This window comes from Enterobacter sp. EC_64 (assembly GCF_019584165.1).
Classification (GTDB): Bacteria; Pseudomonadota; Gammaproteobacteria; order Enterobacterales; family Enterobacteriaceae; genus Enterobacter; species Enterobacter roggenkampii.
In genome coordinates this window covers 1-230686 of sequence record NZ_VDAS01000003.1, presented here as the reverse complement: position 1 = coordinate 230686, position 230686 = coordinate 1, and the positions used below count along the sequence as shown (strand labels likewise).

Sequence of the window (230686 nt, the reverse complement as noted above, 5' to 3'; positions counted from 1 at the left end):
CACCAGTGGCCACGCGTCAGGGTTAGTCAGCAGCGTTGCCCCTTGCTGAATTTTAAGGGCATCCAGCAGCAACGCGGCCAGCCAGTGCAGACGCTCAACGGCACTATCGCTGTTAAGTGTCGGGAGTAAGCTTAGCCAGTCGTTGTTATTCAGCGCCGCTTCAACGGCCCGGCAGAGCGCTTCTCGCTGTGACCAGACGTCAGGTTGCAGCAAGGCCAGCGCCGCCGCGGGCGCGGCGCTACTCAGGCGCAAGGCGGACAGCGCACTTTCAGGTGACGTTGTCACCTCTCGCTCCAGCCAGCTCAGCGCCCATGATTCCTGAGGCACCGCAAGGTGATGAAGACGGCAGCGGCTGCGCAACGTCGCCAGCAATCGTCCCGGATCGCGGCACGAGAGGAAAAACCACGTTTTTTCCGGCGGCTCTTCAAGAGTCTTAAGCAGAGCGTTAGCCGCCGCCTCGGTCAGCAGGGTGGCGTCTTTGAGCAAGACGACCTTAGCGCCACCCAGGCGCGCATGTTCGTACAATTTTTCACTGACTTCACGCACGGCATCAATACCCAGCGCGCTCTTGCCCTTCTCAGGCTCAAGGGTGTAGTAGTCAGGATGTGTGCCCGCCTGCATCAGCTGGCAGCCGCGGCACTTACCACAGCTTTTGTGCCCTTCCGGCTGCTGGCACATCAGAAAACGGGTGAGGGCATAAATTAACGCCTCATCCCCCATCCCTGGCAATGCCTGAATCAGTAACGCATGATGCCCCCGCCCCGCCTGATAGCTGCCGATCAGCTGCTCAAAGTGCGGACGCAACCATGGATACCATTTCATGCCTGCTGCTCCTCTACCCACTGCGTAACGGTCTGCTGGATGTTGTGCGTGACGTCATCCAGCGACTGCGTCGCATCGATGGTACGAATAGCGCTATCCTGTGCCGCCAGCTCAAGATAGCGCGCACGGGTGCGGTTAAAGAAATCAAAGGACTCTTGTTCAATGCGGTCCAGCTCGCCGCGCGCGCGGGCGCGTTTGAGGCCCACTTCCGGCGTAACATCCAGATAGAGGGTCAGGTCGGGGCGAAAATCACCCAGTACGGCATCGCGCAGCGTTGCCAGCATCGTCTGGTCAATACCGCGTCCCCCGCCCTGGTAGGCCTGAGTCGACAGATCGTGGCGATCGCCGATCACCCATTTACCCTCGGCCAACGCGGGTTTGATCACCGTCTCAACCAGCTGTACGCGCGCCGCGTAGAACATCAACACTTCGGCTTTGTCAGTGATAACTTCGTCGCCAACGGATTTAATATCCAGCACCAGGCTGCGCAGTTTCTCCGCAAGTTGCGTACCGCCCGGCTCGCGGGTGAAGACCATGTCGGCGACGCCAAGCGATTTCAGCGTGTCCACCACTACGTTGCGGGCAGTGGTTTTACCCGCTCCTTCGAGTCCCTCAATGACAATGTATTTACTGCGCATTTTTTTCCTTAAGTGCCTTCAGATAGTCCTGAACAGAGCGATTGTGGCTGGCAAGGTTGGTGTTAAAGGTATGCCCCCCTTTTCCATCAGCCACAAAATAGAGATACGGTGTTTTCGCCGGGTGCGCGGCGGCTGTGAGAGAAGCCTCGCTCGGCGTGGCAATCGGGCCAGGCGGTAAACCGCTAATCACGTAGGTATTATACGCCGTTGGCGTTTCCAGATCTTTTCTGGAAATCTTGCCCGTATAGTTCTCTCCCATGCCGTAGATGACGGTAGGGTCGGTTTGCAGGCGCATACCAATGCGCAGACGATTGATAAATACTGACGCCACCCGATCGCGTTCAGCAGCAACGGCGGTCTCTTTCTCGATAATCGAGGCCATGGTAACAAACTGATTTTGATCTTTATAAGGTAAACCATCCATTCGCCCTTCCCAGGCGGCATCCACGGCGGCGACCATTTTTTTGTGCGCCCGCTTCAGAATCGCCGCATCGGTCGTGCCTGCGGTGTACATCCAGGTATCCGGCCAGAACCAGCCTTCCACCCATTCAGGATGCTCAAACTTAAGCACGTCGGCCACCGTCTGATAGCTGTCATCTTTCAGGGTATGTTTGATATAAGGCGCATCGCGCAGCTGTTTAAGGTAATCGCTCAGGCGCATCCCTTCGACAAAACGCAGCGGGAACTGGGCTTCTTTACCGCTTTCCAGCAGTTGCAGCATCTCTCTGACGGTCATGCCGGGCGTAAAGCGGTAGGTACCAGCCTTGAAGTGAGATAGGTCAGGCTCAATACGCAATAACCACTGGAACACGCGTGGACGGTTGATGATTTTATCCCCGTAAAGCTGCTCGCCCAGCGCCATCCGCCCGGTACCGGCTTTCAGGGTAAAAATCGTCTCGTCTTTAATCAAGATTTTACTGTTCGCCAGCTGGCGGACTTTCCATACTCCCGCTCCGCCAGCAATGCCCAGCGCAATAATAAGGAGAAGGACAAAACGCAACATTTTCTTCATGACTATCTGGTTTGCTCACATATCGGTGCTAAAAACTGGAACAGCTCGCGCGAAGACCAGCGCTGTTGGTCATACGCACGGACGGCGAAAACAGGCATCAACGCATTGCAGATAACGACTTCATCGGCGGTATGTAGCGCGTCTTCTCCTGCGCAAACTTCGACAATGCGAAAGTCTGAACGTGCGAGCTGCTGTAAACAAAACTGGCGCATGATGCCGTTAACGCCAGCCTGCGCCAGCGAAGGGGTGAAGACCTCACGGCCCTTACGCCAGAATAAATTAGCCGCACAGCATTCCGTAATGCGCCCTTCACTGTCAAGGACTAGCGCCTCATCGGCGTCCGTCTGTTCAAGATGAGTACGAATAAGCACCTGTTCAAGGCGGTTAAGATGTTTTAGTCCGGCAAGCATCGGGTTTCGCCCCAGCCGCACCGGGCTCAGCGTCAACGTCACGCCCTCTTCACGCCAGCGCGCATAGTGAGCAGGATAAGCTGAAACAGAGAGAATACGTGTTGGATGCTGACAGGCGGCACCGCTGTACCCCCGCCCACCGCTGCCTCGGCTAATGATAACTTTTAAGACACCGCTGGTTTTACCTGACGCCAGCTGACGCATCTCATGTTCAAGAATTTCCCACTGCGTAAAAGGGATCAGTAACGTCTGGCAGGCGTCTTGTAAACGGCGGAGGTGTGCATCAAGCAAGCACACGTCGCCTTCCAGAATACGCGCAGTCGTAAAGCAGCCATCGCCAAACTGCGTCGCCCTGTCGCTTGCCGGCAGCGTGTCTTGCTCAAGGCCATTAATTAAAAACATGGTGGCTCCTTATGCGTGGGCGTTTAGTCTGGCAGGATGCCATGCAACCGACAAGAAGATTAGGCTTAATAAAAAAGGCCCGGCAAGCGGACCTTTTTTTATAGCTTTCGGGCCGTCAGGCTCAGACCTTTTTGAAGATCAGAGAACCATTCGTGCCGCCAAAGCCGAAGGAGTTACACAGGGTGTACTCCATACCGCTAACCTGGCGCGCTTCATGAGGAACGAAGTCCAGATCGCAACCTTCATCCGGGTTATCCAGGTTGATGGTTGGCGGAACAGCCTGATCGCGCAGCGCAAGGATAGAGTAGATGGACTCTACTGCACCCGCAGCACCCAGCAGGTGACCGGTCATAGATTTCGTGGAGCTAACCAGTACGCGGCTGGCAGACTCGCCGAAGATAGACTTCACAGCCTGCGCTTCAGCTTTGTCGCCTGCTGGCGTAGAGGTACCGTGAGCGTTAACGTAGCCAATCTGCGCTGGGGTAATACCCGCATCACGGATCGCGTTTTCCATCGCCAGCGCAGCACCCGCACCGTTCTCCGGAGGAGAGGTCATGTGATAAGCATCGCTGCTCATGCCAAAGCCAACGACTTCAGCATAAATTTTCGCACCGCGTTTTTTCGCATGTTCGTACTCTTCCAGCACGAGCATACCTGCGCCGTCACCCAACACGAAACCATCGCGGTCTTTATCCCACGGACGGCTCGCCGCCTGAGGATTATCGTTACGGGTAGAAAGCGCACGCGCTGCACCAAAGCCACCGACACCCAATGGGGTACTGGCTTTTTCAGCACCGCCCGCAACCATAGCATCTGCATCGCCGTACGCAATGATACGCGCGGCCTGGCCGATGTTATGCACGCCAGACGTACACGCGGTAGCGATAGAAATGCTTGGCCCACGCAGGCCGAACATAATGGTCAGGTGACCTGCCACCATGTTAACAATCGTGGACGGAACGAAGAACGGGCTGATCTTACGCGGTCCGCCATTCATCAGCGATGTATGGTTTTCCTCGATCAGGCCAAGACCGCCAATCCCGGAGCCGATAGCAGCGCCGATACGGGTTGCGTTCTCTTCCGTAATCTCAAGGCCAGAATCCTGCATGGCCTGAACGCCAGCGACAATTCCATATTGAATGAAGGCATCCATCTTGCGCTGTTCTTTGCGCGAGATGATCTCTTCACAGTTAAAATCCTTTACTAAGCCAGCAAATTTCGTTGCATAGGCGCTAGTATCGAAATGGTCGATTAGGCTGATGCCGCTCTGACCGGCAAGGAGAGCTTTCCAGGTGGACTCTACGGTATTGCCGACAGGAGACAACATGCCAAGTCCGGTCACAACTACACGACGCTTAGACACGTTTGTCCTCCAGGGAGGGATAAAAAAAGAGATTCGTGGGACTAAAAAAGATAAAACTCAGGCGGTCGAATGACCGCCTGGAGATGTTCACTTACGCCTGGTGGCCGTTGATGTAATCAATGGCAGCCTGAACGGTGGTGATTTTCTCAGCTTCTTCGTCCGGAATCTCAGTATCAAACTCTTCTTCCAGAGCCATTACCAGCTCAACGGTGTCAAGAGAATCTGCGCCCAGGTCTTCAACGAAGGAAGCGGAGTTCACAACTTCTTCCTGCTTAACGCCCAGCTGTTCGCCGATAATTTTCTTAACGCGTTCTTCGATAGTGCTCATACTCTTAAATTTCCTATCAAAACTCGCTTTCGCGATGGTTTTCGTAGTGTATAAAATGTTGAAAAATTTGCAACTAAATCCCGGCAGGTCTTACCACGATTTTACGTTATTTTGAGGCCATTTGCCCTAATAACGCAAATATTTTCGATCGTGATTAAACCATGTACATCCCGCCGTTGACGTGGAGGGTCTCACCAGTGATGTAACCCGCTTCGTCAGAGGCTAAAAATGCAACCGCACTGGCGATTTCTTTAGGGTCGCCAAGACGACCCGCCGGAACTGCCGCCAGTGTACCCGCACGCTGCTCATCGGTCAGCGCACGCGTCATGTCCGTTTCAATAAAGCCCGGAGCAACAACGTTTACAGTAATCCCGCGGGACGCGACTTCACGCGCCAGCGATTTACTGAAACCGATCAGACCTGCTTTCGCCGCAGCGTAGTTAGCCTGACCAGCATTTCCCATGGTACCAACCACAGAACCAACAGTGATAATACGACCATGACGCTTTTTCATCATAGCGCGCATTACCGCTTTTGACAGACGGAATACAGATGACAGGTTGGTTTCGATAATATCGTTCCACTCGTCATCTTTCATTCGCATCAGAAGGTTGTCGCGAGTGATCCCGGCATTATTGACCAGAATATCCACTTCACCAAACTCTGCGCGAATATTTTCCAGAACAGATTCGATAGATGCTGGTTCGGTCACATTCAGTACCAGACCTTTACCGTTCGCACCCAGATACTCGCTGATGGCCTGCGCGCCATTCTCGCTGGTTGCTGTACCAATCACCTTCGCGCCGCGCGCAACCAGTGTTTCAGCAATTGCACGCCCGATACCGCGGCTTGCGCCAGTCACCAGGGCGATTTTTCCTTCAAAACTCATGGTATTCCTCTTTTATTGCGAGAGTGCCGCTGACATCGCTTCCGGCTCGTTAATCGCCGAGGCTGTCAGGGTGTCAACAATACGTTTCGTCAGACCGGTGAGGACTTTCCCTGGGCCGACTTCATATAGATGCTCAACGCCCTGAGCGGCCATAAACTCAACGGTTTTGGTCCACTGTACCGGGCTGTAGAGCTGGCGAACCAGTGCGTCGCGGATAGCTTCCGGCGCGGTTTCGCATTTCACATCGACGTTGTTCACAACGGCAATCGTCGGTGCGTTAAACGTAATTTTTTCCAGCTCAACCGCCAGTTTCTCGGCGGCTGGCTTCATTAACGCACAGTGGGACGGCACGCTGACCGGCAGCGGCAGCGCGCGTTTCGCGCCAGCAGCTTTACAGGCAGCACCGGCACGCTCAACCGCTTCTTTATGACCAGCGATAACCACCTGGCCCGGCGAGTTGAAGTTAACCGGTGAAACCACCTGCCCTTCAGCAGATTCTTCACACGCTTTTGCAATCGCAGCATCATCCAGACCGATGATAGCAGACATGCCACCTGTGCCTTCTGGCACCGCTTCCTGCATGAATTTACCGCGCAGTTCCACCAGACGTACGGCGTCAGCAAACGCGATCACACCGGCACAGACCAGCGCTGAGTATTCACCCAGACTATGGCCCGCGAGCAGCGCTGGCGCTTTACCGCCCTGCTGCTGCCAGACACGCCACAGCGCAACGGACGCTGTCAGCAGCGCTGGCTGTGTCTGCCAGGTTTTGTTCAGTTCTTCGGCCGGACCCTGCTGGGTCAGCGCCCATAAATCATAACCCAGCGCATCAGAAGCTTCACGGAAAGTCTCTTCAATGACCGGATAGTGTGCTGCCATTTCAGACAACATCCCAACGGTTTGAGAGCCCTGCCCCGGGAACACAAAAGCAAATTGCGTCATTTTTTAACCCTTATTCTAGAAACGAACCAGCGCGGAACCCCAGGTGAACCCGCCACCGAAGGCTTCAAGCAAGACCAGCTGGCCCCGTTTGATTCGCCCGTCGCGTACCGCTTCATCAAATGCGCACGGTACTGACGCCGCAGAGGTGTTGCCGTGACGATCCAGCGTCACCACAACGTTATCCATCGACATGCCCAGCTTTTTCGCGGTCGCGCTGATGATACGCAGGTTCGCCTGATGCGGCACCAGCCAGTCGAGCGCGGAGCGCTCAAGGTTATTCGCTTCCAGCGTTTCATCAACAATGTGCGCAAGCTCAGTCACCGCCACCTTGAACACCTCGTTCCCTGCCATGGTCAGGTAAATCGAGTTGTCCGGATTAACGCGATCGGCGTTAGGCAGGGTCAAAAGCTCACCGTAGCTGCCATCAGCATGCAGATGCGTAGAGATGATACCCGGCTCTTCGGACTGCCCCAGCAGCACCGCGCCCGCACCATCACCAAAAATAATGATCGTTCCGCGATCGGTTGGATCGCAGGTACGCGCCAGCACGTCAGCACCGATCACCAGCGCATATTTAACGGCTCCGGACTTCACGTACTGATCGGCAACGCTCAGCGCATAGGTAAAACCTGCGCACGCAGCGGCAACGTCAAACGCCGGGCAACCTTTAATGCCGAGCATATTCTGCACCTGGCATGCCGCGCTTGGGAAAGCATGTGTAGCAGACGTCGTGGCCACCACGATCAAACCGATCTGTTCTTTATCAATGCCCGCCATCTCGATAGCACGCTGTGCGGCTTCGTAACCCATGGTGGACACGGTTTCGTCTGGCGCGGCGATACGACGTTCACGGATACCTGTGCGCGTGACAATCCACTCGTCAGACGTATCTACCATTTTTTCCAGATCGGCGTTGGTACGCACTTGTTTTGGCAGGTAGCTGCCGGTACCTAAAATCTTCGTATACATGTACGCTCAGTCACTTTTAGCTAATACAGATTCCAGGCGAGCGGCAATCCGCTGAGGGACTTGTCGCTGCACCGCCTGCACTGCCTGTTCAATGGCGACAGAAAATGCTCGCTGATTGGCGGCGCCATGACTCTTAATCACGATGCCGCGCAATCCTAACAGACAGGCGCCATTATACTGGTCGGGGTTGAGGTGACTGAATCGCCGCGTCAGGCTCTTTTGTAACCAACGCTTCAATAAAATCAGCCACCAGGCGCTTTTTTTGCCCTCTCCCTGTGATTTCAGCAGAGAAAGAAACATCCGCACGACCCCTTCCATGGTCTTCAACGTTACGTTTCCGGTGAAGCCATCGCAGACCAGAACATCCGTTTTACCCGTCAACAACTCATTGGCTTCGAGATAACCAATATAGTTGATGGAGGGAACCTGTTTGAGCAATTCAGCTGCTTCGCGAATGCTGTCCAGGCCTTTGGTCTCTTCTTCACCAATGTTCAGTAACGCAACACGGGGAGTGTTGATCCCGACCACTTCTTCTGCCAGCACCGATCCCATTACGGCAAACTGAGCCAGCATTGTACTATCACAATCGACGTTCGCGCCCAAATCAAGCACCACCGTCTTGCCCTTCTGCTGATGCGGCAACACCGTCACCAGCGCCGGGCGCTCAATACCGTCAATCGGTTTGAGCAACAATTTCGCCAGTCCCATCAGCGCGCCGGTATTACCCGCGCTGACGCAAGCCTGGGCTCGTCCTTCTTTCACCAGCTCCAGCGCTATCCGCATCGAGCTGCCGCGGCTATTGCGAATCGCCTGCGAGGGTCGGGCATCACTGGCAATAACTGACTGCGCAGGAATAATCTGCAGACGTGAACGTTGTTCAAAGTCAGCTTTTGCAAGTAATGGCGTGATTGCGTCGGGATTGCCGACTAAAAGAAGAGTGAGTTGCGAATTAGAATTCAGTGCCTGCAATGCTGCAGGCACTGTCACGGAAGGGCCAAAATCTCCCCCCATGACATCTAACGCCAGGGTTAGACGTGTCAAGGTATCGTCGCAGCCTGGTTCGGTAAGTTCCCCGTTTGCACGGGGAGCTCCTCACTAAGCCTAATCACGCTGACGCGTGATTACTTAGTGATAACCTTGCGGCCGCGGTAGAAACCGTCAGCGGTGATGTGGTGACGCAGGTGTTTCTCACCAGAAGTCTTGTCTACAGACAGGCTGGTAACTGCAGTCAGCGCGTCATGGGAACGACGCATGCCACGTTTGGAACGGGTTGGTTTATTCTGTTGTACGGCCATGGACCTTACTCCTCAATTACTTACGCTTTAAGCTGGCTAATACGGCAAATGGGTTTGGTTTTTGCGCTTCATCAGGCAGTTCCCCAAAGACCATGTCCGCCTCGGACACTTCACAGTGTTCAGAATCATGCACCGGAACGACTGGCAAGGAGAGGATGATTTCATCTTCAACCAGAGCCAGAAGATCGATTTCACCGAATTCGTTAACCTCAATCGGCTCATACGCTTCCGGGAGTGCTTCAGCCTGTTCGTCAGAACGAACCGGACTGAAACAATACGTTGTGTGAACATGCTGTACAAACGGTTTCCCGCAACGCTGACACTCGAGCGTTACCGTCACCTTTGCATCACCGGTTAAAACGGCGAGGCGCTGGTTGTCGATAGCGAACGACATGGAGCATTCTACATCACTGTCCACACTGACTACGGATTCGGCAATACGCTCAGCCTGATCGGAAGTATAGATACCTTCGTAATCGAGGCGTTTTTGAGCCGTACGAACCGGATCAAGAGTCAGGGGTAATTTTACCTTTTGCATAGGGCGCGCATATTAACTTTGTAACGTCATAGAGTCAAAGAAAAAGGCAACCAGAGCTGCCTTTTGCCAATTATTCGCACACATTGCGGCCTGTAGTTTAAAATGGCTGGCATCGATACGCTATATCTGGTGATAAAAATATGCCAAATCTCGTCCTTGCTTCCACGTCTCCCTACCGCCGAATGCTGCTGGAAAAGCTTGGGATCCCGTTTGAATGCGCTGCTCCAGACGTGGATGAGACGCCACAGCCGGGCGAGTCACCGCGCCATCTGGTGACGCGTCTTGCTAAGGAGAAGGCGCAGTCGCTGGCCGCACGCTATCCTTCGCATTTGATTATAGGCTCGGATCAGGTTTGCGTACTGGACGGCGAAATCACCGGCAAGCCGCATACAGAGGAAAATGCCTGCCAGCAGCTTCTGCGCGCGCGCGGTACTATCGTGACCTTCTATACGGGCCTCGCCCTCTATAACTCCGCGTCAGGCCATCTGCAAACCGAGTGCGAGCCTTTCGACGTACACTTCCGTCATCTCAGCGAGCAAGAGATTATGGATTATGTGCGTCGTGAGCGTCCGCTGAACTGCGCGGGGAGCTTTAAAAGTGAGGGGCTGGGGATTGCGCTGTTCGACAAGCTGGACGGTCGGGATCCGAACACCCTGGTGGGGTTACCGCTGATTGCCTTGTGTCAGATGTTACGGCGAGAAGAGTGTAATCCGCTGACGATGTGACCTTCGCCGGGTGGCGCTGCGCTTACCCGGCCTACAAAACCGTAGGCCCGTGCAAGAGCAGCGCCGACGGGCAAAATCAGCCGCGCAGAACCTTCAGGCAGCGTTTCAACTGCTCATCCAGCGGCGCTTCAATACGGATGACTTCACCGGTATTTGGGTGGGTAAACTTCAGCGCTGCCGCATGCAGGAACAGACGCGACAGTCCCGTCCCCGCCAGCTGCTTATCAAACTCGCGGTCGCCATAGCGGTCATCAAACGCGATGGGGTGCCCTGCAAACTGCGTATGTACGCGGATCTGGTGGGTACGGCCGGTAACAGGGCTGCAGCGTACCAGCGTGGCAAACTCATAGCGCTCTTCAACCTTAAACCGCGTCTCAGACGGTTTCCCTTCCTGGCTGACGCGGACAATACGCTCACCGCTTTGCAGAATGTTCTTCAGCAGCGGCGCCTGCACCACTTTTACATGGGACTGCCATTGGCCGCGCACCAGCGCCAGGTAGTCTTTCTGCATCCCTTTTTCACGCAGTTGTTCATGCAGGGAACGCAGCGCAGAACGTTTTTTCGCTACCAGCAGCACGCCAGAGGTGTCACGGTCAAGACGGTGCACCAGCTCAAGGAAACGCGCTTCCGGGCGCAGGGCGCGGAGCCCTTCAATCACACCGAAGCTCAGGCCGCTACCGCCATGGACTGCCGTTCCTGACGGTTTATTCAGCACCAGAATGTGGTCATCTTCGTAAAGGATGACATCGCTCAGGGCCGCCACTTTCTGTAGCTTCGGTGAAACGGTCTCTTCTTCACGCTCTGCCACGCGCACCGGCGGAATGCGCACTTCATCGCCCGCCTCGAGTTTGTACTCGGGCTTCACGCGTTTTTTGTTCACCCGCACTTCGCCCTTACGCAGGATGCGGTAAATCATGCTCTTTGGCACCCCTTTCAACTGGGTGCGCAAGAAGTTATCGATACGTTGCCCCGCTTCATCTTCGGCGATGGCAACCATTTTTACGGCTGGAGTCTCTGTTTTCATGGTTGGCGATTCTAAATATCGTCAGCCATTAGCGCCACTCATTTTTCTATGCTTATATTTACTTTTATCCGGCCTGCACCCCGTTTCACGCAATCGATTTGGTGGTTATTAAACCAATCACCACCTTGAGGTGAAGAAACTGTGAGTAACCGGGTGATAATTGGTAAAAGTCATCTTGCTATAACCCGGCGAGCAGTGGAATAATGAGGTCGTTTTCCGCGTTAAATCCGGGTTTTGTAAGGATGTCGACGGAATGACCAATTTTGTCTGACCGATCATCCACGCAGCAATGGCGTAAGACGTATTGATCTTTCAGGCAGTTAGCGGGCTGCGGGTTGCAGTACTTCCCGGTATAAGGATTGTTCTCTGGAGAGTTCTACCCAGGCAATTCCCCTGATAATTGCGCTGTGTTTCCGTATGAAACACAGGCAACCGACACTCTGCGCCTCTTAAGCGAGCGACAACCGTGAGGTTGGCGACGTGAACAGACACGAGGCCATCGGTTCATACCCCGGAATGCGTCACCTTGCCCGCAGCTTTGTCGTCAATGTAAGAATAACGAGTAAGTTACGATGAAAAGAATGTTAATCAACGCAACTCAGCAAGAAGAGTTGCGTGTCGCCCTTGTGGATGGGCAGCGCCTGTACGATCTGGATATCGAAAGTCCTGGACACGAACAGAAAAAAGCGAACATTTACAAAGGCAAAATCACCCGCATTGAACCAAGCCTTGAAGCTGCATTTGTCGATTACGGTGCTGAGCGTCATGGTTTCCTCCCTCTGAAAGAAATCGCCCGCGAATATTTCCCTGCAAACTACAACGCCCATGGCCGCCCAAACATCAAAGATGTTCTGCGTGAAGGTCAGGAAGTTATCGTTCAGATTGATAAAGAAGAGCGTGGCAACAAAGGTGCCGCACTGACAACCTTTATCAGCCTGGCGGGGAGCTATCTGGTGCTGATGCCAAACAACCCGCGTGCGGGTGGTATCTCTCGCCGTATCGAAGGTGATGACCGTACCGAGCTGAAAGAAGCGCTGGCAAGCCTTGAACTGCCTGACGGCATGGGGCTTATCGTGCGTACCGCAGGCGTCGGGAAATCCGCCGAAGCGCTGCAGTGGGACCTCAGCTTCCGTCTGAAGCACTGGGAAGCCATCCAGAAAGCAGCGGAAAGCCGCCCTGCTCCGTTCCTGATCCACCAGGAAAGCAACGTGATCGTGCGTGCCTTCCGTGACTACCTGCGTCAGGACATCGGTGAGATTCTGATCGATAACCCGAAAGTGCTTGAGCTGGCACGCCAGCACATCGCCGCGCTGGGCCGTCCGGATTTCACCAGCAAAATTAAGCTGTATACCGGTGAAATCCCGCTGTTCAGCCACTATCAGATCGAATCCCAGATTGAGTCCGCCTTCCAGCGTGAAGTGCGTCTGCCATCCGGCGGTTCTATCGTTATCGATACCACTGAAGCGCTGACCGCTATCGACATCAACTCCGCGCGTGCAACCCGCGGCGGCGACATCGAAGAGACCGCCTTCAACACCAACCTTGAAGCCGCTGATGAAATCGCGCGCCAGCTCCGCCTGCGCGACCTGGGTGGTCTGATTGTTATCGACTTCATCGACATGACCCCTGTTCGTCACCAGCGTGCGGTAGAAAACCGTCTGCGCGAAGCGGTGCGTCAGGATCGTGCGCGTATTCAGATTAGCCATATCTCACGCTTTGGCCTGCTGGAGATGTCCCGTCAGCGTCTGAGCCCATCGCTGGGTGAGTCCAGCCATCACGTCTGCCCACGCTGCTCCGGCACCGGCACCGTGCGTGATAACGAGTCGCTGTCCCTCTCTATCCTGCGTCTGATTGAAGAAGAAGCGCTGAAAGAGAATACCAAAGAGGTTCACGCGATTGTGCCTGTGCCAATTGCGTCCTACCTGTTGAACGAAAAACGTGCTGCGGTCAGTGCCATTGAAGCGCGTCAGGGCGGCGTTCGCTGCATCATCGTGCCAAACGATCAGATGGAAACCCCGCACTACCACGTGCTGCGTGTCCGTAAAGGTGAAGAGACGTCAACGCTCAGCTACCTGCTGCCGAAGCTGCACGAAGAAGAGATGGCCCTGCCATCTGATGACGAGCCAGCAGAGCGTAAGCTGCCAGAGCAGCCTGCGTTAGCGACCTTCATCATGCCAGAAGCCCCACCGGAAGCCGCCCTGGAAAAACCAGCGGCCAAACCTGCGGCGCAGAAACCAGAAGCGACGGCAGCGAAAGCACAGCCAGCGCAGCCGGGTCTGCTGAGCCGCTTCTTCGGCGCGCTGAAGAAGATGTTTGCCGGCGAGGAAGTTCAGCCAGAGCAGCCGAAAGAAGAGCCAAAAGCGGCCAAGCCTGAACGTCAGCAGGACCGCCGTAAGCGTCAGAACAACCGCCGCGACCGTAATGACCGTAGCGATCGTAATGAGCGCAACGAGCGTCGTGACAACCGTGACAACCGCTCTGACAATAACGAAGGCCGTGAGCAACGCGAAGACAACCGTCGCAACCGTCGCGAGAAACAGCAGCAGAATGTTGAAGATCGTGAAATTCGCCAGCAGGCGGGCGATGAGTCTGAGAAGAGCAAACAGCGTGACGACCAGCAGCCGCGCCGTGAACGCAACCGTCGTCGTAACGACGAGAAGCGTCAGGCACAGCAGGAAGTCAAAAACCTGAACCGCGAAGAGCCTGTAGAGCAGCAGGACGGCGAGCAGGAAGAACGTACTCAGGTCATGCCGCGCCGTAAGCAGCGCCAGCTTGCTCAGAAAGTCCGCTTCGCCTCCGAAGCAACCGAAGAGTCAGCAATCGTCGCGGTTGAAAGCCGCGAGAGCGCAACCGGCACGCAGCTGGCAAAAGTTGACCTGCCAGCGGTCGTTGATAACAATATTGAGCAGGATGAAAACGGTGAAAACCGTGATAACGCCGGTATGCCGCGCCGTTCACGTCGTTCCCCACGTCATCTGCGCGTCAGCGGTCAGCGCCGTCGTCGCTATCGTGACGAGCGGTACCCGACTCAGTCTCCAATGCCGCTGACCGTTGCCTGTGCTTCACCAGAAATGGCTTCCGGCAAAGTCTGGATCCGCTACCCTGTTGCTCGCCCGGAGCAGGTTGTTGAAGAACAGCCGGTAACGGAAGAGGTCATTGCACCTGTAGCAGCGGTAGAAGAGGTCGTGACTGAAACGGCAACCGTGGTTAAACCTCAGGTTGTTGAAACTGAAGCACCTCAGGCCGCGGACGTCGAAACCACGCATCCGGAAGTGATTGCCGCGCCGGTTGATGCCGCACCGCAGCTTATTGCTGAAGAAGATGTCGTGGTGGCTGAGGAAATCGCTCAAGAGGCTGAACCTGTAGCCGCGGTAGAAGAAGCCGCTGAAACCCTCGTCGAAACCACCGCTGAAGAGGTCGTTCAGGACGTTGAGATTCAGGTTGAACCGGTTGTTGAAGAGCCGAAAGCGCCAGAAGTGAAGCCTGAGCCTGTTGTCTCTGCGCCAGCCGCTGCCCACGTGGCAACAGCACCGATGACCCGCGCCCCGGCGCCGGATTACGTGCCTGAAGCGCCGCGTCACAGCGACTGGGTTCGCCCGGCCTTCAGCTTCGAAGGTAAAGGCGCAGCCGGTGGTCATAGTGCAACGCATCAGGCGACTGCACCGGCAACGCGTCCACAGTCTGTCGAATAACGACAAACAACGCTGAAAGTAAAAAGCCGACCTTAAGGTCGGCTTTTTTTATGGCTGCTGCACAGGCTTCCTCATCCCGGTCACCTCCGGCATGACCTGCCGCATCAGCTCAAGAAAACGCCGCAAGCGTGCCGGATAATAACGGGACCAGGGATAGACCAGATGCACCGGTAGCGCTGCGGGCTGCCACTCCGGCAGCAAATGCACCAGCCGCCCTTCCCGAATATCATCCTGTACCGTCCAGCTTGATACGACCGCCACACCGAGCCCGGTCAGTGTCGTATTGCGTGCAACATACAGGCTGTCGGTGCTGAGGCGTGGCGTAATAGCAATCCGCGCGGTGGCGGGCGAAGCATCGTGAAATAGCTCCACGTGGCGCTGGTAAAAAGAGCTGATGGCTATCCAGGGAAACTGCTGCAAATCCTCCGGCGTATTCACCGCCGGGAAGCGGGCCAGCAGTGCCGGAGAAGCCACCACCGAGCGCGGCACCTCCGCCAGCAGTACGGATACGGTTGCCGGATCGACCTCCACGCCCACCCGAATAGCACAGTCAAGGTTGTCGCCGAGGAAATCCGCCGACCGATCGTTGAGCATCCACTCAATCGAAAGCTGCGGATAGCGTTGCAAAAATTCGGTTACGGGTTTCAGAAGCTGATCCTGACCAAACGCGTGCGGTGCCCGCACCCGCAGCACGCCTACCGGCTCATCTTCCGTCTGCCCTACCTCATCCTCCAGCGCCAGCCAGCTGTCAATCACCCGACGGGCGTGCTGATAGCAGCGCTCGCCGTCATCCGTTAGCCGCGTCGTGTGGGTGGTGCGCAACAACAGGCGCACGCCCAGCATGGTTTCAAGCGACTGCAACCGTCGGCTTACCGTGGCCTGGGTTGTTGCCAGCTGTCGCGCCGCCGCTGAGAGCGAACCCGCCTCGACAATGCGGACAAACGTCCGCATTAGCTCTACCCTGTCTATACGCTCAACTCTTTTCATCGCATTTTCATTTATACGTTCAACGTATAAGCGTTTTACCACCGGGCCCGCTACCGTCGCAAGGCGTACTGATAAAAAATAGCCTCACACGATGAATGAGGAACAACTTATGAACACAACAACGACTTCCCATGCTGTAAGCCGCTGGGTGATCTTTATGCTGGCTCTGGGGGCTGGCTTCAGCGTGGCATCAATCTATTACGCGCAGCCCCTGCTGCCGCTGATGGGTGCCGACCTGCATTTGAGTATTGAAGGTATGGGCCTGGTGCCAACATTAACGCAGGCAGGCTACGCGCTTGGCATCCTGTTCCTGCTTCCTCTGGGCGATCGCCACGACCGCAGGACGTTAATTTTGATCAAAAGCGCGGCGCTGGCGCTGTTTCTTCTCGGCTGTAGCCTGACCGGGCAGATCCATTCCCTGCTGCTGGCAAGCCTGCTTATCGGCATGGCCGCCACCATGGCACAGGATATCGTCCCTGCCGCGGCCATTCTTGCGCCGGAAGGCAAACAGGGGAAAACCGTGGGCACGGTAATGACCGGGCTGCTACTGGGTATCTTATTATCCAGAACCGTAAGCGGCGTGGTGGGCGAAGCGTTTGGCTGGCGCGTCATGTACCAGCTGGCAGCGGCGAGCATTGCGTTCATCGGGGTAATGATGTGGTTTGTACTTCCCCGTTTTGCCATTCACTCCACGCTGAGCTACCCCGCGCTGATGCGCTCGATGGAGCACCTGTGGCGTCGTTATCCGGCACTGCGCCGCGCGGCGCTGGCCCAGGGCTTCCTGTCGATTGCCTTTAGCGCCTTCTGGTCAACGCTTGCGGTCATGCTGCTGGAACGCTACCACCTGGGTAGTGCCGTCGCAGGTGGTTTTGGTATTGCCGGTGCCGCGGGTGCGTTAGCAGCCCCACTGGCGGGGGGTCTGGCGGACAAACTGGGGGCAGGAAAAGTCACGCAGCTTGGTGCCGTTCTTGTGACCGTCTCTTTCGGCCTGATGTTCCTGATGCCCGCGCTGGGCGTTCATGGACAGCTGATGCTGCTCGCCATCTCTGCCGTCGGGTTCGACCTGGGCCTGCAGTCCAGCCTGGTCGCCCATCAGAACCTGGTGTACAGCCTTGAACCGCAGGCGCGTGGTCGTCTCAACGCCCTGCTCTTTACGGTCGTCTTTATCGGGATGGCGCTGGGGTCCGCGTTAGGCAGCAATATCTACTCGCTGGCTGGCTGGACGGGTGTGGTCGCACTGGCCACCGTCTGTGGCGTCATTGCGCTGATCATCCGTCTGATAGAAAGCGCGCGTGTCGCCTCAGTAACGGCAGAAGTCGCATAAAAAAAATGCCCAATCCAGACGGATTGGGCAGCAAAACATGCCCAGTTTCAAGACATGTTCTAAGAGGTCAAGATGTTATTTGTTCAGCTGGAACAGAGACATGCCCTGCATATCGCTAAACGCTTTATAAGACGCCTGCAAGGCCGCCTGCTGCATGGTGTAAGAAGAAATCGCTTCGTTCCAGTCGACATCCACCAGATCGCTCATCTGCTTGGTCTGGCCCAGCGCGCGGTCATCGCCCAGCGTATCGAGTTTTTCCAGCTCGTTCATCTTGGTGCCCACATCGGCAACGACCGTCAGAATATTGTTCTCGGTGTTCTGAATACCGATTCGCGCATTGGCAATCACCTGGTTCTGGACTGCAGCTGCAGCCTGATCGTTCTCAATCGGCGTCTTCAGCGCAGCAACGGCAGAATCCAGGATTTTGAACATGTTTGTCTCGCCATAACCACCACCCGGCAATTGCTCCGCATTACTGGTAATGCTTTCGAAAATCTGCTGGCCGGTATGACTAATCGCCATATTTCGCGCCGTATCGACCTGCTGGGTGATGGCTTCAGCGCCGCCCCTGTACTCGCCGGTTACGGAATCAAACGGTGCGCTCTCGGTTTTGTATCCCGCAAAGATAAAGCGACCATTACCATCCGTCGTGTTGGCCAGGTTCATAAGCTGATCGCGTATCCCCTGAATATCGGTCGCCAGAGCAAGACGATCGTCATCGTTTAGTGTGCCGTTTGACGCGTAGACCAGTTTCTCCCGCACGCTTGAGATCGCGCTATTCACCTGAGCCAATACGTTATCTTCCAATGAGACCTTTTGCGTGGCAAAGGTTCGCGCCAGAGCAAATTGGCTGTTTTGTGACTGAGATTGTGACAAAACAATAGCCTGCGAAGCCGCGATCGGATCATCGGACGGACGATTGACGCGCTTGCCGGTGGACATTTGTTCACCATAACTCAGCCATCTGCTTTGGGAATCGGTGATCCCACGCATGTTCTGCTCATACATCATCTGGGTGCTAATACGCATTATTCACCTCAACCTTAACGAATGTTGATAATTGCATCGAAGAGCGTACTGGCAGTCTGGAGAACCTGGGCGTTCGCCAGGTAATACTGCTGATAACGCTGCAAATTGCCATACTCTTCGTCGAGGTTTACCCCAGAGATGGTCTGCTGCTGTCTGATCAGCTGCGTTTCTACATCGGCTTTCGTCTGGCTGCTTACTTTCAGTGAGGCCGTAGAACTCCCGACAGTACTTACCAGCGAGGCATACGCATCGTTGAAGCTTTTGTTCCCGCCTACCACTTTGCTGTTTTGCAATTCGAGCATTTTCTGGCCATTGCGGTTGTCGCTCTCACCGCCGGTCTGCACGGACGCCATCGCCAGTTTGGACTCGTCGCTGATCGCCAGATCCATGTTCATGATGACGTCAGAAACCGGCTTCACGGTAAAGCTGTCTTTGGTATTTGCCGTGCCGCTCACGTTGACGTTAAGACCATCAAATGACAGGTTGCCGCTGGCATCCGGGCTCATCGTAAAGCTGGTTTTGTCTGATGTACGGGTGATCGTCCAGTCAGTGCCGTTGAACTGCAGCTTATAGTCTGTCGCCTGGACCTGCTTGCTGTCCGTCACAGAGGCCGTAACAACCACCGATCCGCCGTTCTTGCTGTTGGACAGCACCGCCGGAGAACCAAAGTTGAACAGCTTACCGCCCGCATCACCGTTAGCGTCAAAGCCAGCCTCATGCTGCGTGTTCATCGAATCGGCAAAGGCCAGCGCCATCTGGTTCAGGGTGTTACGAGCTTTATCCAGATCTTCCGTGCGGAAGGTCAGTAAACCGCCCAAAGAACCGGTGGTGATCATCTTTTCCGGGATCTCTACGTTCCCGGCCACGTCATCGACATAGGCCACGGTGGTACGAGCCGGATCGGCACTCGACTTCACGGCAGCCAGCTGGTTAGCTTTGCTGCCCTGCACCAGGCTGTAACCGTTGCCGAAAGAGATGTTATACGTGCCGCTATCCTGCACAGACACTTCCACGCCGACGATTTTGTTCAGCTCAGTGACGAGCTGATCGCGCTGGTCAAGCAGATCGTTAGGCGATGCGCCCGCACCGACGCCGGTCAGACGGGAAATCTGATCGTTCAGATTGGCAATCTGTTTGGCGTAGTTGTTGATCTGCGACACGCTGGTTGAAATCGCGGTATTCACCTGCGTATCCTGGTCACGAAGATACTGATCGTTGGTTTTGAACTGATTGACCAGACCGCCCGCTTTACCCAGCACCGTCTGACGCGCCGCCGGATCTTCCGCGTTGCTCACCAGCGTTTGCAGGCTTTTGAAGAAGTCCTGCAGCGTGGTGGAGAGCGAGTTGGTGGTATCGGAGAGCACATCGTCGATTTTTGACATCTGCTGATAGCGCGTCGTCAGGCCGCTGCTCTGCGTCTGCGCGGCGCGCAGCTGATTGGTGATGAAGGCGTCATACTCACGCTGGACACCGGAGACATACACCCCGTTACCCACCCAGCCACCGCCGGTCAGCGTGCTGTTAGATGCGCCCAGCACCGTGGTCTGGCGGGTATAGCCTGCCACGTTATAGCTTGAAATATTATTACTGACGGTATTGAGTGCCGACTGCGCAGCACTGAGGCCACTCATGGCGCTGTTAATCAAACTGGACATGGGGGTTCCTTTTATACGTTCAGACACGAGTCCTGATGAAGGTTATCGGCAACCTCCACCGGGACTTGAGAACTTTCAGAACAGATTTTCAATATCTGTGCTATAGGCTTTGCTGACCTTCTCGCCCATGGATTTCAGCTGCTGGATCATGCTGGTGAGCTTGCGCGCATAGTTCGGGTCGGTCGCGTAGCCCGCGTTTTGCAGCGCCTGAGCGCCCTGCTCCGCCGTCGCCGCCTGCGTCACGGCGGTATAGCGCGGATTTCGGCTCAGCAGGCCAACATAATCGGACAAGGCTTCCAGATACGAGCTGTAGACGCGGAATTTGGCTTTCACCTTCACCGCCGCACCGTTCTCGTATTCGGTGGTTGTGATCTCCGTGGTTGGCCCCTTCCAGCTGGAGGTGGCCTTCACGCCGAAGATGTTGAAGCTCGGTTCGCCGTTTTCCTTGCGGATCTGGCGCTGACCCCAGCCCGACTCCAGCGCGGCCTGCGCCAGAATCAGGTGATGCGGCACGCCGCTCTGTTCGCTGGCAAGGCGCGCAGGCAGAGAAAGCTGCGCCAGGAAGTCTTTGCTGTCACCGGAGAGCGGCTCATCGCCGCTGCCCGTGGCTTTCGGCATGGCTTTACGCACCATTTGCGTCAGAGCCTGGTTCTGATAGCTGGTCACCGTTTCCAGGTCGAACTTCATCGGTACCTGCTGCGGCTGATCCTGAGGCTGAATGCCCTGCGCCGCTTCGGTCTGCTTGACAATCATGTCAGCCAGACCGAGGCCTTTCCCGGCGGTCATCTGCTGCGCAATCTGCTGGTCATACATGCTGGTGTAGAGACGCGTTGAATCACTGCTGAACATCCCGTCTTTCGGCAGGGTTTCGCGCATGCTCTTCAGCATCATCTGTACAAACATTCCTTCCACCTGGCGGGCGACCGGGCGGATATTCGCCGCCGGGTCTTTGCCTGCTTTGGTTTTCAGTTCGTTGAGCGACTGGGCGTCCCAGGCTGCACTGGTCAACAGTTTGCTATCGGTCAGCATTAGATGATTTCCAGTTTGGCGCGCAGGCAGCCCGCGCTTTGCATGGATTGCAGAATGGACATCAGATCCATCGGCGTTGCGCCCAGGGCGTTCAGGGCGCGCACCACGCTGTTCAGGTTGGCGCTTGATCGCACGCTTTGTAAAGACCCACCGCTCTGACGTAAATCAATCTGCGTTTGCGGGGTTACCACCGTCTGACCACCGCCAAACGGCGTGTCCGGCTGGCTGACGTTAGCGGAGCGGTTCACCGTCACCGACAGGTTCCCCTGCGCCACGGCACAGCTGTCGAGCGACACTTCCCGGTTCATCACCACCGAGCCGGTACGGGAGTTGATGATCACCTTCGCATCCTGGACCGGAACGTTCACTTCCATATTCTGGATATCGGCCAGCATGCGCACCTGGTTGCTGCTGCCGGTGGAGGTACGGATCTGCACGGTGCGCGCATCGAGTGCCGTGGCATTACCGTAGCCACGGCTGCGGTTGATGGTATCGGCAATCTGCTGCGCCATCGTGAAGTCTTCATTATTGAGCTGCAGGTTAATGGTGTTGCCCGTGCCAAACTGGGTCGGCAGTTCACGCTCAATGATCGCCCCGTTGGTAATCCGTCCGCCGTTGAGCTGGTTCACCTGCACGCTGCTTCCGCCTGCGGATGCACCCGCACCGCCGACCAGAATGTTCCCCTGCGCCAGCGCATAAACCTGGCTGTCGACGCCTTTCAGCGGAGTCATCAGCAGCGTACCGCCGCGCAGGCTTTTGGCGTTACCCATTGAGGAGACTACCACGTCAATGGTCTGTCCCTGACGCGCAAACGCCGGGTAGGATGCGGTGACCATTACTGCCGCCACGTTTTTCAGCTGCATGTTAGTTCCCGCCGGCACGGTAATGCCGAGCTGGGAAAGCATGTTGTTCAGACTTTGGGTGGTAAAGGGGGTCTGGGTCGTCTGGTCACCGGTACCGTCCAGCCCCACCACCAGGCCATAGCCAATCAGCGAGTTTTCACGCACGCCCTGTACGCTGGTGAGATCGCGAATGCGGTCAGCCTGGGCAAAGGTAGCCACCAGCGCGAGCGCCACGGCGAAGATCGATTTAAACATGGGTCACCTCGCTTACATCGGCGATAAGTTAAGGAAGAAGCGCTGCAGCCAACCCATATTCTGCGCTTCATTGATATAGCCGTTACCGACGTACTCAATGCGCGCATCCGCCACCTGGGTGGACGGAACGGTGTTGGTGCCGCTGATGGTGCGAGGGTTAACCACGCCCGAGAAGCGAATGAATTCAGTGCCCTGGTTGATGGCGATCTGTTTTTCACCCACCACGTGTAAGTTGCCGTTAACCAGTACCTGGTCAACCGTGACCGTCAGCGTGCCGCTGAAGGTGTTGCTGGCGTTCGCGCCACCTTTACCGTTAAAGGTGTTGCCGCCAGAGGCATCGACATCAGCACGCGCGTTGCCGAACAGTCCCTGCAGGTAGCGCGGGACGGTATCGAAGCCAAAATTCGTTTTGCCATCACGGCTGGCGTTCGCCGACGAGCTCTTGCTCGCGCTGACGTTTTCCTGCAGCACAATGGTCAATGTATCGCCGACGTTACGCGGGCGGCGATCTTCAAACAGCGGCTGATAGCCGTAATTAATCGGCTGCGCGGTCTGGAAAATGGAGCCGTTGACTACTGGCGCAGGGCCAGGAACGGGTTGGGCAGTCGTCGCACCCTGGACCAAAGGTTTAGACGGGATCCAGGCACACCCGCTGAGGGTGACGGCCAGAACAGTCAGAATCGGATAACGAAACGCCGCGTTTTTTTGCATTGCCTTCATCTTCGAAAACAGGGAGCCGGCGCGGCGTTTACCGCACCGGGCTACACCTTAGAGTTGCGTCAGTTTCTGCAGCATCTGGTCGGTCGTCGACACTGCTTTACTGTTAATTTCATACGCGCGCTGAACCTGGATCATATTCACCAGCTCTTCCGCCACGTTCACGTTGGAGGTTTCAACATAGCCCTGATACAGCAGGCCCGCGCCGTTCAGGCCCGGGGTGCTCTCATTTGGCGTACCGGAGGATTGCGTCTCGGTGTAGAGGTTCTCACCAATGCTTTCCAGACCGGTATCGTTCATGAAGGTGGTCAGGTTGAGCTGCCCAACCTGAACCGGCGCGGCCTGCCCCTGCTGGGTTACGCTGACCACACCGTCACGTCCGATGGTAATGCTCAGGGCGTTCGCCGGGATGGTAATCGCAGGCTGAACCTGGAAACCGCCCGCCGTCACCAGCTGGCCGTTCTGATCGACCTGGAACGAGCCGTCGCGGGTGTAGGCAGAAGTCCCGTCAGGCAGTTGCACCTGGAAGAAGCCCTGGCCTTTGATCGCCACGTCTTTGCTGTTGTTGGTCTGAGACAGGTTGCCCTGGCTGTGCAGACGCTCGGTCGCCACCGGACGAACACCGGTACCGATCTGCAGGCCCGATGGCAGCGTCGTCTGTTCAGAAGACTGCGCGCCCGGCTGGCGGATGGTTTGATAAAGCAAATCTTCGAAAACGGCGCGCTGACGCTTGAAACCATTGGTGCTCACGTTTGCCAGGTTGTTGGCAATCACGTCCATATTGGTTTGCTGGGCGTCCAGGCCAGTTTTCGCGATCCATAAAGAACTGATCATAAGGAATCCTGTTAGCTCATAGCCAGAAGTTGGTTAGCCTTGCCCGCGTTTTCATCGACGCTGCTGATGATCTTCATCTGCATTTCAAAACGACGGGCGCTGGCGATCATGTCGGTCATGGCTTCGACCGGCTTGACGTTACTGCCTTCCAGAACACCGGACATCACGCGGATGCTCGGATCGGCCTGTAAGGTGGCCCCCCGCGTCGCCTGCGCCGCCTGGGTCAGACGGAACATGCCGTCGTCGCCACGCTGCACCTCTTTGCCTTCCGCCTTGACCAGCTTCAGACGACCGACGGGCGCAACGGTATTGGCCGGGTCGCCAGGGTTGAGCGCCGAAATGGTGCCGTCCGCAGCGATAGTCAGCTCAGAGCCTTCCGGTACGGTCAGCGGACCCGCTTCCCCCATCACCGGATGCCCCTGAATCGTCAGCTGGCCCGTCGCGCTCACCTGGATGTTCCCGTTACGGGTATAGCCTTCGCTACCGTCCGCCGTTTGCACCGCCAGCCAGCCGTCCTGCTGCAGAGCCACGTCCAGCGGGCGTGAGGTGTAATCCATCTGCCCTGGCGTCATATCGGCGCCAGGGGTTGATGCCGTCACCAGCGTACGGGTCGGCAATGAAAGCCCTTCGACCGGCACCGCGCGCAGCGCATTAAGCTGCGCGCGAAAGCCCGGCGTTGAGGCGTTTGCCAGGTTGCTGGCGGTAACGGCCTGCTGATTGAGCGTCTGACTTGCCGCGCCCATCGCGGTATATATTGCGTGATCCATTGCGCTTTCCTGTTAGCCGCTTAACGCAGGTTAACCAGCGTGTTGAGGATCTGATCCTGGGTTTTGATGGTCTGCGCGTTCGACTGATAGTTACGCTGCGCGACGATCATGTTCACCAGCTCTTTACTCAGATCGACGTTAGAGGCTTCCAGCGCACCGTTGGTCAGCGTGCCGAAGTTACCGCTTCCGGCAGTACCCAGCAGCGCCACGCCGGAGGACTGGGTGGCAGACCAGACGTTGTCGCCTTCCGATTTCAGACCTTCGTTGTTGGCGAAGTTTGCCAGCACGATCTGGCCCAGAACCTGGGTCTGTTCGTTGGAATAGTTACCGACCACAGTGCCGTCGTCATTGATTTGGTAGCTCACCAGGTCGCCTGGTTTAAAACCATTCTGGCTGGTCGCAACGATATTGTTCGCGCCGGTGTTCTGCTGCATGGAGTTAGCAAAACTCATGGCGAAGGTCGCTGGCGTCGCACCTGGGATGGTCGCGGTAGTGATGTTGATATTTCCACCACCGGTCAGCGTACCGTTATTATCGAAGGTCAGCGTGGTGGCGAGTGCCGCCGTGCTGCCTGCGACGCTACCGTCCTGGGCATACACTTTCCAGGAGTTAGCTGGGGTCGCATCTTTGACATAAAACAGGTTCATGTTGTGCGCATTACCCTGGCTATCAAAGACGGTCACCGTACCTTTTTTGTTGTACGTGTCCGGGTTAGCCGGATCAAAGGCGGTGGTCGGCGCGGTATCGGTGGAATTCAGGTTAATCTGCTGGGAAGCCGTGGTGGTGGACTTCGCGGCCATCAACGTGGTTGGGATATTAATGACCTGTGGGTTCGCCCCGGTCTGAACCGTTGATGGCGTCCCGGCAACCGGATAACCGGTTAACTGCATCCCCTGCATGTTCACCAGATTACGGTTTTCATCCAGCTTGAACTGGCCGTTACGGCTGTAGAACACAGAGCCGTTGGAGTCGACCATACGGAAGAAACCGTTCTGGCTGATGGCGACGTCCAGACCACGACCGGTGTTGGTGGTGGTGCCGTCGCTAAAGTCCTGAGTGATGCCCGCAACTTTCACGCCCAGGCCGACTTTGGAACCGGCAAACATGTCTGCAAAGGAAGCAGAACCGGATTTAAAACCATAGGTCGCGGAGTTGGCGATGTTGTTGCCAATGACGTCCAGGTTGGTGGCCGCAGCATTCAGGCCGCTGACCGCTTGAGAAAAGGCCATGACTTACTCCTGATAAGTGTTAAGGCTTAGATAATCTGCCGAACTTCGTCGAGTGTGGTGGAACCAGAGGTTCCCAAATCCAGTTTGTTGCCGTCGCTTCCTTTAATCACGCCCTGGACCAGCGCGAACTGCAGCGGCTGCGCCACCAGCTGGGTCGTCCCGTTGCTGGCGCTGATCGCGACTTTGTAAGCACCGTTTGGCGCTTTCGTGCCGTCGGTCAGGCTGCCGTCCCACGTAAAGGTGTGAACGCCCGCCTTCAGCTCGCCGATGTCGATGGTGCGAACCACGGCGCCGGTTGAGTCGGTGATCGTCGCCGTCACTTTGTCAGCCGCCTGCTGCAATTCAACGCCGAACGGCGTAGTGGTGGTGGTCGATGTACCGTCGGTGGTGCTGGTGCCCGCAAGAATCGTGGTTCCCGGGATCATCACCCCGTGGCCAATCAGGCTTGCCGCCTGCAGAGACTGGGCGCTATTAATCTGTCCAGAGACGGAACCAAGGGTGGTGTTGAGTTTCTCAATGCCGCTAACGGTGCTGATCTGCGCAAGCTGCGTGGTCAGTTCGTTGTTCTGCATCGGGTTAGTGGGATCCTGGTTCTTAAGCTGCGCCACCAGCAGCGTCAGAAAGCTGCCCTGAAGATCGGCGGCGTTACTCCCCGTCAGGGAGTTAGAACCCGTCGTACTCTTTGTGTTGTTAACACCCGAGTTCGTCGGATCATTCACATTTACGGCGATGGACATGCATGTCTCCTTTACTGGCCGAGAGTGAGTGTTTTGAGCATCATGCTCTTCACGGTATTAAGCACTTCGACGTTGGCCTGGTAGCTACGGGAAGCCGACATGGAGTTCACCATCTCACCCACCACATCCACGTTTGGCATCTTCACGTATCCGCTGGCATCCGCCAGTGGGTTACCCGGCTCATACACCAGTCTGTCCGGGGCCTGGCTCTCCACCACATCCGAGACCTTCACGCCGCCCGTCGCCGCGCCTGGCGCAGCATCGACCTGAAAGACAACCTGTTTGGCACGATAAGGCTGGCCGTCGGGTCCGGTGACGCTGTCGGCGTTCGCCAGGTTACTGGCGGCCACGTTCAGGCGCTTGGACTGTGCGGTTAACGCCGAACCGGCGATATCAAAAATATTCAGCAAGGCCATCTATCAATTCCCCCCCTGCAGGACGTTCATCATGCCTTTGATTTGTCCGCCGAGTACGGTCAGGCCCGTCTGGTATTTCAGGCTGTTGTCGGCAAACTGGGTACGCTCCCGGTCCATATCCACGGTGTTACCGTCGAGTGAGGGCTGATCGGGAATGCGATAAAGTAAATCGGTCGCTGGCGCGGTCATCGCCTGAGCAGGAATATGGCGAGAGGATGTCATGGCAAGTGCAACACCCGTTCCTTCGGCACGTCCACGCTCCATCACCTTTTTGAGTTCACTGGAAAAATCAATATCGCGCGCCTGATACCCCGGGGTATCGGCGTTAGCGATATTGGCGGCTAAAATCTCCTGCCGCTGGGCGCGTAAGTTGAGCGCTTCCTGCTGAAAACGTAACGCGGCGTCGAGTTTATCGAGCATGTCTCCTCCGCTGATGGCAAAATTTCAGTTCACAGCTTAAATCTCACCCGGTCTCCCCTATCGACGGAATAAGCGCAAAATGCGTCGCTATTTATTCCGTTGATGCAAAACCACTGCAGGTAGAATTCGTTCAACTCTGGAAACGGTGGAACTTGCGATGCAAACGTTAAAACGTGGTCTGGTGGCGGCTCTCTTGCTGTTAAGCCCTCTGGCGCAGGCTGAAGGGATACAGGATCGGCTAACGGCTTTTTTTGCTGAAAAACTGGCAGGCTTTAGCGATGACGTGACCGTTACCGTGCGCACGCCACCGAATCTGTACCCGACGTGCGACCAGCCGTCCTTCAGCGTGGTAGGGTTCACAAAGCTCTGGGGGAATGTGAACGTGCTGGCACGCTGCGCCAACGAAAAACGCTATTTACAGGTTGCCGTTCAGGCGACGGGCAATTATGTTGTCGCCGCCGTGCCCATTGCGCGCGGCAGCGTACTGCAGACAAACAGCGTGACCTTGAAGCGCGGCCGTCTGGATCAGCTGCCGCCACGCACCATGCTGGATATTAACCAGGCACAGGACGCCGTCAGCCTGCGCGACGTCGCGCCAGGCCAGCCGATACAGATCTCCATGCTGCGTCAGGCATGGCGGGTAAAAGCAGGCCAACAGGTGATGGTGGTGGCCAACGGAGATGGCTTTAGCATCAACAGTGAAGGGAAAGCGTTGAACAATGCCGCGGTGGCGCAAAACGCCCGCGTCAGAATGTCCTCAGGCCAGGTGGTGAGCGGAACCGTCGATGCTGATGGGAAAATTCTGATTAACCTATAATCTTTTTAAAGATTTCGCGGCGCGTGCCGATAAATATTCCACTAATGATGATGTCAGGCGCAAACGCCGCGAACCCTCGATGAGGACAACACTATGAGCATTGATCGTACATCAGCCCTGAAGCCGGTAAGCGCTGTACAACCTCGCGAAACGAATGACGCAACGGCGCAGAAAACGCGTCTGGAAAAACCGTCAACGTCCAACAGCACCAGCGTGACCCTGAGCGACGCGCAGGCAAAACTGATGCAGCCGGGCAGCAACGATATCAATATGGAACGTGTTGAAGCGCTGAAAACGGCTATTCGTAACGGTGAGCTGAAAATGGATACCAGCAAGATCGCTGATGCCCTGATTCAGGAAGCACAGAGTTTCTTACAGAGTAACTAACCGTATGAGTCGACTGTCAGAAATACTGGATCAAATGACGGTTGTCCTGAACGACCTGAAAACGGTAATGGACGCTGAACAGCAGCATCTCTCTTCCGGTCACATCAACGGCAGCGCGCTGCAGCGTATTACTGAAGACAAAAGTTCGCTTCTGGCAACGCTGGATTATCTGGAGCAGCAGCGACGCGCTGAGCAAGATCCTAAGCGCAGCGCCAATGACGATATTATTGAGCGCTGGCAGACCATTACTGAAAAAACCCAGCACCTGCGCGATCTTAACCAGCATAACGGCTGGCTACTGGAAGGGCAGATTGAGCGTAATCAGCAGGCGCTTGAGGTGTTGAAACCGCATAAAGAAACCGGTCTGTACGGTGCGGATGGTCAGACGGCGACGGCGCGTATTGCAGGTGTGAAAAAGATTTCGATTTGACGCATAAGCGACTAATCATGCAGTGGGGAGCACCATGAGGTGAACTCCCCTTTTGGCGTTTATGCCGTCCGGCGGGCAAACTCTTTGACTTTGAAACCCAGCACCGCGAGCGTGGCAAAATACGCCACCACCCCAACGCACACCACGGCCATCAGGCGCATCAGACGATAAGGCATCGTGCCCAGGGACCACTCCGGCATCACGTGCATCATGCCAAGCAGCGCGGCAGACATCACCAGTACCGCAACGATCAGACGCACCAGGAAACTGCCCCAACCCGGCTGCGGCGTGAAAATATCCTGCTTGCGCAGCTGCCAGTACAGCAGCCCGGCATTCAGACAGGCCGCAAGACCAATCGATAATGACAGGCCGGCATGTTTCAGCGGACCAATAAACGCCAGGTTCATCAGCTGCGTCATAATCAGCGTCACGATGGCAATTTTTACCGGCGTTTTAATGTCCTGACGCGAGTAAAAGCCCGGCGCCAGCACTTTCACCACGATCAGCCCCATCAGCCCCACCGAGTAGGCAATCAGCGCGCGCTGGGTCATGGCGGCATCGAAGGCAGTGAATTTCCCGTACTGGAAGAGCGACACCGTCAGCGGTTTGGCCAGAATACCCAGCGCCACCGCGCTTGGCAGGGCCAGCAGGAAGCAGAGACGCAGGCCCCAGTCCATCAGGCGGCAATACTCATCATGATTGCCGCTGGCAAAACTTTTCGACAGCGACGGCAGCAGGATGGTCCCCAGCGCCACGCCCAGCACCCCGGACGGAAACTCCATCAGGCGATCGGCGTAGTACATCCAGGAAACCGAGCCGGACACCAGGAACGAGGCAAAGATGGTGTTGATAATCAGCGAGATCTGGCTGACGGAGACGCCGAGAATGGCGGGCCCCATCTGCTTGATGACGCGCATCGCCCCGGCATCTTTGAGGTTGATGCGCGGCAGCACCAGCATGCCGATTTTTTTCAGGTGCGGCAGCTGATACGCCAGCTGCAGCACGCCGCCGACGGTGACCGCCCAGGCCAGCGCCAGCACCGGCGGGTTGAAGTGCGGGGCGGCGAACAGGGCAAAGCCGATCATGCTGACGTTAAGAAACGTCGGCGCAAACGCCGGAACGGAGAAGCGGTTCCAGGTATTGAGGATCGCCCCCACCAGCGAAGCCAGCGAGATCAGCAGAATATAGGGAAAGGTAATGCGCAAAAGCTGCGAGGTCAGGGCAAACTTGTCGGCCGTATCGGCAAAGCCGGGCGCGGTCACCATAATCACCCAGGGCGCGGCCAGCATCCCGAGGACGGTCACCACCGCCAGCGCCAGCGTCAGCAGGCCGGAGACATAAGACACAAAGACGCGCGTGGCGTCCTCGCCCTGCTTGCTTTTATATTCCGCCAGGATCGGGACGAATGCCTGGGAAAACGCCCCCTCCGCAAAAATACGACGCAGCAGGTTCGGTAATTTGAACGCGACGAAAAAGGCGTCCGTGGCCATCCCTGCACCAAATACCCTTGCCACAATGGCGTCGCGCGCAAAACCCAGCACGCGGGAAAACATGGTCATCGAGCTGACGGCCGCCAGCGATTTTAATAAGTTCATTAACGTGAATTTCCAGAACCATACGGATTTCCAGGACGGGCAAGCGTAAGCGCCACCCGGCAAAGCCTACAAGCGGCGCTTAGTCTACCCGGATTTCAACGAATTACTATCCGCAGATGTTACAGCGAGTTATTCACTCATGGCCTCGCGCCAGAGCCTTTCCACAATGCGCTGCGCCATGATGGCCTGCTCGCCGGACGTTTCAGGAACCGTCTGATTTTGCACGCAGGTGATGAAGTGGCGGGCGCAACCGGCAAAACCGCGCTGTTCAAGCGTGCTCTGCCAGCCAGGCGCGGGGAGCGTCACCACGCCGCAGCCCTTCTCTTCCCGCCATTCACGCATGTCGGTAATGTCGTACAACGCGCCGTCGGTGACGGCCTGGACGCATTCTCGCTGGCTGCCGGCACGACGATGCATGCTGGTCGTGATCTGCAGATGGTCAATCGCGAAATGGTGTTCGGCGTAGACCATTTCACCCTGCTCGTTCGTGAGCAGCGTGCCACTTTGCAGCTGCGCGTTGCTACCGGCGAGCCACAGCGCCGTATCCACAACGTGGAGATAATCATCCAGCAGCGTGAAGCGCAGATCGTTTGGCCCGATGCTGTCCGTGCGGTGTTTATCCATCCGCAGCGAGGCAAGCGTGCCCGACTGTGCCTTAAGCTGCTGGTAAAGGGGCGCGAAGCGGCGGTTGAAGCCGACCATCAGCGTCAGTTTTTTACGCGCCGCCAGCTCAATCAGGCGTTCCGCGTCCGGAACATTTTCCGCCAGAGGTTTATCCACGCAAACGTGAACGCCCGCATTGAGCAGCTCGCTCACGACCTGATAGTGGGTAGACGTTGAGGTATGCACAAAGACCGCATCGCACTCGCGGGCCAGATCCTGAAGCGACGCCGCATACGGCATACGCCAGGTTTCGCAGATCCGCTCGGCCTTCTCGCGCGTGGGTGACCAGGCCCCTTGCAGCGTCCAGTCCGTCGCTGCCCCCAGAACCGGCAGCCAGGCTTTTTGTGCAATACCGCCCAGCCCTACTACGCCAATGCGTAATTTTTTCACCGTCAGTCTCCCAAATGTGCCAGCAGGGCATCCAGACGCTGTTTCAGCCCGGCGACCTCGTCTTCCAGCGCCGCTACGCGGGCAACCAAATCATCATCTATGGCCGTTATGTCGGTTGCGCTGGATTTAACTGAACTATCAACTTCACCGCTGAACAGGTGCATATAGCGGCTTTCACGCTTGCCCGGCTCGCGCGCCAGACGCACCACGTAAGGACCGTCTTCACGCGCGGCCAGCCCTTCGAGGGTCTGCTCGACCTCCTGCATATCGCTGAACTCATGCATACGGGAAGCGCGCGTGCGCAGTTCTCCCGGCGTTTGCGCCCCGCGCAGCAACAGCGTGGTGATGACCGCCACTTCCGCACTGCTCAGCTTCAGGTCACCAAATTCGGAGTTACAGAAGCGCTGTTCGTATTTGGTCACGCGGTTGCCGAAGCCGCTGACGGTGCGCAGATAGTGGCGTTTGACCAGCGCATCCAGCACGTCCTGAACCTCATGCTCGCTGAGGTTCATCACCGGCTCGCGGTTGGTTTTCTGGTTGCAGGCCATGGTCACGGCGTTGACGGAGAGCGGATACTGCTCCGGCGTGGTGACCTGTTTTTCGAGTAAGCACCCAATCACGCGCGCTTCTGTACCGTTTAGCTGATACTTCATCTTTTCTCCTTAACGACCTGCAGTCCAGTCCCGGGTGGTTAATGCCGTCAGAACGTGGTCGCGCCACTCTCCGTCTATCAGCAGATAATCTTTGGCGTAACCCTCTTTCTCGAACCCTAAACGCGCCAGCAGATTTCCGCTGCGCTGGTTATGCGGCATATAGTTCGCCATAATGCGATGAATGTGCTGGGTGCGTTGCATATAGCGGATCGCTACCGTCAGCGCCTCGTACATCAGCCCCTGCCCCTGCCACTTCTGGCCGATGGAGTAGCCCAGATAGCAGGCGTGAAACGATCCCCGCACCACGTTTGAAAAATTGGCGATCCCGATAATCTCTTTCTCTTCAGGATCCAGCAGCGCGAAATAAAACGCGCTGCCCTGCTTGTGAAATTCCGTAATCATGCTGAGGCGCGCCTGCCAGCCGGAAGGGTAACAATGGCTCTCATCCCGAACGGGTTCCCAGGGTTTTAAAAACTGGCGATTCTCGGCGTAATAATCCGCCAGACGCCAGGCATCACGCTCATGCACCAGACGAACGACCAGCCTGTCCGTTGTCAGACGCACTTTTGGCACATTACTGCGATAGCCAAACATCGATACCACTCCTTCCCGTCACTTCAGCTTGCCCATTAGCTTTACTATACCTGCGCCTGCGCCGTCTGTGAAAACAGTGACATACCATTTTCACCTCTTTTCACATTTTTCGATGAGAACTCTCTATCAAAGCACCCTTTTGATAAAAAAATATTGTCACGTGCAGGGGTGGGAAAAAACGCGGCGACACCGCAGAATGTTAGCGTGCTCACCATCTTATTTTCCCTGGAGGGAAAATGTCCCGCGTATCACAGGCCAGGAGCCTGGGTAAATATTTCCTGCTCGTCGATAACATGCTGGTCGTGCTCGGCTTTTTTGTCGTTTTTCCGCTTATTTCGATCCGCTTTGTCGATCAGATGGGCTGGGCGGCATTAATGGTCGGCATTGCCCTGGGGCTACGCCAGTTTGTCCAGCAGGGCCTGGGCGTCTTTGGCGGGGCCATTGCCGACCGTTTTGGCGCGAAACCGATGATCGTCACCGGTATGCTGCTGCGCGCGGCAGGGTTTGCCACGATGGCGGTCGCCCAGGAGCCCTGGCTGCTCTGGTTCTCCTGTTTCCTCTCCGGCATCGGGGGCACGCTGTTCGATCCGCCCCGCACCGCGCTGGTGGTAAAGCTGATTCGCCCGCAGCACCGCGGCCGCTTCTTCTCGATTCTGATGATGCAGGACAGCGCCGGGGCGGTTATCGGCGCCCTGCTGGGAAGCTGGCTGCTGCAGTATGATTTCCGTCTGGTCTGCGCGGCTGGGGCGGTGCTCTTTATGCTGTGCGCGCTGTTTAATGGCCTGTTCCTGCCGGCGTGGAAACTGTCAACGGTGAAAGCGCCGGTTCGGGAAGGGCTGGGCCGCGTTCTGCGCGACAGACGTTTTGTCACCTATGTGTTGACCCTGACGGGATATTACATGCTGGCCGTGCAGGTCATGCTGATGCTGCCGATCATGGTTAACGACATTGCCGGTACCCCTGCGGCGGTGAAATGGATGTACGCCATCGAAGCCTGCCTGTCGTTAACGCTCCTCTATCCGATTGCCCGCTGGAGCGAGCGGCGTTTTCGCCTGGAGCATCGCCTGATGGCCGGACTGTTCCTGATGACGCTGAGCATGATGCCGATCGGCCTGGTGAACACGCTCCAGCAGCTGTTTACGCTGATTTGCACGTTCTATATTGGCTCGATCATCGCCGAGCCTGCCCGCGAAACGCTGAGCGCCTCGCTTGCGGATGCGCGTGCACGCGGCAGCTATATGGGGTTCAGCCGACTGGGGCTGGCGCTTGGCGGGGCATTAGGTTACGCCGGCGGCGGCTGGTTGTTTGATGCTGGCAAAGCGTTAAATCAACCTGAACTTCCGTGGATGATGCTGGGCGTGGTGGGCTTTATGACGCTACTCGCCCTGTGGTGGCAGTTCAGCCAGAAACGCAGCGCGAGCGGCATGCTCGAGCCCGGCGCGTAGCCTTTCCCTCGGGCGGGAGCCCTTCCCGCCCCACTTCTCAGTTTTTTCTGCTGGTTTCTGCCCATTCACGCTGACATACTGGCGTAACAGGACAGAAGCGCCGATTTTTCGTTGAGGAACACTATGAAGAAAATTGTCTTAGCCGCGGCATTGATTGTCAGCGGCCTGCTGGTTGGCTGTAACCAGCTCACGCAATACACCGTCAGTGAACAGGAAATTAATCAGGCGCTGCAAAAACATAACAATTTCTCGAAAGACATTGGCGTACCGGGTCTTGCCGATGCGCATATCGTGCTCACAAACCTCACCAGTCAAATCGGACGTGAAGAGCCAAACAAAGTCACCCTGGCCGGTGATGCGGACCTCGATATGTCCTCCCTCTTTGGCAATCAGAAAGCCAACATCAAGCTCAAGCTGAAGGCACTCCCTGTTTTCAACAAAGAGAAAGGGGCGATTTTCCTGCAGGAGATGGAAGTGGTCGACGCGAAGGTGTCTCCGGACAAGATGGCGCCGGTTTTGCAAACCCTCATGCCCTATCTGAATCAGTCGCTGCGGAATTACTTTAACCAGCAGCCCGCGTACGTCTTAAGCGAAGACAAAAGCAAGGGTGAAGCTCTGGCGAAAAAATACGCAAAAGGCATAGAGGTGAAACCGGGCGAAATTATCATTCCTTTCACCGATTAACCTGAAGGGCGCTGCGGCGCCCTTTTTTTTCACGGAAAAGTGTGCAAACGAAAACGTTTCCGCTTATGATTTGTGTCCGGCAAAAACAGCCATCCTTATGACTGATTCCTGACAAGCCGGAGCTTCCATGACTGCACAACCCCAGGTTCTTAAAATCCGCCGCCCTGACGACTGGCATATCCATCTGCGTGATGGCGATATGCTGAAAACCGTCGTGCCTTATACCAGCGAAATTTATGGCCGCGCGATTGTCATGCCTAACCTGGTGCCACCAGTCACCACCGTCGATGCCGCGATAGCCTATCGCCAGCGCATTCTCGACGCCGTTCCTGCGGGACACGATTTTACCCCGTTGATGACCTGCTATCTGACCGATTCACTGGATCCGAACGAAGTGGAGCGCGGGTTTAACGAAGGCGTCTTTACGGCAGCGAAACTCTACCCGGCGAATGCCACCACCAACTCCAGCCACGGCGTCACCAGCATTGATGCCATTATGCCGGTGCTGGAACGCATGCAGAAACTGGGTATGCCGCTGCTGGTTCACGGCGAAGTAACGCATGCCGAGATTGATATCTTCGACCGCGAAGCCCGTTTTATCGAGACCGTGATGGAGCCTTTGCGCCAGCGCCTGCCGGCGCTGAAGGTGGTCTTCGAGCATATCACCACCAAAGACGCGGCAGAGTACGTGCGTGACGGCAACGATCTTATCGCCGCCACCATTACGCCACAGCACCTGATGTTTAACCGTAACCACATGCTGGTGGGCGGGGTGCGCCCTCACCTCTACTGCCTGCCTATTCTTAAGCGCAACATCCACCAGCAGGCGCTGCGCGAGCTGGTCGCCAGCGGGTTCTCCCGCGCGTTCCTCGGTACCGATTCCGCGCCTCACGCCCGCCATCGTAAAGAGGCGAGCTGCGGCTGCGCGGGCTGCTTCAACGCCCCAACGGCGCTTGCCAGCTACGCAACCGTGTTTGAAGAGATGAACGCGCTGGAACATTTCGAAGCATTCTGCTCCCTTAACGGCCCGCGCTTCTACGGCCTGCCGGTCAACGACACCTTCATCGAACTGGAGCGTAAAGCGAGCCACGTTGAGGAGTCCATTGCCCTGACGGACGACACGCTGATCCCCTTCCTGGCGGGTGAAACCGTAAGCTGGACGGTAAAACGTTAAAAAATCAGTGCCCCTTGTTGTCAAACTGATAATATACCTGTATAAATAAACAGTATATTACACAGGGGGCATTTATGCGTATTGAAGTCACCATAGCCAAAACTACCGTTCTGCCTGCCGGCGCGCTTGATGCACTGGCAGGCGAATTATCCCGTCGTATTAACAACACCTTTCCCGACAACGCGGGTGCCGTCACGGTGCGTTACGCCGCGGCGAACAACCTCTCCGTCATTGGCGCCGCAAAAGAAGATAAAGATCGCATCAGCGAAATCCTCCAGGAAACGTGGGAAAGCGCTGACGACTGGTTCATCACGGATTAACACTGCTCCCTCATTGTGTTTTTTTGCCGGGTCGCCCCGGCTTTTTTTTGCCTCAAAATCCTGTAAGTTCAAAATAATTCGGCATCTTCTTTAAAAATCGTGAACGAGATGGTGTTTTATTGTTCGAACAATCCTAAAAAGCAGAAAAATGTGTTGCCACCTGTTTATTTTTCCCTTCGGAACCCTTATTACTTGGTATACTGAAGTTGCTTTCAGAAAAACATGCATTGAACCTCAAAGCCGTTGTCTTCTAACACGCATTAAGGGGGTTATAATGGAAAAGAATAGTGAAGTCATCCAGACCCACCCACTTGTTGGCTGGGATATCAGTACCGTAGATAGCTACGATGCGCTGATGCTGCGTTTGCACTACCAGACCCCAAATCAACTCAACCGTGAAGAAGCGGAAGTTGGACAGACGCTGTGGCTAACAACAGACGTCGCCCGTCAGTTTATTTCTATTTTAGAAGCAGGTATTGCAAAAATAGAATCTGGCGACTACCAGGAAAATGAGTATAAACGGCACTAAGCTTATGCCCACTTTTCTCTCTACAGGCACCCTCGCGGTGCCTTATTTATTTCTCCCTTGTCTAACCCCGCGTTGTTAATTACTCTGCTAACAAAACATCAGTTTATGAGATGCATATGAGATACGACTTAATCATTATTGGCAGCGGCTCCGTAGGATCTGCCGCAGGCTATTACGCAACACAGGCTGGTCTGAAGGTTCTGATGATCGATAGCCATCTGCCTCCTCATGCGGAGGGCAGCCATCATGGCGATACCCGCCTCATCCGCCATGCGTACGGTGAAGGTGAACGCTACGTTCCGCTGGTGCTTCGCGCCCAGACGCTGTGGGATGAACTGGCGAAACAGACCGAAGATCGTATTTTCGAGCGTACTGGCGTCATCAACCTGGGTCCGGCACATTCTGCGTTTCTCGCTGGCGTCGAACGCAGCGCGAAAGCGTTTAATCTGGACGTTGAGAAGCTGGACGCGACGGGCATTACCGCACGCTGGCCCGAAATTACCGTCCCGGACGATTATATTGGCCTCTTTGAAGCCCACTCCGGGGTGCTCCATTGCGAAACGGCGATCAAAACCTGGATCGAGCTTGCTGCGAAGGCAGGCTGCGCGCAGCTGTTCAACTGTCCGGTAGAGGCCATCACCCATGATGATAATGGCGTCACGGTCACCACTATTGACGGCGATTATTCAGCGTCCCGCCTGCTGGTCAGCGCAGGTACCTGGGTTACCCGCCTGCTGCCCGATCTGCCGATCCAGCCGGTGCGCAAGGTCTTCTCCTGGTTCCAGTCGGATGGTCGTTACAGCGCCCAGAATAAATTCCCGGCCTTCACCGGCGAATTACCCAACGGGGACCAGTTCTACGGCTTCCCGTCAGAAAAAGACGCGCTGAAAATCGGTAAACACAACGGCGGCCAGGCGATCTCCTCCCCTGAAGAGCGTAAACCTTTCGGCGCCTTCCCACAGGATGGTTCAGAGGCCTTCTCGTTCCTGCGCACTATTCTTCCGGGCGTCGGTGGCTTGCTGTATGGCGCGGCCTGTACCTACGACAATACGCCTGATGAAGACTTTATCATTGATACGCTGCCGGGGCATGACAACACCCTGCTCATCACCGGACTGAGCGGCCACGGCTTTAAGTTTGCTTCCGTTCTGGGTGAAATCGCCGCGCAGTTTGCCCAGGGCATTGCGCTGCAGTTTGATCTGACGCCCTTCTCCCTCTCGCGTTTTAACGGATAATCCGCACGGGCTCCGGAGGTCACGGGGCCCGCTTCATTCACACCGCATGTTGGGGCGTTATGCGCAAGATCGTTAGCTTTCTGATGAATAATATTCGCGAGCATTTTATGCTCTATCTCTTATTGTGGGCGCTGCTGGCCATTATTGATTTTGTTTACATTGTATTTTACTGAAAAGCCTTACTGACAATAATTGACGGTAATTTATCTTTATTGAAACTCATAATTTCATCTTGCACGAAGAGATTGAATTAGCGCTAGCGATCCTTTTCAAAATTGCTGAAATAAATAAAATAAAAATCAATAGCCAATTATTTCAGTTGCAATATCCCGCCTTCCCGTTCATTTTTACCCTTCGGTTAATTTGAAAATGGACATTCTGATGCAATGGCGTAACTCCTCCCGGCGCTACGGAATAATATCCATAGGTTTGCACTGGATATTTGCTCTTGCCGTCTACGGTATGTTTGGACTTGGTCTCTGGATGGTCACGCTCAGCTATTACGATGGCTGGTATCACCAGGCGCCGGAATTGCATAAAAGCATTGGTGTCCTGCTGATGCTGGGTCTGGTTTTCCGCGTGATCTGGCGGCACATTTCCCCACCGCCCGCCGCGCAAAAGACTCACAGCAAATTTACCCGCGTCAGCGCAGTCGCCGCGCATATTGCCCTTTATGCGCTGCTGTTTGCCATCCTGATTAGCGGCTATCTCATTTCGACGGCTGACGGTAAGCCGATTAACGTTTTTGGCCTGTTCGAGGTTCCGGCAACCCTTAGCGATGCCGGCGCTCAGGCCGACACGGCGGGGGTTGTTCACCTCTGGCTCGCCTGGAGCGTGGTGATTCTGTCCGTGCTGCACGGGCTTGCCGCCCTCAAACACCATTTTATTGATAAAGACGATACGCTAAAGCGCATGCTTGGCCGCTCGTCAGTTGACTCTGGAGCATAAAATGAAAAAACACCTGCTGGGTATCGCACTGGGTTCTCTGTTATTCACCGCCGGCTCCGCCGTGGCGGCGGATTATAAAATTGATAAAGAGGGCCAGCACGCTTTCGTCAATTTCCGTATTCAGCACCTGGGATATAGCTGGCTGTACGGCACCTTTAAGGATTTTGACGGCACATTCACCTTTGACGAAAAAAATCCCGCAGCCGATAAAGTCAATGTGACCATTAATACAAACAGCGTCGACACGAACCACGCAGAGCGCGATAAACACCTGCGCAGTGGGGAATTCCTCAACGTCGCGAAATTCCCGCAGGCGACCTTCACTTCTACTGAGGTGAAGAAAGAGGGTGATAAGCTGAATATTACCGGCAACCTGACGCTTAACGGCGTAACCAAACCGGTCACGCTTGATGCGAAATTACTGGGCCAGGGTGACGATCCGTGGGGCGGTAAACGCGCAGGCTTCGAAGCGGCAGGGAAAATTCACCTGAAAGATTTTAATATCACAACGGATTTAGGCCCGGCGTCTCAGGACGTGGAGCTGATTATTTCCGTTGAAGGTGTACAGCAGAAATCATAATAACGTCGCCCGGCAGGCTTTCAACGTGCCGGGCATTATTATCATTCCGGGTCAGGGATACCCAGTTTGGTATTCAGACGACCGCGAGATTTATTGAAAATCTTGTTGCCGTTTTCACGTCCTGCGCGACGGCGACGCTGCTCTTCTTCCGGCAGGACGCTCTCTTCACTGCACAGCTCGCTACAGCAACCGTTAAACTTCTCGGCACAGGCCGGGCACTGAATGAACAGCAGATGACAACCGTCGTTTTTGCAGTTGGTGTGGGTATCGCACGGCGCGCCGCACTGGTGGCACTGGGCGATGACGTCATCCGAAATACGTTCACCCATACGCTCGTCAAAGACAAAGTTTTTCCCGATAAAGCGTACCGGCAGCCCCTGTTCACGGGCGCGGCGAGCGTACTCAATAATGCCGCCTTCAATGTGCCAGACTTTATTGAAGCCGTTGTGCTTCATCCACGCGCTGGCTTTCTCACAGCGGATACCGCCGGTGCAGTACATAACGATCTTTTTATCTTTATGCTCCTGCATCATCTCAACCGCTTTCGGCAACTGCTCGCGGAAGGTATCCGCCGGAATCTCCATCGCATTCTCGAAATGCCCCACTTCATACTCATAGTGGTTACGCATATCGATGAACACGGCATCCGGATCGTCCAGCATCGCATTCACTTCCGCCGCCTTCAGATATTCACCGACGTCCGTCGGGTTAAACTCCGGATCGTCGATACCGTCCGCCACGATGCGTTCACGCACCTTCATGCGCAGCACCCAGAAGGATTTCCCGTCATCATCCAGGGCAATGTTCAGGCGTAAGCCGTTAAGGGCCGGGTCAAATTGATAAAGTACGTCGCGGAAGGCGCTGACTTTGCTTTCCGGTACGCTAATCTGCGCGTTGATGCCTTCACGGGCAAGGTAGACGCGGCCGAAGACGTTCAGCGCCGTGAACGCCTGATAAAGCGCATCTCGGGTCGCCTGCGGATCGTCGATCGTGAAGTATTTATAGAATGAGATGGTTGTGCGCGGTTCGGTTTCAGCCAACATACGCGCTTTTAACATCTCGTTCGAAACGCGGTTGTGTAACACTGGCATGGTGTACAGTCCTGGAGTCGTTAGAGAGAATAAAAAATCGGTCGGCATCATATAGCAAACAAAACCAATTTACATCCACACAATTTACGCTACATTTCACACACCCTGATTAATCAGGATTAACAATTGCTGTATTCGTGCACGCTTCGAAAGCAGATATTTTGGCTACGCCTCAAAAAATGAGACACTAGCGAAACAGGACGTTTGAACACAGGAAAGACATGACCCAGTTACCAAAATTTACTGCCGCCCTTTTGCATCCCCGCTATTGGTTGACCTGGCTTGGCATCGGCTTTTTATGGCTTCTGGTACAGCTTCCCTACCCTGTTATTTTTCGGTTGGGTAAATTTCTGGGCCGTTTCGCACAACTGTTTATGAAGCGTCGCGCCAGAATCGCGTACCGCAACCTTGAGCTGTGTTTTCCGCAGATGAGCGACTCAGAGCGTCACAATATGGTCGCGAAGAACTTCGAATCCGTTGGGATGGGCCTTATGGAAACCGGCATGGCGTGGTTCTGGCCGGACAAACGCATGGCCCGCTGGAGCGAGGTAACGGGAACCGGCATGGATCCTGTACATACGCTTCAGGCCAACCAGACGGGCGTTCTGCTGATCGGCGTCCATTTTCTGACGCTGGAAATCGGGGCGCGTATGTTCGGCATGCAGGCGCCCGGCATTGGCGTTTATCGCCCTAACGATAACCCGGTCATCGATTTAATCCAGACCAACGGGCGCATGCGCTCCAACAAAAGCATGATCGACCGTAAAGATCTGAAGGGAATGATCCGTGCGCTGAAATCCGGCGAAGTGGTCTGGTATGCCCCCGACCACGACTATGGCCCACAGGCCAGCGTTTTTGTCCCCTTCTTCGCCGTTGAAGAGGCCGCCACAACCACCGGCACCTGGATGCTGGCGCGGATGTCCAAAGCCGCCATCGTACCCTTTGTTCCCCGCCGCAAGCCTGACGGTTCGGGCTACGAGTTGATGATGCTGGAACCGGAACTCGCGCCGCCGCTTGACGATGCAGAAACCACCGCGCGCTGGATGAACGGTATCGTAGAGAAATGCATCATGCTCGCACCCGAGCAGTACATGTGGTTGCACCGCCGCTTTAAAACGCGGCCAAAAGGCACGCCGTCCCGCTATTGATTTTCAGGATGCGATCCTCAGGGTCGCATCCTGTTTTAGCTTTAAAAGCTCCCCCTCATTGCGGCAATCATAACCCAGGCGCATAATTAGCAGGCTTATTACTTCTTGCTTCAGGTGCTCAGCACCTCATTATGCGGATTGTTATGTCACCTTCAGATGCCCCCATAAACTGGAAGCGTAACCTCACGGTTGCGTGGCTTGGCTGTTTTCTCACCGGCGCGGCGTTTAGCCTGGTCATGCCTTTTCTGCCGCTCTATGTTGAACAGCTGGGCGTGACGGGCCATAGCGCGCTCAATATGTGGTCCGGCCTGGTATTCAGCATCACGTTCCTGTTCTCCGCGATAGCCTCGCCCTTCTGGGGCGGCCTTGCCGACCGCAAGGGCCGTAAAATCATGCTGCTGCGCTCGGCGCTGGGGATGGCCATTATCATGGCGCTGATGGGCGTGGCGCAGAACGTCTGGCAGTTCCTGATTTTGCGCGCGTTGCTGGGTTTGCTGGGAGGATTTATTCCCAATGCCAATGCCCTGATTGCCACGCAAATTCCTCGCCATAAGAGCGGCTGGGCGCTGGGCACGCTCTCAACCGGCGGCGTAAGCGGTGCCCTGCTGGGGCCACTGGCCGGCGGACTCATGGCCGATAGCTATGGCCTGCGTCCGGTGTTCTTTATCACCGCCTGCGTGCTGTTCCTGTGCTTTGTTGTCACCCTGCTCTGTATTCGGGAAAACTTCACCCCCGTTGCGAAGAAAGAGATGCTACACGCCAGGGAGGTGCTGACCTCGCTTAAAAATCCCAGACTGGTGCTGAGCCTGTTCGTGACGACCCTGATTATTCAGGTCGCAACCGGATCGATTGCCCCTATCCTCACGCTGTACATCCGCGATCTGGCGGGGAACGTCAGCAATATCGCGTTTATCAGCGGGCTGATTGCGTCCGTGCCCGGGGTGGCGGCGCTTCTTAGCGCGCCGAGGCTGGGGAAACTGGGGGACCGCGTCGGTCCGGAAAAAATTCTGATCTGTGCGCTGGTGATCTCCGTCCTGCTGCTGATCCCCATGTCGATGGTGCACTCTCCGTGGCAGCTGGGCTTACTTCGCTTTTTGCTTGGTGCCGCAGACGGGGCCTTGCTGCCCGCCGTACAGACCCTGCTGGTTTACAACTCCACGAACCAGATTGCCGGGCGGATCTTCAGCTATAACCAGTCATTTCGCGACATCGGTAACGTCACCGGACCGCTTCTCGGGGCGAGCATCTCCGCCAGCTTCGGTTTTCGCGCCGTCTTTATCGTGACGGCGGGGGTGGTACTGTTTAATGCAATTTATTCGTGGTTCAGTTTATCCCGCGCGCTACGCCCAGTGGCGGAATAAGACGAACGCCTGACGCTTATTTTCGCATTCATACTTGCAGAATCGGATATTAAGCTATTCTTTCCCTGAAACCTTCTGGAAAACAGGGAGACACCAATGACCATGTACGCCACGCTGGAAGAAGCTATTGATGCCGCTCGTGAAGAGTTCCTCGCCGACAACCCCGGCGTTGAAGAAGAAGATGCTGACGTGCAACAACTTAATATCCAGAAATACGTTCTGCAGGATGGGGATATTATGTGGCAGGCCGAATTCTTTGCCGATGAAGGTGAAGAAGGGGAATGCCTGCCGGTCCTGAGCGGTGAAGGTGCGCAGGCCGTCTTTGATGGCGACTATGATGAAATCGAACTGCGGCAGGAATGGCTGGAAGAGAACACATTGCACGAGTGGGATGAGGGCGAATTTCAGCTCGAGCCACCGCTGGATACGGAAGAAGGTCAAACCGCAGCCGATGAGTGGGACGAGCGTTAATTTACGCTACTCGTAAGGGCCGTGGCTGGCATCGATCGGCAGCAGCAGCGTGTCGAAAATTAGCGAGAATGGCAGATCCAGCACGGTGAGGTAGCGCCATGCGGAGTCACGGAGATCCCACTTCACGCCCGGGTAATACTGATTCCCGTGGCCCTGCCCTGGAATGGTGCGGCTGATGATGCTGCCGCAGCCGCTGAGCAGGCATGCCATCAGAACGACGATGATGATTCTCATGAGTAACCTCTAAAAAAATACCGGCGATTATGCCGGTATTTTAGTTGGCGGGAGGTGCTTCGCTTACCTGCCCTACTTAACCACTTACTTCGCCTTCAACGCCAGCGGGTTCAGCTTCAGTTCTTTATAGTAGTTTACCCACGAAGAGTATCTCTCCGGAGCGGACCATACGCGGTAGTGAAGACGCGCCATCGTAACCGGGTCGCTCAACAGGACCAGACGACGGTCACGGTTGAGTTTTTCCGGGGTCTCGTTCAGCGCCTGCTCAACGTGACGATCGCGGGCAATCTCCAGCACCTGGCTGGCGCGGTGACGCGCCGTCGCCATTGCCGTCGCCAGGGCGTTGAATGACGGGTTAAACACGGCGTGCATAAAGCCGTCATCCAGCGTGCGATTGCGGTTCTGCTCGAGATAACGATCGGTGTCTACCAGCACCTGCGGCGGGGAATACTCTTCCGGGATCAGGAACAGCTTCCAGCGTTTGGTCCGCAGCCCCACCGTCGAACGGCTGGAGATCACGGAGACAAACGGCGACAGGATCAGCGAGAAGACAATCGGCGCCAGCCAGAACAGGAAGCGCAGATCCAGCCACGCCATCCCGGCCGCCCACACCAGACCCAGCAGCAGCTGAGAACCATGGCGCATAAAGGCTTCGCTCCACGGCGTGGAGTCGTCATCACGCTGCGGTGAGTTCCAGACCACTTCCCAGCCCAGGAACGCACTAACCACGAACACGGTGTGGAACAGCATACGCACCGGTGCCAGCAGCACGGAGAACAGCACTTCCAGCAGCAGTGAAAGGGTCACGCGGAAGAAACCGCCGTACTCTTTCGAGCCTTTGCACCAGATCAGGATGATGCTGAGCAGCTTAGGCAGGAACAGCAGCACCATGGTGGAGGCAAACAGCGCAATCGCCAGCTCCGGACGCCACTGCGGCCACACCGGGAACAGCTGGCGCGGCTGCAGGAAGTATTGCGGCTCCGTCAGGGCATGGACGACCTGCAGCGCAGTGGATAGCGCAAGGAACATAAACCACAGCGGTGCGGAGAGATACGACATCACGCCCGTCAGGAACACCGCGCGGTGAACCGGGTGCATCCCTTTCACCAGGAACAGGCGGAAGTTCATCAGGTTACCGTGACACCAGCGGCGGTCACGCTTGAGCTCGTCCAGCAGGTTCGGCGGCAGCTCTTCGTACGATCCCGGCAGGTCGTAGGCAATCCAGACGCCCCAGCCAGCACGACGCATCAGCGCCGCTTCCACGAAGTCATGTGACAGAATAGAACCGGCAAACGAACCCTCGCCCGGCAGCGGCGCCAGCGCACAGTGCTCAATGAACGGCTTCACGCGGATGATGGCGTTGTGACCCCAGTAGTGGGATTCACCCAGCTGCCAGAAGTGCAGACCTGCCGTGAACAGCGGCCCGTAAACACGGGTGGCGAACTGCTGACAGCGCGCATAGAGCGTGTCCATTCCCGACGCTTTTGGCGAAGACTGAATGATACCCGCGTTCGGGTTGGCTTCCATCAGACGCACCAGACCGCTCAGGCAGTCACCGCTCATGACGGAGTCAGCATCCAGCACCACCATGTAGCTGTACTGGTTACCCCAGCGGCGGCAGAAGTCATCGATGTTACCGCTTTTACGCTTCACACGACGGCGGCGGCGACGGTAGAAGATCTGCCCTTCGCCCTGCACTTCTGCAATCAGCTCCATCCACGCTTTTTGTTCTGCCACGCAGATATCCGGGTTGTAACTGTCGCTCAGGATGTAAACGTCAAAATGCTCCGCGTTGCCGGTCGCCTTCACGGACTCCCAGGTGGCACGCAGGCCCGCAAACACGCGGTCAACGTCTTCGTTACAGATAGGCATAATCAGCGCGGTACGGTGCTCAGGATTGAGGGGTTCATCCCCGACCGTTGACGCCGAAATGCTGTATTTGTCACGCCCCATCAGCAGCTGCAGGAAGCCCATCAGCGCGGTCCAGAAACCGGCCGAGACCCAGCAGAAGAGAACCGCGAACAGCAGAAGGATGCCGCTCTGCAGGATATACGGCAGCAGCTGCATGAAGGAGACCCAAAGATCCTGGCCCATCATGTCCATCGGGTTGATGAACGCCCAGCCCTGATACGGCAGGATGGTTTTCATATACCAGGTCGCGACGACCGTCTGCGCCAGCGTCAGCAGCAGCAGGATGTAGCGACGGATGGTCCCCACGGTACGCCATTTCTGTTCGGAAGCCTGCTCTTCTTTCGTCAGGCGTGACAGATAGCGCGGCGTCACATCACGCCCGCGCAGGCGATCCCAGAAGCGGCCCACCGGGTTGGTGCGCCACGGATCGGGGAACATTGAGGAACGCGTGGCCTTCGGCATCGCCTGAAGCTGATCGCGCCCTTCGTCGTCTTTAATCAACTGCCCTTCTGCCAGAGAGTCCGGCCAGGCCTGCTCCAGACGTGCCTTTACTGACCCCAGCGGCGTATCATCATCACGGGAAAACTGACGATGTTCACCATCCAGCGCGGTGTGAACCGCGCGGATGTCGCTCTTAGGCAGTGCCGCTTTTTCGATATCCGTCAGCGGCATGGCATCAATATATTCAGATGTATTATTCATTGGCAGGTAGCTGATAGCTCCAGGTTTCACTCAGCGGCTGATCGTTACTGACCAGCGCAGCACGCATTTCAGTGGTCTGTTTCGGATCTTTCACTTTCACGCGCAGGGTCAGACGCCAGCCTTTGGTTACCGGGTTGTAACGCACGGTATTCTCAACGATTTCACCGTTATCACCGATGCTGGCCTGAGCGGCAACGGCGGTGTCCGGTGACAGTTTCTTCATATCCTGGCCTGTAAAGTCCACGACAAAGGCCACGGTACCGTCAGGCTGACGGATAAGATTAGACTGCTTCACATCACCCGTTGAACGACGAGTCTGCATCACATACGCGTTATCCGGCGCATGCAGCTTATCTTCGTCGCGGCTGAAGGTGATGGTGTACTTGAAGTTCATCTCTTTACCGGCTTCCGGCAGCTGATCCGGCGTCCAGTAAGCCACGATGTTATCGTTGGTTTCGTCGTTGGTTGGAATCTCAACCAGCTCAACCTTACCTTTACCCCAGTCACCGTTTGGCGTGACCCAGGCGCTTGGACGCTGGTCATAGCGGTCGTCCAAATCTTCAAAGCGGGAGAACTGACGGCCACGCTGCAGCAGGCCAAAACCTTGCGGGTTTTCCATCGCGAAGCTGCTCACCGCCAGATGTTTCGGGTTGTTAAGCGGACGCCAGATCCACTCTCCGTTACCGGCATGAATAGACAGACCGTTGGAGTCGTGCAGTTCCGGGCGGAAGTTAGTGGCCGGAGACGGCTGGTTCGGCCCAAACAGGAACATGCTGGTCAGTGGTGCAACGCCCAGTTTGCCCACTTTATCACGCAGGTAAACCTTGGACTGCACGTCAACCACGGTGTCACGACCCGGCATAATCACAAAGCGATAGGCGCCGGTCGCACGCGGTGAATCCAGCAGCGCGTAAATGGTCAGACGTTTATCCGTTGGTTTTGGACGTTCAATCCAGAACTCACGGAAACGTGGGAATTCTTCACCTGATGGCAGCGCGGTATCAATCGCCAGTCCGCGCGCAGAAAGCCCGTATACCTGCCCCGCGCCAATCACGCGGAAATAGCTGGCACCCAGCATGCTGACGATTTCGTCGTTTTTATCTTTGCTGTTGATCGGGTAAAGCACCTTAAAGCCTGCGAAGCCCAGGTCTTTCACCGTATCTTTATCGTGTTGCACATTGCCAAAATTGAAGTAATCCGGGCTGTATTTGATCTTACGTACCGCTGTGGCCGTCACTTCGTTGATGGCAACAGGCGTGTCGAAATACATACCCTGATGATAAAACTCAAGCTTGAACGGGGTCTTGATGTTGCTCCAGTAGGCTTTGTCATGATTGAACTGGATCTGCTGATAGTCCGCATATTTCATATCGCGGAAAACGGAGGGCAAGTTACTTTTCGGCGCTTCGTAGCTCTTGCCAGCCATCGATTTTGCCTGTTTTGCGACATCGTCGATGTTAAAGGCCAGTGCCGATGAGGTATACAGTGATAACACCACTGCAGCACCTAACCAACGCATTTTCATCATCTGTGGTTTATGTTTCATAATAAGTAAGCACTTCCCCCTTTGTGTGCTTATATCGATCCGATCCATTTTAATGGAAACTCAGGCAATCCGACAACATTATCACTGCTTTGTTCAGCTGCTGGCTCATGGATTAAGCAAATGAAAGAACCCATTATTCACTTTGCGTGCTTATCCTGGAGACAGGGTGTCGGTCTTGGTGTAGGGTTGCTTTCGAATGTAACCATTATGAGTCTTAGGGATAAGACGAAAAGTCTGAGAATGCACAACGTTATATGAGCACAACACCAACAGAACGTGAATATTTCCTCGACTCGATCCGGGCATGGCTGATGCTATTGGGGATCCCTTTTCACATATCACTGATTTACTCCAGCCACACCTGGCATGTGAATAGCCAGATGCCCTCCTGGTGGCTGACGCTGTTTAATGACTTTATTCACGCCTTCCGTATGCAGGTGTTTTTTGTCATCTCCGGCTATTTCTCTTACATGCTGTTTCTGCGATACCCGCTTAAACGCTGGTGGAAGGTGCGCGTCGAGCGCGTGGGGATCCCCATGCTGACCGCGATTCCGCTGCTGACGCTGCCCCAGTTCATTATGCTGCAGTACGTCAAAGGCAAAGCGGAAAACTGGCCGAATCTGTCGCTGTATGAAAAGTACAATACGCTGGTCTGGGAGCTGGTGTCTCACCTGTGGTTCCTGCTGGTCCTGGTGGTGCTCACTACGGTGAGCCTGTTCATTTTCAGCCGCCTGCGTCACCACCTGAGTTCGAGAGCTGACGCCTTTTTCGCCACCGTTACGCTGGGCAAACTGTCGGTGCTCTTCTTGCTGTTGGGTATCGCTTACGCCGCGGTGAGACGCATCCTGTTTATCGTCTATCCACCGATACTGAGCGACGGTCTGTTTAATTTTGTGGTGATGCAGTCCCTTTTCTACATTCCGTTCTTTTTAATCGGCGCGCTGGCGTTTATTTACCCGAAGCTGAAAGCGCTGTTTACTACCCCGTCACCGTGGTGTGCTGTAGGTGCGGCCATCGCGTTCGCGGCCTATCTGCTGAACCAGCGCTACGGGAGCGGTGACGCCTGGATGTACGAAACGGAAAGCGTGATCACCATGCTGCTGGGTTTATGGATGGTGAACGTAGTATTCGCGCTCGGCCACCGCCTGCTGAACTTTAAGTCCAGCCGCGTGACCTACTTCGTGAATGCGTCGCTGTTTATTTATCTGGTGCATCACCCGCTCACGCTCTTCTTCGGGGCTTACATCACCCCGCATATCGCCTCTAACACGCTGGGCTTCTTTACTGGTCTGGTGTTTGTCGTGGGGATTGCGATCGTGCTCTATGAAATCCACCTGCGGATCCCGCTTCTGCGTTTCCTCTTCTCAGGAAAACCTCAGGTAAAAGCCTCATAAACAAACGCGGCGCACTCAGTGCGCCGCGTTTGCTTTAGGTGTCCAGTTCCTGCCCGCGCTGGGTCAGCAACCGTTGATAAAGGTGGGTGGTTTCTTCATCGAAACAGACAAAGATTACTTTCTCAGGCATCGGTTTTAGCGACAGATAGCGGTAAACGGTGTCGACGGCGATCGTAGCGGCAGCCGCCTTAGGATAGCCATACACCCCCGTACTGATGGCCGGGAACGCCATTGTTTTATAGCCGTTGTCGGCAGCCAGCCGCAGACAGTTTCGGTAAGCCTCTTCCAGAATACTCGCCTCGTGCCGATCGCCACCGTGCCAGACAGGCCCTACGGCGTGGATCACCGCTTTGGCAGGCAGATCGCCCGCAAGCGTAATGACCGCATGGCCGGGAGGACATTCGCCCTGCTGTTGCCGTACGGTTTTGCAGGCTTCCAGCAGCTGCGGTCCGGCAGCCCGGTGGATAGCCCCGTCCACACCGCCTCCCCCCATCAGGGAGGGATTGGCCGCATTGACGATGACGTCGACGTGCATGGTCGTAATATCACCATGAATAACTTCAATTTGCGGTTTCATAAAGCCCCTCTGCAACCCGCCTTTTTATTAAGTGTATCGCAGGGCTGCCCGGGAGAAAAAACTATCAGAAAAAATCCTCTTCCGCACAAAGCGGAAGAGAGAGCGCTATCGATACTGGATTTCGACAACCGCGAGCGTTTTTTCAGGGTTAAGGTATTTCATGCGGAGCGACACCAGATCTGAATCGGACACTTTGCCATTAAGCGCCTCTTCATAACTGACCATGCGCGTTTGCATACGATTATTATCCGGACAGGACATAGCAAACTGTCTCTGCTGCGGCGTAACTTCACAGGGGTCTGCAACAATGGCACCGCGAAAATGAATAACGCCACCGTTCACAATGGTAGCCGAATAAACCGGGAGGCTAAAAACAGAAACAATCAGGCCCAGACCCGTCACGAGTCGAGCGAAAGAGTGGTTCATTATCGGTACTCCTCAATGAAAATCGTCCTTGAGGGGTAAACGCACTTCATTATGACAAACGAAGTCTCACGTTAAGGAACATAATGACCTGATCCCTGATATCAGCATAGCTCAACGGCACAGACCCGCCACATTCGCAACACATTGATTTCATGAATGATTAAAGCGAACGTTCCGCTGGCGACCACTGCTGTGATAAATGAAGCGATTTACCGTCTGAAACGGTGACAACGATTTTTACCGTGTCTCCCGCATTAATATTTAAACTCAGGCGCATTAAATCAATCGTCTGATTAGCGGGTATAAAAAGGGTATTTTGCTGTCGGGACGAACTTTGTCCCCCCTGCCCTTCCCGAACGGAAACAATCTGAACCTGACAATCACACGGCTGCGCCAGGGTGACCTGAGGAATAATGGTGGTCATATTTTCCTGCTGCGACGTTTTGAAAGTTATCTGGCTGGAAAGCGCGGCAAGAAGAATTAAGGTATTCATGATGAACTCCCGAAAAAAAACAGGGCATCAGCCCTGTTTTTTTGTAGCACAGATTTCAGTATCAGTACTGATGAGCTGTCGCGTGGTTACCAAAACCAATCTGGGTAACGTTGACAGTAGAGTTAGAGGCAGTCTGGTCGACGAGGGCGCCGTTAAAGCCGCCGGACTGGCTAACGTTCATAACAGATTTTTTGCTGTTCCACTGATCCAGTGTTGCACTGTTGCCAAATCCTTTTTGGGTCAGGTTGATTTTACTGTCATCAGAACCCTGACCAACGTCAGCGCCGTTACCGCCACCTTTCTGGGTAATATTCAGCACGGAATTTCTGGCGTCTGTCTGCAGAGCAACCGCGGAGTTACCGCCACCGTCCTGATAAATATTCAGGGTTGAATTTGGGCCACTGTATCCGCCATGACCATGCCCATGGCCCCAGCCGCCCTGATTAATAGAACCCGCCATAGCACTACCAGAAACTACGATTGCTGCAAGCGCTGCCACTTTGAGAAATTTCATGGTAAACCCCCATCGGATTGATTAAAATCGTCGCGAATGCGCTAATGTTGAATAACGTTAATCGCCATTTGCGACTGTTTCTGCACTACAACTGCGGTTTTCTGCGTACCGTACTGCGTAATATTTGCTCTATTACCCGACCCTTTCTGGATAATTTTCGCGCTATTACCGTATCCCTCTTGCGTAATACCTGCATCATTCGCGGTACCGCTCTGATCGATCCAGGCTATATTGTAACTCCCTGATTGATCAACTCTTGCTCTGTTGCCCGCCCCATCCTGTGAAACAATGGACAAGAGTTTTGAACCTTCCTGGCGAACCTGAGCGTCATTAAAAACACCCTGTTGACCAATAATGGCTGCCTGATTGAGTGATGAAAGACTTAATTCGTTAACCGCAAAGTTATATTCAGCATTGGCTAAATCTGAATTCGCTGCGGTTACAAATCCAGGCGCACCCAGTAATGTAAACACCATAAATAACGATGTGTATTTCATGTTGTCACCCTGGACCTGGTTATTTAATCACGCCATAACCTATAACCGTGTTACTTGTAAAAACGATGCATATTGTGTTAACGCGTCGTTACGGTGAAGAGTATGTCCGCTGAAACATTTTAAATATCTCACCCGCGCGGCTTATTTTTATTTTTCGGATCACCACAAAGTCGTAATTTACGACAAAAATCACTTTACTCAGGCCAGCTTATATTTTTTATTTCCCCTGTCCAACAATCAGGTTGTACAACGAGGCGAAGGCTGTCCACGCGTCTTCTCGCGTTGTTTAAACGTAACGGCAGAAGGACACTTTTCACAGTCGTGACACGAAGCCCGTTTTCTTAAGCCAGACAACCGCGCATTTATTGGCTTAGAAATAATCTGTACCTCATACTGTTTTATCGTTCGCATAAAATAATAAATACACCTAATAATCAATAAGATATAAATATTTGTATGATTTTTAAAAACTGTGCATCTCTATTTAGATGTACAACTTTCTCATCATTTCTCGCCATTCATCACAAGTGATTTTCACAAATTAATATTGATTTTTACATTCGGTTACATGTTTAACACTTGCTTTAAACTTCGTAAAAGCTAGATTGAAATTAGATGTACGAAATTGGTTTTATATTTACCTCCCCGTGGAGGTTATGGTCTGATTCTACACACAGCAGTGCAACATCTGTCAGTACTTCTGGTGTCCTCTATTAAACAGGAGGACAGCTGCCAGGTGCCAAAAAAAAGTGGGGTTTCATCATGTATAATGAAGTCCATAGTTTACATGGTCATACATTACTGTTGATCACAAAACCTTCTTTGCAAGCGACAGCGTTATTACAACATTTAAAGCAATCTTTATCACTGAACGGGAAATTGCATAATATTCAACGTTCTTTTGATGATATTGCACCTGGCAGCATCATTCTGTTCGATATGATGGAAGCTGATAAAAAGCTCATCCATTACTGGCAAGATATTTTAAGCAGGAAAAACAATAATATCCGCGTGCTATTATTGAATACGCCTGATGAATATCCTTTTAGGGATATTGAAAGCTGGCCGCATATCAATGGCGTGTTCTACGTCACGGAAGAAGAAGACCGGGTAGTTGAGGGTCTGCAAGGCATATTGCGCGGAGAGTGTTATTTTTCGCAAAAGCTGGCCAGCTACCTCATCACGCACTCCGGAAATTATCGCTATAACAGCTCAGAGTCAGCACTGCTCACGCACCGTGAGAAAGAGATCCTGAATAAGTTACGCATTGGTGCTTCAAATATTGAAATCGCCCGTTCGTTATTTATCAGCGAAAATACGGTAAAGACGCACCTTTATAATCTTTTCAAGAAGATAGCTGTAAAAAACCGAACTCAGGCGGTTTCGTGGGCAAACGATAACCTCAGGCGTTAATCACATGAAGCGCACGTTGAGTTGGATCGCCGCAGCGAGTTTCCTGCTCGCTGCCGGGAATCTGAAGGCCGTCGAGGTCGAAGTTCCCGGATTGTTAACAGACCACACTGTCTCATCGGTCGGGCACAGTTTTTACCGAGCCTTCAGTGACAAATGGGACAGTACTTATACCGGAAATATAACAATCAACGAGCGGCCCAGTGCACGATGGGGAAGTTGGATAACAATAACGGCCAATCAGTACGTTATTTATCAAACGTTTTTATTCCCCACTAAAATGGACTTCGATAAAAACGTAGCCCTGGCACTGGCCCAATCAGAAGACGCTATTAATCGCCTGCAAATAGATAAAGCCCTATTAAGCACCAGCGATTTAGCTAAAGACGAGTTCTAGCGAACCGATATGCGGAGGCTGTCATGCGTATTGCATATGCAGTTGTTTCGATAATGCTAATAACACCTATAAGCTGGGCCGGAAATATGACGTTTCAGTTCCGTAACCCTAACTTTGGCGGTAACCCTAACAACGGTGCCTTTCTGCTGAATGAAGCGCAGGCGCAAAACTCCTATAAGGACCCAAGCTTAAAGGATTTTAGCGTTGATACCCCATCCGCACTGGACAACTTCACTCAGGCTATCCAGTCGCAGATTTTAGGCGGGTTACTGACCAACATTAATACCGGCAAACCCGGCCGGATGGTGACCAACGATTTTATCGTTGATATCGCCAACACCGATGGACAGCTTCAGCTGAACGTGACCGATCGTAAAACCGGAAGGATCTCCACTATTCAGGTTTCCGGTCTACAAAGTAATTCAACTGACTTTTAAACAATAGCTAAATAAGGACAACGATCATGCAGCGCTTCCTGATATTTGTTGCAGTGTGCTTATTGAGCGGTTGTTTAACTGCTCCACCTAAAGAAGCTGCAAAACCAACATTAATGCCTCGGGCCCAGAGTTATCGTGATTTAACGCATTTACCTGCTCCAACGGGGAAAATATTTGTCTCCGTATACAACATTCAGGATGAAACCGGGCAATTCAAACCTTACCCGGCAAGTAACTTCTCCACGGCCGTGCCGCAAAGTGCCACCGCGATGCTGGTTACCGCGCTCAAGGATTCGCACTGGTTTATTCCGCTGGAACGTCAGGGTCTTCAGAACCTGTTGAATGAACGGAAAATCATTCGTGCCGCACAGGAGAATGGTACCGTCGCGGCCAATAACCGCACGCCTCTGGAATCTCTGGCGGCAGCGAACGTGATGATTGAAGGATCGATTATTGGTTACGAAAGTAACGTTAAATCGGGTGGTGCGGGCGCGCGGTACTTCGGTATCGGTGCGGATACCCAGTACCAGCTCGACCAAATCGCCGTTAACCTGCGTGTGGTCAACGTCAGTACAGGCGAAGTGCTCTCTTCGGTGAACACCAGCAAAACCATCCTGTCTTATGAAGTTCAGGCAGGGGTATTCCGCTTCATCGATTACCAGCGTTTGCTGGAGGGTGAAATTGGCTACACCTCTAACGAGCCGGTCATGATGTGTCTGATGTCGGCCATTGAAACCGGCGTGATCTTCTTAATCAACGACGGTATTGACCGCGGGCTGTGGGATCTGCAAAACAAAGCAGACGTGCAGAACCCGATACTGGTGAAATACCGCGATATGTCAGTCCCTCCGGAATCCTGACAGGAAGCGCATAAAAAAGGCGAGATGATTATCTCGCCTTTTTTTATTCGCTCACCGCCGTGATGTCTTGCGCTTTTTCCCGCCGCGACGCCAGCCAAAGACCGCTGTTTTTCATGGCATAGCCAAACAGCAACCCCAGCGCCAGAGAAGGAACGACCAGCTTCCAGTCACCCAGCCCTGCAAAGGTCGCGCACGCCCCGATAAAGGTGCCCGGCACAAACGAAAGCAGGAGATGCTTAGCCTGAATACACATCAGGAAGGCAACAACGCCCGTCATAATGTACCCCAGCATCTCCAGATGCGGCGCCAGCGCGCTGCCTTTCATGATCACCAGCGCCCAGATAACCCCGCTCATCAGCGTGCAGCCTGAGATAAAGAGCCCTTTGACGCCCCCCTGCGGGCAGGCGAAATAGGCCGTACAGCCAAGGAATCCAGCCCAGCTGAGCAATCCGAGAGACACGGCCACCCATCCCCAGAGCCCGGAGAGAATGCCCGTTGTTATTGCGATACAAAGTAATATGTTCATGGCGCGCATCTTAGCAGAAGCGCACCATAGAAATGCGATCAGAAGCACATTATGTGCAAATTGAAATGCGTCGTTGCAGGATTTATGTGATACAAGTCACTCTTCGTTCTCTTCTTCCAGCTCATCCCACATCGCCGCAATTGCGTCGCGGGTCAGCGGTGCCAGCGTTCTCCAGAATGGCGAGGCGGCGTGGGCTTCGACTTTCCCAAGGAATGTTCCGACCCACGGCAGCAGGTACGTTTCGAAAAGCGTTTCGATGGCTTCGTTCTCATCATCCCCAGCGTTATCTTCAATCCAGGAAGCGGCCAGCAGCAGCGTACCGATATGATCCGCAGGCGTATCGCTCAGCGGCATACCGCGCGTGGAGAGGAAAGCACGGACTTCCGCTTCCGTCGCCCCTTCCTGCCAGGCAGAACGGTATGGCGAAACGCGGCACTCATCGCCGACGAACAGCGCATTGTAATCGGTCGCAATCTGCTGCATGTCGCAGCTTTTTTGCAGACGCGCCAGTAAATCATCCTGTTCCAGCGGCCAGTTCTCCGCCAGCTTACCTTCACGAATTAACGTAAAGAGCGGAACCAACAGCGGGTCTTGCGGCTGGCGATAATAGAGCGTACCCAGCACGCGGCAAAGGATGGAAAACTCGTTCATTTTTATTATTCCATTACACAATTAAAGATCGGCAAATTCGGCAATCGGCTCCATGCCGCGCGATTCGAGGAAATCGAGCATGCGGCGCGGAGTCACGTTCAGGATTTGCGCTTCCGGGAAGTTAACGTCATTGAGCACTTTCAGGCACTCGCTGAAATCACCCAGCGTAAAGGCGGTATGGGAATCCGAACCCAACGCCACCATGCCGCCCGCATCGCGTACGGCGGCGGCCACTTCGCGGCAGTTGGCTTCACTGCCCTTGCGCGAGTGAACAAAGGAGGAGTTATTAATCTCCAGCGCCACGCGGTGCTTCGCTGCCGCCTGCGCGACAGCCTGAATATCAATCGGGTACTTCGGGTTGCCGGGATGGCTGATAATGTGCACATTGCCGCTGGCAATGGTGGCAATCATCGCCGCGGTGTTGGTCTCTTTATCCTGAGGTGCAAAAACCGGCTCGTGGAAACCGGCGAGGATAAGATCCAGAGACGTCAGCATCGGCCCGGTGCAGTCGATCTCACCGTCGGTATTTTTGATATTCGCCTCGATGCCGCGCAGTATCCCAATGCCGTCCACCAGACGTGGCCAGATCCGCATATTCACAAAATGCCAGTAGTGCGGCGCATCCGCCATGTCCGGACCATGATCGGTGATCGCGAACAGCTTAATGCCTTTCAGCTTCGCCTGGGCGATATAATCATGGAGGTTGCTATACGCGTGGGTACTGGCGACGGTGTGCATATGCAGGTCAACGGGATACATCTCTCTCTCCTCTGCGGTTTTTCCAAAGGATAGCAGTTATCAGCGGCGAATATTAGCAAAAACCCGGCGAACGCCGGGTTTCTCTCAGTAGCCGCGCTGTCTGTCAACCTGGCCGGTGACCGCGTTACCCTTCTCCATTTCGCTGATGGTATGGGATATGTACGCCACCGCTTCTGCCGGACGCGTCACGGCGGCCACGTGCGGGGTCATCGCCACGCGCGGATGTGCCCACAGCGGGCTTTCCACCGGCAGCGGCTCACGGCTATAGACATCCAGCATGGCGCCTTTTAGCTTTCCGCTGTCCAGCGCCTTCAGCAGATCGGGCTCGACCAGATGCACCCCGCGCGCCAGGTTCATCAGGTAGCTCTGATCGGCTAACTGGTTGAGCAAGGTTTCATTGATGATCCCTACCGTTTCCGCCGTGTTGGGCAGCAGGTTGATCAGCACGCGCGTGCCGTTCAGAAAGGCCGGAAGCTCATCCGTGCCGGCAAAGCTCTCTACGCCCGGATAGTCCTTACGGCTGCGGCTCCAGCAGCGCAGCGGGAAGCCCCACGGAGCGAGAGCTTCAGCCACTTTTGAGCCCAGCACGCCCGCACCGAGGATGCCGATGGTAAAGTCTTCGCGACGGTAATCCGGCAGCGGCTCCCAGTGGGCCTGCTGTTTAAAGGCCTGATAGTCATCAAAACGGCGGAACCAGTGCAGCACCTGGCTGACGGCATATTCCTGCATCTGCTGGCCCATTCCGGTATCTTCCAGGCGGAACAGGGGAATCGCTTCCGGCAGCATGTCAGGGTGCGCCTTCAGCTTGCTCAGAATGGAATCCACGCCCGCCCCCAGGGCAAAAACGGCCTTCAGCTTACGGCCCTGGAGCATTTCTACCGGCGGATGCCAGACCAGCGCATAGTCAGCATGTTCGTTATCTCCACGCTTCCACTCGCGAACGCGTGCGCCGGGTAAAGCTGCCGTGAGCGCCTCGATCCAGTAGGCCGTATCAAACGTGGGGTGATAGAAAAGTATATCCATAGTCATTCCTGCCTTTTATTGCGCTGATTTATTTTGCTTTTAACGAGGTTGCCAGCATAACAAATTTATTGCGCGGCTGTGTTGCTGATAAAAAAGACGCTTTCAGCACAATTAAGAATCATGTTGCCTGAAGTTTGTCTAAACGCGCTAAATTACTGAAAAAGTGAGTTGACGGCAGTTCGGCTTTTCCTTACATTAGCGCCCGTCCCGTCAACAACGGGATGACAATATGGTGAGGTGTCCGAGTGGCTGAAGGAGCACGCCTGGAAAGTGTGTATACGGCAACGTATCGGGGGTTCGAATCCCCCCCTCACCGCCATATTTAAAGAAGAGCTCGCATGAAAATGCGGGCTTTTTTTTCGCATATTGCACGCATGCAGGGGGGATGAGAATCCCCGACCGGGGTTCGACAACTGGCGACAGCCAGTTGGACAGACTGTGAGCGTCGCGAACAGGCTGCCCGCAGGGCGAGCGAAGCGAGTCTATCCCCCCCTCACCGCCATATTTGAGATGAGAGCTCGTACGAAAGTACGGGCTTTTTTCTTTTATATTCTCCGAAAGGGGGGAATTCGAACCTTGAAACTCCCTGCGCTCTTTATGTCGGGTGGCGCTGCGCTTACCCGACCTACAAAAAGCTACTCCTCCACCATCTTCGCATACTCTTCAGTCAGAAAATCCACCAGCGTCCTGACCGACGGCAGCATGCCGCGCCGCGAAGGATAAACCGCGTGAATCACTTCCCGTCGGGGTTCCCACGCGTCCAGCACCCGTACCAGTTCCCCTGACGCAAGCTGATCCTTCACCATCAATATCGGCAACTGTACAACGCCCACGCCCGCCATCGCTGCTTCCCGCAATGCCAGCATGTCGGTGGTAATAAAGCGCGGTGCGTAGTGGATCTCCGCTTTCGCCCCTTCTGGACCACTGAGCTCCCATTTATGCACCTGTTTACCGGCCCCCATACTTAATCCAGGCCATTCACTGAGCTCGGAAGGCATTCGCGGTTTACCCATACGTTCAATCAACTGCGGACTTGCCACCAGGCAATGCCCCCTGTCAGCCAGCACCCTTAACACCAGATCGCTGTCATCAAACGGACGCGGACGCACGCGGATAGCCACATCAATACCTTCGCCAACAAGATCGACCCGACGATTGGTGGCCTCAAGCTGGAGATTAATCCCGGGGTAGCGCGCCATAAACCGCGCCAGCATCGGTCCCACGTGGACGTGCAGTAACGTGACGGGACAGGTGATCCTGACGACGCCGCGCGGCTCAGCCTGCAGCGCAGCAACGGCCTCCTCTGCCGCTTCTGCTTCTATCAGCATTGCCTTACAGTGCTGATAGAAAGTGTGCCCCACTTCCGTCACCGTAAACTGCCGCGTCGTGCGCTGTATCAACCGTACGCCAAGCCGCTCCTCCAGCTGCGCGATCCTGCGGCTCAGTTTGGACTTGGGTTGGTCAAGCGCCCTTCCCGCCGCCGCAAACCCCCCGTACTCCACTACCTTCACAAACCAGACGAAGTCATTGAGATCCTGCATAAATCCTCATCATTCTATTTTCAGAACAGTGAATGCCATTTTCACTATCTACCGGGATATTAACCCTGAATATAAGCTAATTACATCAACAGAACATCAGGAGTTAATCATGAAAAACATCACTGGCGTTTATACCGCTCCTCGTCAGCACTGGGTTGGCGATGGTTTCCCAGTCCGTTCAATGTTCTCTTATCAAACCCACGGCGAGCCGCTCAGTCCGTTCCTGCTGCTGGACTATGCGGGTCCATACACCTTTCCGGCAGACGGTGCGAAACGCGGCGTCGGCCAACACCCTCACCGGGGTTTTGAAACGGTCACTCTCGTCTATTCCGGTGAAGTGGAGCATCGCGACTCCACGGGTAAAGGCGGTGTGATTGGGCCCGGCGACGTGCAGTGGATGACCGCCGGCGCAGGCATTTTGCACGAGGAGTTCCACTCCAGCGCGTTCTCGCAGAAAGGCGGGGAACTCAAAATGATGCAGCTTTGGGTCAACCTGCCGGCGAAAGACAAGATGGCCGCACCGGGCTACCAGAGCATCACGAAAGCCGACATCCCGGTGGTGACGCTGCCTGACAATGGTGGAACGCTGCGGGTTATTGCCGGTCGCTACGACACGGTGACCGGCCCGGCGCACACCTTCTCGCCGCTCAACGTCTGGGACATCGCGCTGAACCAGGGAAGCCATCTAACGCTCGCTCAGCCGGAAGGCTGGAGCACAGCGCTGGTTGTACTTGAAGGCAGTATCTCGGTGAACGGTACCGCTCAGGCAGGTGAAGCCCAGTTGGTCGTGTTGAGTCAGGAAGGCGACAAGCTGCACCTGGAAGCCAGCAGCGATGCCAAAGTGCTGCTGATGGCGGGTGAGCCACTGAATGAACCTATCGTGGGCTATGGCCCGTTTGTGATGAACAGTAAAGCCGAAATCAACGAAGCCATTCGTGATTTCAATTCCGGCCGCTTCGGCCAGCTCTGAACGTAATAAAGGAGAAGAACATGTCTACACCTGCGAACTTTAATGGAACCCGTCCGGTCATCGATGTGAACGATGCTGTGATGCTCCTTATCGATCACCAGAGCGGTCTGTTCCAGACCGTTGGTGATATGCCAATGCCGGAACTGCGTGCCCGTGCGGCAGCGCTGGCAAAAATCGCTACCCTGGCGAAGATCCCGGTGATCACCACCGCATCCGTCCCGCAAGGGCCGAACGGACCGCTTATCCCGGAGATCCACGCCAACGCGCCGCATGCGCAATATGTTGCCCGTAAAGGCGAGATCAACGCCTGGGATAACCCGGAATTCGTGGCGGCGGTAAAAGCCACCGGGCGTAAGACGTTGATCATTGCGGGTACCATTACCAGCGTCTGCATGGCCTTCCCGTCGATCAGCGCGGTTGCGGACGGGTATAAGGTGTTTGCGGTGATTGATGCCTCCGGCACCTACAGCAAAATGGCGCAGGAGATCACGCTGGCGCGCGTTGTACAGGCCGGTGTGGTCCCGATGGATACGGCGGCGGTGGCCTCTGAGATCCAGCGTACCTGGAACCGTGAAGATGCGGCGGAGTGGGCGGAAGTGTACACCCACATCTTCCCGGCTTATCAGTTGCTGATCGAAAGCTACAGCAAAGCGCAGGAAGTGATTAAAAACAGCGAAGTGCTCGATTCACAGCGTTAATCCCCTGCTCCGCGGCGTAAAAACCGTGGAGCTGATTATTGCTTAACCGAACAGGCACTAAAGCTGAAAATCTGCTTGACCGTGTCAGCGCAACTCCCTATAGTAGCGCCCCGTTGCCCCCCACGCGGTCAGGCAGCAAAACAATATGGTGAGGTGTCCGAGTGGCTGAAGGAGCACGCCTGGAAAGTGTGTATACGGCAACGTATCGGGGGTTCGAATCCCCCCCTCACCGCCATCTTTAAAGAAGAGCTCGCATGAAAATGCGGGCTTTTTTTTCGCATATTGCACGCATGCAGTATTGTAGGTCGGGTAAGCGCAGCGCCACACGACGACATGCCCGCACAAAAAACAAAGCCCGGTTTCCCGGGCCTTGAACGCAACAGCAAACTCAGTAATACGCTTGCAGCGTGCGCTGGCAGAGCGCCGAGCGCACGCAGTCATCTTTGGTGAAGCGTACCACCCCAATCATCTCATCTTCCTCAAAACGTGACATGGCGTCGCTCAGTCCGGATTTCACGCCGGACGGCAGGTCACACTGGGTAATATCGCCGTTAACGATAACCGTCACGTTCTCCCCGAGGCGCGTTAAAAACATCTTCATTTGCGCAGCGGTCACGTTCTGAGCCTCGTCAAGAATGACGACCGCATTTTCAAATGTACGTCCGCGCATATAGGCGAACGGCGCGATTTCCACCTTGCCAATCTCTGGCCGCAGGCAGTACTGCATGAAGGATGCACCCAGCCGCTTCACCAGCACGTCATAGACGGGCCTGAAGTACGGGGCAAACTTCTCCGAAATGTCACCGGGCAAGAAGCCGAGATCTTCATCAGCCTGCAGTACCGGACGGGTAACAATGATTCTTTCCACGTCCTTATGGATCAGCGCTTCCGCCGCTTTGGCTGCACTGATCCAGGTTTTCCCGCATCCGGCTTCACCGGTTGCAAAGATGAGCTGTTTACTCTCGATAGCATTCAGGTAGTGCGCCTGAGCCTCATTGCGCGCCACAATTGGAGAATTATCACGGCTGTCACGGGCCATGCCAATTGCTTCTACGCCACTCATCTGCACAAGCGAGGTGACCGATTCTTCTTCACGCTGTTTATGGCTACGTGAATCCCGTCTCAGCACACGTTTTGCTTCGCGACGAGCTTTGATCACTGCTTTTTGTCTTCCCATGGATAGCACCTTGAGTTGTTGGTATTCATCACACGCGCCAGCGTCGGCACGATTATGCGCACGAACATCAGAGGGTTGGCTTCCTTGTAAGCCATTGCTTGCACTATCGGATGACGATACGGAACAGCTACGCGCACCGTTCTGCACGTCGGTCGAATCAGATTCTTGAGGGAGGGGGGAAAATTTAGTGGTGAGGAAATCGCTGCCGGAGTCTGAGCCTCCGCGCCGGGTGCTGCGGTTGTTATGTTTACCTTGTCCAGTACAGGACGCAACCATTCGCGATCTCCATAGTGATTCAGCATCACTGCCGGGAACTACCGCTGTCTTATCTTAAGTACATCAGGAGTTATCATAAATGCAACATTTATTTTACCTGAATGCAACTTTTAGGTCTGTCCCTACAGTTGAAATCAGTCTCATATAGAAATATTACAGAAATATAACAGCAGGATAGTCATATGAAAAAATAATGTCCCCGCGAACGGTTGCGGGGACAATTATCAGGCTTCAATAAGACCCTGCGCGAGATACGCGTTGCTGTCGCGCACGCCTGGCAGGGCAAAGAAATAGCCGCCGCCGATAGGTTTAATGTACTCTTCCAGCGCTTCGCCGTTTAAGCGCTTCTGTACCGTCAGGAACCCCTTCTCGAGATCGTGCTGATAGCAGACGAACAGCAGCCCCATATCGAGCTGACCGGAATTGGTCACGCCGAGCGAATAGCTGTATCCCCGACGCATCATCAGACTGGACTGCGTCTCTTTGGTACGCGGATTGGCCAGACGAATATGGCTGTCCAGCGCAATCACGTCGCCATTCGGATCGCGGGCGTAGTCAGGCACATCATGCTCGTTCTTCATGCCGAGCGGTGCCCCGCTTTGCTTATCGCGACCGAAGATCGTCTGCTGCTCTTTGAGCGGCGTGCGGTCCCAGAACTCCACGTGGAACTGAATAATGCGCACCGCCTGATAGCTACCGCCCACCGCCCATGCCGGTTCGCCCTGATCGGCAGTGACCCACACCACCTCCTTCATGAGCGCACTATCATGGCTGTCCGGGTTGGCCGTGCCGTCCTTGAAGCCCAGCAGGTTCACCGGGGTCTCTTTCCCTTTGCTGCGGGCGGCGTGGTCAGAGATAAACCCTTCCCGCTTCCAGCGCACGCTCAGCAGATCCGGCGTGTGCTTAATGATGTCGCGCAGGGCGTGGATTACCGTGTCCTGCGTATTGGCGCAAATCTGCAGAAGCAGATCGCCGTGGCAGAGGACGGCGTCCAGGGAATCATTCGGGAAGCGCGTCATTTTTTGCAGCGCCTTCGGCTTCTGTTTTGCCAGCCCGTAACGCGCGTCAAACAGCGATTCACCCAGCGAAACGGTAATGGTCAGGTTATCCGGGGCGATGAAAGGCCCCAGAATGCCGGAGTCCATTGGCGGCAGACGCGGGTTCGGCGTATCGGGCGCCGGTCCACCGGCGGTCAGAAACGCGATGCGCGTCGTCAGCAGGCGGAACAGGCGTTCCAGATCGGCTTTATCGCTGGCCAGCGAATCAAAGGCCACCAGCATCATCGACGCCTGCTGCGGCGTCAGAATGCCCGCCTGATGCTCGCCATAAAACGGCTGCGTCTCCATGCGGGCGTTGGGTGACAGCGTGCCGGGCGCGCTTTGCGGTTTCGCCGCGTGCGCCACCGGACACCCGCCAGCCAGAGCAAGCGCGCCCCCCAGCGCCCCTACCCCTTTTAACAGCCGACGACGTGAGGGCTCTGCCACGTCGCTCTCGTTGTGCTTATCCATCGTGCTTAGTCCAGACCCAGTACGCCACGCAGCAGGGAGAGATCTTCCGCCAGGGCGGTAATCGGGCCTTTCAGCGCGTTACGGTCGGCATCGGTCAGCTTGTCGTAGGTTTCAAAGCCGTCTTTGGTACGGTACTTCGCCAGAATGGTGTCGACCTTTTTGAAGTTGGCGTCCACCTTGGCCAGCAGTTCGCCGTTCTCTTTCTGCAGCTGAGGACGCAGCAGGTTAACAATTTTCTGCGCGCCGTCGACGTTAGCCTGGAAGTCCCACAGATCGGTATGGCTGTAGCGATCCTCTTCACCGCTGATTTTGCTCGCGGCCACTTCTTCAATCAGACCGGCCGCGCCGCCCACCACTTTAGACGGCGGGAAGGCCAGCTCGCTGATGCGCTTTTGCAGCTCCAGCACGTCGCTGTTCAGCTGCTCAGCGTATTTCTCCATCCCTTTGGTGGTGTTGTCGCCAAACAGGGCTTTCTCCAGACGGTGGAAACCGGTGAATTTCGGATCGGCGGCCTTCTGCTCGAAATCATCTTCACGGGCATCGATGCTGCCATCAAGGTCAGAGAACAGCTCGGCGATCGGCTCGATGCGCTCGTAGTGCTGACGGGTTGGCGCATAGAGGGATTTCGCTTTTTCGATATCCCCGGCCTTCACCGCATCGGTAAAGGCTTTGGTTGCCGTCGCCAGCTCCGCCGTCTCTTTCGTGACGTACGCCTTATACGCGGTAATTGCATCGCCCAGGCTCAGCACCGCAGCGCCTTTCGCCGCATCGGCCGTCGCTTCACCTTTGACGATGAGCTTCCCTTTCGGGTTGGTCAGCAGGCCGCAGGTCATCTCATACTCGCCCGGCTGCAGGTTGGCGGTCATCTTCTGGCTGAAGCCAGGGGCGATATTTTCACGCTCTTCCACCACCAGAACGCCTTTCAGGATCTCCCACTCCAGCGCCTTCTGGCTGTGGTTCTGAATAATAAACTGGGTTTTACCGCTGTTCACCGTGAGGGTCATCGGCTCACACTGCTTGTCGTTGACGGTGACCTTAACCTGTGGAACATCCGCGCCCCAGGCGGAGAATGCAGAAGCGAACAGCGCGGCAATGCCTGCGCATAACGCACTACGACGGAACTGAATTGCCATGACTCTTCCCTTTAAAAGTATATTGTCACTAAATCAAAAATTACGGCGCAACGCGCGACGCCTGCGTGCCGGTACGCGGCGGCATGGCGAACAGCACCAGCGCCGGAACCAGATAAATGAAGTACATCGCCACCTCGCTGACGCTCGGCGTTTCCTGATAGCCGAAGATACCTTCGAGCAGGGTGCCGGTCAGAGAGTGCGTGGAGAGAACGTTGCTGAGGTCAAACGCCACGTCCTGGAAATGGTTCCACAGGCCCGCTTCATGGAAGGCGCGAATCGCCCCCGCCGCCAGACCCGCGGCCACCAGCAGAATAAACAGGCTGGTCCACTTGAAGAAGGCGCCCAGGTTCAGGCGGATACCGCCCCAGTACAGCAGGAAACCGAGCACCACGGCCGTGGCGAGGCCCAGCACGGCCCCCAGCGGCGGCCAGATCCCCACATCCTGCTGAAACGCCGCCAGCAGGAAGAAAACAGACTCCAGCCCTTCACGCGCGACGGCGAAAAAGACCATCATAATGAGCGCCCAGCCGTGGTTGTTCCCCTTCTGCAGCGCGTTATCCACCGCCTGCTCCAGCTGCACCTTCACGTTACGCGAGACTTTACGCATCCAGAACACCATCCAGGTGAGGATCACCACCGCAATCACGGCGACGATACCTTCAAACAGCTCCTGCTCTTTCTGCGGGAACTCGCCGGTGGTTTCGTTAATGAGAATGCCCAGGCCCAGGCAGAGCGCCGCGGCAAGGAATACCCCGACCCACATGACGCCAATCCAGCGCCCGCGCTGGGTTCGCTTCAGATAACTGGCGATGAGGCTCACGATAAGGGCGGCTTCGAGCCCTTCACGTAACATAATGAGAAATGGAACAAACATGCCGACACCTTAAATGTTTATCGCGGTCAACTGATGCAAAGAAAGGTAAATTCTTGTGATAGTGATTATCATTACGACGGAAAGAAAAACAAGCGAAATGTGCGGTGTTTTGATGACGAGTTGTAAACGCAAAGCCTGATAATAGTGACGTACGTAACGTTCAGGTTTATAAGTTATAACGAAAATGCCCATTTACGCTGATTCAGGGCTGTGGCTAAATATCCGCCTCACAACCTAACTGAAAATAAACCATGTTTAAAATTATCCATTTCCTGCTGGCGCTGGTGATTATTCTTGCGCTCGCCTGGCTTACGAGTTTTGACCGCCGGAAAATTCGGGTTCGTTTTGTTTTACAGCTGATTGTTATTGAAATTGCGCTGGCGTTCTTTTTCCTGCACGCCGAAAGCGGGTTATTCCTGATTAAATACGTCTCAGGATTTTTTGAGTCACTGCTCAAATTTGCTGGCGAAGGCACCAATTTCGTCTTTGGCGGTATGGGTGAAAAAGGGCTGGCGTTCATTTTCCTCGGCGTGCTTTGTCCGATTATTTTTATTTCCGCGCTGATCGGTATTCTTCAGCACTGGCGGATCCTGCCAATTTTTATTCGGGTAATCGGTACGCTGCTGTCAAAACTGAACGGTATGGGCAAGCTGGAATCCTTTAACGCGGTGAGCTCGCTGATCCTCGGCCAGTCGGAAAACTTCATTGCCTACAAAGGCGTGCTGGGCGATCTCTCCTCGCGTCGTCTGTTCACCATGGCGGCCACGGCCATGTCGACAGTCTCCCTGTCGATTGTCGGGGCGTATATGACCATGCTCGACGCCAAATATGTCGTCGCGGCGCTGATTCTCAACATGTTCAGCACCTTTATTATCCTCTCAGTCATCAACCCGGCGCGCCCGGAAGCGGAACCAGATGTTAAGCTCGACAAACTGCATGAATCCCAGAGCTTCTTCGAGATGCTCGGCGAGTATATTCTGGCCGGTTTTAAAGTAGCGATGATTATTCTGGCGATGCTGATTGGCTTTATCGCGCTTATTAGCGCCGTTAATGCCCTCTTCTCCAGCGTATTTGGCATGAGCTTCCAGCAGATCCTGGGCTATGTATTTTATCCCCTGGCGTGGCTGGTAGGGATTCCGCTGAGCGATGCCTTAAACGCGGGCAGCATTATGGCAACCAAGCTGGTGGCGAATGAATTTGTGGCGATGATTGAGCTGCAGAAAATAGCGCACCAGATGTCCACGCGCGGGCTGGGGATTTTATCCGTCTTCCTCGTCTCGTTCGCGAACTTTGCCTCCATCGGCATCGTGGCCGGGGCGATTAAGGGCCTGAACGAGCAGCAGGGTAACGTGGTATCGCGTTTCGGGCTGCGTCTGGTGTATGGCGCGACGCTGGTGAGTTTGCTGTCGGCGAGCTTTGCGGGGTTGGTGCTCTGATGCAATGCCGGGTGGCGCGCAGCGATCCCGGTCTACAAAACAACAACGGCGGGAATTCCCGCCGTTTTCATTAAAACTGCACGCACACCGGCTGATCGACACGCATCACCGACTCCTGCGCGAAGCGGGACTTATAAATCCCGCGTAACGCTTCGATGTTCTTCTCGCTCTGCGCATCATTACCGTGGATCAGCATCAGCGCCTTGCTCGGCTCGCGCGCCACTTTTCCGTCGTTCCCCAGCCACTGCCCGCGGGCATCAAACACCGTTAAGCCATCGCGAAAGCGCGGCGTCACGTCCTGGTCAACAAACTGCTGCCACTCGTTGCTGGTAATCTGCGCCCCGGCAGGACGGTTTAAGCCGAAATAGAGCGTGGTTTGCTGCATCTGGCTATCCGCTTTGCAGGTCTCCACCGCTGCGTGTTGCGATGGCGCGTTGCATCCCGCCAGCGTCAATAATGCCGCCGCCATTAACCCTGTTTTGATTGTCATGCTTCGCTATCCTCATTGTTATAAGCACAGGGATATCACAGGAAAAGACGGATTTTGGCAAGAAAAAAGCCGGGTGCGCTTGCGCTTACCCGGCCTACGGTTTTCCGTGGGAAAAATTATTCCGGCTGCAGCTTAGACGGCGGCGCGGAGTGGTAATGCGCGTCGGCTTCCGCAAAGCGTTTCTGCATGGAGGCAGACGGTGCTTTACCCAGCAGGCTGAAGACCACGATACCGATGCTGCCGAAGATGAAGCCAGGAATGATTTCGTACAGGCCCAGCCAGGCGAACTGTTTCCAGACGATAACGGTCACCGCACCGATAATCATCCCCGCCAGCGCGCCGTTACGGGTCATACGGGACCACATGACGGAGAACAGGACGACCGGACCAAACGCCGCACCGAAGCCCGCCCACGCGTAGCTCACGAGACCCAGCACGCGGTTTTCCGGGTTGGCCGCCAGCGCAATCGCCACCAGCGCCACCAGCAGCACCATAAAGCGCCCTACCCACACCAGCTCTTTCTGGCTCGCGTTTTTACGCAGGAAGGCCTTATAGAGGTCTTCGGTGATTGCACTGGAGCAGACCAGCAGCTGACAGCTCAGGGTGGACATCACCGCGGCCAGGATCGCGGAGAGCAGAATACCGGCAATCCACGGGTTAAACAGAATCTGCGCCAGTTCGATGAACACGCGCTCGGCGTTCTGGTTCACCGCGCCCGCCTGCGCCGGGTTGTTATTAAAGTAGGCGATACCGAAGAAGCCGACCGCACACGCGCCCGCCAGACACAAAATCATCCACGTCATGCTGATGCGACGCGCATGAACGATGGTGTGATGAGAATCTGCCGCCATAAAGCGCGCCAGAATGTGCGGCTGACCGAAGTAGCCCAGACCCCAGCCCATCAGGGAGACGATGGCGACAAAGTTCAGCCCTTTCAGCATGTCGACGTTTTCAATGCTCTTCTGCTTGATCACTTCCAGCGATTCGCCAAAGCCGCCAACGGTGAAAATCACAATCACCGGGGTCAGGATCAGGGCAAAGATCATCAGGCTCGCCTGCACGGTGTCGGTCCAGCTTACCGCCAGGAACCCGCCCACGAAGGTATAGAGGATGGTCGCCGCCGCACCGGCCCACAGGGCGGTTTCGTAGCTCATGCCGAAGGTGCTTTCGAACAGGCGAGCGCCCGCCACGATGCCGGAGGCACAGTAGATGGTAAAGAACAGGAGGATAACCACGGCAGAGATAATGCGCAGAATGCGGCTGTTATCTTCAAAGCGTCCGGTGAAGTAGTCCGGCAGCGTCAGGGCATTATTGTTAGCCTCGGTATGCACGCGCAGACGGCCCGCCACCAGCTTCCAGTTGATCCACGCGCCCACGGTCAGACCGATGGCGATCCAGCTTTCCGAGATACCGGAGATAAAAATCGCACCCGGCAGACCCATCAGCAGCCATCCGCTCATGTCCGATGCGCCCGCAGAGAGTGCGGTCACCATCGGGCCTAAACTGCGTCCGCCCAGAATGTAGTCGTCAAAGTTTTTCGTGGAACGCCACGCCAAAAACCCTATCAGGATCATGCCAAAAATATAAACGAGAAATGTCACCAGCATCGGTGTGCTAATTGCCATTCAAATTCTCCAAAAGTGTCGAGCGACAACCATCCGGGTTGCCTTGTTATATGATCACCGGAACGAGGTGACGGTATCTTGTGTTTCGGTTGGGCGCGCTATCCTGCCGTATGCGCCCTCCGCTGACAAACGATTTAACACTGCATTTACATCAATTTCATCCCCGGTTTGATACGAGTTTCCTATAGGTTGCACTCGCTCACGCTTTTACGGGTTGCACCTTTGAAAAGTGTTAACTCCCGCATAAAACCAGGCTTTCCGCGACAAAGCCAGCACGTTTTTCCAGCTAACCATTCGTTAACAATCCATTCATTTTCTGGGTTGCAAACCAGGTCACATTTAACACGGTTGCACAAAGTTGCAACATGGGGGATATTTCACGCTAACGACCAAACACGATGAAAGCACAACAGGAGCTTTGGCATGGGGATGACCACCATGGGGGTTAAGCTGGATGACGCGACCCGCGAACGGATTAAGACTGCAGCAACCCGCATTGATCGCACGCCGCACTGGTTAATTAAGCAGGCGATTTTTAACTATCTCGAAAGACTCGAGAGCGACGAGGGCCTGCCGGAGCTGCCTGCCCTGCTCGCCGGTGCCGCCAATGAAAGCGAAGACGCGCCAGCCGCTGGCGATGAAAGCCATCAGCCGTTCCTCGAATTCGCCGAGCAGATCCTCCCGCAGTCCGTCAGCCGCGCCGCCATTACCGGTGCGTACCGTCGCGCCGAAACCGACGCCGTACCGATGCTGCTGGAGCAGGCCCGTCTGCCGGAAGCTATTGCCGCACAGGCGCACAGCCTGGCGTACCAGCTGGCTGACAAACTGCGTAACCAGAAAACCGCCACCGGCCGCGCCGGGATGGTTCAGGGTCTGCTGCAGGAGTTTTCCCTCTCCTCACAGGAAGGCGTGGCGCTGATGTGCCTGGCGGAAGCGCTGCTGCGTATTCCGGATAAAGCCACCCGCGACGCGCTGATCCGCGACAAGATCAGCAACGGCAACTGGCATTCGCACATTGGCCGCAGCCCGTCGCTGTTCGTCAACGCCGCTACCTGGGGCCTGCTGTTCACCGGCAAACTGGTCTCGACCCATAACGAAGCCAACCTGTCCCGCTCCCTGAACCGCATCATCGGCAAGAGCGGCGAGCCGCTGATCCGCAAGGGCGTGGACATGGCGATGCGCCTGATGGGCGAGCAGTTCGTCACCGGGGAAACCATTGCCGAAGCGCTGGCGAACGCCCGCAAGCTGGAAGATAAAGGTTTCCGCTACTCCTACGACATGCTGGGCGAAGCGGCGCTGACCGCCGCCGACGCGCAGGCCTACATGGTTTCTTACCAGCAGGCGATCCACGCCATCGGTAAAGCGTCCAACGGTCGCGGTATTTATGAAGGCCCGGGCATCTCCATTAAGCTCTCCGCCCTGCACCCGCGCTACAGCCGCGCGCAGTACGATCGGGTAATGGAAGAGCTCTACCCGCGCCTGAAGTCCCTGACCCTGCTGGCGCGCCAGTATGATATCGGCATCAACATCGACGCCGAAGAGGCCGACCGTCTGGAGATCTCCCTCGATCTGCTGGAAAAACTGTGCTTCGAACCGGAGCTGGCGGGCTGGAACGGCATTGGCTTCGTGATCCAGGCCTACCAGAAGCGCTGCCCGTTCGTCATTGATTACCTGATTGACCTGGCCAGCCGCAGCCGCCGTCGCCTGATGATCCGCCTGGTGAAAGGGGCCTACTGGGACAGCGAAATCAAACGCGCCCAGATGGAAGGGCTGGAAGGCTATCCGGTCTACACCCGCAAGGTCTACACCGACGTCTCTTACCTCGCCTGCGCGAAAAAGCTGCTCGGCGTGCCGAACCTGATCTATCCGCAGTTCGCCACCCACAACGCCCACACCCTGGCGGCGATATACAGCCTGGCCGGGCAGAACTACTACCCGGGCCAGTACGAATTCCAGTGCCTGCACGGCATGGGTGAACCGCTGTACGAGCAGGTGACCGGTAAAGTGGCGGACGGCAAGCTTAACCGCCCGTGCCGCATTTACGCCCCGGTAGGTACCCACGAAACCCTGCTGGCCTACCTGGTGCGTCGCCTGCTGGAAAACGGCGCGAACACCTCCTTCGTTAACCGCATCGCCGACACCACCCTGCCGCTCGACGAGCTGGTCGCCGATCCGGTGCAGGCCGTTGAGAAGATGGCGGCGCAGGAAGGCCAGATTGGCCTGCCGCATCCGAAGATTGCCCTGCCGCGCGAGCTGTACGGCAAGGGGCGCGTCAACTCGGCGGGGCTGGATCTCGCCAACGAACACCGTCTGGCTTCCCTCTCCTCTGCCCTGCTCAACAGCGCGCTGCAGAAGTGGCAGGCGAAACCGATGCTGGAGCAGCCCGTTGCTGACGGCGACATGCAGCCGGTCATCAACCCGGCGGAGCCAAAAGATATCGTCGGCTACGTGCGTGAAGCCACCGAAGCGGAGGTGGATCAGGCGCTGGACAGCGCGGTGAATAACGCCCCTATCTGGTTCGCCACCCCGCCGCAGGAGCGTGCCGCCATTCTGGAACGCGCGGCGGTGCTGATGGAAGATCAGATGCAGTCGCTCATCGGCATTCTGGTGCGCGAAGCGGGTAAAACCTTCAGCAACGCCATCGCCGAAGTGCGCGAGGCGGTCGACTTCCTGCACTACTACGCCGGTCAGGTGCGCGATGATTTCGACAACGAAACCCACCGTCCGCTCGGCCCGGTCGTCTGTATCAGCCCGTGGAACTTCCCGCTGGCGATCTTCACCGGCCAGATTGCCGCTGCCCTGGCCGCAGGCAACAGCGTGCTGGCAAAACCGGCGGAGCAGACCCCGCTGATTGCCGCACAGGGCATCAACATTCTTCTGGAGGCAGGCGTACCGGCGGGCGTGGTCCAGCTGCTGCCGGGCCGCGGTGAAACCGTGGGCGCCAAACTGACCTCCGATAACCGCGTGCGCGGCGTGATGTTTACCGGTTCGACCGAAGTGGCCTCGCTGCTGCAGCGCAATATTGCCACCCGTCTGGATGCGCAGGGTCGTCCTACGCCGCTCATTGCGGAAACCGGCGGCATGAACGCCATGATCGTTGACTCATCCGCGCTCACCGAGCAGGTGGTGGTCGACGTGCTGGCCTCCGCGTTCGACAGCGCAGGTCAGCGCTGCTCCGCCCTGCGCGTGCTGTGCCTGCAGGATGACGTGGCGGACCACACCCTGAAGATGCTGCGCGGCGCGATGGCCGAATGCCGCATGGGCAACCCGGGCCGTCTCACCACCGACATCGGGCCGGTGATCGACGCGGAAGCCAAAGCCAATATTGAAAACCACATTCAGGCCATGCGCGCGAAAGGCCGTCCGGTGTTCCAGGCGGTGCGAGACAACAGCGAAGACGCCCGCGAGTGGCGTTCCGGCACCTTTGTGCCGCCTACGCTTATCGAGCTGGCAAGCTTCGACGAGCTGAAAAAAGAGGTCTTCGGTCCGGTACTGCACGTGGTGCGCTACAACCGTAACAACCTCAACGAGCTGGTTGAGCAGATCAACGCCTCCGGCTATGGCCTGACGCTCGGCGTGCATACCCGTATCGACGAGACCATCGCGCAGGTGACCGGCAGCGCCAAAGTGGGCAACCTGTACGTCAACCGCAACATGGTGGGTGCGGTCGTGGGCGTGCAGCCGTTCGGCGGTGAAGGCCTCTCCGGCACCGGTCCGAAAGCGGGCGGTCCGCTCTACCTGTACCGTCTGCTGGCGAACCGTCCTGAGGACGCGCTGGGCGTTACCCTGGCGCGTCAGGATGCGGAGTATCCGGTGGATGCGCAGCTGAAAACCGTACTGACCCAGCCGCTGGACGCGCTGATTAAGTGGGCTGATAATCGTCCAGAGCTGCGTGCGATTGCGCAGCAGTATGGCGAGCTGGCACAGGCCGGTACGCAGCGTCTGCTGCCGGGGCCGACCGGCGAGCGCAATACCTGGACGCTGATGCCGCGCGAGCGCGTTCTGTGCGTGGCGGATAACGAGCAGGACGCGCTGGTACAGCTGGCCGCCGCGATGGCCACCGGGTGTGAAGTGCTGTGGCCGGACGATGCGCTGCATCGCGACCTGGCCAAACAGCTGCCGAAAGCGGTCTCGGCCCGCATTCACTTCGCGAAAGCCGATGCGCTCCTGACGCAGCCGTTCGATGCCGTCATTTACCACGGTGATTCTGACCAGCTGCGCGAGCTGTGCGAGCAGGTTGCGGCCCGCAGCGGGGCGATTGTTTCGGTGCAGGGCTTCGCGCGCGGCGAAACCAACCTGTTGCTGGAACGCCTGTACGTGGAGCGCTCGCTCAGCGTCAACACCGCTGCAGCGGGCGGTAACGCCAGCCTGATGACCATCGGTTAATCGTGTAAACTTTCCCCGGTGGCGCTACGCTTACCGGGGCTACAAAACAACCGTAGGCCGGATAAGCGCAGCGCATCCGGCTTTTTTACACGGAGGGGATGATGAAAAGAGTATTTCTCGCAGGCGCAGCGCTGCTGCTGAGCGCCAGCGCGCTGGCCGACGAGTGCGACAAAGCGACCACCCAGGTTGAACTGAATACCTGTAGCGCGCAGCAGTATCAGGCTGCCGACAAAAAGCTCAACCAGACCTATCAGGCCGCCGTCAAGCGTGCGGAAGCCCCTCAGCGCGAGCTGCTGAAAAAGGCGCAGCAGGCCTGGATTGCCCTGCGCGACGCGGACTGTGCGTTTATCGGTTCGGGGACGGAAGGCGGCAGCGTTCAGCCGATGATCGTGAATCAGTGCCTGGCGGAGAAAACCGTGGAGCGCGAGGCGTTTCTGGCCTCGCTGATGCAGTGTGAAGAGGGCGACTTAAGCTGCCCTCTCCCACCGGGGAACTAGCGCAAGCGGATCCCTTCGATAATCATCCGCTGCACGTTCTCCAGGGTGCTGTGGAAAAACGCTTCGTCCTGGAGCGTTTTTCCGGTCACCGCCTCGACCTGGGCCGCAAAGTCAGCGTAATGCTGGGTGGAGGCCCAAATCATAAAGATCAGATGATGTGGATCGACCGGAGCCAGCTTTCCGCTGGCCACCCATCCGGCAATAATGGCCGACTTATCGTCCACCAGCTGCTTTAAATCTCCGGTCAGCTCCGCCTGCAACAGCGGCGCGCCCTGCAGCATCTCGAGGCAGAACAGCCGTGATGCCTGCGGGTAATCGCGCGACACCTCCAGCTTCAGGCGAATGTACTCTTTGATCGCCACCAGCGGGGCCAGCTCCTCGCGGAACGCTTTCAGCGGCGCCAGCCAGATATCGAGGATCTGCTGCATCACCGCGACATAGAGCGCCTCTTTCGACGGGTAATAGTAGAGCAGATTGGTTTTGGATACCCCTGACTGCTCCGCCACCTGCTCAAGGCGCGTGCCGTGAATACCAAACTGCGAAAAGGTCTCCAGGGCCGCGCTGAGGATCGCCTGCTTCTTGGCGCTCACCGCCTGCGAACGTTTACCTGGTGTTTTCACTGCGCCTTGTGCCATTCCCGCTCTCCTTATTCTGCGTTGCCCTCAGCATAGCAAAACCCCCGTCTCGCCACGACATCCTGCACCCCGATCGCGCATGAATGCCTGTTTTCTGTGCAATGTTTTTGACCAGTTAGTCCACATTTAATCACATCAAACCACCAACCTCTGATTAACACATTAATAACACTGCCATTTTCAAAACTGGCACTGCCTTTGCAAAAACACCGTTACACCTGCGACGTAATGAAGAGAGGTTCGTGATGAAAATTGGCGTATTTGTACCCATCGGCAACAACGGCTGGCTTATCTCGACCACTGCACCGCAATACATGCCAACCTTTGAGCTGAATAAAGCCATCGTGCAGAAAGCGGAGCACTACCATTTCGACTTTGCGCTTTCGATGATCAAGCTGCGCGGCTTCGGCGGCAAAACCGAGTTCTGGGATCACAACCTGGAGTCCTTCACCCTGATGGCCGGGCTGGCCGCGGTCACCTCGCGGATCCAGATCTACGCCACCGCAGCCACCCTCACCCTGCCCCCGGCGATCGTGGCGCGCATGGCCTCCACCATCGACTCCATCTCCGGCGGACGCTTTGGCGTCAACCTGGTTACCGGCTGGCAAAAACCGGAGTACGAGCAGATGGGTCTCTGGCCGGGCGACGATTACTTCTCTCGCCGCTACGACTACCTGACCGAGTACGTGCAGGTCCTGCGCGACCTGTGGGGGACCGGCAAAAGCGATTTCAAGGGTGACTTCTTCACCATGAACGACTGCCGCGTCAGCCCGCAGCCCTCGGTGCCGATGAAGGTGATTTGCGCCGGGCAGAGCGACGCGGGAATGGAGTTCTCGGCGAAATACGCCGACTTCAACTTCTGCTTCGGTAAAGGGGTTAACACGCCTGCCGCCTTCGCCCCGACCGCCGCGCGCATGAAAGAGGCCGCCGACAAAACCGGGCGCGACGTGGGCTCCTACGTGCTGTTTATGGTCATTGCCGACGAAACCGACGAGGCCGCACGCGCGAAATGGGTGCGCTATAAGGAGGGCGCCGACGAGGAGGCCCTGAGCTGGCTCACCGAGCAGAGCCAGAAGGACACCCGCTCCGGGGCGGATACCAACGTTCGCCAGATGGCCGACCCGACCTCCGCCGTCAATATCAACATGGGCACGCTGGTCGGCTCGTACGCCAGCGTCGCCAGGATGCTCGATGAAGTGGCAGCCGTTCCCGGGGCGGAAGGCGTCCTGCTGACCTTTGATGACTTCCTCACCGGCGTGGAAACCTTCGGCGAGCGCATCCAGCCGCTGATGCAGTGCCGCGCCCACATCCCTGCCGTCACGAAGGAGGTGGCGTAATGACGACACTTAACGCACGCCCGGAAGCCATCACCTTCGCGCCCCAGCAAAGCGCACTGATCGTGGTGGACATGCAAAACGCCTACGCCAGTCAGGGCGGCTATCTGGATCTGGCGGGGTTCGACGTCTCCGCCACCCGGCCTGTGATTGAGAACATTAAAACCGCCGTCGCCGCCGCGCGCGCCGCGGGCATGCTTATCATATGGTTCCAGAACGGCTGGGACGACCAGTACGTTGAGGCCGGTGGCCCCGGTTCACCGAACTTCCACAAGTCGAACGCCCTGAAAACCATGCGTAAACGGCCCGAACTGCAGGGCAAGCTGCTGGCGAAGGGCGGCTGGGATTATCAGCTGGTGGATGAGCTGGTCCCGCAGGCGGACGATATTGTCCTGCCGAAACCGCGCTACAGCGGCTTTTTCAACACCCCGCTCGACAGCCTGCTGCGCAGCCGGGGCATTCGCCACCTGGTCTTCACCGGCATTGCCACCAACGTCTGCGTGGAGTCGACCCTGCGCGACGGCTTTTTCCTCGAGTATTTCGGCGTGGTGCTGGAAGACGCGACCCATCAGGCCGGGCCGGAATTCGCCCAGAAGGCGGCCCTGTTCAATATCGAAACCTTTTTTGGCTGGGTCAGTAACGTTGCGGAGTTCTGCGACGCCCTGACTCCTCCGCTCGCCCGTATCGCCTGAGGAGACACACGATGCCGAAATCCGTAATCATCCCGCCGGGCACCAGCACGCCCATCGCCCCGTTTGTCCCCGGCACCCTTGCCGACGGCGTGGTGTATGTCTCCGGCACGCTGCCGTTTGATAAAGACAACAACGTGGTGTTTATCAACGACCCAAAGGCGCAAACCCGCCACGTGCTGGAGACGATCAAAACCGTGATCGAAACGGCGGGTGGCACGATGGAAGACGTGACCTTCAACAGCATCTTTATTACCGACTGGAAAAACTACGCCGCGATTAACGAAATCTACGCGGAGTTCTTCCCCGGCGATAAGCCGGCCCGATTCTGCATTCAGTGCGGGCTGGTGAAGCCGGACGCGCTGGTTGAGATCGCCACCGTTGCGCACATCGCGAAGTGAGGCAGGCATGAAACTCTCCGTCTCACCGCCCCCGTATGAGGGTGCGCCCGTGGTGGTCCTTATTGCCGGTCTCGGCGGCAGCGGCAGCTACTGGCTGCCCCAGCTGGCCGCGCTGGAACCCGAGTATCAGGTGGTGTGTTATGACCAGCGCGGAACGGGCAATAACCCCGACGCCCTGCCGGAAGGATACAGCCTGGCACAGATGGCGGACGAACTGGCCCAGGCGCTGGCTGAGGCCGGGATTGCCCGCTACAGCGTCGTCGGCCATGCGCTGGGGGCACTGGTCGGCCTGCAGCTGGCCCTCGACCGCCCCGACGCCCTCACCGCGCTGGTGTGCGTCAACGGCTGGTTGACCCTCAGCGCGCATACCCGCCGCTGCTTTCAGATCCGCGAACGCCTGCTGCATTACGGCGGCCCACAGGCGTGGGTTGAGGCGCAGCCGCTGTTTCTCTACCCGGCAGACTGGATGGCCGCTCGCGCCCCCCGTCTGGAGGCCGAAGAAGCGCTGGCGCTGGCCCATTTCCAGGGCAAAGCCAACCTGCTGCACCGGCTCAGCGCCCTGAAAAAGGCCGACTTCAGCCGCCACGCCGCACGCATCCGCTGCCCGGTACAGATCATTTGTTCCGCCGACGACATGCTGGTGCCCTCTGTCTGCTCGTCTGAGCTGCAGGCGGCCATCCCGCACAGCCACAGCGCGGTGATGCGTCAGGGCGGCCATGCCTGCAACGTCACCGAGCCGGACACCTTCAACACCCTGCTGCTGAACGGGCTTGCCAGCCTGCTGCACAGTCATGAACACGCTTTATAAGGAGCCTTAATGAGCGAAGCCATTACCCCCGCCGCGCTGGAAACCCTGTTCACCGGCGCCCGCACCCATAACGGCTGGCAGGATATTGCCGTCACCGACGAGACGCTGCACGAAATCTACGACCTGATGAAATGGGGGCCAACCTCGGCCAACTGCTCCCCGGCACGGATTGTGTTTGTGCGAAGCGCGGAGGGAAAAGAGAAGCTCCGCCCGGCGCTCTCCAGCGGCAATCTGGAGAAAACGCTCACCGCCCCGGTCACGGCGATTGTCGCCTGGGACAGTGAATTCTACGAGCGCCTGCCTGAACTGTTCCCGCACGGCGATGCCAGAAGCTGGTTTACCGCAAGCCCCGCGCTGGCGGAAGAAACCGCCTTTCGCAACAGCTCGCTGCAGGCCGCCTACATGATTTTCGCCTGTCGCGCGCTGGGGCTGGACACCGGCCCGATGTCGGGCTTTGACCGCCAAAAGGTCGACGAGGCCTTTTTCACCGGCACGACGCTTAAAAGCAATCTGCTGATCAACATTGGCTACGGCGACCCGGGCAAACTTTACGGCCGCCTGCCGCGCCTGACCTTCGACGATGCCTGCGGGCTGGCGTAAGGAGCGATCATGACGACACCGGATAAGCAAACCTTTCGCGACGCCATGGCCTGCGTTGGCGCGGCGGTGAATATCATCACCACCGACGGTCCGGCGGGGATGGCAGGCTTCACCGCCAGCGCGGTGTGCAGCGTTACGGATTCACCACCCACCCTGCTGGTGTGCCTGAACCGCGGCGCGTCCGTCTGGCCGACGTTCAGCGAAAACCGCACCCTTTGCGTGAATACCCTCAGCGCCGGACAGGAGCCGCTCTCAAACCTGTTTGGCGGCAAAACGCCAATGGAAGAACGCTTCGCCGCCGCCCGCTGGCAAACGGGCGACACGGGCTGTCCGCGTCTGGAGGATGCGCTGGCCTCGTTTGACTGCCGCATCAGCCAGGTGGTGAGCGTCGGCACCCATGACATTCTGTTCTGCGACATCGTTTCGATTATTCGCCACCCGGCGCCGCAAGGGCTGGTGTGGTTTGACCGCGGCTACCACGCGCTGATGCGACCCGCCTGTTAAGGCGCTCTAAGGAGACAGACCATGTTCGGATTTCCCCACTGGCAGTTGAAATCGACCTCCACAGACGCTGGCGTGGTCGCGCCGGATGAACGCCTCCCGCTCGGGCAGACGATGGTGATGGGCGTCCAGCACGCGGTCGCCATGTTTGGCGCCACGGTGCTAATGCCGATGCTGATGGGACTCGATCCCAACCTCTCGATTCTGATGTCCGGTATCGGCACCCTGCTGTTCTTTTTTGTCACCGGCGGGCGCGTGCCCAGCTATCTGGGATCCAGCGCCGCCTTTGTCGGCGTGGTGATCGCCACCACCGGGTTTAACGGCCAGGGAATCAACCCCAACCTGAGCGTGGCCCTCGGCGGCATCATCGCCTGCGGTCTGGTGTATACCCTGATTGGTCTGGTGGTGATGAAGATCGGCACGCGCTGGATCGAACGCATGATGCCCCCCGTCGTCACCGGCGCGGTAGTAATGGCGATCGGTCTGAACCTTGCGCCGATTGCGGTGAAAAGCGTCTCCGGCTCGCCGTTTGAAAGCTGGATGGCCGTCGTGACCGTGCTGTGCATCGGTCTGGTGGCGGTCTTTACGCGGGGCATGATCCAGCGGCTGCTGATCCTGGTCGGGTTGATTGTCGCCTGTCTGGTATATGCCCTGCTGGCAAACGTTTTTGGTCTCGGCAAGCCGGTTGATTTTACGCTGCTGCATCAGGCCGCCTGGTTCGGCCTGCCGCAGATCACCTCCCCCACCTTTAACACCCAGGCGATGATGCTTATCGCCCCCGTCGCCGTTATCCTGGTGGCGGAAAATCTGGGCCACCTGAAGGCGGTCGCGGGAATGACCGGACGCAGCATGGACCCGTACATGGGCCGCGCGTTCGTCGGCGATGGGCTGGCGACCATGCTCTCCGGTTCCGTGGGCGGCAGCGGCGTTACCACCTATGCCGAGAATATCGGCGTGATGGCGGTGACCAAAGTCTATTCGACGCTGGTCTTCGTGGCGGCGGCGGTGATGGCGATGCTGCTCGGCTTCTCGCCGAAGTTCGGCGCGCTGATCCATACCATTCCGTCACCGGTCATCGGCGGGGCATCAATCGTGGTGTTTGGGCTGATCGCCGTGGCCGGGGCGCGCATCTGGGTGCAGCATCGCGTCGATCTCAGCCAGAACGGCAACCTGATTATGGTGGCCGTTACGCTGGTGCTGGGCGCGGGCGATTTTGCCCTGACGCTGGGCGGGTTTACGATCGGCGGGATTGGCACGGCGACCTTCGGCGCGATCCTGCTTAACGCCCTGCTGAGCCGCCGGATGGCCGCTGCGCCGCAGGGCGAGGTGGTGCGTCAGGAGTCGTGAAATCTCAATGTCGGGTGACGGCGATGCCTTACCCGACCTTTATGTTCGCTAAGAACACCTTTATGTCAGGCAATCACGCCTGCTCAAACAGTCGTTCGATAGATTTTGTAGGAAAGAAAAGAGAATGGCTGTTTTCATCCGTCAATGGAATAAAGCCCTGCTTCAGATAAAATTGTTTTGCCTGGTCGTTGAGTGCATCAACAAATATTCCGTGTACACCCACCGCCTGCGATGCCAGATAGACAACCCGCATGGCATGTGTGACGAGCGTCGTTCCCCACTCCAGCCCCTGTAAGTCTTTATGTATCGCCAGACGTCCCAGCGTTACGCTCGGTACGTTGCTATAAGGGATCCGACGCTGCTGAGTCTTAGAAGGCAGCATCGCTTTTTCAAAGCAACTACCAGACAACGTGTAATAGCCCAGGACCCGCGGACCATCGCGATCTTTAAGCAAATAGCCTCGTAAAATACGCCCATTGTGCTGACGCACCAGATGTTCTGTGAGGAAGACATTTAGCGAGGGTTCACCACAATCGAAGTCCCTGAAATCATAGTCTTTTCCCTCTGAAAACATTTCGATCGTGAGATTGTCCACGACGCTTCACTCCATGTTTCGAAGACGTTTCGCCGCTCGCTTCAGGCGTTCATTTGGCTCTGGTGGATTGTCGATGGCATCCATCACCGCATTCCAGGATGCTTCGTTTAATACGAGACGGCGGTGCTGCTCGATGACTTCCGCTGCCCGCTCTGACGCACTGTTCACCATAAACTGGGTGATCGTTTGATTCGTCATCGCTGCCGCTTCTTCAATCATTGTTTTGTCTTCGTCCGTTAAGCGAAGATCGATACGCTGTTTTTTCAGTGCTGGCATGGTTTACTTCACCGTGTACGGTATTTATCCGTACACATCGTAGATAAACCCGTCTATTTTTTCAATCTAAACCTTCTTCAGCAGTCATGTCGCTCACCGGGTTCCGACGCTTTCTGAGCTTCAACTCGCTCACCAGCACCCCGGCGACAATAAACGCCGCGCCCACCAGGGCCAGCAGCGGCAGACGTTCCCCGGCGAGTCGCCCAAAAATCCCTGCCCAGACCGGCTCGCCGGTGTAGATGACCGTTGCTCGCGTTGGCGATACGCTGCGCTGCGCCCAGTTCATGGTGACCTGGATAATGGCGCTGAAGATACCGAGCCCCAGCGCCACCACGACCAGGCCCGTGGACATCGGCGGCACGGACTCCCCTGCCGGCACCATCGTCGCAAAGGCCACCAGCGAGGCCGTGGCGAGCTGCACCACCGTCACCCGTTTGACGTCGACCTTGCCCGCCCACGCGCTGATGAGAATAATCTCCGCCGCAATGGCAATCGCCCCAATCAGGGTAATGATCTCGCCCGGCCCCAGCGCCAGAAGATTGTTTTCCGGCCCGGCCAGTAAGATCAGGCCGATAAACGCCAGCACGATGCCAATACAGGCCATCAGACCCGGCAGCCGCCCCAGGCACAGCCATTGCAGTAGCGGCACCAGCGGCACATACATGGCAGTGATAAACGCGGATTTGCTGCTGGAGATGGTCTGCAATCCCCACGTCTGCAGGCTGTAGCCCATGGCTATCGCCACCCCAATCGCCACGCCCGCCTTAAGCTCTTTCAGCGTCAGACCCCGCAGCGTTTTAAGGGATATTAGCCCCACGGCTAACGCCGCCGTCGCAAAGCGAAGGCCGACAAAGAAGAACGGATCGCTGAGGGTCACCGCGTACTGAACGGCCAGAAACGTCCCGCCCCAAAACATGGTGATGAGAATGAGGATGGCTTCCTGTGGTTTTACGGAGAACTTAAAGCGTGAGACAGACATGCGGCACCAGCAAATGAGAACAATTCTGTAGTGTGCGTTGCCTTTGGTTACAGTTCAATGTTGCAGGAATAAAAAAACCGCCGGGGGAAACCCGGCGGCAGGGAGTCAACCCGGCGAATTACTTATTACCGCCATGGCTGTTTTTCCCCCCTTTCTTGCCAGCCTCAGATGCGCGCTGAGGGTCATTTTTAAAATTCCCCCCGCTATGCTGGCCACCTTTACGGCCTGCTTCTGATGCTCTTTCACGGTCTTCTGCGAAATTACCTGAACCACCACGATGGTTTGCCATCTCTAACCTCCAGAGTGTGAAACATTAGACATCATATTGCATTCAGTAAAAGAGGATTCTTTCACCTCGCGGCTCAAGGACAACGCCTTTATCTGTGCCGCGTGAAACTAAGCTTAGTGGAATGAGGTTATCCGGCAAGCCGAAGGTAATATCCTGCAACATGATCTCAGTCTTTCGGGTGAGATGACGCGGCGGTAATTCATAAGCCTTTCTTATCATTTTAAAAATCCGCACCGGGAAAGTTGTATCATTTTGCTACAAAGCCATTTTTCTCCTCATGTTGTTATAAATCAAATAAATGGCGTTCATTTTTGCAGTCTGGCTGTGATGACATATCTTTAAAAGAGCGCAGCGATCCGCTGTCAGAGAAACCAACGAGGAGTGAAGCAAAATGGCAAAAGTTCTGGTGCTCTATTATTCCATGTATGGACACATTGAAACCATGGCTCACGCGGTAGCAGAAGGTGCAAACAGGGTTGACGGCGTTGAGGTTGTGGTGAAACGCGTACCGGAAACCATGCAGGCAGAAGCCTTCGCGAAAGCCGGGGGAAAAACACAAAACGCCCCGGTCGCCACCCCGCAGGAGCTGGCGGATTATGATGCCATTATCTTCGGCACCCCAACCCGCTTCGGCAATATGTCAGGCCAGATGCGCACCTTCCTCGATCAAACCGGCGGACTTTGGGCATCCGGGGCGCTCTACGGCAAACTCGCCAGCGTATTCAGCTCTACCGGGACCGGCGGCGGTCAGGAGCAGACGATTACCTCAACCTGGACTACCCTTGCTCATCACGGGATGGTGATTGTGCCAATTGGCTACGGCGCGCAGGAGCTGTTTGATATTTCCCAGGTGCGCGGCGGTACGCCGTACGGTGCAACCACCATTGCCGGTGGGGATGGTTCACGCCAGCCAAGCAATGAAGAACTGTCTATCGCCCGCTATCAGGGTGAATACGTCGCGGGTCTGGCCAAAAAACTCAACGGCTAACACCCAACAGGAGGACAAGCATGCCAACTCAAGAATCCAAAGCTCACCACGTGGGCGAATGGGCAAGTTTACGCAACACCTCTCCGGAGATTGCCGAAGCTATCTTTGAAGTCGCGAAATACGATGAAAAGCTGGCCGAGCAGATTTGGGAAGAAGGCAACGATGAAGTGCTGGTGCGCGCCTTCGAAAAAACGGACAAAGACTCGCTCTTCTGGGGTGAGCAAACCATCGAACGTAAAAACGTTTAAGCGTTTCCCCCCCGCCATCACGCGGGGGGTTCTCCTTTACTTCGCCGCGTTATTCATCACCGCATTGAATTTATCAACAGGACAGAAGCCGTTCGCATCCACCGGGCAGCCCTTCAGCTCCAGCGTCACGCGCTGCGCCGGAGACTGCAGCGACAGCACGCTGGCGTTGCGCAGCTGCTCTGAGCTCTGATAGACATACTCAATTTTCATCAGCTCCTGGTTGGCATTTTTGTCATGCCAGCGCTGGAAGACAATCTTGCCGCCAATCGGGGTGCGCTCCTGCTGGTCGTGCAGCTGGTACGGTTTGAAATCGAGGGCGGTGAGCAGGGAAGCAATGTTCGAATCATGCCCCACCAGCAGGGTGATCTTAGGCGCTTTCGCCTGCTCGGTGACCAGCGTTTTATCGATATACTTCACCAGCGGTTTCGCCACGTTTTGCGCCACCTCGGTAGAGGTAAACAGCGAGTCCTGATAGCCGTTTTTCAGTTTCGACAGCACGCGCCACTGCTGGTCGGTTTTGATTTCGCCCCAGGCGACCTGGTCGGCCGGGAAGCCTTCGTAATACTGCAGCGTGAACGCGTCCACCAGCGAGTTACCCACCTTCAGCGGCCCGGAAACGCCGGGCTCTTTTTCATAGTCGGCGCTGAAGGTATCTTTCGCGTCCGCCAGCGAGCAGACCTTTTTCTCTTTGCAGGACGGCGAGTCGGCGTAGTTGGTCATCTGCTCCAGCAGCTTGTAGCTTTCACCAAGCTGCATTTTCTGCCGCTCGGACTCCATCGCCTTGAGCGCTTTTTCGCGGAATTCCGGCGAGTTATCGGTAATCACCGGATTGAATGTCGGGTCCATGGTGCCCATTTTTTCCTGATGGTGCACGGGCACATCGCAGCCCGGGAACGCGCCGGTGATAAAGAACTGCGCGGTGGCGACGGTGCGCTGCAGGCTGTTGGCGTAAGCATAAACGCTATCCGCCGGTGGACATTCTCCCGTCTTCACCATCCCCTGCTGCGCGAGCCACTCGCGCATGTAGTGCCCCATATAGACCTCCAGCACGCCACCTTTGGTGGTGAGCTGGCCGCCCGGCACCTCCCACTCCGGCCACTGCTTCGGCGTGGACTGCTCCAGCACGCTGCCGTTATTGGCCAGCGGCGCGCGCAGGTTGTGACGGCTCATGATTAAAACTTGCTCCAGCTGATACCCTTCCGGCGTCTCTTGCGCCTGTACGCCAAACGTTGCTGAAATGGAACCGGCGACTGCCAGCGCGAGTAGTGCTTTTCTCATCCCTAATTCCTCACTCGTTTTAAAATGTCGCGTTCAGTGTGACAGGTTCGTCACAATTTTCCGGGAAGCATTTCTCAAACTGATGATTAACGTGCTTACGGAGTGTGCCAATTAGTTTTATAATAAAACCACACCCCACCGGAGAATTCGCTGTGAAACGTACCCGCCTTGAAGAGAGCACCTGCCCCGTCGCCCGTTCGCTGGATATCATTGGCGACTGGTGGTCGCTGCTGATCGTTCGAGACGCGCTTCGCGGTATTAAACGCTTCGGCGAGTTTCAGAAAAGCCTCGGTATCGCGAAAAACATGCTGACCACGCGGCTCAAGCTGCTGGTGGACGAAGGCATCCTCCGGCTTCAGCCCGCCTCCGACGGCAGCGCCTGGCAGGAATACGTCCTGACCGACAAGGGACGCGCCCTGCAAACCGTGCTGGTTGCCTTGTCCCAGTGGGGCAATGAATTTTTGTTCGCGGAAAACGAATGCGGCACCGTTCTCGTCGATAGCGAACAGCGCAAACCGCTGCGAAAACTGATGCTTATCGCCGACGACGGGCGCGAACTGACGCCTGAAGAGATCGTGGCCAAACTCCCCTCCTGAGCCCACCCGCCAGGCAAAAGCAAAAAAATCTCGCCAATGTGGTTGCATTATAAAACCAAATGACAGAGAGTTAATTCAGTTTCATATTGAAACCAAATAACCCACTTTGCCTGAGGTAATGCATTATGACTACGCAAATCACCACCGCCCTGATCACGGGTGCCTCTTCCGGGATCGGTGCCGTCTATGCCGATCGCCTTGCCGCGCGCGGTGCCAACCTGGTCCTGGTCGCCCGCCGCGAGGATCGGCTGAAAACCCTCGCCGCCGACCTGCGCGCGCGCTACGGCGTGGCCGTCGCTATACTGGTGGCCGATCTCAGCGATGAAGCCGGGATCCGCGCGGTGGAAGAGGAACTGCGCAGCAATACCGCCATTGATACGCTGGTTAACAACGCGGGCACCGCGCAGATGGCGCCGTTCCTCGCGGGCGAGGTGGCGCAGCATCAGGCCATCAATACCCTCAACACCACGGCGCTGATGCGGCTGACCTACGCCATTCTCCCGCGACTGGCGCGGAACAATCGCGGCACGCTGATCAATATCGCCTCGGTGTTATCGCTCCATGTCCGTGCGGGCAGCGCGCTCTACAGCGCCACCAAGGCCTGGGTACTGAGCTTTACCCGCGGACTGCAGGAAGAATTTGCCGACAGCAACGTGCGCATTCAGGCCGTGCTGCCCGCCGCGACCGCGACGGAGATCTGGAGCCATTCTGGCGTCACGGTGGACGATCTGCCGGAAGGATCGGTGATGACCACCGACGATATGGTGGATGCGTCACTGGCGGGTCTGGATCAGGGCGAACCGATCACCATCCCGCCGATGCATGACGTCAGCCTGTGGGACCGCTACGAAGCGGCGCGCCTCGAGCTGTTTAACAGCGCGCGCACCGGCATCCCGGCTCCGCGCTACGTAAAGCAGTAGCCTAACGCTCCAGCTGGTCGCCGTACTCGCTCATCCAGGCGGCCAGCGGCGAGAGCGCATCCTGCAGGGTTAACCCCAGCCCGGTAATCTGATACTCCACGCGCGGCGGGATCTCCGGGTAGACCGTCCGCGTCACCAGCCCGCGCTGTTCAAACAGTCGCAGCTGCTTCGTCAGCTCTTTCTGGGTGATGGGTGCAGCCGCCCGCAGCAAATCGCCAAAGCGGACAGGCGTGTTAATCACAATAAGACGATAAAGGATCGGGATTGCCCATTTGCCGGAAATCAGGTTTACAAACTGCGTCATCGGGCAGGTATAGGCCTCAGATTTTTTTTCACAGCACTCACCCAGCATTTCTGCCATAGCACACCTCTTGCCTCGTTAGTATCCATTTGGTACCTGGTTTCCTTTCGATACTAACGTTTCTATAGTGCTTTCTCCAGTGACATTTCAGGAGAAGAACATGGGTCGTTTAACCGATAAGTATACGTTGATTACCGGCGGCACCAGCGGCATCGGTCTTGCCACCGCGCAGGCGTTTATCGCCGAAGGCGCCCGCGTCGCCGTGACCGGACGCAACCCGGACACCCTCGCCGAAGCTGAGCGCATTCTGGGCGATAAGGCCTGGGTGATCCCGACCGATGCGGGCGATATCACCTCGCAAAAAGCGCTGGCGGAAACCCTCGCCGCCCGCTGGCCGCGCCTGGACGCGGTGTTTCTCAACGCCGGCGACGTGACGCACGCGCCGCTGGAAGCCTGGCAGGAAGAGGCCTGGGACCGTCTGATGAACATCAACCTGAAGGGGCCGTTCTTTTTAATCCAGGCGCTGCTGCCGCTGCTGAACAACCCGTCCTCGATAATCCTCTGCGGCTCCGTGAGCGCGCGCATCGGCCTGCCCACCAGCAGCGTGTATGCCGCGAGCAAGGCCGCCCTGCTGTCGCTGGCGCGCACGCTGTCGGCGGAGCTGCTGCCGCGCGGGATCCGCGTCAACGGCCTGAGCCCCGGTCCGGTGGAGACCCCGGCGTTTACGAAAACGGGCTTAAGCGACGAGGCGCTTAACGCGATGATGGCGGAAATCATCAAGCTGGTGCCGCTCGGCAGAATGGGCTCGACGACGGAGCTGGCAAAAGCCGCGCTCTATCTGGCCTCCGACGAGTCGAGCTACACGGTGGGAACGGAGCTGCTGGTGGACGGCGGCATGGGAAGTCTGTAATTCAAAAGGCGCTGATGCCGGTGACCGCGCCGACATACAGCGCCGCCCACGCGCAGGCGGAAAGCAGGCTGACGGCGTAGACTTTGACGGCGTTAAGCCTGAGCATACCCGCCGCCAGCGGCACGACATAACGCAACACCGCCAGAAAGCGCGACGTAAACAGGGCGATGACGCCGTTTTTTTGCAGCTGATGCTGAACCCGTAAAAACGTAGCGGCATGCTTCGCCGTAAAGCGCGCGACCAGCCGGGTGTGCCCCATCAGCTGGCCGATATGGTAATTCAGCATCGAACCTGCCGTCGCCCCCATCACCACGGCCAGCCACGCCAGCGCCGGGTGCATGCTCCCCTGGCTGACGGTAATGCCCGCCAGCAGCATCACCGACGCGGGCGGCAGCACGGAGGAGATCAGCACCGTCGATTTACTCAGCGCCATCAAAAATAACAGCGCGAAAAGATGTGCCGGATACAGCGCAAAATGATTCAGCAGATTATCAAGCCACGCCATTTTCCTCTCTCCCGTTAATTATTTAATCCTCCATTTAAAGTGAATAAACCTAAATAAACCCTCAACATTTTATTAATAATATTTATCTAAACCGTTCTTAAACATTATTTAATTTTCTGAGCGCTAAATTTAAACAGGCGTATTATCCCTCTCGTTTTACAACGATCTCGTTATGGCGAGGCTCCTGTACAAATACACGTTATCGCTCTGGTAGGTTCGAGAGAACCGGCACAGGGTAAAACAGGCACTGTCGAATCAAGGCTTTGTCAGTATAACTTCCCTTGCGGGATACGGTGTACAGTGCTGAACCCAGGACGTGGGGATCTCCTCTTCGACATGCCCTGTCTTGCTCGCCCCTGAGAGATGTTATTATTCAAAGGGAATTCACTATGTCTTACGCTATTCACAACCAAAACCTGGCATTCAATGACAGCGCGGTCGCGCAATATATGAATACCGATTTTATCGTCCTCGATATTGCATTATGCGTGGCGCTGGCGCGCGAGCAATTCTTCAAAAAATTAAAAGACGATGATATTCCGTCGCATATTTTTATTGAAGACAATGGACGCCTTGCGGGGATGGTTGCCGTGCGCAAGCTGCTACAGACCACAGATACCGTACAGCCAATTAAAAGCCTGATGATTTCGCAGTTTTTGCAGGTCAAACCGGAGGATGAACGTGCCGATGTTGCAGGGCTGCTGGCGCACGGCGACGCAGATGTCGTGCCCGTGGTGACCCACGGCAAACTCGTCGGCTGCCTGACCGAGCGGGAAATTGCCCATCTGCTGGAAGATGACGTCACCGAAGATGCCCAGCTTCAGGGGGCGACGCTGCCGCTGGAGAAGCCCTATCTGGAAACCAGCGCCTTCAGCCTGTGGAAGAAACGCTCCGTCTGGCTGCTGCTGCTGTTTGTCGCCGAAGCCTACACCAGCTCGGTCATTCAGCATTTTGAAGAGGCGCTTGAGTCCGCCATCGCGCTGGCGTTCTTTATTCCGCTGCTGATCGGCACGGGCGGCAACAGCGGGACGCAGATCACCTCCACGCTGGTGCGCGCCATGGCGCTGGGTGAAGTTCATCTGCGCGACGTGGGCCGCGTGCTGCGCAAAGAGATGACCACCTCGCTGATGATTGCCGTGACGCTCGGCATTGCCGGGTGCATTCGAGCCTGGATGATGGGGATCGGGCTGGAGATTACGCTCATCGTCAGCCTGACGCTGGTGTGCATTACGCTGTGGAGTGCGATTGTCTCGTCCGTCATTCCGATGGTGCTCAAGCGCTGCGGCATTGACCCGGCGGTCGTCTCCGCGCCGTTTATCGCGACGCTGATCGACGGTACCGGGCTGATTATCTACTTTAAGATCGCGCAATATACGCTGGGGCTGGAGTGATGTGATTCCTTGCCGGGTGGCGCTGCCGCTTACCCGGCCTACCCATCCCGTAGGCCCGTGCAAGCGCAGCGCCGCCGGGCAACAATCAGATCGCACCAAGCGCTCTCACCGCCTGCCCAAATGCCTCAATCGCCAGGGCAACATCCTCAGCCATCACCGATTCCGCCGGATGGTGGCTTATCCCGCCCTTACAGCGCACAAACAGCATCCCCACCGGCCAGCGTTCCGCCAGGGCGATGGTGTCATGCCCGGCGCCGCTGGGCAGGGATAACGAGCGCCCCTGCACCGATTCAACCGCGTCGCCCAGCAGGCGCTGCAAACGCGCATCGCACGGCGTGGCGGCGATCCGGTAAAACTCCTCGGCGCTGAAGCTCAGCCCGCGACGAGCGGCAATCGCCTGCGCCTGCGCCAGCAGCTCAGCGAGCAGCGCGTCCAGCGGGGCATCCTGCGGGCCGCGAATATCCAGCGAGAGCGCAACCTCACCGGGGATGACGTTGACCGCGCCGGGCAGGCAGCGCAGTTCTCCGACCGTTGCCACCCGGTTGCCGCCCTGCTGCCGGGTGGTGTTTTCAATCAGCACCATCCACTCGGCGGCGGCGGCCAGAGCATCCTTACGATGGTTCATCGGCACGGTACCGGCGTGCCCGGCCTCGCCGGTGAAGCGGCAGTTGAGGCGGCGCGCGCCGTTGATGGCTTCCACCACGCCCAGCGCCAGCCCTTCCTGCTCCAGACACGGTCCCTGTTCGATATGCAGTTCCAGACAGGCGCTGAAATCCTCCTGATGGCGTGCCGCGAGCGCCACGCGAGTGGGATCGAGCCCCGCCTGCACCATCGCCTGCGCCACGCTGATGCCATGAGCATCGCACGTCTCCAGCCAGCCCTGCGGCCAGGCTCCCGTCAGACCACGGCTGCCCAGCAGGGTGATACCAAAACGGGTGCCCTCTTCGTCGCCAAAGCCGACAATCTCGATGGCCTGCGCCAGATGCCGCCCCTGCTTGTGCAGGTTGTCCACCACTTCGATGGCGGTGAGCACCCCGAGCATGCCGTCGTAGCGCCCGGCGTTGCGTACGGTGTCCAGATGCGAGCCGAGCAGCACCGCCTGCGCCCCCTCCTGCGCGCCCTCGTAGCGTCCACAGATATTGCCCACGCTGTCCTGCCAGACGGTCATGCCCGCCTGGCGCATCCACTCTCCAACCAGCTGGTTGGCCTGGAGATGCTGCGTGGAGAGATAGACCCGCGTCAGGCCGTCCGGGGTTTCGCTGATGGCGGCCAGCGCGTCGGCGCGCGCCATCACCCGCTCTGCCGCCGGGCTCATTGCGGCGTCTCGCGACGATAGTGGTCCCACGCGGCCTGCATGGCGGCCCCCTGCGTGGTGGTGAATTTGAGGTAGTTCAGCACCGACTCCAGCGCGCTCAGGGTAGTCATCACGCAGTCTTTGCGCGCGTTGTAGCCCATGGTGCCAATGCGCCACACTTTGCCGTGCAGCGGGCCAAACGAGGTGCCGATTTCAATCCCGAAATCCTCCAGCATCAGCTTACGCACCAGGTCGCCGTTGATCCCCTGCGGGATGACCACGCCCAGCACGTTGTTCATCTTGTGCTTCAGGTCGCCGAAGGTCTCCAGCCCCATCGCCTGAATGCCCTTCAGCAGCGCATCGCCGTGCAGTCTGTGACGCGCGATGCCGTTATCCAGCCCCTCCTGCAGGATCAGCCGCGCGCATTCGCGAGCGCCAAACAGCGCGGTAGTTGCTTCGGTGTGGTGGTTCAGCCGCTCCGGCCCCCAGTAGTCCATCACCATGCCGAGATCGAAGTAGTTGGAGTAGATCATCTCCTCGTCGCCGTCGCGGTGGGCGTCGGTGCGAATACCCTCCTCCACGCACTTGCGGCGACGGATTGCCTCTTCCATCCGCGCGCTCAGGGTGATCGGCGACGTGCCGGACGGGCCGCCGAGGCACTTCTGCATCCCGGCCGAGACGGCATCCAGCCCCCAGGCGTCGGTCTCCAGCGCGTTACCGCCGAGCGACGCGGTGGCATCGGTGTAAAACAGCACGTCGTAGCGACGGCAGATCGCGCCAAGCTCGGCGAGCGGCTGCAGCATGGTGGTGGAGGTGTCGCCCTGCACGGTCAGCAGCAGACGCGGACGAATACGTTTTATCGCATCCTCGACCTGGTCCGGGGTAAACACCTCGCCCCACGGTACTTCGATGGTATGCACCACCGCGCGGCAGCGGCGGGCAATTTCGCACAGCAGGTGACCAAAGCGGCCAAAGACCGGCACCAGCACCTTATCTCCCGGGCGAATGGCGGAGACCAGAATGGCTTCAATCCCCGCGCGGGAGGTGCCGTCCACCAGCATCGTCCAGCGGTTTTCGGTGCGGAACACGCCGCGATAGAGCGCCATCACCTCGTTCATGTAGTGTGTCATGGCCGGATCGTACTGGCCGATCAGCTGGCTCGACATGGCGCGCAGCACGCGCGGGTCGGCGTTGATCGGGCCCGGCCCCATCAGCAGGCGCTGCGGCGGGTTGATTTGCGGAAAGCGTGCGATATCCATTGTTCAGTCCTTATCAGTTGAGGCCGCGCACGGAGGAGATGAACTGCTTCAGTTCCGTGGTCTGCGGGTTGGCGAACAGCGTTTTGCTGTCGCCCTGCTCCCAGACTTTCCCCTGGTGCATAAACACCACGCGGTCGCCCACTTCGCGGGCAAAATTCATTTCATGGGTAACCAGTATGAGCGTCATCCCCTCGGCCGCCAGCTGCTCCAGCACCTTGAGCACTTCGCCCACCAGCTCCGGGTCGAGCGCGGAGGTGATCTCGTCGCAGAGTAACACTTTCGGCGACATGGCCAGCGCCCGGGCAATGGCCACGCGCTGCTGCTGGCCGCCGGAGAGGCTCGACGGGTAGTAATCCAGACGATCGCCAAGCCCCACTTTCTCCAGCATGCGCTGGGCCAATTCGCGGCATTCGGCGGCGCTTTTCTTCAGCACCCGACGCGGGGCGAGCATCACGTTTTCCAGCGCCGTCATGTGCGGGAACAGGTTGAAGCTCTGGAACACCATCCCCACCGAGCGGCTGATTTCGCGCGCCTGGGAATCCCGGTCGGTAATGGTCATGCCGCCCAGCTTGATGCTGCCGTCCTGATAGCCTTCCAGGCCGTTGATGCAGCGCAGGAGCGTGCTTTTGCCCGATCCGCTGCGCCCGATGATGGAGATCACCTGGCCCATGTCGATATCCAGATCGACGCCCTTGAGCACGTGGTTATTACCGTAGTACTTCTGCACCTGATTAATGGTGATGAGAGGCATTGAATTTCGTCTCCAGATAGCGGCTGTAGCGCGACAGCGGATAACACAGAATAAAGTAGCCCAGCGCCACCAGCGCAAAGACCTTAAACGGCTGATAGGTCACGTTGGTCAGCATGGTCCCGGCCTTGGTCAGCTCGACAAAGCCGATGATCGACGCCAGCGCGGTGCCTTTGATCACCTGCACGGCAAAGCCGACCGTCGGCGCAATGCCGATGCGCAGCGCCTGCGGAGCGACCACGCGAAACAGGGTCTGTCCAAAGGTCAGCCCCAGACAGCGCGACGCTTCCCACTGCCCCTTCGGCAGCGCGCGAATGCTGCCGTACCAGATATCGAGCAGAAACGCGCTGGTGTAAAACGTCAGCGCCAGCGAGGCGGCGGTCCACGGCGAGACGTCGATGCCGAACAGCGCCACGCCGAAGAAGGCCAGGAACAGCTGCATCAGCAGCGGCGTGCCCTGAAACAGCTCAATATAGCCGCGGATGATGCGCTTCACCGTGCGCCCGCCGGTGAGGCGCAGCAGCAGGAGCGGCAGCGTTACCGCCGCCCCGCCGACAAACGCCACCAGCGACAGCAGCACCGTCCAGCGCCCGGCCAGCAGCAGGTTGCGAATAATGTCCCAGTCGGTAAAGGTGGTCATCATGCCTGCACCCCCAGCCATTTGCGTCCTGCCGCCATCATCAGCTGGCGCAGGGTAATCGACAGCGCCAGGTAAATGCCGGTTGTCACCAGATAAACCTCAAAGCTCAAAAACGTTCTGGATTGGATCAGGTTGGCGGCGAAGGTCAGCTCTTCATACGAGACCTGCGACACCACCGACGAGCCGAGCATCACGATGATGCACTGGCTCACCAGCGCCGGGTAAATGCGCTGCAGCGCGGGCGGCAGCACCACGCGAATAAAGGTCTGCAGCCGGGTCAGCCCCAGCACGCGTCCGGCCTCCCACTGCCCTTTCGGCGTGACCTGAATGCCCGCGCGAATAATCTCGGTGCTGTAGGCGCCCAGGTTGACCACCATGGCCAGCAGCGCCGCTTCCCCCGCCGTCATCTTCAGGCCCAGATTCGGCAGACCGAAGACGATGAAAAACAGCTGCACCACAAACGGCGTGTTGCGGATGATTTCCACGTATGCGCCCCAGATCCGGCTAAACCAGGTGGTGCGTCCGCTGCGGATCGCCGCCCCGAAAATCCCGATTGCCAGCCCGCCGACGGTGGCCATTACCGTCAGCTGAACGGTGACCCACAATCCCGCCAGCAGCGCCGGCCAGTGCGGCCAGAGGGCTGAAAAATCAAGTTGCTCCGTCATCGGCTCAGGCGCCAAGGTTTGCCGGCAGCGGGGCCTTCAGCCACTGCTCGGACAGGCCGTTCAGCGTGCCGTCTTTAATACCCTGCTCAATCAGCGCGTCCACTTTTGCCTTCAGGGCCGGTTCGTTTTTCTTCAGGCCGATAAAGCACGGTGAGTCTTTCAGCATAAAGCTCGGCACCGGTGCTTTCGCCGCATTCTGACGCGAAATGGCCGCCACCACGAGATTGCCGGTCGCCACGTACTGCACCTGGCCGGACAGATATGCCGACAGCGTGGTGTTGTTGTCTTCGTAGCGCTTCACGTCCGCGTCTTTCGGCGCCAGGCCGGTCAGCACCATGTCCTCCACCGCCCCGCGCGTCACGCCGATGGTTTTTCCGCTGAGCGCGGCGGCATCCTTCAGTTCAGCCCCTTTCGGGCCAAACACGCCGAGGAAGAACGGCGCGTAGGCGCGGCTGAAGTCGATTACCTTCTCGCGCTCCGGGTTTTTACCGAGGCTTGAAATGACCAGATCCACCTTGTCGGTTTGCAGGTACGGCACGCGGTTGGCGCTGGTCACCGGCACCAGCTGCAGCTTGAGCTTCATCTGTTTAGCCAGATAGCGCGCCATGTCGATGTCATAGCCCTGCGGCTGCAGATCGGTTCCCACCGAGCCAAACGGCGGGAAATCCTGCGGAACGGCAATGCGGATGGTGCCGCGCTTCTCAATATCCTGAAGCTGGTCAGCCTTTGCCGGCAGCTGTGTGAAGAGGCATGCGGCCCCGGCCAGTGCAATTAACAGTTTTTTCATGGTGCTTCCCCGTAACGTTAACATGAAACAAAAGATTCTTTGAATGTGATTTTGCAACTAATGTGCCAGATAACGCGAAGAGGGGATTTTTCTAATAAAGCCTGATAAAACGTGGGCGGGGCGAAAACGCTCTCCATTTTCGCCCCGCCGTTATGCACCATTTTAATGCAAAGCACCAGCCTGATGCCCCATTATCGCTGTTCGAGTTCGTCCAGCTGCTGGTAGAGGGAGGCAATCTCGTGAATGCGCGGACGGCCTTTATCGAGGATCTCATGCAGGAAGGCGTTCGCCAGCAGGTTGATCAGACTGTTGACCGACGAATAGCTGTCATAGGCGGAGACGCTGTCCAGCGGGGTGCAGAGCTGCCAGCTCGCCAGCGGGAACAGGCTGTGGGCCTGCGGCTCGCACATCAGCAGCACCGGAATACCGCTGCTCTGAAGCTGCTGCAGCAGCGGGCGGATGATGCGCGGGCGACGGCGAAAGGCCATCATCACCACCAGATCGTCCGGCGTTAAGTCCACCAGCTCCTCGCTCAGGCTCTGCCCCGGCTGCGGCAGGACCAGCACCTGACCGCGCGCCTGCAGCAGCTGCTGGCGCAGATGAAGCGCCGCCGGATAGGCGTTACGCATGCCGATAATGACGATGCGCCGCGCCTTCACCATGCAGGCTATGGCGTCGGCAAACTGCTGCGCGTCGAGGGCATTGACCCACTGGGTCAGGTTCGCCATCTCCTGCTTATAGTGGCGCGCCAGCAGCGTGTTGCCCTGCACCGCATCGCGGTTATCGGTGAGCGGCATTCCGCTCTGGCGCAGGGTGCGCAGCTCGTCGCGCATGTCCTTATATTTCTCATAGCCCAGCCGCTTAAACAGACGGCTCACCGTGGCTTTCGACACCCCGCTCAGCTGCGCCAGCTCGGCGCTGTTGTAGCTAATCAGATCGTCAAAATGGTCGAATATAAAGTCCGCCACCCGCTGCTCCTGCGGCGACAGCGACGGGTATTGTGCTTTCAGACGTTCATCTAACTGTTCCATAGCGCCTCTGTAACTTTTGTTTCATTACATTGTACCTTTTTTGTATGTATTCATTATACGTGCCAGTTTACTGAAACTTTTCTTTCAGAACTGGAACAGCTTTTGCAGCACCTTGTGACTTTCAGGGTTACGAGGACGCTTCATGCAAAGTAATGTCTCCACGCACGGCATGGCCGTTGCGCCCCACCATCTTGCCAGCCAGAGCGCGCTGGCGGTGCTGCGCGAAGGCGGCAGCGCGATAGAGGCGATGGTCGCAGCAGCGGCCACCATCGCCGTGGTTTACCCGCATATGAACGGGCTGGGCGGCGATGGCTTCTGGCTTATCGTGCCGCCGGAAGGCGACCCCATCGCCATTGACGCCAGCGGCGCGGCAGGTTCGCGGGCAACGCTTGCCGCCTACGACGGTCTGGCGCATATCCCCCATCGCGGGCCCCGTGCGGCGCTGACCGTCGCCGGCACGGTAAGCGGCTGGGACGAGGCGCTGAAGGTCTCGCGTGAGATGACAGGCAAGGCGCTGCCGCTGGCCCGCCTGCTGGCCGACGCCATTGACTATGCGCAGAACGGCACCCCGGTCACGGCCTCTCAGGCCCACGCCACGGCCAGCAAGTTCGACGAGCTGAAGGCCATCCCCGGCTTCGCGGAAACCTGGCTGGTCGACGGTAAGCCGCCGCAGGTCGGGAGCCGCTTTTACCAGCCCGCCATGGCCACGACCCTGACGCGTCTGGCGGAAGAGGGTCTCGACAGCTTTTATCGCGGCCCGCTGGCGGAAGTCCTGGCGCACGGCATGGAGACGCTGGGTCTCCCCGTAACGCTGGCCGATCTCAACGCCCACGCGGCCCGGCGCACCACGCCGCTGAAGCTGGAGCATCAGCAGGGAGAGATCTTTAACCACGCCCCGCCAACGCAGGGGCTGGTCTCGCTGGCGATACTCGGCATCACCGACCGCCTGAACATGGCGGAGGCCGACGACGCCGACACCCTTCACCGCATCGTGGAAGCCACCAAGCTGGCCTTTGGCCTGCGCGATGCCCACATCACCGACCCGCGCGCGCTGAAAACCGATGTCCAGAAACTGCTGGATCCCGCCGCCCTGCAGGCCCTTGCCGACAGGGTTGACGACAGTCGCGCGGCGCCGTGGGGAACCGGAAAAGGCCCCGGCGATACGGTGTGGATGGGGGTGATGGACAGCAGCGGGCTTGCCGTCTCGTTTATCCAGAGCCTTTATCACGAGTTCGGCAGCGGCGTTGTCCTGCCCGATACCGGCATCGTCTGGCAGAACCGGGGCGCATCGTTCAGCCTCGATCCCGCCCATCTTCTGGCCCTCGCGCCGGGCAAACAGCCGTTCCACACCCTGAACCCGGCGGCGGCGCGTCTGAAGGACGGGCGCGTGATGGTCTACGGCTCGATGGGCGGCGACGGCCAGCCGCAAACCCAGGCCGCGCTCTTTACCCGCTACGTTGTCCAGGGCGTCCCCCTGCAGGAGAGCATCACCCGCCCACGCTGGCTGCTGGGGCGCACCTGGGGGCAAAACTCAGACACCCTAAAGCTTGAAGGGCATTTTTCACCCGAGACGGTCGCGCGCCTGCGGGCACTCGGCCACGAGGTGGAGCTATTCCCTGACTTTAGTGAAGCCATGGGCCACGCGGGCGCCATTGTTCGCCACCCCAACGGGCTGTTTGAAGGGGCATTTGACCCGCGCAGCAACGGCGCGGCCGCCGGATTCTGAGGAGAAAATAATGACGACACACCAACCCGACTGGCAGGCGTACCTGGCGCAGATGGAAACCGTACTCGGCGTGACGCTGGATGACGCCCGCCGGGCCGAGCTGCAGCTGCAGTTCGGCCGAATTGCCAGCATGGCCGCCCCGCTGATGGCGCTGCCGCTCGACGACCGTCTGGAGATCGCAGGAGTGTATAAAGCATGACGCTACACGAGATGAGTATCAGCGCTATTCAGCAGGCGCTGAGCGCTGGGGAGCTGAGCGCTCGCGAGATCGCCCGACAGACGCTGGAGGGGATTGCGCGCGTGAATCCGCAGATCGGTGCCTGGACCGCCGTGACGGAAGCACGCATGCTCGCCGAGGCCGACAATATCGATACCCTGCGACGGGAAAAGCGCCCCCTGCCGCCGCTGGCGGGCGTGCCCTACGCGGTGAAAAACCTGTTCGACGTTGCCGGACATACCACCCTCGCCGGGGCCGAGCTGTTCAGCCAGCGCCCCGCCGCGGCCGCCGACAGCTTCGCCGTGCGCCAGCTGCGCAGCGCGGGCGGGCTGCTGACCGGGATGGTCAATATGGACGCCTACGCCTACGGCTTTACCACCGAGAACAGCCACTACGGCGCGACGCGTAACCCGCACGATCTGACGCGCATTGCGGGCGGGTCGTCCGGCGGTTCAGCCGCCGCGGTGGCCGCCGGGCTGGTGCACTTTTCGCTCGGCACCGACACCAACGGCTCGATTCGCGTTCCGGCCTCCCTGTGCGGCATCTACGGCCTGAAGCCCACCTTTGGCCGCCTGTCGCGATCCGGCAGCCATCCGTTTGTCGCGAGCCTGGATCATATCGGGCCCTTTGCGCGCCGCGTATGCGACCTGGCGTCCGTGTACGACGCGCTGCAGGGCCGGGACACCAGCGACGGTTTTCAGGCAGAGAGCTCGCGGGAACAGACGCGCCCCCTGCTTGACCGCGGGCTTGACGGCCTGCGCTGCGCGGTGCTCGGCGGCTACTTCACCACCTGGTGCGACGCGGACGCCAGAGACGCCGTGGCGCGGGTGGCGAAGGCGCTCGACGTGCAGGATGAGCTTCAGTTTCCTGACGCCGATCTGGCGCGTTCCGCAGCGTTTATCATCAGCGCCTCCGAAGGGGGAAATCAGTACCTGCCCGCGCTTCGCCGGGAGCCCGAGCGTTTTGAGCCGCACTCCCGCGAACGCCTGCTGGCCGGGGCGATGATCCCTTCCGCCTGGTACATTCAGGCCCAGCGGTTTCGCGCGCAGGCACGGCAGGCGTTTCACGCGCTGTTTGCACGGGCCGACGTGCTGATTGCCCCGGCAACGCCGCGCAGCGCCACGCGGATCGGCGAGCAGACCATGGAGATTAACGGTCAGCCGCTTCCCATCCGCGCCAGCATGGGGATGCTGACCCAGCCGATTTCGTTTTTAGGCCTGCCCGTGACCACCGTTCCGCTGCGCACCGCGCAGGGCGCGCCCATTGGCCTGCAGCTGATTGCCGCGCCGTTTAACGAGCAGGCCTGCCTGCGCGTCGCGCGGGTTCTGGAAGAGAGCGGCATCACCGATGCCCGCCCGGCGGAGATAGCAGCATGATGAATCACGATGACATTAACCTCCCGTGGGTGGTTGCCGAGGTGACGGCCGCGTTTTACCGCTATGAGGACGCGCTGGTGAGCAACAACGTTGCGGTGCTGGACGAGCTGTTCTGGCACGACAAGAACACGGTGCGGCTGGGGGCCGGTGAAAACCTTTACGGGATCGATGAAATCCGCGCTTTTCGTGCGGCGCGCCCCGCCGCCGGGCTGCAGCGGACGCTGCGCCACACCGTCATCACCACCTTCGGGGAGGATTATGCCGTGTGCAGCACCGAGTTTACCCGCGAGAGCACGGAACGCATCGGCCGCCAGCAGCAGACGTGGGTGCGGTTTGCCTACGGGTGGCGCATCGTGGCGGCGCAGGTGAGTTTGATGGTGTAACGCTGAAAAACCTGCCCGGTGGCGCTGCGCTTACCGAGCCTACGATGTCCCGTATGCCATGTGGGCCCTGTAGGCCGGGTAAGGCGCAGCCGCCACCCGGCAAAACACGGCTCAATTATTTCTGAAACGGATGTACGTCCCGCCAGTGGTCAGCAATCTGCTGGCGGGTACAGACCCATACCCGCTCGTGCTGCTCAACGTAATCCAGGAACCGCTGCAGCGCGCGAAAACGCCCCGGTCGCCCCAGCAGGCGGCAGTGCATGCCGATGGACATCATCTTCGGCGCGCTTTCCCCCTCTTCGTACAGCACGTCAAAACTGTCCTTCAGGTACGTATAAAACTGCTCGGCGGTGTTAAATCCCTGCGCGGTCGCAAAGCGCATGTCGTTCGCATCCAGCGTATAGGGCACAATCAGGTGCGGTTTACGGGTGCCGTCGCTGCAGGCCACTTCCGTCCAGAAGGGTAAGTCGTCGCCGTAGTAGTCGCTGTCGTAGTCGAAGCCGCCATGCTCCACCACCAGCTGGCGCGTGTTGGGGCTGTCGCGCCCGGTGTACCAGCCCGCTGGCGGCTTGCCGAACAGGTCGGTCAGAACGTGCACCGCCTTGTGCAGATGTTCGCGCTCCTGGCTGATGTCCATATTCTGATAGTGGATCCAGCGCCAGCCGTGGCTGACCACGTCGTAATCCGCCGCTTTGATCGCCTCCACAATCTCCGGGTGACGCGCCAGCGCCATCGCCACGCCAAAGACCGTCAGCGGCAGGCCGCGTTTCTGAAATTCATTGTGGATCCGCCAGAACCCGGCGCGGCTGCCGTATTCGTAGAGGGAGTCCATCGACATGTGTTTGTCCGGGTAGCTGGCCGCGCCGATGATGTCCGACAGGAACTGCTCGGATCCGGCATCGCCGTGCAGAACGTGGTTTTCCGCCCCTTCCTCATAGTTGAGCACAAACTGCACGGCGATGCGTGCCTGATTCGGCCACCGCGCGTGCGGCGGGTTGCCCGCGTAGCCGCGCAGATCCCGCGGATAATCCTGTTCGAAAAGCCCCATTGCCACCCCCAAAAATTAAAATGGATTCAATGCCTGAAAATGCCCGCTTAACGCTTTGTTCTCCGGGAACGCCAGATCCCCGTGCTTGCTGGTCGACAGCCCCAGCGCCACCAGCGATTCCACCATCTTCACCGCCGCGCTGACGCCGTCGATCACCGGCACGCGCAGTTCGCGGGTCAGCTCCTGCGCCAGGGTCGCCATGCCGCCGCAGCCGAGCACGATGGCGCCGCAGCCATCCTCTTTCAGCGCCTGTATACAGCGCGCGCGCACCTTCTCCTGCGCCAGACCGCTGCCGTCTTCCAGCGCCAGCACCGGGAGATCGATAGCGTGCAGCGCCGCGCAATGGTCCTGAAAGCCATACTGGTGCAGCAGATGACGGGCAATGATCAGCGTGCGCGGCAGCGTGGTAACTACCGAAAAGCGCGTCGCCACCAGCGTCGCCATATGCATGGCGGCTTCCGCAATGCCGACTACCGGCCCCTGCGCCAGCTCGCGCGCCGCCAGCAGGCCCGGATCGCCAAAGCAGGCGATGACGTGACCATCCACGCCCTGCTCCCTGCCTTTTTTGATCTGTTCCAGGACACCGACGGCGGCGATGGCCTCATCGAAGTGGCCTTCTATGGACGGCACGCCCGCGCTCGGGCAGACCGCGAGGATCTCCGTCCCCGGCGCCGCCACCGCGCGGGCCGCCGCGCCGATGGTTTCCGTCATGGCGAGGCTGGTGTTGGGGTTGATCACTTGTATACAGACAGACATTACGACTCCTTGTGGCCGGCAAACAGCCGGGCAAAATCAGGCAGGCACTCGCCCGCCCGCTCGAAGCAGAGGCTGGCGACGATATGTTCAAAATGGTGCATGAGGGCATCGCTTAGTGGCTCAAGCGCCTTCTGGCGCAGCAGATCCACCAGCTGTTCATGATCGTTGCAGCGGCATCCCTGACGCCACGGCGCGCCCCAGGTGGCAATCACCAGCGAAGAACGCTGGCTCAGGCTGGTCACCATCTCAGTGAGCACCTGGTTGCCGGAGATGGCCTGCAACTGAATGTGGAAATTGGCGGAGTGGCGGATCGCCGCCGGGCCGTCATAGGCCTCGTGCGCCTGCTGCTCCTGGCGAATGATGGCCTCCAGCGCGGCAAGGTGCGGCGGCTGACAGTGCGCCAGCACGTCCGGCAGGTTGGCGACCTCCAGCAGCGCGCGGGTGCGGAAGATGTGCCGCGCCTCTTCCACCGTGGGGCTGGCGACGTGTGCACCACGCTTGGGCGTCAGGGTGACCATTTGCACAGCGGCGAGTCGTTGAAGCACCTTGCGGATGCCCGTGCGGCTCACGCCAAACACCTCGGCCAGCGCCTCTTCCGGCAATTTGCTCCCCGGCAGCAGCTGGTGTTCGACAATCGCGGTCATCAGCGCCTGGAAGATGGATTCGTCTTTATCATGCAGGTCTGGCGCGGTCTGCAGGGCGTTTATGTTGTTCATTCATCACTCCGAATTTTACTTTCCGTTATCGAATCGTATACATAAAAATAAAATATTGCATACAAGATTTATTATTTTGGCCTGGATCCTGCAACACCGTTTGCACTCCCACTCAACGGGTTTTCATTCACAGGAGCAGGTTTCATGCCAAACAGTCAAAACGCACAGCAAGGTACGGCCGCTGATTCCGGTGCGGTTTACAGCCCACGTCTTTGCAATGAGGATCTGGCACCGACGCGTGACCAGAACTGGAGCTGGTACAACATCTTTTCGTTCTGGATGTCGGACGTTCACAGCATGGGGGGTTATGTGGTCGCCGCGAGCTTCTTTACGCTCGGGCTGGCAAGCTGGCAGGTGCTGCTCTGCCTGCTGGTGGGGATTTGCATCGTGCAGCTGTGCGCCAACCTGGTGGCCAAACCGAGCCAGATGGCGGGCGTGCCCTATGCGGTGATCAGTCGACAGGCGTTCGGCGTGTTCGGGGCCAATATCCCGGCGGTGATCCGCGGGCTGATTGCCTTCGCGTGGTACGGGATTCAGACCTATCTCGCCGCCAACGCCCTGATGCTGGTGGCGCTGAAGTTCTGGCCATCGCTCTCTTCACTCACTACCGGCGCATTCCTGGGACTGTCGCATCTGGGCTGGATCTGCTTTGCCATTATGTGGGTCCTGCAGGCGATGGTCTTCTGGCACGGCATGAGCGCCATCAAGCGCTTTATTGATATCGCCGGTCCGGCGGTCTATGTGGTAATGCTGGCCCTTGCCGGCTGGATTGTATACAAGACCGGTTTTGACGGGATCTCCTTTACCCTCGCCAGCAAATCCCTGAGCGCGGGCGAGCAGACCTGGCAGATGATCACCGCGACCGCGCTGGTGGTCTCCTACTTCTCCGGCCCGCTGCTCAACTTTGGCGATTTCTCCCGCTACGGCAAAAGCATGGGTGAGATCCGCCGCGGCAACCGCTGGGGGCTGCCGTTTAACTTCCTGCTGTTCTCCATCGTCACCGTGGTGATTGTCTCCGGCACCCAGTCGCTGTTTGGCCGCATGATCACCGATCCGATTGAGACCGTCAGCCGCGTGGGTAACGATCTGGCCGTGGCGATAGGCCTGCTGACGATGATCACCGCTACCATCGGGATCAACATCGTCGCGAACTTCGTCTCCCCGGCGTTTGATTTCTCTAACTGCTCGCCGCAGAAAATCAGCTTCCGCACCGGGGGCATGATTGCCGCCGTCGGCTCGATCCTGCTCACCCCGTGGAACCTGTTCAACTCGCCGGAGCTTATCCACTACACCCTGGACGTGCTCGGGGCGTTTATCGGCCCGCTGTTCGGCATTCTGATTGCCGACTTCTACCTGATTAAGCGCGGCAAGGTGTCGGTTGACGATCTGTTCGACGACACGCCAAAAGGCAAATACTGGTACCGCAACGGTTTCAACCCGAAAGCCATCGGCGCGCTGATCCCGTCCGTTGCCGTGGGCCTGGTCATTAGCTTCATCCCGGCCCTGCATGAGGTGGCAAACTTCAGCTGGTTTATCGGCGTCTTCCTCGGCGGCGTGACCTACCGCTGGCTGGCGCGGGAAGAGCGCGAGACGGCAGGCGCGACGTCGTTTGGCTCCCGCGTGGCGACGCAAAAAGAGTAACCCCTCCCCTCCGGCCGCAGCGTATCTGCGGCCCGTTCATTCTGGCACCGTTCTTGCTGAGCTTTCCCACCCCGCTACGCACACACGAAGGCAGGAACCATGATGAAATACCAGACTGCGATACGCGGTGCATTTTTTGATATTGCCCGAGTCTGCGACAGCGCAGACGCCATTGCCCGGCACGCGCGCTACCTTGAGGACGGCCTGCTGTTTATCCAGAACGGAAAAATTCTGGCGCAGATGCCGTGGCAGGAGGGCGAGCAGTATCTTGACCCCCACAAGGGCTACACCGACCTGCGCGGCAGGCTGCTGCTGCCCGGTTTTGTCGACACCCACGTCCATTACCCGCAAACGGAGATGATCGGCGCCTTTGGCGAACAGCTGCTGGAGTGGCTGACCACCTACACCTTCCCGGTGGAGAGCCAGTTTGCCGATGAGGCCTACGCGAAAGAGATCGCCGAATTTTTCATTCAGCAGCTTGTGAGCAACGGCACCACCACCGCGCTGGTGTTTTGCACGCTGCATCCGGAATCGGTCGAAGCGCTGTTTACCGAAGCCCTGCGCCTCAATATGCGCCTTATCGCCGGAAAGGTGATGATGGACCGACACGCGCCGGACTACCTGAGCGAAGACGCGAAGCAGAGCTACCGGCAGACGCGGGCGCTGATTCAGCGCTGGCATCACCGTGGGCGGCTGGGCTATGCCATTACGCCGCGCTTTGCCCCGACCTCATCACCCGAGCTGCTTGCGGCGGTCAGCCTGCTCAGAGAGGAGTTCCCGGACACCTGGCTGCAGACCCACCTGAGCGAAAACCCCAACGAAGTGGCCTGGGTGAGCGATCTCTGGCCGGAGCATGAGCGCTATCTGGACGTGTATCACCACTACGGCCTGACCGGCGAGCGCAGCGTGTTTGCCCACGCGATCCATCTGCACCATAGCGAGTGGCAGTGCCTGCATGACACCGGCTCGGCGGTGGCGTTTTGTCCCACCTCGAACCTGTTTCTCGGTAGCGGGCTGTTTCGCCTGCCCGCCTGCTGGCAGCACAGGGTGCGGATGGGCATCGGCACCGACGTCGGCGCGGGCACCACCTTCAGCATGCTGCGCACCCTGGGAGAGGCCTACAAGGTCGGGCAGCTTCAGAGCTATCGCCTGCGCGCCAGCGAGGCGTTTTATCACGCCACGCTGGGCGGCGCGCACGCCCTCCGGCTGGACGACAAGATTGGTAACTTCGCGGCAGGCAAAGAGGCGGATTTTGTGGTTATCGACCCCAACGTCACGCCGCTGCAGCGTCTGCGCAATCGGCGCTGTCAGGATATCTACGAGCAGCTTTTCGTGCTGATGACCCTCGGCGACGAGCGCAACATCAGCGAGACCTGGGTCAACGGCGAGCGGGTGTGGTCAACTGCCCCGGTAGGTTGACCATCCGCCGGGGGCAATCACAAACGGCAGATGGAAGTGTTCGTCTGCCGTTTCTCCCGTGACAAACTCAATGTGTGCGCAGGGATAGATCGTCTTCCGGCCGGTATCGCTAAACCACGCCCCGATCTCCGCCACCAGCCGATAGCGGCCCGCGGGCAGAGAGGGAACGAACGCGGCGATGCGCCCCTGGGCGTTGGTCACGCCCGTGGCCAGCGTCTTCCCGTCCTGCTGCAGATGAACCGTCACGCCCTCCGCGGGCTTGCCCGTCGAAATATCGAGAATATGGGTGCTGAGTGTGCTCATTCGTGAATGACTCCTTCCAGACGCAGCAGCGTAATTTCCCGCAGCTGTTCCAGCGCGGCACGGATTTCCTGCGCGTCGCTGTTCTCCAGCCGCGCGTGCAGGGCCTGTAATATCTCCTCGCCGCTGCGGCCCTTCGCGCGGATCAGAAAGACGCGTCCAAAGCGGGCTTCGTAGCGGGCGTTGCCTTCACGCAGCGCCCGGGCAAGAGCATCATCGCGGTCATTCACCGCCCCCTGCTCCTGGCGCGACAGCGCCGCCTCCGCCGCTGAACCCGCTGGTTTTTCCCCGATGCGCGGATGGGCGCTCAGGGCTTGCGCCAGCGCCGCTTCGTCCCAGTTTTGCATCAGCGATTTCGCCGTACTGAACAATTCGTCCCGGCTGGCGTAAGGCCGCCCGTGAACCAGCGCATCGGCCCAGCGGGGAAGCGCCACGCAGGGGTGAATCAGCGCTAACGCCTGTTCGTGGGGAAGATGATTGAAGTCGTGCAGTGCGATCATAGTGTCTCCTTTATTGTCCTTCTCCAGGCTATTGCACAAACCACGCCACCCTGAGCACAGGCGTGAAACAGTCGATTCCACAAGGTCGACCAGGAAATTTTTGATTCATAAAAAGGCACGCTCACCGCGTATACGCACCTTAGCAGTGCAAATGTCTCACTTACAACGCCGTTTTCGCCATGCTGCAGCCTGGTACGCAAATTGCTGACTGTCTTTACACCCTGCAAAAGGAGAGAAGCATGAAAGCAATCGTTATTGGCGCGGGTATTGGCGGCCTGAGCGCCGCCGTCGCGCTGAAGAAAGCGGGCATCGACTGTACCGTGTTTGAAGCCGTAAAGGAGATCAGGCCCGTCGGGGCGGCCATCTCCATCTGGCCTAACGGCGTGAAATGCATGCAGCACCTCGGCATGGGCGACATCATCGAGACCTGGGGCGGGCCGATGCGTTTTATGGCCTACAAGGATTACCGGCGCGGCGATACCCTGACCCGCTTTAGCCTTGCCCCGCTGGTTGAGCGTACCGGCGGACGCCCCTGCCCCGTCTCGCGCGCTGAGCTTCAGCGCGAAATGCTGGACTTCTGGGGTCGCGACAAGGTGCAGTTCGGCAAGCGCGTCGAAGGCGTCCATGAAGACGACGCGGGCGTGAGCGTGACCTTCACCGATGGCACCACCGCCGCCGGGGATTTCCTGATTGCCGCCGACGGCAGCCACTCGGCGGTTCGCCCGTACGTGCTGGGATACACCCCGGAGCGCCGCTACGCGGGCTATGTGAACTGGAACGGGCTGGTGAAGATTGACGAAGAGATCGCCCCGGCGCACCAGTGGACCACCTTCGTTGGCGAAGGCAAACGCGTGTCGCTGATGCCCGTCTCCGGCGGACGCTTCTATTTCTTTTTTGACGTGCCGCTGCCCGCAGGCCTGGCGGAGGATCGCACCACCCTGCGCGCCGATCTCACGGGCTACTTCCGCGGCTGGGCGCCGCCGGTGCAAAAGCTTATCGCGGCGCTGGATCCTGAAACGACCAATCGGATTGAAATCCACGACATTGAGCCGTTCGACAGCCTGGTGCGCGGCAACGTCGCGCTGCTGGGCGATGCCGGGCACAGCACCACGCCGGATATCGGCCAGGGCGGCTGCGCGGCGATGGAAGATGCCGTGGTGCTGGGGGAATGCCTGCGTGAAAACCACAACATCACGCTGGCGCTGCGGCAGTACGAGGCGCTGCGCTGCGACCGCGTACGCGACCTGGTGCTGAAGGCGCGCAAGCGCTGCGACGTCACCCACGGCAAAGATATGGCGTTGACGCAGGCCTGGTATCAGGAGCTCAAAGAGGAGACCGGAGAGCGCATCATCAACGGTCTGTGCGAGACCATTCAGGGCGGCCCATTAGGCTGAACGTAAGAGGGACAACGATGAAAAGAGAACCGACCCCACCCGCCCACTGTACGTTTGAGCCAGAGGACTGGCTGCGTCTGGCGAAATGCTGGCATCCGGTCGCGCGCGCCTGCGACGTCGGTCCGGCGCCGGTCAAAGCGACGCTGCTGGATGAGCAGCTGGTGATTTACCGGATTAACGACCAGGTCGTGGTTGCCCGTGACGTGTGCCCGCACCGCGGCGTGCCGCTGACGCTCGGCTTTCACGACGAGCACGGGATTATCTGCCCCTATCATGGCTTACGCTTTGGCGAGGACGGGCGCTGCAACCGTATTCCCTCCAGCCCCGACCAGCCCGTTCCGGCGAAGCTGAACCTGATTAACTACGCGGTCGAAGAGCGGTTCGGGCTGATCTGGGCCTGCCTGGCCTATGATCCGGATAACCCCGCGCCGCTGCCCGCCATGCCGCACTGGGATGACGACGGATTTCAGCAGATTAACTGCCCGGCGTTTGAGGTGAACGGCTTCGCCGGACGTCAGGTAGAGGGTTTTCTGGACGTGGCGCACTTTGCGTGGATCCACACCGAAACCTTTGCCGACCCCAATAATCAGCTTGTGCCTGCCTATCAGCCACAGGAGACGCCGTTCGGCTTCGTGGCGGATTACTGGAGCGCCGTGAGCAACTATCCCGCCAGTTCCCCCGTGCAGGCTCCGGAAGGGTTCCAGTGGCTGCGCCATTTTGAAATGCACCTGCCGTTCACCGCCACCCTGACGATTCATTTCCCGGGTGAATCGCGGCTGGTCATTATGAACGCCGCATCACCGGTATCATCGCGCGTGACCCGCATGTTCGCCCCTATTGCCCGCAATTTTGACCTGCATATTCCGGTGGAGGACGTGCATGCCTTCAACCTGCGGATTTTTGAAGAGGATCGCCTGATGGTCGAAACCCAGCGCCCGGAAAGCCTGCCGCTGGACCTGACGCTGGAAGCGCATATCCCCGCGGATAAAAGCTCGATTGCCTATCGTCGGGGGCTGAAGAAAATGGGCTTTGGCGAGTTTTTCCTGGTATGACGGAGGCCAATATGCTGAGCGTAATTGTTGACGGGCTGTGGCGCGAGGGCGACAAAAGCCTCGCCGTCAGGCTGGTGGCTGATAACGGCGACGCGCTGCCGGCGTGGCAGCCCGGGGCGCACGTTGATGTCCACCTGCCCTGCGGCGTGGTGCGCCCGTATTCCCTGACCGGAGCATGTGGGGACGAGAGCTATCTTATTTGCGTGGGGCGTGAAACCGCCTCGCGCGGCGGGTCGCGCTACGTTCACGAGACGCTGCGTCCCGGGCAGAAGCTGATGATATCGGCTCCGCGCAACCTGTTTCCGCTGCAGCAGGCAGAACGGGTTTTGCTCCTGGCGGCGGGGATTGGCATTACGCCGCTGTATGCGATGGCCCTGCAGCTGAAGGCGACCAGAACGCCGTTCACGCTGCATTATTACGTCAGAAACCGGGAAAGCGCGGCGTTTGGGCGCGAACTCTCCCGGCTCGGTGAGTGCCTCATTCATACCACCAGCCCGCGCACAGCGCTGGCGGCACATCTCCCGGTGGCCGAATCGGGCCTTCACGCCTGGGTCTGTGGTCCGGCAGGTTTTATGGAAAAAGTGCGTGAGGTGGCGGCGGCAAAGGGATGGGATGACGCCCATCTTCACAGCGAGGCGTTTCACCCCGTTGCGCCCGCCGCAGGCGGTGAAGCCGGGGAGATCTTCACGGTCAAACTGGCCTCCACCGGGGAGCGCTGGCCGGTGCCTGCGGATAAAACCATCGCCCAGGTGCTGCAGGAAAATGGCGTGGCGGTCCCGCTTTCCTGTGAGATGGGGATCTGCGGCGCCTGCCTGACGCCGGTGATTGACGGCGTGGTGGATCACCGGGATAGCGTGCAGTCGGAGGCGGAAAAAGGCGCAACGGACCAGCAGGTGGCGCTGTGCTGTTCGCGAAGCTATTCCGGGGAGCTGGTGATTGGGCTGTAAAACGAAAAAACCCTGCGATATTGCTATCGCAGGGTTTTCAAATTTGGCGGAAGCGTAGAGATTCGAACTCTAGAACCCTTTCGGGTCGCCGGTTTTCAAGACCGGTGCCTTCAACCGCTCGGCCACGCTTCCAAAGTGAGGCGCACTATAAACATCTATTAGCGCCTTGTAAAGCAGGAATTTTTCGATTTTTCCCCACGGGCGTTTGACTGCGCAAAAAGTCACCCAAACGCTGACTTCACATCACTCTCCGCGACCTTGTACATACCGTAACACAGCAACGCTCATCCTTTTAAATCGCTCTGGTATAGAATGCCACAAAAATAGACGGCCATTTGTTGTGTAATTGTTATAAATCTGAATTTCCGCAGATTTAAGACATTACTGCCATGCAGTGTTACTGGTTGATGATGAAAATCAAAAATACGCTTTGCTTACATTTTCTGATGGCCTTTCTGGCCATTTTGTTTCTTTGTCTTCACCCGCTGGTGGCGAGCTTCGATCCGCCGCTTACCTTCCAGCCGCTGATTAAATCAATGGCGGGCACGCCTAAAGAACAGGCGGAAAAAATTGCCACTATCTCTCATGCCTTAGAAGGGAATGCGATATTCTTCATTGGTGCGTCTGAGGTGGCGACGTCAGAAGATGAACATTACGCTGTCTATAATTACTTTAATAAGCAATTGCACAAACCCGTCGTGGCGTATGGCGATGCGTTTGTCGATGACGAAACGCAGTTTTTACTGTTCTCACGTTTTAAAAATAGCCTTAACGCAAACAGTAAAGTTGTTTTGCTGCTGGCACCTGACAGCTTTTACTCAAAAGGCCTGCCTCCCGCTATCTATGCTGATAATTTCCCGGGTTCTGTTTTTAATCCTTTGATGAAGGATCCGCAGGCACGCCCAATATTGGTTAATTATTTAAAACATATTGAGAGTAAAGAAATAAGCCATTTAACCTTTGGCCAAATGCGTGTCTTTGGCTGGCACCCCGATCTGATATGGGACGAGGTGAGTTTCCAGTTTGCCAACGTCTGCACCCTGATAAAAAACGACTGGCTGGCGCTGCTTCGCGTCACGCCCCGGACGGAACAGCCGTGGCCGCCACAGCCAACCACCCACATTGCCCCTGACTGGGATAAAGAGCTGGCGAATGCCCGCGAGTTAAATAAAAAACGCCAGCAGAGCGCGGCCACCCTGTGGATGGACAAAACGATTTACGAGGAGGACGGTACGCGGCAGCAGTGGGATGACACGCCGGTCGTGCCTGCGCAAATCGCTGCCTTCAGTAAAACCGTCCAGCTGCTTAAAGAACACCACGTGCAGGTGATTGCTATAGTCGACCCGGTTAACCCCTGGGCGCTTTACAACACCGATACCTTCCGCCCGGTGGATAAGCAAATTAAAACCATTCTGGAAAAGAACCAGATCCCGTATTTAGATATGTACGCCATGCCTTATCAGAATGGCTGGAACTGGGATCGTTTGCACCCTTCCGAACTGGCCTGGGTTCCTATGATTCGCTTTATTGCACAGAGCTTTAAATAATGAAAATCGTGATTCGTCTTTTTTTCCTTTATCTCCTGCTGGCGATCACCATCGTCGCGTGGACCTCTGTCGATGACAGTATGAGTATGCAGCTGCATTTTGAATATCAAAAGTTCTGAGGCCGAATGATGTATAGCTCAGGAATGTTTTTTGTCTGTTTGTTTTCATCCGCCCTGGCGTTTGCGCTGGTCAATCGCCTATTACGCCATCGCCTGACGTATTTATCGGCATTATCCGTCATGGCCGCATTAGGCTGGGGCTATATTTTTCAGGGTGATTACCGTGTTCCCGCGGTCGTTTTTATCAGTTTTTATCTAGTCGCCGCGTTAAAAGAAAAAGGATGGTTAAAAACCTGGCATGCGATTGTGTTAACGCTGCTTCCTTTATTTTTGGTGAAATTGCACCTTAATCATCATCTCGGCATGATCGGCCTCTCTTTTATGACATTCCGCGCGGTGGACGTGCTGCTCTATCGCAGTAAAAAAGAAGGGCAGAATTTCCTGCACTATTTCTGCTATCTGTTTATGCCCTTTATTATTCTGGCAGGCCCAATGTACCGCTGGCGGACATGGATGAACGACGTCAGCAAGCCCGTCTTTGCCCTTAACCGCGAACAGTTTTTAGTGGCGCTGGAGCAAATCATTACCGGCATTATCCAGAAGTTCCTGTTTGCCATGCTGGTTGATTCACTTGTCGTGCAGCCCTGGAGCCATAAGCCGTTTACGCTGACCGTGGGCATGGTGATGTCGATTGCCTATAGCGCCTACCTCTATTTTGATTTTGCGGGCTACAGCAATATGGCCATCGGTGCGGGCCGCCTGTTTGGGTTGAACATTCCGGCAAACTTCAATATGCCGCTTCTGGCAAAGAACCCGCAGGACTTCTGGCGCCGCTTCCACATTAGCCTGTCTGAATGGCTGCGCGATGTGGTCTTTATGCCCGTTTATATGAACCTGATGAAGTTTAACTTTTTCCGTCAGAACAAAACGCTGGCGCAAAATATCGGTATTTTCTGCACCCTGTTTTGCATGGGGGCATGGAATGGCCTGGAACGCCATTACGTCATCAGCGGCGCGCTGTTTGGCACCATTTCTGTCGCGCACAACATGCTGCTGTGGTCAGCCAAACGCAGCCCGGCGTTACACCGCGGGTTGCAGTATCCGGCTGTTGCGTTTTTAGGGCGCATTCTGACGCTGGGAAGCGCCGCGGGCGCCCTTTACATCTTTAGTGGAATGTCACCTCTATGAAAAATCTCTCCGATCTTCAGGAACTGCAGGATTTCTTGCGTGCGGCATTATGCGATCCCGCCTCCCCGCAGCAGCTGGCCATCAGCGGCAGCGACGAAGCCTTAAGCTGGCTGCAGCTTTCCGCTGCCGTGACGGACTGGGCGCAGCGCTATCAGCGTAGCCAGCCTGTTGCCGGTACGCCGGTCGTCTTGTACGGACACCAGCAGGCCGAGTTCGCCGTGGCGATTTATAGCTGCCTGCTGCACAACATTCCGTACATTCCGGTGGACTGCATTTACCCGCAGGAGCGCCTGCGGGAGATCTGCCACCTGGCCAGCGCCCCTTACTATTACGACGTCGCGACCCGGCAGTTCATCGCCACGGGTGAACCGGGCAAGGTGCTGGAGGAGCAGGATCTGGCCTACATCATGTTTACCTCCGGCAGCACCGGCAAGCCTAAAGGGGTGCAGATTGGGCGTGAAAGCGTGTGGCACTTCATGAAATGGGTCAGCCAGGACTTTTCGCTGCCGGAAAAACCGGTCCTGATGAACCACGCAGTGTTCAGTTTTGACCTCTCCCTGATCCCTTTGCTGGCGAATCTGGCGATGGGTGGACACATCGTGCTGAACGCCAAAGACGATATTCAGAAAGCGAACTGGCTGGAGCGACTGAAAAGCAACGCCGTCTCCGCCTGGGTTTCCACCCCCTCTTTTGCTTACCAGCAGCTGCTTTCCCCGCAGTTCAACAGCGAGTATTTACCTGAACTCAACGTCTTTATCTTCATTGGTGAAGTGTTGAATAAAGCGCTGGTTAAACAGCTTCGCCGCCGCTTCCCGCAGGCCAAAATCATCAACTCCTATGGCCCAACGGAAGCGACCATCGCGACCACCGTAGTCGAGATCACGGATGCGATCATGAACAGCGACAGCGCCGTGCTGCCGGTGGGGGTCATGATGCCTGAGAGCAGAATGGAAATTTCCGCCGAGGGCGAGCTGATTATCTGGGGTAAAAACGTCATGCGCGGCTACCTCGGCCTGCCGCAGGAGAACGCAGAAAAATTACTCCGTCGGGAAAATGAAGCATTTCGCGGCTACCGGACCGGCGATCTGGGCTATGAAGCGGGGCTTATCTACTGCCAGGGACGCAACGACAGCCAGGTCAAACTGAATGGCTACCGTATTGAAATCAACGAAATTGAAAACCGCCTGCTGGCGATGTCCGGGATTAACGAAGCGGTGGTGATGCCACTGATGAAACCCTGCGGCAGCGTGCTGCGCATTGCCGCGTTCTGCGTGACGGAACTGGCGCCGGATACCATCAAAACCTCGCTCTCGAAGGTAGTCCCCCACTACATGGTGCCGTCACAAATTATCGTAAAAGACGCTTTGCCGCTGAATCCTAACGGCAAAATTGACCGCAAGCTGCTGGACGCTTACGCCCGCACAAATTAATGACTCCAGGAAAAATTATGGAACAAGAAATTCTCGCCCTGTTCGAAAAAGTGTTATCCCGTAAGGTGGGCTTTCACGATGAGCTGATTGAATCCGACATTCTCGACTCCATCCTGGCGGTCGATATGGTTCTGGAAGTGCAGGACGTTTACGGCTGCACGATCCCGCCGACAGACGTGGCGACGGTGCTGAAAACCCCGGCGGACCTGGCCCGCTATATTGAAGAAAACCGCTAAACGCCCCTGCTGTTAATCCTGCCCTGAAGGCTCTGGCGCATCGCGCCAGAGCCCAGACGCAAAATGAATATCCTTCACCGGAATTAAACCAACCGCTTTTGTGATTTCTCCTACACTTTAGGGGTCGTGTTGTTCTTAACAGAGGAGTCTGCGGTATGGCATTCGTAACCACGAAAGACGGCGTCAACATTTACTACAAAGACTGGGGTCCGAAAGAGGCTCAGCCCATTGTCTTCCACCACGGCTGGCCGTTGAGTGCCGATGACTGGGATAACCAGATGCTCTTCTTCCTGGCAGAAGGCTATCGCGTTATCGCTATCGATCGCCGCGGTCATGGACGATCGGACCAGGTGAGTGAAGGCCACGATATGGATCATTATGCGGCCGATGCGTCAGCCGTGGTTGAAAGCCTGGATCTGCACAATGCCGTGCACGTCGGTCACTCCACCGGCGGCGGCCAGGTCGCCCGCTATGTTGCGCGGTATGGACAACCACAGGGGCGCGTCGCCAAAGCGGTGCTCGTCAGCGCCGTCCCGCCTCTGATGGTCAAAACGGAGACGAATCCCGGCGGAACGCCGATCGAGGTTTTCGACGGCTTCCGCAAAGCGCTGGCGGCTAACCGCGCCCAGTTTTATCTCGACGTTGCCAGCGGTCCTTTCTACGGTTTTAATCGCGATGGTGCCGACGTTTCGCAGGGTACGATCCAGAACTGGTGGCGTCAGGGGATGATCGGAAGCGCCAAAGCCCACTATGAGGGGATTAAGGCGTTTTCAGAGACCGACCAGACGGAAGATTTGAAAACCATCACCGTTCCCGTTCTGGTGCTGCAGGGCGATGACGATCAGGTTGTACCGTATAAAAATGCCGCCCTTCTCCAGGACAAGCTGCTGGCGAACAGCGTGCTGAAAATTTATCCGGGCTTCCCGCACGGGATGCATACCACCCATGCGGATACTATCAACGCGGACATTCTGGCCTTTATTCGCTCATAACGCCGCGTTTCTTGCCGGGTGGCGCTGCGCTTACCCGGCCTACGCCACGATATCCCGCTCAATGCATGAACGCCACCCGAGGGTGGCGTTGTTTATTCCGCTTAGCGATTATCCAGCTGGGCGCGAACGTTGTTCAGCCCGGTGGTGTTGATGCGGTAAGGCTGCCCGTTCACGGATCGAATCAGCTTTTTGGCGCGGAGTTTTTTGAAGACGTTCAGCGTGCAGTCACTCAGCACCAGCCCTTCACGGGTATAGCACTCAACGGACGTGACGCGGCCAGAACTGTCGCGGACGTGCACAATACGTCCACCTTTGGCGAGAACGTGTAAGGTACGTTGTTCCTGACGGGATAAATTCATACTGGAAAACCTGTGTAATCATCATGCGTAAAAACGAGCCCACACCCGCAGGTGCGTGCGTAAGGTTTAAGCGCAGCGATAACCAGTCCGTCCTGAAAAGGGCGGGAAGCTGATTATCTGATGACAACATTCTCCAGCATCAAAGCCTCGGTAAGCGATGAAAAGGTATTTACGGGGTGAATGATAACGTCGGGGTTTTACAGGGAAATAACCGGGTCTTAAAAATGTGAGGCGGATCGGCTAATCCAAAAGAAAAACCCCAGGTCAACGAGTAACCTGGGGTTTATATCTGGCGGAAGCGCAGAGATTCGAACTCTGGAACCCTTTCGGGTCGCCGGTTTTCAAGACCGGTGCCTTCAACCGCTCGGCCACACTTCCTGAGTGAGGCGAACTATAAACACCTCACCGCGTGCTGTAAAGAGTGCCAGCAATCGTTCGCTGTAAAAATAGTCAAAACGTGTTTAATCGGTTGAACTGACAACACATCGACGATTTTATCAGCACAGGCCTAGTGTTTCTTGATGTACATGTCTTTCGTGTAATAGTACCCCAGCTTATCCGGCGTAAAGCCGCCCACCCACGGCTTCACCAGGTGCGTACGGACGTAGTGATAAACCGGAATGGCGGGCACATCGCGTCCCAGCAGATCTTCCGCCTGCTGGTAGAACTTACCCCGCTCTTCCGTTGTTTTGGCTTTTGCGGCATTCACCAGCGCCTGGTCGTATTCCGGATTGCTGTACTGGCTGGTGTTTTCGCTGTCGCCGGTGCGGAAGTTGTTCAGGAACGTCGCCGCGTCGTCGTAGTCGGCAATCCAGGCGTAACGCACCGCGTCAAAGTTGTGGGTGTGCATGGTATCCAGCATGGTTTTCCACTCCTGATTTTGCAGCTTCGCGTCCACGCCGAGGTTTTTCTTCCACATGGAGCTGGCGGCAATCGCGATGCGCTGGTGCGATTCAGAAGTGTTATAGAGCAGGTTGAAGCTCAGAGGATGGCTTTCGTTATATCCGGCCTCGTTCAGCAGTTTTTTCGCCTCGGCGATGCGCTTGTCCAGCGGCCAGCTGGCGTAATCCGGGTTCTGGAGCTTGACGCCGCCGATGTCCGGCTGGCTGATGAGCCACGCCGGGCGCTGCCCCTGCCCTAATACTTTTCCGGCAATGATGTCTTTATCGAGCGCCATGTTCAGCGCCTTGCGCACGCGGGCGTCGTTGAACGGCGGCCGGGTGGTATTGAATTCGTAGTAATAGGTCGCCAGCTGCGGAGAAACATCCAGCTGGCTGCCCAGGGTTTTCTTGAGCTGGGCAAACTGGTTAATCGGCACCGTGTAGACAATATCGATTTCGCCCGCTTTATAGCGGTTCACATCCGAGGCCTCGGAGGTGATGGGCAGGTAGGTGACCTTGTTAATCACGGTGTGCGCGTTATCCCAGTAGCGCGGGTTGCGCTCCGCCACGATGCGTTCGTTGACCACCCACTGCGACAGCTTATACGCCCCGCTGCTGACGAAGTGCTCAGGCTTGGTCCACTTTTCGCCGAAACGGCCAATCAGCACTTTATCCACCGGCACAAGCGACGGGTGCGCCAGCATGGCGAGGAACGCCGCGTTTGGCTGGGTGAGCGTCACTTCCAGGGTGGTGTCGTTAATGGCCTTCACGCCCAGCGTGTCGGGGGATTTTTTCCCCTGAGCGATATCGGCCGCGTTGGCGATATGCATGTTGCCCGGATAGCTCGCGTACGGTGACGCCGTTTTCGGGTCAATCAGGCGCTGCCAGCTCCAGACCACATCCTCTGCGGTAATCGCCGTGCCGTCGCTCCAGGTGATGCCCGGACGCAGATGGAACGTCCAGACGGTGTTGTCCTTGTTCTCCCATTTTTCCGCCAGCCGGGGCTGGACGTCACCCGACGGGGAAACGCTCACCAGACCTTCGAATAAATCACTGATAATATTGAATTCGACGTCGCTTTCGACTTTATGCGGGTCGAGCGAAGCCGGTTCACTGCCATTATTCCTGACCAGTTCCTGTTTATCGGCCAGCGCGGTTCCTGCCGGCACGTTAGCCGCCCAGGTCGCCGTGCTGGCGCACAGGATCCCGGCGGTAAGTAAAGAGAGCGTAAAGCGCGTGCGTGTTTGTGGTTTCATGTCCTTCGCCTTATTGTCTGTTTTTGTGACGATCCGGAAATAACTCTTAGCGGCCTTATGGTAATAACGCAATAATTTTCAGTAACCTATAAGAGGTTGATCTGATTAATCGCGTCAAACCGCTGTTCATACTGGTGAAACGTATTTATGCAGATGAAACAACCAGGTCCCGCGCTAACCTGCTGAGTAAAGATGGGTAAAACCACTTTGAGAGTGACGCGCCGTTTCCTATTCTTTCCGTTAATTACATCTGTCATAAGAGAGTGACTCATGGATCGTATAATTACTTCCTCACGCGACCGCACATCGCTACTCAGCACCCACAAGGTGCTGCGCAATACCTATTTCATGCTCAGCCTGACGCTGGCGTTTTCGGCGATCACCGCCACCGCCAGCACCGTGCTGATGCTGCCGTCTCCGGGACTGATCCTGACCCTGGTGGGTATGTATGGTTTGATGTTCCTGACTTACAAAACCGCTGACAAACCGGTCGGTATTCTGTCCGCGTTTGCCTTCACCGGCTTCCTGGGCTACATCCTGGGGCCAATCCTGAACGCGTATCTGTCCGCCGGCATGGGTGACGTGATTGGTATGGCGCTGGGCGGCACCGCGCTGGTGTTCTTCTGCTGCTCGGCCTACGTGCTGACCACGCGTAAGGACATGTCCTTCCTCGGCGGCATGCTGATGGCGGGTGTTGTGGTGGTGCTGGTGGGTATGGTGGCCAACATCTTCCTGCAGCTGCCTGCTCTGCACCTGGCGATCAGCGCCGTATTTATTCTGATCTCTTCCGGCGCGATCCTGTTTGAAACCAGCAACATCATTCGCGGCGGTGAGACGAACTATATCCGCGCCACCGTGAGCCTGTATGTGTCGCTGTACAACATCTTCGTCAGCCTGCTGAGCATCCTGGGCTTCGCCAGCCGCGATTAAGCTGACCTGCTGAAACAAAAAGGAGAATGCCCCCGGCATTCTCCTTTTTTTATGCCTTAATCACCCCGGCAAATATAGGTGGGGTAACGCCGGTCCTGAATCAGCCATACGGAAGGCGAGAGTTCAGAGATCGTGAGATAGTAGCGTGCGGTCGGGCTGGCAAAGCCTCCCCACTGGGCATCAGGGGTATTGTCATTGTGTCGACGCCAGGTCTTGGTGTAGCTCAGGACAATTACCTTATCATCGTCCCGTCGCTCCCACGTAAAATCCACGTCCCTGTCAACGATCAGGCTCTTACCTTCAGCCTTTGCAGCGCCTTTGTAGGTGGTCAGGCCGGTGCCGTTACGATGAAAATAGAACTGGGCAACGGCATTGACCTTCACTTCATTTGCCTTTCCTTGATTGCGCGTAAAATTAAACTCGGTGCTGCAGGCCAGCGCATCGCGCTTATAGGCTCCGCCGGTGTAGATAAAGAGCGCAAACGCCCCGCCAACGACTGCGCCACCCAGTCCGAACAGAAGTCTGTTTTTCATTCTTCCGCCCCGCTTTTATAGCGAATAGTTTTACACAGGCTGGCTTCACTCACCGGGCAGGCGCCGATGAAAACCTCATCGGCGGCGGCAAGCGAAAAGCGGGCGCTGAAATAATAAATGTTGTACTCCTCGCGCTCGCACGCGACGTTATTTTTTTTCAGCAGCTCGGCCAATTTTGATAACACCAGCGGTCGGCCATGATCGTTGATCACCCAGAGCCGACAGCCAGCTATTTTTTCCTTAACGGGTTTGAGTGTTGCGGGTACGGTTATCTCAAGCTGTCGGCTAAAAAACAGGCTAAACCCCACGACTGACGTCGTTAATACCGCTAAAACCAGCCACCACTTTTTGGATAAACGCTTATATCCTGACGGCTGCTCAACGGACGGCTGAGATACTTCGGGCGTAACGCTCTCTGCGGGCTTAAAAATAACGTCGGCGTCAAAGCGGAATCCAAACCGGGGCACGGTCACGATATAGTCGTGGCTGTCGCCCAGGGCGTGGAAGCTTTTGCGTAATTCACTTACCGCCTTATTGAGGTTATTTCCCGACGGCGTAAAGCCGAACTCCTCCCACACGCGAGTGATCAACTCCTCCCGGCTCAGGTCGTGCCCTTTATGACGAATAAACTCCTGTAAAAGACGAACGGCCGGAGCCGAAAGCGTTAATACAGACTCGGGTTGCCCAACAATACTTATTGCATGTGCTTCAGGATCGAATAACAACGAATTATTGCATATAAAAAACATCTTTTATTCTCGGCTGTTACCGCATGCTTTTTAATCCCTGATACAACGACAAGAAAACCGCCTCCTGAACTGATTGTTTTTTCATCAGAAGGAGTTTTCTCCCCATCCCGGGTCGCGGTATTTTCGCTTAACTATACAACCTTAAAGCCAGGAAAGCAGGATAAAAAACTGTATATAACGAGTTAATTAATACAAATTTTCACAAACCGCTGTTCTGGTTAAAGTTTCCCTGCCCTGAAGCAATACGTTAGCAGAGGGTGTCCCGTTGTGAATGCGCCGGGAATGAACTCAACGCAGGCGGACCGAAAGTGAAACAGAAAAATAGTGTGAATAAGACAACTGCCTTTTATATCGCCGCGCTGTCATTGCCATTTTTCTCAGAAATGGCACTGGCCAATATGAGCGTGTATCCCATGGAACTTAACGTGGATAAGTCCGGTGCGGCGCAAATTAAGGTGGCGTCAAAAACGGATGATATTCAGTTCATTCGGGTGAGGCAAAAGAAAATTCTTAATCCCGGCACGCCCCTGGAAAAAGAGATTGATGTGGCCTCGTGGAAAGAAGGTGGCGTGGTTGTCACACCGGAAAAATTCGCCCTTGCGGCAGGCGCAATGCGCGTGGTTCGCCTGGTATCGCTTGCACCACCGGAAAAAGAGACGACATGGCGCGTCTATTTTGAAGGCGTAAAGCAGCCTGACAGCATTATTCCGGGCAAGGCAGAAAGCCCTGCGGCGACGGCAAGACTGGGCGTCAATGTGATCTGGGGCACCCTGATCCATCTCGCACCGGAAAAAAGCGTGGTTTCACTGACGATTGACCCTCTCAGGGGAACGTTAAAAAACAACGGCACGTTGCGCGTGCCGCTCAGGGAGATCGGTGTTTGTGATGCGGATTCATCGTGTAGATGGATTAAAGAAGACGCGACGATTTATCCGGACACCGAACGGAAATTAAAAACGCTCACGAAGGTACAAGGCCAGAAATATAAATTCCGCTACTTCAACTGGCTGAATAAAAGCGCTGAAGAAGCTGATTTACCCGTCGTGCGATAACACGACGTCACCGTAAAAACCCCACAGGGTTTGATTAAAGAGCCAGGGTGCTCATTTGTAAATATGGAGATATCAATGCGTAAGTACTTTAAACCTCTGATGATTGTTGCCGCGATGACCACGTCCGTTAGCGTGCTGGCGATTCAAAAAGATATTACCGTCAACGCCAGCGTTGATTCACAGCTGGATATGACTCAGGCCGATAACACGCCGCTGCCGGCAAGCATCGATATGCAGTACCTGCCTGGCCGCGGTCTGGAAAGCTACCGTCTGAATACCAAGGTGTGGTCTAACTCCGCCACCAGCAACGTGAAAGTCCGTCTGGTGAGCGCCGCGAAGCTGGCGAATGCCGACGGTGCTGAAACCATCCCTATGACGGTGAAGCTGGGCGATAAAACCCTCTCTACCGCAGATGTTGAATACACCGGTACCGAACTGTTCCCGGGGAGCATTGAAAACGGTTCTGCGGTACTGCCGCTGACCATTTCCCAGACCACCAAAGGCATTCTGAAAACCGGTCAGTACAGCGGCGTTGTCAGCCTGATGCTGACGCAGGCGACGACCACGGAAGGCGGTGCGTAACACCACAGCACCTAAGGAATAACGTCAGAGGGTGCCCACCCTCTGACGTCAGGATGATGTCGAGGCTCGTTCATGGCGTTTCACAGAAATACTCTCCTCTTTGTTGCTTTGTTACCCGCTTCCATCCAACTCGCCTGCGCCGGGCTGGCCGTCCCACCAGGTTTTGAAGATCTGGCAAAGACGCAGCGCCTGTGGACAGAGGTGAACCTCTACGGCGAATCGCTGGGCCTTTTTGAAACGGATATCACGCTTGAAACGGTGAGCTTTGTCGCACCTGAGACCGTGGTAGAGGCCATCAAACGCCGGTTTAATGACGCCCCATCCCTCGTTGCCACCGTCTCTGCCGCGCTGGCCGTTCCGCTTGCCCGTAACGGCAACCTGGCCTGCAGCAGCAACGGCTCCGCAGCGGGCTGCGATTACATCAATACCGATCGCGCGGCCATTATTTATGACGAGAATAACGCCCGCATTAACCTGTTCCTGGACAAGAAATTTCTGCCTAAGCAGACGGCAGAGAACACATGGTATCAGCCCACGCACGGCACCGAAAATGCGCTGATCCATCAACAAAACATTAACTTCGTTGCCGACAGGGATTATCAGTCGGCCACCGTGCAGGGCAACGGCGCGCTGGCGCTCACCCAGGACGGCTATGTGAATCTCGACTGGACCTGGCTGGGGCAGCGTTCACGGCACCAGCAGCAGCAGGAGGTCACCGTCAACAACGCCTGGTTCCGCCAGGATATCCTGCGTCAGTACTACGTCCAGGCAGGCGAGATGGATACCCGCGATCTGTTCAGCAATGCCGGCGGAAATATCACCCTCAGCCAGCTGCCGCTGGGCAAAATTCGCGGCCTGCGCACGGGTTCAACACGGGCGTGGATGAACCCGGTTCAGCAGTCGAAGGGAACCCCTGTTACCGTGCTGCTTTCCCATGACGCGCGTATCGACGCCCGCCGGGGCAATCAGCTGCTGGCGAGCTTTTATCTGAATGCCGGAGCGCAAACCCTGGACACGCGCTCGTTCCCGGACGGGAGCTACACCGTGACGCTCTCCATCTATGAAAATAACCGGCTGACGCGCACCGAGCAGGTGCCGTTTACCCGAACCGGCATTACGCCATTCGACCGCGTCGAGTGGTTCCTGCAGGCGGGCGAAACCGATAATAGCGATCAAAACGAAGAGCGCCGCGCGGTTGCGCAGGCGGGCGTTCGTCTGCCCGTCACCCCGACGCTGGCGCTGACCAGCGGCGCAACGTTCAAGAAAAACCAGCGTTTCCTGGAGAACGCGCTCGACTGGAGCCGGGGCTTCAACGCGGGCCCGATCGATGGCGTGCTGAGTACCCGGTTTAGCTACCTCTACGGCAGCGAAGGCCAGCGCGGCAATATTCAGCAAATCAGCTACAACGACGGTTTTTCTTTGAGCGTCTATCGCAACGCGTTATCCGCTGAAAACTGCAACACCCAAAACGCGGGATTTGACGCCGTGAACGGCTGTTATCGCACCCTCTCGGTGATGTTCTCCGTCCCGGTCGGCGCCTGGTATGCGAGCCTGGGGTATTCGGATAACCGCAACGAAGGCCGGTACGTTTCACGCCGGGAGCTGCCGGACAGTGACGATCGCCACGATGCGGGTTTGCCGTGGGAATCGGTCTATATGACCCGCTCGCGCACGCGGGCCTGGCAGGCTGGCCTGAGCAATGCCTTCAGCACCCATGGCCTGAACATTAACAGCAGCATTAACCTGTTCATGCGTAACGATGACGCCCGCGAAGGCAGGGATAAAGGCGGCTACCTGAGCGTGAGCCTGTCCATGGCGCATAACCGCCAGGGCGATGCGTCAAGCTACACCTCTCTGGGCGCGACATGGCAGCACCAGCAACGTGAAAAAAACCAGCTGAGCTACAACGTGGCGCATAACTGGTATGCCGATGCCCGCGGCGAAAATGAGTACGGCCTCAGCGCGTCGGGCATTAACAGCGACTCGCTGAATACCTCAGCCTATACGCGCCAGGGAGGACGATATGGCAACGGGAGTCTGACCGTCAGCGACGCCTGGGATCGTCAGGATCGTCGCCATACGCTGAGCAGCAGCGGCAACTACAGCTCGACGTTTGCACTGTCCCGCTCTGGCCTGTGGCTGGGCCGCTGGAGCGACGGTCGCCCTGCTTCCGCCGTCGCGGTGAACGTGACCACGCCGGAAGATGCTCAGGATCCGCGCGTCGCCGTGTCGCTGGATAACGGCGGCAGTGCCGATATTCCAGGCAATAGCCGCGCCCTCTTCGCGGTGCCGGGCTATCAGCAGACAACGTTGACGGTTAACGAATCGCTGGATGTCTCACGAGGAGCCAGCAGTGAAATCACGCAAGGATCGGGCAGCAGAACGCTGTTTATGGTGCCTGGCAAACTGCTGCGCCGGGACGTGCAAACCACCGCAAGCTACACCTGGCTCGGCCAGTTAACCGACGAGCGTCACTCGCCGTTTATCGGCGGCGTGCCGCTGAACGTGAACGGCTGGAGCGACCTTGGCAACGGCGGGTTTAGCGCCCAAAGCGACGCCCTGCTGCATAACCTCTACCTGGTGCGTCAGCAGCAGTTTTATCAGTGCGCGCTGAACGTGAAGAGTATGCGCGACGTGGTGCGTTATGTCGGGTCGATCCCCTGTAAGGAGTTAACCTTCTCCGCCCTGCCGGATGCCGTCCAGCAGCAGGCACAGCTGATGCTGGCCGGACGGTCGGTTCCTGCTGGACCGACTGCCATGAACACCGATAGCCTCACTAAAGGGAAATGATGTGATTAAGTGCCTCTTTATTTTTCTGTTCTTAAGCCTGTGGGCCAGCCAGACGCTGGCAGGCTCTCCCGCGGGACGAAATACCAGCGTAGGGATCAGCTTCGATCGCACCGCGCCGCCCGCGCGTTTTGACATCTGGTTTCATGAATCGGGCGGCTTTGACGCCGCCGATCCGCAAAAGTGGGGGCGCAATACCCTGACCTGTCAGTCCCGTACCGATACCACGAACGGCGCCTGCATGAACTCACCGGTCTGGTTCTCGGCGAACCCGGCCGCGCCTTATGCCATCAATTTAGCGTTTACCCATTCCCTTACCGGCAAGACGGTGAATATCAAGGTGTATGGCGATCACTACATGTTTATCAACAATAAAGTGTTCACCTTTGCCAGCTTTGTCACGGGAGGGACGACGGAAATTGCTAACTGGAACAGAGAGCCCTACTTCGATTTCTATATCGTGAAAAGCGAACTGGATAAGCTCGCCCTGCCGGGGATCTGGACCGCCACGCTGAAGCAGAACCTGCGCCAGTGGGGAAGCGCCGACTGCGGCGGCAACTTCAATGACGTGAATGTCGGCTGTCCTGGCTATCTCACCATCGCTAAATGGCAGGCAAATATTCGCATTGAGGTGGTCGACCCGGGAAACCAGCAGATTTATCTGCCGGCCTTTCCGCACTCCACGCCCATCGTTAACCTCAACCTGACCAACTTCCCGGGGCGCCCCGGGGGCAGCGAGATCCAGGGGGAAAACACGCTGGATATGTGCCTGTACGACGGCAAAAACAGCACCAGCACCCGCGCCTATCTTCGTTTTGAAGATGACGGGCTTCCCTCTGCGGGACGTGCCGAAGGCGCGTTTTCTATCCGGCGGCGCGGTGGAAGCCAGACGGATGCGCGGGACCGTCTCGACTATCAGGTCTCCGTTACCCATCCCGTCACAGGCGCAACCGAAACCGTCGCGAACGGTAAAACCGTAGTCTGGCAAGGCACTAACGATCCGCAGTATCTGCGTCAGGTCGTGCTGCCCGGCGGACACGAGAGCGTACTGTGCATTCCTGCGCCAATTATCCTGAAAACCCCCGCGTTCGCCGCCAGCAGTAAAAACGCGGGCGACTATACCGGCACGCTGCGCGTCATCTATACGCCCAGCACGTTATAACGAGGTCACCGTGAGTTACGCCATTCTCGACAATAATCGATTTTACGCCGAAGGACTGCGCTATGCGCTGCTGCGTCGGGGCGTTCAGTTAGAGGTCCAGAGCGATACTGTACAATGGCAGCCAACGCTGCTTACCCGCCGCGTGATTGTCGTCCGCTGCCGTTTTTCCGTGGCGGCGACGCATCAGGCGCTGATCAATATTTTGCTCAGGCTGGAAGCCGCCCGCTGGAAAGGCAGCCTTTATCTGGTCTGCAACGAAAAGGGGTGGGCGCTGGCGACGCATTTACGCAAGCGTTTCAGTACGCTAACGCTTTATATCATCGACGACAGGATCGCCGTTGCCGATGCGGCGTATTTGCTGGCAAAAGAGCCACGCCGCGTTCGAAGCCTGGACTGCTGCCTGACCGTTCCTGAATTCAACGTGCTCGATCTGATGCTGACCGGGTTGCCGGTCCGCCACATTGCCATCGTGACGCACATGTCGGAGAAACAGGTTTCAACCCATAAATGCAACGCGCTGAAGAAGCTCAATGCCAACAACCTGCTTCAGCTGCTCCTGTAGGTCACGGTTTATCCTGAGCCCGCTTTTTTGCTACACTGTCGCCGATTTTTCACCTACGACAGAAGATTATGTTCATTTTTGCAGGCCAGGAAATTGAGACCGATAGCGAAGGCTATCTGAAAGATACAACGCTCTGGAGCGAACCGCTGGCGGAGAAAATTGCGGAAAACGAAGGGATTACTCTTTCCCCCGAACACTGGGAAGTGGTGCGTTTTGTGCGCGAGTTTTATCTCGAGTTCAACACCTCTCCGGCCATCCGCATGCTGGTCAAGGCGATGGCCAATAAGTTCGGTGAAGAGAAAGGCAACAGCCGCTATCTCTATCGTCTGTTCCCGAAAGGTCCGGCAAAACAGGCCACCAAAATTGCCGGCCTGCCTAAGCCGGTGAAGTGTATTTAATACCGAATACCGAAGTTGACGTATTCGCGCCCCGGTTGATGGGGTTCCGTTAAGACCTTATCAACCCGCGCGCTGCGCGGCCCACCCGCTTTCAGCCACGCCACCAGCTTGTCAACCTGCTCTGCTTCGCCACAGGCGACCACCTCAACGCTGCCGTCATCCATGTTGCGCGCGTATCCCGTTAGCCCAAGCTCAATCGCTTCGCGCTGGGTACTGTAGCGGAAACCCACGCCCTGAACGACGCCGTGAACCCAGGCAATAGTGCAGACTTTAGACATTCTTCTTCTCCTTAACGTAGCGTTTTCGGCAAACAGCCGTAGTGCTGCCGGAAACGGGCGGTGAAACGAGAGCTGGACAGATACCCACATTGTAATGCGATTTCGCCGATCGGTAATCGGGTTGACTGTAACTGTGACAAAGCCACGGCCATCCTCACCTCCTCGACAATCTGGCGAAAACTCTGTGACTCCTCGCGTAACCGTCTGCGCAGCGTCGGCACGCTCAGGGCCAGACGGCTGGCGACGTCCTGCGCGGTCCAGGCTCTGGCGGGCGACAGCATAATGAACTGTCGCACCTGCTCGGTCAGGTTATTGCTTCGCTCGATAAGCAGCGGACCTGCCACGCCGTCATGCAGCAATGCCAGCAACAGACCGAAGGCCTGATGTTTTTGCAGCGCCTCCGGTAAATCCTGACGCACGGCGTGCAGCAGGTTATCCCACATAAACGCCAGCCCCTCGCTCAGCGGAGCGCAGAGCGAATGCAGCGTCGTGCGCGGCCAGGATTTCAGGTAATGCGCTTTAAACTCGGCAACGATTTCCGGCGATAACATCAGCAAGTCCGAGTGAAACAGACCGTTTGCAGGCTGATTGATGATCTCCATTGCCGTATTGGCAGGGATAATGATGAGTTCATCCCGGGTGGCCACCAGGCGGTTATCGTCCTGCACAATCACCTTACTGCCGTGAGTGATATGGCAAATCGCCGGGAAAAAGAGCTTAACCTGGTGCAGGCGATGCATTTTGCTGGCACTCACTTCACCCGCCGTGAGATGTTTATGTCGAAAATGGAACTCCTGCACCGGTTCATCCTTATCTGCTGTAGGTTGCGGTTAACTGAGCCTTTGCCAGAACGTGACTATTGAGCATAAAGCCGACCAGCGCGCCGCTCGCATTGTTGTCGACGGGCAGGGTATCCACGTCCAGCGCCCAGACGGTCATCTGATAGCGGTGAGGCTTATCGCCTGCGGGCGGACATGCGCCGCCGAATCCAGAATAACCGAAATCATTACGCCCCTGCACAGCGCCAGCAGGTAATTTTTCGCCATTTGGGTTACCGGCATCAGCGGGCAGCGTCATTGTCTTCACGGGAATGTTGGCTACTGTCCAGTGCCACCAGCCGCTGCCGGTAGGCGCATCCGGGTCATAGACCGTAATGGCAAAACTTTTCGCACCCGTGGGCGGATTTGTCCACGCCAGCTGCGGGGACTGGTTACCACCGTGGCAGCCAAATCCCTCAAACACCTGCTGTGGCGCTAACCGCCGGTCGCCGGAAATATCCCGGCTGGTCATGCTGAAAGGCGTTGCGGCTAAAACCTGAAAACTCATTGCCGTCAGAGCGGCTATTGTGATGACACTGCGCTTTTTCATGGGGGGTTTCCTTTGCTGAACTGGAATCCCACTGTATATCCCGCCGCAGTGCCGTAATGTGCTTAAGCGATTTGATTTTGTGCCGAAACGCTCAACGGCATCCGCAGATGATTGCGCCTTGCTGAATGTGCTACTCTACGCGCCATTTCCCTGAAATCGACAGAACAGCAAATTATGAGTGTACGTTTAGTGTTAGCCAAAGGGCGCGAGAAATCCTTACTGCGCCGTCATCCCTGGGTCTTTTCCGGCGCGGTTGCCCGTATGGAAGGCAAAGCCAGCCTCGGTGAAACCATTGATATCGTGGACCACCAGGGGAAATGGTTAGCGCGAGGCGCCTACTCGCCAGCCTCCCAGATCCGCGCGCGCGTCTGGACATTCGATAAAGACGAAACCATCGACATCGACTTCTTCGTCCGCCGTCTGCAGCAGGCGCAGCAGTGGCGCGACTGGCTGGCTAAACGCGACGGGCTGGACAGCTACCGCCTGATTGCCGGTGAGTCTGACGGCCTGCCGGGCGTGACCATCGATCGCTTCGGTAACTTCCTGGTGCTGCAGCTCCTGAGCGCCGGGGCGGAATACCAGCGCGCTGCGCTGATTAGCGCGCTGCAAACGCTGTTCCCGCAGTGCGCCATTTACGACCGCAGCGATGTGGCGGTGCGCAAAAAAGAAGGCATGGAGCTGACTCAGGGGCCGGTCACGGGTGAACTGCCGCCTGCCCTGCTGCCAATTGAAGAGCACGGCATGAAGCTGCTGGTGGATATTCAGGGCGGGCACAAAACGGGTTACTACCTTGACCAGCGCGACAGCCGTCTCGCGACGCGTCAGTACGTTGCCGACAAACGCGTGCTCAACTGCTTCTCCTACACCGGTGGGTTTGCCGTTTCGGCGCTGATGGGCGGCTGTGCCCAGGTGGTCAGCGTGGATACCTCGCAGGAAGCGCTGGACGTGGCAAAACAGAACGTCGAGCTGAACAAACTGGACTTGAGCAAAGCCGAATTTATACGCGACGACGTCTTCAAGCTGCTGCGTAAATACCGCGACCAGGGCGAGAAGTTCGACGTCATCGTGATGGATCCACCAAAGTTTGTGGAGAACAAAAGCCAGCTGATGGGCGCCTGCCGCGGATATAAAGATATCAACATGCTGGCTATCCAGCTGCTGAATCCGGGCGGAGTTTTGCTCACCTTCTCCTGCTCCGGCCTGATGACCACAGATTTATTTCAGAAAATCATCGCTGATGCCGCAATAGATGCTGGCCGTGATGTACAATTTATAGAGCAGTTCCGTCAGGCAGCCGATCACCCCGTGATTGCTACCTACCCGGAAGGACTGTATCTGAAAGGGTTTGCCTGTCGCGTCATGTAACTTGAAAAGAGAAATATTGCCCGCACATAACGTGTAAGTCGTATTTCCCGGGAGGTGACTATGATTGCCAGCAAATTCGGTATCGGCCAGCAGGTCCGCCACACTTTGCTCGGGTATTTGGGTGTGGTCGTGGATATCGACCCGGAGTATTCCCTTGATGAGCCGTCAGCAGACGAGCTGGCGGTGAACGCAGAGCTTCGCGCTGCACCCTGGTACCATGTGGTGATGGAAGGTGACGACGGGCAACCCGTCCACACCTACCTTGCCGAAGCGCAGCTAAGCAGCGAGCTGCAGGAAGAGCATCCGGAGCAACCCACTATGGATGAACTTGCTCAGACTATCCGCAAACAGTTACAGGCTCCGCGCCTGCGGAACTAAGCGTGTAAAAAAAGCCCGATGAACGGGCTTTTTTTTATTACTTCGCCAGCCCCAGACGGGGGATGTCGATCGCCGGACAGCGATCCATGACGACGTTCAGCCCCGCATCCCGCGCCAGCACGGCAGCCTGCTCGTTAATCACGCCCAGCTGCATCCACAGCGTTTTCGCCCCGACGGCGATAGCGTCCTGCGCCACTTCCCACGCCGCCTCGGAATTACGGAAGACATCGACCATATCAATTTTTTCCGGCACGTCAGCGAGCGTGGCATAACCCTGCTGGCCCAGTAAGGTTTTCCCCGCCACTTTTGGCGAGACCGGGATGACGTGATAGCCCTGATCGAGAAGGTATTTCATCACCCGATAGCTGGGACGATCGGGTTTATCGCTCGCGCCCACCAGCGCAATGGTACGCGTGGATGTCAGAATCTCGGCAATATCGTTCTCTTTCATGGTTTTTCTCCTGGCTTTTTTAAAAGTGTACGCCAAACCGCACATCTCAACCATCCATCCCATACCGATGCATGAGGGCAAAACGGCCAAATATGTCTATATGTTAGTAAACGTGATTATCGAAAAATTTAGATACATTAATGCGGCGACAGGATTTCTGACGGGAGCCTTCTATGAAAACCGGTATTGCCACTGCTCTGATTGCATTAGTGATGCCGGTCTGCGTTTTTGCGACCACGCTCCGGCTCTCTACCGATATTGATCTTCTGGTACTGGACGGAAAAAAGGTCTCCAGTTCGTTATTGCGCGGTGCGGACAGTATCGAGCTGGATAACGGACCGCATCAGCTGGTATTCCGCGTAGAAAAATCGATCGGTCTGGCCAATCACGAGCAACGGATATACATCTCCCCGCCGCTGATCGTCAGCTTTAATACCCGACAAATCAGTCAGGTGAATATTACCCTGCCACGACTTGAAACGGAGAAGGAATCAGCGGCCTTCGACGCGTCTCCCCGCATTGAACTGCTGGACGGGGATGCGATGCCGATTCCGGCGAAGCTGGATATTCTGGCGCTGACGACTTCACCGAAAGGTCCGGACTACGAGGCCGCGACGCAGACCTATAACAAAGCCGGTAAACGCGCGTCGCTTCCTCAGTTTGCCACCATGATGGCTGACGACAGTACGCTGCTTTCCGGCGTCTCTGAACTGGACGTCATTCCTCCCCAGTCCCAGGCCCTGACGGAACAGCGCCTTAAATTCTGGTTCCAGCAGGCCGATGCCGACACGCGGGCCCGGTTTTTACAATGGGCAAAACAACAACCTTCATCATAAGCCACATTTTTTACGCCTTTCTCTTGCAGCATCAGACGGTTCCCGTCATCGTGTAGGCAGTTAACCTGATGGATATGATTATGGAACTGACAACACGCACGCTCCCGGAACGCAAACACATTGCTCTGGTAGCGCACGATCACTGTAAACAAATGCTGCTTAACTGGGTTCGCCGCCATCAGTCTTTGCTGGAAAAGCACGCCCTGTCGGCGACCGGCACCACCGGTAACCTGATCCAGCGCGAAACGGGTCTGGAGGTAAACGCCATGCTGAGCGGCCCGATGGGCGGCGATCAGCAGGTCGGCGCACAGATTTCCGAAGGGAAGATTGATGTGCTGATCTTCTTCTGGGACCCGCTAAACGCGGTTCCGCACGACCCGGACGTCAAGGCCCTGCTGCGCCTGGCGACGGTGTGGAATATTCCGGTGGCGACAAACCTCTCGACGGCGGATTTCATCATCGAATCGCCGCAGTTTAACTCGCCGGTAGATATCCTTATTCCGGACTATCAGCGTTATCTTTCAGAGAGATTGAAGTAGCTTTTTTTGCCGGGTGGCGGCTACGCCTTACCCGGCCTACCCATCCTTGCCCAGCGGCGTTATGGCTTCCGCGCCACCGGCACATCAATACTCTTCAAAATATCGACAAACACGGATGGCTCCTCTTTATTGAACAGCAGCCAGACGCGATGGCGCGCGCGGGTCATGGCCACATACAGCAAACGCCGCTCTTCGGCATCCGGGAAATCTTCCGGCACGGGCAGCAAGGCCTGCTCCATGACTGACTCGCGGGCCGGGGCCGGGAAACCGTCGCTCCCCTCTTTCAGCCCCATGACAATCACATAGTCGGCCTGCTGCCCTTTGCTGGCGTGAATCGTCATAAATTCAAGCTGCAGCTTCGGCCAGCGGGTGGCCGCCTTTTCCAGCGCCTCGGGTTTGAGGTGATGGTATCGCGCCAGCACCAGGATACGTTCATCAGGCTTCGCGTAGCCGCTGAGCTTGTCCAGCAGCGGTTCCAGCTGGTCTTCCGCCAGCAGGGTCACGGCTTTTTTATCCCCTGCCCGCAGGCTATTGAGCGGCTTTGCCAGCTGATGCGGGTTCTGCTGGATAAAGCGGTTGGCGATTTCACCAATCCGTGAATTGAAGCGGTAGGTGGTGTCCAGATCGCTGCGATCGCCTTCGCCAAAATAGTGATGGAATGCGGTCGTCAGCGAAAGCTGCGCCCCGCTGAAGCGATAGATGGCCTGCCAGTCGTCACCCACCGCAAACAGCGAAGTATGCTTATTTTGCGCCCGTAGCGCCGAAAGCAGGGCTGCGCGCTGCGGAGAGATGTCCTGAAACTCATCCACCAGAATATGTTTCCACGGGCTGACAAAGCGCCCCTTCTCAAGAATGATGATGGCCTGGTGGATTAGGCCGGAAAAATCGACGGCATTTTCCGCTTTCAGCGCGGTTTTCCAGGCCTTCAGCAGCGGCGCCATCAGCTTGACCCGCTTCGAAAACAGATCGCGGATCGCCTCCGGCGCGCTTTCAATCATCTCTGCCTGCGTTCCGCCGTGCATTCGCATCAGGCTGACCCAGCGGTCAAGCCGTAAACCCAGCCGACGCGCCAGTTTGTCATCCTGCCAGAAGCAGCCCTCCGGCACGTCCCAGTTGAGTTCCTCCTCGAGCCACTGGCGCCACCCTTTCGCCTGCGCCTTTTTCTCACTGCACTGCTGGCGCCACGTTTTGATAAACAGTGCCTGGCGCGCCTGCGCGTCGTTTTCCAGCTTACTGATAGCAGGCACTTTTTTACTGCCCTGCTGAATAATATGCAGGGCAAGGGCATGGAAGGTTCTGGCCGTGATATCCCGGGTATGCAGACGTTCCTGGATCCGTTCGTCCATCTCCTGGGCCGCCTTGCGGCCAAAGGCCAGAAGCAGAATTTGATCGGCGACCGCTTCCCCGGTCGTCAGCAGCCAGCCGGCACGCGCGACCAGCACCGACGTTTTCCCGCTACCGGCTCCCGCCAGCACCAGCAGCGACTGCTCACCGTTGACCACCGCGCGCGCCTGAGCCGGATTAAGCGGAGAAGACTCCACCGTACTGAAAAAGTCGGCGTATTGGGTGAGCATGGCGTCCGTCCAGGCCTGATTATGGGCGAGTCGGCTTTTATCCTTTTCATTCAGCCAGGCCTGGCACTGGCGCCAGGCGTCGCGACAATTGTCAAACTCCTCAAGACGCGCCACGGATAACGGCAGCGCCGAGAGTGCCTGCCGGATCTTTTGCTGCAACCCGGCGGTCTGCTGACGGGTGAGCCACGAATGCTGCGCGTTGCTTTGCGCGATATCGTCCAGCACCTTTTGAAGCACTCCGGCGGCAATCACGCTCATATCCTGACTCCACTGCTGCCAGAGCGCGTTCAGGTGATGGTGGAAACGCTGGGTTTCTGCCCACTCGGTGCCGTGAAGACGCACGACTTTATCGTCAGGCAGTACGAACTCGAGTTCGCCCCACACCAGCCCGCGTTTGCAGTGGATAGCCAGAAGCTGATTAAACGGAATAAGGTATTCGTGGCGTTCTCCAGAGACTTTTACCCCGGCATTAAGGAGAACCACCCGGTCGTAAGGGTGTTGCGCCAGACGTTTGCCTAACGACGTTGCTTTCAGTTCCATGTTCCGCCAAATCCACGAAGAGATAATTTACCTGACAGTGTAACTGCCAGTTTTAAGGTGCTCCAGCCTAAAAAAACGTTACAATCATTGGGCGTTAATTTTATCGAAAGGAAGTGAGGGTTTATGCGTACCGTTCTGAATGTGTTGAATTTTGTGCTGGGCGGTTTTGCCACCACCCTTTCCTGGCTTTTTGCCACGCTGGTGAGCATCGTCCTGATTTTTACGCTCCCCCTGACTCGCTCCTGCTGGGAAATCACAAAACTCTCCTTCATCCCCTACGGGAATGAAGCCATCCACGTTGACGAACTGAATCCGGAGAGCAAAAACGCCCTGATGAATACGGGGGGTACCCTGCTTAACATTCTGTGGCTGATTTTCTTCGGCTGGTGGCTCTGCATCATGCATATTTTTGCGGGTATTGCGCAGTGCATCACGATTATTGGTATTCCGGTGGGGATCGCGAACTTTAAGATCGCCGCTATCGCTCTTTGGCCCGTCGGGCGCAGGGTTGTTCCGGTCGAAGTGGCCCAGGCGGCGCGTGAAGCCAATGCGCGTCGTCGTTTTCAGTAACTAAGGACTGGCCGCGTTTATGCTAAGCCCACTGCTTCGCCGTTATACCTGGAACAGCACCTGGCTTTATAACGTCAGGATATTTATCGCACTTTGCGGCACGGTTGCCCTGCCCTGGTGGCTGAATGACGTCAAGCTCACCATCCCGCTCACGCTGGGCGTCGTGGCCGGGGCGCTGGCGGACCTGGACGATCGTCTGGCCGGGCGTTTACGCAACCTGGTCATCACGCTCGTCTGCTTTTTTATTGCGTCAGCGTCCGTTGAGTTACTTTTCCCCTGGCCCTGGCTGTTTGCCCTGGGTCTGACGCTCTCAACCAGCGGGTTTATTTTGCTGGGCGGCCTCGGGCAGCGCTATGCCACTATCGCTTTTGGCGCCCTGCTGATCGCCATCTATACCATGCTGGGCGCATCCCTCTACGACCAGTGGTACCAGCAGCCGGTTCTGCTGTTGCTCGGCGCCATCTGGTATAACCTGCTGACCTTAACCGGTCATCTGATCTTCCCTGTTCGTCCTCTGCAGGACAACCTTGCCCGCAGCTTTGAGCAGCTAGCCCACTATCTTGAACTGAAATCCCGGCTGTTCGACCCGGATATCGAGGAAGAAAGCCAGGCGCCGCTCTACGATCTGGCGCTGGCAAATGGTCAACTGGTCGCCACCCTTAACCAGACAAAAGCCTCTCTGCTGACCCGTCTGCGCGGCGATCGCGGTCAGCGCGGAACGCGAAGAACCTTACACTACTATTTTGCCGCCCAGGACATTCATGAACGCGCCAGCTCCTCGCACGTCCAGTATGCCGCCCTGCGCGAGAAGTTCCGCTACAGCGACGTGATGTTCCGCTTCCAGCGCCTGCTCTCCATGCAGTCCCAGGCGTGCCAGCAGCTCTCGCGCTCCATTCTGCTGCGCACACCCTATCAGCATGACCCACGTTTTGAACGCGTATTTAGCCATCTGGACGCAGCGCTCGACCGCGTTCAGGCCAGCGGAACGTCACCGGAACACATCAAAGCGCTGGGCTTTCTGCTCAACAACCTGCGGGCAATTGATGCTCAGCTGGCGACCATCGAGTCCGAGCAGGCGATGGCGCTTCCGGGCAGAGAAGTCGACAATCAGCTTGCTGATGACAGCGTGCACAGTTTTAGCGATATGTGGCTACGCCTGAGCCGCAACTTTACCCCGGAGTCGGCTCTCTTCCGCCACGCGGTGAGAATGTCGCTGGTGCTGTGCGTGGGTTATGCCTTTATCCAGATAACCGGGCTGCATCATGGCTACTGGATCCTGCTGACCAGCCTGTTCGTCTGCCAGCCGAACTATAACGCCACCCGACACCGCCTGGCGCTGCGTATTATCGGCACGCTGGTCGGCGTCGCAATCGGCCTGCCGGTGCTTTATTTCGTGCCTTCCGTCGAAGGGCAGCTGATTCTGATCGTGATCACCGGCGTGCTGTTTTTCGCGTTTCGCAACGTGCAGTACGCCCATGCCACCATGTTCATCACGCTGCTGGTGCTGCTCTGCTTTAATCTGCTGGGTGAAGGGTTTGAAGTCGCCCTGCCCCGGGTGATTGATACGCTGATTGGCTGCGCGATTGCCTGGGCCGCGGTCAGCTTTATCTGGCCGGACTGGCGTTTTCGCAATTTGCCGCGCGTGGTAGACAGGGCGATGAATGCCAACTGTCGTTACCTTGACGCAATTCTGGAGCAGTACCACCAGGGTCGCGATAACCGTCTGGCTTACCGGATAGCACGTCGCGACGCGCACAACAGTGATGCTGAACTGGCCTCCGTGGTCTCTAACATGTCAACGGAGCCGCGCGCCACGGCTGAGATTCGTGAGACAGCGTTCCGCCTGCTCTGCCTGAACCATACCTTCACCAGCTATATTTCGACGCTGGGGGCCCACCGCGAGAAGCTCACTAACCCGGCGGTTCTCAACCTCCTCGATGACGCCGTCTGCTATGTCGATGATGCGCTTCATCACCGCCCGGCCGATGAACCGCGCGTTCGACAGGCTCTGGATGAACTGGCTCAACGCATTGCGCATCTTGACCCGGGAAACGACAGCAAAGCGCCGCTGGTTCTTCAGCAGATAGGCCTGCTGATCGCTCTGCTGCCTGAAATTTGCCGTCTGCAACAGCACATCGCTACCTGGAGGAACGACTCTCCTGCGGCTCAGGCAGCGCATTAAACCACTCCGTCAGCTCCCGGCGGATACCTGCCGGGAGCGCCGCCTCATGCAGCCCTTCGATAGCCCCTTCCAGCGCAAAGAGCACTTTTATACTGAGTGCTTTATTCTTTGCCCGCATCTTCAGCCAGCTCGCTCTGGCGCCCAGCGCCCGCAGCGTTTCTTCATTGGTGATACCAGCTTCATAGAGCAAGACTTCAAGCTGAAAGGTCAGGTTCGGCAGATCCTTAAGACGGGTTCGTTGATGACGCTGGTAGCGCTCTTTCCTTGCCGCACTGAGTGCAAACGAGGAGAGCTGAAGCAACCGCTCCCTGTCCTGCCATAATCCGTCATCCACACGATAATAGTTGAGCAGCACCGGGCGGCCTCGCTTCATCAACGTCAAGAAGGAGGAAGCATTTTTTACACAGTATTTTGCACTCTCTTCACACGCGCGAAGGTAAAGTTCGCCATCGGACACCATGGCAAAGACCGCATCATCCACTGCCAGGGTGTAACCGCCAAACAGCGCGCGATGATGAATCTCGCCCAACGGAGAGAGGTATTCCTGGGATTTATAAATCCGTTCATAAGATATCTTTTTCATGATATTTCCCTTCAAAATCATAGGCTAACAACGAAATTTCTTACTAGCGGATCCGTTAGCAGGAAAATAGGCAACTTATCGTCGTTGAGCAAGATGATTTTTCGAGGGGCATCAAGATTGAATGAATTTTGCGAGTCGCTTTCCGAAAATGAGGTTGATCTTTGGGCATACAGGGGTTACTGTATATCCATACAGTAACTACAGGGCTGGAATGAATATGCACACTTCAGGCTATGCAAATCGCGCAATCTCTCTCTCTTCTGCTGCAGGCAATGTCGCGCAGAATTCCGTCGAGCGTGTTTCCACAGGGCTTATCAGTGAAGTGGTTTATCGTGAAGACCAGCCCTTGTTAACGCAACTTCTTTTACTGCCATTATTACAACAACTCGGTCAGCAATCGCGCTGGCAGCTTTGGCTCACGCCTCAGCAAAAGCTGAGTCGCGAGTGGGTTCAATCCGCAGGCCTTCCGCTGACCAAGGTCATGCAGATTAATCAACTTTCGCCTTGCGATACCGTTGAGTCGATGATCCGCGCGTTACGCACAGGAAATTACAGCGTGGTGATTGGTTGGTTACCGGAAGAATTGACGGAAGAGGAACATTTCCGACTGACTGAAGCCGCTGAAGAAGGGAATGCGATCGGGTTCATTATGCGTCCGGTTCGATCGGATTCTTACCGCAGAGGACAACTTTCAGGGCTAAAAATTCACTCAAATTTGTATCATTGAGTGAAATTAAGATTTTTCCTGGAATTTTTTTTGACCGCAAGATGGGATTTTAGTTCCCGGCCTTAAAATTGCGGCAAGGCTTGTCTGGTGCGGTTCTCCTTAATTTTATTGCACAAAATTCGTTCAAAAAATGTTAAATAATCGGTATACGGAACTTTTTTTTTCATATGCCTGACGGACTTCACACTTGTAAGTTTTCAGCTACGTTGTAGACTTTACATCGCCAGGGGTGCTCGGCCTAAGCCGAAGATATCGGTAGATTTATATTTGACCACGCCCCCCGGTGAAGGATTTAACCGTGATTCTCTCTTGAGACTTTCATGGCGAATTTTGGATGATAACGAGGCGCAAAAAATGAAAAAGACAGCTATCGCGATTGCAGTGGCACTGGCTGGCTTCGCTACCGTAGCGCAGGCCGCTCCGAAAGATAATACCTGGTATGCAGGTGGTAAACTGGGCTGGTCTCAGTTCCACGACACCGGCTGGTACAACAGCAGCCTGAACAATGATGGCCCAACTCACGAGAGCCAGCTTGGTGCAGGTGCGTTCGGTGGCTATCAGGTTAACCCGTATGTTGGTTTTGAAATGGGTTACGACTGGTTAGGTCGTATGCCATACAAAGGCGACACCGTAAACGGCGCTTTCAAAGCACAGGGCGTTCAGCTGACCGCTAAACTGGGTTACCCAGTAACTGACGATCTGGACGTGTACACCCGTCTGGGCGGCATGGTATGGCGCGCTGACTCCAGCAACAGCATCGCTGGCGACGACCATGACACCGGTGTTTCCCCAGTATTCGCTGGTGGCGTTGAGTGGGCTATGACCCGTGACATCGCTACCCGTCTGGAATACCAGTGGGTTAACAACATCGGCGACGGCAACACCGTTGGTGTTCGTCCAGACAACGGCATGCTGAGCGTAGGTGTTTCCTACCGTTTCGGCCAGCAGGAAGAAGCAGCACCAGTTGTTGCTCCAGCGCCGGCTCCAGCTCCAGAAGTACAGACCAAGCACTTCACTCTGAAGTCTGACGTTCTGTTCAACTTCAACAAAGCGACTCTGAAACCAGAAGGCCAGCAGGCACTGGATCAGCTGTACACCCAGCTGAGCAACCTGGATCCTAAAGACGGTTCTGTAGTGGTTCTGGGCTTCACCGACCGTATCGGTTCTGACGCTTACAACCAGAAACTGTCTGAGAAACGTGCTCAGTCTGTTGTTGATTACCTGATCTCTAAAGGTATCCCAGCTAACAAGATCTCCCCACGTGGTATGGGCGAATCTAACCCAGTTACTGGCAACACCTGTGACAACGTGAAAGCTCGCGCTGCACTGATCGACTGCCTGGCTCCAGATCGTCGCGTAGAGATCGAAGTTAAAGGCATCAAAGACGTTGTAACTCAGCCAGCGGCATAAGTTATCGTCTTATAAAAAAACCCCGCAATGCGGGGTTTTTTATTGTCTGAAGAAAAGTAAAAAACTACTTTTTACCCAACAGCGCCTGAAGGTCGTTCTTCAGTGTCGACATCTGGTTGGCGTATTTCTCTTTATGTTCTGCATCCTCAATCAGCTGCACGATGGTTTCCGACAGCGTTTTGCCCCGTCGTTGTGCCAGCCCGGCCAGCCGCTGCCAGACAACAAATTCCAGGTCGATTGATTTTTTGCGCGTGTGCTGATGCTCAGCATTAAAATGCCGTTTGCGTCGCGCACGGATAGTTTGCTTCATCCGGTTTAACAAGGCAGGATTGATGTGTTTCTCAATCCAGCCGTTAACCTGTACCGGTTCATTTTCGAGGGTCAGCAAAATATCCACGGCTTCTTGTGCAGCGCTGGCTTCGATGTAGCAGGTGATCAGTTCCCCTTCACGGTGCTTTTTGACCAGGTACTTCCATTTCCAGCCGCTTTCGAGATTTTCCAGTTGTTGATATTTCATTGCGATCTCAGTGTTACCACGTAACTCTGTTCAGAATATCAGTTTTTTAGCAATCTGCTGAAAAGAAATCATATCCTGTGAGTGAATGCAGCCAATCACCCTGTCGAAATCCCCAATCCTGCTTGGGTACAGCCCCCCGCTTACGGTATACTCCACGCTTTTACATCTGACTAAAAAACATCAACTTTGACCATTACGAAACTTGCATGGCGTGACCTTGTTCCGGATACCGAAAGTTATCAGGAACTGTTTGCACAGCCAGATCTCGCAAAAGAACACGAATTCATCCTTAGCGATACGCAGCCCCGTTTGCATTACGCGCTGGAGCAGGTATTAAGCCCATGGGCAACTGCGCCTTTCATGCTGCTCAAAGCCCCGGAAGAAGCGGAATACCTGACGTTGTTCGGGGATGCCGTGCGTCAGTTAAAGCCGGAAGCGAATGCCGTTTTTGGCGGCCAGTATCGTATCGCTGGACATGATGTCACTTTCGAACCGGCGGCGCAGGCTGACGGCCTTTTTGCCGCTAAGGGCGAGGTGATTACCGCGAACTGGGTCGAGGCTGAACAACTCTTTGGTTGTCTGCGCCAGTTTAACGGCGAGCTTTCGCTGCAGCCTGGGCTGGTACATCGCGCAAATGGCGGTGTCCTGATCATCTCGCTGCGTACCCTGCTCTCGCAGCCATTGCTGTGGATGCGTCTGAAAACCATCGTGCATCAGCAGCGTTTCGACTGGGTCGGCTACGATGAGTCTCGTCCTCTGCCTGTCTCGGTTCCGTCTATGCCGCTGTCATTAACCGTCGTGCTAACGGGCGACCGTGAATCGCTGGCAGACTTCCAGGAAATGGAGCCTGAACTGGCTGAACAGGCGGTGTATAGCGAATACGAAGACAATATCCAGATTGCCGATGCCGACGATATGGCGCAGTGGTGCCAGTGGGTGATGGCCGTTGCTGAACGTTTTGCGCTGCCAACGCCTGCGGCTGACGCATGGCCAGGCCTGATCCGCGAAGCGGTGCGTTATACCGGTGACCAGGAAACGCTGCCACTCTGCCCGCTCTGGATCGGCAAACAGCTGCGTGAAGTGGGCGTGGTGAGCGGTAGCGGTGCGTTCACCGGGGAGCAGCTCACCCAGATGCTGGCTCAGCGTGAGTGGCGGGAAGGCTATCTTGCTGACCGTATGCAGGATGAAATTCTGCTGGAACAAATTCTGGTGGAAACCGAAGGCGAACGCGTCGGACAGATCAACGCCCTGTCGGTGATTGAATTCCCTGGCCATCCGCGCGCGTTCGGGGAGCCGTCCCGTATTAGCTGCGTTGTGCATATTGGCGATGGCGAGTTTACCGACATCGAACGCAAAGCCGAGCTGGGCGGAAACATTCACGCCAAAGGCATGATGATCATGCAGGCGTTTTTGATGTCTGAACTGCAGCTTGAGCAACAGATCCCCTTCTCCGCCTCGCTGACGTTTGAGCAGTCCTACAGCGAAGTGGATGGCGATAGCGCCTCTATGGCTGAACTGTGTGCCTTAATCAGCGCCCTGGCGGAAGTGCCCATCAATCAGAACATCGCGATCACCGGTTCGGTGGATCAATTTGGCCGTGCGCAGCCTGTGGGTGGCCTCAATGAAAAAATTGAAGGCTTCTTCTCTATTTGTCAGCAGCGCGGTTTAAACGGCAAGCAGGGTGTGATTATTCCGGCTCCCAACGCACGCCATTTAAGCCTCAGCCAGGAAATTCTGGATGCGGTTGAACAAGAGCAGTTCGCTATCTGGGCCATCGAAGGGATTGAGGATGCACTACCCTTACTGACAAACCTGGTATGGGATGGCGAAGGGCAAACCACCCTGATGCAGACTATCCAGGAGCGCATTGCTCAGGCAACACAGCAGGATGCTCGTCACCGTTATCCATGGCCGTTACGCTGGCTGGGCTGGTTTAGTTCGAACTGATCGGACTTGTTCAGCGTACACGTGTTAGCTATCCTGCGTCCTTCACTAAAATAAGGCTTACTGAGAACATGGTAGATAAACGCGAATCCTATACAAAAGAAGATCTTCTTGCCTCTGGTCGCGGTGAACTGTTTGGCGCGAAAGGCCCACAGTTACCGGCCCCGAACATGCTGATGATGGACCGTGTCGTGAAAATGACCGAAACCGGCGGCAACTTCGATAAGGGTTACGTAGAAGCAGAACTCGATATCAACCCGGACCTGTGGTTCTTCGGCTGCCACTTTATTGGCGATCCGGTAATGCCTGGCTGTCTGGGTCTGGATGCCATGTGGCAGCTGGTTGGCTTCTATCTGGGCTGGCTGGGTGGTGAAGGTAAAGGCCGCGCGCTGGGCGTAGGCGAAGTAAAATTCACCGGCCAGGTTCTGCCTACGGCGAAGAAAGTGACCTATCGTATTCACTTCAAGCGCATCGTTAACCGCCGCCTGATTATGGGCCTGGCAGATGGCGAAGTGCTGGTAGACGGTCGTCTGATCTATAGCGCAAGCGACCTGAAGGTTGGCCTGTTCCAGGACACGTCCGCGTTCTGATCGTGCTTTCGCACCTCCAGAAAGGCGAAACCTCCGCATTGCGGAGGTTTCTTTTTTGAAAGAGACGTTATCAGGCTATGAGTGCCCTGTCGCCGATGGCTTCTCGCCAGCCTCCAAGCCATTGTGACCTTTGATTTATCGTCTGATAAGGACACATTTCTTTAGAACGTCCAGCGATGCCGGCCTGATAACCACGTTGATGAGCCCGTTCCAGGCGATCTCGTTTCTGTCTCTTCATGCCTCGTTTCCCTCATTCTTTTGTCTGGTGGAAAGAAAACAGTGTCTGCACTATCTGCACAGGCACAGATAACGAATACCCCGAATTAGTCGCATCGTCAATGTTCAAAATTCATACGGGTGTCATATTTGTGAGCTAGCTGGAAGTTCATTTGTACAAAAATTGTGACGTGGCACAAGTAACAACCTGAGTTGAAAACGAAAAAAAACCGCAATCAGCGACAGACCGATTGCGGTTTCTGATGATGAATTTTACTTATGGCAGCCGGGAAATCTCTCTCGCGATACTGGCCGACTCCTGCGCCCATCCCTGAGCCAGGACTTTCACCATTTCGTCATAGCCATCTTTCTGCTGCTTCAGCTCCAGATGGAAAGGACGCTTAATCAGCTGCCCCTGATGGTTCAGCAACCACTCCCCGCTGATGACCACCGCACCGTCATAACGGCCGTGGAAGCCCGTTACGGTGACGTTCAGCGTATCCTGATCGTTACCCAGCGGCTGCGATGCGACTACCCACCCCGGAAGCTGGCTGCCCAGATTGGCCACCAGCGTGTTGCGCAGCTGCTGATCCAACGGGCTGGCCCACAGGTTGTTGGTTGCAATCACGTATTTCACGTCGCTGGTCTGATAGACCACGCCGTTTCCTGCCAGATAATCTGGCACGGCGACTTGCTCAACCCACAGCTGGCGGTTTCCCTGACTGGCCGTGCTTTGCCCACCGCTGTGGGTTGCCACAGGCAGCTGATAATAGCTTTTATTATCTCCCCCTGAACTGCATGCCGTTAACAGCAGAGCGCCAACCATCAATAGCCATTTTTTCATTCTTTTGCCCTCTTCGGCTCAGGATCCTTTTTATCTTTCGCTTCGAACACCAGCGCATTGCTCTTCTCGTTGAGCGTTTTCAGCACCGGCTGCAGTTCACGCAGGACCTGATCAAGACGCTGCATATCTGCCACCATCTTGTTATAGGCCGCTGATCCCGGCTGGAAGCCCTGCATACTGCGGTTCAGCTCACGCAGCGTTTTCTGCATGTCCTGCGGCAGCTGCTGCATGCTCTGGCTCGCCGTGATCTTGTTGATGTTATCCAGCGTGGTTTGCAGACGGCGCATCGTTGCCTGGCTTTCGCTCAGCGAGTTTGTTGCCGCTTCAATCATCGGATTCAGTGGCAGATTGTTGATCTTATCCAGCGTCTCCATCAGACGCTGCTGGATCTGCGCCAGACCGCTGCTCACCGTTGGAATGATCTTGTAGCCACCGAATTCACGGATACCGGTAATCGGCGGTGCTTTCGGGTAGAAGTCCATATCCACATACAGCGCACCGGTTACCAGGTTGCCGGTTTTCAGCGACCCGCGCAGACCGCGTTCCATCAGTTGGGTGATATGAGTCGCGATATCCTGATTTTCACCAATTTGATTAAGCAGACGCTCTGGTTCAATGCGGATCAGTACCGGAATGCGGTAATCATCATCCAGCACCTGCTGAAGGCCCGGAACGAAGAACGGCACTTGCCCAACCGTACCGAGACGAATGCCGCGGAACTCAACAGGCGCCCCCGGCTGCAGGCCGCGAACGGAGTCTTTAAAGAACATCAGGAAGTCAACGTGATCGGTATAGAGCGCATCCTGAATGCTTTTTTGATCGTCAAAGAGACGGAAAGCGGTGTTCTCTGCGACCGGCTGCCCTAAATCCAGGCCCTCCGGCACGTCAAAGCTCACGCCGCCACCAAACAGCGTGGTCAGCGAACCCATTTCAACGCGCATGCCTGCCGAAGTCAGATCCACCGCGATCCCGCTGTCTTTCCAGAAGCGGACGTTGCTGGTGACCAGGCGATCGTTTGGCGCATTAATGAAGAGCTGATAGCTGATCGCGCGTTTCTGTGGATCAAACGTGCTTTTCTCAACCGAACCGACGCGGTAGCCGCGGAACAGAACCGGGTCGCCCGCCGTGAGCTGACCCGCTTTTTTGCTGTCGAGGATCACGCGGATGCCCTTGGCATCAGGCGGTGCAAGCGGCGGTGAATCCAGAAGCTGGTATTGGGCCGGCTGGTTACCCTTAGCGCCCGGCTGCAGCTCAATGTAGGCACCCGAGAGCAGCGTCCCCAGGCCGCTGATCCCTTCACGCCCCACCTGCGGCTTAACGACCCAGAAAACGGAATCGCCGTGCAGCAGTTTTTCCATGCCGGCATTCAGGCGCGCCTTAATCTCCACATGGGTTAAATCGTCGGTCAGGGTTGCGCTTTCCACCACGCCCACATCCACGCTACGGCTTTTGATGGTCGTTTTACCGCCCTCAATCCCCTCGGCATTGGTGGTTATCAGCGTCACTTCCGGCCCCTGATGGCTGTAATGATAAAACAGGATCCAGGCACCGATCAGCGCAGTCACGATGGGAAAAATCCACACCGGAGACCAGTTTTTGACCTTCTGCACTTTCGCCTCTCCACTCTTATTTTCCATGCTCTTACTCTTCCTCATGGCTTGATTCAGGCTCACGATCCCACGATAAACGAGGGTCGAAGGTCATGGCCGCAAACATGGTCATGATCACGACCAGTGCAAACATTAAAGCCCCCATCGCAGGATAAATACTCATCAAACCGCCCATCCGCACCAGCGCAGAGAGAACGGCGATGACAAACACGTCAATCATTGACCAGCGTCCGACAAACTCGACCACTTCATAAATCAGGTGCATGCGTTCGCTGTCGCGTTTCCCATGACCTTTCGCATCCCAACAGAGCCAGGCGATGGCGATCATTTTTAAGGTGGGCACCATAATACTGGCGATAAAGATGACGCCAGCGACCGGATAGGAACCTTCGCCCCAGAGCAGTATCACCCCGGCCAGGATCGTCGAGGGCATTTTGTCGCCGAGCAAATCGGTGATCATGATTGGCAGAATATTGGCTGGCAGATACAGCATGACGGACGTGACCAGCAGCGCCATCGTCCACTGCAGGCTATTTTTACGGCGCACGTGCCCTTTCGTTTCGCAGCGCGGACAAACGTCGAGATCGGCGGGCAGCACGGCGGTACAGCACGGGCACGAGCGAAGCCCCTGGCGAATGCCGGGCACGCCGACCTTCACCGTCTGCGCAAGCGTCGGTGCCGGGGCGATATCATCCCACGCCCAGCGTCTGTCCACGCACTGGAAAGCGCGCAGCTGCAGGACGCAGTACAGACACCAGGGAATAAAGCTGCTGCCAATCCCCACGTCGCCGTACGCCATCAGCTTCACGAAACTGACCAGGATCCCCGCCAGAAAGATCTCCGCCATCCCCCAGCTTTTGAGCTGAAACAGAATACGCGCAAGTCGGATTTTCAGCGGTGCCGGCATCCTGACGCGGTTCACCAGCAAAAGGATGACGACCAGGCAAAAAGCCGGGACTATCTGGACAAACAGGAGAAAGAAGGTCCCCAGGCTGGCGTAATCTTCCGAGAACATCACGCCCGGGATTTCAAGCAGATCCACCTGACTGGTGATCCCCCCCACCTTCATATAGATGAAGGGGAAGAGATTAGAGAGCAGCAGCATGAATAGTGCTGCCAGCGCGTAAGCAGTGGGACGCTGCCGCGGCGCGTCCCACTCGGTTGTCAACGTCGCGCCACAGCGTGGACACAGGGCTTTATGTCCGTGACCAAGCTCTGGCAACGCCACGAGCATATCGCATTGCGAGCATAAAATATGCCTGTCGGCATGGTGCTGGTCACACATATGTTATCCCTGTTTATGCGCCGTTTTTCAGAGACTCAAGGTACTCCCAGCGCTCAAAGGCGTCTTCCAGGGCTTTTTCAGCCGCGGACATTTCAGCCAATACTTTCTGAGTATAGTCATGCGATTGGGTAAAGAATGACGCATCAGCAACCTGTTTTTGCAGATCCTCAAGCGCAGCCTCCAGCTCTTCAAGACGCTGCGGTAGCCCCTCCAGTTCGCGCTGCAGGTTATAGCTTAGTTTAGCCGAGGTTTTCTTGACAGTTTCTGCTTTTGTTACAGCAGGTTCAGAACTTATTTTGGACTTTGACTGCTTCGTCGCCAGCGACTGTGCCTGCTGCCCTTTTGCATCGTGATAACCGCCGACATATTGACCAATTCGCCCTTCACCTTCGAAGATCCAGCACTCGGTCACGGTGTTGTCAACGAACTGACGATCGTGGCTGACCAGCATCACGGTACCCTGATAACCGTCAATCAGCTCTTCCAGCAGTTCCAGCGTTTCGACATCCAGATCGTTGGTCGGTTCATCGAGGATCAGCAGGTTGCTTGGCTTCAGGAACAGGCGCGCCAGCAGAAGACGGTTGCGCTCACCGCCTGACAGCGCGCGCACCGGCGTCATGGCACGCTTCGGATGGAACAGAAAGTCCTGCAGGTAGCCCAGCACGTGGCGCGGCTTGCCGTTCACCATCACTTCCTGCTTGCCTTCGGCGAGGTTGTCCATCACCGTACGGTCCGGATCCAGCTCCGCGCGGTGCTGGTCGAAGTAGGCGACCTCCAGCTTGGTCCCGCAGTGAATGCGGCCGCTGTCGGCCTGCAGCTGGCCGAGCATCAGTTTCAGCAGCGTGGTTTTACCGCAGCCGTTCGGGCCGATGAGCGCAATTTTGTCGCCGCGCTGAACCTGTGCCGAGAAGTCTTTCACCAGCACTTTACCGTCAACCTGATAGTTAACGTTTTCCATTTCAAAGACAATCTTGCCGGAACGGGACGCCTCTTCCACCTGCATTTTGGCGCTGCCCATCACTTCACGGCGTTCGCTGCGCTCGCGACGCATCGCCTTCAGGGCGCGCACGCGGCCTTCGTTACGGGTACGGCGGGCTTTGATGCCCTGGCGGATCCAGACTTCTTCCTGCGCCAGCTTGCGGTCAAACTCCGCATTCTGCAGCTCTTCCACGCGCAGGTTTTCTTCTTTTTCCAGCAGATACGTATCGTAATCGCCGGGATAGGTCACCAGCTTGCCGCGGTCGAGATCGACAATGCGCGTCGCCATATTGCGAATAAACGAACGGTCGTGCGAGATAAAGATGATGGTGCCGCTGAAGGTTTTCAGGAAGCCTTCCAGCCAGTCGATCGCCTCAATATCCAGGTGGTTCGTCGGTTCGTCCAGCAGCAGCACCTTCGGCCCGCTGACCAGCGCACGACCCAGGGCCGCTTTACGCAGCCAGCCGCCGGAGAGCGCCGACAGCTCCATGTCGGGTTCCAGCCCGAGCTGCGCCAGCACTTCATTAATGCGGTTTTCAAGCTGCCACAGACCGTGGTGATCGAGCATCTCCTGCACTTTTGCCAGCTCGTTGAGGTTTTTGTCGCTCGGATCGGTCATCACCAGATGCGAAATCTCGTGATAGCGCTTCAGGTATTCAGCCTGCTCGGAGATCCCTTCCGCCACGAAATCGTACACGCTGCCGGTCACGTGACGCGGTGGATCCTGCTGCAGGCGGGAGACAATCAGATCCTGCTCGTAAACAATGCGCCCGTCATCCAGGCCCTGTTCGCGGTTAAGGATTTTCATCAGCGTGGATTTACCCGCGCCGTTACGGCCCACCAGACAGACGCGCTCGTTATCTTCGATGTGCAGCTCTGCATTGTCGAGAAGCGGTGAGTCGCTGAAAGAGAGCCACGCGCCGTGCATACTAATTAAAGACATTTATTTTTCCTTTCAGACCGCGGTAATCAACCAGCAGTTATGGATTTGACGGTTACGGGCAAAGTCCTGAGACAGCGTTTTTTGGCTGATTTCTTGTGCTTTCAGTCCCAGGGCTGCTAAGCCGTCATGATCCATACGGAAGCCGCGTTTGTTGTTCGAGAACATAATGGTGCCGCCTTTACGCAGCAGGCGCTTCAGGTCGGTCATCAGGCGCAGGTGATCGCGTTGAACGTCAAAGCTATCTTCCATGCGCTTGGAGTTGGAGAAGGTCGGCGGATCGATAAAGATCAGGTCAAACTGCTCGTCGGTGTCGCGCAGCCAGCCCAGCACGTCAGCCTGCATCAGACGATGCTGACGCCCGGTTAAGCCGTTAAGACGCAGGTTTCGCTCCGCCCACTCCAGATAGGTGCGGGACATATCCACCGTGGTGGTGCTGCGCGCGCCGCCCAGACCCGCATGCACGCTGGCGCTGCCGGTATAGGAGAAGAGATTCAGGAAGTCCTTGCCCTTGCTCATCTGACCCAGCATGCGGCGGGCGATACGGTGGTCGAGGAACAGGCCGGTATCCAGATAGTCGGTCAGGTTGACCCACAGACGGGCGTTATATTCGCCCACTTCGATAAAGTCGCCCTTCTCGCCCATCTTCTGGTACTGATTTTTCCCTTTCTGACGCTCGCGGGTTTTCAGCACCAGCTTGTTTGGCGCAATACCCAGCACGGCGATGGTGGCGGCAATAACGTCCAGCATGCGCTGACGCGCTTTTTGCGCATCAATGGTTTTCGGCGGCGCATATTCCTGAATCACCACCCAATCCGCGTAGCGGTCAACCGCCACGTTGTACTCCGGCAGGTCGGCATCATACAGGCGGTAGCATTCAATGCCCTCCTGCTTCGCCCACTTCTCAAATTTCTTCAGGTTCTTGCGCAGACGGTTAGCGTAATCTTCCGCCACGCCGGACGGCTTGCTGTCGGCCGCCTTCTCCGCCAGATGGTAGTTTTTCTGCACGCAGTCCAGCGGGCCGTTTTTCGCCTTAAACTGGCGGTCGGCACGCAGCTGCAGGCAGCTCAGCAGTTCCGGCGAGGCGCTGAACAGAGACAGGTTCCAGCCGCCGAAGTGGTCCTTCATGTTGCGGCCCAGCAGGCTGTGCAGGGCAATCAACGCCGGTTCGCTGTCGAGACGTTCGCCGTATGGCGGGTTGCTGATCACCGTACCGTACGGGCCTTTTGGCAGCGGGTTGGTCAGGTTCGCCACGTCTTTCACTTCGAAGGTGACCAGCTCGCCAATACCGGCACGGCGGGCGTTGCTGCGCGCGCGCTCAATGACGCGAGGGTCGCTATCGGAGCCGTAGAAGTGGGAGGTGTACTCCGCCAGGCCTTTACGCGCGCGGGTCTGCGCATCGTCTTTGACCTCTTTCCAGAGTGCTTCATCGTGCTGCGCCCAGCCTTTGAAGCCCCAGTGACCGCGATGCAGCCCCGGCGCGCGGTCGGTGGCCAGCATGGCCGCTTCAATCAGCAGGGTACCGGAACCGCACATCGGGTCGAGCAGCGGCGTGCCCGGCTGCCAGCCGGAGCGCATCACAATGGCGGCCGCCAGGGTCTCTTTGATGGGTGCCATGCCGGTACGATCGCGGTAGCCGCGCAGGTGCAGGCCCGCGCCGCTCAGATCGAGAGAGATACTCGCCGTGTCGCCGTTCAGCCAGACGTTAATACGCAGATCCGGGTTTTCACGATCGACGTTCGGACGTTCCTTATTTTTACGCGTAAAGCAGTCCACAATGGCGTCTTTTACGCGCAGGGCACCGTACTGGCTGTTGCGGATCTCGTCGTTCACGCCGTTGAAATGGACCGCAAAGGTGGCATTCGGGGTGAAGATCTCTGTCCAGTCGATCATCTGTACGCCGGTGTAGAGGTCAAGGTCGCTATAAACCTTGCACTCCTTCATCGGCAGCATGATGCGCGACGCCAGGCGGCTCCACATCAGGCTCTGGTAAATAAGCCGCGTGTCGCCCTCAAAATGGACACCACCCTGAACCACCTGACACTCTTGTGCGCCCAGGCTTTCCAGTTCAGTTTTTAACAGCTCTTCCAGCCCACGGGCCGTACTGGCAAACAGAGAATTCATATCGTCACTTTTACTCTTAGAAAATTGTCGCGCATTATAGCTAATATGGCGTGTATGTCATAAAGTTGAAGGCTTATTTTCATTCGAGGGAGTGTGCAGTGGCGACGTTATCCAGGCTTTTTATTCATCCGGTGAAATCCATGCGCGGCATCGGCGTCTCTCACGCGCTGGCCGACATGAGCGGATTCGCCTTCGATCGAATTTTTATGGTCACCGAGCCTGACGGTACCTTTATTACCGCACGCCAGTTCCCTCAGATGGTTCGCTTTACCCCTTCCCCGCTTCACGACGGTTTGCATCTTACCGCGCCGGACGGTTCCAGCGCGGTGATTCGCTTTGCTGATTTTGCGCCCGTCGATGCGCCAACGGAAGTGTGGGGAAACCATTTTACCGCGCGCATCGCCCCGGATGAGATTAACCGCTGGCTGAGCGGCTTCTTCTCCCGCGACGTGCAGCTGCGCTGGGTTGGGCCTGAACTGACGCGTCGCGTAAAGCGCCACGACGCCGTTCCCCTCTCCTTCGCCGATGGCTTCCCGTTCCTGCTGACGAACGAAGCCTCGCTGCGTGATTTACAAGGCCGCTGCAAAGCCAGCGTGCAGATGGAACAGTTTCGACCGAATTTGGTCGTCACCGGCGCGGATGCCTGGGATGAAGATACCTGGAAAGTGATCCGCATCGGCAGCGTCATTTTTGACGTTGTGAAGCCGTGCAGCCGCTGCATTTTCACGACGGTGAGCCCGGAGAAAGGCCAGAAGCATCCTTCCGGCGAACCGTTGAAAACCCTGCAATCATTCCGCACCGCGCAGGATAATGGCGATGTCGATTTCGGCCAGAACCTGATCCCACGCTCCAGCGGCGCGATCCGCGTCGGCGATGAGGTCGAAATTCTTGCTCGTGGGCCAGCGAGAGTGTACGGCTCGGGTCAGGAGGAGGAGTTTGTCGACGTTGAGACGAACGTCGCCTCTGCGGTAGATATTCACTGGCAGGGCAACGTCATCCGGGGTAACAACCAGCAGGTACTGCTTGAGCAGCTGGAACAAGCGGGGATCCGCATACCCTATTCCTGCCGCGCGGGCATTTGCGGATGCTGTCGTATCAGACTGGTGGATGGCGAAGTGAGTGCGTTGAAAAAGTCGGCAATTGGAAATGACGGCACAATTCTGTGCTGTAGCTGCGTCCCGAAAACGTCCGTACAGCTGGAAGCTTAAACCGCCTGCTCGAGGCTGAAGGCATCCACGCGAAGCTGGGGCTTCAGCCTGTCGTTCATGACCTTAATGGCATCCCCGAGCTGCATCGTCCGCCCGGCAATCGTCACGCCAGGCTGGGCCAGCAGGCAGAGCGCGGCATTTTCGCCTGGCTCTACCACCAGCAGGCTCACCTCTTCTGCGGTATCGCTCAGGTTGACGCTGGCCGCATCGCCCGTTGCCGGGGTCCAGTTCATGCCGTGCGGCAGGAAATGCCAGCTCTTTGGCATTTGCGGCTTCAGGAAACGGATAGCCACCAGCGCATTTAATACCAGCTCGGCGCGCTGCTCTTTCGAGAGCATCAGATCGCGACATTTTTCCTCAAAGGAGAAATAAAGCGCAGCGTCATCAACGCAAAAGCCTGACGGGGAAAAAGCGTCCGGGGTTAACATTCGGCGGGCAAAACGAGAGCGAAACAACATGCCATTGGCTAAGTCGAGCATCATTCGGTCATGCTCGTCGCAAAAATACCAGCGCCAGTTATCGTCAGGTTTAATTCGCATGTTTCTCTCCCGTCCCCGAAACGTCCTGTACTAAAAATGTCCTGTTTGCCGCTTCGTTTATAACACCATTAATAAAAGACTATAATGTCTAAATAAGCAACAGTGACGGAATATAAAACAACCAGGGCTGGAAATAAAGCCCCGGTTGTCTGATTACGAGAAAAGATTAGATATGCGTAACGATTTCTTTAACCAGCGGCGGTCCTTTAAAAATAAAGCCGGAATAGATTTGCACCAGTGACGCACCCGCCGCCATCTTCTCACGCGCAGCAATCACGGAGTCAATGCCGCCGACGCCAATAATCGGCAGGCGGCCATTTAATTCCGCAGACAGGGCGCGAATAATTTCGGTGCTTTTTAATTGCACCGGACGGCCACTTAACCCACCCGCTTCGTCACAGTTTTTCATTCCCTGCACGAGGGAACGATCGAGCGTGGTATTGGTCGCAATTACACCATCAATATTATGGCGAACCAAACTGTCGGCAACCTGGATCAATTCTTCGGCAGAAAGATCCGGGGCGATCTTAACCGCGACCGGAACATATTTGTGGTGGATCGCCTGGAGTTCATTTTGCTTATTTTTAATGGCACTCAGAAGATCGTCCAGCGCTTCACCATATTGTAAGGATCGCAGGCCCGGGGTATTGGGTGAGGAAATATTCACCGCAATATAACCGGCATAGGCGTAGACTTTTTCCATACAAATCAGATAGTCATCTTTACCCTGCTCGACCGGCGTGTCTTTATTTTTGCCGATATTGATGCCCAGTATTCCGTCAAAGTGGGCTTTTTTTACGTTCTCGACCAGGTGATCAACACCGTGGTTGTTGAAGCCCATGCGGTTGATCAGCCCTTCGGCTTCCACCAGTCGGAACAGGCGCGGTTTGTCATTTCCCGGCTGCGGGCGCGGGGTGACGGTACCGATTTCAATGGAGCCAAAGCCCATCGCGCCCAGGGCATCAATGCACTCGCCATTTTTGTCCAGACCGGCCGCCAGACCCAGCGGATTTTTAAAAGTCAGCCCCATGCACTGCACAGGTTTTACCGGCACATGCTGGCGCACCAGCGCGGCCAGAGGCGTTCCGGTAATACGACGTAATTGCTGGAATGTCAATTCATGAGCGCGCTCAGGGTCGAGCTGGAAAAGGGCTTTACGAACGAAGGGGTAGTACATGAACTCTCCTGGATTCCCGGTGTGCAAACCGGGAGGGGATTATGGGCGATCCCGGCGAGAAAGGGAATTGACCTGCGGCAAAAAACCCGCGTAAAACGCAATCGTTTACCTCCCCGTCTATTTCTTATGCACTTTTTCGCATTTTAATTGCAGATAAATCATTTAGTGGAATAAACGCGCGGTGTCACACTCCTTAAAATTGTTATGAATGTTAGATAAAAGCAAACAATTAGTTATAAGGAGGAAGTATGCGCGTCATTACCCTGGCCGGAAGTCCACGATTCCCGTCGCGCTCCAGCGTCCTGCTGGAATATGCCCGTGAAAAACTAAATGCTCTGGATGTGGAAGTGTGCCACTGGAACCTGCATAACTTCGAACCTGAAGATTTGCTCTACGCCCGTTTCGACAGCCCCGCGCTGAAAACCCTCATTGAGCAACTTAACGGCGCGGACGGCCTGATCGTAGCAACGCCCATCTATAAGGCCTCCTTTTCCGGGGCCCTGAAAACCCTGCTCGATCTGCTTCCGGAACGCGCGCTGGACGGCAAGGTGGTGCTGCCGCTGGCAACGGGCGGTACGGTTGCCCATTTACTGGCCGTGGATTATGCCCTGAAGCCGGTGCTGAACGCGTTGAAAGCGCAGGAGATCCTCCACGGCGTTTTCGCCGATGACTCACAGGTCATCGACTATCAACACAAACCCCACTTTACGCCTAACCTGCAAACCCGCCTCGATAATGCTCTGGAAACGTTCTGGCATGCCCTGCATCGCCGGGATATCCAGGCCCCGGCGTTTGGTCAGCCTCAAGGAGTCGCACATGTTTAAAACGTTAACCCGCATCGGACTGGCAGGTTTGATGGCGCTTACCTCGCTGGCCCATGCCGCAGAAACGGCTCCGGAAAGTTTACGTATCGGGTATCAGAAAGGCAGCGTCAGCATGGTGCTGGCAAAAAGCCACCAGCTTCTGGAAAAACGCTTCCCGGACACCAAATTCTCCTGGGTGGAGTTCCCGGCCGGCCCGCAGATGCTGGAGGCCCTGAACGTGGGCAGTATCGATCTCGGCAGCACGGGCGATATCCCACCTATATTCGCCCAGGCCGCGGGAGCGGACCTCCTCTACGTTGGCGTTGAGCCGCCAAAGCCTAAGGCCGAAGTCATTCTGGTGCCTGAAAACAGCGACATTAAAAGCGTCGCCGATCTTAAAGGCCATAAGGTCGCTTTCCAGAAAGGTTCCAGCTCACACAACCTTTTGCTACGCGCTCTGCAAGAGGCCGGGCTTAAGTTCACCGACATTCAGCCCGTCTACCTGACGCCTGCCGACGCGCGCGCCGCGTTCCAGCAGAAGAACGTTGATGCCTGGGCCATCTGGGACCCGTACTACTCCGCCGCATTGCTGCAGGGTGGCGTTCGCGTGCTGAAAGACGGTACCACGCTGAAGCAGACCGGCTCGTTCTATCTGGCCGCACGCCCTTATGCGGAAAAGAACGGCGCATTTATTCAGGGCGTGCTGGATACCTTTACCCAGGCCGATGCCCTGACTCAGAGCCAGCGTCAGGAGAGCATTGCCCTGCTGGCGAAAACCATGGGCTTACCTGAGCCGGTGATCGCGAGCTATCTCAACCACCGTCCGCCGACCACCATTACGCCGGTGGACGCACACGTCGCCGCACTTCAGCAACAAACGGCTGACCTCTTCTATCAAAACCGCCTGGTTCCAAAACAGGTCACTATTCGCGAACGCATCTGGCAACCCGCAGGCAAAGAAGGAGCTAAATCATGAGTCTGAATCTTTTCTGGTTTTTACCCACCCACGGTGATGGACACTATCTTGGTACAGAAGAGGGTTCACGCCCGGTTGACCATGGCTACCTGCAGCAGATTGCACAGGCGGCGGACCGAATCGGTTTCACCGGGGTGCTGATCCCGACCGGACGATCATGTGAAGATGCCTGGCTGGTCGCCGCGTCGATGATCCCGGTCACCCAGCGCCTGAAGTTCCTTGTCGCGTTACGCCCGAGCGTCGTCTCCCCTACCGTGGCGGCACGTCAGGCGGCCACGCTGGACAGGCTGTCCAACGGCCGCGCCCTGTTTAACCTGGTGACGGGCAGCGATCCACAGGAGCTGGCGGGCGACGGCGTGTTCCTCGACCATACCGAACGCTATGAGGCCTCCGCCGAGTTCACCCGCGTCTGGCGACGCCTGCTGGAAGGGGAAACCGTCACCTTTGAAGGCAAGCATATTCACGTTCGCGACGCGAAGCTCTACTTCCCGCCGGTGCAGCAGCCGCGCCCGCCGCTCTATTTTGGCGGGTCGTCGGATGTGGCCCAGGACCTCGCCGCCGAGCAGGTCGACCTCTATCTGACCTGGGGCGAACCGCCTGAGCTGGTGAAAGAAAAAATCGCTCAGGTCCGCGCGAAAGCTGCCGCCCATGGCCGCAAGGTGCGCTTCGGTATTCGCCTGCACGTGATTGTGCGTGAAACCAATGATGAGGCCTGGCGGGCGGCGGACCGTCTGATTTCCCATCTGGACGATGAGACCATCGCCAAAGCGCAGGCCGCGTTTGCCAAAACCGACTCCGTCGGGCAGCACCGGATGGCGTCCCTGCACAACGGCAAGCGCGAGAATCTGGAGATCAGCCCGAACCTATGGGCGGGCGTCGGCCTGGTGCGCGGCGGTGCGGGTACGGCGCTGGTCGGCGACGGCCCGACCGTGGCCGCGCGCATCAATGAATACGCCGAACTGGGTATCGACAGCTTTATTCTCTCCGGTTATCCGCACCTGGAAGAGGCGTACAAGGTCGGCGAGCTGCTGTTTCCGCACCTGGATGTCGCCATTCCGGAGGTTCCGCAGCCGCAGCAGCTCCAGCTGCAGGGCGAAGCCGTGGCAAACGAATTTATTCCACGCAAAGCCGCACAGAGCTAAGGAGGGACCATGTCTGCCACCTTACAAAAATGGCTGCTGCGCGCCGCGCCGTGGTTTTTACCCGTCGGCATTGTGGCGCTCTGGCAGCTCGCATCGTCCACCGGCTGGCTGTCGAGCCGCATTCTGCCCTCTCCGGAGGGCGTTGTAGAAGCGTTCTGGTCGCTGAGCGTCAGCGGAGAGCTGTGGCAGCATCTGGCGATCAGCTCCTGGCGCGCCGCGATCGGGTTTTCCATCGGCGGCAGTATCGGGCTGGTTCTGGGTCTGCTGAGCGGCCTTTCACGCTGGGGCGAGCGGCTGCTGGATACCTCCATCCAGATGCTGCGCAACGTGCCGCATCTGGCGCTGATCCCGCTGGTCATTCTGTGGTTTGGGATTGATGAGAGCGCCAAGATCTTCCTCGTGGCGCTGGGCACGCTGTTCCCGATTTACATCAACACCTGGCACGGCATCCGCAATATCGATCGTGGTCTGGTGGAGATGGCGCGCAGCTACGGCTTATCGGGTTTTTCCCTCTTTGTTCACGTGATTCTGCCGGGCGCCCTGCCCTCCATTATGGTCGGGGTGCGTTTCGCGCTCGGCCTGATGTGGCTGACGCTGATTGTGGCGGAAACCATCTCAGCCAACTCCGGGATTGGTTATCTGGCGATGAACGCCCGCGAATTCCTGCAAACGGACGTGGTGGTGGTTGCCATTATCCTTTACGCCCTGCTCGGCAAACTCGCTGACGTCAGCGCCCAGTGGCTGGAGCGCAGCTGGCTGCGCTGGAACCCAGCCTATAGCCTTCAGGAGGCGAAAGCATGAATACTGCACGACTGAATCAGGGGACCCCGTTACTGCTGAACGGTGTCACCAAACGCTACGGCGATAACACCATTCTTAACGGGCTGGATCTGCATATTCCCGCCGGACAGTTTGTGGCCGTAGTCGGGCGCAGCGGCGGCGGCAAGAGTACGCTGCTACGGCTGCTGGCCGGACTGGAAGCCCCCAACGGCGGCGACATTCTGGCAGGAACGACGCCGCTTTCGAATATTCAGGGCGATACCCGCATGATGTTCCAGGATGCACGCCTGCTGCCGTGGAAATCGGTTATCGACAATGTCGGGCTCGGTCTTAAGGGTAACTGGCGGGATGAAGCCCGCCAGGCGCTGGCCGCCGTTGGGCTGGAAAATCGCGCCGATGAATGGCCTGCCGCACTCTCGGGTGGACAGAAGCAGCGCGTGGCGCTGGCGCGGGCGTTGATTCACCGTCCGGGCCTGCTCTTGCTCGATGAACCACTGGGCGCGCTCGACGCCCTGACGCGAATCGAAATGCAGGATTTGATTGGTTCCCTCTGGCAGACGCACGGCTTTACGGTACTGCTGGTGACGCATGACGTGAGCGAAGCCGTCGCAATGGCCGATCGGGTGCTGTTAATAGAGGAAGGAAAAATCGGTCTGGATCTGACGGTGGATCTTCCCCGGCCTCGTCGCGTGGGCTCGGCAAGACTGGCGGAGCTGGAGGCAGAAGTGCTGGATCGGGTGATGAAACGCGGAGGTACGGAGTTACAGCGAGCTAAGGCTAATGCCTGATGCCCTCACCCCCGGCCCTCTCCCACAGGGAGAGGGAGGGTAAACTTTTATTACGCTAACGCTTTAGCAATCTTCTCGTACAGATCGCCAGACAGGTTTTCCAGCCCTTTCAGCTGCTCAAGCGCGGCACGCATCTTCGCCTGACGCTTCTCATCGTAGCGTTTCAGACGGATCAGCGGCTCTATCAGACGCGACGCCACCTGCGGGTTACGGCTGTTCAGCTCGGTCAGCATTTCCACCATGAACTGATAACCGCTGCCGTCTTCGGCGTGGAATGCGGCCGGGTTGCTGCTGGCAAACGCGCCAATCAGCGAGCGCACGCGGTTTGGGTTGCTCAGGGTAAAGGAACGATGCTTCAGCAGGCTGCGCACCTTGCTGAGCGCATCGGCCGCCGGGCTGGTCGCCTGCAGGATGAACCACTTATCCATTACCAGACCATCCTGATGCCACTTGTCGTCATACTCCTGCATCAGCGCATCGCGGCACGGCAGTTCGGCGGCAACGCTTGCGCCCAGCGCGGCCAGCGCGTCGGTCATGTTATCCGCCTCGTGATACTGCTTGCTCACCAGGGTGTTCGCCAGCTCGGTTTCACCAAACGCCAGATAGCGCAGGCAGGTGTTACGCAGAGAACGTTTACCAATGTCCGCGTGCTCAACGCGATAAGCGTCAAGCTTGTTGGCGTTATAAATGGCGAGGAACTCGTCCGCCAGTTCAGCAGCCAGCGTACGGGTCAGCGCTTCACGCACCGCCACGATCGCGATCGGATCGATAATCTCGAACAACTCCGCGATTTCCGTTGCTGACGGCAGGGTCAGAATTTCAGCGGCCAGCGCCGGGTCAATCTTCTCATCCAGCAGGATCGCGCGGAACGCGTCAGCCACGTGAACAGGCAGCGACAGCGGCTGACCCTGCTGGTGACGGTTTACGTTGATCTTGATGTAGGTCGCCAGCAGGCTTTGCGCCGCATCCCAGCGGGAGAAGTCGTTGCGGGCGTGACGCATCAGGAACGTCAGCTGCTGATCGCTCCACTTGTACTCCAGCTTCACCGGCGCAGAGAACTCACACAGCAGCGCAGGCACCGGCTGGAAGTAGACGTTATCGAAGATAAAGGTCTGCTCGGCCTGGGTCACGTTCAGCACGTGGTGTACCGGGTGGCCGCCCTTCTGCAATGGAATGACTTTGCCCTCGTTATCGTACAGCTCAATGCTGAACGGAATATGCAGCGGGTATTTCTCTTCCTGCTCTGCCGTCGGCGGCGTGCGCTGGCTGATGGTCAGCGTGTACTGCTCGGTTTCCGGATTGTAGTCGTCTTTGACGGTAACAACTGGCGTACCGGCCTGGCTGTACCAGCGGCGGAATTGGGAAAGATCGACATTAGAAGCATCTTCCATCGCCTGCACAAAATCGTCGCAGGTGGCCGCGCTGCCGTCATGACGCTCGAAGTAGAGCTGCATCCCTTTCTGGAAGTTCTCTTCACCCAGCAGAGTGTGGATCATGCGGATAATTTCAGCGCCTTTCTCATACACCGTCAGGGTGTAGAAGTTGTTCATTTCGATGACTTTATCCGGACGGATCGGGTGCGCCATTGGGCTGGCATCTTCCGCAAACTGCAGGCCGCGCATGGTACGCACGTTATTGATGCGGTTCACCGCGCGTGAACCCAGATCGGAGCTGAACTCCTGGTCACGGAAGACGGTCAGGCCCTCTTTCAGGCTCAGCTGGAACCAGTCGCGGCAGGTGACGCGGTTACCGGTCCAGTTGTGGAAATATTCGTGGCCGATGACGCGTTCGATATCGAGATAATCTTTATCGGTGGCGGTATCGGTGCGCGCCAGCACGTATTTGGAGTTAAAGACGTTCAGGCCTTTGTTCTCCATTGCGCCCATGTTGAAGAAATCAACGGCAACGATCATATAGATGTCGAGGTCATATTCGAGGCCAAAGCGCTCTTCGTCCCACTTCATGGAGTTGATGAGCGAGGTCATCGCCCACGGCGCGCGGTCCAGGTTACCACGGTCAACAAACAGCTCCAGCGCCACTTCGCGGCCTGAGCGCGTTTTGAAGGTATCGCGCAGCACGTCGAAGTCCCCCGCCACCAGCGCAAACAGGTAGCACGGTTTCGGGAACGGATCCTGCCACTGAACCCAGTGACGGCCATTCTCCAGCTCGCCTTCGCCTACGCGGTTGCCGTTGGAGAGCAGGAAGGGATACAGGGTTTTATCGGCGATGATTTTGGTGGTGAAGCGCGCGAGGACGTCCGGGCGGTCGAGATACCAGGTAATGTGGCGGAACCCTTCCGCTTCACACTGGGTACACAGCGCCACGCCTGACTGGTAAAGCCCTTCCAGCGCGGTGTTGGCGGCCGGGCTGATTTCATTCACGATGCGCAGCGTAAACTGTTCCGGCAGGTTGTCGATGACCAGCTGGTTGTTTTCTTCTTTATAGTCTGACCAGGCTTCATCATTAATATGCAGGGAGACCAGCGTCAGGTCTTCGCCATCCAGACGCAGCGGCACAGCAGTTGCGCTGTGGCGCGTCACCTGACTCACCGCCGTGACAACGGTTTTAGTGGCATCCAGGTCAAAAGTCAGATCGATTTCGCTAATCAGATAATCCGGCGCACGGTAGTCGTGGCGGTATTTGGCTTGTGGCTGTTGTGTCATAGAAAACCTTATGCATCGTTTGTCGAGTAACGTTTCAATATATTCCTGTTGCGCAAAACGCGCTATGCAGAATGTTCATCTTTTCAGGGTCAATACCTTTTTTTGCTACATTTGTATAACACGGGGCACAAAATGCCCTCGACCATAAAACGCGCTTATGTTGTGATCGGGGTTCAATAAATCACTAAACAAGGTATACTCCGGAGTTGTTTATTGTACTAAACGCTCCTGTGAGAGGATGCTACTGCGCACCTATGACTCAATTCGCTTCTCCAGTTCTGCATACGTTGCTGGATACCGACGCGTATAAACTGCACATGCAGCAAGCCGTTTTCCACCATTACTATGACGTTCATGTCGCGGCGGAATTCCGCTGCCGTGGCGACGACTTACTCGGTATCTACGCAGACGCCATTCGTGAACAGGTCAATGCTATGCAGCATCTGACGCTGCAGGACGAGGAATATCAGTGGCTTTCTGGCCTGCCTTTCTTCAAAGCCGACTACCTGAACTGGCTGCGCGACTTCCGCTATAAGCCGGAGCAGGTCACCGTGGTTAACGATAACGGCAAGCTGGATATTCGCCTTGCAGGTCCGTGGCGGGAAGTGATCATGTGGGAAGTGCCGCTTCTGGCGGTAATCAGTGAACTGGCTCACCGCTACCGTTCCCCGGAAACGGGCGTAGCGCAGGCGGTGGCCTCGCTGGAAAAGAAACTCGCTGACTTCTCCACGCTGACCGCAGGGCTGGACATGTCCCGCTTCCGCCTGATGGACTTTGGCACCCGCCGCCGTTTTTCGCGTGACGTTCAGGAAGCCATCGTTAAACGTCTGCAGCAGGAGCCGTGGTTCGTGGGCACCAGTAACTACGATCTGGCCCGTCGCCTCAATCTGACGCCAATGGGTACCCAGGCGCACGAGTGGTTCCAGGCGCATCAGCAAATTAGCCCTGACCTGGCTAACAGCCAGCGCGCAGCGCTGGCCGCATGGCTTGCGGAGTACCCGAGTCAACTCGGAATTGCCCTCACGGACTGTATTACGATGGATGCCTTCCTGCGCGACTTTGGACCTGAATTTGCGGAGCGTTATCAGGGGTTGCGCCACGATTCCGGAGATCCGGTTGAGTGGGGTGAGAAGGCGATTGCCCATTACGAGAAACTGGGCATTGACCCGATGAGCAAGGTGCTGGTCTTCTCCGATAATCTCGATCTGGCGAAAGCCGTCGAACTCTATCGCCATTTCAACGCCAGAGTGAACCTGAGCTTCGGGATCGGTACCCGGTTAACCTGCGACATTCCTCAGGTAAAACCTCTGAATATCGTGATAAAGCTGGTGGAATGTAACGGCAAACCGGTGGCGAAACTCTCCGACAGCCCGGGCAAAACCATCTGCCATGACAAGGCGTTTGTCCGCGCGTTGCGCAAAGCCTTCGATCTTCCCCAGATCAAAAAAGCCAGTTAAGCGCTTAAGGGAGCCTTCATGGCTCCCCTCTTCTTATTTATTTCTCAATTCTTCCCTTTTGACCGCGAAATTTACTTGTCTGATAGCGGATGGCAGGTAACATAGATATCCCCCCATAAGGGTGGACAAGTGTTTATTTTTTCCGACTATTAACAGAGAGAATATTATGAGCGTTGTGCCTGTAGCCGACGTACTCCAGGGCCGTGTCGCCGTTGACTCAGAAGTCACCGTGCGCGGATGGGTGCGTACCCGCCGAGATTCTAAAGCTGGCATCTCCTTCCTTGCCGTCTATGACGGTTCCTGCTTTGATCCTGTACAGGCCGTCATTAATAATTCTCTGCCCAATTACAATGATGACGTTCTGCACCTGACGACGGGCTGTTCCGTTATTGTCACCGGCGTGGTCGTGGCATCCCCGGGCCAGGGTCAGAGTTTCGAAATTCAGGCTTCTGCCATTGAAGTCACCGGCTGGGTTGAAGATCCGGATACCTATCCGATGGCGGCTAAACGTCACAGCATTGAGTATCTGCGTGAAGTGGCGCACCTTCGTCCACGTACCAACCTGATTGGTGCGGTTGCTCGCGTACGTCATACGCTGGCGCAGGCGCTGCATCGCTTCTTCGATGAGCAGGGTTATTTCTGGGTGTCTACCCCGCTGATCACCGCGTCCGATACGGAAGGCGCCGGTGAGATGTTCCGCGTCTCAACGCTGGATCTCGAAAACCTGCCGCGCACCCCGGAAGGTAAAGTGGACTATGACAAAGACTTCTTTGGTAAAGAGGCCTTCCTGACCGTATCCGGCCAGCTCAACGGCGAAACGTACGCCTGTGCGCTGTCTAAAATCTACACCTTTGGCCCTACCTTCCGTGCCGAAAACTCCAACACCAGCCGTCACCTGGCGGAATTCTGGATGCTGGAGCCTGAAGTGGCGTTCGCCAACCTGGACGATGTTGCAGGTCTGGCGGAAGCGATGCTGAAGTATGTCTTCAAAGCGGTGCTGGAAGAGCGTCCGGACGACATGAAATTCTTCGCCGAGCGCGTAGACAGCGACGCGGTAGCCCGTCTGGAGCGCTTCGTCTCTGCCGATTTTGCGCAGGTGGACTACACCGACGCGGTGGCGATCCTCGAGAAATGCGGTGAGAAGTTCGAGAACCCGGTTTACTGGGGCGTAGACCTGGCGTCTGAGCACGAGCGCTATCTGGCCGAGAAGCATTTCAAAGCGCCGGTTGTCGTTAAAAACTACCCGAAAGACATTAAGGCCTTCTATATGCGCCTTAACGAAGACGGTAAAACCGTGGCAGCGATGGACGTCCTGGCGCCGGGCATCGGTGAAATCATCGGTGGCTCTCAGCGTGAAGAGCGTCTGGACGTGCTGGACGCGCGTATGGAAGAGATGGGTCTTAACCCTGCGGACTACAGCTGGTACCGCGATCTGCGTCGTTACGGTACCGTACCGCACGCCGGTTTTGGTCTGGGCTTTGAGCGTCTGATTGCCTACGTGACCGGTGTGCAGAACGTTCGTGACGTGATTCCGTTCCCACGTACGCCACGTAACGCCAGCTTCTAATCGGTAAAAGACTAAAATGGCCAGCCTGTGCTGGCCATTATTTTATCCTGTATTGTCAGTTTTCGTCAGCGCAAAGTCAGCATCTTCAAACCTTCACCCCGTCACAACCACTACCTGTTACGTTTTGTTTCCGCGAAATATCCAGCCACAAAAAATAAACCCCATTCTTATTGCGCTTATTACATCCTCAAGCAATAGCACAAATTTCAACCAATTTTACAGCCATCCAGAAGGCTTTTCGGCGTCATAAGAAAAAACGAGTCGTTTATCGTCTGTTTATATGAATTGCCTTTATCCAAATTAATCATAAGGAATTCATATATATAGGATAGATGCTGTCGCTTAATTCACCAGGGCGTTCTGAAGTTTGAGGTGGTTCACAAAGTTCCCAAAAATACACATTTAGTTACATATATTTTCTTTTGGTTACTCAATCTTGAGAATTGTAGCACTTTCAGGCTAGCGAAACGCTTCGGCGAATGGAAAGATGTCTGTCAGATACATAAAGACACCAAACTCTCATCAATAGTTCCGGAAATATTTATTGACAGAATTTATTGACGGCAGTGGCGAGTGTCATAAAAAAACCAATGAGGGTAATAAATAATGATGAAGCGCAATATTCTGGCAGTGGTAATCCCTGCCCTGCTGGTAGCCGGTGCAGCCAACGCTGCAGAAATCTATAACAAAGACTCTAATAAACTGGATCTTTACGGGAAAGCGGTTGGTCTGCATTACTTCTCTGACTATGCTGGCAACGATGGCGACCAGACTTACGCTCGTCTGGGCTTCAAAGGCGAAACGAAAATCAACGACCAGCTGACCGGTTATGGCCAGTGGGAATACAACTTCCAGGGTAACAACTCCGAAGGCGCCGATGCTCAGAGCGGTAATAAAACCCGTCTGGCGTTCGCAGGTCTGAAATTCGGTGATGCAGGCTCCTTCGACTACGGTCGTAACTATGGCCTGGTGTACGATGCAATCGGCATCACCGATATGCTGCCAGAATGGGGTGGCGACACTGGCAAGAGCGATAACTTCTTCTCCAGCCGTAATGGTGGTCTGGCGACTTACCGTAACAGCGGCTTCTTCGGCCTGGTTGACGGTCTGAACTTTGGCGTTCAGTACCTGGGCAAAAATGACCGTGATGATGCAGTACGTTCTAACGGTGACGGTTGGGCAACCTCAGTTAGCTATGATTTCGAAGGCTTTGGCGTTGTGGGTGCATACGGCGCAGCTGACCGTACCAACAGCCAGCAAAAACTGGACTGGGGTAAAGGCGATAAAGCTGAGCAGTGGGCAACTGGCCTGAAGTATGACGCAAACAACATCTACCTGGCAGCACTGTACGGCGAAATGCACAACGCCGCGCGTTTGAGCAGCAAAGGTTTCGCTAACAAATCTCAGGACTTCTCTGTTGTCGCTCAGTATCAGTTCGACTTCGGTCTGCGTCCATCCATCGCTTACTACAAATCTAAAGCGAAAGATGTTGAAGGCATTGGTGATGAAGATTTCATCAACTACATCGAAGTTGGCGCGACTTACTACTTCAACAAAAACATGTCCACCTATGTTGACTACCAGATCAACCAGCTGAAAGATGACAACAAACTGGGCATCAACAACGATGACACTGTAGCACTGGGTCTCGTCTACCAGTTCTAATCAGTACACCACTTTGTTATATGCTTAATGAACAGGGCTTCGGCCCTGTTTTTTTATGCCTGACAGAAAATAATGGCGACTTTTGAAAAGCCGCACGCTTTTCGTCGCAAACGGTTGGCATTTTGTAAATCTACCGTTAACCTGATAGCGGATTTCACTTCTGTAATCACAATGGAACTTCGTCATGTTTGAGAACATTACCGCCGCTCCTGCCGACCCGATTCTGGGCCTGGCCGATCTGTTTCGTGCCGACGACCGCCCTGGCAAAATCAACCTGGGTATTGGTGTATATAAAGATGAAACCGGCAAAACTCCGGTACTGACCAGCGTTAAGAAAGCTGAGCAGTATCTGCTGGAAAACGAAACCACCAAAAACTACCTCGGTATTGATGGTATCCCTGAATTTGGTCGCTGCACCCAGGAGCTGCTGTTCGGTAAAGGCAGTGCAATTGTGAGTGACAAACGTGCCCGTACGGCACAGACCCCGGGCGGTACCGGCGCGCTGCGCGTGGCGGCGGATTTCCTTGCGAAAAACACCTCTGTGAAGCGTGTCTGGGTAAGCAATCCAAGCTGGCCGAACCACAAGAGCGTATTTAACTCTGCGGGTCTGGAAGTGCGTGAATACGCCTACTACGACGCAGCAAACCACTCTCTGGACTTTGACGGCCTGCTGGCAAGCCTGAGCGAAGCGCAGGCGGGTGACGTGGTGCTGTTCCACGGCTGCTGCCACAACCCAACCGGTATCGATCCAACGCTTGAGCAGTGGGAACATCTGGCGAAGCTGTCCGTAGAAAAAGGCTGGCTGCCGCTGTTTGACTTTGCCTACCAGGGCTTCGCCCGTGGTCTGGAAGAAGATGCCGAAGGCCTGCGCGCGTTCGCCGCGGTGCATCAGGAGCTGATCGTTGCAAGCTCCTACTCCAAGAACTTTGGTCTGTACAATGAGCGTGTAGGTGCCTGTACGCTGGTTGCGGCTAACGATGAAACCGTCGATCGCGCGTTCAGCCAGATGAAATCCGTTATCCGCGCTAACTACTCTAACCCACCGGCACACGGTGCATCTGTCGTTGCGACTATCCTGAGCAACGATGCGCTGCGCGCCATCTGGGAACAAGAGCTGAACGATATGCGTCAGCGTATTCAGCGCATGCGCCTGCTGTTTGTGAACACCCTGGCGGAGAAAGGCGCGGACCGCGACTTCAGCTTTATCATCAAACAGAACGGCATGTTCTCGTTCAGCGGTCTGACCAAAGAGCAGGTTCTGCGTCTGCGTGAAGAGTTCGGCGTGTACGCCGTAGCGTCTGGCCGCGTGAACGTTGCAGGCATGACGCCTGACAACATGGCGCCGCTGTGCGAAGCGATTGTCGCCGTACTGTAATTTGCGCCCATAAAAAAGCCTGCATCATGCAGGCTTTTTTTATTCGGGTTACCAGACAGGCATTTCATCCTGAAGGAACGGATTATGGAGCCGTTCATAGCCCAGCGTCGACATCGGACCGTGCCCAGGGATAAACGTCACATCATCACCCAGCGGCAATAACTTCTGTTTAATCGACTGAATCAGCTGTCCGTGATCGCCGCGCGGAAAATCGCTGCGTCCTACGCCACCTTTGAAAATCACATCGCCGGAGATCAGCAGACGGGACTGGTCATCAAAGAAGACGATATGGCCTGGCGTATGCCCAGGACAATGCAACACCTGTAAAGTCACATTCCCTATGCTAACGCGCTCTCCTTCGTTCAGCCAGCGATCGGGCGTCAGGGGCTGACACTCATCCAGGCCAAACATGCGGCTTTGGGCGGGTAACCCCTGTAGCCAGAACTCATCTTCTTTTTCCGGACCGACAATCGGCACGCCGTAGTGTTCAGCCAGTTCAGCCGCTGCGCCCACATGGTCGAGGTGACCATGCGTCAGTAAAATCTGCATAAGCGTCACGCCGCTGTCGGCGACTTCCTGCTTGATCTTCTCAGCGTCACCGCCGGGATCGACAAGCGCGGCCAGTTTAGTCTGTTCGCACCAGATGAGTGAGCAATTCTGGGAGAACGCGGTAACCGGAATAATACGATAGTTCATACTGCTCCTGTGTTTCGTTATTACCAGTGCCGAACCGGACCGGTATCAATATGCACAAAGTTGCTGCTGGGGTAATATCCTACACCACCTGCGCGCATAGATAACGCAGCTTTGCGAATATTGGCTAACGAAACGCCCTCAATATGGAAATCCATTGCCTGTCCCTTCGTGTGATAGCTTTTTTTCGCTACCCCGCGACTGTGGGCGCGCAGTTCATTATTGGTATCAACAGAGCGATAACCAGAAATAAGCTGCACCGGCTTGCTGGTGCCCAGCAGGCCCTGAAGGCGGTAAAGCTGATCAAACAGTCCTGGGTCGATGGCTTTTATTTTATTCGCGCGGAAATCACGGAAAAAATGGTTAAGTCTTGCTAATTCATCCTGAATATAGCCTCTGCCATCGAAGAACTCCGCTTTTAGCGACTCACCGGTATGAAGATTGTTGAGCGTTAAAACTCGCGGACGAGGTGTCGAGAGGGTGGCAAATGCTGGCGTCGGCAAGATGGCCGCTGCGCCAAGCGCAACGCCACCTAACGCCAGCAGTTTGCGGCGATTAGCGTCAAATTTGTCCATGATAATCAGGTCTACAGGTAAAAGAAATCGTAATATGCATAGCGCACGAAGGGCACCTTAACTGGCAAAACCGGGTACGTCAAGGCGCCCAACCCCAGTGAATACGCGGCTTGTAGCGATATAGCCCCTTATTCACCCTAACTTACGACAATCAATTTTCCCGAACTGCTTCATTTACCTGATTAATTGTTCCGCTTTTGGCAAAATTTGTGCGCCGGATCGCGCGGTGAGATCATAATTGTAAATATCTGTACGGTACTGAGTCCGCCCGTCTTCGCCAACAAACGCCGTCAGATAGTAAAGATTGACCGGAATATTGTGTCGAATATTAACGTAACGCGTATCTCCTTGTTTCAGGGCATCCGAAATGCGCGTATCGTTCCAGCCCGCATCCTGCAGCAGCATATTGGCCAGCTCCGAGGCTTTGTTCACACGCACGCAGCCAGAACTCAACGCGCGCGTATCTTTCTGGAACAGATTGTGGTTCGGCGTATCGTGCAGATAGATAGCGTCAGAACTCGGCATATTGAATTTGTAACGCCCTAAAGAGTTATGCGCCCCCGGTGCCTGCTGGAAACGGAACGGCAGGTTTGACGCCGTGATTGTCGACCAGTCGACCATATAAGGATCGATAGCCTCTTTACTGTTCCATCCACGCATCACCGTATAGCCATGACGTTCCAGATAACCCGGATCGTTCCAGACCTTCGGCAGAATGTCTTTACGCGCCAGCGTCGGCGGCACGTTCCACGGCGGGTTAACGACTACGTTATTGAGCGCGCTGCTCATCATCGGTGTTTTGCGATCCGGACGCCCGACAATCACGCGCGACGCCAGTTTTTCGCTACCGTCCTGGTAATAGACCAGGGAATACGCCGGAATGTTAACCATAATGCCGGTAGTGAGGGTCCCCGGCAGCAGGCGCAAACGCTGGATATTGAGCGCCAGCACCCCTGCCCGCTGCGCAGGCGATACGTTCAGCCAGTCTCGCGTCGTCTGGCCAATGACGCCATCGGCTCCCAGTCCCTGAGCGGCCTGGAATTGCTTCACTGCCGCAACCAGCTCGCGATCGTATGCTGCGGGTTTATTGCTGACGGCAATCGCTTTTTTCTCTTTCACGGGCGCTGACGGGCTGACCGCCGCGTTTTGCGGATCGTCACCAGGCAGAGCGATATGTGGCCCGCCTTCAAGAAGACCCGAGCGCGTCAGGATCTCGCGCAGAGCAGGCACATCGCTGCTCCACTGCCCCGGACGCAGCGTTGCGGTGCCGCGCATCTGCGGCCATGGGCGCGAGTCGCCCACCAGCGCGAGGAGCGACTGGTGAAGCGTGGCGTATTGTGGATGCGCCGGTGCGAGGCTGGCAATAAAGCGCGGCAGTTCGCCATTATCGAGGGCTAACTGCCACTGGTTAATCACCGACAGCGCTGGCGTCGCGAGCTTATACGGCTTATCGCTGTACAGCCAGCGGTTGCCATTGACCGGAATACCCGCCACGAACTGCAGGTAACCCATCATGGCATCGGAAAGCACCACATCTCTCGCCTGCCCTGTTACGGCAGGATCGGTTAACAGCTCAACCCACTTTGTAAACTGCGGCTGAAACCCTGCAATTGCGACCTCCGCCAGCTGCTGCTGGAAGGCGCGCACGGCATCGCGGTTTTCCCACATCGGTTTCATATCGCGGGCAGCATAAAGCAGCGTGAGCTGATTGAGATAGACAGGCGTGTAGCCTGACGGCAGCCCCGACTGCAGCTGCTGGCTGAGCGATTCGGCGTCGATGCCTTCCGGCAGCGGCTTAATACCGGCCATGATCGCTGTCGCCGGAGATTGCTCCAGCGGCTGGGACAACGACGTAGGCTGCGTGCCTGTCGTTGCCGAGCTGTCAGTCGGCACAATTTCAGGCTCGTCGGCCAGGGCGGTTAACAGTGGAGCAAACATCACTGCCAGACATAAACTTAGCGCCGACAGCTGACGACCACATTCTTTCTTAAGCAACATCCCTTGCCCCCTGTTTTCACGACATGCCCATCACGTTGGGGCTTTCTTTCATTATAGGTAGACGGCTAAGCTGTTGCCTTACCTTATGTAAAGAAGTTTAAAGATAACGCAGCCCTAAGCACAAGTTAAGTTTAAAAAAAAAGCGGCGCCAGAGCGCCGCTTCGGGTCAGAAGACACTTCAGGAAGCGTCCGCCGTGGTTTCCGGCAGTGACTCCGGCGGCTGCGGTGCAAAGCCACGCAGCCCCACAACGTGGACGTGTTCGCTGTTCTGGAACACTTTACGCACCAGCTTGTAGGTTGTCCCTTTTTCAGGGCTGATGTTCTCCGGTGCGGCAATGATGAGCTGCATATCGAGACGTTCGCAAAGCTCAAACAGCGTGGCAATGGAGCGCGCATCAAGACGCGCCGCCTCATCCAGGAACAGCAGTCGGCATGGGGAGATGTCTTTGCCGCGCAGGCGGCGCGCTTCGTCTTCCCAGCTCTGTACCACCATCACCAAAATTGACATCCCGGTACCGATCGCTTCACCGGTAGAGAGCGCCCCGGATTCCGCACGCAGCCAGCCGTCTGAACCACGGTTTACCTCAACCTCCATTTCCAGGTAGTTACGGTAATCCAGCAGCTCTTCCCCGATGGTTTGCGGTGTACGCTGTCCCATATCAATCTGCGGGTTCAGGCGCTGATACAGCTTCGCCAGCGCTTCGGAGAAGGTCAGACGGTTGCTGTTGAACAGATCCTGGTGCTGCTCGTGCTGCTCAGACAGCACTTCCAGCAGCGTCGCGTGGGCTTCACGCACGTTGACGTTGAGGCGCACGCTGTTCACCTGGCCAAACGACACGCTCTGCAGACCCTGGTTCAGCTGGCGGATACGGTTCTGCTCGCGCTGAATGGTTTTGCGGATGATATTCGCCACGCTGCGGGAGCTGATCGCCAGCTTCTGCTCGCGAGAAGTCAGCTCTTCCGTCAGGCGCCCCAGCTCGATTTCCATCTGCTCAATGGCTTCGACCGGATCGTCGGTACGGATAATGTCCTGACGAATACGCTCGCGCAGGTGCTGGTAAACCGCCACGAAGAACTGGATTTTACGTTCAGGGCGTTTCGGATCTTCTGACATACGCAGGACATCGCGCAGGTGTTCGTTATCCGCCACCGCCAGACGCAGCGCACCCAGCGCCTTATCCGACATGGAACGCAGCTCATCGGCAGAGAGATACGCCAGCTCGCGACGGTGCAGACGACGCTCAACGTTATTGTCTTTCACCATGCGCATTACCGCGCACCAGCCCGCCTTCGCGGTCACGACCTGCTCGCGCATCTCAAAGTAGTCGCGCTCCAGCTTGCGCAGGCGACGGGTCAGGTTATCCATTTCTGCTTCGCAGAAGGTGAGCGCTTTTTCCAGCTGATTGCGACGCGCGCGGTTGTTGCTGAGCTGAGCATGCAGCTCATCACGACGAATGCGCGCGCGCTCTTCCGCCCCGCTGTCGGCACGAACGCCGATGTCCTGAAGCTCTTTCTGCAGGTCGTTTAACAGCTCTTTCTTGGTGTCGAAGGAGCTTTTCAGCGAGGCCAGCACCTGGTTGTACTGGTTCAGCTGAGTGGAGTGGCTGCGCATCGCTTCGCGGGCGCGGGTACGCTCCGCTTCCGCCTGCTCAAGGCGCTGACGCAGCTTTTCATTCAGATCGCTGTTACCGCTCAGCATTTCCGCCGAATCGGAGTAGCCGAAATGGGCGCGACGCTGCACCACTTCCGTCAGGGCAAACGCCTGCTGACGCGCTTCGCGCTGCACCTGCTGTGACCAGGCATAGTCTTCTTTTAACTGCTCGAACTGTTCCGGGTCGCTCTGCAGGACAGAGACAACCGGCTCCAGCTTCGCCAGCTGATTGCCGTGCTGCTGCACGAAGCGCGCGGCTTCCTGCGCTTCATCCAGACGCTCCTGGATCTCATCCACGCGGTCGGCCAGCGTGTCGTCTGCCAGCAGATTCAGGCGCGGCAGAATACGGTTAAGGGCCGCAACGCCCTCTTTCGCCTGCTCGAACTGGACGCGACTCTGCTGGTTGTCGCTTTCATGACTGGCAATCGCCCGTTCCAGTTCGCCACGGCGGGTATTGAGTTTGCGAATTTCCGCTTCCGGGTCGGCTTCGAAGGCCACGGCCAGATGGCTGCCGATAAAGCGGCTAAACGCCTGATGCAGACGCTGGGTTTTCTGCACGTCAAACGACAGCGTCGCAAAGCGTTCAGACAGTGTTTCACGCTCGGCGTGCAGGCTTTCGATGCGGCTTTCACGCGCGGCGCGGCCAAACAGCGGCAGTTCCGGGAAGCGGGAATAGCGCCACTGACGGTCGGCGATTTTCACCACCACCGCTTTTTCCAGCTCGTCGACGCTGAACACGCTGTCATCGAACGACTGCGGATCCCCTTCGATCAGGTAGAGATCTTCCGGGCAATCTTCCAGACCGGCAAGCTGCTCAGAAATCAGCGACAGATCCGGCACCACGATCGCGTTACGCGACGGGCCATACAGTGCCGAGAAGTAAGGCGCATCGTCCAGGCCGACATCGTCGTAAATCTCAGACAGCAGTACGCCGCCAAAACGCTCTGCCAGGGCATTGAGGCGCGGGTCTTCCGCACCGCCCGGCTGGCTTAAGCGCTCAATTTCTTCGTCGACGTCACGCTTGCGCGCGCCCACTTCATCACGCTCAACAATCGCCTCGCGCTCGCGCTCCAGCAGCTGCTGCAGGTATTCGGTCACTTCCTGGCTGGATTCGAACTGCTCGCCGCACTGCTCACTGAGCTGGTTAAGGCTGCTCTGGGCCGCCAGCCAGACCGGGGCACGCTGCAGAAGCGCTTGCGAACGGGACTGAAGCTGTTCCAGCTCCTGACGCAGGGTCATACGCTGTTCGCTGGCGCTGGAGACCGTGTCTGAAAGCGCAGCGATACGCGCCTCGAGTTCCTGATGCAGGGCCTCAAGCTCGTCAAAATCGTAATGTTTGCCCTGACGCTTGCAGAATTCGGCCAGCAGACGCTCGGCCTCCTGCTGCTCGCGCAGGCGCTGTTCCAGCTCGTTCAGACGCATACGCAGCGGCTGAACCTGCTCGGCCAGATGGCGCTGGTTCACGCCGTCGCGCAGCAGCTCGCGGGCAACGTCCCAGGCTTCGTTACGTGCCAGCGGGCCGTTAATCGCCACAACCAGCTGATAGGCCTGCTCAAACTGGCTGTGCGCCGTTTGGGCGACGCTCATTTTCTGTTCGAGGGACAGCAGTTTCTCAGTGGCTTCCTGCTCTTTGGCCTGGAAGGTATCCAGCCACTCGTCGGCGCTTTCCGGCGTCAGGTCTGGCAGATGGCACAGCTCTTTCGCGCGCTGTAATGCCTGCAGTGCCTGGGTGTACTGGATCGCGCGCGTCTGCTGCACGTCCAGCGCCTGCTGGTAATCGGCAAGCTGGCTTTTCAGCTCATCCACTTCCAGCTCGGCCGCTTCGGCGCGGGCTTCGTTCTCTTCCTGCATCTCGGCGGCTTCGGCCACCACTTCATTTTGCTCTTCAAGACGAATTTGCAGCTCGTCGAGGTCCGCTTCATAGCGCTCGATTTTCTCCTGCTGACGCAGCGCGGTCTGCACCAGGTTCAGGTGATCGCTGGCGGCCTGGTAATCGGCTTCCAGGTCACCTTCAGCACCGTTGTGCTCACCGAGCTCGCGCGCCATTTCGACGTGCTTGTACTGCTCGGCCACCAGCTGTTTGCGGGAGGTAAACAGCTCGCGGCGGTATTCTAATGCCTGATCGAGGTGGACGCGGCGCTCGTTGGCGTGGCGCATGTAGTCCGCCGCCACGTAGTTAGTGGCTTCGCTGATCAGGTGTTTAAACAGATCGCGGTCAGACTGGGTCACGCGAATCGCTTCCAGCGTCATGCGGTTTTCACGCAGCGCCGCCTCCATGTCCTGGAAGGCCTTACGCACGCCGCTGTTTTCCGGCAGCAGGTAGTCGCGCAGGGAGCGGGTAATGGCGCTGGAGATACCGCCGTACAGGGACGCTTCGATCAGGCGGTAGTATTTGCTACGGTCTGATGCGGTACGCAGACGACGCGCCACCACGCCGAGATCGAACATCAGCGAGTGGTAGTCTGTAATCGAGTTGAACTGTTTGAACTGCACGCCTTCGATCGCTTCGAGCTTATCTTTCAGCTCCTGCAGCGTCAGCACGCGCGCCTGGCGCTCGTTCAGGGTTTCCGTCAGCAGCGCCGTCGGCTGCACAGACGTTGGCAGCCCCTGGATGGCGAACGGTTTAATGTCGACTTTACGGTCGCGACCGGCAACCTGCTGCAGGCGCACGCCCACCACCACGCGCTGATGGCGGGAGTTAATGACGTCCAGAACCGAATAACAGACGCCGGCCTTCAGCTTACCGTGCAGGCCTTTATCACGGGAACCGCTTGTGGCCCCCGCTTCGGTGGTGTTACGGAAGTGAAGCAGCGTCAGGTCAGGGATCAGCGCCGTGACAAACGCCGCCATGGTGGTGGATTTACCCGCCCCGTTACCGCCGGAGAGCGTCGTCACCAGCTCATCCAGATCGAACGTTCGGGCAAAGAAGCCGTTCCAGTTAATCAGCGTCAGTGAGCGAAATTTACCGCGTTCAATCATTACTCTTCCTCCCCGCTATCCGGCAGATTCTCTTCATGCTCATCATTGAGCTGCAAATGGTTTTCCACCGGCATCGCTTCACCGTCGCGGATCATGCGAAGCTGCGCTTCACGCGCGTCATCGCCCGCACGCACGTCGGCGCCGAAGCGGAAGACAGATTCCGTAATGCGGAATTTGCTGCTGTCGTGCCCCATAAACCAGACCATCCCCAGACGACGCAGACGGTTCAGGGAAGAGCGGACTTTTTCCTGTAGTTTCTGACGGTCGAGATCCGACCCCGTGGAGCGGTTGTTCACCAGCTTGAGCAGCTTGCTCTCATCTGCCAGCGTCAACAGCTCGTCGTAAAGTTCCTGCTGGGTGAAGATCCCTTCATTCGCCAGACGTTCCGGGCTGAGGTAGAGGTAGCAGAGAATTTTGCCGACCATCATATCCAGCTCGGAGAGCACGGAACGCGGAATCAGCGTCGTGGAGCGCGGGCGCAGGTAGAAAAACCCTTCCGGCGCGCGGATAAGCTCCACGTTGTAGCGGGCGTAAAACTCTTCCAGGTACTCCTGGAAGTCCATCAAAAAGGCGTGATTATCCAGCTCGTCTAAGCCAATGTGACGACCGGCACGCAGCTGGCTGTCCAGCGCCGGAAATAACGGATTCGCCAGCGCCTGTGCCAGCTTAACCGGCATCACTTGTTCAATATTTGTCAATGACATGCGCCTGTACCTTGGCTCCGTAATCGTTAATTGGCTGCCACTTCGGCGGCAGTCCGGTGAAATCGGCTTGCGCGATACCCAGGCGAACAGCCTGGTCTACCACAATGCGGGCAACGTCGAAGTGGCGCGCGCGAGGATATTGCGCCAGATAGTCGCGCACCACGAGCCCCAGATCCAGCGGAGCTTGTCTGGTTTTGTAGACCGCGAGCTGTTCTTCGATCATCGCCGCAAGCTGCTCGCGAATTTCGTTAAATTCTTCGTATTCCAGATCCGGCGGCAGCTCACCGGTTACCTCTTCATCACGCAATGCCATCTCTTCGTCGCGCATATCCAGCAGACGATCGGCATTGGCGTAGGTCAGCGCCCATGGCGCATCGAAATAGGTCTGCACCGACTGGCGCAGACGCTGGGCAAAGACGCGGTTTTTATCCATATCGATCGCGGTACGAATAAATTTATGCACGTGTCGGTCGTAGCCAATCCACAGGTCGATCGACTGCTGGCCCCAACTGATGATGCGGTCCAGTTTGCTCTGCAGATCGAACACTAAACGATCGATAAAGTGCAGATCGTCGTGTGCCAGCGTCGCGTCCTGGATGCGCAGCAGGTTCGCCTGCAGCTTGTCCCCTGCGGCTTCCAGCGTATCCTGCAGCTCACGCAGCGTACCGGAGGTTTCTGACAGCAGAAGTTCACAGCTGGAGATGGCTGCACGCCAGTCTTTATTCAGCAGCTGTGCGATATCGTCTTTGACCTGCTGCTGCTGTTCGTCCATCAGGCGCTGGGTCAGATCGATACTGTCGAAGATTTCCGCCACCGAGTATTTCAGCGGTGCATAGACGTTTCGGTGCCAGTGGAATTCGTCACCGTCTTCATCTGCCGCATCGGCGGCGCGCTTAAGCTCACCGGCCACGATCGACAGCTGCATGGACAGACGCAGCGTGGAAAATTCGCGCTGGCGAATGTAGTAATCGGTGATGCCGATGCCCAGTGGCGTCAGGCGATAGATGGCGTTTCCTTCCGCCTGCTCGCTGGTAAAGCGGTTCAGCAGACGTTGACGCACCATATCGTTAATTGCGTTGTTGGCACGCACGCTAATGGTTTCGCTGGTTTGCTCAAACGCATCACTGACATGGCGGAACGCGTCCACCAGTTCACCCTCGCTCATTTCACCATCCAGCCGCTCGCCGTTCAGCGTGGCGACCGCCAGCAGGAAAGAGAGTCTGTCTACCGGCAGCGAGATGGAGAAATCGTTTTTCCTGGCCCAGGCAACCAGTTCGGGGACTGTCTGGGAAAATTCACTCATAGGTTATCCTTGCATCTGCGGCTTGTGCGCGGTGACGTGAATATAGCGGCCAAGGCTGACAAAAGGCTCCTGACGGCAATACCGCGTTTCCAATTCTGTTAAGGTGTCAAAACAGTCACGCTGTTTGTGTTTTTCACGCAGATAATCATGAAACACCCTGACGCCCGTCTTCCCGACAATCTGCCAGCCAATCGCTTCCAGCCAGCCATAGACCTGCTGTGGATCGCGCGGATAGTCCGGGGAAAGCGTGCGTTTTTTCTTTTTGGGCATCCCGACCTGAACATAGTCGAAGTTTCCCGCAACCATGTTGTGCATCAGGAAGCCGTTAGCATTGTAGAACATCAGCGACAGCGTGCCGCCCGGGCGCAACATCGACCACAGGGTTTGTAACACGCTTAGCGGATCGGCAACCCACTCCAGCACCGCATGAAACAATATCAGATCAACCTGGGTTTCCAAATGCTGTGCGATGTCCTGAGCGGCGCATTGTATAAAATGCATGTTGTCGCTCACACCTTTCTCTTCTGCCGCACGCGTCGCGCGGGCGACCATTTCAGCAGAAAGATCGCAAAGCGTGACGTGATGACCGCGTTCCGCCATTTTTATGGCCGTCTGCCCTTCACCGCCTCCGGCATCCAGCACGCGCAACGTTTGACCACCAAAGGTAGCCAGAATGGTGTCCAGATCCTGCCAGAGGATCGTCTGACGGAGCTGCCCTTTCGTGGTGCCATAAATGTTGCGCGAAAACTTTTCCGCGATGTCATCAAAATTGCGATCCCGCATTGGGAGAGTTCCACTCGCTAACTGCAAAACCGCTATTTTGTCACACCCGCGCGGAGAATGAACCTCTCTGGTGTAATATCACCGTCAATCACCTGCTATATGGTCAAAAAAGGAACCAAAAAGGATGCTTTTTACCCTTAAGAAATACATTGGAGGGATGATGCTTCCCCTTCCGCTGCTGCTCATCATCATCGCGCTGGGGCTGGCGCTGGTGTGGTTCAGTCGCTTTCAGAAGAGTGGCAAAACGCTGATCACGTTCGGCTGGTTGGTCCTGCTGCTGCTGAGCCTGCAGCCGGTCGCGGATGGTCTGTTACGCCCCATCGAAAACAGGTACCCGACATGGCAGGGAAATCAGAAAGTGGCGTACATTGTTGTGCTGGGCGGTGGATATACCTGGGATCCTGACTGGGCCCCCAGCTCAAACCTGATCAACAACAGCCTGCCGCGGCTAAACGAAGGCATTCGCCTCTGGCTGGCGAATCCGGGATCAAAAATGATCTTCACCGGCGCGGCGGCCAAAACGAACCCGGTGAGTACGGCGGAAGCGGGCGCCCGGGTCGCGGAATCACTCGGCGTACCGCGCTCCTCAATCATCACGCTGGACAGCCCGAAAGATACCGAGGAAGAGGCCGCCGCAGTCAAGCAGGCGATTGGTGAAGCCCCGTTCTTACTGGTGACCTCCGCCTCGCACCTGCCGCGCGCAATGATTTTCTTTGAAAAACAGGGCCTGCACCCGCTTCCCGCACCGGCGAACCAGATGGCCATCGACGCGCCGCTTAATCCGTGGGAGCGGGTAATCCCGTCCCCTATGTGGCTGATGCATAGCGATCGCGTCGGTTATGAGACGCTCGGACGCCTCTGGCAGTGGCTGAAAGGTTCCTCAGGCGAGCCAGGGCAAGAGTGATTTAGTCGCCAGATCGAAGTTTGCGCGATTAAAGCGTCCGGTGTTAACCAGCTGCGCAACTTCGTCCCAGAGCAGGTAGAGCCAGCGCCGCCAGAGAAACGCTTCCGCAACGGGGGCGCGTTGAAGGTAATGCCACAGTAAACCTTCCGCCGCCCCGCTGTCGCTGAGCCTGAACAGCTCATATTCGCGCGGAGCCCAGAGCATGATCCCCGGCCCCACCATCGCCAGAAGCTGATCGCTGCGGGGGTCTTTCAGCATACTGCGCAGGGTGAAGTTACCGTGGATCAGCACGCAGTTATCGTTAAAACCTTCGAACAGCGCCGGTAAACACTCCCGGGTGCGAAAGAGAATACGTTTGTCCTGCATGGTTAAACCGGTATTGTTGAACTGGTTAAGCGTTCCCCACAGCACTTCAACCCGCTGGCGATACCACAGCGGCCAGAGATTTTCCTGAGTGCTGTCGACCGGCCCAACAAGTCCGCGGCTATCCTGACGGTGCCACGCCAGCAGCGCCTCGACAATCTGGTCTTTTAGCTGTTCCCAGCGTTCCGGCGTTCGCGCGGGCGCTTCAACGGGTACACCACGTAAACGTTCAATCAGCAGTACGTCCGGGCCGGGGTGTTCCTCATGGGTCATCACGCCATACACCGTCGGCATACGCACGGTACCCTCCCGCGCCAGCATCGACATTTTCCATGCAAGCTGCCTGGCAACGCCGGGTGACGTGAAACTCCGTGCCATCAGCGGCATTGGGTTACCCTCACTGTCGTACAACGACCAGAGCGCGGTATCGATTTTTTCACTCACGCATTCGACCCGGCTTAACTTTTCACCCAGCAGATGGCTAAGTTCGGCACGCAGCTGTTCCATATGAGATTACCCCCATTAAGACTACTGCTTTTATAATGAGCGTCCTTAATGAAGATGTCACCCGGAAGAGATCAATCAGGAAAAAGAAAGTGAAAAATAAACCGGAGAGTGCATCTCTCCCAACGGAGAGATGCCGGTAAGATTAACGCAATTCAGCGCGAACGCGCTCAAGATCTTCAGGGGTGTCTACGCCCGTGCCGGGGACTTCCTCAGCAACGGCAACGTGAATTTTCTCGCCGTACCAGAGCACGCGGAGCTGCTCCAGCATTTCGATATGCTCCAGCGGACTCGGGGCCCAGGCCACATAACGGCGAATAAAGCCGGCGCGATAGCCGTAGATCCCAATATGACGCAGGAAGGTATCACCGATGGTCTCTTTAGAAAGCGCAAAGCGATCGCGATCCCACGGGATCGTGGCACGGGAGAAATAGAGCGCATAGCCTTCCGCATCCATGACGACCTTCACCGCATTCGGGTTGAAAGCTTCTTCTGCATGATGAATGGGTACCGCCAGCGTGGCCATTCCCACCTGACGCTGCGCCAGGTTTTCGGCCACCTGACGGATAATGACAGCGGGGATCATCGGCTCGTCACCCTGCACGTTTACGATAACCGTATCATCACTGAAACCGCATTTCTCAACCACTTCCGCCAGACGCTCGGTGCCAGACTGGTGATCGGCGCGGGTCATGCATACCTCACCGCCTGCCGCCTCAACCGCACGAGCGACATCCGGATGATCGGTGGCAACAATCACGCGGTCAGCACCGGATTCACGCGCACGCTCAAGGACATGCACAATCATCGGCTTGCCGTTGATATCCACCAGCGGCTTACCCGGCAGACGCGTTGAGGCATAACGCGCAGGAATAATGACAACAAAACTCATGGTTTGCTCTCTTCTGCCACCAGGGAACGGGCTTCGTTTTCCAGCAATACAGGAATACCGTCGCGCAGCGGGAAAGCCAGGCTGTCCAGCTTGCAAATGAGCTCTTGTTTGTCCTGGCTGTAGTAGAGTTTGCCGTTGCATACCGGGCAGGCAATAATTTCAAGTAAACGGTGATCCATAGTTCCTCCGTATGGGTAATCGCTAAAGCTTAACACATTCCTTTTTCAGGGCGTGCCTGTTTCCCAGCCACTTCGACAGGATGTAAACAATCCGTCAGGTACCCGGCCCAGCGTCACGTCGTCGGCCCCCTGCCAGCGCGCGAATTCGCTAATGGCGGACGTTAACCCTTTTTCCAGGCTCGCCGTCACCCTGACGCCCTTTTGCAAATAAAGCGCAATGATTTCAAGCGTGCCGGTCTTGCGGTGCATTTTGGCATCCATGCGCCCGACCAGCTGCCCCTTATGCAGGAGCGGTAAAACAAAGTAGCCATACTGGCGCTTTGGGGCCGGGGTATAACATTCCAGCCGGTAGCTGAAATCAAAGAGTTGCTCGGCGCGTTTTCTGTCCCAGACGACCGGGTCGAAAGGCGACAATACCGCGCTGTGGGTCGCCTGCAGTTTCCCCTCCAGGGCCTGAGGCAATAGCGGGAGGAGATCCGCATGTAGCCACATTTCGCCCAGCGTTTCCACGGTAACGGGAATGACGCGCTGTTCGCGTTGCCACGTGTCCAGCAGCGGTTTCAGCACGGGCTGGCGCAGGCGATAGTAATCTGCCAGCCATTGCGTGCGAAAAATCCCCAGGCTGCGGGCGCTGTTTTCTAACATAATGGCCTCGGCCGCCTCCTGGGTAAGCAGGTCGCGCTCGTCGTCCCAGTGGGGCATCACGCGATGCGTGAGGTCGTAGACGCGCTGAAAATTACGCCGCTCAATCACCATGACTTTGCCTGAGGTAAACAGGCCTTCGAGATGACGCTTGTGCGGCTTCCACTCCCACCAGCCGCTTGTACCTTTGCGCGGGTGTTCAAAATCGGCGGAGCGTACAGGACCGTTTTCCTGAATATGCGCGATGAGCTGCTCTATTTCAGCCGCATGTTCCTGCATCCACGCCTGCCGGTATTTCCAGCCCATCTTTTCCGGCGCAAGCATACGGTGACGCACAAGGGCAAAATCGCTGCGGGGAAGGAAGCAGGCTTCGTGCGCCCAGTACTCCATCAACTCCCCCTTGCTGAGCGCCTCATCCAGCCACTGAGAAGGATAGCTCCCCAGGCGGCTGAACAGCACCAGGTAAGGGCTACGTGCCACAATATTAATGGTGTCGATCTGGAGTAGCGACATGCGCTGTACGGTAGAGAGAATATCGGCAGGCTGCGCGCGACGGCGGGGCTTTTTGAGCAGCCCCTGCGCGGCAAGGTGGAGATTACGTGCGGCTGAGAGCGAGAGTTGCGGTAAAGACATGCGTTTTCCTGTCAGTCAAAGCGCCACCAGAACCGCGTAAGCCTTTAGTGCACCAACGCAATCAGTTCCTTGAGCAAATGTTCCGGCTGCTCACCGCTGAGTTCGGCGTCAACCGGCAGATACCACCAGTTATCTTTCGCAAAGGCACGGCATTTCACCGCATCTTTTTCGGTCATGATCAGAGACTGCCCGGGTGTGGTCAGGGCGTCTACCTGCCCTTCCACCAGCGCCTGATGGTCGGCCAGCGGAACGCGTTTTTCCAGCCGGGCACCACACTGTTCCAGCGTCGCGAAGAAGCGCGGCGGATGACCAATGCCCGCCATCGCTACCAGTGAAGGAAGCTCTGAAACCGACCGGCGTTCACCCGTCACCAGGTTGATTGCCAGACCCGGCTGCAGGTGCATCGGGATTTCACCCGTTTTCGCCTCACCAGCGTTCACGATCACCGCATCCACGGACGTCAGACGCGAAGCGCGTTCGCGCATGGGTCCGGCAGGTAACCACCAGCCGTTCCCAAAACGGCGAACCCCGTCGATGACCACAATCTCTTTATCTCGCGCCAGGGCATAATGCTGCAGACCATCGTCAGTGATAATGATCTGTACCGCATGTTCGGCAAGCAGGGCCCGGACGGCATCGCTGCGCACCGGGGAGACCGCAACAGGGGCGCCAGTACGCTGGAAAATCAATACCGGTTCATCACCCGCTTCAGCCGTCGTGGTTTCCGCCGTCAGCAACAGCGGGTAATGCGCCGCTTTACCACCATATCCCCGCGATACCACGCCCGGGCGTATACCGCGCTTTTGCAACTGCTCCACCAGCCAGATCACCACCGGCGTTTTGCCGTTGCCGCCCGCCGTAAGATTACCGACGACCACAACGGGCACCGGCGCGCGCCAGGCCCGCTTCACCCCAAGACGATAAAGCAGACGGATAATGCCGCTCACCAGGCCGTAGAGCCAGGAGAGCGGCAAAAGCAGCAGCCACAGCGGGGATTCACCGGACCAGATGCGTGCAATCATTCGCCGAACTGCATCTTATGAAGCTGAGCGTAAACGCCGCGGTGTTCCAGCAGATCAGCATGGCTTCCGCGTTCAACAATGACCCCATCCTCAACCACGACGATTTCATCAGCCTGCTCGATAGTCGACAGACGGTGCGCAATCACCAGCGAGGTGCGGTTCTTTTGCAGCTCATCCAGCGCCGACTGAATCGCGCGTTCAGATTCCGTATCCAGCGCAGAGGTCGCTTCGTCCAGGATCAGTATCGGGCTGTCGCGCAGCAGCGCTCGGGCAATGGCGATACGCTGACGCTGCCCACCGGAGAGCAGTACACCGTTCTCGCCGATGATGGTATCCAGACCGTTATCCATCTTGTTGATAAAGTCCATCGCGTAGGCCATACGTGCGGCGTTCTCAATCTGCTCGCGGCTGTACTCTTCAGTGCGTGCATAAGCAATATTGTTTGCCACGGTATCGTTGAACAGGTGCACGTTCTGGGAGACCAGCGCCACCTGGTTACGGAGCGACTGCAGGGTATACTCCCGCAGATCGTGACCGTCTAACAGAATTTCACCTTCGTCAATGTCGTAGAAACGGGTGATCAGGCTGGCAATGGTCGATTTACCCGAGCCGGAACGGCCTACCAGCGCAACGGTTTTCCCCGCCGGAATGGTCAGGTTGATATTGCGCAGAGCCGGTGTTTCGCGGCCAGGATAGGTAAAGGTCACATTGCGGAACTCAACGTCGCCGTTCGCGCGCTCAATGACGCGTTTGCCTTCATCTTTTTCCTGCTCGGAATCCAGAATGCTGAACAGGGTCTGACAGGCCGCCATCCCACGCTGGAACTGGGCGTTGACGTTTGTCAGTGATTTCAGCGGACGCATCAGGGCGATCATTGAGGAGAAGACCACGGTGATGGTACCCGCCGTCAGCGTCTCCATGACGCTCGGGAAGCTTGCCGCATACAGAACGAACGCCAGCGCCAGTGAGGCAATCAGCTGAATAATCGGGTCGGAGATAGAAGAGGCCGAGACCATTTTCATCCCCTGCAGACGCATTTTGTTGCTCACTTTATCAAAGCGTTTCGTTTCAACGTCCTGACCACCAAAAATCAGCACTTCTTTATGCCCTTTCAGCATCTGCTCTGCGCTGGTAGTCACCTGCCCCATCGTATTCTGCATATTCTTGCTGATATTACGGAAGCGTTTTGAGACGACGCGGATAGCAATAGAAACCACAGGTGCCAGAACGATAAGGATGAGCGACAGCTGCCAGCTGTAGTAGAACATCATCACGAACAGGCCGATAATCGACGCGCCCTCGCGCACAACCGTAATCAGCGCGCTGGAAGAGGAAGAGGCAACCTGCTCGGAGTCGTAGGTGATCCGCGACAGCAGCGTCCCGGTTGACTGCTTGTCAAAGAACGCAACCGGCATGCCCATCATGTGACTGAACAGCCGACGGCGCATGGTCATCACTACTTTCCCGGATACCCAGGAAATGCAGTAGCTGGAGATATAGCTGGTGATACCGCGTAAGATCATCAGTCCGATAACCACCAGAGGCATCCATAGCAGCACTGAGCGATCCGTTTTACCAAAACCGTCGTCCAGTAACGGTTTGAGAAGCGATAGCATAAAGGTATCGCTGGCTGCGTTGAGGATTAACGCTACACCCGCCACGATCAAGCCTGCTTTAAAAGGGGCAATCATCGGCCAGAGTCGGCGGAACGTTTGCCACGTGGAGAGATCTTTGTCGTTATGCATTCAAAAAACCAGCATTGTTGAAATAGCCGCATATTCTACCCGTTATCGACGGGCGCGCCAAACCACTGATGATACCAACGTGGTAAAATTTGCTCTCGCAAGCGCCGGATTTGCCATTGATGTTGCGAGAATGTCACCGATATTTGTCCAGAATGAGGGGTATCGTGCCAGATATATCCCTCTTTTCGATAACGTCGAACGACTTTTGCCGACGGGAAGTGCCATGCGTTATAGCGGGCCGCAGAATCCAGGGCGATCTGTCCTTCCACCCGCTGTACCAGCGGCAATGAAGACGAGGTATTGCTGCCATGATGGGGGACCTGTATGAGCGTGGCCCTCAGATGACGCCAGTAATGGCTAAGCATAGCCTGTTCCGCCTGCACTTCAATGTCCCCTGTTAGCAGAACGCTTTGCTCCCCGTCGTCCACCTTTACCACACAGGAATGGTTATTCCCCTGGGCCGGGTAATTTTCAGGAGGCCAGTGGACGGTGAAGGTTAATCCCTGCCATTCCCATTTCTGCCCACGAAAACAAGGGCGGTGCCCCGTCCTGCGTAACGGGCTTCTTACCCATATATCCGGCCATGCTTTTTGCAACGACGCGAGGCCTCCTGCATGGTCGAGGTGTTCATGACTGAGAATCACTCCTTCTGGCCGTAGGTGATGCCAGCGAAGCCAGGGAATAATTAACCGCTGAGCGCTGTCTCCGCCCGGCCAGGCGAGCCCGGTATCAAAGAGAATGGCTTTTCCCTGCCTTTCAATCACCATGGCCAGCCCCTGCCCCACGTCCAGCATATGCAGCGTCCAGCTCTCGCTTTTTGCCACTCGCCAGAGGGGAAATGTCAGCAGGACACTGCCTGCAAGACAAACGGCAGGAACGGTTTTCCAGGCACGAAAACGCCAGGCAATAATACTCAACCACGGCAGTAATGCCATGATTTGCCAGCGTTGATCGACATTCTGCCAGCCATCTGGCAGGCGCATCAGTAGCCAGAAGAGTCCCGCAAGCGACTTATCGGCGGCAAACCAGATGGCACTTTCTACCGCAGCCAGCGGTAGCAAATGGAGCAGCATACCGAGCAGGATCAGCGGGACGGAGACAAACGTTACCAGGGGAACGGCAAAGAGATTCGCGACCAGGGAGGAGAAGCTGAAGCCATGGAAAATCAGAACCTGTAACGGCATGAGCAGCAGCAACATCCCGACCTGCAGATAAATCAGGTTCAGTAGCGGCCGCATCCGTCGTGTCCAATTCCAGTCGGGAAGAGGCAGCCACTGAAACCAGAAAATCAGCGCGGCGACGGCAAAGGCTGACAGAACCAGACTCTGCGAAAGTACGGCCAGGGGATCGTTAATCAGTATCGCCGCGATGCAGCAGCTCCAAACCTGCCAGGGAGACCATTGACGGCCAGTAATCCGCAACAGAGCAAGCACCGCAAGGGCGATGATCGTCCTCAGCGCAGGCGGTTGCAGACCGGTAAGCCAGGCGTAGAAAGCAGCAAAGAACAACCCGGCAAGGAGAGGCATTTGCCAGTGGACGCGGTGGCTGGGTAATAAAAACTGGAGTCCACGAGCAAGTAACCAGACGAGAGAGGCTGCCAGCGAGATATGCAGACCCGAAATCGCCATCAGATGCAGCGTGCCGGTTTCCCGCATCAGGTCTTTTATTTCATGGGATACTTCCAGGCGTTCTCCCATCCCAAGCCCCAGGATAACCGCTCCGCATCGGTAAGCTGAAAGTCGGTTTTGCAGCGACATCAGATATTGCGCTCGCAGGCTGCAGCGCCCGTCGACGATCTCCGCACGGGTGAAGCGCCCGCTCAGCGTTTGATGTCGGGCAAAAGCGCTGCGCTGAGAATCATAACCGCCGTCGTTGAGTTCGCCGTGTGCAGGCCTGAGCCTGAGCGTCACGCTCCAGCGCTGCCCTGCACACGCCTTTTGCGGCAGATAATTGCCATACAGCGTTACGCCGGTAGAGGCCCACCAGCGCTTGCCATTGACGCTTAGAATGCTTCCCTGATGCTGAGTGGCGCCATCAGTCGCGGTGAGCTCTATCTCAGCCTGCACGGCCCCCGTTGTTAAATGCTGCATCGGCCAGACGCTCTCCTGCGCGGCCAAAATGCCCCAGGCACAAAATAACAGCGTCATACCCGCATACTTCAGTCGACTGTTTTGCCATGCAGCAAGCGCTAGCCCGCCAGCCATCATTACCCAAACGGTGTTGGGGGAAGGCAGTTCAGGTAACCAGAGTAACGGAACTATCGCCAGCATGGCGCAGACACTAAGCGCGGGAATTCCCATTGCCACCTCCCTGTTTCAGGGTGGCAGTATGCAAGCAAGCTGAGCGGTCGTCAGGTGTGAAGAATACGATTTACGGCAAGCGCAGCAAGGTATTTAACGGGTTGCAGAAAACGAAACGGAAAATGCGGGGCACCTTCAGAAAGAAAGCGACGGGTACAAAAAAAGCACCCGCAGGTGCTTTCTTTCGAACCCAGTTTAACCGGCTGGCTAAACTCAGTTGCCGTAAATATTGGCGCGATCGCGCAGTTCTTTACCCGGCTTAAAGTGTGGAACGTACTTACCTTCCAGCTCGACTTTATCGCCAGTTTTCGGGTTACGCCCGGTACGTGGAGCACGATAGTGCAGAGAAAAACTACCGAAACCGCGGATTTCAATGCGCTCGCCCTGGGCAAGAGTGGAGGCCATATGCTCCAGCATCTCTTTTACGGCATCTTCCACTGCCTTGGCAGGGATATGCGGTTGCTGACTGGCAAGTCTTTCAATCAATTCTGACTTGGTCATGATTCCTCCGGTTCCTTTCAAACCAATTAGCTGAACAGCTCATTAAACAAGGGCGGCCGTAGCCGCCCTTTGTTATTGATTACAGGACGAATCCTGTAATCTGTCAAGTTTGCTCCTCATCCTTCGCGCTGTAAATGCGTTACAGCGCAAATGATGCTGAGAACCTGATATTACTCGCCTTTAGCTGCTTTGAAAGCTTCAGCCATTGCGTTGTTAGAGAAGTTTGCATCTTCCTGTTTGTTAACAGTTGCGATTGCATCTTTCTCATCAGCTTCGTCTTTAGCACGAACAGACAGGCTGATTGCACGGTTCTTACGGTCAACACCGGTGAACTTAGCTTCAACGTCGTCGCCTACGTTCAGAACCAGAGTGGCATCTTCAACGCGGTCACGGGAAGCTTCAGAAGCGCGCAGGTAACCTTCAACGCCGTCAGCCAGTTCTACGGTTGCGCCTTTCGCGTCAACTGCAGTGACTTTACCGTTTACGATTGCGCCTTTCTTGTTCAGTGCAACCCAGTTGTTGAACGGATCTTCTGCGAGCTGTTTAACGCCCAGGGAGATACGCTCACGCTCTGCGTCAACCTGCAGAACAACTGCAGCGATTTCGTCGCCTTTTTTGTATTCACGAACTGCTTCTTCGCCTGCAACGTTCCAGGAGATGTCAGACAGGTGAACCAGGCCATCGATGCCGCCGTCCAGGCCGATGAAGATACCGAAGTCAGTGATAGACTTGATTTTACCTTCAACACGGTCGCCCTTGTTGTGGGTTTCCGCGAACTGCTGCCATGGGTTGTTTTTGCACTGCTTCAGACCCAGGGAGATACGACGACGTTCTTCGTCGATATCCAGAACCATCACTTCCACTACATCACCAACGTTAACAACTTTGGATGGGTGGATGTTTTTGTTGGTCCAGTCCATTTCGGAAACGTGCACCAGACCTTCAACGCCTTCTTCGATTTCAACGAAGCAGCCGTAGTCAGTCAGGTTGGTTACGCGACCAGTCAGTTTAGTCCCTTCTGGGTAACGCTTAGCGATAGCTACCCATGGATCTTCGCCCAGCTGTTTCAGGCCGAGGGATACACGAGTACGCTCGCGGTCGAACTTCAGCACTTTAACAGTGATTTCGTCGCCCACGTTCACGATTTCGCTTGGGTGCTTAACGCGTTTCCACGCCATGTCGGTGATGTGCAGCAGGCCATCAACGCCGCCCAGGTCAACGAATGCGCCGTAGTCAGTGAGGTTCTTAACGATACCTTTGACTTCCATGCCTTCCTGCAGGTTTTCCAGCAGCTGATCGCGTTCTGCGCTGTTTTCGGATTCGATAACGGCACGACGGGAAACAACAACGTTGTTACGCTTCTGGTCCAGCTTGATTACTTTGAACTCAAGCTCTTTGCCTTCCAGGTGCAGGGTGTCACGAACTGGACGAACGTCTACCAGAGAACCTGGCAGGAACGCACGAATACCATTCAGCTCAACAGTGAAGCCACCTTTAACTTTGCCGTTGATAACACCGACCACAGTTTCAGCTTCTTCGTAAGCTTTTTCCAGCGTGATCCATGCTTCGTGACGTTTCGCTTTCTCACGAGAAAGCAGGGTTTCACCGAAGCCGTCTTCTACTGCGTCCAGAGCAACGTCAACTTCGTCGCCAACCTGGATTTCCAGCTCGCCCTGGGCGTTTTTGAACTGCTCTGCCGGAATGGCGGACTCAGATTTCAGACCGGCGTCAACCAGTACTACGTCTTTGTCGATAGCAACAACAACACCGCGAACGATGGAACCCGGGCGGGTTTCGATTTCTTTTAAGGATTCTTCAAACAGTTGAGCAAAAGATTCAGTCATGTTTAATCTTCAGGTTAATATTAACGTCCACCTGGCTCCGTGCCGGATGGGGTTGTTTCACATACCCGCCGTCAATCCATTGCAGCGGGGGTACTGCTAAATCGGTCGCGATTACGCGAGTGCCAGTTTTTGGCGCGCATATTGTAGCGCTTTTTCAATCACTTGCTCAATAGTTAAACTGGTTGAATCCAGAACTAATGCATCTTCTGCTGGAACAAGTGGGGCGACGGCGCGGTTACGATCGCGGTCATCGCGCTCTTTTATCTCGGATAAAAGGCGATCAAAGTTAACACTAAACCCCTTTTCCTGCAACTGAAGCATGCGGCGTTGAGCGCGTTCTTCCGAAGAGGCGTCAAGGAAAATTTTCACAGGTGCATCAGGGAATACCACGGTTCCCATATCGCGTCCGTCCGCGATCAAACCCGGTGCTTCACGGAACGCGCGCTGACGACGTAAAAGCGCCTCACGAACGCGCGGGAAGGCCGCTACCTGAGAGGCCGCATTCGCCACTTCCTGAGTACGGATTTCCCCGCTCACGTCTTCCCCTTCAAGGATGACTTCCAGGTTGCCATTGGTCGACACGAAACGCACATCAAGATGCGCAGCCAGCGGAACCAGCGCTTCTTCTGACGCCACGTCCACATGGTGATGCAGCGCAGCAAGGGCCAGCACGCGATAGATTGCTCCCGAATCTAAAAGATGCCATTGCAATGCTTCCGCCATCGCTTTGCACAGAGTCCCTTTCCCTGCGCCACTCGGCCCGTCAATGGTGATTACCGGGGCAATTGCCGTCATCTTTTTCTCCTTAAATAAGGCATACCGTTTACATGAACGCCGCGCATTATACGCGTCAACGTGCGCAACTGTTACCTTTGCGTGCAAATTACGGATTGATTGAAGCAGAGTGTAGAAGAAATGAACGGAAGTGTTCGTCAGGAAGCGTAAGGAAATGCCGCATCAGGTGATGCGGCAAGCGTCATCAGGCCAGCGTGCTAATGCGTGCCAGCTGTTCAAAGTAGTCCGGGAACGTTTTCGCCGTACATTTCGGATCGAGAATGGTCACAGGCGTGTCGGACAGTGCCACCAGCGAGAAGCACATCGCCATACGGTGATCGTTGTAGGTGCCGATCTCGGCAACCTGCAGTTTTGCAGGAGGCGTGACGCGAATGTAGTCTTCGCCCTCTTCCACCTCAGCACCGACCTTACGCAGTTCGGTCGCCATCGCAAACAGACGGTCAGTCTCTTTTACGCGCCAGTTGTAGATGTTACGCAGCGTGGTGGTGCCTTTTGCAAACAGCGCCGCCGTGGCAATGGTCATCGCCGCGTCCGGAATATGGTTCATGTCCATGTCGATGGCCTTCAGCTCGCCGTGGGTACAGGAAATGAAGTCATCACCCCAGGTCACAACCGCGCCCATTTTTTCCAGCACGTCCGCAAAACGAATGTCACCCTGCACGCTGTTGCGGCCAATACCGGTCACCTTCACGGTACCGCCTTTGATCGCGCCTGCAGCCAGGAAGTAAGATGCCGACGAGGCGTCGCCTTCAACAAGATAGCTGCCCGGAGACTGGTACTGCTGCGCCCCACGCACGACAAAACGCTGATAAGACTGGTTTTCCACCTCAACGCCGAAGGTTTTCATCAGGTGCAGCGTGATATCAATATACGGTTTGGAGACCAGCTCACCTTTAATCGTGATAACCGTATCCTGCGGAGCCAGCGGCGCGGTCATCAGCAGTGCGGTCAGGAACTGGCTGGAGACGCTGCCGTCAACCTCGACGTGACCGCCGGTAAAGCCCCCGCGCAGACGCAGTGGCGGATAATTTTCCTGCTCCAGATACTCGATCTGCGCGCCGCCCTGACGCAGGGCATCCACCAGATGGCCAATCGGACGCTCTTTCATGCGCGGCTCGCCGGTCAGCACAATGTTGTTGCGCCCAAGACACAGGGCCGCCGCCAGCGGACGCATCGCGGTACCCGCGTTGCCCAGAAACAGCTCAAGCTCTTCACCCGTCTGCAGCGCGCCGCCGTTGCCGGTCACTTCGCAGCGGGTACGATCGTCGGAGAGAGTGTAATGAACGCCCAACGCTTTCAGCGCATTGAGCATATGGCGCACGTCATCGCTGTCCAGCAGGTTTGTAAGGACGGTGGTGCCGTTTGCCAGTGCTGCCAGCAGCAGAGCGCGGTTCGAGACACTTTTTGAACCAGGCAGATTAATGGTGCCATCTACCCGCGCGATAGGTTGTAACGTCAGGGATTCCATGAAAACTTAACTCTCAACTCAACATAATAAAAACCCCGCAGCAGGGCTACGGGGGTGAAAACAGCGCGATTAACCGTGGCGACGTTCGAAGTCGATCATGAAATCGGTCAGCGCTTTAACGCCTTCCAGCGGCATCGCGTTATAGATGGAGGCACGCATGCCGCCCACGACACGGTGACCTTTCAGCGCGTGCAGGCCGGCCGCGAAGGACTCTTCCAGGAACACTTTATCCAGGTTGCTGTCCGCCAGCTGGAACGGCACGTTCATGCGGGAACGGTTAGCTTTCGCCACGTCGTTGCGGTAGAAATCGCTCTTGTCGATCACGCCATACAGCAGTTCGGCTTTCTGCTGATTCACTTTGTCCATCTGCGCCACGCCGCCGTTTTGCTTCAGCCATTTGAAGACCAGGCCGGAGAGGTACCAGGCAAACGTCGGTGGGGTGTTGAACATAGAATCGTTGTCGTTCAGCACGGTGTAATCAAGAATGGACGGGCACGATGTATGCGCTTTACCCAGCAGGTCTTCACGCACGATAACAATCGTCAGGCCTGCAGGGCCGATATTTTTCTGCGCGCCCGCGTAGATTACGCCATAACGGCTGACGTCAATTGGCGCAGACAGAATGGTGGAGGAGAAGTCAGCGGCAACCACGACGTCTTTACCGAAGTTCGGCGTCTCGTCGATGGCAATCCCGTCAATAGTTTCGTTCGGGCAATAGTGCAAATACGCTGCGTTATCAGAAAGCTGCCATTCGCTCATTGGCTTCACGGCGCGCAGGCCGTCAACGGTCACTTTGGCGTCAATCACATTCGGCGTGCAGTATTTGTGCGCTTCTTTCACCGCACTGGCCGCCCAGTAGCCTGCGTCAACGTAGTCTGCCGTCGTTTTATCGCCCAGGATGTTTAGCGGTACGCCTGCAAACTGGCCGCGCCCGCCGCCGTGACAGAACAATACTTTGTAGTTCGAGGGAATATTCAGCAGATCGCGAAAATCCTTTTCTGCCTCTTCCGCCACCTGAATAAACTCTTTACCCCGGTGGCTGATTTCCATCACCGACGTTCCCAGACCGTTCCAGTCACAAAGTTCCTGTTGAGCCTGTTTAAGCACGTCTGCCGGTAACATTGCCGGACCTGAACTGAAATTAAAGACTTGAGCCATTTCCCCTCACCACGCTAAAAGCCATAAGTTATAACTGTGGATATCGGTTTTATCATTCAGTGACACGCGCCGCAATGTCTAAAACTTATGACCCGTGAAATGTGCCCCACGTCACACAAAACAATCTGCCGCCTCGCCAGGACAAAACCGACAAAATGGCTGTCAGGTGATGCGTTTAGCCCGGCTAACCTTCGTCCATTCCGGATTTGCACAGCGGGGGCATAATTGACGATCCCCCGGCTGCATCGCGACCACATGGCTACATCTCACGCAGGCATACTCGCCTGACTCAGGTACGGTTCTGAAACGCTCAATGAGCATATCCGGCAGGATACACAGTCCCGGCCTCACCTCATCGTCAGAATAGTAATAGACGCTGATCTGCCCGTTGGTCTCCATGATCGCCAGACGCACCTGCCCGAGCTGTTCCACGCTGTTGAGGCGTAGCTCCATAAAGAACTCAAACTCGGTCATATTGGCGCTCTGAACGTTTTCCCAGGCCAGCTGACCGTCCTCGACGATAACGACCGGCTTCCCTTCAAGCAGATCTTCCAGCTTTTCACTTTTCGACATCAGCCACATGACAAGCCGGTAAAGCAGCGCCAGGGTGACAAAAACAATGAAGACCGGCACCATCGGCACATCATCATAGAAGGCGACATCCCCCGCCGCGGAACCCAGCGTCAGGATGATCAATACTTCAAAAAGCGACATCTGCCGCACGCCGCGACGACCGGTGATTTTAAGAAACAGGAAGACCAGAACGAAGGTATACAGACTACGCAGCGCCACTTCGCCTAAAAATTCAGGAGGGACTTTATCAAACGCCATCCGCTGGAGATCGAATGCTTTCATTTTTCTATGCCTTAACAGTGAGTTACTGACAGTAAGCATAGCCCAGTCTTTTATTTTCGCCGGAGATAGCACCCGTCACGCAAAACCCGTATCATTGCGCGCTTTACGTACGATAAAAGTGAACGCCATGACTCAAACGTTTATCCCCGGCAAAGACGCCGCTCTGGAAGATTCCATCGCTCGCTTCCAGCAGAAACTGACCGACCTGGGTTTTAACATCGAAGAAGCCTCCTGGCTCAATCCGGTGCCTCATGTCTGGTCTGTGCATATTCGCGATAAAGACTGTGCCCTGTGCTTTACCAACGGTAAAGGCGCGACAAAAAAAGCGGCACTGGCCTCCGCGCTGGGTGAGTATTTTGAGCGTCTGTCCACCAACTATTTCTTTGCTGACTTCTGGCTGGGCGAAACCATCGCCAACGGCCCGTTCGTTCACTATCCGAACGAAAAATGGTTCCCGCTGACCGAAGACGATGAACTGCCGGAAGGAATTCTCGACGCGCGCCTGCGTGCCTTCTACGATCCGGAAAACGAACTGACCGCCAGCATGCTGATCGATCTGCAGTCCGGTAACGACGATCGCGGTATTTGCGCCCTGCCGTTTACCCGTCAGTCTGACGAGCAGACCGTCTATATTCCGATGAACATCGTCGGCAACCTGTATGTGTCTAACGGCATGTCCGCCGGTAACACCCGCAATGAAGCGCGCGTGCAGGGGCTGTCTGAAGTCTTCGAGCGTCATATCAAAAACCGCATTATTGCCGAATCCATCAGCCTGCCTGAAATTCCGGCAGAGGTGCTGGCGCGCTACCCGGGCGTGGTGGAATCCATCGCCAAGCTGGAAGCAGAAGGTTTCCCAATCTTTGCGTATGACGGCTCGCTGGGCGGCAAGTATCCAGTGATCTGCGTCGTGCTGTTTAACCCGACCAACGGCACCTGCTTCGCCTCCTTCGGCGCGCACCCGGACTTCGGCGTGGCGCTGGAGCGTACCGTTACCGAGCTGCTCCAGGGCCGTAGCCTGAAAGATCTCGACGTGTTTACGCCGCCAACGTTTGACGATGAAGAAGTGGCCGAGCATACCAACCTCGAAACTCACTTCATCGATTCCAGCGGCTTAATTTCCTGGGATATGTTCAAGCAGGACGCGGACTATCCGTTCGTGGACTGGAGCTTTGCCGGTACCACGGAAGAAGAGTTCGCGACGCTGATGGCGATCTTTAACGCGGAAGACCAGGAAGTGTACATTGCCGACTACGAGCATCTTGGCGTTTACGCGTGCCGCATCATCGTGCCTGGCATGTCTGATATCTATCCGGCGGAAGATCTGTGGCTGGCGAACAACAGCATGGGCGCGCATCTGCGTGAAACGCTGCTGGCTCTGCCGGGCAGCGAATGGGAGAAAGAGGATTATCTGAACCTGATCGCCCAACTGGACGAAGAAGGCCATGATGATTTCACCCGCGTACGCGAACTCCTGGGCCTGGCGACCGGTAAAGACAACGGCTGGTACACCCTGCGCATCGGTGAGTTGAAAGCGATGCTGGCCCTGGCGGGCGGCGATCTGGATCAGGCCCTGGCCTGGACCGAGTGGACCATGGAGTTCAACCAGTCGGTCTTCTCTGCCGAGCGCACCAACTATTACCGCTGCCTGCAAACCCTGCTGCTGCTTGCACAGGAAGAGGATCGCGAACCGCTGCAATATCTGAATGCTTTCGTGCGTATGTACGGCGCTGAGGCCGTTGAAGCAGCCAGCGCAGCCCTGAGCGGCGAAGCGCCGTTCTATGGCCTGCAGGCCGTTGATAGCGATCTGAAAGCCTTCCCGGCGCATCAGTCGCTGCTGAAGGCCTATGAAAAGCTGCAGAAAGCAAAAGCCGCTTACTGGTCAAAATAAGCGCATATAACATTACCAGCAGTAGGCGTATTCAATCGTCTGGGCTATATTACGGGGCAATTTCATTGCCCCTTTTTTTATTTCCTTCGGCAATGATTGTTGATTGTAATAATAAAGTTAAACACGGGTAAATATAATAATATTGATCTGGGCTTTACTGTTACTTTTTATGGTTAATACTCCATATTAATTAACTGATAAAGAGGTGGCCGAACGAAAAAATTCAACTCTTTTCATAACTTTTAAAATTTATTTTTATACGGATAATCAAATATTTACTCCGCATTTGCTGTAAATCCATACACATTGCGGGCCTATAAGCCAGGCGAGATATGATCTATATCAATTTCTCTTCTATAATGCTTTGTTAGTATCTCGTCGCCGACTTAATAAAGAGAGAGTTAGTGTGAAAGCTGACAACCCTTTTGATCTTTTACTCCCTGCTGCGATGGCCAAAGTTGCCGAAGAAGCAGGTGTCTATAAAGCAACGAAACACCCGATGAAGACGTTCTATCTGGCGATCACGGCTGGTGTGTTCATCTCTATCGCTTTCGTCTTCTACATCACCGCCACTACCGGTACTGCCGGAATGCCTTTCGGCATGGCCAAACTGATTGGCGGCATTTGTTTCTCACTGGGTCTGATTCTTTGCGTTATTTGCGGCGCCGACCTCTTCACCTCAACGGTGCTGATTGTCGTGGCAAAGGCGAGCGGAAGAATTACCTGGGGTCAGCTGGCACGTAACTGGCTTAATGTTTACGTGGGTAACCTGGTTGGCTGTCTGCTCTTTGTTTTGTTGATGTGGCTTTCTGGCGAGTACATGACCGCCAACGGTGGTTGGGGCCTTAACGTCCTGCAAACTGCCGACCACAAAATGCACCACACATTTATCGAAGCCGTTGCTCTCGGCATCCTCGCGAACCTGATGGTCTGCCTGGCTGTATGGATGAGCTACTCGGGTCGTAGCCTGATGGACAAAGCCTTAATTATGGTTCTGCCGGTTGCGATGTTCGTTGCCAGCGGCTTTGAGCACAGTATCGCGAATATGTTCATGATCCCAATGGGCATTGTTATCCGCGACTTTGCGAGCCCGGAGTTCTGGACCGCAGTTGGTTCATCCCCGGAAAGTTTCTCTCACCTGACTATTATGAATTTCATTACTGATAACCTGATCCCTGTCACTATCGGGAACATTATCGGTGGGGGTCTGTTAGTTGGGTTGACATACTGGGTCATTTACCTGCGTGGCGACGATCATCATTGATGGTTTTCTCAGGCAGTAAATAAAAAATCCACTTAAGAAGGTAGGTGTTACATGTCCGAGCTTAATGAAAAGTTAGCCACAGCCTGGGAAGGTTTTGCGAAAGGTGACTGGCAGAATGAAGTAAACGTACGTGACTTCATTCAGAAAAACTATACCCCGTATGAAGGTGACGAATCCTTCCTGGCTGGCGCAACTGACGCGACCACCAAGCTGTGGGACAGCGTAATGGAAGGCGTTAAACTGGAAAACCGCACTCACGCGCCAGTTGATTTTGACACCTCCGTTGCTTCCACCATCACTTCTCACGATGCTGGCTATATCAACAAAGCCCTTGAGAAAATCGTTGGTCTGCAGACTGAAGCACCACTGAAACGCGCAATCATCCCGTTCGGTGGTATTAAAATGGTTGAAGGTTCCTGCAAAGCGTATAACCGCGAGCTGGACCCAATGCTGAAAAAAATCTTCACCGAATACCGCAAAACCCACAACCAGGGCGTATTCGATGTTTACACCAAAGACATTCTGAACTGCCGTAAATCTGGCGTTCTGACTGGTCTGCCAGATGCATATGGCCGTGGCCGTATCATCGGTGACTACCGTCGCGTTGCGCTGTACGGTATCGACTTCCTGATGAAAGACAAGTACGCGCAGTTTGTTTCCCTGCAGTCCGATCTGGAAAACGGCGTAAACCTGGAAGCGACTATCCGTCTGCGTGAAGAAATCGCTGAACAGCACCGCGCGCTGGGTCAGATCAAAGAGATGGCTGCTAAATACGGCTGCGATATCTCTGGTCCTGCTACCAACGCTCAGGAAGCTATCCAGTGGACCTACTTCGGCTACCTGGCCGCAGTTAAATCTCAGAACGGCGCAGCAATGTCCTTCGGTCGTGTATCCACCTTCCTGGATGCCTATATCGAACGTGACCTGAAAGCAGGCAAAATCACCGAGCAAGACGCTCAGGAAATGATTGACCACCTGGTCATGAAACTGCGTATGGTTCGCTTCCTGCGTACCCCTGAATACGATGAGCTGTTCTCCGGTGACCCAATCTGGGCAACTGAATCCATCGGCGGTATGGGCGTTGACGGCCGTACTCTGGTGACCAAAAACAGCTTCCGCTTCCTGAACACCCTGTACACCATGGGTCCTTCTCCGGAGCCGAACATCACCGTTCTGTGGTCTGAAAAACTGCCTCTGAACTTCAAGAAATTCGCCGCTAAAGTGTCCATCGACACCTCTTCTCTGCAGTACGAGAACGATGACCTGATGCGTCCGGACTTCAACAACGACGATTACGCTATCGCTTGCTGCGTAAGCCCAATGGTTGTTGGTAAGCAAATGCAGTTCTTCGGTGCGCGTGCAAACCTGGCGAAAACCATGCTGTACGCAATCAACGGCGGCGTTGATGAAAAACTGAAAATGCAGGTTGGTCCTAAGTCTGAGCCTATCAAAGGCGATGTGCTGAACTATGACGAAGTCATGGAACGCATGGACCACTTCATGGACTGGCTGGCGAAACAGTACGTCACTGCGCTGAACGTTATCCACTACATGCACGACAAGTACAGCTACGAAGCCTCTCTGATGGCGCTACACGACCGTGACGTTATCCGCACCATGGCGTGTGGTATCGCAGGTCTGTCCGTTGCTGCTGACTCCCTGTCTGCAATCAAATATGCGAAAGTTAAACCAATTCGTGACGAAGACGGTCTGGCTATCGACTTCGAAATCGAAGGCGAATATCCGCAGTTTGGTAACAACGATTCTCGCGTTGATGACATGGCGGTTGACCTGGTAGAACGTTTCATGAAGAAAATTCAGAAACTGACTACCTACCGTAACGCTATCCCGACTCAGTCTGTTCTGACCATCACCTCTAACGTTGTGTATGGTAAGAAAACCGGTAACACCCCAGACGGTCGTCGTGCTGGCGCGCCATTCGGCCCAGGTGCAAACCCAATGCACGGTCGTGACCAGAAAGGTGCAGTTGCCTCTCTGACTTCTGTCGCTAAACTGCCGTTTGCTTACGCGAAAGATGGTATCTCTTACACCTTCTCTATCGTGCCAAATGCGCTGGGTAAAGACGACGAAGTGCGTAAAACTAACCTTGCTGGTCTGATGGATGGTTACTTCCACCACGAAGCGTCCATCGAAGGTGGTCAGCACCTGAACGTGAACGTCATGAACCGTGAAATGCTGCTCGACGCGATGGAACATCCTGAGAAATATCCTCAGCTGACCATCCGCGTATCTGGCTACGCAGTACGTTTTAACTCCCTGACGAAAGAACAGCAGCAGGACGTTATCACCCGTACTTTCACTCAGTCCATGTAAGTGGAATTGACTGAAATCACGCGTTAACAAGCGTACAATAAAGGCTCCACGTCAGTGGGGCCTTTTTAGCACCCTCTCCACCTCAGTCTCTTTTGTCCGCTATCTATACTGAATGGATAACAGCCAAAACAGACTTAACACAGCCGGCTTTGAGCTGTGCATACACAGGCCCCGGACGGGCCGATGATGGAGATATCACCGCAATGTCAACTATTGGTCGTATTCACTCCTTTGAATCCTGTGGCACCGTCGATGGCCCGGGTATCCGCTTTATCACCTTTTTCCAGGGCTGCCTGATGCGCTGCCTGTACTGCCATAACCGCGACACCTGGGACACGCACGGCGGTAAAGAAGTCACCGTCGACGATCTGATGAAAGAGGTGGTGACCTATCGCCACTTTATGAACGCCTCCGGCGGCGGTGTGACCGCGTCCGGCGGTGAAGCCATTCTTCAGGCTGAGTTTGTCCGCGACTGGTTCCGCGCCTGCCATAAAGAAGGCATTCATACCTGCCTCGACACCAACGGCTTTGTACGTCGCTACGATCCGGTGATTGATGAACTGCTCGAAGTGACCGATCTGGTGATGCTCGATCTCAAACAGATGAATGATGAGATCCACCAGAATCTGGTGGGCGTCTCCAACCACCGCACGCTGGAGTTTGCCAAATACATTGCCGACAAGGGCATCAAAACCTGGATCCGCTACGTGGTTGTTCCTGGCTGGTCAGATGACGACGACTCCGCGCACCGCCTGGGAGAATTTACCCGCGACATGGGCAACGTCGAGAAAATCGAGCTTCTGCCCTATCATGAGCTGGGTAAACATAAATGGGTGGCCATGGGTGAAGAGTACAAGCTTGATGGCGTGAAGCCGCCGAAAAAAGAGACGATGGAACGCGTCAAAGGTATTCTTGAACAGTACGGTCACAAAGTGATGTATTAAAGAAAAGGCCCGGTGAGAACCGGGCCTTTTTTATTCTATTTAAAGACGCCGTTAATAACGGAAGTCACAATCGCAGTACTCAGCGCAATTAAGACCAGGTCGTCACCCACTACGCGCCATTCGTAGCCGGGATAGGAAGGAAGCTGGTCCAGCATTGAGGCCGGAACGGCCTTCTTCGCAATACCCGGAGGCAGTGGTTTACCGCGCGCCAGGTTTTTTGCGATCCCCGGGGGCAGTGACTTATAGCCCGTTAAGCCGTAATTCACGGCCAGATGACGGACATGATCGAAGCTCACGCGAGCATCAACGTCATTACCGACATCTTTGCTGTTTTTGAAGTTCTTATCCGATTTTCCAGGGTTATCCTGTCCGCTATTTTGCTTATTACCATGGTTACCGGAGTTACCAGAATTCCCGTTACCATGATTGCCGCCATTACCTTGTCCGCCACCGTTTCCGTGACCACCGCCGTTCCCGTTGCCAGGATTAGCCATGACCGGAGCCGTTGCAAACGTTAAAGACAACACTACGGCAAGTGCGGTAGTGGAAAAACGACGTATAGACATGATTGTTGCCTTTTAGTGGTAGAACTCATTTGAATTATCGCCAGGGGGGAAAAACAAACAATACGTAAAAGTCTTATATGTGACAGGGACAAAAAAGCCTGTCGATGACAGGCTTTTATTTAATCAGGCGTGTGCCACCGGCGTTGGATGTTCGCCCGCTTTACGCAGCAGCATTAAGAGATAAATAAACGACACGCTGGCGATCATGATAAACAGTAAATTGTCGGAATAATTTTGCATCAGCATCGCGGTAAACGTCGGCCCTAATAAGCTGCCGATGGTATAGCTCAGTAACAGCGCCTGGTTCATTGCCACGAGCTGGTGATGCTCAACTTTCTCACAGGCCCACGCCATCGCGACCGGATAAAGCGTGAAACCTGCCGCCCCAAGAATAAACAGCGCGGGTGCCATCGCGGCATTGCTGAGCATGGCGAGGCATCCCATGATCACCACGAAGACCTGAACGCGCAGCACCAGCAGACGGCCAAAGCGATCAGCCAGACGGCCAATTGGCCATTGTCCAACAATACCCGCACTCACCATCACCGCCATCCAGAAGCCAATTCCGGAGTCGCTGACGCCCTGATGGTTCAGATAGAGCGGCATCAGGCCATAGAGCGAGCCCAGTACAATCCCCGAGATAATGCAGCCGTTAACGCCCAGACGCGCCTGACGCAGTCTCAGCATGGGCCAGACGTGGGTTGCTTCCTGGTGTTCACTGTTCTGGTTCACAATGCGCGTAAAGAGCAGCGGCAGGATTGCGGCCAGCACCATGCCCGTTACCCACGGCAGAACGCTCATCAGGTCGGTTGGCAGCTTGCTCACCATCAGTTGTCCCAGCACGGTGCCGACATAGTAAACCATCATGTAGGCAGCCAGCAGACGTCCGCGGTTGCGGGAGGTGCCGCTGCACATCAGCGCACTTTCAACGACCACCCAAATCATCGCGCAGCCTACACCGGCGATAAAGCGCCATGCCATCCAGCTCCAGAAGCCGACCATCAGGCCCAGCCCCGCACATCCGGCGGCGAAAATCAGCGAGGCCAGATAATAGCTGCGGTTAAAGCCAAAGCGCTTGATCAGGCTCCCGGTCACCAGCGTACCCAGGAGGTTCCCGGTAAAAAAGGATGAGCTGACCATACCCACCTGCCAGGTCGGTAAGTTTTCATGGGCGAGCCACAGCGGGACGAGCGTATTTAACACTGCGATCGCCAGGGTCAACAAAAGCAGGCCACAGAGCAACAGCAGCACTGGCCGGGTATAGGTGGTCATGGATTAAAAACCGCGAGGAAGTTCAGATTTCGTGCGCATCATGCCACTGGCAAAAACAAAGTCAATCCACTGATTTAGCCGCCTCGCACAATATGTTCCCTGTCGATTTAAAAAACTTATCCTGCTAATGCCACGCCTGCTATAGATATTAATTATGTCTCTGTTTTCATTTATTAATGGGGAAAATTAAAACAAAACGACAGTCGAAAAATTTCATGATCGAAAAAAGAAAAAGCCGGGCACTCTGGCCCGGCTTGATATAACCAAATGAAACGTTAACTGGCGACAGCCATACCAACGGTCATATGCAACCCGTAGAACACGCCGCGACCAATCAGTTCACCCGCCAGTACCAGCACAAAAGCCAGTGACAGCAGCGGCAGTGCCGGCTGATAACCTTTGAGCTGAGGGGCAATCCAGAATACCAGCGCGGCGACCAGCAGAACGATACGCCAGGCCATCAGCGCACCGTAGTCCGGCACCAGGGCAGAGGCCTGCTGAATAGAGCTGTGAATGGTTGCCAGTTCAGTACCCTGCATCAGGGCGACTATCGCACTCACTACCAGCGCCAGCAGCGAAACAGCGGGCAGCAGACGCATTGCCCATCCGTCGACACCCGCCACGCGCAGCAGCAGGTAGCCCAGCAGCGGCCCGCCGATAAACATCGTCAGGAAGAAGCTCATTGGCGTCCAGACGCTGTACCAGGTGGGGACGGTATCGATGGTGTTATAGACACGTATCATCATCCACACGAACACCACGCCCAGCACCATGGTCACAATCAGCCACAGGCTGCGCAGACCCGCAGGCAACTTCTTCATAGCGGCCAGCAGCCAGCCCAGCCCACCGACGGCAAAGAAAATTGCGCCACTGGCGATCTCGTTACTGAGGGATGAGGCGCCCACGCGGTTCAGGGAGTTAAACGCGCGCATCGGCGAACCCAGGTGCAGCGTAGAGGCGATAAAGCCGATCCCCATCAGCACCCACAGGCCAAACATACTCAACACCAGGCGCTGCTGCTATTCAGCATTGAGACGACCTTTCAACAACGCCAGCGCGAGCACAATGAAGCCGCCCGCTACGCACTGACCAAAGACCGTGAAGATCATCAGCGGCCATTCATGCCATCCACTTCCCATCTCACACCTCCTTCGGATTTGCCAGGTAGCCGGTGGTGTCACCTGTAGGACGGCTGTTGGCGTTAGGTTTAATCACAATACTCGGCTTCGTGAAGTGCGCAGACGGCAGCGGTGCCACGGCGGCAAGATGACCGTGTTTTTGACGCAGCTCTTCAATAGGGCCGAAGTCCAGCGCGCGCAGCGGACAGGACTCAACGCAAATCGGCTTTTTGCCATCCGCTACGCGGGTGTGGCAGCCGTCGCATTTGGTCATGTGGCCTTTAGCGGCGTTGTACTGCGGCGCGCCGTACGGACAGGCCATATGACAGTAGCGACAGCCAATGCAGACATCTTCATCCACCACCACAAAACCGTCTTCGCGCTTGTGCATCGCCCCGCTCGGGCAGACTTTTGTACAGGCGGGATCTTCACAGTGGTTACAGGCAATTGACAGGTAATACGCAAAGACGTTCTGATGCCAGACGCCGTTATCTTCCTGCCAGTCGCCCCCGGCGTATTCGTAGATGCGACGGAAGCTCACGTCCGGCGTCAGGTCTTTGTAATCTTTGCAGGCCAGCTCGCAGGTTTTGCACCCGGTACAACGGCTGGAATCAATAAAAAATCCATACTGAGTTGTCATCGGTTACTCCTTAAACCTTTTCAACCTGGACAAGGTTAGTGTGGGATGGGTTACCCTTCGCCAGCGGCGACGGACGCTGTGTGGTCAGTACGTTAATACTGCCTGCCTGGTCGATGCGGTTGGCATCCGGGCTGTACCAGGCCCCTTCCCCTAACGCCACCACGCCGGGCATCATGCGCGGGGTGACTTTGGCTTCAATATGCACCTCGCCGCGACCGTTGAATATGCGCACGCGATCGCCATTGCTGATGCCGCGCGCTTTCGCGTCCATCGGGTTAATCCACATCTCCTGGCGGCAGGCGGCCTTCAGCACGTCGACGTTACCGTAGGTAGAGTGAACACGCGCTTTATAGTGGAAGCCGGTCAGCTGCAGCGGGAATTTCGCCGTCAGCGGATCGTTATAGTTTTCAAAGCCCGGCGCGTAGATCGGCAGCGGATCGATAACATCCCCTTCCGGCAGCTCCCAGGTGGAGGCGATTTTTGCCAGCGCTTCGGAATAGATTTCGATTTTGCCCGACGGCGTGGTCAGCGGGTTCGCCTGCGGATCTTCACGGAACGCTTTGTACGCCACGTGGTGTCCTTCCGGATCGCGCTGTTTGTACATCCCCTGCTTGCGGAAGGTATCAAAGTCAGGGAGGTCAGGAATCGCCTTACGGGAGAGTTCATGCAGATGGCGCATCCACCCTTCCTGAGTACGCCCCTCGGTGAACTGCTGCTCAACGCCTAGACGTTTCGCCAGTTCAGAGGTCATCTCATAAATGGTTTTGCACTCGAAGCGCGGTTTAATCGCCTGGTCGGTAAAGATCACGTAGGACATGTTGCCGCAGGAGGCGTCCAGCGCGAAATCCATCTGCTCAGAGGCGGTGCAGTCCGGCAGCAGGATATCGGCATATTTTGCCGAGGAGGTCATGTGACAGTCGATCACCACAATCATCTCGCACTTCTTGTCGTCCTGCAGGATTTCATGGGTGCGGTTGATTTCAGAGTGCTGGTTGATGAGACAGTTGCCGGCGTAGTTCCAGATCATCTTGATCGGCACGTCCAGCTTGTCCTTACCGCGCACGCCGTCGCGCAGGGCGGTCATTTCCGGGCCACGTTCAATCGCATCGGTCCACATAAACATGGAGATGCTGGTCTGAACCGGGTTATCCAGCGTTGGCATACGTTCAAACGGCACTTCATATGAGCCTTCACGCGCGCCGGTGTTACCGCCGTGAATACCGACGTTGCCGGTCAGAATGGAGAGCATGGAAATGGCACGGGTCGCAATTTCACCGTTCGCATGACGCTGCGGGCCCCAGCCCTGGCTAATGTAGGCTGGTTTGGCTGAGCCAATCTCACGCGCCAGCTGAACGATACGCTCTGCCGGGATGCCGGTGATGGTGGACGCCCACTCCGGCGTTTTTGCCACGCCATCGCTACCCTGACCGAGAATGTAAGCTTTGTAATGTCCGTTTGCCGGTGCGCTGGCTGGCAGGGTTTTCTCGTCATAGCCGACGCAGTATTTATCCAGGAAAGGCTGATCGACGAGGTTCTCGGTGATCATCACCCACGCCAGCGCTGAGACCAGGGCCGCATCGGTACCCGGACGTATTGGGATCCACTCGTCTTCACGTCCGGCACCGGTGTCGGTATAGCGCGGATCGATGATGATCATGCGGGCATTGGATTTGGCGCGCGCCTGTTCGAGGTAGTAGGTTACCCCGCCACCGCTCATGCGGGTTTCCCCCGGGTTGTTACCAAACAGCACGACCAGCTTGCTGTTTTCGATATCGGACGGACTGTTGCCGTCCGCCCAACCGCCATAGGTGTAGTTCAGGCCAGCCGCGATCTGCGCAGAAGAGTAGTCACCATAGTGATTGAGATAACCGCCGCAGCAGTTCATCAGGCGCGCCACCAGCGTTTTTCCCGGTGGCCAGGAGCGGGTCAGCGTGCCGCCGAGCGTCCCGGTACCGTAGTTCAGGTAGATGGATTCGTTGCCGTACTCTTTAATAAGGCGCTGCATATTGGTGGCGATGATGTCGTAGGCCTCATCCCAGCTAATCCGCTCGAACTTCCCTTCCCCACGCTTACCGACACGCTTCATCGGATATTTCAGGCGGTCCGGATTATAGACGCGGCGACGCATGGAGCGACCACGCAAACACGCACGCACCTGATGTAACCCTTCGTAGTTATCGTCCCCGGTATTGTCGGTTTCGACATATTTAATTTCGCCATCCACCACATGCATACGCAGCGGACAACGGCTACCGCAGTTAACGGTACAGGCACTCCACACCACTTTTTCCGGCGAAGTGGCCGGAGACAGAGCATCTGCCGCCGACGCCAGTCGGGTAAAAGGGAGCGTGAAGGCACTACTGGCTACCGCCAGGCCGCCTATTGCCGTGGTTTTCATCAACCCACGGCGAGTGACCTCGGCAGCCATTAATGCTTCAGGCGCGTTGATTTTCATAGAGACTCACTTTGGTTGCTCACAAAAAAAAGAGAGGCGGCGCAAACCGCTATGTAGTTTTATATATAACGAATATTATCGTTATCAGCTTTTTATGCTGGCTTTCATTCGAAGGAGTATTACTACTTTAGAGGGAGAGGTTATTGCGTCGTATCAAACCAAAGGCATAAAAAAAGCGCCCTGAGGCGCTTTTTTGTTTTAAGACAAATTATTAGCCGATGTACTGCTGGCCTTTCATGTATGGACGCAGCACTTCAGGGATCTCGATACGACCGTCTGCCTGCTGATAGTTTTCCAGCACGGCAACCAGGGTACGGCCCACAGCCAGGCCAGAACCGTTCAGGGTATGCACCAGACGGGTTTTCTTATCAGATTTGCTGCGGCAACGTGCCTGCATGCGGCGCGCCTGGAAATCCCAGACGTTAGAGCAGGAGGAGATTTCACGGTAAGTATTCTGCGCAGGTACCCACACTTCCAGATCGAAGGTTTTGCAGGCACCAAAGCCCATATCACCGGTGCACAGCGCCATACGACGGTATGGCAGACCCAGCAGCTCCAGCACTTTTTCAGCGTGGCCGGTCATCTCTTCCAGCGCGTCCATGGATTCTTCAGGACGGACGATCTGCACCATCTCAACTTTGTCGAACTGGTGCATACGGATCAGACCGCGCGTGTCGCGCCCGTAAGAGCCTGCTTCAGAACGGAAGCACGGAGAGTGCGCCGTCAGTTTGATTGGCAGGTCGTCTTCGTCGATGATCTCATCACGCACGAGGTTAGTCAGCGGCACTTCCGCGGTTGGGATCAGCGCGTAGTTGCTGCTGTCAGCTTCCTCGTCCAGCGGACGGGTATGGAACAGGTCGCCGGCAAATTTCGGCAGCTGGCCCGTACCGTACAGCGTATCGTGGTTGACCAGATATGGCACATAGGTTTCGCTGTAGCCATGCTGCTCGGTGTGCAGATCCAGCATGAACTGCGCCAGCGCACGGTGCAGATGGGCAATCTGGCCTTTCATTACCACGAAGCGAGAGCCGGTCAGCTTAACAGCAGCCGCAAAATCCAGGCCCGCGTGCATTTCGCCCAGCGTCACGTGATCGCGCACTTCAAAGTCAAACTCACGAGGCGTACCCCAGCGTTTCACTTCAACGTTGTCGTTTTCATCTTTGCCGACAGGCACGCTGTCGTCAGGAATATTCGGGATAGCCAGGGCAATATCACGAATTTCGGCCTGAAGAACATCCAGTTCAGCTTTCGCCTGATCCAGTTCTTCACCCAGCTTGTTCACTTCCAGGCGTAATGGCTCAATATCTTCCCCGCGCGCTTTCGCCTGGCCGATGGATTTCGATCGAGAGTTACGCTCTGCCTGCAGATTTTCAGTTTGTACCTGCAGTACTTTACGACGCTCTTCAAGAGCGCGCAGCTTATCTACATCCAGCTTAAAGCCCCGGCGTGCCAGTTTTTCAGCGACTGCGTCTGGCTCATTACGCAGCAGATTGGGATCGAGCATGCTTATCCTGTGCTTATCGAATTAAAATAGGAAATGTGACCACAGCCTGCGGTCACAAGGATACAATTGCCAACATTACCGCAACGATTGAACTAACGGTAGCGTTTTATAGGGCTATTTTGATCCTGTCCGGCGAGCCAGGTGAGCTTTTCACCAATCTTGCCTTCAAGACCTCTGTTTGTGGGGTGATAATAGCGCGTTTGTGCCATCTCCTGCGGGAAATATTCCTCCCCGGCAGCGTAGGCATTGGGTTCATCATGAGCGTAGCGGTATTCCTGCCCATACCCCATCTCTTTCATCAGTTTGGTCGGCGCGTTACGCAGGTGAACCGGCACATCGTAGTCCGGGCGTTCGCGTGCGTCAGACATCGCGGCCTTAAACGCGGTATAGACGGCATTGCTTTTCGGCGCACAGGCCAGATAAACAATCGCCTGCGCAATGGCGCGCTCACCTTCTGCGGGTCCAACCCGGGTGAAACAGTCCCAGGCCGACAGCGCGACCTGCATGGCACGCGGGTCGGCATTGCCGACATCTTCTGAGGCAATCGCCAGACAGCGGCGCGCGACGTATAGCGGATCGCCACCCGCAGTAATAATACGCGCATACCAGTACAGCGCCGCATCCGGCGCGCTGCCGCGCACGGACTTATGCAGCGCCGAAATCAAATCGTAAAAACGGTCACCTTTATTATCGAAACGCGCGCTGCGTTCCCCGGCAATTTCGGTGAGCAGTTCCGGTTTTAGCACCCGCTTCCCGGCGTCGTCGACCTCGGCCATGTCGGCCATCATCTCCAGCGTGTTCAGCGCCCGACGCGCATCGCCGTTGACCAGCTCGGCAATCGCACGACGCGTCTCGTCAGGCAGAACGATATCCTGTCCGCCGTAGCCGCGCGATTTGTCGTCCATCGCCTGAGTGAGAACCTTTTCGATATCCTCGGTCGTCAGCGATTTGAGCAGATAAACGCGCGCACGGGAAAGCAGCGCCGAGTTCAGCTCAAACGACGGGTTTTCGGTGGTCGCCCCAATGAAGAAGATCGTGCCGTCTTCAATATGCGGCAGGAAGGCATCCTGCTGGCTCTTGTTGAAGCGATGGACTTCGTCGACAAAAAGAATGGTGCGGCGTCCGGCGTTGCGGTTCTGACGCGCACGCTCGATAGCCTCACGGATCTCCTTCATTCCGGACGTCACCGCTGAGATACGCTCAACGTCCGCGTTGGCATAACGGGCAATCACTTCTGCAAGCGTAGTCTTGCCGGTGCCTGGAGGGCCCCAGAGGATCATGGAGTGCAAATGCCCCGCCTCAATGGCGCGCGGCAATGGCTTACCGGCAGCCAGCAGGTGCTGCTGACCGATGTACTGCGCTAAATTTTCTGGCCGCATACGGGCGGCCAGAGGTTGAAACGCGTTATCTGAAAAATCGAGCGACAGATTGCCCACTCACGCCTCTTACTTATTGCGTTGGTCGTCCACCGTTACGCCCTTCGGCGGGGTAAAGGTGAACTTCGATGCATCAACGGCGCCGTTCTGCTGAGATTTGAGCTGATAGCTGCTGCGCTGATCGTCCTGCTCAACCGCGCCGAACTGATTAATGGTACCGTTGGTGCTGACATTGATGGTGAACTGCTTCAGGTTGCCGTTGCTGCCTTTCGGCGTCAGGACAAACTCGTCACCCGTCTGTTTAATATTGTACTGCTGCCAGTCGCTGGCCTGGTTACGGGCAATCAGCATAAATGGCGTATTGCTGGTGGCATCTTTCAGCCAGGTCGCAGTAGCCTGCTCAACGAACGGGTTGTAGAACCATAAGGTTTTACCGTCAGACACCAGGATGCTTTCATCCGGCTGGGTCATGTGCCAGTTAAACAGATTTGGGCGTTTTACCCACAAGTCCCCCTGACCTTCCTGCACCGCGTTGCCGCTGCCGTCCGTCACTTTCTGCGTGAAGCTGGCGTGGAAGCTGCTTACTTTATCCAGTCGGCTTTTAAGGTCGCTGGCTGCATCAGCCCAGACGCTGCTGGCGACAAAACTGGTGAGTAATGCACAGGCGATGGCGATTTTTTTCATTGTTATTCCTTAAAATACGTCTTCCCGAAATGGGGTTTCCGTCTTCTATTCTGGACCTGCCCGGAGGCAGGCGACAGAAGAAAATGCTTAATTTTGGCTGATTTACCCTTCTTTGCAATCGCGGAAGGTTAATCAAACGGTGGCGGAGCCAGCACCTCGCGGTTACCGTTATGCCCCTGCTCGCTCACAATGCCCTGCGCTTCCATCTGCTCGATGATGCGCGCAGCGCGGTTATAGCCGATGCGGAACTGACGCTGTACGCCAGAGATAGACGCTTTACGTTTTTCGGTAACGAAATTCACCGCCTGATCGAATAACGGATCCAGCTCTTCACCGCCGTCAAAGCCACCGCCGCCGCCTTCGCTTTCCGTATCGCTGGTGATGCCATCAACGTATTGCGGACGACCGCGCGCTTTCCAGTCCTGCACGACCGCGTGCACTTCCTGGTCGCGCACGAACGCGCCGTGAACACGCACCGGAGAGGTGGAGTTCGGTCCAGAATAGAGCATGTCACCCATTCCCAGCAGCGACTCTGCGCCGCCCTGGTCAAGAATGGTACGGGAGTCAATTTTACTTGATACGGTGAAGGCGATACGCGTCGGAATGTTCGCTTTAATCAGACCGGTGATAACGTCCACGGAAGGACGCTGGGTCGCCAGCACAAGGTGAATACCGGCCGCACGCGCTTTCTGCGCCAGACGGGCAATCAGCTCTTCCACTTTCTTACCGACGGTCATCATCAGGTCAGCGAATTCGTCGACCAGCACCACGATAAAAGGCAGTTTTTCTAGCACCGGATGCTGGGCATCCATGCTGTCACCCGGCTTCCAGTACGGATCCGGAATCGGACGGCCCATGCGCGCCGCTTCGGCGATTTTCTCGTTATAGCCGGCCAGGTTACGCACGCCCAGCGCAGACATCAGCTTATAGCGGCGTTCCATCTCATTCACGCTCCAGCGCAGAGCGTTGGCGGCGTCCTTCATGTCGGTGACCACTTCAGTCAGCAGATGTGGAATACCTTCATAGACCGACAGTTCGAGCATTTTCGGGTCGATCATGATGAAACGCACATCTTCCGGCTGCGCTTTATAGAGCATGCTGAGGATCATGGCGTTCACACCGACGGACTTGCCGGAACCGGTGGTACCCGCGACCAGCAGGTGAGGCATTTTTGCGAGGTCTGCCACCACCGGATCGCCAGCGATATCTTTACCCAGCACCACGGTCAGTGGAGATGGGTTATCACGGAACTTGGTGTTATCCAGCACTTCACGCAGGTAGACGGTCTGACGTTTCTTGTTCGGCAACTCAAGACCAACGTACGGTTTGCCCGGTATCACTTCCACCACGCGCACCGCCACGGTTGACAGAGAACGCGCCAGGTCGCGGGACAGGTTGGAAATACGCGCGGCTTTTACGCCCGGCGCCAGGTTCAGTTCAAAACGGGTGATCACCGGACCCGGCGAGTAATTCACGACGTCCGCCTTGATACGGAAGTCAGCCAGACGGGCTTCAACCAGACGGGCCATCTGCTCCAGCGCAAACGTATCAACCGGCTCGACTTCAGCTGGCGGCGGCGTCAGCAGGTCCAGCGACGGCAGCGGCGTGCTTGGACGCTGCAGCGGACGGCTGTCACCGTTACGCATCAGCAGCGGGTGAATCAGGCTCTCCTGCGGCTGTGGCGCAGGCTGCTGGAACTGCTGTTGCTGCGGCTGCTGTGGTTGCACATACGGCTGCTGAACAGGTTGCTGTGCGTAGGTCGATGGTGTCTGCTGGCGCACAGGCTCAGCTTCCGGCATCACGCTCGGGGTAAATAAAGGCTCGCTTGGGCCATCATCCACCAGATCTTTCATCGGCGAGAATTCGAAGTCCGACAGCGAGAACGGATTTGCCCCTGCCGGCTGTTCACCGGAGTAACGCTGCTGCTGCGTTGCCGCAAACTGGCGCGCTAATTCGGCTTCTGCCGCATCATCGTCGTCTTCCAGCGCAGGTTCGTCGTGCTGATAGTCTTGACCGTAGCGCTGATTTTGCTGCGCAGCGAACTGGCGGGCCAGCTCGTCCTGCTGCATTTCATCAGCCTCATCGTCGTACTCAGACTCGCGCGCTTTTTCTTCAGCCATGCGCTGGGAAGGCAGCTTGATGCCATAAGAAGCAAGCTCGCGGCGGGTTGGCACGCGGACGCGGTTAGGACGAGGCAGTTGCGGACCAATCCCCTCTTTCACCTGAGGACGCGGTGCGCCCCCTGTTGCCAGGCTAAAGACCGGTGCCGCCGCTGCTGCGGCCGCAGTAGCCTGCTTAACGCCTTCCGTTACGGGTGCTACAGCAGGCGTCGGGTCGACCGGCGGAACGGAAACAGAAGGCGCCTTCGTAACCGGCTCCTGTACCGGTTCAGGCACAGGCTGATACCAGGCGGCCAGCTGTTCGCGTTCACGCGCACGGCGCTCTTCGACTTCTTCGAAATAGTACAGCGGTGGACGCGCAGGCTTCACCTCTTCCACGATTTCAGGCTCAGGTTCAGGCTGCGGTGCAACGTAAGGCTGCACAGGTTCAACGGGTTCAGGCACGTACTCCTGATAAGGCTGGGACACTGGCTGCTGATATTGCTGCGGTGCATACTCAGGCTGCGGCGGCTGATGATAAGGCTGCTGCCACTGTTCCTGCTGCACGGGGATGTAGCTTTCAGGTTCAGGCGCAATAACGGGCTCCGGCGTGTGAACACCCGGCGCAGTCTGCCAGTCAACCTGAGGTTGCTGAATAACGGATTCCGGCGGCGGGACCGGCGCGGATGGCATCACGGCGTCGACAGGCGCGGCATACGCCTGCGCAGCGGTCGTCGCGGCGGCGGCAGCCGCAACCGGCTCGGTAACCGAGTGGCCGTTCAACAGTGGATCGTATTCGTCGAAGTCACCCGGCGTGGCACGGCTACCGGAAAAAAGCACATCATCAGGATCGACGGCGGTACCTGCTGCACGATACTCAACCTGCTCGTCTTCATCCATGCGTTTACCGGAGAAGAGCGCCGCATCGGTTTTACGGCCCAGCGGGTTGGCAAATTTCTCAGCAACACGCTGGCGACGCGCCAGCGCACCGCGCAGAATTCGGGCACGACGAGACTCGCGACGCTGCACAGGCGCGTCGTCTTCCTCTTCATCTTCGTATTCGTCTTCATCCACCCACGTATCGTCACGACGGGTACGGTTACTGGCGAAGGTCAGAATGGTGAGGATAAAGCTGCCAATTTTCTCGGCAATGCTCACCCAGGACCAGCCGGTAAACAGCGTCAGCCCGGCGGCCCAGATGCACAGCAGCGCCAGCGTGCCGCCGCTGCTGTGCAGCATCGGCTGAAGTGCGGAACTTAATAAGCTGCCGATTACCCCGCCAGAGGCGAAGTACCAGATATCATCCGCATTGATCGCTGCCAGCCCGCAGGAGGTAAGGATCAGCGCCAGCGCGCCAATCAGGCGCAGCGAGACGGCGAAATAGTCGATGTAATCATCGTTCTGACGATGACGCCACGCAAACCAGCATCCGCCAATGATAATGACGGGAAGGGTGTAGGCCATCACACCGAAAATGAAAAACAGCGTGTCCGCAAGCCAGGCACCGGGGACACCGCCTAAATTATGGATAGGCTCATGCCATGCAGTTTGTGACCAGCTGGGATCAGAGGGGTTGAAACTGAGTAAGGCTGCCATCAGCCAGACGGCAAAAAGGGCAATAACAATCAGCAAAGCCTCGAGGAGACGACGTCCGCTGCTTAGCTTCGATAGTGTGACTTCTTTGTCTTCAGTGTATTCCTGGCTCAAGAAAGGCTCTCCAGGTATCAGGCATATCCTGCCTGTTTGCTAAAACGGACAACAGCGCCGGGACTCCCCGGCACTGTTGCTGTATGGATTAACAGGAGTGTAATCAAACTACGCTGATTTTGCACCTGTTCCGTGTTAGCGCGTCTTAATAACCAGACGATTGCTCTGTTTGACCTCTTCCATTACCACATAAGTACGGGTGTCGTTCACGCCCGGCAGACGCAACAGGGTTTCCCCCAGCAGCTTACGGTAGGCGGACATATCAGGCACACGGGTTTTCAACAGGTAGTCGAAATCACCGGACACCAGATGACACTCTTGAATTTCTTCAAGTTTTTGTACAGCGGCGTTAAATTGCTCAAACACATCCGGCGCACCACGATTCAGAGTAATCTCAACAAATACCAGAAGTGAGGCATCCAGATAATGCGGGTTCAGCAGAGCCGTATAGCCCTGAATAAAACCCTGTCTTTCCAGTCGGCGCACACGCTCAAGGCACGGCGTCGGGGAAAGTCCCACACGTTTTGAAAGCTCGACGTTGGAAATACGCCCATCCTTTTGCAATTCATTCAGAATGTTACGATCGATACGGTCGAGATCTTTGCCAGGGCGCTTCTTGCTATCTACCATTATTATTGTCTCTCTGTATTCCTTCCCTACTCCTGCCTGGACCCTGTGCACATCACTGTTCAGAGCCTGTACCCGTTAGTCATCACATCGCCTGGTTTTGTATTAGACGCGATGCGGATTCGGGTTCTGTTGGTAAGAAGACCGTTGCCCGAAGGCTGTCACCGACATCACGTATGGCGTCTGTCCACGCCATGCGTAGATTTCACTGACCCGGTAAAAATGGCATTTACGTGCATGCCTATGCGGCATACGGTTAACGCGGTTTTTTTTCTTCCTTGAATGTTTTCGCAAAAGCGCAGGGGATTGTCAAAGCAAAACATCGTTTTTTAGTACAACATGCCGGATATTCATTACGACAGGGTATTAATCCTCATTTTATTGCCTTATAAACGACCGGTTTTCTTAAGAAAGCGTGATGTTATCGCGCGCGATTCATCGTCCACGGCTATTACACAGATTGATATCAAAATTGCTGCGCTCTTTTTTTACGGCAACAAATTCCCTACAATCCAGCCAAATGTCTGCCAACAACAATGGGGATCTCATGGGCACGGCCAAACACAGTAAGCTGCTAATCCTTGGTTCTGGACCTGCGGGATATACCGCGGCGGTCTATGCTGCACGCGCTAACCTGCACCCGGTACTCATCACCGGCATGGAAAAAGGCGGTCAGCTGACCACCACCACCGAAGTGGAAAACTGGCCAGGGGACCCGAACGACCTGACCGGGCCGCTGCTGATGGAGCGCATGCACGAGCATGCTGCTAAATTCGAAACCGAAATTCTGTTCGATCACATCAACAAGGTCGACCTGCAGAACCGTCCGTTCCGCCTGACGGGTGACAGCGGTGAATACACTTGTGACGCGCTGATCATCGCTACCGGCGCCTCTGCCCGTTATCTCGGTCTGCCATCCGAAGAAGCGTTTAAAGGCCGCGGGGTTTCTGCCTGCGCAACCTGCGACGGTTTCTTCTATCGCAACCAGAAAGTCGCGGTTATCGGCGGCGGTAACACCGCGGTGGAAGAAGCGCTTTATCTGGCCAACATTGCCTCTGAAGTGCACCTGATCCACCGTCGCGAGACCTTCCGCGCGGAGAAGATCCTGATCAAACGCCTGATGGACAAAGTGGCAAGCGGCAACATCGTGCTGCACACCAACCGCACCCTGGAAGAGGTGACGGGCGACCAGATGGGCGTTGCCGGTCTGCGTATCCGTGATACCCAGAACACCGATAACGTCGAAACGCTGGAAGTGGCGGGTCTGTTCGTGGCTATCGGCCACAGCCCGAACACCGCAATCTTCGAAGGCCAGCTGGAGCTGGAAAACGGCTACATCAAAGTGCAGTCCGGCATTCACGGTAATGCGACTCAAACCAGCATCCCGGGCGTATTCGCGGCCGGCGACGTGATGGACCATATTTACCGTCAGGCGATCACCTCTGCGGGCACCGGCTGTATGGCCGCGCTGGATGCTGAACGCTACCTCGATGGACTGGCTGAACAAGGTAAATAATCTTTACAAGTCAGTAACAAACGTAAATAAAGGCGGCGATAAGTCGCCTTTATTGTCTCCCCGTTGTAACATTGCGCTGCCCAACTTCTAATAACGTCACCTGCAAAGTACGCAATGGAAAAAACCCGTCAACAAGAGTTAACACGCTGGCTGAAACAGCAAAGCGTTCTTTCCCGCCGCTGGCTTACGATTTCCCGTATTTTGGGTTTCATCAGCGGTCTGTTGATTGTTGCCCAGGCATGGCTGCTGGCCCGCATTCTTAATCACATGATCATGGAGAACATTCCCCGCGAAGCGCTCCTGCTGCCCTTTATTGTCCTGATCCTGATTTTTATCCTGCGCGCCTGGGTGGTGTGGCTGCGTGAGCGCGTCGGTTTTCACGCCGGACAGCACATCCGCTACGAGATCCGCCGTCAGGTGCTCGACAGGCTTCAGGAAGCCGGGCCCGCGTGGATCCAGGGTAAACCGGCCGGTAGCTGGGCGACGCTGATCCTTGAGCAGATTGACGATATGCATGACTACTACGCGCGCTATCTGCCGCAGATGGCCCTTGCCGTCTTCGTTCCGCTGCTGATCGTGATCGCCATTTTCCCGGTGAACTGGATGGCAGCGCTGATTCTGATGGGCACCGCCCCGCTGATCCCGCTTTTTATGGCGCTGGTCGGGATGGGGGCAGCGGATGCCAACCGCAGAAACTTCCTGGCTCTGGGTCGACTGAGCGGTCATTTCCTCGATCGCCTTCGCGGCATGGAGACGTTGCGCATTTTTGGCCGCGGTGAAGCGGAAACCGAAAATATTCGCCTGGCGTCGCAGGACTTTCGTCAGCGCACCATGGAAGTGTTACGCCTCGCCTTCCTGTCCTCCGGCGTACTGGAATTCTTCACCTCGCTGTCGATTGCCCTCGTGGCGGTCTACTTCGGCTTCTCCTACCTCGGCGCGCTGGATTTCGGCCATTACGGCACGGCGGTGACCCTTTCCGCCGGGTTCCTGGCGCTGATCCTGGCGCCGGAGTTTTTCCAGCCGCTTCGCGATCTGGGGACCTTCTATCACGCCAAAGCCCAGGCGGTTGGCGCCGCCGATAGCCTGAAAACGTTCCTGGAAACGCCGCTGGCCCACCCGGAGCGCGGTGATGTAACGCTGAATGCTAAAGACTCCGTGACCATTGAAGCGCAGGACTTTTCCATTCTGTCGCCCGAAGGCAAAGTGCTCGCCGGTCCGCTGAACTTTACCTTACCTGCCGGACAACGCGTGGTGCTTGTCGGCATCAGCGGTTCCGGGAAAAGTTCTCTGCTGAACGCGTTGTCCGGTTTTATGGCCTACACGGGTTCACTGCGGATCAACAAAACCGAACTGCGTAACCTCGATCCTGACGCCTGGCGTAAACAGCTCAGCTGGGTAGGCCAAAACCCGCAGCTTCCCGCCGCGACGCTGCGCGAAAACGTGCTTCTGGCGCGCCCGGACGCGCGTGAAGATGAGCTGCAATCGGTTCTCGACCGCGCCTGGGTCAGCGAATTTCTGCCGCTGCTGCCGCAAGGGGTGGATACCATAGTCGGCGACCAGTCCGCCGGGCTGTCTGTCGGGCAGGCGCAGCGTGTGGCCGTTGCCCGCGCGCTGCTCAACCCATGCCAGCTCATGCTGCTGGACGAGCCCGCAGCCAGCCTTGACGCACACAGCGAGCAGCGCGTAATGGAAGCGCTTAACGCCGCCTCGCTGCAGCAAACCACCCTAATGGTCACCCACCAGCTGGAAGGGATTGCCGACTGGGACCAGATCTGGGTCATGGAAAACGGCCGTATTGTTGAGCAAGGCGACTACGCCTCTCTCGTTGCCGCCCAGGGGCCATTTGCGACCCTGCTGGCGAACCGTCAGGAGGATATCTGATGCGCGCTCTGCTGCCTTATCTTGCGCTCTATAAACGCCACAAATGGATGCTGACGCTGGGGATTGTGCTGGCGATTGTCACGCTACTCGCCAGCATCGGCCTGCTCACGCTTTCCGGCTGGTTCCTGTCGGCCTCGGCCGTCGCGGGGTTCGCCGGATTATACAGCTTCAACTATATGCTTCCGGCTGCCGGGGTTCGCGGTACCGCCATCACCCGTACTGCCGGACGCTATTTCGAACGGCTGGTCAGCCACGACGCCACTTTCCGCGTGCTGCAGCACCTGCGTATCTATACCTTCAGCAAACTGCTGCCCCTCTCCCCTGCCGGGCTAGCGCGTTTTCGTCAGGGTGAATTACTTAACCGTGTTGTTGCGGATGTCGACACGTTGGATCACCTTTACCTGCGGGTGATTTCCCCTATCGTGGGCGCGTTTGTGGTGATTGTGGTGGTCACGCTGGGGCTGTCTGTTCTGGATGTTCCCGTTGCGCTGACGCTGGGCGGGATCATGCTGCTGACGCTTATCGTTCTGCCGCCGCTGTTTTACCGCGCCGGGAAATCCACCGGGGAAAACCTGACGCGCCTGCGCGGGGACTACCGCCAGCAGCTGACCGCCTGGCTTCAGGGGCAGGCAGAGCTGACCATTTTTGGTGCCAGCAAGCGCTACCGCGCGCGGATGGAAAGTACGGAGCTGAACTGGCATGAGGCCCAGCGCCGTCAGTCGGAGCTGACGGCCTTCTCTCAGGCGCTGATGATGCTGATCGGCGGCGTGGCGGTGATTGCCATGCTGTGGCTGGCTTCCGGCGATATTGGGGGAAACACGCAGCCGGGTCCGCTTATTGCCCTTTTCGTTTTCTGTGCGCTGGCCGCGTTTGAAGCGCTGGCTCCGGTGACGGGCGCCTTCCAGCATCTGGGACAGGTCATCGCCTCTGCCCTGCGCATCACCCAGATTGCCGAGCAGGAGCCTGAAGTCACGTTCAGTGCCGGGCAGACCGCTGTCCCTGAGCAGGTTGCGCTGACGCTTGAAGATGTCACCTTCAGCTATGACAAACAGGCGCAGAACGCGCTGGACGGTATCACCCTTTCTGTGAATGCCGGCCAGCGGATTGCGATCCTCGGCCGTACCGGCTGCGGTAAATCGACGCTGCTGCAGCTGCTGACCCGCGCCTGGGATCCGCAGCGCGGTCAGATTCGTTTTAATAATACGTTGCTGACCGATTTCAGCGAGCAGGCCCTGCGCAAAACCGTCAGCGTCGTTCCGCAGCGGGTGCATCTGTTTAGCGCCACCCTGCGCGATAACCTGCTGCTGGCTGCGCCAGAGGCCTCTGATGATGCGCTTCGCGCCGTGCTGGAACAGGTCGGTCTGCATAAGGTGCTTGAGGGCGATGGACTGAACAGCTGGCTCGGTGAAGGCGGTCGTCAGCTTTCCGGCGGAGAGCTGCGCCGTCTGGCGATTGCGCGCGCGCTGCTGCACGATGCGCCGCTGATGCTGCTTGACGAACCCACCGAAGGGCTGGATGCCACGACCGAGAGCCAAATCCTTGATTTGCTGGCCAATGTCATGACCGGTAAAACCGTCCTGATGGTCACGCACCGCCTGCGCGGACTGGCGAGTTTTGATCGGATAATTGTGATGGACAACGGACACATTATTGAGCAAGGTAGTCACGCAGAGCTGTTGGCGAAACAGGGTCGCTACTTCCAGTTTAAACAGCGTCTGTAGACTATATTTGTAGCGTCCTCACTCGCGTACTGGAGTTTTGCTGTCATGCGCCTGGTCCAGCTTTCTCGTCATAACATCGCGTTCCCTTCTCCAGAAGGGGCGCTGCGTGAACCCAATGGGCTGCTGGCCCTTGGTGGTGACCTCAGCCCTGCGCGGCTGTTGATGGCGTACCAGCGCGGCATCTTCCCCTGGTTTTCTCCCGGCGACCCGATTTTATGGTGGTCTCCCGATCCGCGTGCCGTGCTGTGGCCAGAGCAGTTTCACCTGAGCCGCAGCATGAAGCGTTTCCATGCAAAATCACCGTACCGCGTCACCCTGAACCACGCCTTTGGTCAGGTCATTGAAGGCTGTGCCGAAGACCGGTTTGAGGGAACATGGATAACCCGCGATATCATTACCGCCTACCACCAGCTTCACGAGCTTGGCTACGCGCACTCCATTGAGGTGTGGGACGGCGGAGCACTCGTCGGCGGCATGTATGGCGTGGCGCAGGGGACGCTGTTTTGCGGTGAGTCGATGTTCTCCCGCGCGGTTAACGCCTCGAAAACAGCGCTGCTGGTCTTCTGCCAGGCATTTGCCCAGCGCGGCGGACGCCTGATCGATTGCCAGGTGCTCAATGAGCACACGGCTTCCCTCGGCGCCGTTGAGATACCGCGACGCCAGTACATCGAGCATCTGGATGCCAGCCGTCAGGAAAAGCTCCCGCGCGACTTCTGGATACCGAGAACGCTCTTTATGCCCAATGCCTAAATGTTTTCCGCATATTTTTTGTGAGGGTGTTATAATTACGCCGCAGAGTAGCTTCTGCCTGTTGCCCCGCCGCCGTTTGGGACCTTCGCTTCAGATAACGTCCTGACGTTTATCCTGTTGTATCCCCTTTACGAATGCGCTTTCCGTTCGGTTGTACCGTGACGCTTGGGCAATGCGCCGAAACTGTTTTGCTGCGTTTCAAACGCGCAATTCTTTACTTAATTGATGAATTTCGGCATTATCTTGCCGGTTCAAAACTTGGTAGTGATACCCCAGAGGATTAGATGGCCAAAGAAGACAATATTGAAATGCAGGGTACCGTACTTGATACGTTGCCTAATACCATGTTTCGCGTAGAGCTGGAAAACGGTCACGTGGTAACTGCGCACATCTCCGGTAAAATGCGCAAAAACTACATCCGCATTTTGACGGGCGACAAAGTGACTGTTGAACTGACCCCGTACGACCTGAGCAAAGGCCGCATTGTCTTCCGTAGTCGCTAATTGTTTTCGCCTGTAATGGCAGATGAATATTTAAAAGGTCGGGTTAATCCCGGCCTTTTTTATTTGTGGCGTTAGAGTTGCTGCGTCGGAAGAAGTATTGTCATCCATGGTTGTACAGGAGCGATTAAATCCCCCGCCATAGAATGAGCCATGTCATGGAGTAATCCCGTCAGGTGCGGCAACATATCGCGGTCAAAATGCGATACCAGAAGTACGTGGTTTAACGCCCGACAGTAGTCACACTTTGTTTCTGTATCTTCCAGCAGCCATTCCTTTTGTTGCGGTGGTTCCGATTCGTCCTCAAATTCCACTATCTGAAAATCACGCATGGATTCTGTGAGGCCGGATTTTACCTCTTCCAGATAAGACCCGTGGCAACGACATATGGGCTGCGTTTGTGGGAGTGATTTGCAATCCAGCAGGATTTCGGTGAGCAGGTTGCAGCGCTCGGCCAGGGTGGGGAGATCGGGGTTGAGGGAGAGTTCGCTGTAAAGTTGGGCGAAATTATTAATATCAGTCATATGTGATCCTTTATGCACGTAAGATTGTTTGTGCACACTTTTAGGACGCCAATCCCGGCACCTGATTTTGCAGGTGCGCCGCCATTTTATTACTGTGGATTTATCCAGCAACTGACTTCGAAAGAAACTGGAAAGCGCCTCGCAAAATTCCTCTGCGGTCTGTTGCCCTCTCCCCAACCCTCTCCCACAGGGAGAGGGAGAAAAGCAGACATAAAAAACCGGGCTATTGCCCGGTTTTTAAGACCTAAGTAAGATATCAATGAGCCGCTTCCGGCTTGTGCTTCGCTGCACTCTGGAAATCGTACGTCAGTTCGTTCTTCGCCTGGTCCAGCGCCACGGTCACCTGGCCGCCGTCCACCAGCGAGCCAAACAGCAGCTCGTTCGCCAGCGGTTTCTTCAGGTTGTCCTGAATCACGCGCGCCATCGGACGGGCCCCCATCGCACGGTCGTAGCCTTTCTCGGCCAGCCAGTTGCGGGCCTCCTGGCTCACTTCCAGCGACACGCCTTTCTGATCCAGCTGAACCTGCAGCTCGACGATGAACTTGTCCACGACCTGATGGATCACCTCGGTAGACAGGTGATCGAACCAGATGATGTTGTCCAGACGGTTACGGAACTCCGGCGTGAAGATCTTCTTGATCTCCTCCATCGCATCGGTGCTGTTATCCTGGTGGATCAGGCCGATAGATTTACGCTCGGTTTCACGCACCCCGGCGTTGGTGGTCATTACCAGCACCACGTTGCGGAAGTCCGCCTTGCGCCCGTTGTTGTCGGTCAGCGTCCCGTTGTCCATCACCTGAAGCAGGATGTTGAACACGTCCGGGTGCGCTTTCTCGATTTCATCGAGCAGCAGTACCGCGTGCGGATGCTTGATCACCGCGTCGGTGAGCAGGCCGCCCTGGTCAAAGCCCACGTAGCCCGGAGGCGCACCGATCAAACGGCTGACGGTGTGACGCTCCATATACTCGGACATATCAAAGCGCAGCAGCTCGATGCCCAGCGCTTTGGAGAGCTGAACCGTCACCTCGGTTTTCCCCACGCCGGTCGGGCCAGCGAACAGGAAGGAACCGACAGGCTTGTGCTCATGCCCCAGCCCGGCACGGGCCATCTTGATCGCTTCGGTTAAGGCCTCAATGGCTTTATCCTGACCAAAGACCAGCATTTTCAGGCGATTGCCGAGGGTGCGCAGCGTGTCGCGGTCGCTCTGAGACACGCTTTTCTCAGGGATACGCGCGATGCGGGCCACCACGGACTCAATATCCGCCACGTTAACGGTTTTCTTACGCTTGCTGGCTGGCATCAGGCGCGCACGCGCCCCTGCCTCATCAATCACGTCAATCGCCTTATCCGGCAGATGACGATCGTTGATGTATTTCACCGCCAGCTCCACCGCCGCACGCACCGCTTTCGCGGTGTAACGCACGTCGTGGTGCGCTTCGTACTTCGGTTTCAGGCCGTTGATGATCTGTACCGTTTCCTCGACGGACGGTTCGGTCACGTCGATTTTCTGGAAGCGGCGCGCCAGCGCACGGTCTTTCTCAAAGATGTTGCTGAACTCCTGGTAGGTGGTGGAGCCAATCACGCGGATCTTGCCGCTGGAGAGCAGCGGTTTGATCAGGTTAGCCGCATCCACCTGGCCGCCGGAGGCCGCACCCGCGCCGATGATGGTGTGGATCTCATCGATAAACAGGATGCTGTTGGTGTCCTGCTCCAGCTGTTTTAACAGTGCCTTGAAGCGTTTTTCAAAATCACCGCGGTATTTCGTGCCCGCCAGCAGCGAGCCGATATCCAGCGAGTAGATGGTGCAGTCGGCAATCACTTCCGGCACGTCGCCCTGCACAATGCGCCAGGCAAGCCCTTCGGCAATCGCGGTTTTACCCACGCCAGATTCCCCCACCAGCAGCGGGTTGTTCTTGCGGCGACGGCACAGCACCTGGATCGCGCGCTCCAGCTCTTTATCGCGACCAATCAGCGGGTCGATACCGCCAACGCGAGCAAGCTGATTAAGGTTGGTGGTGAAGTTTTCCATACGATCCTCCCCGCCTGCTTGCTCTTCATTGTTATTGACCTGATTGCTGGAATCCGATGCCTGGTTAGGCTCGTCTTTGCGCGTTCCGTGAGAGATAAAGTTAACCACATCGAGGCGGCTGACTTCGTGTTTGCGCAGCAGATAGGCAGCCTGTGACTCCTGCTCGCTGAAGATGGCGACTAAGACGTTTGCGCCAGTCACTTCGCTACGTCCGGAAGACTGGACGTGGAATACCGCGCGCTGCAGCACGCGCTGGAAGCTGAGCGTCGGCTGCGTGTCGCGCTCCTCTTCACTGGCTGGCAGCACCGGTGTGGTTTGTTCGATGAAGGCTTCGAGTTCCTGACGTAGCGCCACCAGATCCACGGAGCAGGCTTCCAGCGCTTCGCGGGCAGATGGGTTGCTAAGCAGTGCGAGCAGTAAATGCTCGACGGTCATAAACTCATGTCGGTGCTCACGCGCTCTGGCGAAAGCCATGTTTAAACTGAGTTCCAGTTCTTGATTGAGCATAGGCACCTCCCCCAATTTTATGCCTTATCAGGCCTTTTCCAGCGTACACAGCAACGGATGCTCGTTCTCCCTCGCATAGTCGTTCACCATCGCCACTTTGGTTTCCGCCACTTCGGCAGTGAAGATGCCGCAGATAGCTTTGCCACGATAATGAACGGTAAGCATCAGTTGCGTTGCACGTTCTACATCATAAGAAAAGAACTTTTGTAGCACGTCAATAACAAATTCCATCGGCGTGTAATCATCGTTCATTAACATAACTTTATACATAGATGGCGGTTTTAGCGCGTCACGCACTTTGTCTTCCGCCAGCTGGTCAAAATCCAGCCAGTCGTTGGTCTTACCCATTTTGCATAACCACTTTGAATCTACCTCAGATGTTAGATAACAATCATCTATTACTGTCATCCGCGATGTCTGTCACAAACTGTTGCAATAGCGTTAACTGCTTCAAACTTTGGTTGATTATTGTCCCATCTCCAGCGCCAAACGCTTGACGACGTCTTTCGTTTCTCTAAATTGTACAAGCGTGAGATGGCGAGGTTTTGAACAGCCCCCACTCCACCACCGGTTCATTCCATCTTAACTTATAAGATTTACGAAGGATGTCGAAGCATGGAAATGGGTACTGTTAAGTGGTTCAACAACGCCAAAGGGTTTGGCTTCATCTGCCCCGAAGGCGGCGGCGAGGATATCTTCGCTCACTATTCCACCATTCAGATGGATGGTTACAGAACGCTCAAAGCCGGGCAGTCCGTCCGGTTCGATGTCCACCAGGGACCAAAAGGCAATCATGCAAGCCTTATCGTCCCCATTGAAGCAGAGACGGTTGCATAGCTCTCTGTTTTATTGTGTACATCCCGCAGTCAAAATGCCAGCCCGATCGGCTGGCATTTTTATTTTCGGGTTATTCCCGAGCCAGCGCATCCACCGGATCCAGCCGCGCCGCGTTGCGGGCGGGCAACCAGCCAAACAAAATGCCGGTAAAGGTTGAACACAAGAATGCGGTAATAATGGCCACCGGCGAGAAGCCAATCTCCCAGCCGGGTAAAAAGAGCTGGAGCGCGAAGGCGATCATCATCGAGAGCGCAATCCCCATCGCACCGCCGACCAGACACACCAGCACGGCTTCAATCAAAAACTGCTGCAGCACGTCGCTGGCTCTGGCCCCGACCGCCATGCGGATGCCAATCTCCCGGGTTCGCTCGGTTACCGACACCAGCATGATGTTCATCACCCCGATACCGCCGACGACCAGCGAAATCACCGCCACCAGCGTGAGGAACAGCTGAAGAGTACGTGTGGTCTTTTCCGCCGTTTTCAAGAGGCCGTCCATATTCCAAGTGAAGAAATCCTTCTTCCCGTGGCGCAGGGTGAGCAGCCGCTCAAGCTGCTGCTCGGCCAGCGCGCTGTCGTAGCCCTCCTTCACGCGCACGGTGATGGAGTTGAGCCAGGACTGCCCCATAATCCGCCCGGAGATGGTGGTATACGGCAGCCAGACGCGCAGGATCTTGCTGCTGCCAAACATCGACTGCTTCTCTTCCGCCACGCCGATGACCGTGGCAGGCATGTTGCCGACCAGGATCACTTCGCCCACCACGTTGGCTTTATTGGGGAAGAGCTGTCTGCGCGAGTTCGCGTCCAGCACCACCACCTGCGCCCTGCCCGCCAGCTGTTCGGCGTTAAAGGTGGCCCCTTCGCTGAAGGTCATACCGTAGACGTTGAAATAATCCCCGCTGACGCCGTTCGCGCTGGCCGCCACGTCAACATTGCCCACGCGCAGGCGCAGGTTTTGCGACACCGCAGGCGTGGCGGAGTTGACCCACGGCTGCTTCTGAATGGCCGCCAGATCGTCGTATTTCAGCGCCTGCTGATACTGAGGCTCGTCGTCACCAAAGTCTTTGCCGGGATAGACGTCAATGGTATTGGTGCCAATAGCGCGGATATCGGCCAGCACCAGCTGCTTGGCCGCGTCGCCCACCACCACAATCGACACCACCGAGGCAATACCGATGATGATGCCGAGCATGGTCAGCAGGGTACGCATTTTATTGGCCGCCATTGCCAGCCAGGCCATGGTCAGTGCCTCACGAAAGCCGCTGGAAAATTGTCCCCAGCCGGTTGATGCCGGAAGCACTTCTTTCGGCGCCGCAGCTCTGGACTCACGCGGCGGCGGGTTGCTGACCAGCTCGCCGTCGTGGATCTCAATGATCCGTTCCGCCTGCGCCGCCACCTGCGGATCGTGGGTCACGATGATGACGGTGTGCCCCTGATCGCGTAGCTGGTGCAGGATCGCCATCACCTCTTCGCCGGAATGGCTGTCGAGGGCCCCGGTTGGTTCATCCGCGAGGATCACCTGCCCGCCGTTCATCAGGGCGCGGGCAATACTCACGCGCTGCTGCTGGCCGCCGGACAGCTGTGAAGGCTGGTACTCCACCCGCTCCGCCAGCCCCAGACGCGTCAGCAGCATCTGCGCGCGTTCGAGCCGTTTTTTCCGCTCGACGCCCGCATAGACCGCCGGAACTTCCACGTTCTGCGCGGCATTGAGGTGAGAAAGCAGATGGTAACGCTGGAAGATAAAGCCGAAGTGCTCCCGGCGCAGCTTCGCCAGCGCGTCGCCATCCAGCGTGGAGATATCCGTTCCGGCCACGCGATAGGTCCCGCTGGTCGGCTTATCCAGGCAGCCGAGAATGTTCATCAGCGTCGATTTACCGGAGCCCGATGCCCCGACAATCGCCACCATCTCGCCCGCCTCCACGCGCAGGGAGATGCCTTTTAGCACCTCCACCGGGCCATCACCCGACGGATAGCTGCGGCGAATGTCTTTCAGCTCAAGCAATGCCGTCATTTCGCGGCTCCGGGCAGGCTTTCGCTGATGACAACCTCCTCACCCTCTTCCAGCCCTTTCACCACCACCACGTCGGTGTCGTTGCGCGCGCCAATCACCACTTCGCGCTCGCGCGTTTCGCCGTTGCGCAGCACTTTCACTTTATAGCGGCTATCACCGGCGGACTCACCCAGCGCGGAGAGGGGAATGGTCAGCACGTTCTTCACGCCGGTCAGCTGGATATGCACCTGCGCGGTCATGTCGAGACGCAGCACGCCCTGCGGGTTCGGCACTTCAAAACGGGCATAGTAGAAGATGGCGTCGTTAACCTTTTCCGGCGTCGGGAGAATGTCTTTCAGCACGCCTTCGTAGCGCGTCTGCGGATCGCCCAGCACCGTAAACCAGGCATTCTGCCCCGGTCTGAGATGGATAACGTCCGCCTCCGAGACCTGGGCTTTGACCAGCATGGTGCTCATGTCCGCCAGCGTCAGAATGTTGGGCGCCTGCTGCGCGGCAATCACCGTCTGCCCCTGCAGCGTGGTAATTTGCGTCACTTCCCCGGCCATCGGCGCAACGATTTTGGTGTAGTCGAGGTTGGTTTTCGCCGTATCCAGCGAGGCCTGGTTGCGTTTGATTTGCGCGTCAATCGTGCCAATCTGCGCCTGCTTCACCGCCAGTTCCGTGGTGGCCGTATCTAAATCCTGCTTCGAGATCGCCTGGGTTTTGGCCAGCGCCTGCTGACGGGTCAGCGTCACCTGGGCCAGGTTACGCTCTGCCTGCGCCTGCGCACGCTGCGCGCGCAGCTCCATCAGCGTGGCTTCCACCTCGCGGATCTGGTTCTCGGCCTGTTCAGGATCGATCACGCCGAGCAGCTGGCCTTTTTTTACCTTATCGCCAATCTCAACCGACAGCGTTTTCAGCTGACCGCTGACCTGCGCGCCGACGTCAACCTTGCGCAGGGCATCAAGCTTGCCCGTCGCGAGGACGTTTTGTTGCAGTTCGCCCGGACGAACAATCAGCGTCTGATACTGCGGCACCGGCGCATTCAGCACCTGCCATAGCCAGTACCCACCGGCTAACACCACGACCGCCAGCAGCAGAAACAGCGTTCTGCGTTTTCCCTTGAGGTTCATAAATATTCCAAATAAATGTTCTGGCAATGATAAATGCTGATTCTATCTAAACGACTCCTCAACGAAACCCCTGTTCTCCGAAATCGTCACAATTTGTTTACGAGACGTTGAACGTTCGCCTGCTGAAATGGAGATCTTCATCAAGAAGCAGGATCTAACATGTCTTCCATCGTCGATACACCTTTTTCAAACCTGCCACAGCCTGCATCGGGTTGGCAGCTCTTCAGTCATCTGGCTTCCGGTAAGCTCACGCCAGGGCTGGCGTGGCAAAACCCCGCCTATCGACGTAAATTCATGCTACGTTCGCTGGCGACGCCTGTAAGTACCGCTCGCCTGTTGACGAGCCTTGCAAAACAGCCGAGCCTGATGCAAATGCTGCAGGTGCAGCCAGGACTGCCGTGCCGTCTGCATCGCCCCTGGCTGACGGTGAATATGGATCGCCAGCAGGCCCTTGAGTCCCTTACCTGGCACTATCAAACGATGAGCCGCCATATGCCGGCATCGCTGCTCTCGGGCTATCTGTCGAAAAAGGGCTTCACGCTGCTCACCTTAACCGGTAAAGATGAAGAGCAATTTACCGTCCGCCTGTGCGCCGATGCGTTTCTGGATAAAGAAGGGGAAGCCACCCTCGCCTTCTGCGACCATCAGAATACGGTGCTGGCCGAGATGACCTTCACCCTGTGCCAGTTTGAGGGAAAATCGACGCTGTTTATCGGCGGCCTGCAGGGCGCAAAAGCCCACGTTCCCCATGAGCTGATCCAGGGTGCGACGAAGGCCTGCCATGGTCTGTTCCCGAAACGTCTGCTGGTCGAAGCCGCCATGACTCTCGGCACCGCCTTCCCGGTAGAACAGATTGTCGCCGTCAGTAACGATACCCATATTTATCGCAGCTGGCGCTACCGCAAGAAAAAAGAGGGGAAACTGTTGGCCGATTACGACAGTTTCTGGATCTCCATCGGCGGCGAAAAGCAGGATAGCGGCAACTTCATGCTGCCACTCGTCATGCCGCGTAAACCGATGGAAGAGATCGCGAGCAAAAAACGCTCCGAATATCGCCGCCGCTACGCGCTGCTGGACAGCCTGATTCAGCAGGTGAACCAGGCGACTCAACGTTAATCCGCTCTCCCGCGTGCCAGCCACAGCACGCGGGAGAACATCTTCCGCAGCAGGGTCGGCACCGCCTCCACGCCCCGCCTCCCCGCTTCCGTCGCCACTTCAATGGCTAAATCCGGTTTCGAAGAACGATGAATAGCTTTGGCGATCACGCGCCGCATGTTCATCGGGACATCGACCGGCACCATGGCAATTCGGTGGAATACGTCGTCGAACCCCTGACGATACATAAAGTGTTCCATGTCCATCGCGGGCAGCATGGTTAAATGGTCGCGCTCTTCCTCGCGCTCGTTATTCAGCAGGCTGCGTACGGTCGAGGCATATTTTTTGCCCGCCTCATCACCGTCGACCAGAACGTGCCACTCGATCCCCATCCGGCGGGCAAATTTTATCAGCGGCTTGAGTCCCGACTGGGCAAATTCAATCACCTTGATGCCTTCCGCATCAAAATGGTGGCCGCACTGGCGCGCCAGTTCGTTGATGACCCAGGTTTCCGTCTCTCCTTCCACCAGCAGCCAGCAGCGGGCAAAGAGCGACGACGCGCGGTTAAAGCGAATATGAAACGCGATGCGCCGCCCGTCTTCCGCGTTCAATCCACCCGGACCTAACCGGTAGGCGGAGACGCGGGAAGATTCACGCACCAGACGACAGACGTGCTCGACCGGCGTCAGCGATAATAATTCACCGGAATTGGTGGTCGTAACGCGCTGGAGCGGCAGCAGATTCAGCAGATGCCATGCCACGGAGAGCATGATGGGATGAAGGCGCGTTTCCGGGTCTTCCACCAGCAGCAGCGGCCTGGCGTCCCGGTCAAGACGAACGGTGCCTTTGGCCTGCAGAAGCGTTGAAAACAGACCCAGCAAAATCACCCGATGGGTACGACCGCCGGGCCGGTCGATCATCCGGTTAATGATATCGAGGTAGCGCCAGCTGCGCTGTTCGTCATGAGAGCGGCGGCGCATCAGGCGATGGCGCGACTCCGACGTTCCCTGCTCGGAAAAATAGTGCTCCAGCAGCTGTACCATTGCGGACAACCCCTGACGAATTTGACCGTCGGTCAGATTCTGCGGACGCGACACCAGCTCTCTCGCCAGAAAATCCAGCTCGCGGGCGGTGACTTCCACTTCCGGCATATTCGGTACGGTACCGTTACGGATGCGCCGCATAAAACGCGCGTCGCGCAAGCGTAACACCGGCGTCAGGCGGATCAGGTGGCGGGCAAGATCGTCGATATTGTCCAGCGGGATCGGGCTGGCCTTCTCATCAAGAAAATCACGCAGGGTCAACACGCCCTCGTTTTCCGCCATCTCCCCTTCCAGCCGGTAGAATATCCGGTGGAAACCGTCATCGCAGGGCACCCAGCAGGGTGACAGCGGGCGGAAGCGACGCACGCGATGACGTCCGGGCTCGGACTCGCGGAACGTCAGGATGATATGCAGGTGCTTCTCGCGCCCCGTCACGTCGCCGGGCGGGAACCAGAAATCGTCGCGAACGAAGTGATACAGATCGTCTTCGGGCGAAAGCAGTAACGTCAGCGCATCCAGCAGGCTGGACTTACCCCAGGCGTTCTCGCCGATCAGGACATTGTTCTGTTCCAGCTGCAGCGACAGGCGGTTAATACCGCGAAACCCGACAATTTCCACACGTTCGAGAAGCATAAATCCCCCGCGCAATGTTCACTTTTTCCTTTAAGTTATCAGCAGTATAGCGGGAGGCGCCCTGTCACGACAGCACAACATTCACCCTGACGAGAATTGGTCTATGCTCTATTTACCGCTGATTTGAACAAGGATTGACATCACATTGCCTTAAATCAAATTAATCGAATTTATTTAAGTGGCGAAGGGGTGTTATTGGTTTCTAAAATACGGACTCTTTGAGTCGTCATCCCTTTATGGCGATATATCCCGCGCGCGGGAAAGCGTGCGGAAAATTATTTGAGGTGGTTATGTTTAGAAAATTGGCAGCAGAATGCTTTGGTACATTCTGGCTGGTATTTGGTGGCTGCGGTAGCGCCGTCCTGGCAGCAGCATTCCCGGAATTAGGTATCGGTTTTGTCGGCGTCGCGCTGGCATTTGGTTTAACCGTATTAACCATGGCCTTTGCCGTGGGGCATATTTCCGGCGGTCATTTTAACCCGGCAGTGACATTAGGGAAGGTGCGAACAAGTTCCTGATATGAGATCATCATATTCATCCGGAGCGCATCCCAGAGGGACATCATGAGCCATCAACTCACCTTCGCCGATAGTGAATTCAGCA

Annotated in this window: 217 protein-coding genes, 4 tRNA genes, 3 pseudogenes and 1 riboswitch (1 of these 225 cut by a window edge); of the genes and pseudogenes, 97 read left to right on the top strand and 127 right to left on the bottom strand. The window is 56.5% G+C overall.

Translation table 11 applies throughout. The annotated features are described in order from the left end of the window. The 12 genes from holB to yceD form a co-directional block, all read right to left on the bottom strand. Positions 1-822: the 5' portion of a DNA polymerase III subunit delta' gene (gene holB, locus FHC52_RS04075; RefSeq protein WP_032651331.1), read on the bottom strand. 183 nt of this gene lie to the left of the window's left edge; only the first 822 of its 1005 coding nucleotides appear in the window; it begins with the start codon at positions 820-822; its stop codon lies off the left edge, out of view. Then, positions 819-1460 carry a dTMP kinase gene (gene tmk, locus FHC52_RS04070; RefSeq protein WP_220419925.1) on the bottom strand — a complete coding sequence of 214 codons (642 nt, stop codon included), beginning with the start codon at positions 1458-1460 and terminating at the stop codon, positions 819-821. Before tmk ends, holB begins: the two co-directional genes overlap by 4 nt. Next, positions 1450-2472 carry a cell division protein YceG gene (gene yceG / locus FHC52_RS04065; RefSeq protein ID WP_220419924.1) on the bottom strand — a complete coding sequence of 341 codons (1023 nt, stop codon included), beginning with the start codon at positions 2470-2472 and terminating at the stop codon, positions 1450-1452. The genes tmk and yceG overlap by 11 nt, the downstream gene beginning before the upstream one ends. A gap of 2 nt (positions 2473-2474) precedes the next feature. Next, positions 2475-3284 (bottom strand): aminodeoxychorismate lyase, encoded by an 810-nt coding sequence (pabC, locus tag FHC52_RS04060; protein ID WP_220419923.1) that lies wholly within the window; start codon positions 3282-3284, stop codon positions 2475-2477. Positions 3285-3405: 121 nt separating this feature from the next. Further along, a complete protein-coding gene (gene fabF, locus FHC52_RS04055; protein WP_008500794.1) occupies positions 3406-4647 on the bottom strand; it encodes a beta-ketoacyl-ACP synthase II in 1242 nt (413 codons plus the stop codon). Between the two features lie 91 nt (positions 4648-4738). Then, complete coding sequence (gene acpP, locus FHC52_RS04050) at positions 4739-4975, bottom strand: acyl carrier protein (protein WP_003857954.1); 237 nt, start codon at positions 4973-4975, stop codon at positions 4739-4741. A 154-nt stretch (positions 4976-5129) separates the two neighbouring features. Beyond that, the gene (gene fabG, locus FHC52_RS04045) at positions 5130-5864 is read right to left on the bottom strand and encodes a 3-oxoacyl-ACP reductase FabG (RefSeq protein WP_008500795.1); all 735 of its coding nucleotides are present in this window, start codon (positions 5862-5864) and stop codon (positions 5130-5132) included. A 12-nt stretch (positions 5865-5876) separates the two neighbouring features. Beyond that, positions 5877-6806 carry an ACP S-malonyltransferase gene (gene fabD, locus FHC52_RS04040; RefSeq protein ID WP_008500796.1) on the bottom strand — a complete coding sequence of 310 codons (930 nt, stop codon included), beginning with the start codon at positions 6804-6806 and terminating at the stop codon, positions 5877-5879. Positions 6807-6821: 15 nt separating this feature from the next. Further along, positions 6822-7775 (bottom strand): beta-ketoacyl-ACP synthase III, encoded by a 954-nt coding sequence (locus FHC52_RS04035; RefSeq protein ID WP_008500797.1) that lies wholly within the window; start codon positions 7773-7775, stop codon positions 6822-6824. A gap of 6 nt (positions 7776-7781) precedes the next feature. Beyond that, complete coding sequence (plsX, locus tag FHC52_RS04030) at positions 7782-8816, bottom strand: phosphate acyltransferase PlsX (RefSeq protein ID WP_021240758.1); 1035 nt, start codon at positions 8814-8816, stop codon at positions 7782-7784. An 80-nt stretch (positions 8817-8896) separates the two neighbouring features. Next, on the bottom strand, positions 8897-9070 hold the full coding sequence (gene rpmF / locus FHC52_RS04025) for a 50S ribosomal protein L32 (RefSeq protein WP_003857964.1): 174 nt from the start codon (positions 9068-9070) through the stop codon (positions 8897-8899). A gap of 16 nt (positions 9071-9086) precedes the next feature. Further along, on the bottom strand, positions 9087-9608 hold the full coding sequence (gene yceD / locus FHC52_RS04020; RefSeq protein WP_021240759.1) for a 23S rRNA accumulation protein YceD: 522 nt from the start codon (positions 9606-9608) through the stop codon (positions 9087-9089). A 140-nt stretch (positions 9609-9748) separates the two neighbouring features. Here yceD and FHC52_RS04015 point away from each other — a divergent pair, with 140 nt between their 5' ends. Beyond that, on the top strand, positions 9749-10333 hold the full coding sequence (locus FHC52_RS04015; protein ID WP_032651327.1) for a nucleoside triphosphate pyrophosphatase: 585 nt from the start codon (positions 9749-9751) through the stop codon (positions 10331-10333). Positions 10334-10409: 76 nt separating this feature from the next. On the opposite strand, the gene rluC is transcribed toward FHC52_RS04015, so the two are convergent. After that, entirely contained in the window at positions 10410-11357 is a 948-nt protein-coding gene (gene rluC / locus FHC52_RS04010) for a 23S rRNA pseudouridine(955/2504/2580) synthase RluC (protein ID WP_021240761.1), read from the bottom strand. A gap of 572 nt (positions 11358-11929) precedes the next feature. Here rluC and rne point away from each other — a divergent pair. After that, positions 11930-15049, top strand: a complete 3120-nt coding sequence (gene rne / locus FHC52_RS04005; RefSeq protein WP_063616735.1) for a ribonuclease E — start codon at positions 11930-11932, stop codon at positions 15047-15049. A gap of 48 nt (positions 15050-15097) precedes the next feature. Here the strand turns inward: rne and FHC52_RS04000 are convergent, their stop codons facing one another. Beyond that, positions 15098-16000, bottom strand: coding sequence for a LysR family transcriptional regulator (locus FHC52_RS04000; protein WP_074168346.1), 903 nt, complete (start codon positions 15998-16000; stop codon positions 15098-15100). Positions 16001-16145: 145 nt separating this feature from the next. On the opposite strand from FHC52_RS04000, the gene FHC52_RS03995 reads away from it, so the two are divergent. Next, the gene (locus tag FHC52_RS03995) at positions 16146-17360 is read left to right on the top strand and encodes an MFS transporter (protein ID WP_220419922.1); all 1215 of its coding nucleotides are present in this window, start codon (positions 16146-16148) and stop codon (positions 17358-17360) included. Positions 17361-17435: 75 nt separating this feature from the next. Here the strand turns inward: FHC52_RS03995 and flgL are convergent, their stop codons facing one another. The 11 genes from flgL to flgB form a co-directional block, all read right to left on the bottom strand. Next, positions 17436-18389, bottom strand: coding sequence for a flagellar hook-associated protein FlgL (gene flgL / locus FHC52_RS03990; RefSeq protein ID WP_023327102.1), 954 nt, complete (start codon positions 18387-18389; stop codon positions 17436-17438). Positions 18390-18403: 14 nt separating this feature from the next. Further along, on the bottom strand, positions 18404-20044 hold the full coding sequence (gene flgK, locus FHC52_RS03985) for a flagellar hook-associated protein FlgK (protein ID WP_063616733.1): 1641 nt from the start codon (positions 20042-20044) through the stop codon (positions 18404-18406). A gap of 75 nt (positions 20045-20119) precedes the next feature. Next, complete coding sequence (flgJ, locus tag FHC52_RS03980) at positions 20120-21073, bottom strand: flagellar assembly peptidoglycan hydrolase FlgJ (protein ID WP_021240767.1); 954 nt, start codon at positions 21071-21073, stop codon at positions 20120-20122. After that, positions 21073-22170, bottom strand: coding sequence for a flagellar basal body P-ring protein FlgI (locus FHC52_RS03975; protein WP_063616732.1), 1098 nt, complete (start codon positions 22168-22170; stop codon positions 21073-21075). Before FHC52_RS03975 ends, flgJ begins: the two co-directional genes overlap by 1 nt. A 12-nt stretch (positions 22171-22182) precedes the next feature. Then, complete coding sequence (gene flgH / locus FHC52_RS03970; protein WP_008500809.1) at positions 22183-22881, bottom strand: flagellar basal body L-ring protein FlgH; 699 nt, start codon at positions 22879-22881, stop codon at positions 22183-22185. Positions 22882-22938: 57 nt separating this feature from the next. Then, positions 22939-23721, bottom strand: coding sequence for a flagellar basal-body rod protein FlgG (gene flgG / locus FHC52_RS03965; RefSeq protein ID WP_008500810.1), 783 nt, complete (start codon positions 23719-23721; stop codon positions 22939-22941). A gap of 11 nt (positions 23722-23732) precedes the next feature. Next, complete coding sequence (locus FHC52_RS03960) at positions 23733-24488, bottom strand: flagellar basal body rod protein FlgF (RefSeq protein WP_008500811.1); 756 nt, start codon at positions 24486-24488, stop codon at positions 23733-23735. Between the two features lie 20 nt (positions 24489-24508). Then, positions 24509-25717, bottom strand: coding sequence for a flagellar hook protein FlgE (gene flgE, locus FHC52_RS03955; RefSeq protein ID WP_008500812.1), 1209 nt, complete (start codon positions 25715-25717; stop codon positions 24509-24511). A 26-nt stretch (positions 25718-25743) separates the two neighbouring features. After that, positions 25744-26454 (bottom strand): flagellar hook assembly protein FlgD, encoded by a 711-nt coding sequence (gene flgD / locus FHC52_RS03950; RefSeq protein WP_023343755.1) that lies wholly within the window; start codon positions 26452-26454, stop codon positions 25744-25746. Between the two features lie 11 nt (positions 26455-26465). Beyond that, entirely contained in the window at positions 26466-26870 is a 405-nt protein-coding gene (gene flgC, locus FHC52_RS03945; RefSeq protein WP_008500814.1) for a flagellar basal body rod protein FlgC, read from the bottom strand. Between the two features lie 3 nt (positions 26871-26873). Further along, positions 26874-27290, bottom strand: coding sequence for a flagellar basal body rod protein FlgB (gene flgB, locus FHC52_RS03940; RefSeq protein ID WP_008500815.1), 417 nt, complete (start codon positions 27288-27290; stop codon positions 26874-26876). 157 nt (positions 27291-27447) lie between these two features. Here flgB and flgA point away from each other — a divergent pair, with 157 nt between their 5' ends. The 3 genes from flgA to flgN all read left to right on the top strand — a co-directional run bounded on the left by flgA (position 27448) and on the right by flgN (position 28924). Then, a complete protein-coding gene (gene flgA, locus FHC52_RS03935; RefSeq protein WP_044596817.1) occupies positions 27448-28107 on the top strand; it encodes a flagellar basal body P-ring formation chaperone FlgA in 660 nt (219 codons plus the stop codon). Positions 28108-28200: 93 nt separating this feature from the next. Continuing rightward, positions 28201-28494 (top strand): flagellar biosynthesis anti-sigma factor FlgM, encoded by a 294-nt coding sequence (gene flgM / locus FHC52_RS03930; RefSeq protein ID WP_008500817.1) that lies wholly within the window; start codon positions 28201-28203, stop codon positions 28492-28494. Positions 28495-28498: 4 nt separating this feature from the next. Continuing rightward, entirely contained in the window at positions 28499-28924 is a 426-nt protein-coding gene (gene flgN / locus FHC52_RS03925; protein ID WP_008500818.1) for a flagella biosynthesis chaperone FlgN, read from the top strand. 59 nt (positions 28925-28983) lie between these two features. Here the strand turns inward: flgN and murJ are convergent, their stop codons facing one another. The 4 genes from murJ to rimJ all read right to left on the bottom strand — a co-directional run bounded on the left by murJ (position 28984) and on the right by rimJ (position 32819). Next, a complete protein-coding gene (gene murJ, locus FHC52_RS03920; RefSeq protein ID WP_021240770.1) occupies positions 28984-30519 on the bottom strand; it encodes a murein biosynthesis integral membrane protein MurJ in 1536 nt (511 codons plus the stop codon). A 129-nt stretch (positions 30520-30648) separates the two neighbouring features. Further along, positions 30649-31572, bottom strand: coding sequence for a Gfo/Idh/MocA family protein (locus FHC52_RS03915; protein ID WP_126289425.1), 924 nt, complete (start codon positions 31570-31572; stop codon positions 30649-30651). Positions 31573-31574: 2 nt separating this feature from the next. After that, positions 31575-32225: a YceH family protein gene (locus FHC52_RS03910; protein WP_063616730.1), complete on the bottom strand. Its 651-nt coding sequence runs from the start codon at positions 32223-32225 to the stop codon at positions 31575-31577. Between the two features lie 9 nt (positions 32226-32234). Beyond that, positions 32235-32819, bottom strand: coding sequence for a ribosomal protein S5-alanine N-acetyltransferase (rimJ, locus tag FHC52_RS03905; protein ID WP_008500822.1), 585 nt, complete (start codon positions 32817-32819; stop codon positions 32235-32237). 236 nt (positions 32820-33055) lie between these two features. Between rimJ and mdtH the strand changes: the two genes are divergently transcribed. The 9 genes from mdtH (at position 33056) to FHC52_RS03860 (ending at position 39734) form a co-directional block, all read left to right on the top strand. Continuing rightward, a complete protein-coding gene (gene mdtH, locus FHC52_RS03900; RefSeq protein WP_023292794.1) occupies positions 33056-34264 on the top strand; it encodes a multidrug efflux MFS transporter MdtH in 1209 nt (402 codons plus the stop codon). Positions 34265-34387: 123 nt separating this feature from the next. Then, entirely contained in the window at positions 34388-34948 is a 561-nt protein-coding gene (locus FHC52_RS03895; RefSeq protein ID WP_032674522.1) for a lipoprotein, read from the top strand. Between the two features lie 127 nt (positions 34949-35075). Beyond that, positions 35076-36122 (top strand): dihydroorotase, encoded by a 1047-nt coding sequence (pyrC, locus tag FHC52_RS03890; RefSeq protein ID WP_021240774.1) that lies wholly within the window; start codon positions 35076-35078, stop codon positions 36120-36122. 74 nt (positions 36123-36196) lie between these two features. Further along, positions 36197-36442, top strand: a complete 246-nt coding sequence (gene dinI / locus FHC52_RS03885; RefSeq protein ID WP_008500826.1) for a DNA damage-inducible protein I — start codon at positions 36197-36199, stop codon at positions 36440-36442. Between the two features lie 274 nt (positions 36443-36716). Then, positions 36717-36971 (top strand): biofilm formation regulator BssS, encoded by a 255-nt coding sequence (gene bssS, locus FHC52_RS03880; RefSeq protein WP_008500827.1) that lies wholly within the window; start codon positions 36717-36719, stop codon positions 36969-36971. 116 nt (positions 36972-37087) lie between these two features. Continuing rightward, positions 37088-38206, top strand: a complete 1119-nt coding sequence (gene solA / locus FHC52_RS03875) for an N-methyl-L-tryptophan oxidase (protein WP_220419921.1) — start codon at positions 37088-37090, stop codon at positions 38204-38206. 59 nt (positions 38207-38265) lie between these two features. Further along, positions 38266-38379, top strand: a complete 114-nt coding sequence (locus FHC52_RS03870; protein WP_021240776.1) for a DUF2770 family protein — start codon at positions 38266-38268, stop codon at positions 38377-38379. Positions 38380-38587: 208 nt separating this feature from the next. After that, a complete protein-coding gene (locus FHC52_RS03865; protein WP_023343748.1) occupies positions 38588-39154 on the top strand; it encodes a cytochrome b in 567 nt (188 codons plus the stop codon). Position 39155: 1 nt separating this feature from the next. After that, positions 39156-39734, top strand: coding sequence for a YceI family protein (locus FHC52_RS03860; RefSeq protein ID WP_008500830.1), 579 nt, complete (start codon positions 39156-39158; stop codon positions 39732-39734). Between the two features lie 41 nt (positions 39735-39775). Here the strand turns inward: FHC52_RS03860 and FHC52_RS03855 are convergent, their stop codons facing one another. Beyond that, positions 39776-40825 (bottom strand): rhodanese-related sulfurtransferase, encoded by a 1050-nt coding sequence (locus tag FHC52_RS03855; RefSeq protein WP_032674520.1) that lies wholly within the window; start codon positions 40823-40825, stop codon positions 39776-39778. Between the two features lie 221 nt (positions 40826-41046). Between FHC52_RS03855 and FHC52_RS03850 the strand changes: the two genes are divergently transcribed. The 3 genes from FHC52_RS03850 (at position 41047) to FHC52_RS03840 (ending at position 43805) form a co-directional block, all read left to right on the top strand. Then, a complete protein-coding gene (locus FHC52_RS03850; RefSeq protein ID WP_008500832.1) occupies positions 41047-41973 on the top strand; it encodes a Kdo(2)-lipid IV(A) acyltransferase in 927 nt (308 codons plus the stop codon). Positions 41974-42116: 143 nt separating this feature from the next. After that, positions 42117-43334: a multidrug efflux MFS transporter MdtG gene (gene mdtG / locus FHC52_RS03845; RefSeq protein WP_032674519.1), complete on the top strand. Its 1218-nt coding sequence runs from the start codon at positions 42117-42119 to the stop codon at positions 43332-43334. A gap of 96 nt (positions 43335-43430) precedes the next feature. Beyond that, complete coding sequence (locus FHC52_RS03840; RefSeq protein WP_008500834.1) at positions 43431-43805, top strand: MysB family protein; 375 nt, start codon at positions 43431-43433, stop codon at positions 43803-43805. A gap of 6 nt (positions 43806-43811) precedes the next feature. On the opposite strand, the gene FHC52_RS03835 is transcribed toward FHC52_RS03840, so the two are convergent. From FHC52_RS03835 to mdoG, 3 genes are all read right to left on the bottom strand, one after another. Continuing rightward, positions 43812-44039, bottom strand: coding sequence for a YceK/YidQ family lipoprotein (locus FHC52_RS03835; protein ID WP_008500835.1), 228 nt, complete (start codon positions 44037-44039; stop codon positions 43812-43814). An 84-nt stretch (positions 44040-44123) separates the two neighbouring features. Continuing rightward, positions 44124-46652, bottom strand: coding sequence for a glucans biosynthesis glucosyltransferase MdoH (gene mdoH, locus FHC52_RS03830; protein ID WP_021240786.1), 2529 nt, complete (start codon positions 46650-46652; stop codon positions 44124-44126). Continuing rightward, the gene (gene mdoG / locus FHC52_RS03825; protein ID WP_021240787.1) at positions 46645-48198 is read right to left on the bottom strand and encodes a glucans biosynthesis protein MdoG; all 1554 of its coding nucleotides are present in this window, start codon (positions 48196-48198) and stop codon (positions 46645-46647) included. The genes mdoH and mdoG overlap by 8 nt, the downstream gene beginning before the upstream one ends. A gap of 254 nt (positions 48199-48452) precedes the next feature. Between mdoG and mdoC the strand changes: the two genes are divergently transcribed. Next, a complete protein-coding gene (gene mdoC, locus FHC52_RS03820) occupies positions 48453-49592 on the top strand; it encodes a glucans biosynthesis protein MdoC (RefSeq protein ID WP_008500838.1) in 1140 nt (379 codons plus the stop codon). A gap of 34 nt (positions 49593-49626) precedes the next feature. Here the strand turns inward: mdoC and ymdB are convergent, their stop codons facing one another. The 5 genes from ymdB to csgB all read right to left on the bottom strand — a co-directional run bounded on the left by ymdB (position 49627) and on the right by csgB (position 52099). Next, on the bottom strand, positions 49627-50169 hold the full coding sequence (gene ymdB, locus FHC52_RS03815; protein ID WP_008500839.1) for an O-acetyl-ADP-ribose deacetylase: 543 nt from the start codon (positions 50167-50169) through the stop codon (positions 49627-49629). 105 nt (positions 50170-50274) lie between these two features. After that, entirely contained in the window at positions 50275-50595 is a 321-nt protein-coding gene (locus FHC52_RS03810) for a type 1 fimbrial protein (RefSeq protein ID WP_008500840.1), read from the bottom strand. 160 nt (positions 50596-50755) lie between these two features. Further along, entirely contained in the window at positions 50756-51088 is a 333-nt protein-coding gene (csgC, locus tag FHC52_RS03805; protein WP_023343744.1) for a curli assembly chaperone CsgC, read from the bottom strand. Positions 51089-51149: 61 nt separating this feature from the next. Further along, entirely contained in the window at positions 51150-51602 is a 453-nt protein-coding gene (csgA, locus tag FHC52_RS03800; RefSeq protein ID WP_008500842.1) for a curli major subunit CsgA, read from the bottom strand. A 41-nt stretch (positions 51603-51643) separates the two neighbouring features. Further along, positions 51644-52099, bottom strand: a complete 456-nt coding sequence (gene csgB / locus FHC52_RS03795; RefSeq protein WP_008500843.1) for a curli minor subunit CsgB — start codon at positions 52097-52099, stop codon at positions 51644-51646. Between the two features lie 762 nt (positions 52100-52861). Here csgB and csgD point away from each other — a divergent pair. Genes csgD through csgG form a run of 4 tightly spaced genes read left to right on the top strand, consistent with a single transcriptional unit; the run spans position 52862 to position 55203 of the window. Then, a complete protein-coding gene (gene csgD, locus FHC52_RS03790; RefSeq protein WP_021240790.1) occupies positions 52862-53512 on the top strand; it encodes a biofilm master transcriptional regulator CsgD in 651 nt (216 codons plus the stop codon). Between the two features lie 4 nt (positions 53513-53516). Then, positions 53517-53906: a curli production assembly/transport protein CsgE gene (gene csgE / locus FHC52_RS03785; protein ID WP_008500845.1), complete on the top strand. Its 390-nt coding sequence runs from the start codon at positions 53517-53519 to the stop codon at positions 53904-53906. 23 nt (positions 53907-53929) lie between these two features. Further along, complete coding sequence (gene csgF, locus FHC52_RS03780) at positions 53930-54343, top strand: curli production assembly/transport protein CsgF (protein WP_008500846.1); 414 nt, start codon at positions 53930-53932, stop codon at positions 54341-54343. A 26-nt stretch (positions 54344-54369) separates the two neighbouring features. After that, the gene (csgG, locus tag FHC52_RS03775) at positions 54370-55203 is read left to right on the top strand and encodes a curli production assembly/transport protein CsgG (protein WP_021240792.1); all 834 of its coding nucleotides are present in this window, start codon (positions 54370-54372) and stop codon (positions 55201-55203) included. A gap of 43 nt (positions 55204-55246) precedes the next feature. On the opposite strand, the gene FHC52_RS03770 is transcribed toward csgG, so the two are convergent. The 4 genes from FHC52_RS03770 to ghrA form a co-directional block, all read right to left on the bottom strand. Continuing rightward, a complete protein-coding gene (locus FHC52_RS03770; RefSeq protein WP_126289419.1) occupies positions 55247-55729 on the bottom strand; it encodes a DUF1097 domain-containing protein in 483 nt (160 codons plus the stop codon). A gap of 96 nt (positions 55730-55825) precedes the next feature. Then, complete coding sequence (locus tag FHC52_RS03765) at positions 55826-56380, bottom strand: molecular chaperone (RefSeq protein WP_021240794.1); 555 nt, start codon at positions 56378-56380, stop codon at positions 55826-55828. 21 nt (positions 56381-56401) lie between these two features. Next, complete coding sequence (locus FHC52_RS03760) at positions 56402-57139, bottom strand: phosphatase (protein ID WP_008500850.1); 738 nt, start codon at positions 57137-57139, stop codon at positions 56402-56404. An 84-nt stretch (positions 57140-57223) separates the two neighbouring features. Beyond that, the gene (gene ghrA / locus FHC52_RS03755; protein WP_021240795.1) at positions 57224-58162 is read right to left on the bottom strand and encodes a glyoxylate/hydroxypyruvate reductase GhrA; all 939 of its coding nucleotides are present in this window, start codon (positions 58160-58162) and stop codon (positions 57224-57226) included. A 231-nt stretch (positions 58163-58393) separates the two neighbouring features. Here ghrA and FHC52_RS03750 point away from each other — a divergent pair. Then, a tRNA-Ser gene (locus FHC52_RS03750) sits at positions 58394-58481 on the top strand. A gap of 316 nt (positions 58482-58797) precedes the next feature. On the opposite strand, the gene FHC52_RS03745 is transcribed toward FHC52_RS03750, so the two are convergent. Further along, positions 58798-59703, bottom strand: coding sequence for a LysR family transcriptional regulator (locus tag FHC52_RS03745; protein ID WP_025912992.1), 906 nt, complete (start codon positions 59701-59703; stop codon positions 58798-58800). Positions 59704-59812: 109 nt separating this feature from the next. Between FHC52_RS03745 and FHC52_RS03740 the strand changes: the two genes are divergently transcribed. From FHC52_RS03740 to FHC52_RS03730, 3 genes are all read left to right on the top strand, one after another. Next, complete coding sequence (locus FHC52_RS03740) at positions 59813-60673, top strand: pirin family protein (RefSeq protein WP_126289417.1); 861 nt, start codon at positions 59813-59815, stop codon at positions 60671-60673. Between the two features lie 20 nt (positions 60674-60693). Continuing rightward, complete coding sequence (locus tag FHC52_RS03735; RefSeq protein ID WP_023327087.1) at positions 60694-61371, top strand: isochorismatase family protein; 678 nt, start codon at positions 60694-60696, stop codon at positions 61369-61371. A gap of 147 nt (positions 61372-61518) precedes the next feature. Then, a tRNA-Ser gene (locus tag FHC52_RS03730) sits at positions 61519-61606 on the top strand. A 153-nt stretch (positions 61607-61759) separates the two neighbouring features. Here the strand turns inward: FHC52_RS03730 and phoH are convergent. The 4 genes from phoH to efeU all read right to left on the bottom strand — a co-directional run bounded on the left by phoH (position 61760) and on the right by efeU (position 66339). After that, a complete protein-coding gene (phoH, locus tag FHC52_RS03725) occupies positions 61760-62548 on the bottom strand; it encodes a phosphate starvation-inducible protein PhoH (protein WP_008503509.1) in 789 nt (262 codons plus the stop codon). Positions 62549-63048: 500 nt separating this feature from the next. After that, positions 63049-64332 carry an iron uptake transporter deferrochelatase/peroxidase subunit gene (gene efeB, locus FHC52_RS03720; protein ID WP_100122427.1) on the bottom strand — a complete coding sequence of 428 codons (1284 nt, stop codon included), beginning with the start codon at positions 64330-64332 and terminating at the stop codon, positions 63049-63051. 5 nt (positions 64333-64337) lie between these two features. Continuing rightward, positions 64338-65465 (bottom strand): iron uptake system protein EfeO, encoded by a 1128-nt coding sequence (gene efeO / locus FHC52_RS03715; RefSeq protein WP_021240800.1) that lies wholly within the window; start codon positions 65463-65465, stop codon positions 64338-64340. Positions 65466-65505: 40 nt separating this feature from the next. Beyond that, positions 65506-66339, bottom strand: coding sequence for an iron uptake transporter permease EfeU (gene efeU / locus FHC52_RS03710; protein WP_008503506.1), 834 nt, complete (start codon positions 66337-66339; stop codon positions 65506-65508). Positions 66340-66590: 251 nt separating this feature from the next. Here efeU and FHC52_RS03705 point away from each other — a divergent pair, with 251 nt between their 5' ends. Next, positions 66591-67775 (top strand): NupC/NupG family nucleoside CNT transporter, encoded by a 1185-nt coding sequence (locus FHC52_RS03705; RefSeq protein WP_126289415.1) that lies wholly within the window; start codon positions 66591-66593, stop codon positions 67773-67775. A gap of 70 nt (positions 67776-67845) precedes the next feature. On the opposite strand, the gene FHC52_RS03700 is transcribed toward FHC52_RS03705, so the two are convergent. Continuing rightward, positions 67846-68265, bottom strand: a complete 420-nt coding sequence (locus FHC52_RS03700; protein WP_126289413.1) for a DUF3574 domain-containing protein — start codon at positions 68263-68265, stop codon at positions 67846-67848. Positions 68266-68381: 116 nt separating this feature from the next. Beyond that, positions 68382-69890, bottom strand: coding sequence for a sodium/proline symporter PutP (gene putP / locus FHC52_RS03695; RefSeq protein ID WP_008499815.1), 1509 nt, complete (start codon positions 69888-69890; stop codon positions 68382-68384). Between the two features lie 423 nt (positions 69891-70313). On the opposite strand from putP, the gene putA reads away from it, so the two are divergent. Further along, positions 70314-74276 carry a trifunctional transcriptional regulator/proline dehydrogenase/L-glutamate gamma-semialdehyde dehydrogenase gene (gene putA, locus FHC52_RS03690; RefSeq protein WP_095428620.1) on the top strand — a complete coding sequence of 1321 codons (3963 nt, stop codon included), beginning with the start codon at positions 70314-70316 and terminating at the stop codon, positions 74274-74276. A gap of 101 nt (positions 74277-74377) precedes the next feature. Next, positions 74378-74773: a lysozyme inhibitor LprI family protein gene (locus FHC52_RS03685; RefSeq protein ID WP_008499817.1), complete on the top strand. Its 396-nt coding sequence runs from the start codon at positions 74378-74380 to the stop codon at positions 74771-74773. Here the strand turns inward: FHC52_RS03685 and rutR are convergent. Continuing rightward, positions 74770-75408, bottom strand: a complete 639-nt coding sequence (gene rutR, locus FHC52_RS03680) for an HTH-type transcriptional regulator RutR (protein ID WP_045417154.1) — start codon at positions 75406-75408, stop codon at positions 74770-74772. The genes FHC52_RS03685 and rutR overlap by 4 nt on opposite strands. Before the next feature lie 245 nt (positions 75409-75653). On the opposite strand from rutR, the gene rutA reads away from it, so the two are divergent. The 7 genes from rutA to rutG are packed head-to-tail and all read left to right on the top strand — an operon-like array spanning position 75654 to position 81088. Beyond that, positions 75654-76745 (top strand): pyrimidine utilization protein A, encoded by a 1092-nt coding sequence (rutA, locus tag FHC52_RS03675; RefSeq protein WP_021240805.1) that lies wholly within the window; start codon positions 75654-75656, stop codon positions 76743-76745. Next, complete coding sequence (gene rutB / locus FHC52_RS03670) at positions 76745-77434, top strand: pyrimidine utilization protein B (RefSeq protein ID WP_047745127.1); 690 nt, start codon at positions 76745-76747, stop codon at positions 77432-77434. The genes rutA and rutB overlap by 1 nt, the downstream gene beginning before the upstream one ends. An 11-nt stretch (positions 77435-77445) precedes the next feature. Then, entirely contained in the window at positions 77446-77832 is a 387-nt protein-coding gene (gene rutC / locus FHC52_RS03665; RefSeq protein ID WP_008499822.1) for a pyrimidine utilization protein C, read from the top strand. Positions 77833-77839: 7 nt separating this feature from the next. Then, on the top strand, positions 77840-78640 hold the full coding sequence (gene rutD / locus FHC52_RS03660) for a pyrimidine utilization protein D (RefSeq protein ID WP_021240807.1): 801 nt from the start codon (positions 77840-77842) through the stop codon (positions 78638-78640). Positions 78641-78649: 9 nt separating this feature from the next. After that, positions 78650-79240 (top strand): malonic semialdehyde reductase, encoded by a 591-nt coding sequence (locus FHC52_RS03655; protein WP_126287632.1) that lies wholly within the window; start codon positions 78650-78652, stop codon positions 79238-79240. Positions 79241-79249: 9 nt separating this feature from the next. Further along, complete coding sequence (gene rutF, locus FHC52_RS03650; protein WP_023327078.1) at positions 79250-79744, top strand: NADH-dependent FMN reductase RutF; 495 nt, start codon at positions 79250-79252, stop codon at positions 79742-79744. A 21-nt stretch (positions 79745-79765) separates the two neighbouring features. Further along, positions 79766-81088: a pyrimidine utilization transport protein G gene (rutG, locus tag FHC52_RS03645; RefSeq protein ID WP_045352935.1), complete on the top strand. Its 1323-nt coding sequence runs from the start codon at positions 79766-79768 to the stop codon at positions 81086-81088. 73 nt (positions 81089-81161) lie between these two features. On the opposite strand, the gene FHC52_RS03640 is transcribed toward rutG, so the two are convergent. From FHC52_RS03640 to FHC52_RS03625, 4 genes are all read right to left on the bottom strand, one after another. Beyond that, positions 81162-81683, bottom strand: a complete 522-nt coding sequence (locus FHC52_RS03640; RefSeq protein WP_032651255.1) for a GNAT family N-acetyltransferase — start codon at positions 81681-81683, stop codon at positions 81162-81164. Positions 81684-81689: 6 nt separating this feature from the next. After that, positions 81690-81959, bottom strand: a complete 270-nt coding sequence (locus FHC52_RS03635) for a DUF1778 domain-containing protein (protein WP_008499829.1) — start codon at positions 81957-81959, stop codon at positions 81690-81692. 61 nt (positions 81960-82020) lie between these two features. Further along, positions 82021-82938, bottom strand: coding sequence for a DMT family transporter (locus FHC52_RS03630; protein WP_220419920.1), 918 nt, complete (start codon positions 82936-82938; stop codon positions 82021-82023). 118 nt (positions 82939-83056) lie between these two features. Beyond that, on the bottom strand, positions 83057-83227 hold the full coding sequence (locus FHC52_RS03625) for a general stress protein (RefSeq protein WP_013097201.1): 171 nt from the start codon (positions 83225-83227) through the stop codon (positions 83057-83059). A gap of 391 nt (positions 83228-83618) precedes the next feature. On the opposite strand from FHC52_RS03625, the gene wrbA reads away from it, so the two are divergent. Continuing rightward, positions 83619-84215 carry an NAD(P)H:quinone oxidoreductase gene (gene wrbA / locus FHC52_RS03620; protein WP_008499831.1) on the top strand — a complete coding sequence of 199 codons (597 nt, stop codon included), beginning with the start codon at positions 83619-83621 and terminating at the stop codon, positions 84213-84215. A 20-nt stretch (positions 84216-84235) separates the two neighbouring features. Continuing rightward, on the top strand, positions 84236-84463 hold the full coding sequence (locus tag FHC52_RS03615; RefSeq protein WP_008499832.1) for a YccJ family protein: 228 nt from the start codon (positions 84236-84238) through the stop codon (positions 84461-84463). Between the two features lie 36 nt (positions 84464-84499). On the opposite strand, the gene agp is transcribed toward FHC52_RS03615, so the two are convergent. After that, positions 84500-85741, bottom strand: coding sequence for a bifunctional glucose-1-phosphatase/inositol phosphatase (gene agp / locus FHC52_RS03610; protein ID WP_008499833.1), 1242 nt, complete (start codon positions 85739-85741; stop codon positions 84500-84502). 152 nt (positions 85742-85893) lie between these two features. Between agp and FHC52_RS03605 the strand changes: the two genes are divergently transcribed. Together FHC52_RS03605 and FHC52_RS03600 are read left to right on the top strand one after the other, a co-directional pair. After that, the gene (locus FHC52_RS03605) at positions 85894-86337 is read left to right on the top strand and encodes a helix-turn-helix domain-containing protein (protein WP_008499834.1); all 444 of its coding nucleotides are present in this window, start codon (positions 85894-85896) and stop codon (positions 86335-86337) included. Positions 86338-86462: 125 nt separating this feature from the next. Next, positions 86463-87257 (top strand): SDR family oxidoreductase, encoded by a 795-nt coding sequence (locus tag FHC52_RS03600; protein WP_059363207.1) that lies wholly within the window; start codon positions 86463-86465, stop codon positions 87255-87257. Position 87258: 1 nt separating this feature from the next. Here the strand turns inward: FHC52_RS03600 and FHC52_RS03595 are convergent, their stop codons facing one another. Continuing rightward, complete coding sequence (locus FHC52_RS03595; protein WP_008499836.1) at positions 87259-87618, bottom strand: helix-turn-helix domain-containing protein; 360 nt, start codon at positions 87616-87618, stop codon at positions 87259-87261. Positions 87619-87718: 100 nt separating this feature from the next. Here FHC52_RS03595 and FHC52_RS03590 point away from each other — a divergent pair, with 100 nt between their 5' ends. Further along, entirely contained in the window at positions 87719-88468 is a 750-nt protein-coding gene (locus FHC52_RS03590) for an SDR family oxidoreductase (protein WP_021240816.1), read from the top strand. A 1-nt stretch (position 88469) separates the two neighbouring features. Here FHC52_RS03590 and FHC52_RS03585 read toward each other — a convergent pair whose 3' ends face one another. After that, on the bottom strand, positions 88470-88973 hold the full coding sequence (locus tag FHC52_RS03585) for a DedA family protein (RefSeq protein ID WP_059363204.1): 504 nt from the start codon (positions 88971-88973) through the stop codon (positions 88470-88472). A gap of 159 nt (positions 88974-89132) precedes the next feature. After that, positions 89133-89302, top strand: a riboswitch (M-box (ykoK) riboswitch). 60 nt (positions 89303-89362) lie between these two features. Here FHC52_RS03585 and FHC52_RS03580 point away from each other — a divergent pair. Next, entirely contained in the window at positions 89363-90364 is a 1002-nt protein-coding gene (locus FHC52_RS03580) for a magnesium transporter (RefSeq protein ID WP_021240818.1), read from the top strand. Positions 90365-90449: 85 nt separating this feature from the next. Here the strand turns inward: FHC52_RS03580 and hpxK are convergent, their stop codons facing one another. From hpxK to hpxU, 7 genes are all read right to left on the bottom strand, one after another. Next, a complete protein-coding gene (gene hpxK, locus FHC52_RS03575) occupies positions 90450-91679 on the bottom strand; it encodes an allantoate amidohydrolase (RefSeq protein ID WP_126287634.1) in 1230 nt (409 codons plus the stop codon). Further along, positions 91676-92917, bottom strand: coding sequence for an alanine--glyoxylate aminotransferase family protein (locus FHC52_RS03570; protein ID WP_220419919.1), 1242 nt, complete (start codon positions 92915-92917; stop codon positions 91676-91678). Before FHC52_RS03570 ends, hpxK begins: the two co-directional genes overlap by 4 nt. A 13-nt stretch (positions 92918-92930) precedes the next feature. Beyond that, positions 92931-93668: an amino acid ABC transporter ATP-binding protein gene (locus FHC52_RS03565; protein ID WP_023292833.1), complete on the bottom strand. Its 738-nt coding sequence runs from the start codon at positions 93666-93668 to the stop codon at positions 92931-92933. Continuing rightward, on the bottom strand, positions 93649-94305 hold the full coding sequence (locus FHC52_RS03560; RefSeq protein ID WP_071530936.1) for an amino acid ABC transporter permease: 657 nt from the start codon (positions 94303-94305) through the stop codon (positions 93649-93651). Before FHC52_RS03560 ends, FHC52_RS03565 begins: the two co-directional genes overlap by 20 nt. Next, positions 94305-94970 carry an amino acid ABC transporter permease gene (locus FHC52_RS03555; protein ID WP_023343724.1) on the bottom strand — a complete coding sequence of 222 codons (666 nt, stop codon included), beginning with the start codon at positions 94968-94970 and terminating at the stop codon, positions 94305-94307. The genes FHC52_RS03560 and FHC52_RS03555 overlap by 1 nt, the downstream gene beginning before the upstream one ends. Positions 94971-94974: 4 nt before the next feature. Next, positions 94975-95757: a transporter substrate-binding domain-containing protein gene (locus FHC52_RS03550; RefSeq protein ID WP_008499846.1), complete on the bottom strand. Its 783-nt coding sequence runs from the start codon at positions 95755-95757 to the stop codon at positions 94975-94977. Positions 95758-95948: 191 nt separating this feature from the next. Beyond that, positions 95949-96788, bottom strand: a complete 840-nt coding sequence (hpxU, locus tag FHC52_RS03545; protein ID WP_059363199.1) for a MurR/RpiR family transcriptional regulator HpxU — start codon at positions 96786-96788, stop codon at positions 95949-95951. Between the two features lie 142 nt (positions 96789-96930). Here hpxU and hpxW point away from each other — a divergent pair, with 142 nt between their 5' ends. From hpxW to hpxZ, 4 genes are read left to right on the top strand one after another with little or no spacing between them, the layout of a single operon-like run. Then, the gene (gene hpxW, locus FHC52_RS03540) at positions 96931-98514 is read left to right on the top strand and encodes an oxamate amidohydrolase (protein WP_126287636.1); all 1584 of its coding nucleotides are present in this window, start codon (positions 96931-96933) and stop codon (positions 98512-98514) included. 10 nt (positions 98515-98524) lie between these two features. Beyond that, positions 98525-98713 (top strand): oxalurate catabolism protein HpxX, encoded by a 189-nt coding sequence (gene hpxX / locus FHC52_RS03535; RefSeq protein ID WP_023292838.1) that lies wholly within the window; start codon positions 98525-98527, stop codon positions 98711-98713. After that, complete coding sequence (locus tag FHC52_RS03530; RefSeq protein ID WP_084833117.1) at positions 98710-100107, top strand: AtzE family amidohydrolase; 1398 nt, start codon at positions 98710-98712, stop codon at positions 100105-100107. The genes hpxX and FHC52_RS03530 overlap by 4 nt, the downstream gene beginning before the upstream one ends. After that, a complete protein-coding gene (gene hpxZ / locus FHC52_RS03525; RefSeq protein ID WP_008499851.1) occupies positions 100104-100490 on the top strand; it encodes an oxalurate catabolism protein HpxZ in 387 nt (128 codons plus the stop codon). Before FHC52_RS03530 ends, hpxZ begins: the two co-directional genes overlap by 4 nt. A 115-nt stretch (positions 100491-100605) precedes the next feature. Here hpxZ and puuE read toward each other — a convergent pair whose 3' ends face one another. From puuE to FHC52_RS03510, 3 genes and pseudogenes are all read right to left on the bottom strand, one after another. Next, positions 100606-101538 (bottom strand): allantoinase PuuE, encoded by a 933-nt coding sequence (gene puuE / locus FHC52_RS03520; protein WP_126287637.1) that lies wholly within the window; start codon positions 101536-101538, stop codon positions 100606-100608. After that, positions 101423-102294: pseudogene (gene hpxA, locus FHC52_RS03515) on the bottom strand (allantoin racemase). The gene puuE and the pseudogene hpxA overlap by 116 nt, the downstream one beginning before the upstream one ends. Beyond that, entirely contained in the window at positions 102294-103010 is a 717-nt protein-coding gene (locus FHC52_RS03510; RefSeq protein WP_126287638.1) for a GntR family transcriptional regulator, read from the bottom strand. Before FHC52_RS03510 ends, hpxA begins: the two are co-directional and overlap by 1 nt. Before the next feature lie 144 nt (positions 103011-103154). On the opposite strand from FHC52_RS03510, the gene FHC52_RS03505 reads away from it, so the two are divergent. Further along, positions 103155-104651: an NCS1 family nucleobase:cation symporter-1 gene (locus FHC52_RS03505; protein ID WP_008499855.1), complete on the top strand. Its 1497-nt coding sequence runs from the start codon at positions 103155-103157 to the stop codon at positions 104649-104651. A gap of 102 nt (positions 104652-104753) precedes the next feature. After that, positions 104754-106070 carry a guanine deaminase gene (gene guaD, locus FHC52_RS03500; protein ID WP_220419918.1) on the top strand — a complete coding sequence of 439 codons (1317 nt, stop codon included), beginning with the start codon at positions 104754-104756 and terminating at the stop codon, positions 106068-106070. Here guaD and uraH read toward each other — a convergent pair. Next, a complete protein-coding gene (gene uraH, locus FHC52_RS03495) occupies positions 106050-106373 on the bottom strand; it encodes a hydroxyisourate hydrolase (RefSeq protein WP_008499857.1) in 324 nt (107 codons plus the stop codon). The genes guaD and uraH overlap by 21 nt on opposite strands. Next, positions 106370-106870: a 2-oxo-4-hydroxy-4-carboxy-5-ureidoimidazoline decarboxylase gene (gene uraD, locus FHC52_RS03490; protein ID WP_025912966.1), complete on the bottom strand. Its 501-nt coding sequence runs from the start codon at positions 106868-106870 to the stop codon at positions 106370-106372. Before uraD ends, uraH begins: the two co-directional genes overlap by 4 nt. 239 nt (positions 106871-107109) lie before the next feature. Between uraD and hpxO the strand changes: the two genes are divergently transcribed. Genes hpxO through FHC52_RS03475 form a run of 3 tightly spaced genes read left to right on the top strand, consistent with a single transcriptional unit; the run spans position 107110 to position 110263 of the window. Continuing rightward, positions 107110-108264 (top strand): FAD-dependent urate hydroxylase HpxO, encoded by a 1155-nt coding sequence (gene hpxO / locus FHC52_RS03485; RefSeq protein ID WP_021240834.1) that lies wholly within the window; start codon positions 107110-107112, stop codon positions 108262-108264. A gap of 17 nt (positions 108265-108281) precedes the next feature. Then, on the top strand, positions 108282-109316 hold the full coding sequence (gene hpxD / locus FHC52_RS03480) for a molybdenum cofactor-independent xanthine hydroxylase subunit HpxD (RefSeq protein WP_044596852.1): 1035 nt from the start codon (positions 108282-108284) through the stop codon (positions 109314-109316). Positions 109317-109327: 11 nt separating this feature from the next. Beyond that, entirely contained in the window at positions 109328-110263 is a 936-nt protein-coding gene (locus tag FHC52_RS03475) for a PDR/VanB family oxidoreductase (RefSeq protein WP_045373132.1), read from the top strand. Positions 110264-110307: 44 nt separating this feature from the next. Here FHC52_RS03475 and FHC52_RS03470 read toward each other — a convergent pair. Further along, a tRNA-Ser gene (locus FHC52_RS03470) sits at positions 110308-110395 on the bottom strand. A gap of 278 nt (positions 110396-110673) precedes the next feature. On the opposite strand from FHC52_RS03470, the gene FHC52_RS03465 reads away from it, so the two are divergent. From FHC52_RS03465 to FHC52_RS03445, 5 genes are all read left to right on the top strand, one after another. Continuing rightward, positions 110674-111810 (top strand): D-alanyl-lipoteichoic acid biosynthesis protein DltD, encoded by a 1137-nt coding sequence (locus tag FHC52_RS03465; RefSeq protein ID WP_126287708.1) that lies wholly within the window; start codon positions 110674-110676, stop codon positions 111808-111810. A 128-nt stretch (positions 111811-111938) separates the two neighbouring features. Then, the gene (locus tag FHC52_RS03460; protein ID WP_095428642.1) at positions 111939-113057 is read left to right on the top strand and encodes an MBOAT family O-acyltransferase; all 1119 of its coding nucleotides are present in this window, start codon (positions 111939-111941) and stop codon (positions 113055-113057) included. After that, positions 113054-114487: an AMP-binding protein gene (locus FHC52_RS03455; RefSeq protein WP_023292851.1), complete on the top strand. Its 1434-nt coding sequence runs from the start codon at positions 113054-113056 to the stop codon at positions 114485-114487. Before FHC52_RS03460 ends, FHC52_RS03455 begins: the two co-directional genes overlap by 4 nt. A gap of 17 nt (positions 114488-114504) precedes the next feature. Next, a complete protein-coding gene (locus FHC52_RS03450) occupies positions 114505-114723 on the top strand; it encodes an acyl carrier protein (protein WP_021240839.1) in 219 nt (72 codons plus the stop codon). A gap of 155 nt (positions 114724-114878) precedes the next feature. Continuing rightward, positions 114879-115715, top strand: coding sequence for an alpha/beta fold hydrolase (locus FHC52_RS03445; RefSeq protein ID WP_046091808.1), 837 nt, complete (start codon positions 114879-114881; stop codon positions 115713-115715). Between the two features lie 101 nt (positions 115716-115816). Here FHC52_RS03445 and FHC52_RS03440 read toward each other — a convergent pair whose 3' ends face one another. From FHC52_RS03440 to FHC52_RS03430, 3 genes are all read right to left on the bottom strand, one after another. Then, positions 115817-116074 carry a YjhX family toxin gene (locus FHC52_RS03440; RefSeq protein ID WP_008499869.1) on the bottom strand — a complete coding sequence of 86 codons (258 nt, stop codon included), beginning with the start codon at positions 116072-116074 and terminating at the stop codon, positions 115817-115819. A 290-nt stretch (positions 116075-116364) separates the two neighbouring features. Next, positions 116365-116452: transfer RNA gene (locus FHC52_RS03435), tRNA-Ser, on the bottom strand. A gap of 130 nt (positions 116453-116582) precedes the next feature. Next, on the bottom strand, positions 116583-118211 hold the full coding sequence (locus tag FHC52_RS03430) for an ABC transporter substrate-binding protein (RefSeq protein WP_008499904.1): 1629 nt from the start codon (positions 118209-118211) through the stop codon (positions 116583-116585). A gap of 270 nt (positions 118212-118481) precedes the next feature. On the opposite strand from FHC52_RS03430, the gene yccA reads away from it, so the two are divergent. Next, positions 118482-119141 carry an FtsH protease modulator YccA gene (yccA, locus tag FHC52_RS03425; RefSeq protein WP_021240844.1) on the top strand — a complete coding sequence of 220 codons (660 nt, stop codon included), beginning with the start codon at positions 118482-118484 and terminating at the stop codon, positions 119139-119141. 56 nt (positions 119142-119197) lie between these two features. Here the strand turns inward: yccA and FHC52_RS03420 are convergent, their stop codons facing one another. Together FHC52_RS03420 and FHC52_RS03415 are read right to left on the bottom strand one after the other, a co-directional pair. Beyond that, a complete protein-coding gene (locus FHC52_RS03420; protein ID WP_126287639.1) occupies positions 119198-119674 on the bottom strand; it encodes a hypothetical protein in 477 nt (158 codons plus the stop codon). Further along, a complete protein-coding gene (locus tag FHC52_RS03415; RefSeq protein WP_065101890.1) occupies positions 119671-120423 on the bottom strand; it encodes a winged helix-turn-helix domain-containing protein in 753 nt (250 codons plus the stop codon). Before FHC52_RS03415 ends, FHC52_RS03420 begins: the two co-directional genes overlap by 4 nt. A gap of 308 nt (positions 120424-120731) precedes the next feature. On the opposite strand from FHC52_RS03415, the gene FHC52_RS03410 reads away from it, so the two are divergent. The 6 genes from FHC52_RS03410 to tusE all read left to right on the top strand — a co-directional run bounded on the left by FHC52_RS03410 (position 120732) and on the right by tusE (position 126966). After that, positions 120732-121475 carry a fimbrial protein gene (locus tag FHC52_RS03410; protein ID WP_220419917.1) on the top strand — a complete coding sequence of 248 codons (744 nt, stop codon included), beginning with the start codon at positions 120732-120734 and terminating at the stop codon, positions 121473-121475. 75 nt (positions 121476-121550) lie between these two features. Continuing rightward, positions 121551-122057: a CS1 type fimbrial major subunit gene (locus FHC52_RS03405; RefSeq protein ID WP_025912956.1), complete on the top strand. Its 507-nt coding sequence runs from the start codon at positions 121551-121553 to the stop codon at positions 122055-122057. Positions 122058-122129: 72 nt separating this feature from the next. Next, the gene (locus tag FHC52_RS03400) at positions 122130-124847 is read left to right on the top strand and encodes a TcfC E-set like domain-containing protein (protein ID WP_126287641.1); all 2718 of its coding nucleotides are present in this window, start codon (positions 122130-122132) and stop codon (positions 124845-124847) included. A gap of 1 nt (position 124848) precedes the next feature. Next, positions 124849-126006 (top strand): CfaE/CblD family pilus tip adhesin, encoded by a 1158-nt coding sequence (locus tag FHC52_RS03395; protein WP_126287642.1) that lies wholly within the window; start codon positions 124849-124851, stop codon positions 126004-126006. 10 nt (positions 126007-126016) lie between these two features. Continuing rightward, on the top strand, positions 126017-126568 hold the full coding sequence (locus FHC52_RS03390; protein WP_008499912.1) for a LuxR C-terminal-related transcriptional regulator: 552 nt from the start codon (positions 126017-126019) through the stop codon (positions 126566-126568). Positions 126569-126636: 68 nt separating this feature from the next. Next, positions 126637-126966, top strand: coding sequence for a sulfurtransferase TusE (gene tusE / locus FHC52_RS03385; protein ID WP_008499913.1), 330 nt, complete (start codon positions 126637-126639; stop codon positions 126964-126966). Here the strand turns inward: tusE and yccX are convergent. From yccX to FHC52_RS03370, 3 genes are read right to left on the bottom strand one after another with little or no spacing between them, the layout of a single operon-like run. Beyond that, on the bottom strand, positions 126963-127244 hold the full coding sequence (gene yccX, locus FHC52_RS03380; RefSeq protein ID WP_008499914.1) for an acylphosphatase: 282 nt from the start codon (positions 127242-127244) through the stop codon (positions 126963-126965). The genes tusE and yccX overlap by 4 nt on opposite strands. A gap of 11 nt (positions 127245-127255) precedes the next feature. Beyond that, positions 127256-128044 (bottom strand): AraC family transcriptional regulator, encoded by a 789-nt coding sequence (locus tag FHC52_RS03375; protein ID WP_008499915.1) that lies wholly within the window; start codon positions 128042-128044, stop codon positions 127256-127258. 10 nt (positions 128045-128054) lie between these two features. Continuing rightward, entirely contained in the window at positions 128055-128612 is a 558-nt protein-coding gene (locus FHC52_RS03370) for a kinase inhibitor (RefSeq protein ID WP_023292860.1), read from the bottom strand. A gap of 174 nt (positions 128613-128786) precedes the next feature. Between FHC52_RS03370 and rlmI the strand changes: the two genes are divergently transcribed. Then, positions 128787-129977 carry a 23S rRNA (cytosine(1962)-C(5))-methyltransferase RlmI gene (gene rlmI, locus FHC52_RS03365; RefSeq protein WP_021240853.1) on the top strand — a complete coding sequence of 397 codons (1191 nt, stop codon included), beginning with the start codon at positions 128787-128789 and terminating at the stop codon, positions 129975-129977. Between the two features lie 60 nt (positions 129978-130037). Then, on the top strand, positions 130038-130355 hold the full coding sequence (gene hspQ, locus FHC52_RS03360) for a heat shock protein HspQ (RefSeq protein ID WP_008499919.1): 318 nt from the start codon (positions 130038-130040) through the stop codon (positions 130353-130355). Positions 130356-130392: 37 nt separating this feature from the next. On the opposite strand, the gene FHC52_RS03355 is transcribed toward hspQ, so the two are convergent. Continuing rightward, positions 130393-130806 (bottom strand): CoA-binding protein, encoded by a 414-nt coding sequence (locus FHC52_RS03355; RefSeq protein WP_008499920.1) that lies wholly within the window; start codon positions 130804-130806, stop codon positions 130393-130395. 173 nt (positions 130807-130979) lie between these two features. Here FHC52_RS03355 and FHC52_RS03350 point away from each other — a divergent pair, with 173 nt between their 5' ends. Beyond that, positions 130980-131642: a curli synthesis inhibitor gene (locus FHC52_RS03350; RefSeq protein ID WP_126287643.1), complete on the top strand. Its 663-nt coding sequence runs from the start codon at positions 130980-130982 to the stop codon at positions 131640-131642. A gap of 80 nt (positions 131643-131722) precedes the next feature. After that, positions 131723-132181, top strand: coding sequence for a methylglyoxal synthase (mgsA, locus tag FHC52_RS03345; protein ID WP_008499922.1), 459 nt, complete (start codon positions 131723-131725; stop codon positions 132179-132181). A gap of 59 nt (positions 132182-132240) precedes the next feature. Here the strand turns inward: mgsA and helD are convergent, their stop codons facing one another. Then, complete coding sequence (gene helD / locus FHC52_RS03340; RefSeq protein WP_220419916.1) at positions 132241-134295, bottom strand: DNA helicase IV; 2055 nt, start codon at positions 134293-134295, stop codon at positions 132241-132243. 123 nt (positions 134296-134418) lie between these two features. Here helD and FHC52_RS03335 point away from each other — a divergent pair, with 123 nt between their 5' ends. Together FHC52_RS03335 and yccS are read left to right on the top strand one after the other, a co-directional pair. After that, on the top strand, positions 134419-134865 hold the full coding sequence (locus FHC52_RS03335; RefSeq protein WP_023335159.1) for a YccF domain-containing protein: 447 nt from the start codon (positions 134419-134421) through the stop codon (positions 134863-134865). A 19-nt stretch (positions 134866-134884) separates the two neighbouring features. After that, the gene (gene yccS / locus FHC52_RS03330; RefSeq protein WP_126287645.1) at positions 134885-137047 is read left to right on the top strand and encodes a YccS family putative transporter; all 2163 of its coding nucleotides are present in this window, start codon (positions 134885-134887) and stop codon (positions 137045-137047) included. Here the strand turns inward: yccS and FHC52_RS03325 are convergent. Next, positions 137004-137630, bottom strand: a complete 627-nt coding sequence (locus tag FHC52_RS03325) for a TfoX/Sxy family DNA transformation protein (protein ID WP_048962070.1) — start codon at positions 137628-137630, stop codon at positions 137004-137006. The genes yccS and FHC52_RS03325 overlap by 44 nt on opposite strands. A 217-nt stretch (positions 137631-137847) precedes the next feature. Between FHC52_RS03325 and sulA the strand changes: the two genes are divergently transcribed. Together sulA and ompA are read left to right on the top strand one after the other, a co-directional pair. Continuing rightward, entirely contained in the window at positions 137848-138357 is a 510-nt protein-coding gene (gene sulA / locus FHC52_RS03320; RefSeq protein ID WP_032637628.1) for an SOS-induced cell division inhibitor SulA, read from the top strand. A gap of 354 nt (positions 138358-138711) precedes the next feature. Then, the gene (gene ompA / locus FHC52_RS03315) at positions 138712-139767 is read left to right on the top strand and encodes a porin OmpA (protein ID WP_008499928.1); all 1056 of its coding nucleotides are present in this window, start codon (positions 138712-138714) and stop codon (positions 139765-139767) included. 64 nt (positions 139768-139831) lie between these two features. Here ompA and matP read toward each other — a convergent pair whose 3' ends face one another. Then, positions 139832-140284 carry a macrodomain Ter protein MatP gene (gene matP, locus FHC52_RS03310; RefSeq protein ID WP_008499929.1) on the bottom strand — a complete coding sequence of 151 codons (453 nt, stop codon included), beginning with the start codon at positions 140282-140284 and terminating at the stop codon, positions 139832-139834. Between the two features lie 186 nt (positions 140285-140470). On the opposite strand from matP, the gene FHC52_RS03305 reads away from it, so the two are divergent. Continuing rightward, a complete protein-coding gene (locus FHC52_RS03305) occupies positions 140471-142231 on the top strand; it encodes a Lon protease family protein (protein ID WP_023343697.1) in 1761 nt (586 codons plus the stop codon). A 68-nt stretch (positions 142232-142299) separates the two neighbouring features. Next, entirely contained in the window at positions 142300-142818 is a 519-nt protein-coding gene (gene fabA / locus FHC52_RS03300; RefSeq protein ID WP_008499931.1) for a 3-hydroxyacyl-[acyl-carrier-protein] dehydratase FabA, read from the top strand. 70 nt (positions 142819-142888) lie between these two features. On the opposite strand, the gene rmf is transcribed toward fabA, so the two are convergent. From rmf to rlmKL, 6 genes are all read right to left on the bottom strand, one after another. Next, positions 142889-143056: a ribosome modulation factor gene (gene rmf, locus FHC52_RS03295; protein WP_013097261.1), complete on the bottom strand. Its 168-nt coding sequence runs from the start codon at positions 143054-143056 to the stop codon at positions 142889-142891. 255 nt (positions 143057-143311) lie between these two features. Next, positions 143312-143878, bottom strand: a complete 567-nt coding sequence (pqiC, locus tag FHC52_RS03290; protein WP_008499932.1) for a membrane integrity-associated transporter subunit PqiC — start codon at positions 143876-143878, stop codon at positions 143312-143314. Continuing rightward, a complete protein-coding gene (gene pqiB / locus FHC52_RS03285; protein WP_008499933.1) occupies positions 143875-145515 on the bottom strand; it encodes an intermembrane transport protein PqiB in 1641 nt (546 codons plus the stop codon). The genes pqiC and pqiB overlap by 4 nt, the downstream gene beginning before the upstream one ends. A gap of 4 nt (positions 145516-145519) precedes the next feature. Beyond that, the gene (gene pqiA / locus FHC52_RS03280) at positions 145520-146773 is read right to left on the bottom strand and encodes a membrane integrity-associated transporter subunit PqiA (RefSeq protein WP_008499934.1); all 1254 of its coding nucleotides are present in this window, start codon (positions 146771-146773) and stop codon (positions 145520-145522) included. A 13-nt stretch (positions 146774-146786) separates the two neighbouring features. After that, positions 146787-148694 carry an ABC transporter ATP-binding protein gene (locus FHC52_RS03275; RefSeq protein WP_008499935.1) on the bottom strand — a complete coding sequence of 636 codons (1908 nt, stop codon included), beginning with the start codon at positions 148692-148694 and terminating at the stop codon, positions 146787-146789. Positions 148695-148706: 12 nt separating this feature from the next. Next, positions 148707-150815: a bifunctional 23S rRNA (guanine(2069)-N(7))-methyltransferase RlmK/23S rRNA (guanine(2445)-N(2))-methyltransferase RlmL gene (gene rlmKL / locus FHC52_RS03270; protein WP_008499936.1), complete on the bottom strand. Its 2109-nt coding sequence runs from the start codon at positions 150813-150815 to the stop codon at positions 148707-148709. Positions 150816-150913: 98 nt separating this feature from the next. On the opposite strand from rlmKL, the gene FHC52_RS03265 reads away from it, so the two are divergent. Beyond that, positions 150914-152023: a YcbX family protein gene (locus FHC52_RS03265; protein WP_008499937.1), complete on the top strand. Its 1110-nt coding sequence runs from the start codon at positions 150914-150916 to the stop codon at positions 152021-152023. Here FHC52_RS03265 and zapC read toward each other — a convergent pair. Continuing rightward, a complete protein-coding gene (gene zapC, locus FHC52_RS03260; protein ID WP_021240861.1) occupies positions 152020-152562 on the bottom strand; it encodes a cell division protein ZapC in 543 nt (180 codons plus the stop codon). The genes FHC52_RS03265 and zapC overlap by 4 nt on opposite strands. A gap of 166 nt (positions 152563-152728) precedes the next feature. Further along, positions 152729-153739 (bottom strand): quinone-dependent dihydroorotate dehydrogenase, encoded by a 1011-nt coding sequence (gene pyrD / locus FHC52_RS03255; RefSeq protein WP_220419915.1) that lies wholly within the window; start codon positions 153737-153739, stop codon positions 152729-152731. A 248-nt stretch (positions 153740-153987) separates the two neighbouring features. Here pyrD and ssuE point away from each other — a divergent pair, with 248 nt between their 5' ends. Genes ssuE through ssuB form a run of 5 tightly spaced genes read left to right on the top strand, consistent with a single transcriptional unit; the run spans position 153988 to position 158228 of the window. Continuing rightward, positions 153988-154563, top strand: coding sequence for an NADPH-dependent FMN reductase (gene ssuE / locus FHC52_RS03250; RefSeq protein ID WP_220419914.1), 576 nt, complete (start codon positions 153988-153990; stop codon positions 154561-154563). Beyond that, positions 154556-155518: a sulfonate ABC transporter substrate-binding protein gene (locus tag FHC52_RS03245; protein WP_021240863.1), complete on the top strand. Its 963-nt coding sequence runs from the start codon at positions 154556-154558 to the stop codon at positions 155516-155518. Before ssuE ends, FHC52_RS03245 begins: the two co-directional genes overlap by 8 nt. Beyond that, positions 155515-156660, top strand: a complete 1146-nt coding sequence (ssuD, locus tag FHC52_RS03240; RefSeq protein ID WP_023327036.1) for an FMNH2-dependent alkanesulfonate monooxygenase — start codon at positions 155515-155517, stop codon at positions 156658-156660. The genes FHC52_RS03245 and ssuD overlap by 4 nt, the downstream gene beginning before the upstream one ends. 9 nt (positions 156661-156669) lie before the next feature. After that, on the top strand, positions 156670-157461 hold the full coding sequence (gene ssuC / locus FHC52_RS03235; RefSeq protein WP_126287648.1) for an aliphatic sulfonate ABC transporter permease SsuC: 792 nt from the start codon (positions 156670-156672) through the stop codon (positions 157459-157461). After that, positions 157458-158228, top strand: coding sequence for an aliphatic sulfonates ABC transporter ATP-binding protein (gene ssuB, locus FHC52_RS03230; protein ID WP_021240865.1), 771 nt, complete (start codon positions 157458-157460; stop codon positions 158226-158228). The genes ssuC and ssuB overlap by 4 nt, the downstream gene beginning before the upstream one ends. A 50-nt stretch (positions 158229-158278) precedes the next feature. On the opposite strand, the gene pepN is transcribed toward ssuB, so the two are convergent. Next, a complete protein-coding gene (gene pepN, locus FHC52_RS03225; RefSeq protein WP_220419913.1) occupies positions 158279-160891 on the bottom strand; it encodes an aminopeptidase N in 2613 nt (870 codons plus the stop codon). Positions 160892-161145: 254 nt separating this feature from the next. On the opposite strand from pepN, the gene pncB reads away from it, so the two are divergent. The 4 genes from pncB (at position 161146) to aspC (ending at position 166955) form a co-directional block, all read left to right on the top strand. Beyond that, positions 161146-162348, top strand: coding sequence for a nicotinate phosphoribosyltransferase (gene pncB / locus FHC52_RS03220; RefSeq protein ID WP_008499946.1), 1203 nt, complete (start codon positions 161146-161148; stop codon positions 162346-162348). A 166-nt stretch (positions 162349-162514) separates the two neighbouring features. Beyond that, positions 162515-163915 carry an asparagine--tRNA ligase gene (gene asnS / locus FHC52_RS03215; RefSeq protein WP_021240867.1) on the top strand — a complete coding sequence of 467 codons (1401 nt, stop codon included), beginning with the start codon at positions 162515-162517 and terminating at the stop codon, positions 163913-163915. A gap of 606 nt (positions 163916-164521) precedes the next feature. Further along, positions 164522-165580, top strand: a complete 1059-nt coding sequence (gene ompF / locus FHC52_RS03210; protein ID WP_008499948.1) for a porin OmpF — start codon at positions 164522-164524, stop codon at positions 165578-165580. A 184-nt stretch (positions 165581-165764) separates the two neighbouring features. Beyond that, the gene (gene aspC, locus FHC52_RS03205) at positions 165765-166955 is read left to right on the top strand and encodes an aspartate transaminase (protein WP_008499949.1); all 1191 of its coding nucleotides are present in this window, start codon (positions 165765-165767) and stop codon (positions 166953-166955) included. A gap of 48 nt (positions 166956-167003) precedes the next feature. Here aspC and FHC52_RS03200 read toward each other — a convergent pair whose 3' ends face one another. The 7 genes from FHC52_RS03200 to cmoM form a co-directional block, all read right to left on the bottom strand. Further along, the gene (locus tag FHC52_RS03200; protein WP_008499950.1) at positions 167004-167651 is read right to left on the bottom strand and encodes an MBL fold metallo-hydrolase; all 648 of its coding nucleotides are present in this window, start codon (positions 167649-167651) and stop codon (positions 167004-167006) included. Positions 167652-167671: 20 nt separating this feature from the next. Then, the gene (locus FHC52_RS03195; protein WP_008499951.1) at positions 167672-168223 is read right to left on the bottom strand and encodes a YcbK family protein; all 552 of its coding nucleotides are present in this window, start codon (positions 168221-168223) and stop codon (positions 167672-167674) included. A 174-nt stretch (positions 168224-168397) separates the two neighbouring features. Beyond that, entirely contained in the window at positions 168398-170221 is a 1824-nt protein-coding gene (ldtD, locus tag FHC52_RS03190) for a L,D-transpeptidase (protein WP_220419912.1), read from the bottom strand. A 178-nt stretch (positions 170222-170399) separates the two neighbouring features. Next, a complete protein-coding gene (gene mukB / locus FHC52_RS03185; RefSeq protein WP_046091826.1) occupies positions 170400-174851 on the bottom strand; it encodes a chromosome partition protein MukB in 4452 nt (1483 codons plus the stop codon). Continuing rightward, the gene (gene mukE, locus FHC52_RS03180) at positions 174851-175555 is read right to left on the bottom strand and encodes a chromosome partition protein MukE (protein ID WP_008499954.1); all 705 of its coding nucleotides are present in this window, start codon (positions 175553-175555) and stop codon (positions 174851-174853) included. Before mukE ends, mukB begins: the two co-directional genes overlap by 1 nt. Beyond that, positions 175536-176858: a chromosome partition protein MukF gene (mukF, locus tag FHC52_RS03175; RefSeq protein WP_008499955.1), complete on the bottom strand. Its 1323-nt coding sequence runs from the start codon at positions 176856-176858 to the stop codon at positions 175536-175538. The genes mukE and mukF overlap by 20 nt, the downstream gene beginning before the upstream one ends. Positions 176859-176861: 3 nt before the next feature. Next, positions 176862-177641, bottom strand: a complete 780-nt coding sequence (gene cmoM, locus FHC52_RS03170; RefSeq protein ID WP_008499956.1) for a tRNA uridine 5-oxyacetic acid(34) methyltransferase CmoM — start codon at positions 177639-177641, stop codon at positions 176862-176864. Between the two features lie 124 nt (positions 177642-177765). Between cmoM and elyC the strand changes: the two genes are divergently transcribed. Continuing rightward, positions 177766-178545, top strand: a complete 780-nt coding sequence (gene elyC / locus FHC52_RS03165) for an envelope biogenesis factor ElyC (protein WP_008499957.1) — start codon at positions 177766-177768, stop codon at positions 178543-178545. On the opposite strand, the gene FHC52_RS03160 is transcribed toward elyC, so the two are convergent. From FHC52_RS03160 to FHC52_RS03100, 13 genes are all read right to left on the bottom strand, one after another. Then, on the bottom strand, positions 178522-179415 hold the full coding sequence (locus FHC52_RS03160) for a YcbJ family phosphotransferase (protein WP_025912940.1): 894 nt from the start codon (positions 179413-179415) through the stop codon (positions 178522-178524). The two genes, elyC and FHC52_RS03160, sit on opposite strands and share 24 nt — an antisense overlap. A 142-nt stretch (positions 179416-179557) precedes the next feature. After that, a complete protein-coding gene (kdsB, locus tag FHC52_RS03155) occupies positions 179558-180304 on the bottom strand; it encodes a 3-deoxy-manno-octulosonate cytidylyltransferase (RefSeq protein ID WP_008499959.1) in 747 nt (248 codons plus the stop codon). Then, positions 180301-180483 (bottom strand): protein YcaR, encoded by a 183-nt coding sequence (gene ycaR, locus FHC52_RS03150; RefSeq protein WP_006174474.1) that lies wholly within the window; start codon positions 180481-180483, stop codon positions 180301-180303. Before ycaR ends, kdsB begins: the two co-directional genes overlap by 4 nt. 45 nt (positions 180484-180528) lie before the next feature. After that, complete coding sequence (locus tag FHC52_RS03145) at positions 180529-181758, bottom strand: winged helix-turn-helix domain-containing protein (RefSeq protein ID WP_126287650.1); 1230 nt, start codon at positions 181756-181758, stop codon at positions 180529-180531. A gap of 44 nt (positions 181759-181802) precedes the next feature. Further along, complete coding sequence (lpxK, locus tag FHC52_RS03140; RefSeq protein WP_220419911.1) at positions 181803-182780, bottom strand: tetraacyldisaccharide 4'-kinase; 978 nt, start codon at positions 182778-182780, stop codon at positions 181803-181805. Continuing rightward, positions 182777-184525: a lipid A ABC transporter ATP-binding protein/permease MsbA gene (gene msbA, locus FHC52_RS03135; RefSeq protein WP_008499963.1), complete on the bottom strand. Its 1749-nt coding sequence runs from the start codon at positions 184523-184525 to the stop codon at positions 182777-182779. The genes lpxK and msbA overlap by 4 nt, the downstream gene beginning before the upstream one ends. Positions 184526-184560: 35 nt before the next feature. Next, positions 184561-186825 carry a ComEC family protein gene (locus FHC52_RS03130; protein WP_220419910.1) on the bottom strand — a complete coding sequence of 755 codons (2265 nt, stop codon included), beginning with the start codon at positions 186823-186825 and terminating at the stop codon, positions 184561-184563. 213 nt (positions 186826-187038) lie between these two features. Then, positions 187039-187326 (bottom strand): integration host factor subunit beta, encoded by a 288-nt coding sequence (gene ihfB, locus FHC52_RS03125; RefSeq protein WP_008499965.1) that lies wholly within the window; start codon positions 187324-187326, stop codon positions 187039-187041. A 170-nt stretch (positions 187327-187496) separates the two neighbouring features. Beyond that, positions 187497-189170: a 30S ribosomal protein S1 gene (rpsA, locus tag FHC52_RS03120; protein WP_008499966.1), complete on the bottom strand. Its 1674-nt coding sequence runs from the start codon at positions 189168-189170 to the stop codon at positions 187497-187499. A gap of 111 nt (positions 189171-189281) precedes the next feature. Continuing rightward, the gene (gene cmk / locus FHC52_RS03115; protein WP_008499967.1) at positions 189282-189965 is read right to left on the bottom strand and encodes a (d)CMP kinase; all 684 of its coding nucleotides are present in this window, start codon (positions 189963-189965) and stop codon (positions 189282-189284) included. A gap of 184 nt (positions 189966-190149) precedes the next feature. Continuing rightward, complete coding sequence (aroA, locus tag FHC52_RS03110; protein ID WP_008499969.1) at positions 190150-191433, bottom strand: 3-phosphoshikimate 1-carboxyvinyltransferase; 1284 nt, start codon at positions 191431-191433, stop codon at positions 190150-190152. A 69-nt stretch (positions 191434-191502) separates the two neighbouring features. Next, positions 191503-192591 carry a 3-phosphoserine/phosphohydroxythreonine transaminase gene (gene serC, locus FHC52_RS03105; protein ID WP_021240877.1) on the bottom strand — a complete coding sequence of 363 codons (1089 nt, stop codon included), beginning with the start codon at positions 192589-192591 and terminating at the stop codon, positions 191503-191505. 162 nt (positions 192592-192753) lie between these two features. Continuing rightward, positions 192754-193446 carry a DUF421 domain-containing protein gene (locus FHC52_RS03100; RefSeq protein ID WP_021240878.1) on the bottom strand — a complete coding sequence of 231 codons (693 nt, stop codon included), beginning with the start codon at positions 193444-193446 and terminating at the stop codon, positions 192754-192756. A 127-nt stretch (positions 193447-193573) separates the two neighbouring features. On the opposite strand from FHC52_RS03100, the gene ycaO reads away from it, so the two are divergent. The 4 genes from ycaO to pflA all read left to right on the top strand — a co-directional run bounded on the left by ycaO (position 193574) and on the right by pflA (position 199876). Further along, positions 193574-195334 (top strand): 30S ribosomal protein S12 methylthiotransferase accessory factor YcaO, encoded by a 1761-nt coding sequence (gene ycaO / locus FHC52_RS03095; protein WP_023292885.1) that lies wholly within the window; start codon positions 193574-193576, stop codon positions 195332-195334. Between the two features lie 406 nt (positions 195335-195740). Further along, complete coding sequence (gene focA / locus FHC52_RS03090) at positions 195741-196598, top strand: formate transporter FocA (protein ID WP_008499974.1); 858 nt, start codon at positions 195741-195743, stop codon at positions 196596-196598. Between the two features lie 51 nt (positions 196599-196649). Then, on the top strand, positions 196650-198932 hold the full coding sequence (gene pflB, locus FHC52_RS03085) for a formate C-acetyltransferase (RefSeq protein ID WP_008499975.1): 2283 nt from the start codon (positions 196650-196652) through the stop codon (positions 198930-198932). Between the two features lie 203 nt (positions 198933-199135). Next, the gene (pflA, locus tag FHC52_RS03080; RefSeq protein ID WP_008499976.1) at positions 199136-199876 is read left to right on the top strand and encodes a pyruvate formate lyase 1-activating protein; all 741 of its coding nucleotides are present in this window, start codon (positions 199136-199138) and stop codon (positions 199874-199876) included. Positions 199877-199911: 35 nt separating this feature from the next. Here the strand turns inward: pflA and FHC52_RS03075 are convergent, their stop codons facing one another. The 10 genes and pseudogenes from FHC52_RS03075 to lrp form a co-directional block, all read right to left on the bottom strand. Continuing rightward, on the bottom strand, positions 199912-200442 hold the full coding sequence (locus FHC52_RS03075) for an anti-virulence regulator CigR family protein (protein WP_023292887.1): 531 nt from the start codon (positions 200440-200442) through the stop codon (positions 199912-199914). Positions 200443-200565: 123 nt separating this feature from the next. Then, the gene (locus FHC52_RS03070) at positions 200566-201714 is read right to left on the bottom strand and encodes an MFS transporter (protein ID WP_008499979.1); all 1149 of its coding nucleotides are present in this window, start codon (positions 201712-201714) and stop codon (positions 200566-200568) included. A gap of 275 nt (positions 201715-201989) precedes the next feature. Beyond that, a pseudogene (locus tag FHC52_RS03065) lies at positions 201990-202853 on the bottom strand (dimethyl sulfoxide reductase anchor subunit family protein). Position 202854: 1 nt separating this feature from the next. Beyond that, positions 202855-203472, bottom strand: coding sequence for a DMSO/selenate family reductase complex B subunit (locus FHC52_RS03060; RefSeq protein ID WP_220419909.1), 618 nt, complete (start codon positions 203470-203472; stop codon positions 202855-202857). A gap of 10 nt (positions 203473-203482) precedes the next feature. After that, on the bottom strand, positions 203483-205927 hold the full coding sequence (gene dmsA, locus FHC52_RS03055) for a dimethylsulfoxide reductase subunit A (RefSeq protein ID WP_220419908.1): 2445 nt from the start codon (positions 205925-205927) through the stop codon (positions 203483-203485). A gap of 211 nt (positions 205928-206138) precedes the next feature. Beyond that, complete coding sequence (gene serS, locus FHC52_RS03050) at positions 206139-207431, bottom strand: serine--tRNA ligase (protein WP_008499983.1); 1293 nt, start codon at positions 207429-207431, stop codon at positions 206139-206141. A gap of 92 nt (positions 207432-207523) precedes the next feature. Then, positions 207524-208867 carry a replication-associated recombination protein A gene (rarA, locus tag FHC52_RS03045; RefSeq protein ID WP_220419907.1) on the bottom strand — a complete coding sequence of 448 codons (1344 nt, stop codon included), beginning with the start codon at positions 208865-208867 and terminating at the stop codon, positions 207524-207526. A gap of 9 nt (positions 208868-208876) precedes the next feature. Next, the gene (gene lolA, locus FHC52_RS03040; RefSeq protein ID WP_021240884.1) at positions 208877-209491 is read right to left on the bottom strand and encodes an outer membrane lipoprotein chaperone LolA; all 615 of its coding nucleotides are present in this window, start codon (positions 209489-209491) and stop codon (positions 208877-208879) included. Positions 209492-209619: 128 nt separating this feature from the next. Beyond that, positions 209620-213297: a DNA translocase FtsK 4TM domain-containing protein gene (locus FHC52_RS03035; protein ID WP_220419906.1), complete on the bottom strand. Its 3678-nt coding sequence runs from the start codon at positions 213295-213297 to the stop codon at positions 209620-209622. Positions 213298-213432: 135 nt separating this feature from the next. Then, on the bottom strand, positions 213433-213927 hold the full coding sequence (gene lrp / locus FHC52_RS03030) for a leucine-responsive transcriptional regulator Lrp (protein WP_000228469.1): 495 nt from the start codon (positions 213925-213927) through the stop codon (positions 213433-213435). Positions 213928-214471: 544 nt separating this feature from the next. Here lrp and trxB point away from each other — a divergent pair. From trxB to infA, 5 genes are all read left to right on the top strand, one after another. Continuing rightward, complete coding sequence (trxB, locus tag FHC52_RS03025) at positions 214472-215440, top strand: thioredoxin-disulfide reductase (RefSeq protein ID WP_021240886.1); 969 nt, start codon at positions 214472-214474, stop codon at positions 215438-215440. Between the two features lie 114 nt (positions 215441-215554). Further along, complete coding sequence (locus FHC52_RS03020) at positions 215555-217321, top strand: heme ABC transporter permease/ATP-binding protein CydD (RefSeq protein WP_220419905.1); 1767 nt, start codon at positions 215555-215557, stop codon at positions 217319-217321. Further along, positions 217321-219042, top strand: a complete 1722-nt coding sequence (locus FHC52_RS03015; RefSeq protein ID WP_220419904.1) for a heme ABC transporter ATP-binding protein/permease CydC — start codon at positions 217321-217323, stop codon at positions 219040-219042. The genes FHC52_RS03020 and FHC52_RS03015 overlap by 1 nt, the downstream gene beginning before the upstream one ends. A gap of 45 nt (positions 219043-219087) precedes the next feature. Continuing rightward, a complete protein-coding gene (gene aat, locus FHC52_RS03010) occupies positions 219088-219792 on the top strand; it encodes a leucyl/phenylalanyl-tRNA--protein transferase (protein WP_008499991.1) in 705 nt (234 codons plus the stop codon). A 284-nt stretch (positions 219793-220076) separates the two neighbouring features. After that, entirely contained in the window at positions 220077-220295 is a 219-nt protein-coding gene (infA, locus tag FHC52_RS03005) for a translation initiation factor IF-1 (RefSeq protein WP_002211347.1), read from the top strand. A gap of 71 nt (positions 220296-220366) precedes the next feature. Here infA and FHC52_RS03000 read toward each other — a convergent pair whose 3' ends face one another. From FHC52_RS03000 to clpS, 3 genes are all read right to left on the bottom strand, one after another. Next, positions 220367-220816 (bottom strand): hypothetical protein, encoded by a 450-nt coding sequence (locus FHC52_RS03000; RefSeq protein WP_220419903.1) that lies wholly within the window; start codon positions 220814-220816, stop codon positions 220367-220369. 256 nt (positions 220817-221072) lie between these two features. Further along, entirely contained in the window at positions 221073-223352 is a 2280-nt protein-coding gene (gene clpA / locus FHC52_RS02995; protein ID WP_014831269.1) for an ATP-dependent Clp protease ATP-binding subunit ClpA, read from the bottom strand. Positions 223353-223379: 27 nt separating this feature from the next. Then, positions 223380-223700 (bottom strand): ATP-dependent Clp protease adapter ClpS, encoded by a 321-nt coding sequence (clpS, locus tag FHC52_RS02990; RefSeq protein ID WP_006174393.1) that lies wholly within the window; start codon positions 223698-223700, stop codon positions 223380-223382. 267 nt (positions 223701-223967) lie between these two features. On the opposite strand from clpS, the gene cspD reads away from it, so the two are divergent. Next, positions 223968-224189, top strand: coding sequence for a cold shock-like protein CspD (cspD, locus tag FHC52_RS02985; protein WP_008499993.1), 222 nt, complete (start codon positions 223968-223970; stop codon positions 224187-224189). Between the two features lie 70 nt (positions 224190-224259). On the opposite strand, the gene macB is transcribed toward cspD, so the two are convergent. Next, a complete protein-coding gene (gene macB, locus FHC52_RS02980; RefSeq protein WP_045908399.1) occupies positions 224260-226200 on the bottom strand; it encodes a macrolide ABC transporter ATP-binding protein/permease MacB in 1941 nt (646 codons plus the stop codon). Continuing rightward, on the bottom strand, positions 226197-227312 hold the full coding sequence (gene macA, locus FHC52_RS02975) for a macrolide transporter subunit MacA (protein ID WP_023327007.1): 1116 nt from the start codon (positions 227310-227312) through the stop codon (positions 226197-226199). Before macA ends, macB begins: the two co-directional genes overlap by 4 nt. 159 nt (positions 227313-227471) lie before the next feature. Here macA and FHC52_RS02970 point away from each other — a divergent pair, with 159 nt between their 5' ends. After that, on the top strand, positions 227472-228428 hold the full coding sequence (locus FHC52_RS02970; RefSeq protein WP_047748723.1) for a VirK/YbjX family protein: 957 nt from the start codon (positions 227472-227474) through the stop codon (positions 228426-228428). On the opposite strand, the gene FHC52_RS02965 is transcribed toward FHC52_RS02970, so the two are convergent. Then, the gene (locus tag FHC52_RS02965; RefSeq protein WP_008499997.1) at positions 228425-230083 is read right to left on the bottom strand and encodes an ATP-dependent endonuclease; all 1659 of its coding nucleotides are present in this window, start codon (positions 230081-230083) and stop codon (positions 228425-228427) included. The genes FHC52_RS02970 and FHC52_RS02965 overlap by 4 nt on opposite strands. Before the next feature lie 290 nt (positions 230084-230373). Between FHC52_RS02965 and FHC52_RS02960 the strand changes: the two are divergent. Beyond that, positions 230374-230580 (top strand): annotated as a pseudogene (locus FHC52_RS02960) (aquaporin); the annotation flags it as partial. Positions 230581-230686: the final 106 nt, after the last annotated feature.

Bases quoted from the DNA above. Each gene is read 5' to 3' on its own strand.
- ghrA (WP_021240795.1), bottom strand. From the start codon at position 58,162: ATGGATATACTTTTCTATCACCCCACGTTTGATACGGCCTACTGGATC.
- aroA (WP_008499969.1), bottom strand. From the start codon at position 191,433: ATGGAATCCCTGACGTTACAACCTATCGCGCGGGTAGATGGCACCATT.
- hpxK (WP_126287634.1), bottom strand. From the start codon at position 91,679: ATGAGCCCGGCGGCAGAGCGGGTGATGGCGCGCGCCGACGCGCTGGCC.
- FHC52_RS03655 (WP_126287632.1), top strand. From the start codon at position 78,650: ATGAGCGAAGCCATTACCCCCGCCGCGCTGGAAACCCTGTTCACCGGC.
- FHC52_RS03565 (WP_023292833.1), bottom strand. From the start codon at position 93,668: ATGCCTCTCATCACCATTAATCAGGTGCAGAAGTACTACGGTAATAAC.
- mdoC (WP_008500838.1), top strand. From the start codon at position 48,453: ATGAGCACAACACCAACAGAACGTGAATATTTCCTCGACTCGATCCGG.
- FHC52_RS03850 (WP_008500832.1), top strand. From the start codon at position 41,047: ATGACCCAGTTACCAAAATTTACTGCCGCCCTTTTGCATCCCCGCTAT.
- FHC52_RS03995 (WP_220419922.1), top strand. From the start codon at position 16,146: ATGAACACAACAACGACTTCCCATGCTGTAAGCCGCTGGGTGATCTTT.
- aat (WP_008499991.1), top strand. From the start codon at position 219,088: ATGCGCCTGGTCCAGCTTTCTCGTCATAACATCGCGTTCCCTTCTCCA.
- FHC52_RS03635 (WP_008499829.1), bottom strand. From the start codon at position 81,959: ATGCCAGCACTGAAAAAACAGCGTATCGATCTTCGCTTAACGGACGAA.
- rutF (WP_023327078.1), top strand. From the start codon at position 79,250: ATGACGACACCGGATAAGCAAACCTTTCGCGACGCCATGGCCTGCGTT.
- efeO (WP_021240800.1), bottom strand. From the start codon at position 65,465: ATGGCAATTCAGTTCCGTCGTAGTGCGTTATGCGCAGGCATTGCCGCG.
- FHC52_RS03595 (WP_008499836.1), bottom strand. From the start codon at position 87,618: ATGGCAGAAATGCTGGGTGAGTGCTGTGAAAAAAAATCTGAGGCCTAT.
- flgK (WP_063616733.1), bottom strand. From the start codon at position 20,044: ATGTCCAGTTTGATTAACAGCGCCATGAGTGGCCTCAGTGCTGCGCAG.
- csgE (WP_008500845.1), top strand. From the start codon at position 53,517: ATGAAGCGCACGTTGAGTTGGATCGCCGCAGCGAGTTTCCTGCTCGCT.
- FHC52_RS03840 (WP_008500834.1), top strand. From the start codon at position 43,431: ATGACCATGTACGCCACGCTGGAAGAAGCTATTGATGCCGCTCGTGAA.
- FHC52_RS03020 (WP_220419905.1), top strand. From the start codon at position 215,555: ATGGAAAAAACCCGTCAACAAGAGTTAACACGCTGGCTGAAACAGCAA.
- FHC52_RS03195 (WP_008499951.1), bottom strand. From the start codon at position 168,223: ATGGACAAATTTGACGCTAATCGCCGCAAACTGCTGGCGTTAGGTGGC.
- rne (WP_063616735.1), top strand. From the start codon at position 11,930: ATGAAAAGAATGTTAATCAACGCAACTCAGCAAGAAGAGTTGCGTGTC.
- FHC52_RS03770 (WP_126289419.1), bottom strand. From the start codon at position 55,729: ATGAACATATTACTTTGTATCGCAATAACAACGGGCATTCTCTCCGGG.
- rimJ (WP_008500822.1), bottom strand. From the start codon at position 32,819: ATGTTTGGCTATCGCAGTAATGTGCCAAAAGTGCGTCTGACAACGGAC.
- rmf (WP_013097261.1), bottom strand. From the start codon at position 143,056: ATGAAGAGACAGAAACGAGATCGCCTGGAACGGGCTCATCAACGTGGT.
- FHC52_RS03835 (WP_008500835.1), bottom strand. From the start codon at position 44,039: ATGAGAATCATCATCGTCGTTCTGATGGCATGCCTGCTCAGCGGCTGC.
- fabA (WP_008499931.1), top strand. From the start codon at position 142,300: ATGGTAGATAAACGCGAATCCTATACAAAAGAAGATCTTCTTGCCTCT.
- FHC52_RS02970 (WP_047748723.1), top strand. From the start codon at position 227,472: ATGTCTTCCATCGTCGATACACCTTTTTCAAACCTGCCACAGCCTGCA.
- FHC52_RS03060 (WP_220419909.1), bottom strand. From the start codon at position 203,472: ATGACAACTCAGTATGGATTTTTTATTGATTCCAGCCGTTGTACCGGG.
- lrp (WP_000228469.1), bottom strand. From the start codon at position 213,927: ATGGTAGATAGCAAGAAGCGCCCTGGCAAAGATCTCGACCGTATCGAT.
- hpxZ (WP_008499851.1), top strand. From the start codon at position 100,104: ATGATGAATCACGATGACATTAACCTCCCGTGGGTGGTTGCCGAGGTG.
- flgA (WP_044596817.1), top strand. From the start codon at position 27,448: ATGCAAACGTTAAAACGTGGTCTGGTGGCGGCTCTCTTGCTGTTAAGC.
- FHC52_RS03735 (WP_023327087.1), top strand. From the start codon at position 60,694: ATGTCTACACCTGCGAACTTTAATGGAACCCGTCCGGTCATCGATGTG.
- FHC52_RS03530 (WP_084833117.1), top strand. From the start codon at position 98,710: ATGACGCTACACGAGATGAGTATCAGCGCTATTCAGCAGGCGCTGAGC.
- phoH (WP_008503509.1), bottom strand. From the start codon at position 62,548: ATGGGAAGACAAAAAGCAGTGATCAAAGCTCGTCGCGAAGCAAAACGT.
- FHC52_RS03000 (WP_220419903.1), bottom strand. From the start codon at position 220,816: ATGACTGATATTAATAATTTCGCCCAACTTTACAGCGAACTCTCCCTC.
- flgN (WP_008500818.1), top strand. From the start codon at position 28,499: ATGAGTCGACTGTCAGAAATACTGGATCAAATGACGGTTGTCCTGAAC.
- FHC52_RS03855 (WP_032674520.1), bottom strand. From the start codon at position 40,825: ATGCCAGTGTTACACAACCGCGTTTCGAACGAGATGTTAAAAGCGCGT.
- fabD (WP_008500796.1), bottom strand. From the start codon at position 6,806: ATGACGCAATTTGCTTTTGTGTTCCCGGGGCAGGGCTCTCAAACCGTT.
- yccX (WP_008499914.1), bottom strand. From the start codon at position 127,244: ATGTCTAAAGTCTGCACTATTGCCTGGGTTCACGGCGTCGTTCAGGGC.
- pyrC (WP_021240774.1), top strand. From the start codon at position 35,076: ATGACTGCACAACCCCAGGTTCTTAAAATCCGCCGCCCTGACGACTGG.
- pflA (WP_008499976.1), top strand. From the start codon at position 199,136: ATGTCAACTATTGGTCGTATTCACTCCTTTGAATCCTGTGGCACCGTC.
- csgA (WP_008500842.1), bottom strand. From the start codon at position 51,602: ATGAAATTTCTCAAAGTGGCAGCGCTTGCAGCAATCGTAGTTTCTGGT.
- rutR (WP_045417154.1), bottom strand. From the start codon at position 75,408: ATGGCACAAGGCGCAGTGAAAACACCAGGTAAACGTTCGCAGGCGGTG.
- FHC52_RS03455 (WP_023292851.1), top strand. From the start codon at position 113,054: ATGAAAAATCTCTCCGATCTTCAGGAACTGCAGGATTTCTTGCGTGCG.
- FHC52_RS03585 (WP_059363204.1), bottom strand. From the start codon at position 88,973: ATGGCGTGGCTTGATAATCTGCTGAATCATTTTGCGCTGTATCCGGCA.
- ihfB (WP_008499965.1), bottom strand. From the start codon at position 187,326: ATGACCAAGTCAGAATTGATTGAAAGACTTGCCAGTCAGCAACCGCAT.
- FHC52_RS04015 (WP_032651327.1), top strand. From the start codon at position 9,749: ATGCCAAATCTCGTCCTTGCTTCCACGTCTCCCTACCGCCGAATGCTG.
- FHC52_RS03615 (WP_008499832.1), top strand. From the start codon at position 84,236: ATGCCAACTCAAGAATCCAAAGCTCACCACGTGGGCGAATGGGCAAGT.
- efeU (WP_008503506.1), bottom strand. From the start codon at position 66,339: ATGTTTGTTCCATTTCTCATTATGTTACGTGAAGGGCTCGAAGCCGCC.
- rutD (WP_021240807.1), top strand. From the start codon at position 77,840: ATGAAACTCTCCGTCTCACCGCCCCCGTATGAGGGTGCGCCCGTGGTG.
- rutC (WP_008499822.1), top strand. From the start codon at position 77,446: ATGCCGAAATCCGTAATCATCCCGCCGGGCACCAGCACGCCCATCGCC.
- ymdB (WP_008500839.1), bottom strand. From the start codon at position 50,169: ATGAAACCGCAAATTGAAGTTATTCATGGTGATATTACGACCATGCAC.
- kdsB (WP_008499959.1), bottom strand. From the start codon at position 180,304: ATGAGTTTTGTTGTCATTATTCCTGCGCGTTATGCCTCAACGCGTCTG.
- agp (WP_008499833.1), bottom strand. From the start codon at position 85,741: ATGAGAAAAGCACTACTCGCGCTGGCAGTCGCCGGTTCCATTTCAGCA.
- pflB (WP_008499975.1), top strand. From the start codon at position 196,650: ATGTCCGAGCTTAATGAAAAGTTAGCCACAGCCTGGGAAGGTTTTGCG.
- hpxW (WP_126287636.1), top strand. From the start codon at position 96,931: ATGCAAAGTAATGTCTCCACGCACGGCATGGCCGTTGCGCCCCACCAT.
- rutB (WP_047745127.1), top strand. From the start codon at position 76,745: ATGACGACACTTAACGCACGCCCGGAAGCCATCACCTTCGCGCCCCAG.
- serS (WP_008499983.1), bottom strand. From the start codon at position 207,431: ATGCTCGATCCCAATCTGCTGCGTAATGAGCCAGACGCAGTCGCTGAA.
- FHC52_RS03505 (WP_008499855.1), top strand. From the start codon at position 103,155: ATGCCAAACAGTCAAAACGCACAGCAAGGTACGGCCGCTGATTCCGGT.
- csgD (WP_021240790.1), top strand. From the start codon at position 52,862: ATGTATAATGAAGTCCATAGTTTACATGGTCATACATTACTGTTGATC.
- ycaR (WP_006174474.1), bottom strand. From the start codon at position 180,483: ATGGATCACCGTTTACTTGAAATTATTGCCTGCCCGGTATGCAACGGC.
- flgC (WP_008500814.1), bottom strand. From the start codon at position 26,870: ATGGCCTTGCTGAATATTTTTGATATCGCCGGTTCGGCGTTAACCGCA.
- hpxX (WP_023292838.1), top strand. From the start codon at position 98,525: ATGACGACACACCAACCCGACTGGCAGGCGTACCTGGCGCAGATGGAA.
- pyrD (WP_220419915.1), bottom strand. From the start codon at position 153,739: ATGTACTACCCCTTCGTTCGTAAAGCCCTTTTCCAGCTCGACCCTGAG.
- pqiC (WP_008499932.1), bottom strand. From the start codon at position 143,878: ATGAAAAAATGGCTATTGATGGTTGGCGCTCTGCTGTTAACGGCATGC.
- FHC52_RS03960 (WP_008500811.1), bottom strand. From the start codon at position 24,488: ATGGATCACGCAATATATACCGCGATGGGCGCGGCAAGTCAGACGCTC.
- FHC52_RS03475 (WP_045373132.1), top strand. From the start codon at position 109,328: ATGCTGAGCGTAATTGTTGACGGGCTGTGGCGCGAGGGCGACAAAAGC.
- FHC52_RS03870 (WP_021240776.1), top strand. From the start codon at position 38,266: ATGCGCAAGATCGTTAGCTTTCTGATGAATAATATTCGCGAGCATTTT.
- fabG (WP_008500795.1), bottom strand. From the start codon at position 5,864: ATGAGTTTTGAAGGAAAAATCGCCCTGGTGACTGGCGCAAGCCGCGGT.
- FHC52_RS03075 (WP_023292887.1), bottom strand. From the start codon at position 200,442: ATGTCTATACGTCGTTTTTCCACTACCGCACTTGCCGTAGTGTTGTCT.
- FHC52_RS03100 (WP_021240878.1), bottom strand. From the start codon at position 193,446: ATGAAAGCATTCGATCTCCAGCGGATGGCGTTTGATAAAGTCCCTCCT.
- FHC52_RS03760 (WP_008500850.1), bottom strand. From the start codon at position 57,139: ATGTATCCCGTTGACCTGCATATGCACACCGTCGCCAGTACCCACGCG.
- mukF (WP_008499955.1), bottom strand. From the start codon at position 176,858: ATGAGTGAATTTTCCCAGACAGTCCCCGAACTGGTTGCCTGGGCCAGG.
- FHC52_RS03430 (WP_008499904.1), bottom strand. From the start codon at position 118,211: ATGAAACCACAAACACGCACGCGCTTTACGCTCTCTTTACTTACCGCC.
- yceG (WP_220419924.1), bottom strand. From the start codon at position 2,472: ATGAAGAAAATGTTGCGTTTTGTCCTTCTCCTTATTATTGCGCTGGGC.
- msbA (WP_008499963.1), bottom strand. From the start codon at position 184,525: ATGCATAACGACAAAGATCTCTCCACGTGGCAAACGTTCCGCCGACTC.
- ldtD (WP_220419912.1), bottom strand. From the start codon at position 170,221: ATGTTGCTTAAGAAAGAATGTGGTCGTCAGCTGTCGGCGCTAAGTTTA.
- sulA (WP_032637628.1), top strand. From the start codon at position 137,848: ATGCACACTTCAGGCTATGCAAATCGCGCAATCTCTCTCTCTTCTGCT.
- mdtH (WP_023292794.1), top strand. From the start codon at position 33,056: ATGTCCCGCGTATCACAGGCCAGGAGCCTGGGTAAATATTTCCTGCTC.
- tmk (WP_220419925.1), bottom strand. From the start codon at position 1,460: ATGCGCAGTAAATACATTGTCATTGAGGGACTCGAAGGAGCGGGTAAA.
- serC (WP_021240877.1), bottom strand. From the start codon at position 192,591: ATGGCTCAAGTCTTTAATTTCAGTTCAGGTCCGGCAATGTTACCGGCA.
- rlmKL (WP_008499936.1), bottom strand. From the start codon at position 150,815: ATGAATTCTCTGTTTGCCAGTACGGCCCGTGGGCTGGAAGAGCTGTTA.
- pqiB (WP_008499933.1), bottom strand. From the start codon at position 145,515: ATGGAAAATAAGAGTGGAGAGGCGAAAGTGCAGAAGGTCAAAAACTGG.
- FHC52_RS03765 (WP_021240794.1), bottom strand. From the start codon at position 56,380: ATGAACGAGTTTTCCATCCTTTGCCGCGTGCTGGGTACGCTCTATTAT.
- lpxK (WP_220419911.1), bottom strand. From the start codon at position 182,780: ATGATTGCACGCATCTGGTCCGGTGAATCCCCGCTGTGGCTGCTGCTT.
- elyC (WP_008499957.1), top strand. From the start codon at position 177,766: ATGCTTTTTACCCTTAAGAAATACATTGGAGGGATGATGCTTCCCCTT.
- FHC52_RS03860 (WP_008500830.1), top strand. From the start codon at position 39,156: ATGAAAAAACACCTGCTGGGTATCGCACTGGGTTCTCTGTTATTCACC.
- wrbA (WP_008499831.1), top strand. From the start codon at position 83,619: ATGGCAAAAGTTCTGGTGCTCTATTATTCCATGTATGGACACATTGAA.
- FHC52_RS03130 (WP_220419910.1), bottom strand. From the start codon at position 186,825: ATGGGAATTCCCGCGCTTAGTGTCTGCGCCATGCTGGCGATAGTTCCG.
- flgG (WP_008500810.1), bottom strand. From the start codon at position 23,721: ATGATCAGTTCTTTATGGATCGCGAAAACTGGCCTGGACGCCCAGCAA.
- flgB (WP_008500815.1), bottom strand. From the start codon at position 27,290: ATGCTCGATAAACTCGACGCCGCGTTACGTTTTCAGCAGGAAGCGCTC.
- FHC52_RS03200 (WP_008499950.1), bottom strand. From the start codon at position 167,651: ATGAACTATCGTATTATTCCGGTTACCGCGTTCTCCCAGAATTGCTCA.
- cspD (WP_008499993.1), top strand. From the start codon at position 223,968: ATGGAAATGGGTACTGTTAAGTGGTTCAACAACGCCAAAGGGTTTGGC.
- yccA (WP_021240844.1), top strand. From the start codon at position 118,482: ATGGATCGTATAATTACTTCCTCACGCGACCGCACATCGCTACTCAGC.
- FHC52_RS04000 (WP_074168346.1), bottom strand. From the start codon at position 16,000: ATGCGGACGTTTGTCCGCATTGTCGAGGCGGGTTCGCTCTCAGCGGCG.
- FHC52_RS03685 (WP_008499817.1), top strand. From the start codon at position 74,378: ATGAAAAGAGTATTTCTCGCAGGCGCAGCGCTGCTGCTGAGCGCCAGC.
- putA (WP_095428620.1), top strand. From the start codon at position 70,314: ATGGGGATGACCACCATGGGGGTTAAGCTGGATGACGCGACCCGCGAA.
- matP (WP_008499929.1), bottom strand. From the start codon at position 140,284: ATGAAATATCAACAACTGGAAAATCTCGAAAGCGGCTGGAAATGGAAG.
- flgE (WP_008500812.1), bottom strand. From the start codon at position 25,717: ATGGCCTTTTCTCAAGCGGTCAGCGGCCTGAATGCTGCGGCCACCAAC.
- csgG (WP_021240792.1), top strand. From the start codon at position 54,370: ATGCAGCGCTTCCTGATATTTGTTGCAGTGTGCTTATTGAGCGGTTGT.
- FHC52_RS03570 (WP_220419919.1), bottom strand. From the start codon at position 92,917: ATGGATATCGCACGCTTTCCGCAAATCAACCCGCCGCAGCGCCTGCTG.
- FHC52_RS03420 (WP_126287639.1), bottom strand. From the start codon at position 119,674: ATGAAAAACAGACTTCTGTTCGGACTGGGTGGCGCAGTCGTTGGCGGG.
- aspC (WP_008499949.1), top strand. From the start codon at position 165,765: ATGTTTGAGAACATTACCGCCGCTCCTGCCGACCCGATTCTGGGCCTG.
- FHC52_RS03555 (WP_023343724.1), bottom strand. From the start codon at position 94,970: ATGACGGAGCAACTTGATTTTTCAGCCCTCTGGCCGCACTGGCCGGCG.
- rpsA (WP_008499966.1), bottom strand. From the start codon at position 189,170: ATGACTGAATCTTTTGCTCAACTGTTTGAAGAATCCTTAAAAGAAATC.
- clpS (WP_006174393.1), bottom strand. From the start codon at position 223,700: ATGGGTAAGACCAACGACTGGCTGGATTTTGACCAGCTGGCGGAAGAC.
- FHC52_RS03440 (WP_008499869.1), bottom strand. From the start codon at position 116,074: ATGAATTTATCCCGTCAGGAACAACGTACCTTACACGTTCTCGCCAAA.
- macB (WP_045908399.1), bottom strand. From the start codon at position 226,200: ATGACGGCATTGCTTGAGCTGAAAGACATTCGCCGCAGCTATCCGTCG.
- FHC52_RS03350 (WP_126287643.1), top strand. From the start codon at position 130,980: ATGAAAACCGGTATTGCCACTGCTCTGATTGCATTAGTGATGCCGGTC.
- trxB (WP_021240886.1), top strand. From the start codon at position 214,472: ATGGGCACGGCCAAACACAGTAAGCTGCTAATCCTTGGTTCTGGACCT.
- guaD (WP_220419918.1), top strand. From the start codon at position 104,754: ATGAAATACCAGACTGCGATACGCGGTGCATTTTTTGATATTGCCCGA.
- clpA (WP_014831269.1), bottom strand. From the start codon at position 223,352: ATGCTCAATCAAGAACTGGAACTCAGTTTAAACATGGCTTTCGCCAGA.
- mdtG (WP_032674519.1), top strand. From the start codon at position 42,117: ATGTCACCTTCAGATGCCCCCATAAACTGGAAGCGTAACCTCACGGTT.
- cmk (WP_008499967.1), bottom strand. From the start codon at position 189,965: ATGACGGCAATTGCCCCGGTAATCACCATTGACGGGCCGAGTGGCGCA.
- FHC52_RS03510 (WP_126287638.1), bottom strand. From the start codon at position 103,010: ATGAACAACATAAACGCCCTGCAGACCGCGCCAGACCTGCATGATAAA.
- FHC52_RS03465 (WP_126287708.1), top strand. From the start codon at position 110,674: ATGAAAATCAAAAATACGCTTTGCTTACATTTTCTGATGGCCTTTCTG.
- FHC52_RS03865 (WP_023343748.1), top strand. From the start codon at position 38,588: ATGCAATGGCGTAACTCCTCCCGGCGCTACGGAATAATATCCATAGGT.
- FHC52_RS03405 (WP_025912956.1), top strand. From the start codon at position 121,551: ATGCGTAAGTACTTTAAACCTCTGATGATTGTTGCCGCGATGACCACG.
- csgB (WP_008500843.1), bottom strand. From the start codon at position 52,099: ATGAAATACACATCGTTATTTATGGTGTTTACATTACTGGGTGCGCCT.
- FHC52_RS03355 (WP_008499920.1), bottom strand. From the start codon at position 130,806: ATGAAAGAGAACGATATTGCCGAGATTCTGACATCCACGCGTACCATT.
- bssS (WP_008500827.1), top strand. From the start codon at position 36,717: ATGGAAAAGAATAGTGAAGTCATCCAGACCCACCCACTTGTTGGCTGG.
- helD (WP_220419916.1), bottom strand. From the start codon at position 134,295: ATGGAACTGAAAGCAACGTCGTTAGGCAAACGTCTGGCGCAACACCCT.
- acpP (WP_003857954.1), bottom strand. From the start codon at position 4,975: ATGAGCACTATCGAAGAACGCGTTAAGAAAATTATCGGCGAACAGCTG.
- uraD (WP_025912966.1), bottom strand. From the start codon at position 106,870: ATGATCGCACTGCACGACTTCAATCATCTTCCCCACGAACAGGCGTTA.
- FHC52_RS03705 (WP_126289415.1), top strand. From the start codon at position 66,591: ATGTTTAAAATTATCCATTTCCTGCTGGCGCTGGTGATTATTCTTGCG.
- FHC52_RS03590 (WP_021240816.1), top strand. From the start codon at position 87,719: ATGGGTCGTTTAACCGATAAGTATACGTTGATTACCGGCGGCACCAGC.
- ompA (WP_008499928.1), top strand. From the start codon at position 138,712: ATGAAAAAGACAGCTATCGCGATTGCAGTGGCACTGGCTGGCTTCGCT.
- mdoH (WP_021240786.1), bottom strand. From the start codon at position 46,652: ATGAATAATACATCTGAATATATTGATGCCATGCCGCTGACGGATATC.
- uraH (WP_008499857.1), bottom strand. From the start codon at position 106,373: ATGAGCACACTCAGCACCCATATTCTCGATATTTCGACGGGCAAGCCC.
- FHC52_RS03335 (WP_023335159.1), top strand. From the start codon at position 134,419: ATGCGTACCGTTCTGAATGTGTTGAATTTTGTGCTGGGCGGTTTTGCC.
- murJ (WP_021240770.1), bottom strand. From the start codon at position 30,519: ATGAACTTATTAAAATCGCTGGCGGCCGTCAGCTCGATGACCATGTTT.
- FHC52_RS03370 (WP_023292860.1), bottom strand. From the start codon at position 128,612: ATGAAAAAGCGCAGTGTCATCACAATAGCCGCTCTGACGGCAATGAGT.
- flgL (WP_023327102.1), bottom strand. From the start codon at position 18,389: ATGCGTATTAGCACCCAGATGATGTATGAGCAGAACATGCGTGGGATC.
- pncB (WP_008499946.1), top strand. From the start codon at position 161,146: ATGACTCAATTCGCTTCTCCAGTTCTGCATACGTTGCTGGATACCGAC.
- mgsA (WP_008499922.1), top strand. From the start codon at position 131,723: ATGGAACTGACAACACGCACGCTCCCGGAACGCAAACACATTGCTCTG.
- FHC52_RS03600 (WP_059363207.1), top strand. From the start codon at position 86,463: ATGACTACGCAAATCACCACCGCCCTGATCACGGGTGCCTCTTCCGGG.
- mdoG (WP_021240787.1), bottom strand. From the start codon at position 48,198: ATGAAACATAAACCACAGATGATGAAAATGCGTTGGTTAGGTGCTGCA.
- ycaO (WP_023292885.1), top strand. From the start codon at position 193,574: ATGACTCAAACGTTTATCCCCGGCAAAGACGCCGCTCTGGAAGATTCC.
- ssuD (WP_023327036.1), top strand. From the start codon at position 155,515: ATGAGTCTGAATCTTTTCTGGTTTTTACCCACCCACGGTGATGGACAC.
- FHC52_RS03580 (WP_021240818.1), top strand. From the start codon at position 89,363: ATGTCTTACGCTATTCACAACCAAAACCTGGCATTCAATGACAGCGCG.
- FHC52_RS03910 (WP_063616730.1), bottom strand. From the start codon at position 32,225: ATGAAGTATCAGCTAAACGGTACAGAAGCGCGCGTGATTGGGTGCTTA.
- pqiA (WP_008499934.1), bottom strand. From the start codon at position 146,773: ATGTGTGACCAGCACCATGCCGACAGGCATATTTTATGCTCGCAATGC.
- flgD (WP_023343755.1), bottom strand. From the start codon at position 26,454: ATGTCCATCGCCGTAAATGTGAATGATCCGACGAACTCGGGTGTTAAC.
- rluC (WP_021240761.1), bottom strand. From the start codon at position 11,357: ATGAAAACAGAGACTCCAGCCGTAAAAATGGTTGCCATCGCCGAAGAT.
- yceD (WP_021240759.1), bottom strand. From the start codon at position 9,608: ATGCAAAAGGTAAAATTACCCCTGACTCTTGATCCGGTTCGTACGGCT.
- FHC52_RS03245 (WP_021240863.1), top strand. From the start codon at position 154,556: ATGTTTAAAACGTTAACCCGCATCGGACTGGCAGGTTTGATGGCGCTT.
- FHC52_RS03145 (WP_126287650.1), bottom strand. From the start codon at position 181,758: ATGTCTTTACCGCAACTCTCGCTCTCAGCCGCACGTAATCTCCACCTT.
- rlmI (WP_021240853.1), top strand. From the start codon at position 128,787: ATGAGTGTACGTTTAGTGTTAGCCAAAGGGCGCGAGAAATCCTTACTG.
- FHC52_RS03400 (WP_126287641.1), top strand. From the start codon at position 122,130: ATGGCGTTTCACAGAAATACTCTCCTCTTTGTTGCTTTGTTACCCGCT.
- dmsA (WP_220419908.1), bottom strand. From the start codon at position 205,927: ATGAAAATCAACGCGCCTGAAGCATTAATGGCTGCCGAGGTCACTCGC.
- puuE (WP_126287637.1), bottom strand. From the start codon at position 101,538: ATGGGGCTTTTCGAACAGGATTATCCGCGGGATCTGCGCGGCTACGCG.
- FHC52_RS03325 (WP_048962070.1), bottom strand. From the start codon at position 137,630: ATGAAAAAGATATCTTATGAACGGATTTATAAATCCCAGGAATACCTC.
- FHC52_RS03550 (WP_008499846.1), bottom strand. From the start codon at position 95,757: ATGAAAAAACTGTTAATTGCACTGGCCGGGGCCGCATGCCTCTTCACA.
- FHC52_RS03160 (WP_025912940.1), bottom strand. From the start codon at position 179,415: ATGGAACAGCTGCGTGCCGAACTTAGCCATCTGCTGGGTGAAAAGTTA.
- FHC52_RS03070 (WP_008499979.1), bottom strand. From the start codon at position 201,714: ATGACCACCTATACCCGGCCAGTGCTGCTGTTGCTCTGTGGCCTGCTT.
- tusE (WP_008499913.1), top strand. From the start codon at position 126,637: ATGTTCATTTTTGCAGGCCAGGAAATTGAGACCGATAGCGAAGGCTAT.
- solA (WP_220419921.1), top strand. From the start codon at position 37,088: ATGAGATACGACTTAATCATTATTGGCAGCGGCTCCGTAGGATCTGCC.
- csgF (WP_008500846.1), top strand. From the start codon at position 53,930: ATGCGTATTGCATATGCAGTTGTTTCGATAATGCTAATAACACCTATA.
- flgH (WP_008500809.1), bottom strand. From the start codon at position 22,881: ATGCAAAAAAACGCGGCGTTTCGTTATCCGATTCTGACTGTTCTGGCC.
- FHC52_RS03975 (WP_063616732.1), bottom strand. From the start codon at position 22,170: ATGTTTAAATCGATCTTCGCCGTGGCGCTCGCGCTGGTGGCTACCTTT.
- hpxD (WP_044596852.1), top strand. From the start codon at position 108,282: ATGAAAAGAGAACCGACCCCACCCGCCCACTGTACGTTTGAGCCAGAG.
- FHC52_RS03740 (WP_126289417.1), top strand. From the start codon at position 59,813: ATGAAAAACATCACTGGCGTTTATACCGCTCCTCGTCAGCACTGGGTT.
- mukE (WP_008499954.1), bottom strand. From the start codon at position 175,555: ATGTCATTGACAAATATTGAACAAGTGATGCCGGTTAAGCTGGCACAG.
- FHC52_RS04035 (WP_008500797.1), bottom strand. From the start codon at position 7,775: ATGTATACGAAGATTTTAGGTACCGGCAGCTACCTGCCAAAACAAGTG.
- pepN (WP_220419913.1), bottom strand. From the start codon at position 160,891: ATGACACAACAGCCACAAGCCAAATACCGCCACGACTACCGTGCGCCG.
- FHC52_RS03630 (WP_220419920.1), bottom strand. From the start codon at position 82,938: ATGTCTGTCTCACGCTTTAAGTTCTCCGTAAAACCACAGGAAGCCATC.
- FHC52_RS03895 (WP_032674522.1), top strand. From the start codon at position 34,388: ATGAAGAAAATTGTCTTAGCCGCGGCATTGATTGTCAGCGGCCTGCTG.
- FHC52_RS03415 (WP_065101890.1), bottom strand. From the start codon at position 120,423: ATGTTTTTTATATGCAATAATTCGTTGTTATTCGATCCTGAAGCACAT.
- rpmF (WP_003857964.1), bottom strand. From the start codon at position 9,070: ATGGCCGTACAACAGAATAAACCAACCCGTTCCAAACGTGGCATGCGT.
- ssuB (WP_021240865.1), top strand. From the start codon at position 157,458: ATGAATACTGCACGACTGAATCAGGGGACCCCGTTACTGCTGAACGGT.
- hpxO (WP_021240834.1), top strand. From the start codon at position 107,110: ATGAAAGCAATCGTTATTGGCGCGGGTATTGGCGGCCTGAGCGCCGCC.
- mukB (WP_046091826.1), bottom strand. From the start codon at position 174,851: ATGATTGAACGCGGTAAATTTCGCTCACTGACGCTGATTAACTGGAAC.
- dinI (WP_008500826.1), top strand. From the start codon at position 36,197: ATGCGTATTGAAGTCACCATAGCCAAAACTACCGTTCTGCCTGCCGGC.
- yccS (WP_126287645.1), top strand. From the start codon at position 134,885: ATGCTAAGCCCACTGCTTCGCCGTTATACCTGGAACAGCACCTGGCTT.
- zapC (WP_021240861.1), bottom strand. From the start codon at position 152,562: ATGCGAATTAAACCTGACGATAACTGGCGCTGGTATTTTTGCGACGAG.
- flgJ (WP_021240767.1), bottom strand. From the start codon at position 21,073: ATGCTGACCGATAGCAAACTGTTGACCAGTGCAGCCTGGGACGCCCAG.
- efeB (WP_100122427.1), bottom strand. From the start codon at position 64,332: ATGGATAAGCACAACGAGAGCGACGTGGCAGAGCCCTCACGTCGTCGG.
- FHC52_RS03560 (WP_071530936.1), bottom strand. From the start codon at position 94,305: ATGACCACCTTTACCGACTGGGACATTATTCGCAACCTGCTGCTGGCC.
- lolA (WP_021240884.1), bottom strand. From the start codon at position 209,491: ATGAAAAAAATCGCCATCGCCTGTGCATTACTCACCAGTTTTGTCGCC.
- putP (WP_008499815.1), bottom strand. From the start codon at position 69,890: ATGGCAATTAGCACACCGATGCTGGTGACATTTCTCGTTTATATTTTT.
- FHC52_RS02965 (WP_008499997.1), bottom strand. From the start codon at position 230,083: ATGCTTCTCGAACGTGTGGAAATTGTCGGGTTTCGCGGTATTAACCGC.
- macA (WP_023327007.1), bottom strand. From the start codon at position 227,312: ATGAACCTCAAGGGAAAACGCAGAACGCTGTTTCTGCTGCTGGCGGTC.
- infA (WP_002211347.1), top strand. From the start codon at position 220,077: ATGGCCAAAGAAGACAATATTGAAATGCAGGGTACCGTACTTGATACG.
- FHC52_RS03450 (WP_021240839.1), top strand. From the start codon at position 114,505: ATGGAACAAGAAATTCTCGCCCTGTTCGAAAAAGTGTTATCCCGTAAG.
- FHC52_RS03810 (WP_008500840.1), bottom strand. From the start codon at position 50,595: ATGAACCACTCTTTCGCTCGACTCGTGACGGGTCTGGGCCTGATTGTT.
- FHC52_RS03460 (WP_095428642.1), top strand. From the start codon at position 111,939: ATGTATAGCTCAGGAATGTTTTTTGTCTGTTTGTTTTCATCCGCCCTG.
- FHC52_RS03700 (WP_126289413.1), bottom strand. From the start codon at position 68,265: ATGACAATCAAAACAGGGTTAATGGCGGCGGCATTATTGACGCTGGCG.
- rutG (WP_045352935.1), top strand. From the start codon at position 79,766: ATGTTCGGATTTCCCCACTGGCAGTTGAAATCGACCTCCACAGACGCT.
- FHC52_RS03275 (WP_008499935.1), bottom strand. From the start codon at position 148,694: ATGTCTTTAATTAGTATGCACGGCGCGTGGCTCTCTTTCAGCGACTCA.
- FHC52_RS03445 (WP_046091808.1), top strand. From the start codon at position 114,879: ATGGCATTCGTAACCACGAAAGACGGCGTCAACATTTACTACAAAGAC.
- hspQ (WP_008499919.1), top strand. From the start codon at position 130,038: ATGATTGCCAGCAAATTCGGTATCGGCCAGCAGGTCCGCCACACTTTG.
- asnS (WP_021240867.1), top strand. From the start codon at position 162,515: ATGAGCGTTGTGCCTGTAGCCGACGTACTCCAGGGCCGTGTCGCCGTT.
- rutA (WP_021240805.1), top strand. From the start codon at position 75,654: ATGAAAATTGGCGTATTTGTACCCATCGGCAACAACGGCTGGCTTATC.
- pabC (WP_220419923.1), bottom strand. From the start codon at position 3,284: ATGTTTTTAATTAATGGCCTTGAGCAAGACACGCTGCCGGCAAGCGAC.
- FHC52_RS03745 (WP_025912992.1), bottom strand. From the start codon at position 59,703: ATGCAGGATCTCAATGACTTCGTCTGGTTTGTGAAGGTAGTGGAGTAC.
- ompF (WP_008499948.1), top strand. From the start codon at position 164,522: ATGATGAAGCGCAATATTCTGGCAGTGGTAATCCCTGCCCTGCTGGTA.
- ssuC (WP_126287648.1), top strand. From the start codon at position 156,670: ATGTCTGCCACCTTACAAAAATGGCTGCTGCGCGCCGCGCCGTGGTTT.
- FHC52_RS03625 (WP_013097201.1), bottom strand. From the start codon at position 83,227: ATGGCAAACCATCGTGGTGGTTCAGGTAATTTCGCAGAAGACCGTGAA.
- ssuE (WP_220419914.1), top strand. From the start codon at position 153,988: ATGCGCGTCATTACCCTGGCCGGAAGTCCACGATTCCCGTCGCGCTCC.
- csgC (WP_023343744.1), bottom strand. From the start codon at position 51,088: ATGAATACCTTAATTCTTCTTGCCGCGCTTTCCAGCCAGATAACTTTC.
- flgM (WP_008500817.1), top strand. From the start codon at position 28,201: ATGAGCATTGATCGTACATCAGCCCTGAAGCCGGTAAGCGCTGTACAA.
- cmoM (WP_008499956.1), bottom strand. From the start codon at position 177,641: ATGCGGGATCGCAATTTTGATGACATCGCGGAAAAGTTTTCGCGCAAC.
- hpxU (WP_059363199.1), bottom strand. From the start codon at position 96,788: ATGGAACAGTTAGATGAACGTCTGAAAGCACAATACCCGTCGCTGTCG.
- FHC52_RS03015 (WP_220419904.1), top strand. From the start codon at position 217,321: ATGCGCGCTCTGCTGCCTTATCTTGCGCTCTATAAACGCCACAAATGG.